We start from the raw sequence: 228,193 nt of genomic DNA, 5'->3' as shown, positions 1-228,193 counted from the left end.
CACGGGTGTTGCCTGAGCCGTATCGGCTGCATCATCGTGCCGATTTCTCCCGGACGGTGCGGCGTGGGCGGCGAATCGGGAGGCGTGATCTGGTCGTGCACGCGTTACTGCTCGAACCCGAGGTTCGTATCGGCGGTCCGCGTTTCGGATTGATCGTCAGCAAGGCGGTGGGCAATGCGGTGGTTCGTCATCGCGTCGCCCGCCGCCTGCGTCATATCTGTGCCGGGCTGGCGGACGAGATTCCGGCCGAGGCGGACATCGTGATCCGCGCGCTACCCGGCGCGGCCGAGTTGTCCTCGGCCGAATTGGACCGCCAGCTGCGCGCGGCACTGCGCAAATTTCTCCCGGACGGATCGCCATGACCCGTCTGCTCTCCGCTCTGACCCGGTTCCCGGCGTCCGCTCTGATATTTCTCATCGAGCTGTATCGAACCTACGTCTCGCCCACCCGCATGCCGGTGTGCCGGTTCACGCCTACCTGCAGCGAGTACGCGGTGACCGCGCTGCGGACCCGGGGCCTGTTCGTCGGCATCGGATTGACGGCCGTGCGACTGGCCAAATGCGCGCCCTGGCACCCTGGTGGGTGGGACCCCGTTCCGACGTCTCCCGGCGACACCGGTCACGAGACCCCGGAACCGGCCGCACACCAGACTTGTAAAGGGTCGCCGCGCGCGGTGACCGGCGACACGACCGACGGGAGTACATAGAGCCGTGCTCGATTTCATTTATTATCCGGTGTCCTGGATCTTGTGGTTCTGGCACCGGGTCTTCGGGTTCGCCCTGGGGAAGGACAACGGCATCGCCTGGGCGCTGGCCGTGGTGTTCCTGGTCTTCACCCTCAGGCTCGTGCTGTACAAGCCGTTCGTCAAGCAGGTCCGGACGACCCGGCAGATGCAGGAACTGCAGCCGCAGATCAAGGAGCTGCAGAAGAAGTACAAGAACGATCGTCAGAAGATGGCGGTCGAGATGCAGAAGCTCCAGAAGGACCACGGCTTCAATCCGCTCATGGGCTGTCTGCCCGTGCTGGCGCAGGTGCCGGTCTTCCTCGGTCTGTATCACGTGTTGCGATCGTTCAACCGGACCGGCACCGGATTCGGCCAGCTGGGGATGTCGGCCTACGACAACGCGCACACCCCGAACTACGTCTTCAACGCCGACGATGTGCAGTCGTTCCTGAGTGCCCGGCTCTTCGGCGCCCCCATCTCGGTGGCCATCACGACGCCCAAGGCGCAGCTGGACGCCTTCGCCGATTACGGCGGGATCCCGCACGTGTGGAATATGGCCGTGGTCGCCGTGCCGCTGATGATCATCGCGGGCCTGGCGACGCACTTCAACGCCCGCGCGTCGGTGGCCCGCCAGAGCCCGGAGGCGGCGGCCAACCCGCAGGCCGCGCTCATGAACAAGATGGCGCTGTGGGTGTTCCCGCTCGGTGTGATCGTCGGTGGCCCGTTCCTGCCGATCGCCATCCTGATGTACTGGGTCTCCAACAACATCTGGACCTACGGGCAGCAGCATCTGGTCTTCGGCCGTATCGAGAAGGAAGAAGAGCAGAAGAAGCAGCAGGCCGTCGAGCGCCGCGCGGCGAACGCCCCCAAGCCGGGCGCGAAGCCGGCCGCGAAGAAGAAGGCGGCCGACGAGCCGGCCGCCGAACCCGCGGCCGACGGCGAGACCCCGGCCGCGGCGACCAACGGCTCCGCTCCCGCCAAGGCGAACAAGGCGACGGCGTCGTCGAACAAAGGCGGACAAGGCAATCGCAAGCGATCCGGTAACCGCGGCCGCCCGAATCAGAAGAAACGCCGCTAGTCCTGCATAGAGCTTCCCGGTGTGGTGAACGCCGGATACGACGGATGATGCAGATTGAAGGAAACGACACACATGACTGTTGAGACCGACGGAGGGGACGCCACTGTGGCCCTCAGCGCGAACGGCACGACGATTGCGGAGACGGCGGAGAGTCAGGACACGGACGCCGCGGCGGACCGGGATGCGGACGCCGAGAAGGGCGCGGTGACCGAGGACGCCAACGACGCCGAGGAAGCGCTCATCGAAGAGGGCGAGATCGCCGGCGACTATCTCGAACAGCTGCTGGACGTTCTCGACTTCGACGGCGATATCGACCTGGATGTCGAGGGCGACCGGGCCGTGGTGAGCATCGACGGCGGACGGGATCTGTCCAAGCTCGTCGGCCGGCGCGGTGAGGTTCTGGACGCACTGCAGGAGCTGACGCGACTGGCCGTGCAGCAGGCGACCGGCGTGCGGAGCCGGCTGATGCTGGACGTGGCGGGCTGGCGGGCGAAGCGCCGCGAGGAGTTGAGCTCGCTGGGCGAGGCCGCGGCGCGGCGGGTGCTGGAGTCGGGCGAGCCGGAATCGCTGGCCGCGATGACGCCGTTCGAGCGCAAGATCGTGCACGACGCCGTGGCGGAGATCGACGGTGTCGCCAGCGAGAGCGAGGGCGTGGAGCCCAACCGGCACGTGGTCGTGCTGCCGTCCTGAGTGACAAGTAATGCGTAGGGCCCCCGGTTCGCGGAACCGGGGGCCCTACCCTTGTGCGGGGGTCGATATGTCCCGCCGCCGCCCGATCCGGAAGGATGTTTCACGTGGAACGAGGAACCGGTGTGACCGAATCGGGGGACTCCCCTGCCCCGGGCACGGCGGCCGTCCCGGAGCCGCCCGCGACGGCGGAGCGGGTGTTCGGTGACCGCCTCCCGCTCGCCCGGCAATACTGCGCGGCGCTGGCGACCGCCGGTGTGGAGCGCGGCCTGATCGGCCCGCGCGAGGTACCCCGGCTGTGGGATCGGCACATCCTCAACTGCGCAGTACTCGGCGAGCTGATCCCGTCGGGGGCGGCGGTCGTGGATATCGGCAGCGGCGCCGGACTGCCCGGAATCCCGCTCGCCATCGCGCGTCCCGATCTCCGGGTGACATTGGTCGAGCCGCTGCTGCGCCGGACGATCTTTCTCGCCGAATTCATCGAGGAAGCCGGACTGGAGGTGACGGTGGTGCGCGGCCGGGCGGAGCAGCCGGACGTCCGCAAGGTCGCCGGCGGCGCCGATATCGTCACCTCCCGCGCGGTCGCCCCGCTGGCCAAACTCGCGAAGTGGTCGCTGCCGCTGGTGCGAGACCACGGCCGGATGCTGGCGCTCAAGGGATCCAGTGCCGCCGAGGAATTGGAGCGGGACCGTGAGGATCTCGCCCGGGTCGGCGGCGGCAATGCCGAGGTGCTCGAGTGCGGCGCCGGCATCGTCTCCCCGCCGACGGTCGTCCTGAGCGTCGAGCGCCTCCCCCGCGCCGAGCGTCGCGGCGAGCGCGGTAAGTCCAAGCGTCGTCGTTAGTCGAGTCTTCCCTGAGCCGCCGTCGCCTTCGGTTCTGAACCGGGCGAGGGCGGCTCGCTTGTTTCACATGAAACATGGCCGACTGAGTGAGCGTTGGGTGCTGGGGCTCTCGTAGGTGTGAGTCGTAGACGGTGATTGGGATGTCCGCCGTTCGCGGTCGATGTTTCATGTGAAACACGGCGGGGTCCGCCTCCCGCCCTCCCATCCGCCCCCTTCTGCTCTCCCCTCTCCCTCTCATCCCGTCCCCCTTTTGCCCTCTCCCCTTGTCCGTCCCGTCTCGTCGCCCCTTTGTCCCGTCCGTCTGCCCTCACTTCGTCTCACTCCTTCTGTCTCCGCACCCCTCGTTGTCCGCTCTCCGTCCGCCCGGCTCTCCGTCCGCCCGGCTCTCCGTCCGCCCGGCTCTCCGTCCGCTCCGCTCCTCTTCGCTCTCTTCCCTTCTCCTCCTTCCTTCTCGTCTCTCGCCTTTTGTCCATGCGTTGTCCCTCGGGACGGATCCTTCGGACGCTCACTCCTGCGGGACGGTGTCGCATCGGGCACGTGGTTTCACATGAAACATGGCGGCCGATCGTCGTGCGCTACTGAGGAAGTCGATGCGGCGCGCGCGGTCCCGTGTGTAGGCCCGAGTCTCTGTCGCATCGACTTCCTCACGGTCCGGGTGGGCGTCGTTTCATGTGAAACATGAAGAGTCGGTGGGGGTGCCGCGGCTCAGCTGTTTCACATGAAACATGGATGCCGCTGCCCCGCTCCCCTTCGAACAGACGGCGCGGAGGCGTCCGGAGGTCGCCGAAAGGGCTTCCGGACAAGAAACTTTGCGTGTTGGGGTGTGATCGCAGCGGTTCAACTTCCGTAATGCGTTCGGGGCTGGCAAGCTAGGTGTCATCGAGCGTGAGCGCAGATTCGCGGTGCCTACAGGCCGCCAGGATGGGCATCGGACTCGATTTCCGTCGCGCGGCGCTTCGTTTGCTCGAGCCGATGCGGCGCTGACGCTGCTTGGCACGTGTCTGAAGTTCTCGGGGTTAGGAGCCTGTATGTCGAACGGTCCGGCGAATGTTTCACGGGAAACAACGTCGCGCGTGCCCGGAATGCTGGACGGAAGCGGCTTCGATCTGGATGAGCTCGGTCGTCCGTACGGGAGCATCACCGCCGACACGCCCATAGCGGCGGAGGCGCAGCGTGCGAGTCAGGTACTGCATCCTGGTTCGATGACCATCCCCAAGCCGCGTGAGCAACGCATCATCACCATCGCGAATCAGAAGGGTGGTGTCGGCAAGACCACGACCGCCGTGAATCTTGCTGCCGCGCTGGCGCTACAGGGGATGACCGTGCTGGTCATCGATCTCGATCCGCAGGGCAACGCCAGTACGGCGATGGGCGTCGAACATCATTCCGGCGTCCCCTCCAGCTACGAACTTCTCATCGGCGAGGTCTCCGTCCAGGAGGCGATCCAGCGCAGCCCCCACAACGAGCGGCTGCTGTGCATCCCGGCCACTATCGACCTGGCCGGCGCCGAGATCGAACTCGTCTCCATGGTGGCTCGCGAGGGTCGCCTCAAGGCGGCGATCCAGGACGCGAATCTGGCCGGCTACGACATCGACTACGTGATGATCGACTGCCCGCCCTCACTCGGCCTGCTCACCGTGAACGCGATGGTGGCCGCCAAGGAGGTGCTGATCCCGATCCAGTGCGAGTACTACGCGCTGGAGGGTGTGGGGCAGCTGATCCGGAATATCGGTCTGGTGCAGGCGCATCTGAATCCGGAGCTGCACGTGTCGACCGTCGTCCTCACGATGTACGACGGGCGCACCAAGCTCGCGGATCAGGTCGCCGAGGAGGTGCGCGGGCACTTCGGGGATGTGGTGCTGCGCTCGGTGATCCCCCGGAGCGTCAAGGTTTCGGAGGCGCCGGGGTACGGCATGACGGTCCTGGATTACGATCCGGGTTCCCGTGGTGCGATGAGTTATCTGGATGCGGGCCGCGAGATGGCCGCCCGGAGTGCTGTGGTGGGCACAGCTGGTGGAGTGAACGAGGAAAGGGGCCGGTGAGCCGATGAGTCAGGCGAAGAAGGGCGGATTGGGGCGCGGTCTCGCCGCGTTGATCCCGACCGGGCCGACCGATGTGCAGGGGCTCGGAAGCGCCGCCGCGAATGCCGTCATCGGCCTGGATCCGATCGGCCCGCATCCGGCGTCGGCGTATCTGCATCGGGTCCCCGATCCCGCCGACGGGCCCGATGCCGGCGCCGTCTACCGCGAGATCCCGCCGGACCAGATCGAGCCGAATCCCAAGCAGCCGCGCCAGGTCTTCGAGGAGGACGCCCTCGACGAACTGATCCATTCCGTCCGCGAATTCGGCCTCATGCAGCCGATCGTGGTGCGGCTGCTGGAGTCCTCCCCTACCCCGCGGTATCAGCTCGTCATGGGCGAGCGTCGCTGGCGTGCATGCCAGCAGGCGGAGCTGGAGACCATCCCGGCCATCGTCCGGGAGACCACCGACGACGCGATGCTGCGCGACGCCCTGCTGGAGAACATCCACCGGGTGCAGCTCAACCCGCTCGAAGAGGCGGCGGCCTATCAGCAGCTGCTCGAGGAATTCGGCGTCACCCACGAGGAACTGGCGACCAAGATCGGCCGGTCCCGGCCGGTTGTCACGAATATGATCCGCCTGCTGAAGTTACCGATCCCGGTCCAGCGGCGAGTCGCGGCCGGCGTGCTCTCCGCCGGGCATGCCCGCGCACTGCTCGGCCTGGAGTCCGGCGCCGAGGCGCAGGAAAAGCTGGCGGAACGGATTGTCGCCGAAGGCCTCTCGGTCCGCGCCACCGAGGAGGCGGTCACCCTCGCCAACCGGTACCCGGATGAGGAGAAGGATCGCCGTCCCGCCGAGCGCAAGCCGGTCCAGATGCCCGGCCTGGATCGATTGGCCGAGCGGTTGGCCGATTCGTTCGACACTCGCGTCACGGTGAGTATGGGTAAGAAAAAAGGCAAGATCGTCGTCGAATTCGGCGATCTCGCCGATCTGGAACGCATCGTGAAGATGATGGAGCAGCAGGGCTAGAACGACGAGTGATCGCGGCCGAAAACCGCGTTATCACCGGAGATACCTAGGCCCGGCGGCGAAACGTCACTGTGACAGTGGCGTGGGTGCCGCGCTGCGATCCTGATGGACAGCACTGCTATCGGAAATGAGGCGGTTCGCTTGATCGCTTATTCTTGCTGGCGAGTAGATATTGATGCGGCGTGAGTGTGGATGAATCGGAAAGCTGGAGGCTGAGTAGAGCGGTGTCGACCAGCGTTACCGCACTGACCCTCGGCGGACTCGACAACCTGCCCGCACACGCCCGGCGGTGCGTGTTCTGGGAGATCGATCCGGCCGTGGCGGCGGACTCTCGCGAATTCAGCGACCCGGTCTTCGAGAAGGAGGCCTGGCTGTCCACCGTCATGCTCGAATGGGGGTCGTGCGGTCAGGTCGCTCTGATCGACGGGCAGGCGGCGGGCTGTGCCCTGTATTCGCCGCCGAGCGTGGTGCCGCGGGCGGCGTTGTTCCCGACGTCACCCGTGAGCCCGGACGCCGTCCTGCTGACCACGCTGCGGTCCGAATTCCCCTACCAGGACGGTGAGGTCGCCGCCCGGCTGATTCAGGCCGTGGTCAACGATCTGGTGCGGCGTGGCGTGCGCGCCATCGAGGCGTTCGGCATCCGCAAGGACCCGGCGGCGACCGCACTGTCCACGCGGTCGGTCCGGTCGATGTTCCTGCTGGAGCGAATCGACTCACCCGCGCAGGGGGCGCCGTCCGCGCCCCGGCATCGGGCCGATTCGGCGTGCTCCCCCGAGAGCTGCATGATCGATGCCGACTTCCTGGAGGACGTCGGGTTCACCGTCGTCGCGCCGCACCACCGCTTCCCGCGGCTGCGCCTGGAACTCGACAGCGATCACTTCTGGAAGGAAGACGTGGAGCACGCCCTGGATCAGCTGCTGGCGGCCGCGTCGATGGAGTCGAAGTCCCGGGTGGGCTGCCCCTGACGGTCCTTTGTTGTCCCGGCCAAAAGCGTGCCGGGACAACAAAGATGGCGTGCGGGCCAACAAGATGGCGTGCCGGGCCAACAAGAAGGCGTGCGGGCCGACAAGAAGGCGCGCGGGCCAACAAAGAGGGGTCCCGGCACGTTTTTGGCCGGGAACCCCACCGTACGAGTGGATCCCCGGCCAAAAGCATGCCGCGAAACGGGGAGGCGGGGGGTTGGGGTGAGCCGGGAACTACATCCGGTCGGCGGCGGCCAGTTCCTCGGCGAGCAACTCGGCGAAGGTGTAGGTGCCGGTGGGCTGGTCGTCCTGGCCGAGCAGGTACAGGCGCTTGACCGAGATGAGGATGGCCTCGGCGATGACGTCGCGCATGCGCGGGTTGGTGAGTACCGAGGCGTCGTATTCGTTTGTCAGGTAACCGATGTCGACCTGGACCGTCGGCATCTTGGTGAGGCGCAGCAGATCCCAGGTGCGCGAATGCGTGCGGCAGTCCTGCAGGGAGGTGCGGGCCACGATCTCGCGCTGGATGAAGCCGGCCAGCACCTGCCCGATCATCGACACCGAACCGTGTGAGTTGCCGAAGTGAAAGCTGGCGATGCCGTTGGCCAGATGGCTCGGATTCGCCGCGCAGCGCAGGGAGATCATGAGATCCGCGTCGAAAGTGTTGGAGGTCTCGGCGCGTTCGGCATCCGACGGATTGGCGCCCCAGGGCCGCGAGAGGAAGGTCTCCATGCCCGTGGCGGCCATGCGGCCCTCCAGCCGGCTGGCGAGATCCCAGAGGATCTCCGACTCGTAGACGTCGCCGAATTCGGTGGGAACGGCGAAACCCTTGTCGGGGCCGCCCATTCCGGGATCGATGACGATCCGCTTACCGGTCAGCTGCGGGCCGGCGCGGTGCACGACCTCCTCCTCGGCGATCCGGTGCGGATTGCCGCCGGTGACGCGGGCGCCGAGCAGATCCAGCGAGCGCAGCGTGTCGGGGCCGCAGATACCGTCGGACGACAGCCCGATCTCGCGCTGGAACGCGGTGAGCCCGTCGTGGGTGTGCGGGCCGAAATAGCCGTCCACGCGGTGCACGTAGAAACCGAGGTCCTGTAGGCGGCGCTGCAGCGTGGCCACGTCGTCGCCGTACAGCGGCGCGGACAGCTGATAGATCAGCGTGCGCGCGCCGAGCCGGTAGGACGCCTCCTTGAGTGCCCGATACGTGGCCGGGCCGACGACTCCGTCGACCAGCAGTCCGCGATGCTGCTGGAATGCGCGGACCGCCGAATCGAGGTCGTGATCGAAAACGGCGTCGGAATCCTTCCAGTACTCCCCGTTTACGTCCGACCGGTCGGTCCCGTTGGGGCGAAAATGGAAAAATCCGAGACTTGCCAGGGTGCTCCGAACCTCAGCGACGGCTGGTCCGCTGTCGCCATGACGAAGTCGGTGCATGCGTGAGAGCCCTTTCCTTCCGCCAACCCGGGGTACCCACTCATGCGACGGCTCACACCCTCGCACGACCGGAGCGTCGCTCGATTGTCTCAGACCCGGACCGATTTTCGGCAATCCGCCCGGGTGCAGAGATCCTAACCCCGGCGGGTCAGATAACACCCTCGAGTTCGCGCAGCAGGGCGGCTTTGCCCTTTGCGCCGACGATCCGCTTGGTCTCCTGGCCCCCGGAGAACAGGATCATCGTAGGCAACGACAGAATGCCGTAGTCCTTCGAGGTCTCCGGATTGGCGTCGGCGTCGACCTTCGCGATGGTCAGCTTGTCGCCGTGGGATGCGGCGATCTCCTCGAGCACAGGGGCGACCATCTTGCAGGGACCGCACCAGGACGCCCAGAAATCGACGAGCACCGGCTTGTCGCTGCCCAGGACGTCCTGGGCGAACGTGGCGTCGGTGACGGTCTTGGTGGCGGTATCGGACATGGTCGTACTCCTCGAACTCGAAACGAGAGGGATCAGTTGGCGGACACTTCGACCGGACGGTCGGCGTGGTCCAGGGTGTTCGACGTGATGTCGCCCTGCTCGGACAGCCACCGCTCGGCGTCGATGGCCGCGCGGCAACCGGTTCCGGCGGCGGTGATGGCCTGGCGGTAGATGTGGTCGACCAGGTCGCCGGCGGCGAAGACGCCCTCGGCCGAGGTGGCGGTCGTGGGCTGGGTGACCAGCACGTAGCCCTCGTCGTCCAGATCGACCTGACCACGCACGAGTTCGCTGCGCGGGTCGTGGCCGATGGCGACGAACAGGCCCGTGGCGGGGAGTTCGGAGGTCTCGCCGGTCTTGGTGTCGCGCAGGGTAAGTCCGGTCACGCTGTTCTCGCCGTGCACCTCGACGACCTCGGCGTTCAGGCGGAAGCGGATCTTCTCGTTGCTCTTGGCGCGCTCCAGCATGATGCGCGAGGCGCGGAACTCCTCGCGGCGGTGCACGATGGTGACGCTCGCGGCGAATTTGGTGAGGAAGGTCGCCTCCTCCATCGCCGAGTCGCCGCCGCCGACGACCACGATGTCCTGGCCCTTGAAGAAGAAGCCGTCGCAGGTGGCGCAGGCGCTGACGCCGCGGCCGAGCAGCCGCTGCTCGCCCGGGACGTCGAGGTAGCGGGCGGCCGAACCCATGGCGAGGACGATCGCGTACGCCTGGTACGTCTCGCCGCCGACCGTGACGGACTTGATCGGGCCGGAGAGGTCGATCGCCTCGACGTCCTCGGTGCGGATATCGGCGCCGAAACGCTTGGCCTGCTCGCGCATCTCCTCCATGAGGTCCGGGCCCATGATGCCCTCGCGGAAGCCGGGGAAGTTCTCCACCTCGGTGGTCGTCATCAGCGCGCCACCGAATTGGGTGCCTTCGAACAGCAGCGGCTCCAGTTCGGCCCGGGCCGCGTAGACGGCCGCCGTGTAGCCGGCGGGGCCGGAGCCGACGATGATCAGGTCGCGAACAGGGGTGTTCATGAGGCCCTTCCGAGGAGATGTGTCATCAGACGTGTCAATCAACAACAGGGTAAACGCTGTTGTTCCCCCGACCGGCAGCCGTCAGCCGATATCGCGCATCTCCAGCCGCTGGGCATCGCCGGGCCCGCACCCGGGACCGACGACCAGGGCGGTGATCTTCGGCGGGCGGAGGGCGGTGAGCAGTATCACCACCGCCGGACGGCCCTGATAGGTGAAGTCCATGGACCCCAGGACCGTGCGGTCGATACCCGCGGCGGCGGTGACGCAGCCGGCCAGCGCGCCCGGCGCGCCGAGCGGTCCGGAGACGTCGTTGCGGCCCAGCGCGCTCAGCAGGACCGCGTCGGTCGGGTCGCCGCCCGGATGGGGTGCGCCGGTCTGCTTGGTGGGGAACGCATTCGGGATGGTGTCGCGGCCGCGGACGGCATCCACGGCGACCACCGTGCCGGCGATGACGGCGACGGCCGCGGCCGCCAGGGTGAGCCAGCGCAGGGGACGCGAACGGCGGGCGGCGAGGCGGATCGGCTCGGCCGGGTCGGCGTTGTCCTCGTCCTCCTCGGGAACCGCTGCCATCGGGCGGGTGGACGGGGCCGAGTCGCCGGAGCCCTCCGGTGCGGGGCCGTACGGCAGGTGGTGCACGGTGGCCACCTGGTCGCCGGTCGGGAGGTCGGCGGGATGGTCGCCCTGGGCGAGATCGTCGAGTAAGCGGTCGAGGCGAGCACTCACATCCGGCGGAATCGGGTGCAGGACGTGCGAATCCCGGCCCAGGGCCTGCAGTTCGGCGGTGACGTCGTCGAGGGAACGCAGGAAACGCAGCGATTCCGGATCCTCACGGACCTGGGGCCAGAGTCGGCCGGACAGCTCCGGGGCCACGTTGTCGGCGTGGAGATCGGCCAGCAGGTCGGTCGAGAAGGGAGGTTGGGGCACCGAGCGGGATGCCATCGCGCCTCCTGTGTCGTCCTCGCTGTCCCACGCCCCGGGCCGGTGCCGCCGGGCGGCTTCGCCCTTGTCGTCCATCGCCTCTCCGGGTCGGGCCTGCTGTGGTGTGTACCCGCGGATGTTTTTGTTCGTCTCTAGTAATGACGCATCTCAACTACTTCCGGTTCCCCGGATCCTGCAGGAATTCCAATTCTTGCTGCAACCGTTTGCGTCCCCGGGAGCAGCGGCTCTTGATCGTCCCCTCGGCGACGCCCAGCAATCGCGCCGCCTCCGCAACGGTATACCCCTCCATGTCGATCGCGACCAGCGCGGCGCGCTGGTCGTCGGGCAATCCGAACAGCGCGGCGTCGACGACCATCGACATCTCCCGGTGCGCGATGTCGTCGCGCTCGTCGGCGGGTTCGGCGACGGTCTCGTCCGACAGCGAGATGCTGTAGCGAGACTTGTTGCGCCGCATGCGGTCCAGGCAGGCGTTGACGACGATGCGGTGCAGCCAGCTGCGGACCTCCGCGTCGCCGCGGAAGGCGGCGGCGTTGCGGTGCGCCGAGAGCAGCGCGTCCTGCAGGCAGTCCGCGGCGTCCTCCGACGTGCGGCAGGTACGCAGGGCCAACTGCCACAGATGGTTGTGGTGGCGGTGGAACAGCACCCGGAAGGCGTCGCGGTCGCCGGCTACGTGCGCCGCGAGCAACTGGCGGTCGGTGGCCTCGTCGAGCGGGAGCGATCGGGTCCGGGCAGCAGGTGGTTCGGACATCCCCCCGTTGGACCGCTCGACCGCATCAAACGACAACACATACCCCTAGGATTCAGCGCTCTCGAGCTCGCTCACAGCGGCGCTACGCCCCGATCGGAACGGCACCACACAATTCGCGTCATCCAGGACCGAAGTATCAGATCCCGGGAAGCTCCCCTGCTGAGAGCGCGCTGTGAATCATATCGGCTGCCTCGAACGAGCAGCAACCAGAGACGGAAATACGAGAATCGGCTTCGGGCGCGTCAGGGCGCGGCGTCGAAACGGATGTCGGCGATCGACGTCTGGAACTGGCCTCCGGAATTGGCCAGGGAGGTGATCCAGACCAGCACGTAACGGGCGGGCTGGTCGGCACGGAGCGGAATGTCGGTGGCGCCGTCGGCCAGGGTGGCCTGGCCGATCAGCTGCGTCTGGTCGAGCGTGGGCGTGGCGGTCGGCGAGGTGCGGACCTCGACGACCGTGCCCGGACTGGGTGACTCGATGGTCACCTTGTTCAGCTTGCTGGGACTGCCCAGCGTCGAGACGACCCCCACGCCCTTCTTGAGCGCGGGGAACTGCTGGAAGTACTGGTCGGTGTGCCACACCGTGGTGGGGTTGCCATCCAGCACCGCCGAGATCGTGCCGGGACTGTCCGGGGTGCCCTCCGGGGAGAACACCGTCGCACTGGTCGGGCGCACGGGGACCCCGCCGCCGGTCGCCGCGGGCGGCTCCGACGAACCCTGGGTCGGGTTCACCGGAGCGACGTTCGCGGTGGTGAGACCGAGCTTGCGCTGCTCGTTCAGGGGCGCGTCGGAGCTGCTCGGCGCGAAGATGCTCAGCAGCCACCAGATGATCACGCCGACGACCAGCGCCGCGAGGACGCCCAGGCCGACGAGGATCCACATCATCCGCTGCGACCGCTCCTTCTCCTGCGCGAGCAGTTCCGGATCGGCCAGCGACTCGTCCGGCGCGCTCGTCGCGCGCTGGCCCAGCCGCAGCACCGGGATGAAGTCGGTCTTCTGATCGACCACCGACGCCTGCTCCAGCACGTGCTGGACGGTCGCGGCCGTGCGCACGCCCTTGTTCGACTCCAGCGAGCGCACCGCGACCGCGGAGATCTCGAACGGCGTCTCGGGGCGAATCTGCCGCGGCTCCACCGGAGTTCCGTCGGAGCCGAAATCGGCCAGCCGCAGCCCGCCGACCGTCGCGGCCGCGCCGCTCACCCCGCCCGTGCGGATGGGCCAGCGGGCGGTGATCAGCGCGTACAGCATCGCGCCGAGGCCGCGTACGTCGGACTGGGCGTCCGAATCCGCCAGGGTGCCCGGGAAGGCGAGGACCGCGTCGCCCGAGGCGCTGATGCGCACCCGGTCCGGGTCGTCGATCGATAGCGAACCGCCGCCGCGATGGGCGAGTTCGGCCGCGGCCGCCAGCGCCCGGATCGAGCGCGCGGCGCCGATCGGCGACGGCCGCGTCTCGGCCATCTCGCGCAGCGATCTGCCCGGCGTCCACTCGGCCACCACGATGCCGCCCGAACTGCCGCGGACCACGTCGAGGACGCGGGCCAGGCCCGGCGAGTTGATCCGGCCCAGGCGCAGTGTGCGGGACAGGATCGCCTGCGGGCCGTCGTGGCCGGAGTTGTCGGCGGACTTCTGATCGGCGTCGACGAAGGTCAACGCGACCTCGCGGTCCAGCTTCACGTCCAGCGCCTGCCAGAATCGCAGGCCGCGGGCTCCGCCGTGGTCGGCCAGCAGGCGATAGCGCCCGCCCGCCACCGAGGCGCCCGGCATCAGCTTGGGGCCGCGCTGGGACCGCTTCGCCGGCGACTCGACTCGCATCGGCGGCATCTCCGGGGAACCGACCGGGGCCATCATGCCGGTGTCGTAGGCAGGGTCGCGGGGCGGCATCGACTGCTCGTCGCCGGCCGGTGGCTCCCCTTCGGCCGAATGCGCCGCGGTCAGCTCGTCGTTCGAGCCGGAGTCCGCGGTGCGATCGGCCGGGGGCTGCCCGGGCGGGACATCGTCGGTGCGCACTGCGCCTGCCGCATCGGCAGGGTCGGCGGCCGGGACGCCGCCCGCCGCGTCGTCGCTCACCCTCGTGCCTCCTTCGCCCTGGTGTGTCGAAGTTCGTTGGACCGGCGGCGCACCGGGGACGTCGCCGACTCGGCCGACCTCGGGCTCACGGGTACCGGCCCCGCGGGCGCCGGATCCGGCGTTTGCGTTTCTCTGCCGAACAGGGTACGGGAACTCGCCCGTACCGGTGCGGTCAACGGCACCGGGTCGGATAACAGGTAGGACCATGGTCTGCTGGCTGTCGAGATACGGGTCGTACTGGTAGTAGTACGGCGTCGCCGCCTCGACCCGCGGCAGCAGCATCGTGTCGCCGACGTCCACGTCCTCGTCGAGTCCGAGATCCGGCGCCGGCGGCGTGATGCCCAGGCGGCGCGAGATCGCCACGGTGATGGCCACGATCTCCGGAATGCCCGCCAGGCGCATCAGACCGAAGGCGATACCGAACATGACGATGGCGTCGACGCCGACCCGGAATATCGCGCCGAAACCGCTGTGCAGGTTCGACAGCCCGATGACCTGGTCGATGATCAGCGTGACCGCGGCGCCGGCCACCGATGCCAGCACCACCCGGGTCACCGTGCGCCCGACGTTGGCCATGCGCAGATCGCCGAGACTGCGATGCAGCAGGAAGCCGCCGATCACCGCGCCGACGGTGTACCCGAGCCCGTTCGCCACGCCGAGCACGATGACGACCTGGTCGGCCGAACTCGCGATGACCGGCGCCAGCCCGGAGAACAGGACCTTGACCGCCGTGATGCCGAGCACGATCCAGGTCGGTGTCCAGACCTGTTCGCGGGCGTAGAACACGCGCAGGTGGATCAGCACCAGGGAGTACGGGATGAGGGTGAACGCGGACCAGCTCACCGCCGTGCCGAGGCGTTCCGCGTCGCCGGCGAACCGGGCGTAGCCGAACAGCGCCTCGCCGACCTGCGGTCCCGCCATCGTCAGGAAGGTGACGACGGGGATCAACGCGATCATGGTCAGCCGGGTGGCGACGGACAGGTCGTCGACCACCGCGGGCGTGTCGTCGGCCGCCGCGTTGCGGCTCAGCCTCGGCATGATCGCGGTCAGCAGCGTGACGCCGAGGACGCCGTACGGCAGCTGCAGCAGCAGCCACGCGTTCTGGTAGATCGTCGGTCCGGCCGCGTCGGCGTGCGAGGAGATGTTGTTGGCGAAGATCAGGCCCATCTGGCTGATCAGCACGTACAGGATGATCGCGCCGCCCATGGTGCCGAACTGCTTCAGCCGTGCGTCGAGTCCCCACAGCGGCCGCAGATCGATGTTGTTGCGGCGGATGGCGGGCAGCAGGCTCACGACCTGGGTGATGACACCGGCGGTCACGCCGACGCCCAGCAGCAGCACCTTCGGATCGCTCATGCGCACCGGATCGAGGGTGATCTCGCCCGGTGTTATCGCGTAGAGGGTGAGGACGACCAGCACGATCACGTTGTTCATCACCGGCGCCCAGGCGCCCGGCTTGAACGCCTGCCGGGTGTTGAGCACGGCCGTGAGCAGCGCCGAGAGCCCGTAGAACAGGATCGACGGGAGCAGCAGATAGGTCAGTGCCGTCGTCAGCGCGGTGTTGACCTGGCCGTCGGAGGAGACGAAGACATGGGTGGCCAGCACGGGTGCGGCCGCGGTCGCCAGCACGGTGGCGACCATCAGCACCGTGAACGCCGCGGTGACCAGGCGGCGGACGAATTCCGCTCCGCCGTCCGCGTCCTCCTGTTCGGCGCGGACCAGGGTGGGTACCACGATCGCGGTGAGGACGGCGCCCAGCACCAGCTCGGCGATCATATTCGGCATCAGGCTGGCGGAGGCGAACGCACTGGCGATCGCGGGGCCGAGCACCGTCACGAGGAGTAGCTGCTTGCCGAAGCCGGTGATGCGGCTGATCAGCGTGGCGATCGCGATCGAGCCGGAGTCGCGGACGAGCCGCTGATTCGAATTCGGCGATTCGGCGACGGCGGTCTGCGCCGCGGTGCGCGGCGCCGTCCGGGTGGCGTGCGCCGGGCCGTCGGAACGGCCGGCCGCGCGCCGAGCCTCCGAACGCGATGTCCCCCCGGCGTTCTCGGGTCGCGGGATCCGCCGGGTGGGTCCGCTGGCCGGATCCGGCGGGTACGGCCGCCGTCCCGGCGGAACCGGTGTGCCCGCGGCGGGCGGCCGGCCGCGCGGCGGCGGAGCCTGCTGATCCGGATACGGCTGCGGGCCGCCGGGGCGTGCGCCGGGCGGCGGAACGGGCCCCGGCGCACCGGGGCGGCCATGGCGTGGCGGCGGCCCGCCCGGGCGAGCGCCCGGCGGAACCTGCCGCATCGGCTGACTCGGCGGCGGCATGCGCCCGTTCGGCGGCGCGGGCCGCCGGGACCCGCCCGGCGGCATCCGCCGCGGGTCGTTGGGCGGCACGCGGCGATCGAGATCCTCCGGCGGCACCCGGTAGCCGGGATCCTCGGGCGGCATGCGACGACCAGGGTCGTCGGCGGGCAAGCGATATCCCGGATCCTCCGGCGGCACCCGGCGGCCGTGGTCGTCTAGGGGCACACGGTAGCCCTGCCCCTCGGGCGGCATGTAGTCCTCGGGCACGCGATGTCCCGAGCCCTCTGGTGGCACGCGGCGGCCGAGGTCCTCGGGTGGCATCCGATAGCCCCGGCCCTCGGGCGGCATGCGGCGGCCAGGGTCCTCCGGCGGCATCCGATGTCCCAGGTCGTCGGGCGGCATGCGGCGGCCGGGATCGTCGGTGGGCATGCGATGTCCCGGGTCGTCGGGTGGCATGCGGCGGTCGAGATCCTCCGGCGGCATTCGGTAGCCGGGATCCTCGGGTGGCATGCGGCGACCGTGGTCCTCGGGTGAGGGGTAATAGCCCGGGTCGTCGGGCTGCATGCGGTAGCCGTGGTCTTCGGGTGGCATGCGGTGGCCCGGGGGGACGCGGCGCATGGCACCGCTGGGCGGGGCGTCCGGGCCGGGGGGGACCGGTGGGATCGGACCGCTCAGGGGGACGCGGCGGCGTGGGGGCGGGGATACGGGACGCATCTGCTGCGCCGGCGGGCCCTCGGGGCCGGGCGGCGGGTGCGGATTGCGTTCCCACGGGGCGGCGGGTGCGCGCCGGGGCGGCGGACCGTCGTCGGGATCGACGGGCCGAGGGCGGCTGTCGTACTCGCCGCGCTCGCTCACCATGCCCTCCGGGTCCGTAGGGCCGTGGCTAACGGAAGCGGCACATCCCCCGCGGCGATACCCGAACGGATCGCGCCGTCGCTCATGGTGCCTCCTGTTCCTGCAGCACCCGCTTCCGCGCGCGCAGGTATCGGTTCAGCCTGCGGCGCTTCCCCGGGTCCAACCCCTCGTCGGCCGGATCCGGCTGTCCCCGGAACCGGCGCCACAAACGACGACCGGCCAACAGGAACAGCAGTGCACCGGCGCATGCGGTAATTATCGCCAACGCTTGACCGTAAGCGTTGGACCGCACCGAAACCGACGTGGCGTTGCCGAGCGCGATTCCGTCGGGTGTGGTAATAGAGATCGGAATCACCAGATTGCGGGTGTCGCTGACCTGGGTGGGGATCTGGAACGACCGTGTCCCCTCCGCCGGCAGCTGCTGTTCGCCGATATCGGTGATGCTCGTCCCGCTCGGCGCGCCGATCCGGAACCGGATCCGGATGGCGACCGGCAGCTCGTTGCGCGCCACCAGCAACAGCGGACTCTGCTCCGAGGCCAGCGTGTACACCCCGCCCGGCGGCAGCACGGTGACCGAGCGATAGAGGTTGTCCATCGTCCGGGTGAGCTGGTCGATCCGGCGCTGGGCGGCGGTATCGGCCTGGAGCCCGGTGCTCGTGCGGTCCGACATGGTCAGCGTCCGGACCAGGTCGTCGCGCAGGGGTTGGACGAAGGCGCGCGGCGTCGGCTCCTGCTGCGGCACCTCGACCAGCGCGCCCAGCAGATCGGTGATGCGGCGCTGCTGCTCCTGGACGGGCGCGATGAACTGATCGGGCACTGCGGCATCGGCGGCCTCCGCGCGGTAGTCCACCTCGTACGGCTGCGGATCCGCGGGCTGCGCCATCAGATCGGTGAACGACCGGGGCGTGGCCAGCCCGTTGCGGAACAGCAGATCCAGCTGACTCAGCAGGGCGGTGGCCTCGTCGCGGCCGGCCCCCCACTGCTGCGGCGGCATCAGCAGCGCCGATCGCGGGCGGTCGGGCTGGGGATTCAGCGCCGACCACGAGACCGCGCCGAGCGCGTCCTGCATCCGGGCCGCGCGGGAATCGTTGGTGACCTCGTAACGCACCCGGTCGGGGGTGAACGGCGGCGTCGGCGGATTCGAGCCGACCGCGGCCAGCGCGGTGGCCGACCAGACGTCGAAGGTGGCCGCGTGCAGCGCGGCGTCCGGCTGCTGCGGCGCAGTGGCGGTCGGCGCCGGGGTGATACCGGGCAGGCGCACCATCTCGGGGCTCGACTCGTCGGCCGCGGCGGTGACGGCCGCGGTGCTGCGGACCGTCGCCCCCTCGGTGCGCGAGTTCGTGGAACCCGTTGCGGTACTGCGGGAATCGAGCGGCGCCACGGCATTGTCGGCGACCACGGCCGTGTGATAGCCGTGGCTCGCGAGCAGCGTGGCGCCCTCGGGATCGAGGCTTCCGGACGCGGGCAGGCCGACGCCGCGCACCGACTTGACCGACAGGATCGAGTCCACGATGTCGGCCGGCGCCTCCACCGCGCGGGCGGTCAGCACCGGATCCTGCACGGCGGCCAGCGCACCGATGTCGACCTGCGCGAACGGCAGCGCCACCGTGCACAGCGAGGGCGCCAGCGTGCGCAACCGCTCCAACCAGTTCTTGGCGGCGTCGGCGCCCGAGCCGTCGCGGGTGGTCCCGTCGGGATCCGACGGGCTCGCCAGCACCCGATAGCCCTGAGTCATATCCGAAACCGTCAGCAGCAGATCGGGATCGATGGCGAGACAGACGGATCCGGCCAGACCGGGGCCGCGGGTGGCGTCCCGTCCCGCCTCGGGCTGCACCGTGGATTCCAGCGCCGAGACCAGCTGGTCGAGGCGGCCGCCGGGGGCCAGCTCACCGGCCAGCTCGTCGTCGGTCAGCAACTCCTTGCCGTCGACCGAGCCGGGGATGCCGGCCATCCGCCGCGGCCGGTCGGCCAGCGGCCACATCAGCGTGGTCGCGACGGGAGAGTCGGTGGCGGCCGGAACCGCCGGGGCCCCAGGGGTCTTCGCGTCGGTGGACGTCGGCGGCAGCCCGAGCACGGGGAGCAGGAACCGGGCGTCGTCGAGGCGGGCCTGATTGCCGTACGCCGGTTGGCCGTTCACGTTCAGCAGCAGCGGATACACACCGGGATCGGTGATGTCGAGCGACGAGGTGATCGGGGTACTGCCGCTGCTGCCACGCGCTTCCTCGCGCACGGCGACGCGCAGCGTGAACTGCTTGCGCTGCCCGGGGGTCAGCCGCTCGGCGACGTCCTGGAACGGCCCGACCATGTCGTAGTTCACCTGGTCCATGTCCAGCATGGACCGCAGGCCGCTGGGATTGGTGATGGCGCTCGCCCGCTGGAGGCGCACGCTCACGTCGTCGACGACGCGATCGCCGATATTGGTCAGCGTGCCCGTCACCGTCAGGACCGAATCACTGCTGGTGGTCACGGTATTCGGTGTCACCGAATCCAGCGTCAGCTTGAGGAATTTCGGCGACGACGCCGTCGAACCGCCGCTACCCGACGGTTCCGCGGTGGCCGGTCCGGCGAGCGGTGCGGTGAGCACCGCCAGCGCCAGCGCGATGAGCATCGGCACCAGGCGGCGTCGATGGTGACCCTCACGCGTCATTGTCTGCCGTTCTCCATCCGGTCGATCAGGCGGTTCGCGACTTCCGCCAGCCGCCGTTCGTCGGCGTAGGCGAGCCGGGTGTCGAGTTCGCTCAAAGGCACCCAGGCCACCTTGGTGACCTCGACGTCGGCGTCGGACAGTTCACCGCCCACCGACCGCATCAGATAGTGATGCACAGTCTTGTGTACCCGGCGCCCGTCGGTGACGAACCAATAGTCGATACTGCCGAGCTCGGTGACGACGACCCCGTTGATACCCGTCTCCTCCGCCACCTCGCGGACGGCGGTCTGCTCGGCGGTCTCCCCCTCCTCGATATGTCCCTTGGGCAGCGACCACAGTAACCGACCCCGGCGGTCGGTGCGCCCGATCAGGGCGGCGCTGCGCCCCTCGCGCGGACCGTCCAGGCCGTCCACCACCAGGCCGCCCGCGGAGGTCTCGCGCACGGTGCGCATGCGCGGTTTGCCCCTGCGGTTGTCCGCCGTCGCATTACCGGACGAACCGCGGCGCCGGGGTTGGCGACGTCGACTGTTCGCGCGATCGGCCGGAGACACTGCGTCAGTCTAGCTGTGTCTAATGGCGCCGCCTTCGGCGTCGCGGGTTTGCGGCGCCCGTGTGGCTCGGTTTTCGGTGGCCTCTGCTTGCTCCTTCGTCGCTTGCGCAGAGGCCACCGAAAACCGAGCCGCGCCGCAAACCGTGAGGGTTGCGGTGGTGTTGATGTGACAACTGGGGGTGTGCGGCGATGTGAAGATCATCGGCGTGTCGGTGCGGGCGGGGGATTTGCCCGGCGCGGCGGCGGGGTGTGGTGGGGGACCAACTAAGCTGCGTTTCCGTGGTTTCGCCGAAGTCCGAGGATGCAACAGTGTCTGATCCGCACGAGGATCGTCGTACTCGTTTGCTCGCGGCGGCGGCCATAACGGTCGGGCAGCTGTCGGATGTGCTCACTCCGCTCGGCGAGATGTTCGCGGCGCACGGTCATCAGTTGTATCTGGTGGGCGGGAGTGTGCGCGACGCCGTCCTGGGGCGGCTCGGCACCGACCTCGACTTCACCACCGACGCGCGACCGGAAGCGGCGCAGCGGATCCTGCGCGGGTGGGCCGACAACCTCTGGGACACCGGCGGTTTGGCGTTCGGCACGGTGAGCGCGTCCAAGTCGGGGTGGCAGCTGGAGATCACGACGTTCCGCAGCGACAGCTACGACCGCGTCTCCCGCAATCCCGAGGTCACCTTCGGCGACACCCTCGAGGGCGATCTGATCCGCCGCGACTTCACCGTCAACGCCATGGCCGTGCGGATCGGCGCGGTCGGCGAACTGGAATTCGTCGACCCCCTGAACGGGATGGCGGCTCTGCTCGCCGGGGTGCTGGATACGCCCGCGGCGCCGGAGGATTCGTTCAACGACGATCCGCTGCGCATGCTGCGCGCCGCCCGGTTCGTCTCGCAGCTGGGCTTCGATCTCGCCCCGCGCGTGCGCGCCGCGATCGGCGTGATGGCCGACGAGATCGGCCGGATCACCCCCGAACGCGTCCGGACCGAACTGGACAAGCTCATCGGCGGCGACCATCCCCTCGACGGCATCGACATCATGTGCGAGACCGGCCTGGCCGAGCGGGTGCTGCCCGAGGTGCCGGCGATGCGGCTCGAGATCGACGAGCACCACCAGCACAAGGACGTCTACCAGCATTCGCTGACCGTCCTGCGCCAGGCCATCGACCAGGAGGACGGCGATCCGGACCTGGTGCTGCGCTGGGCGGCGCTGCTGCACGACGTCGGCAAGCCGCCGACCAAGCGCAACGAGCCCGGCGGCGGGGTGAGCTTCCACCACCACGAGGTGGTCGGCGCCAAGATGGTCCGCAAGCGCATGCGGGCGCTGCGCTATCCGAAACAGTTCACCGAGGATGTGGCCCGGCTCGTCTACCTGCATCTGCGTTTCCACGGCTACGGCAAGGGCCAGTGGACCGATTCGGCCGTGCGCCGCTACGTCACCGACGCCGGTGACCTGCTACCGCGCCTGCACAAACTGGTCCGCGCCGACTGCACCACCCGCAACAAACGCCGCGCCGCCCAGCTGCAGTCCACCTACGACGATCTGGAGACGCGCATCGAGCACCTGCGGGAGCAGGAGAACCTCGAGCGCGTCCGGCCCGACCTGGACGGCAACGCGATCATGGAACTGCTCGGCGTGCCGCCGGGCCCGCAGGTGGGCCGCGCGTGGCGGTACCTGAAGGAACTGCGTCTGGATCGCGGGCCGCTGTCGCGCGACGAGGCGGAGGCGGCGCTGCTCGAATGGTGGAACGCCGGGGCGCCCTAGAAGACGATCAGCGTCGTGCCGGTGACGATGGCCGAGCGGATCTGGGCGAGGTCGAACGATCCGGCGACCTCGGGGACGGCGATATGGAAGCGCACCCGGTCCCCGGTGCGGTCGGCGCGGACGATGGTGATGTGTTTCGGCAGGTCGGTGAGGGTCAGCGGGGCGACCCGGACCCAGCGGCGCGGGATCGGGACGCCGAACCAGTGCGCCCGGTGGACGGCGATGGTGAGCAGATTCTCCGTGACCGCCGCGTCCACCAGGGCGCGGATTCTTCGGCGCCGGTGCCGGGCGGTGATCAGCCCGGTGGTCTCGTCCACGCCCAGCCGCCAGTCCAGTCGGCCGTCGTTGAGCCAGTCGACCAGGGCCGCGGTGGTGACCGTGCCGGTGAGGTCCAGCGTGGACGTGCGCACCTTGGTCGGTACACCCGGGACCAAGCGCACGCCGTGCGCGATCACCGTCATCTCCTCGATCGGGTGACCATTCCATCGCAGGTCGGTCAGCACCGTCTTGGTCTGGAAGTGGGCGCCGCGACGGCGGGCCTTGAGCGTGCGCAGCGTGGCCGTCATCTCGTGGCCCAGCAGCGTGGCGCTGACCTCCTGGCCGCCGAACTGGCTCAGGATGCCCTCGCTGAGCAGCGTCATCAGCACATCGGGCAGCAGCGCCGTGACCGTGCCGGCGCTCAGGTCGGCGACCGGGTCCAGCAGGCGCCTGCCGATGTCCACGGCGCGCAGCGGCGACCAGGACTTGGGGTCGAAATAGGTGGCCATGATTGCTTCGAGAGTACTGGCCGGTGGTGACACCGCGCCCGTCGCGCGGGCGTGTAGACGTCGCTGACGTAGGTGTGCCAGCCCGCTAAGGGGCCGGCTCGGCGGGGTCGTCCTCCGTTTCGGGCTTCCGCGGCTGCGGTTCGTCCAGCTTCGCGTGCATCAGATACACGTTGTAGCTGTCCCAGGCCGACATGGTGAAGTACAGGTCACGCCCCGTCGACCAGGGATGGATGAAGCCGCCGTACGCCTTCGGGTAGTCGTTGGTGCTGGCCAGCTCCACGCCGTCGGTCCAGGCGCCCTGCGGTTCGGCCGCGGTCCGCAGCACGATGGCCGCCCGGGCCGGATCGAGGTAGACCAGCTGCCACTGCCCGCTCTCCTCGTCGAAGCGCACCGACAGCTCGCCCGCGATACCCGGCAGGATCGGGCTCGCCGAGTTGTCCTCCGCGGGCGCCCAGGTGCCGTTCACCCAGTACTGGTACGCCGACTTGTTGAGCACCTCGGCCCGCGGCACGCGCGCCAGGCCGATGAGGCCGATGCGGCCGTTCGGGGTGCCGAACATGTACACGTAGTCGCCGTGCGGGACCATCGTGGTGACCTGGAACTGCTTGAGGCCGAACATGTTGTCCCACACGGCGTACTGGTCCTTGACCCAGGTGCGGCCGTTGTCGTCGGAGTACGCCAGCCCGCCCTTGTTGGTCCACCACATGCCCGGGATCCGATCCCAGTGGTTGACCGACATGTAGCTCACGTACTGCCGGTTGCCCAGCGCGAATCCGGAGGTCGGGATGACCGTGGTCTCGTAGTTCTTGATCTTGCGGCTGTCCAGCAGTTCGGCGGCGTGGCAGCGGCTGTCCTGCACCATCTGGTCGATGATCAGGCCCTTGGACAGGTCGCGTTCGGTGCTGTAGCCGATCACGTTGCTGCGCCAGTCGGGCCCGCCGGCGCCGTTGCCCACCCAGCCCTTGCCGAAGGTGTCGCCGAACAGCACCGACACCTCGCCCGGGCGGTTCTCCCACATGATGCCCAGATCTGTTCCGTCGACACCCCAGCGCATATCGGTGCGGTTGGTCGAGCCGTGGCCGGTCACCTGATTCACCAGATCGACCGACTCCACCTGCCGCGGAGCCACGGGCGCCGCGACGGCTCCGGGTTCGGCCGGATGCACGACGGGCGGCGGCGGGGTCTGCGGCGCGGGCGGTTCACCGCCGGGCACCGGGATCGGAATCGGCTCGGGTTCCGGCCGGATGTGGATGCGCGGAATGTTGAATCGCGCGGAGCCCGAACTGGATCCCTGGCTCGACCCGGAGTCCGAGCCCGAGGAGGATCCGGACGACGCCGATCCCGACGAACCGAAATCGGCGGATCCCGAGCCGGATCCGGAATCGGCCGGCGGCGCGGGTTCTTCGGCCGGCGGCGCGGGCTTCGGGGTGTCGCGAACGTCCGGGCAGGGGTTCTGGCACGGGTCGACGGGCAGCGGACCGGGATCGATACGCGTGTTGTCGGGCTGCGGACCCGGCACCGGAACCGGCACGAATTCCGGATAGGGCACGGGGATATCGATATTCGGCGGCAGCGGTGGCAGCAGCGGCGGCGGGGGCGCCTTCGGATCGGGTTCGCGCGCCCGCGGGTCGAATCCCGTTTCCCCGCAGGAGTTCACCGGAGGCGGAGCCCACGGGGCCGGTGCCGCCGCAGCCGGCGCCGCCAGGCCGACAGCGGCCAGCAGGACACCGAAAAGTGCAGGCGCAGTGCCTTTTCCCATGCTCTCCCAGTTCTCCTAGATACCGGCCGCGCGGCGGTGAGGTCGCACAACTCGACCGCCATCGTGGCTGGGGTCGAGCACAGCCCGTCCAATTTAACCGACCCGTTTGCTCGTTCGCAGGACGGCGCGGCACCGCGTTATCTGGTGACCGTGTGTCGCCGCGTGTTGATCAGCACCGCGGCGATGCCCAGGGCGTAGATCACGGCGCCGGCCAGCACCACCCCGGGCGAGCGCCCGTCGTCCGGGATCACCAGCGCCGTGACCGCGACGGCCAGGACGAACGTGATGTTGAAAACCGTGTCCTGCAGGGCGAATACCTGGCCGCGCCGGGCATCGTCGATATCGATCTGCAGGGTCGCGTCGCCGGTCAGCTTGATGACCTGCCCCGCCAGCCCGAGCAGGAACGCCCCGGCCAGCAGTAGCTGATGGGCGCGGTGCTCCCCGCCGGCGCCCGCCACCGTGATGGGCGTGACCAGCACCAGCTGCACCAGCACGGCCGTGGTCAGGCCCGCCGCCACCGTGCGCGGACGGCCCAGCCGCGGGATCAGCAGCGGCGCGATCACCGCGGCGACCAGCATGCCCGAGGCCGCGGCCGCGATGGCCACCCCGAAACCGACCAGCCCGCTGCTCAGCGAAAGGCCCGCCGCGGACGAGCGGCGCAACACCAGCACCATCAGCAGCGTGTTGGCACCGAACACGATCCGGTGCGTGCCGATGCCGATCAGGGCGGTGGTGCATTCGCGGGACTCCCACACCGCCCGCGCGCCGGTGCGCAACCCGGTCGCGACCGCGCGGAGCGAACTGCGCGGGGTGGATCCCCCCTGATCCGGTCCGAGCTCCCGTCGCCGGAAACCCAGCGCGGCCACCGCGCCGACGATCGATCCCGACGCACTGGCCGCGACCGCCACCGCGGATCCGGCATCACCCGCCCCCACGGCGCCGATGATCGCGACGGAGACCGCGGCGCCCAGCCCGGCGCAGCCCGAGGCCGCCGTCGCCAGCACCGAATTCATCGGCACCAGCCACTGCTCGGCCAGCACCCGCGGCAGCGCCGCACCCGCCCCGGCCAGCACGAACCGGCTGATACCGATCACCGCCAGCGCCAGCAGCAGGAGCGGCGTCTCCGCGATGCCGCCCAGCAGCCCGGCCGCGGCCACCGCGATCAGCACGCCGCGCAGCAGGTTCGCCACCAGCAGCACCATCCGGCGGTCCCACCGATCCAGCAGCGCCCCGGCATAGGGCCCGATCACCGAATACGGCAGCAGCAGCACGGTGAATCCGCCGGCGATCGCCAGCGGATCGGTCGCGCGCTCGGGATTGAACAGGATCGCCCCCGACAGCGCCGCCTGGAACATCCCGTCGCCGAACTGCCCCGCGAATCGCACCGTCGCCAGCCGCAGCATGCCGGGGCTGTGGGCGATCGCGGCCAGTGCCGTGCGCACGATTCCGGCCGGGGAGGGACGATCGTCGGTTCTGGTCATCCCGGGCGTCCGCTGGTCGCGGTCACCAGGGCGCGCACCGCTTCCCGCATATCCGGGGCCATCGGCAGTCCGGCGAGCGACCGGGCATCGATCCAGCGGAACTCGTCGTGCTCGCCCGGCGCCAGCGCGACCTCGCCCGGTTCCGCCTCCACGACGAAGTTGTATTTACGCACCCGGGCCTTGGTCCGCGTGGCGTAGTCGAATTCGCCGGCTACCTCGACGATCCGGCGCATGCGCAATCCGGTCTCCTCGTACAACTCGCGCGCCACACAGTCGGCGAAGGATTCGCCGGATTCCACGCCACCGCCCGGCAGTTCGTACATACCGCCGTGCCAATCATCCGCGACACGCCGTACTACCAGCAATTTTCGGTCCCGGAACACCGCCACCCCCACGACGAAGTGATCGATGCCCGCCGCGTGTGCCTGCCGCCGGAGTTTGCGCTCGACGTCCGCGAACACCTCGGGTCGCATGCGCGATTCACCTCCGGTTCCGGTTGCGGCACACCATGATACGGGCGGGCGGCTGGTGCCGGACGGCCGGTGCGGCCGCAGCCGCGCCGGGTATTTGCCGAACGGCGCCCGACCGGTCGGGAGCTTACCGTGGGTACGGTGGCGGTCGCCGCGCCGGAGCCGATGAGGCCGCGCGCTAGAATTTACTGGGAATTCAGGGTCTGGTTCGTGATGTGCTCCTACCCTGAAAGGTGAACGGTGCTCGGCCGGAGAGGAGGACCACGGTGTCCACACTCACGACACCACACATCGACGTCCACCGCGGCGGCGACCGGATGAAAACCCGTGTGGCATGGCTGGATTCGAAGCATTCTTTCTCCTTCGGTGAACACTACGATCCGGAAAACACGCACCACGGACTTTTGCTGGTAAATAACGAGGACATTGTTTCCCCCGGGCAGGGATTCGATACCCACCCCCATCGGGATATGGAGATCGTGACCTGGGTGCTCAGTGGTTCCCTGGTCCATCAGGATTCCCTCGGGCACAGCGGCGTGATCTATCCGGGACTGGCCCAGCGCATGAGCGCGGGCACCGGAATTCTGCACTCGGAAAAGAACGATTCCTGGCGGCTGGCGCCGGAGCAGGGCGGCACCGGCGAACATGTCGATCCGGTCCATTTCGTGCAGATGTGGGTGGTCCCCGACGAATCCGGCCTGACCCCCGGTTACCAGCAGCTGGAGATCGACGACGAGCTGGCGGGCGGCGGTCTGGTGACGGTGGCCTCGGGCCTTCCGCAGTATCGCGACCGCACCGCGATCGCCATCAACAGCAGCCATTCCGCACTGCATGTCGCGCGCTTGGCGGGTGCCCCAGAAGAGGCGCGGGTGACTATTCCGGAAGCGCCGTATCTACATCTTTTCGTGGCGCACGGCGAGATCGAGATGGAGGGCGTCGGCACTCTCTACGAGGGCGACGCGGTACGGCTGGCCCGCAGCGGCGGGCAGCGCATCGTCGCGAATTCGCCGTCGGAAGTTCTGGTGTGGGAGATGCACGCCCGGCTCGGGGCGCAATAACATTTCACAGCGCCCGAATCCGGCTCCACGGCCGGGCGAACGAGAGGACAGCAATGCCGGAGTACCCGCCGCCCGGGCAGTATCCCCCGCCCGGTCAGTACCCGCCCCCGCCGGATCAGTATCCCCCGCCGCCGGGTAACTATCCCCCGCCTCCCGGTAATTCGCCGGGGCAGCAGTATTGGCAGGAATCACCGCAGCGCAAGGGCCTGGCGATCACCTCGCTGGTACTGGGCATTCTCGCGGTGCTGGGACTGCTGATCTTCTTCGGCGCGATCGTGCTCGGGCCGTTCGCGCTGCTGTTCGGAATCATCGCCGCGGTCAAGGCCCGTCGGGGCACTGCGGGCGGCTTCGGCATGGCGATCGCGGGCATCGTGCTGGGTGTGCTGGCCCTGGCCGGCGCGGCCGCCGAGGCGATCATCGGCTACAGCTTCTTCGTCAACAACGGTGGACGCGACTACGTGGACTGCGTCCGGGACGCCGGCAACGATCAGTCCAAGGTCCAGCAGTGCGAGCACGACTTCCGCGACACCCTGGAGAACAAGCTGAGCGTCACGCTCAGTCCGCAGCCGACCCGTTGATCCGGCACTCGCGGACGGCGGCGACGACCTCCGCGAGTCCCGGCCGGAAGTCCCCGTCCGGCGGGTCGATCCACACCCGGTACCCGGTGCGTTCGTCGGTCGGCGACGGCAGCACGATGTGGGTGCCGGGCAGCGGGAGCGAGGCGCCCAGCCGGAGCAGTTCCGCCGTCACCGCCTGGTCGCCCGGCCCGGCGGCCGGATCGGTGAGGAAGGTCCAGCGCGAGGAGCGCGGATGGCCGATGATCGGACCGCGCGGCGGACCCGCCGCCAGCCGGGCCCGCATCCGGCCGCCCAGCGCCGCGGGCACGGTGATCGCGCCGACCGCGCCCACCTCCAGCATGATTCGCCCGAGCGTCGGCTCCACCACGCCGTACAGCCCGTTCTCCATGCGGTATCGGCGGCAGCGGGCGAAGGACTCCTGGGTCGCGGTGTACGCCGCCGGGCCGCCGTGCCGCAGCTGGCCGCCCGGCGGTCCCGCGGGGGCCTCCGGGCTGATGCGCGCTGCCGACTCCGGCCCCGTCGCTCCGGTGGAACCTGGTCCGGAGGGGTCGAGCGTACTCATGGCGAACCTCGTCTCGTGTCGAGCGTCCGGGTCGAGTCCAGTCCAGCTATGCCTAGACCGTATAACTGAATAATTAAAATGACAATAGTCACACACCGGGGAATATCCGGGCGTACCATCACCTTCCATGGCTCCGCTGTCGCCTACGGTCGCCCGCTGGGAACTGGTGCTGCGCCTGCGTGAACTGCGCGAACAGCGTGGGTTCGATTCCGCCACCTTCGCCAAACGGGTCGGCTTCACCCCGGCCAACTGGTCCCACGTCGAGAAGGGCCGCCGGGTCCTGACGCTGAATACGATCGGCCCGGTGCTCGACCTGCTGGAGGTGGGCGAGGCGGAGCGCGGCGAACTTCTGGCATTGCTGTCGGCCAGTAAAGACCGCGGCTGGTGGGCCACCTCGTCGGCGCTGATCAATCCGGACCTGCAGCGCTACTACGGCATGGAGTACGGCGCGGATTACATCCGCAGCTACGACAGCCTGGTGGTGCCCGGCCTGCTCCAGACCGAGGCGTACGCCCGCGCGCTGATCAGCGCGGACGTCATGATCCGCCCGGTCCAGGTGGAACAGCTGGTGGCCGTGCGGATGCGCCGGCAGCGGCGGCTGCGGGGTCCGGAGCGGGCGGAACTCACCGCGGTGATGAGCGAGGCGACGCTGCTACAGCAGATCGGCGGGCCGAAGGTGCTGCGCGGGCAGCTGGAATACCTGGCCGGTCTGGTCGAGGATCTCGATACGGTAGACGTGCGGGTCATCCCGTTCAGTGCCCCGGCCGGCGCGATTCTCGGCGGGTCGAGCTTCCACCTGCTCGACTTCGCCGGCGATACCCTGCCGACGTTCGCGTGGGCCGAGAGCGCGGTATTCGGCGGGGTGGTCGACAATCCGGAACAGGTGCGTGATCTGGCGTTCGCCTATGTGCGCGCCCTCGACCAATCCCTCAGTCGCAGTGAATCATTGACGCTGATCAGAAAGCATGCGCGCGTGTAGAATCCTCCGCATGTCAACGACCGCCAGGTATCGGCCACAGGCCACCGGTTGGTTCACGTCGACCCGCACCAACAACGGCAACCAGTGTGTCGAGGTGCGATTCGACGGCGACGCGGTGCTCGTCCGCGACAGCAAATTCCGTCGCGATCCGGCGCACCGCCCCGAGGACGCGCCCGTCATCGTCCTCACCGCCGGGGAATGGATGCGTTTCCTCGGCGCTGTACTCGGATCCGGCCCGGCAGGCGCGGTATCCGCCGAGCCCACCCGCTCCGGCGGCGCCGTCGTCCGCCACGGCGACATCGCGCTCACCTTCACGACCGGCGAGTGGGACGCGTTCGTGGCGGGAGCGCGCGACGGCGAGTTCGACCGGGTGCTCGTGTAGGTCCCGGCGCGCTCCCGCCCCGCATCTGCATACTGGAGATCGTGACTGCCGACGTGACGACCCCCTCCGGTATCGATCTGACCTATCGCGACGACGCTGTGCGGGTGCAGGACGACCTGTTCGCGCACGTCAACGGCAAGTGGCTGGAGAGCTACGAGATTCCGGCCGATCGCGCGGTCGACGGCGCCTTCCGCACGCTGTACGACCAGGCGGAACTGGATGTCCAGACGATCATCCAGGACGCCGCCGCGTCGGACGCTGCCGCGGGCAGCGACGAGCGCAAGATCGGCGACCTCTACACCAGCTTCATGGACGAGGCGGCCGTGGAGGCCGCCGGGCTGACCCCGATCGCCGATGAACTGGCCGCGATCCGCGCCGTGACCGACCGCTCCGAATTCGCCGCCCTGCTGGGCCGGTTGCAGCGCGTCGGCGTCGGCGGGGCGCTGATGTTCTACGTCGACACCGACGACAAGAACTCCCAGCGCTATCTGGTGCACGCCACCCAGTCCGGTATCGGCCTGCCCGACGAGTCCTACTACCGCGGCGAGGAGTACGCCGAGATCCGCGGCAAGTACGTCGACCACATCGGCCGTATGTTCACCCTCGCCGGTATCGACGCCGACCCGCAGCGCGTCTTCGATCTCGAGCGCAAGCTTGCGGCCGGCCACTGGGACGTGGTGCGCCGCCGCGACGCCGAATTGAGTTACAACCTCACCACTTTCGACGCGCTCGCCGCCGAGAACCCGGAATTCGACTGGGCCGCATGGACGTCGGCGACCGCCGAGGGCGTCGACCGCTCCGGTCCGGAGCTGTTCGCCGAACTCGTGGTGCGCCAACCGGATTACGTGCGCACCTTCGCCGGGCTGTGGGCCTCGGAATCGCTCGAGGACTGGCGGGCGTGGGCCACCTGGCGGGTGCTGCGCGCGCGGGCGGCGTATCTGACCGGCGCGCTGGTCGAGGAGAACTTCGACTTCTACGGCCGCACCCTCACCGGCGCGCAGGAGAACCGGGAGCGCTGGAAGCGCGGCGTCTCGCTGGTGCAGGACCTGCTCGGCGAGGCGGTCGGAAAGCTGTACGTGGCGAAGCACTTTCCGCCCGAGGCCAAGCAGCGCATGCAGCAGCTGGTCGCCAACCTGACCGAGGCGTACCGCCGCAACATCACCGGGCTGGACTGGATGGGTCCTGAGACCCGGCAGGCCGCGCTCGCGAAACTGGAGAAGTTCACCCCGAAGATCGGCTACCCGGACCGCTGGCGCGACTACTCGGCCGTCACCATCGATCCGGCCGATCTGGTCGGCAACTACCGCCGCGGCTACGCCGCCGACCACGACCGCGACCTGAACAAGCTCGGCGGCCCCGTCGACCGCGACGAATGGTTCATGACGCCGCAGACGGTCAACGCCTATTACAACCCGGGCATGAACGAGATCGTCTTCCCCGCCGCGATCCTGCAACCCCCGTTCTTCGACATGAACGCCGACGACGCCGCCAACTACGGCGGTATCGGCGCGGTGATCGGCCACGAGATCGGGCACGGCTTCGACGATCAGGGCAGTAAGTACGACGGCGACGGCAATATGGTCGACTGGTGGACCGATGCCGACCGCGCAGAGTTCGGCAAGCGGACCAAGGCGCTGATCGAGCAGTACAACCTGTTCTCCCCCAGCGATCTGCCCGACAACCATACGGTGAACGGCGAATTCACCATCGGCGAGAATATCGGCGACCTCGGCGGCCTGTCGATCGCGTTGCAGGCCTACAAGATCGCCCTCGACGGCGCCGAACCGCCGGTCGTCGACGGCCTCACCGGCCTGCAGCGGGTCTTCTTCGGTTGGGCCCAGGTGTGGCGCACCAAGTCTCGCAAGGAGGAGGCGATCCGCCGCCTCGCCATCGACCCTCACTCCCCGCCGGAATTCCGCTGCAACGGCGTGGTCCGCAACCTCGACGGCTTCCACGAGGCCTTCGAGGTCACCGAGGGCGACGCCCTGTATTTGGATCCCGCTGAGCGCGTACGTATCTGGTAAGCGCTGGTGTTTCCGGCCAAAAGCGTGCCGGAAACATGGGTGAGGCGACGCACGACGAAGGGCCCCGGACAATCGTCCGAGGCCCTTCGTCGAATCTACGTTCCCGGCATGTCCACGCCTACGTTCCCGGCTTGCCGACTTCTACTTTCCCGGCATGCTTTTGGCCGGGATCAGTTCCAGTCGCCCATGCCGTCGCTGGTGCTGAAGGTGCCCTTGGAGTTCTGCACGATGACCGGGTCGCCCTTCTGCGCGTTCTCGAAGAACCACTGGGCGTCGGCGGGGCTGACGTTCAGGCAGCCGTGGCTGGTGTCCGAAACGCCCTGCTGCGCAACCGACCACGGGGCCGAGTGCACGAAGATGCCGCTGTTGGACAGGCGCGTGGCGTACTCGACCTCGAGCTTGTAGCCCTCCGGATCGGTGGTCGGGACCCCGTAGGTGGAGGAGTCCATGATCATCTTCCGGTTCTTCTCACCCACGTAGTAGGTGCCGTTGGGCGTCTCGTGCTTGGTCTTGCCCATCGAGGTCGGCATTTCCTTGATCACCTCGCCGTTGCGGGTGATCGTGACCGTGTGGGTCGCGTCGTCGGCCGTGCTGATGACCTCGTCGCCGACCTTGTACGCGACCTTGGTGCCGCCGGCCTCGACGGTGATGTCGGAGTTGGCGGTCCAGAAGTTCTCGGGCCGCCAGCGCACCTGCTTGTCGCCGAGCCAGTAGAAGTGGCCCTGCACCGGGTTGGACGAGGTGATGCGGATGGCCTTCTCGGCGGCCGCGTGGTCGCCCACCGGCTCCTTGAAGTTGATGACGACCGGCTGGGCCACGCCGACGACCTCGCCGTCGCCGGGGCCGATATTGGGGGCCGCGAAATTGGCCGCCGGCAGCGCCGGCGGGTTCTTCATCGGAGCGGCGCCCGGCTCGGGCTGCTGCTGCGGCACCGCGGCCGGGCCCCCGACGTCCGGGCCGCCCGGCCACAGCGGCGCGGCCGATGCGGGCGCGAAGGCGATCGCGCCGGCGGCGGCCGCCGCGAGCGTTAGAACGCCGATCCGCATGGTCCGGGTCGCCGCGTCCCGGCCGGGTCTCCGACAGATGGTGGTGCGCACAGCCGTTTCGTCCTCTCCATCCCAATTCGCACGCGGACACGCGGACACGCGCGCAGGAAGATCTGTGGTGCCAGGGCCCCGACCCCGGTCCATTACTACATCCCATGCCCGTGGGCGCCAATTGTCTTCCGGCGGTTATGAAGTTCGACCATTCGGTGTGCGACATGTCACCCTGTTCGACACGGCCGGTCGCCATGGCGTGTCTGCGCCGTTCGGCTCGGCGAGTCGGGGTAGCCGGGGCGGACCGGGCCGACAAACCGGACCGATGCGTTACAAAACCTGATTGTGATTTAAATCACAATCGACTGGCGGATCACGGCCATGTCGACACGATGTCGAAGGTGATTCCCGCATGGGGGCCGGTCGCGATGTTGTGCGGTACGGCCAGCGGAATTCGGCCGCGCGCGTACCGCGGGGACAGCGCCGGGACGACGCGGGCGAGCACGGTGGCCAGCACGATGCGCAACTCGTAGTCGGCCAGCGCGGCGCCCAGGCAACGCCGGTGCCCGCCGCCGTAGGGCGCGAATTCGAAGGGGCCGTGCCGGCGCTCCAGGAAGCGTTCCGGCCGGAACTCGTCCGGATCCGTCCAGATCTCCGGATCGGAGTGCAGCAGCGGGATCGCGATGCCCGCGGTATCCCCCGCGGACAGGTCCACCCCGCCCAGCGCGCCCGGTCCGGTCAGCCGCCGCAGCACGATCGGGACGGGCGGATGCAGCCGCAGCGTCTCCTGGCACACCGCGTCCAGGTACGGCAGCCGCGCGAGCTCCTCCGGCTCCACCTCGCCCGCCTCCGCCAGTTCCGCGCGCAGCCGCCGCAGCGTGTCCGGCTGCCGGTGCAGCCGGAACAGCGCCCACACCAGGCTGGTCGCGGTGGTCTCGTGCCCGGCGACCAGCATGGTGCGCAGATGGTCGCGCAGATCCTCGCCGCCGAGCGCCGCGCCGTCGTCGCATTCGGAGCGCAGCAGCAGGTCCAGGATGTCCGTTCCGGCCGCGCCGGTGCGCCGGCGGTCCGCGACGTCGGCGTCGATGAGGGCGTCGAGCCGGTCGCGCGTGACCCGGAACCGGTCCCAGGGCGCCCGGCCGAACGCGCCGTGCCGCAGGGCCGGAACCAGCATCAGCGGCCCGCTGAACGCCGTGAGGAACGCCCCGACGGTGGCGGTGTACTCGACGCGGCGCGCGGGATCCTCCACGCCGAGCACCGCCGTGAGGATGACCCGCAGCGTGATCGCCCGGGCGGCGGCGCGGGCGTCGATCCGGGTGCCGGGCCGCCAGGCGGGCGTGCTGCCCCGGCCGTCCAACTCGTCGATCGTCGCCTCGCGAATGGCGTTGCCGTACCGCCGAATTCGATCTCGATGAAATGCCGGCGCGAGAACGGCGCGTTCGCGGCGGTGCCGTTCGTCGCGGGCCAGAATCAAAGACGCCGAACCCACCAGCGGCTCGATGGGGTTGGGGCGCGGCGGTTCCAGAATATCGATCGGCATCCGGAACAATTCCCTTGCGCCCGAACTCGTTCCAGTGAACAGGACGGCGCCGAATCCGGGAAATCGAACGAAGAACGGATCGCCTTCCCGCGACCGCCGCCACCGGAAATATCGCTGAAAATCGACGCCCGCCCAGAGCGCGTGCACCACCGTCAGCCGCGGTACCCGCGGCCGGTCCCCTGAGGTCTGCGCACTCATGTGCACAAATACGAATGATAGGGCCGACCGGTTCGATCCCCTAGTGCGGTTCCCGCGTGCCCCTAGTCCGGTTCCCGCAGGACCGCGGCGCGCGCGAGCCCCGCCAGCCGGGCCAGCCGCCCGTCCCCGATCGTCGTCAGCGAATTGCCGAGCCGGTTGGTGACGAAGGCGACCGACATGCCGATTTCGGGGTCGGCGTAGGCGCCCGAACCGCCGACGCCGTAGTGGCCGAACGCCTTTCGGGGCGGACGCCGGGTCAGCATCGGCGGCCGGTGATAGCCCAGCGTGAAGGGGGTGGGCACGCCGAGCACGTAGTCGCGATGCCCGGTGCGCTGGACCTTGTTGATCGTCTCGATCGTCTCCGGCCGCAGCAGCGGCGTCTCGCCCGTCTCGTGCGCCGGCGCGTCGGGCGCGAGCCGGCCGTCGTTCGCCAGCGCGCCGTACATCCGCGCCAGGGCCCGCGCCGAGAACACGCCGTTGAATCCGGGCATGACGGCGTCGTGCACGCGCGGATCGGCGATCAGCTGGTCCAGGCCGGCGGGCATCCCGGCCTCCGCGACGCCGCTGAGCGCGCGGGATCGCGCGAGCACCGAGGACGCGGTATCCCACCGCAGTCCGGGCACCCGCAGCCGCGGGAACGTGCGGGCGATCCGGTGGCGCTCGGATTCCGGCACCCGGTACCAGAACTCCTCGGTGCGCAGCGGTTCGGCGATCTCCCGGCGCAGCACCTCGGTGAAGTCGTCGCCGGTCGCCCGCTGTACCAGCTCGGCGACCAGCCAGCCGAATGTCACCGCGTGATACCCCGAGGCCTGCAGCCGCCGCGGGTCGGGAACGGCGTCGGCCAGGGCCGCCACCATCGCGTCGTAGTCGAGCATCCCGTCGAAGGACTCCGCCAGCCCGCGCACCCGGTGCAGCCCGGCGCGATGGGCGAGCACGTCGCGGACGGTGATCTCCTCCTTGCCGTGCGCGGCGAATTCGGGCCAGTACTCGGCGACCGGGGTGTCGTAGTCGATCAGGCCGCGCTCGGCCACGCGATGCAGCACCGTCGCCGCGACGCCCTTACCGGTCGAGAAGCTCAGCGCCACGGTGTCGCGCTGCCAGCGCTCGTCCACCCCGGACCATCCGGCCCAGACGTCCACCACGGGTCGTCCGTGCAGGTAGATCGCGAAGGCGCCGCCGCCGCGCGGGGGCCGGGCGAACAGCCGGAAGAACCGGTGCACCACGGAGACGAAACGGGGATCGATGACCATCCGCTCCGGCGCCGCGACGGGCACGGTGTCCGGGGACAGCTCCTCGGGATCTCCCGCGACCATATGCCGCCCCTCCTGTCCGCCGCGTCGCGGCCGATAGCGTTCCGGCCCGCCATCGGGCACGGCGGGCCCGGGGTCAGGGTAACGCGGAGGACGCGGTGTGCCAGAGCCCCACCGGTGTCGCCGCGCAGCCGGTGCCGCTGAGCGAATCCCACGCGAAGGCAGCCGAGCCCAGGCAGGACGCCGAATGTTCGGCCGAGTCGATCTGGGCCCGGGAACCGTTCATCGCCACGGTGATTCCCAGGCGGTTGCCGCCGGGCGCCGCATCGATCGAGGTGTAGGCGTAGGCGTCCGGCCCGAGGCCGATGGCGACCGGAACGCCGGTCACACCCTGGCTTGCCCCGATGCCGCCGGCGGCGCCGATGCCCAGCGCGACCGCACCGGCCGTCGCCTTGGCGTAGCCGACCCCGTCGAAACCGGCGGCCCGCGCGTAGCCGGAGTCGGCGGCGGCCCGGCAGGCGGTGCGGCCGTCTACGACGGTGATGTCGCGACCCTCGCCGGAGTCGCAATGCACGTCGGTTGCCGAGGCGGTGCCGGTGACGGCCGACCAGGCCCCGACCGCTACCGCCGAGCACATGATTGCGCTGATCAGCTTCACGGTCCGCTCCCTTCGCCCCGACTCCCTCACCATACCCAGATCGTTTGCTGGAACGCCGAATCCGGGACGCCCGCGCGATTCTCGGTGACGGATCACACGCCGGGGCCCGGGGCGGGCACGCCGCCGTTAGTCTGACTCGGGTGCGAATTCTGTTGGCGGCATGGGCGGTTGCCTGCGTATTCGGCCTCGCGGCGTGCGGGTCGACCGTGAGTGGGCATCCCTCCGCGGCGAACAGCGTGGTCAAGGCGGGATCGACCACGCCGCACGCGCCGCCCACCGCGGGCGGTGACGTCGATATCCAGGTCGAGATCGGCCAGTGCGTCAAGCTGGGCGGCAGCACCTCGGCGGCCACCATCGACAAGGCCGCGTGCGGCAGCGCCGAATCCAATTTCAAGGTCGTCGGCAAGGCGCCGAACTCCGACGGGTGCCCCTCCGACGCCGACGAGATCTACTACGAGACCCTGCGCGGCCGCGAGACCGGCGCGCTGTGCCTGGACCGGGACTGGGTCGTCGGCGGCTGCATGGATCTCGGCGGTGAGGTCGTCAAACGCATCGACTGCGCTGCCAAGGCCACCGAGGGCGTGCGGGTGCTGAGCATCCTCCCGAATACCGACGCCGTCGACGCCTGCCCGGGATCGGACGGCGGATACGTCTACGACCAGCGCCGATTCGTCGTCTGCGTACAGGATCTCTGACGCCCCGAAATCCTGTCTCCACCCTGGGGAGCGCCGTAGCGTGGTCCGGGTGAATACCACGCAACTGCCGCGCCTCGGATCGGCGACCGGACGGTGGATCGTGCTGGCCACGGTGCTCGGATCGTCGGTGGCCGCGCTGGACGCGACGGTGGTCAATATCGCGCTGCCGCGGATCGGCGAATCGCTGCAGACCGGGGTGTCCGGATTGCAGTGGGTCCTGAGCGGTTACACGCTGACCCTGGCGTCGTTCATCCTGCTCGGCGGCTCGCTCGGCGACCGGCTGGGCCGACGGCGGGTATTCGTCTGGGGCACGATCGGATTCGCCGTCGCCTCGGTGCTGTGCGGGGCCGCGGTGAATATCGAGATGCTGGTGCTGGCCCGCGTCCTGCAAGGGGTGGCGGGCGCGCTGCTGACACCGGGCAGCCTGGCCCTGATCTCCTCGTCCATCGATGAACGCGATCAGGGTGCGGCGATCGGCCTGTGGTCCGGATTCGGCGGTATCGCCGGCGCGCTGGGCCCGTTCCTCGGCGGCTGGCTGATCGAGGTGGCCGGCTGGCGCTCGATATTCCTGATCAATCTGCCGCTGGCCGCGGTCGTGGTGGCGGTGTCGGTGCGGCACGTCCCGGAGAGCCGCGATCCCGGCGCGTCCGATCGGCTGGACGTGCCCGGCGCGGTGGTGGTCGCTCTCGGGTTGGGCGCCTTGACCTTCGGTCTCATCCAGGGGATGCCGCTGGTGAGCGTGGCCGGGCTGATCCTGCTCGGGGTGTTCGTGGTCGTCGAGATGCGCAGCGACCACCCGCTGGTCCCGCCGGCGCTGTTCACGGGGGCGCCGGTGGCGCGCGGCGATGCGGCGGAGGCACACCGCGATCCGCGCTCCGGCCGCGTGTTCACCGCGGCCAATCTGGTGACGCTGGCCGTTTATGCCGCGCTGGGCGGGGTGTTCTTCCTGCTGGTGCTGCAGTTGCAGCAGGTGGCCGGGTACTCCCCGCTCTTCTCGGGGATCGCGACCCTGCCGGTGACCGTGCTGATGCTGGCGCTGTCGGCGCCGGCCGGGCGGTGGGCGCAGCGGCACGGGCCGCGGCTGCCGATGACGGCCGGGCCGCTGCTGGCCGCGGCGGGTGTGCTGCTGCTGTTGCGGATCGGGCCCGACTCGGCCTCCGCGGCCGGATACGTGCGGGATGTGCTGCCCGGCGTCCTGGTGTTCGGCCTGGGGCTGTCGGCGCTGGTCGCGCCGCTGACCGGGGCGGTGCTGGGCGCGGTGCCCGCCAGTGAGGCCGGAATCGCCTCGGGGGTGAACAACGCGGTGGCCCGCACGGCGCAGCTGCTCGCGGTGGCGGCGCTGCCCGGACTGGCGGGTATCTCCGGATCCATCCAGGACGCGGCGGTCATCGATCAGGGCTTCACCATCGCCATGCGGATCTGCGTGGGCCTGCTGATCGCCGGTGCGCTCATAGCGGCCGCCCTGCTGGGCGCGCCGCGCCGCAAGCCGGCGGAACGCGCCACGGTCGACTGCCTCCCCAGCTGCGCCGCGGTGAGCGGCCCGGCCGTGCAGCCCACCATCGTCCGGGAGTAGTGGCGGTGAACAGGGCGCCGGGCAGTGAACAGGGACGGAGCCGGCAACCCTGGACACACCGCGGGGCGGTGAGGAAAATCCTCACCGCCCCGCGGTTTTCGCGACCAACCGTCAGATCGGGGTGTAGCCCGCTCCGGCTTGGCCGCGGCCGTTCAGATCGGCCAGGATCGCGTTCATATTCGTGCCGACCTCGGGTCCGAAGCAGGCGACGGCCAGATAGGCGTTGACCATGGCGACCAGGGTGTTGCCGACCACGACCGGTGCGCCCGAATCGCCCTCGACGACGCACATCTGGGTCCACGTCTCGTCGGTCTGGAAGATATCGCCCCAGGCGATGCCGCAGGTGTTGCCGGTGGTGCGGCCCTCCTTGCAGACGATCGAGGGGAACTGCGGCGGCGCGCCGACCGCGCCGATCGTGACATTGCCGATCCGGTTGACCGGGACGACCTTGTCGTTGAACTGGATGACCGCGTAGTCCAGATCGTGATTGGAGTAGGCGAACGTGCCGATCACGCCCGCGCCGCGGTCCTGCTCGGCCCACACCTGCGAGCCCGCCTCGCCACAGTGTCCGGCCGTGAGGCCGACCAGACGGCCGGCCGCGTCGTGGCCGATGGTGGTCACCGTGCACTCGAACTGGTTGTCGATGATGATTCCGGAGCCGCCTCCGATCACCGGCCCGGGATCCGCGTGCGCGACACCCGCACCCGTCCCGAGCAGCGCCGTGCCCAGGGCGACGGCGAAGGCGGCACGAGCCACCCTGGCGAGTTTGTTGAACATGTCCCTCCAGACGTCAGAAGCCCGCACGATATCAGCGATGTAGTACTACATCCTGTCAGTATTCGGGCCGGGGCGCGTCTCGTACTGCCGCCCTGTCCCCCGGATCGAGCGTCCGGTTCGCGCCGTTACGGCCGGACCGGGCGGATTCCCGTTTCCGCACGTGACCGGCGCGTCGCGGGCGGCCGACACCCCGAGCCGGTGACAGGCGATCACACGACGCCGTGGATAACCTTTGTGCACGGCTCGAGACCAAGCATTATTTACGACTAATTCAATCCGGGAAATTACGTGAAGGGAGAAGTTGGACACCGGTACAAGAAACTTGTAACTCGTTCCAGAAAGTAGCTGGAACCTTTGTGGTAAGCCCCAAGATCATGTCGTCCATCACAGTGGTTAGCGGAGCGTGATCTGCGTCTATGACGCCGGGCACACATTGTGGTGTGTTTTTTCTAACTCCGTAGTAAGGTGCGTCAAGCAAACAGTCGCCGGGGCTGGTTACCGGCGTCGAGAGGGGTTAGTCAGTGCAGTTCACGAACAGTCCACCGGCACCATCGAGGATGAGCGGGGCGGTCGACTGGACCAAGGCGTACTGGCAGGACCATCCCAAGCGTTCGCTGGAGACCTTCGGCCGTCAGATCCTCATGGGCATCGCGGCCGTTGCCGAGTTGTTCGTCAGTATCTTCCGGCGCCGCTTTCCCTTCGGGGAGTTCGTCCGGCAGTGCGCGTTCATGGCCAGTGTCGCCGCCGCGCCCACGCTGCTGGTCGCCATCCCGATCGGCGTCATCGTCTCCATCCAGGTGGGATCGGTCGCCGGTCAGGTCGGCGCGACGTCGTTCATCGGCGCGGCCAACGGCCTGGGCATCATCCAGCAGGGCGCGCCCCTGGTCACGTCGCTCATGATCGCCGGTGCGGTCGGTTCGGCCATCTGCGCCGATCTCGGCTCCCGCACGATCCGCGAGGAGATCGACGCCATGAAGGTGATGGGCGTCGACCCGATGCGCCGCCTGGTCGCGCCGCGACTGGGTGCGGCCATGCTGGTCTCGGTCCTGCTGTGCGGTTTCGTCGTCTTCGTCGGCTTCGTCACCGGTTACGTCTTCAACGTCTTCGCCCAGAACGGGACGCCGGGCTCCTATATCGGCACCTTCTCCTCGTTCGCGGTGGTCGCCGATCTGATTGCCGCACTGGCGAAATCACTGATCTTCGGCCTGCTCGCCGCGATCATCGCCTGCGATTCGGGTCTGAATACACGCGGTGGCCCCGGTGGTGTCGCCAATTCGGTGAACACGGCCGTGGTGCTGTCGGCGGTGATGTTGTTCGGGACGAACCTGATCATCACGCAGATCTACAACACCCTGTTCCCCTCACAGATGGTCTGAGCCGGTGTCGTCAACCTATGTACCGCCGCTACTGCGGCCCATCAAACGGATTCGTTCGTCCGCCGGCGCCCCGCGCGACTGGCTGGCCCGGATCGGCCATCAGGTCTTCTTCTTCCTGCGGTCGATCGGTTCGATGCCGCTGGCGTTCAAGCACTATCCCAAGGAAGTGTGGCGCCTGCTCTCGGATGTCACCTGGGGCAACGGCAACATCATCGTCGGTGGCGGAACCATCGGCGTGGTCCTCATCCTCAGCGCGTTCGGCGGCATCACCGTCGGGCTCCAGGGTTACAACTCGCTGAACCTGCTCGGACTGGGCCCGCTCACCGGTGCGGTCTCGGCCTTCGCGACCACCCGCGAACTCGGGCCGATGCTCGCCACCGTGGCATTCGCCTCCCAAGCGGGCTGCCGGTTCACCGCGCAGTTGGGCGCCATGCGCATCTCCGAGGAGATCGACGCGCTGGAATCGCAGGCGATCCGGCCGCTGCCGTACCTGGTCAGCACCCGCATGATCGCGGCGATGATCGCGATCGTCCCGCTGTACTGCCTGGCGCTGCCGTTCGCCTACATCTCCTGCTCGCTGACCGTGCAACTGGTCGGCGGCACCGCGTCCGGCACCTTCCAGCACTACTTCTTCCAGTTCCTCATCCCGCACGACGTGCTGTGGTCACTGCTGAAAGCGATTGTGTTCGTGGCGATCACGACATTCATCCAGTGTTATTACGGGTTCTTCGCCTCCGGCGGCCCCGAGGGCGTGGGTGTGGCGGCCGGCCGGGCGATCAAGCTCTGCATCATCGCCGTCGTCTTCGCCGATCTGTTCATCACCCTGGCGGTCTGGGGCATCAACCCCGGCATCAGGATCTCGGGGTAGGGGGAAACAGATGATCATCGATCCGAGTGGCCGCGGACCGACGATGCGGCAACTGCTCGTCGCCGGCGCGTGCGGGCTGGTCGTCTTCGCGCTGATCCTGGCCTTCCTCATGGCCCGGTACCAGGGCAAGATCCTGCATCCGAAGGTGGACGTCACCGCCGATATGACCACCACCGGCGACGGACTGCCGGAGAACGCCGACGTGAAGTTCCGCGGCGTGCTGGTCGGCGTCGTCAAGGACGTCTCGGTGGCGGCCAAGGGCGAGATCCAGCAGGTCAACATCGAGATGAAGCCCGACTTCATCAGCGATATCCCGGCCAATGTCACCGCGCGGGTGGTGCCGAGCAACCTGTTCGCGGTCACCTCCGTCGAACTGGTCTACAACGGCCCCGACACCGCGGTGCTGCACGCCGGATCGCGGATCCCGGAGGATCGCAGCCAGGGCACCATCGCGCTGCAGGACACCCTCACCACCGTCCGCACCATCCTCAACAAGATCGACCCGGTGCAGCTGGGCCGGGTGCTGAGCACCCTGTCCTACTCGCTCGAGGGCGGCGGCCGCATGCCCGGCTCGACCGTGGAGCGGCTGGACAACTGGCTGACCCAGGTGCGCGGCGCGGTGCCGAACGTGGACCAGACCCTCGACGACTTCTCCTCCTCGTTCCACGCGCTCAACCAGTCGGCCCCCGAGCTGATGGGCGTGCTGGCCGATTCGGTGAAGACGGCGCAGACCATCACCGACAAGCGTCAGCAGCTGGTCGACCTGCTCGCCGGCAGCTCCGGAACCGTGGACAAGGTGAACGCGCTGTTCGCGCGCAACCCCGATCTCGGCAAGTCGATCACCGCGGGCACCAGCGATATGTTCGGCGCCCTGACCGACAACCCGCAGTCGATCCCGCAGGCGATCGCCAGCCTCAACAATTCGGTGCGCGCCCTGGCCGGCACCTTCCACTGGGGCCCGCAGCGCCAGATGGTCTGGAACATGGGCATCACGCTGACCCCGTACAAGCCTTACGACCAGTCGGACTGCCCGCGCTACGGCACGATGGCCGGCCCCAGTTGCGCCACCGCGCCCGCGGTCGCCGAGCTTCCGCCGCTGCCGGAGTCGATGAAACCGCGCGCCCTGGACGCGGCCAAGGGACTGCCGCCGGTGGTTCCGATGCCGGGCCTGCCCGAGCTGCCGGGCGTGACCACGCCCGACGCCGCGGTCTCCGCACCGCAGCAGTCGGCCGTTCCCTTCGCGGGGACGCCGCTGGGCGGACTGTTCCAGCAGTTCCTGCCGGGTATGCCGGCCCCGGCCCCCGCGCCGGCGCAACCTCAGCCGGCTCCGGAGGCGCCGGGAGTCCATCCGGCCGCGGCCCCGATCGCCGGGTCCTACACCGGCGATGCCGCGGTCGAGGCGCTGCTGGGCCGTAAGCCCACCACCGCCGAGTACCTGCTGCTGAGCTCGATCCTGAGGGGTGGAACCTTGCAAGTGACCGAAAGCGGTGCCGCCCGATGAGCATTCGCAAGCCGCTGATCGGTTTCGGGATCTTCGCGATCGTCTCCGTCCTGGTGACGGTGGTCGTGTGGAATACGCTGGCGCGCAGCGTCAACGGCGAGACCAACACCTACACCGCGACCATCAGCGATGTGCTCGGACTGCGGGCCAACGACGATGTCCGGATGGCGGGCGTGCGGGTCGGCAAGATCTCGAAGATCGAGCTCGACAAGCAGCACAACGCCAAGGTCACCTTCGTGGTGCAGCGCGACCAGACGGTGTTCGGCAATACCAAGGCCTTGGTCCGCTACCAGAACCTGATCGGGCAGCGGTACCTGGCGCTCGCGCCGGGTACCAAGGGCGACGCGTCGCCGCTGAAGAACAACGGCTCCATCCCGCTCGACCAGACCGAGCCGTCGTTCGATATCTCCGGTCTGCTCAACGGTTTCCAGCCGCTGTTCGACGTGTTGCAGCCCGAGCAGGTCAACAACCTGTCCAACACCTTCATCATGGCGCTGCAGGGTGACGGCGTCTCGCTGAGCACCTTCCTCACCCAGGCCGCCGCGCTGGCCGGCGACTTCCAGCGTCGCGACGCCATCCTCTCCGACGTGATCACGAATCTGTCGGCGACGATGCAGGGCCTGGCCAAGCGCGGCGACGAACTGGAGACGCTGGTGACGCAGACCCGCTCGCTGATCGGCGGGCTGTACGAGCAGGGCCAGTCGCTGCAGCAGTCCACCGTCCAGATCGCCAACGCGACAACGGGACTGGTGAACATGGTCGGTGAGATCCAGCCGAAACTCGATACCGCGCAACGCTCCACGCGGGACGCGCTGACGCTGCTGCTCGCCAACGGCGCCAAGCTCGACCAGGCCGCCGTCGACTTCCCCAACATCCTGGCCGATCTCGGGAAGTTCACCCAGAACGGCGCGTACGCCAGCGCCTACGTGTGCAGCCTGGACGTCTCGCTGTACAACATCCTGCTCCCCCGCGGCCTGCTCACCCAGATCGGCGGCAACTCTCATTCGGCGGTGTGTCGGCCATGATGACGAAGCTCAAGAACCGTTTCAACGGCAACCGCCACTTCTGGCTGGGCATCCTCGGTGCTGTACTCATCGTGGTGGTGCTGATCGCCGCGACCGGCTACAAGAAGCTCGGTGTCGGAACCCACGACGTGAAGGCCGAATTCGCCCAGGCGGCCGGCCTCAAGGTCGGCGACAAGGTCAACGTCTCCGGCGTTCCGGTGGGTTCGGTGTCGGCCGCCAAGATCGAGGGTGACCACGTGCTGATCACCCTGCAGGTCGATTCCGATACCAAGGTGGGCCCCGACGCCAAGGCGGCCATCAAACTGTCGACGCTGCTCGGCAACCGCTACGTCGCCCTGGATCCGGGCGACTCCTCGAAGCCGGTCGACCGGATTCCCAAGAGCAACACGGCCGTTCCCTACGACGTGCTGGGCAACGGCACGCCGAAGCTCGAGGGTCTCGACACCCAGAAACTGGCCGAATCGTTCAAGGTGATCGGCGACCAGATCGACGGTTCGCCGCAGCTGACCGCCCAGGCGCTCGACAGCGTCGGCGCGCTGGCCGCGACCATCAACAACCGCCGCGACCAGGTCGACCAGCTGCTCAAGGATCTGGACCGGGTCACCACCATCCTCGGCGACAACCGCAACAGCGTGCTCCTGGTCATCACCCAGGGGCAGGCGATCGCGAGCCGGGTGATGGAGCGCCAGAACCTGCTGCGGCAGTTGCTCGACAACATCGCGGGCCTGACCAAGCAGCTGCAGGAGATCGGCGCGCAGAACGAGGGCCAGCTCGGCCCGACCATCGAGCAGCTCAACACCATGGCCGAGGGCCTGCAGAAGAACAAGGACAACCTGGACCGGATGCTGCAGATCATGCCGGTGGCGTTGCGGGGCTTCAACAATGCCCTGGGTGACGGACCCTACGGCGAGGTCGGTCTGCCGTGGCTGTTCCCCGACAACTGGTTGTGCTTCGCCCGAGTCGTCGAGGGGTGCCAGGGATGAAATTGACCAAGCCCCGGCCGCACCGCCCCGCGCGGGCGGCCAAGGCCGCCGTGATCGGAGCGCTCGCGCTCGCGGTCGGCAGCTGTTCGCTGGTCCCGGCCGGCGTCCAGGACGCGGTGGGCGCGACCCACCACGTCACCGCCGATTTCCGCAATATCGCCGGTATGTACGAAGGCAACCCGGTTACGGTGCTGGGCCTCGAGGTCGGCAAGGTCGACAAGATCGTGCCGAAGGGGATGTACGCCGAGGTCTTCATGACCATCGACGGCGATGTGAAGCTCCCGAAGAATCTGACCGCGTCGCTGATGACGAAATCGGTTGTGACGGACCGGCACATCGAGCTGGGCCCGCCCTACACCGGCGGGCCGGAGCTGCCGGACAACGCGCATCTGACCGTCGAGCAGACGCGCACCCCGGTCGAACTGGACACGGTCATCAAGACCATCGATCAGTTCGCCGACGCGCTCAAGCCGCCGCCGGGCCAGAAAGAGGGCCCGATGTCGGGCACTCTGCTGTACGACATGGTCAACGGCCAGGGCGAGAAGATCCGCGACACGCTGAACGCGCTGTCGGGTGCGCTGAAGGTCGGCGTCGACAACAAGGACGCGGTCTCCACCATCATCATCAAGCTGAACGAGCTGACGACGATGCTGGCCGAGAACGACCAGGCGGTGCGTGATTTCAGCAATCAGACCACCCAGATGACCTCGCTGCTGGCGGAGCAGGCGCCCGGCCTGCAGGCCACGCTGACCCAGATGAACGACTTCCTCAGCAATACCAGCGGTGTCTTCACGCAGTACCAGGATCAGCTGTCCTCCAGCCTCACCGGGCTCACGGCGGTCACCGATCAGCTGCGCGCCAACGCCGGCGGCGTGACCGAGGTCGTCGACGTCGCGCCGCTGCTCCTGCAGAACATCGACCGCGTGATGGACCGGGACCGGAAGTTCGTCCGGCTGCGCGCCGTCCTCGGCACCGCGTTGTCGGGCGAGATCATCAGCCTGTTCTGCGAGCGGATCCAGATGCGCTCGGACGGCTGCCGGACCGGGCGGGTCGAAGATCTCGGACCGGACCTCGGATTGACCGCGGCGTTGATGGGAATGACGAAATGATCGCGAAGCTTGTGCCGCACAGGCGGATCCGCCGCGCACGGCGCGTCACGGTGGCGTGTGCCGCCGCGGTCGCCGTGCTGGCGGTGCCGGGCTGCGGCCTCACCGTGGAGAAGGTGCCGCTGCCCAAGCCCGGGCCGCAGGGTGACACCTACACGGTGCACGCGGTCTTCACCAACGCGCTCAATCTGCCCGATCAGGCGAAGGTGAAGATCGGCGGTTCCGACGTCGGGGTGGTCACCCACATCGAGACGAAGAACTACCAGGCCGTCGTGGATATGAAGATCCGCAAGGATATTCAGCTCCCGAAGGACACCACCGCCGAACTGCGCCAGGCCACTCCGCTCGGCGACGTCTTCGTCGCGGTGGCCATGCCGAAGGCGCAGCCGGGCACCGATCTGCTGCGTAACGGCGACACCCTCCCCGTCGCCCAGACCTCCGCCGGCGCGACCGTCGAGGAACTGCTGCTGTCCGTCTCGACGCTGTTCAACGGCGGCGGCCTCTCGGCGCTGACCAAGGTGACCGCGGAACTCGACTCGATCGTCGGCGGGCGTCCGGACCAGCTGGCCAACCTGCTGCGCCAGATGACCAGCGTGACCACGACGCTGCACGCCAACAGCGACAAGATCGACAGCACGCTCAACGGTTTCGGCGCGCTGGCGAACACCATCGAGCAGCGCCACAACGAACTGGGTCAGGTCGCCGACACGCTGCCGGGGATGATCGGCACCATCGCCGAGAACAACAAGCAGATCGGCGATCTGCTGAGCAAGGTGTCCACCACCAGCGCGGCGCTCGGCGACTACGCCGATACCAGCACCACGCAGCTCTCCAGCCTGCTGGAGAACGTGCACAAGCTGATGGACGCCCTGGCGCAGACCCGCAACGACTTCGAGCCGCTGCTCGACGCCATGCACGACGTCCGGCCCGCCGTCGACGCCTCGTTCAAGGGCAATGTCCTCGCGGTCGCGGCGACGCTGACCCAGCTCGACATCGGCCTGATCACCGATCCGGCCCACAGCAAGTTCTACGATCTGCGCGACGCTCAGGACATGGTGGGCAGCCTGATCCAGGTGCTGCAGATCGTCCAAGGCCGAGTAGGGGGCCACCGGTGAGCTGGTTGAAGCGGCACAAGCTGCTGCTGTCGGGACTGGGACTGGTCGTCGTCTTCCTGGTGGGCGCGTCGTACCTGGCCGTGAGCGTGATGCGCGTGAACCCGCTGCAGTCGAACTACACGGTCACCGTGAGCCTGGACCGCTCCGGCGGTCTCCAGCCCGGTAACGACGTGACGCTGCGCGGGTACCGGATCGGCAAGGTGGATTCCATCAAGCTGACCGATCACGGCGCGTCGATCTCCGCGGCGGCGCGCATCGACAGCAAGTACCGCATCCCGGTCGACACCAAGGTCGCGGTGCAGGCGCTGTCCGGCGCCGGCGAGCAGTACATCGACTTCCGGCCGGAGACCGAGCAGGGGCCGTTCCTGGCCGACGGCGCGGTGGTCAAATTCGATCCGCAGCGCGTGTCGACCCCGACCCCGGTGTATTCCGTGCTCGACAACGCCAGCGCGTTCATCTCCCAGATCGACCCGGATCGCTTCACCACGATCCTGAGCAATCTGGATGTCGCGCTGTCCGGCGGGCCCGACCAGCTGCGCGGCATGATCGACGCGCTGAGCGTGGTCACCACCGGGCTCGACGGCCTGCTGCCGCAGACCACGAACCTGCTGGCCAACCTGCGCACGATCGCCTCCACCACCTCCAACGCGCAGCCGGACCTCAGCACCCTGACCCGGAACTCGCAGACGCTGTTCAACCAGTTCAACGGCGCCGACGACGAATTGCGCAAGGTGCTGGACTCCGCGCCCGGCCAGATGCAGGAGCTGGGCGCGGTGCTCGACAAGACCTCGGATCCGATCACCAGCCTGGCGGCCAACTTCTCGGCGATCACCAAGGCGGCGCAGCTGCGTCAACCGGCCCTGCGGTCGCTGTTCCCGTCGCTGGTCATCGGCAGTTCCGCGATGGGCGTCCCGGCGCACGACGGAGAGTTCTATACCATCGTGGACATCTGGCCGCGACCGTACTGCGATTACGCCACCAAGCCGACGGCGCCGCAGGTGGTCCAGGACGGCTCGTTGCCGAAGTGGAACTACTGCACCAATCCGCCCCCGGATCAGCAGATCCGTGGTTCGTCGAACGCGCCGCGGCCGGATGTGCCGAACAACGGTGCGCAGATGCCGGCGGGAGCCGATCCGAACGAGCGGACCCTGCCCCCGGTGCGGTGAGCGTGGCCCGTCCCGGCGGCAACACCGCCGGTGCGGGCATACTCGCTGACAGAATCCGTCCGGCCCGGACGCGTCCGGGCCGATCCGGCCATTCGGTGTGCCGAGCACGCCGGGAAAGTGAAGTATCAGCTGATGTCCGACGAAGACGCTGCCAAGGACGACAAGAAGCCGGACGACGCGGCGAAAGCCGAGGAACCGCAGACCAAGGACGAGGCCAGCACCGACGCGGACAAGACGGAGAAGCTCGAGTCGGCTGCCCCGGCGACGGCCAAGTTCGACTCCGAGCCCGCCGCCCCGAAGGCCGAGTCCACTCCGCCGAAGGCCGCCGACCCTGCGGATTCCTCGGCCGAGGAGACAGTGAAGCTCTCGACGCCGGCGGCCGCGGCCGCCACCCCGGCCCCCGCATCGCAGCCCGCGGCGGCGTCCGGGGGACGGTCGTCCCTGCTGCCCGTGGTGGCTGCCTTCGCCGCCGGTGTGCTGCTGGTCGCGGCGATCACCGCGGTGGTGGTGTTCTACCTGCAGGCCAGCGATCGCGGCGACAAGCTCGACGCCCGCGACGAGGCGACGTCGGCCGCGTGCGATTTCGGCCGGCAGGTCGGCACCTACGACGCGAAGAACTTCGACGACTACGTCAAGCGGGTGAAGGACCGGTCCACCGGTGACTGGGCCACCCAGTTCGAGGCCGCCTCGGGCGCGCTGAAGGACATCACCACCCAGGCTCAGGCCCGCTCCGGCATCGACGAGATCCACTGCGCGTGGGAGAACGGTGACGACAAGAAGGCCACCGTCATCATGCTGATCACGCAGAACCAGTCGAAGGCCGCGACCCCGCAGCCGCAGCACCTGACCATCGGCGTCGTGGCGACGATGGAGAAGAAGGACGGCAAGTGGCTGGCCTCGAGCTTCCAGTCGCCGATGATGAACGATATGGGCTCGATCCCCGCCCCCGGCCAGGGCGCTCCGGGCCAGGCGCCCGCGCCGCAGCCCGGCGGCTAGAACACCTCCCCTGCCTCCGGCGGTGGCCGATGCGCCACCGCCGGAGGTTTTCGGTGTCAGAACAGCGTCATGGCCTCGGCCGGGGCCGGTGCAGTGCGGACCTCTTCGACCGGGGCGGGTTCGACGACCTCCGGCTCGGGCGCCGCGGCCGCGACGGCCACGAGCGGAGGCAGGTCGGCGATGCCCGACGCGACGGCGTCCGGTGTGGCCGCGGCCGTGCGGGCTGCCTCCCCCGCGAGTTTGTCGGCCTGTTCGTTGAAGTAGTTGCCGACGTGGCCGCGGACCCAGCGGAACCGGACCGGCCCGGGCCGCGAGGCGATGTGGTGGTCGATGTGCTGGACGAGTTCGACATTCTTCACCGCGCCGCCGGTGGAGGTGCGCCAGCCGTTGAGCCGCCAGCCCGAGATCCACTCCGAGGAGCACTTGATCGCGTAGAGCGAATCGCTCTCGATGAGCAGCGGCTCGGGCCCGGGATGGGCGGTTATCGCCTCCAGCACCGCACGTAGCTCGGCTACCTGGTTGGTACCGCTGGCCGCCCCTCCGCTGGCCGCGGTGCCCTGATGATCGACCCAGGCCCAGCCGATGGCGCCGCCCGGGTTGCGCAGGCAGGATCCGTCCGTGCTCACGATGATCATGAGGGGTACCCTACGCAATCCGGCCGACAAGATCGGTGTCGTGGAATTGTTCTATCTCCCTGCGCAATTGCGATTCGCTGCGGCGGACCGCCGCGTGGACGGCCGCGTCGATCGCCCGGGACCCCAGCCGGCCCAGTACGCCGCGGGCCGGCCGGTAGTCGGCCTCCGAGGTCAGCACGGCGCGTCCGTAGCCGAGCGGATCGAAGCGCAGCGTCAGCGTCCCCAGCACGGGACCGGCGGGTTCGGCGGGATCGGGGTCGATGTGCGCAGGCGCCGCCTTCCCCGGCCGGCGCCTGCGCAGTGTGTATCCGATGACCGCGTTGTGGCGGTACTCGGTGATCACACACTCGACCGTGGAGCGCCACATTCCCAGGCGGACGGTGGCGGTGTACAGCGCTCCGGGCCCGTGGCCGGCCTCGCCGACCGGCTCGAAGGCCACGACACCGAACATCCAGTCCGGCACGAACACGTGGTTGTCCGTGTACGTGAACGCGACCTCCACCGGCGCACCGACATCGCTCGCGTACCTGATGTGGCCCATAGGCATACTCCCTGTTCCACGGCTGCCGATAAAAGTACTACAGATATCCTCTTTAATAAATGGTTCTGGGCAAACCGGCGGAAATCGGCATCGGCCGGGGAAACGGCTGCGCCGCAGGAAATTAGATCAATCGCCCAATTCGCCGACGATATGCTCGGCGATCGGCAGCGCCGACGTCGCCGCCGGAGAGGGCGCGTTGAGCACGTGCACCGAGCGCGGCGTGCGCTCGATCAGGAAGTCGTGTACCAGCGTGCCGTCGGGCCGGACCGCCTGGGCGCGGATGCCGGCGGTGCGCGGCAGCAGGTCGGCGACGGTCAGTTCGGGGCAGTACCGGCGGCATTGCGCCAGATAGCCGCGCCGGAAGAGGGAGTCGCGCAGCTCCCGCAGCCCGGTGCGCACATTGGCTGCGGCGACGCGATGAAAACCGCGGTAGCCCAGGACATCCCGCGCGTCCCGCAGATCGATGCTGCCCTTGCGGTACCCCTCGCGCGCCAGGCCGAGCACCGCATTCGGCCCGACGGTCAGGGTGCCGTCGATGGTCGGGCTCAGGTGCACGCCGAGGAATGGGAGATCCGGATCCGGAATCGGATAGATCAGCGTCCGTACCAGATCCGAGCGTTCGGGCGGCAATTGGTAGTACTCGCCGCGAAAAGGCACGATCCGCAGGGCGATTCGCACTCCGGCCAGCCGGGCCAGGCGGTCGGCCTGCAACCCTCCGCAGACCACCAGCCGCCGCGCCTGCCAGCTCCCGGCCGGCCCCGATACCGTGACGGCGTCGGAGGTTTCGTCGATCGCGGTGATCTCGGCGTCGAACAGGATCCGGCCGCCGGTGGCGCGGACCTGCTCGGCCAGCACCTCGGTGACGCGGGTGAAATCGACGATGCCGGTCTCGGGGACGAACAGCGCGCCCACCCCGGTGACGTGCGGTTCGCGGCGGGCCAGTTCGGCCGCGTCGATCCGCTCCACCGCGACCCCGTTGGTCACCGACCGCTCGTACAGCGCGAGCATGCGCTCGTACTCGGCGGAATCGGTGGCCACCAGCAGCTTTCCGCACACCCGGTACGGAATGTCGTGGGCCGCGGCGAATTCCTTGGTCCATTCCGCCCCGCGGCGGCAGTACCGCGCCTTGAGGCTGCCGGGCTCGTAGTAGATGCCCGAGTGAATGACCCCGCTGTTGTGCCCGGTCTGGTGCGCGGCCAGCGTCGCCGCCTTCTCCAGGAGCAGCAGCGTCGCCCCGGGGCGGCTCGCCAGGATCCGGTGCGCGGTCGCCACGCCGACGATGCCGCCCCCGATCACGCAGTAGTCGTACACGACAAGCAGTCTCACACAGTCGGCGCGAGTCGCCTGGCGAAAGTTGCTGCGCGGGTTACGCGGTGGTACCGGAATCCTGCGGTGCGACCGGTTCCGCCGGAGCCGGGCGGGAGTGGCGCTCCACTTGTATGTCGCGACGGCCCAGCCCGGGATCGGAGACCGCGACCGACACCTCGCCGCTGCGGGTGTCGACATCGGTGCGGAACCGGGTCACACCGGCCGGGGTGTCCTGCGCACGCCCCGACATCCGGTCGCCGAGCACCGTGAACACATTCGTATCCACCGTCATCGAGACCGAATTCGGCTGGGTGGTGGCGACATTCGCGCCGACGTAGGCGTCGCCCGGCAGCCGCAGCCGCGCGCCGACACCGTCCGGGTCGACGGTGGCCTGCGCGGGCGCGGTGGATACCGCGGCCCGGTCGAACAGGCGGGTCACCTCGGGGGCCGGCGGCGGGGCCGGGACCGGTGCGAGCGGCAGCGGGTGACTGACGACCATCAGTCCCACCAGTTCGGAAGTCTTTGTGCCACTCTGTGTCTCGCGAAGTTCGGGTGCGGCAGCCGGTGTCCCGGCAGGAGCCTCGGCATTCGGCGCGGCGGATTCGGCGCCCGGCCGGCCGATCGAATCGCCGAGATGATTCACGACGTAGGTGCCCGCGGCGACGGTCAGGCCGATGGAGGCCATACCGGCGAGCACGATGGCGGTGTGCTGGAGGATCTGGGTGCGACGATGCGTCGCCGGGTGTTGCGACATCTCGGTGCGGTCCTTCCCCTCGGTTCTCCCTGGAGTCGACGACCCGCACCGTTGAAAGTCGTACGCACGTCCAGGTTACTGTGCGCCCGCGCGCCCTACCGCCGGGGTGCGGTCAAGATCACAGTTTCGAAGCCCGCACATACCGTTTCCGCGGGGCAAACCCCGCCCCGCCTACCGGCAAAACCCGACATCGGAATGCAAATCACCGATGATCTGCCCAAAGCCGAATTCTTTGTACGACTGGTGTTTCCGGCCGAGAACGCCTGGGTAAACAGTCAATTAGCTGGCGGAGCGCCTGCTCCGACTGCCAACTCGATCTTCCGGCCAACGGCGTCCGGTCGGCACAGGCATGGCGCACCCAAGGTGGGCGCCCGCCAGCTCCCCATTCTCCCCGCCGGTCGCACCGCCCCCGTTAGGCGAATTGACCTGCGGCGCGGCCGGATCCGGCGGGCCCGGCGAAGGCCTGCGCGATGGTCAGCCAGTGCGCGGCGTCGTCTCCGGTCACCGTCAGATCCACATCGTCGCGGTGGCGGCGCTGCGTGACAAGCAGGCAGAAGTCGACGGCCGGTCCGGTCACGCGCTGCGCGGCATCCTCCGGTCCCCAGGTCCAGGTGCCGCCGTCCGGGGCCGTGAGGGCGACCCGGAACTCCTCCGCGGGCGCGGTCTGCCCGTGCACCAGATAGGCGTAGTTCCTGGTGCGCACGCCGATATGCGCGATGCTGCGGATCCGCGCGGTCGGCGACCGCCGCACGCCGAGGGCGTCGGCCACGTCCTGTCCGTGCGCCCAGGTCTCCATGAGCCGCGCGCTGATCATCGAGGCCGTGCTCATCGGCGGCCCGAACCAGGGCAGTTTCGTCCCGGCGGGCACGGCGCGCAGGGCGTCGGCGAGGGCGTTTCGCCCCCGCCGCCAGCGCTCGAGCAGTTCCGGCGCCGGCGTCGCCGCGGCCTCCTCGGCGGCCTCGTCGACGAAGGTGAACATCTTCGACTCCGCGGCCCGCAGCAGCTCCGCGAACCGCGCGGCATCGGTCGCCGACACCGTCGCGACCTCGTCGGTCCAGGTCAGATGGGCGATCTGGTGTGCGATGGTCCAGCCCGCCGCAGGGGTGGACCGCCCCCACTCCGCCGTCGGCAGCGGCGCCACCAGGCCGTCGAGGTCCGCGCACTCCGCCAGGAAGTCGGCGAGTAACGCCTCCAGATCCGCCATGCCGTTCAGCATCGCAACGAGCCCGGAAAAATGCAAGCATGCGTGCTTGTTATTGGCTCACCAGCCGAACAGCACCAGGTGCACGCCGCCGACCGCCAAGCCGAGCAGCGCACCGTGCAGGTACAGCAGCCAGGCGTCCTGTTCGACCGAGGCGTAGAACATCTCCATGAACTCGCCCGGGGTCAGCTGCTTGAGCTTGCGGGCGGCGAATTCATCGATCTTCTTGGCCTGTTCCAGGGCGAAGGCCTCGTCCTCGACCAGGCTGGGCGCCAGGCCGACGGCGGCCCCCGCCGCGCCCACCTTGAGATTGTCGAACTGGCGGCGGCCGAACGCGGCCCGCACCATCGAGGTGCTGCGGCCGAGCTGGCGGTGGATCTCGTCGGCGATCAGCTGCTCGATCAGCTGGCGGGTCTTGTCGCCGTTGGGACCGTCGAGCAGTTCGTTGGCCAGATTGGTCAGCGTCAGCACCTGATAGGCCAGGATGTGCGCGAGGTCGGACGCGGCCTGCGGCTGCCGCTTGGCCAGCAGCGCCTGTTTCCACAGATATTTGTAGCGGGGCTGGGGATCGCCGGGCGTGAACACCATCTTGATCGCGAAGACGTTCACGGTGACGCCGATGGCCGCGGCCGCCGTCAGGATGACCAGCCAGGCCGGGATCCAGCCGAGTACCGGAATGTCGTGGTGCACCTGGAGATACAGCGCCAGCAGCAGGCCGAACGGCGCGCCGAGCAGGCCGATGCGCACCATGAACCGCAGCTCGGGGGCGGCGATGGTGGTGGTCAGATCCTTGAGGATGTGCGGGTTGTCCTGCAGGTACCGGATGACGAAGCTCTTGATGTCGATGAGCTGGTCGACATTGTCGCCGAGCTGTTCGAAGCCGCGCCGGGTCAGTTCCGGCAGCTCCCGCTCCACCCGCTGGTAGAGCATCTGCCGGGCCGGGCGCGGCACCGCGCGCCACAGTTCGGGATTCTCGCGGTCCATCACCTCGTCGACGATCGGCCGCACCTGTGTGCGCGCGACCTCGGCGATGTAGTCGGCGATGCCCTCGAGATCGAGTTCGTGGATGAAATCCTTGGGGCTGCCGATCCGCATGATCGCCATATCGACGCAGATACTGGCCATCTTCTCCGCGCGCGCCGGGATGAAACCCTGGAAGCCCAGCCGCTTGCCGTCGCCGGAGAACGTCGGCAGCACCTGCACCCGGCGGGGGAAGTAGGGATACAGCAGCGGCAGCCCCGGAATCCGGATGCCGCGAAACAGCAGCGGCCAGAACAACATCAGCACGCCGGTCCAGTTGGTCAGCCAGCCGGCGATGGCGCTGAAGATCGGGAAGGTCACCAGATCGACGACGAACTTCGACTGACCGGTCAGCTGTTCCCAGTCGATGAACAGCCCTCCGGCGACTGTCGTCATCGTATGGGTCCCCCTAGCCGGAATGAGATGTCGGGTTTCACACATTCTCACCGGTTCGGATCGAGTGTCAACGCAGGGGGCCGCCGGTCGTGCCCTCGTTCCGGAGGCTACGGCTTCAGGACGATCCGGATCGGGTTGCCCTGCTTACCTTCCAGGGCCTGGACGGCCTTCTCCGCGTCGGCCAGCGGCACCACGGCGCTGACCGAGCGCGCGAAGTCGACGCGGTGCAGGCCCTGCAGCCGCACGAGCTGGGTGACGTGCTCGGGCGCGGAGCCGTAGTGCCCGCGCAACTGCTGCTGGAAGAAACTGAACGCGGTGCCGCCGGTGATCGTGATCGGCTTGTCGGTGAGCCCGACCAGTACCAGCCGCCCGCCCGGCCCGAGGCAGACCACGGCCTGCTCCCGCACCGCCGCGACACCGGCGAAGTCGAAGGCCGCGGCCAGGCCGGTGCCGCCGGTAGCGGCGTAGATCTTGGCGCGCAGATCCGGTTCGGCCGGATCGAAGGCCAGGTCGGCGCCGAATTCCAGCGCCCGCTCGCGGGCGGCGGGCAGCGGGTCGACCGCGATGATCGGCGCGGCGCCGACCAGTCGCAGCAACTGCACGCCGTGCGCGCCCAATCCGCCGACGCCCCAGACGCCGACGGGCTCGGCGGGCTGCACCTGGGCGGTCGCGGTGATCGCCGCCCAGGGGGTCGACACCGCGTCGGGGATGAAACAGGCCTGTTCGAAGGGCAGATCGTCCGGGATGGGCACCAGCGTGTCGACGCGCGCCAGCGCGTATTCGGCCCAGCCGCCGTCGTAGTCGACGCCGCGCGTGTAGACCGCGCCGTTGCGCTGCTCGCCGGCCTGCAGCAGCACCCGGTCGCCCGTCTTCACGGTGGCGACGCCCGGACCGAGGGTGTGCACGGTGCCCGCCACCTCGTGGCCCAGCGTGACCGTATCGCCGTTGAGGAACAGCGGCGTCAGCGTGCCGTCGATGAGGTGGACGTCGGACAGGCAGACGCCCGCCGCCTCGACCTTGATCAGCACGTGATCCGGGCCGGGTTCCGGCACCGGGACCTCGTCCAGTCGCAGTCGGCGTTCCGGTCCCAGGTGAAGGCGTCCTGCCAGCATCGTCTGCTCCTCGCGGGGTCGATCGTCGGTCGCCGTGGGCGGCGCGGGGTCCGTCCCCGATTCAACACCCTGGGTACCCGGACCGCATGCACGATCGGTGACATCCCCGCGACGGGCGGGAACCGCGCGGGGCTAGCCGATGTCGTGACCCGCGACCGCCGGGGAATCGTCCGTGGCCGGAGAGCCGGGATCGGAACCACTGCGGCCGAACGGGATTCGCATACCGAGGCCGGCCGCCTGCACCCAGTCCATGAGTTCCCGCTGCCGCCGCCGGGCCCGGCCGCGGGGCGATCCCCCCGCGCGGCGGGCCTGTCGGCGGTCCCGGCGCGTCAGCAGCGTATCGAGTTCGCCGCGCGGGGCGAGCCCCTCGGACTGCGTCGCCGCCACGGTTCGCCGGAACCAGCGCTTCTCGGTGCGCAGCACCCAGCCGTAGACCACGGCGAATATCGCGAGGTAGAGCACCGCGCGGCGCACCATATCGGCGAGACCGGCGTTCTCCGGTTGCGGTGCGTCCCAGCCGAAGTGCAGTGCGGCCCCGAGCAGATAGAAGCCCGCGAACACCGCGCAGCGGCGGGCCCGCGACCAGCCGGTGGCGCCGAGGGCGACCACGATGCCGATACCGGCCAGGCCGGTGAGCATCCAGTGCGAGGTGATCCCGGTCGCCAGTCGCAGCACGCCCACCAGCATCGCCGTGCCGAGATCGCCCTGCGCCGTATTCACGCCGCCGTTGGCCTCGTAGGTGACGTCCTCGATGATCTGGAAGCCGAGCCCGGTGCACCCGCCGAGCAGCAGGCCGTGCATCGGGCGGGTCAGCAGCGGCCGGGCGAGCCAGGCGACGGCGAACACCCCGGCGCCCTTCACGGCCTCCTCGACGATGGCGGCCGAGATCGGGGCCTGCCAGTCGAGGGCGAACGCGTCGCCCGCCAGATTCTGGATGACCCGCATGTTGTGATCGTTGGCGTACATGGCGATCGCCGGTCCGGCGGCCGCGCCCCAGACGAAACCCAGTGCCAGCCAGGACTTTATCGGCGTGTGCGCGCGAAACCTGTCGAGGCACAACAGAATCCACGCGACGAGGGCCAGGGTCAGCAGCGTGAACGGCAGGCCGGCCAGCATGCCCGGCCAGGTCAGCCGGACGAGCGGGAGTATCTGCGCGATCAGTCCGAGCACACCGCCCACGACCACCAGCCAGTAGACCCAGAACAGCGCCGAGTCCGGTTGCCGCGTGCTCACGGCAGCACCCGGAGCGAGTGCACGATCGGGGACAGGTCGGCCGCCGCGGCGTCGCCGCTGAGCATCAGGCTGACCACGAGATTGCGGTCGACCACGATCGCGCACACGCCCGCCCGGTCCTGTCCGCGGCAGGTGGCTCCGGTGAAACCGTGCGCGGTGCTTATCGTTCCGCCGTCGAAGACGACCGGAAAGGTCTGCAATTCCAAGACTTTTCGCCGCCACGACAGCGCCGCGTCCGGATCGGTGACGCCGTTGACGACGGTCACCAGCAGCACCCGATCGCCCGGCGCGTCGAGGACGGCGGTCGTCCGGTCGCCGGTGGGCCTGCGCGACCACCCGGCAACCCCGGCGAAACCGATGGTGTCCGGCGCTTCCCCGGCCGCCGTGAGGGTGATCTCGGTATCCGCCGGCACGGTCGTCTCCCGCGTCGGGACGGCCGCGGCGAGCAGCGCCGGCACGGCGATCAACGCGGCCACGACGACGAGCACGGCCGCAGCCGGTTTCCAGTCACGACCTGGACGATTACCCATGCAGGACCATCGCCTCCGGCCCTACCTGGCGGAGTGTCGTTCGGTAGCTCATCCGGTGTGCTCCCTCCCGGCTCGTCACCGCGCGGTCGTGGACGGCGGTACGTCGCCGTCAACGATAGATCCCCGCCCGTCCCACTGGAGTGGCAACACGAGAGCTACCAGCGGTTATCCCGCCACGAAATCGAGTTCCATTCGGACACTCCGTCAGTTCGTCAGGAAGTGCACTACTTCCCACAGGTGCTCGTCGGGATCGGCGAAGTATCCGGCGTAGATCCCCCACGGCCGTTCCGTCGCGGCGCGGACCAGCGTCCCGCCCGCCCGCACGGCCTGCTCCAGTACCGCGTCCACATCCTCCCCGCGGTCGACGAACCAGCCGAGGCTCATCGGCGATCCGGCGATCCGCTCGGTGGCCACCCCGGCGTCCAGCCCGAGATCGATCCGCGAGTACAGCGACAGCATGAGCCCCGAGTCGAGGGTGAACATGGCGACCGCCCCGCCCGGCTCCCCGTCCCCCCGCGCGAATTCGGTCCCGATGATGCCGGGCGTCGCCAGCCCCATCCCGTCCCGATAGAACCCGAGCGCCCGCTCCAGATCACTCACACCCAGGGTGATGGCATTGATGCGCGGTGTCATGGCATCAGTCGACCAGACCCGCCCCGGCGAGGTCTTGAACGAAACGGACAGTCTCTCCGGGCATGGATCGGGGCCCGCCGCTGTTGCCTGGTGATACAGGTTCATCTGTGGCCTGTCGACCAGGGGATTTCTTTCCGGTCGCGGGCGTTCGCCGGGGGCGAACGGGCGGACGGAACAAGAGCGGGATGGCCGGGGTTGAGTAGGTGACGCTCAACCTTGGATGAGAATTTCCAGGGCATGCTTTGGAAGGGGCTGAACCCTGTGAGTACCCCACAACGCCTACCGGTGCTGTTCCTGACCGACCCGGTCGTGCTGCCGGGCATGGTCGTCCCGATCGAACTCGACGAGTCGGCGCAGGCCGCCATCGACGCCGCGCGGGCCGCGAGCCTGGACGCCGTGCTGCTCGCGCCGCGGCTGGCCGAGGGCTACGCCGCCTACGGCGTCGTCGCCACCATCGAGCAGGTGGGCCGCATGCGCGGCGGCGCCGGGGCGGGATTGAGGGACGTGAAAGCAGCTGTGCTGAAGGCCGAGCGCCGCGTCAAGATCGGGCACGGTGTGACCGGTCCGGGCGCCGCGCTGTGGGTCGAGGCCGAAGAGGTCGAGACCACCGCGCCGGACGGCCGCACCAAGGAACTCGCCGCCGAATACAAGAAGCTGGTCGTGTCGGTCCTCCAGCGCCGCGAGGCGTGGCAGGTCATCGACGCGGTGAACCGGCTGACCGATCCGTCCGCGCTGGCCGATACCGCGGGCTACGCGCCCTACCTGTCCGATGAGCAGAAGCGCGAACTGCTCGACACCCCGGACGTCACGACCCGGCTGACCCGGTTGATCGACTGGACCAAGGACCACATCGCCGAGGCCGAGGTCACCGAGAAGATCAGCGAGGACGTGCGCGAGGGGATGGAGAAGTCCCAGCGCGAATTCCTGCTGCGCCAGCAGCTCAACGCGATTCGCAAGGAACTGGGCGAGAACGAGCCCGACGGCGCGGAGGACTACCGCACCCGCGTCGAGAACGCCGATCTGCCGCAGACCGTCCGCGAGGCCGCGCTGCGCGAGGTCGACCGGCTCGAGCGCGGCTCGGATCAGAGCCCGGAGTCGGGCTGGATCCGCACCTGGCTGGACACCGTCCTGGAACTGCCCTGGACCGTGAAGACCGAGGATTCGACCGACATCCCGGCCGCCCGCGCCCAGCTCGACGCCGACCACCACGGCCTGGACGAGGTCAAGGACCGCATGGTCGAGTACCTGGCGGTGCGGGCCCGCCGTGCCGCGCGCGGCCTGGAGGTCGTCGGCGGCCGCGGCTCCGGCGCGGTGCTGGTGCTGGCCGGCCCTCCCGGCGTCGGCAAGACCTCGCTCGGCGAGAGCGTGGCCCGGGCGCTGGGCCGCAAGTTCGTGCGCGTCGCCCTGGGCGGCGTGCGGGACGAGGCGGAGATCCGCGGGCACCGGCGCACCTACGTCGGCGCGCTGCCCGGCCGCATCGTGCGGGCGATCAAGGAGGCGGGTTCGATGAATCCCGTCGTCCTGCTGGACGAGATCGACAAGGTCGGCTCGGACTTCCGGGGCGATCCGGCGGCCGCGCTGCTGGAGGTGCTGGATCCGGCGCAGAACCACACCTTCCGCGACCACTACCTGGATCTGGATCTGGACCTGTCCGACGTGCTGTTCATCGCGACCGCGAACGTCATGGAGACGATCCCCGGCCCGCTGCTGGACCGCATGGAGCTGATCACCGTCGACGGCTACACCGAGGACGACAAGGTGGCCATCGCCCGCGACTTCCTGGTGCCCCGGCAGCTGGAACGCAACGCGCTGGACGCCAGCGAGGTGACGATCACCGACGAGGCCCTGCGCGAGATCGCCGCGAACTACACCCGGGAGGCCGGGGTGCGGCAGATGGAGCGTTTGATCGCGAAGGGCTTGCGTAAAGCGGCAACTCGGCTCTCCGAAGGCGAAACCTCCGCTGCCCCTTCACCGTCCGCACCGATCACCATCGGTCTTGGCGACCTGAAGGACTACCTGGGCCGGCCGCGGTTCACCCCCGATTCGGTGGAGCGCACCTCGGTCCCGGGCGTGGCGACGGGGCTGGCGGTGACCGGCGCCGGCGGCGACGTCCTCTACATCGAGGCCAATGCCGCCGAGGGCGAGCGCTCGCTCACCCTGACCGGCCAGCTGGGCGACGTCATGAAGGAGTCCGCGCAGATCGCGCTGACCTACGTGCGCTCGCACCTGGAGGAGATCGGTATCGAGCCGAAGATGCTGGACCGCAATATCCACATCCACTTCCCCGCGGGCGCGGTGCCCAAGGACGGTCCGTCGGCGGGCGTCACCATGGTCACGGCTCTGGTGTCGCTGGCGCTGGGGCGGCAGGTGCGCGGCGATGTCGGCATGACCGGTGAGGTCACGCTGAACGGCCGGGTGCTGCCGATCGGCGGCGTGAAGCAGAAGCTGCTCGCCGCGCAGCGGGCCGGCCTGAAGACCGTGTTCATCCCGGCGCGCAACGAGCCGGATCTGGACGAGGTCCCGGCGGAAGTGCTGGCGGCCCTGGACGTCCGGCCCGTCGCCGACGTGGCGGACATCCTGGCCTACGCCATCGAGCCGGTCGCCGAACCGGCCTACGAGCGGCCGCTGGCGGCCTCCGCCTGAGCCACGGAAACACCGGGGCCGTGCACCGAAAGGTGCACGGCCCCGGTTCGTTTCGACGAGTGTCACTGCGGCGCGGTGGTCTCCCGCGAGGCCGCGGTTCCCTGCGGCACACTCAGCGCTTCCGGAGCCGTGACCGCGGCGTCGGCCGGAAGCTCGGCGCCGCGGGAATCGCCGGCCCGTCGATGCAGCCGCCACAGCAAGATCGACGACCCGGTCAGGGCGAGGAGGTAGACCAGGACGTAGGCGTTCATCATCAGCTGCGCGCCCGGCCAATAGGGCGGCAGCAGGAAGATTCCGACGCTCACCCAGCTGGCGTTGTACTGATACGTCCACGCGCCGATCGTGAGCGTCACCGCCACCGCGGGAATCCACCACAGCGCCCGCGACTGCGCCCGATGCGCCATGTACACCAGCAGCGGGACGAACCACACCCAGTGGTGCCCCCACGCGAACGGCGAGATCGCGCACGCGGTCATCCCGGCCAGCGTCACCGTCAGCAGCTTCTCGCCGTGCCGGTACAGCCCGGCCGTCACGAACAGGCTCAGCAGCGCGACCCCGCCCGCGACCAGCACCCACAGCCACATCGGCGCCGAATGCTGGCCCATCAGGTGCGCGATGGCGCCGCGGATGGACTGGTTGGCCGGATGAGCGTCCTCACCGATCCGGTTGGACTGGAAGAACGTCGACGTCCAGTACTGCTTCGAATCGCCCGGCAGCACCAGCCCCGACAGCACGATCGTGCCCAGGAACACCCCGGCCGCCGTGAGCGCCGAGCGCCACTGCCGCATGGCCGCGAACTGGACCACGAAATACAGCGGGACGAGTTTGATCCCGGCCGCCACGCCCGCGCCCAGCCCGCGCAGCTTGCTCCGGTCGCCCCGGGAGAAGTCCCACAGCACCAGCGCCATCAGCATGAGATTGATCTGCCCGTAGTACAGCGTGGTGCGCACGGGCTCGATGAACACGAGGGTGAACGACATCAGCGCGCTGACCGCAGCCAGCCGCTTATCGATCCGGTACCCCAGCAGCCGCCAGCTCAGCAGCACGCACACGAACAGCACCGCGAGATTCAGCACCATCCAGGTGTTGGTCACCCATCCCCAGGGAAACAGCGCGATGGGGATGAACGCGAGCGTCGAGAACGGCGTGTAGGTGTACAGCAGGCCGAAATACGTCTCCTCGGAGTAGAGGGCGTGACCGTGCAGGATCTTCCACGCGCCGTCGCGATAGATGTGGGCGTCGAGCCCGCCGTCGAGGATTCCGGCCTTGTCCAGCCACGGATCTACCGACGTGAAGAGAAAGACCACCGCCGCCACCGCGGTGACGGCCAGCACGAATAAGGTCGGCCGTAGATGCGACAGTCCGGGGGGACGCGAGCTGTTTTCGAGATGTCCGTCACTCACCTGCTACCACTTCGTTCCCCGACCTGTTGCACGTCTGTTGCCGAGTTCCCAACCTAACGACTCGGACGCATGTCTACATGCCCCGGTTCTCACGGGCCGAATCGTGGCGTCCGCCACCGGCGCGTTCGGGCAGGTCGGGACGACACCGTCACGCAAGGCCGGCGCAAGTATCCGCTCGCAGCATCGAATCATGACTTCCGTACAGCAGATACCGGTGCTGGTCGTCGGTGGCGGCCTGGTCGGGCTCTCGGCGGCCCTGTTCCTCGAATATCACGATATTCCCTACGTTCTGGTCGAGCGGCGTGCCGGCGCCTCGGTGTTGCCGCGGTCGCGCGGCATGCATGTGCGCACCGCCGAGCTGTACCGGCAGATCGGGATCGAGGAACCCGTCCAGCGGGCCGCGTCGACCGCCTTGCGCGCGGGCGGTTTCGGCGGTGCGTGGGAAGGCGATTCGCTGCGCACGGCCACCGCGCTGGAACTCCCGCCCAGCATGCTCGCGATGATGAAGGGCGATCCGAGCCCCGCCCGCTTCCTCTTCCTGCCCCAGGTGCTGCTCGAGCCGGTGCTCGCCGATCTGGCCCGCGAGCGCGGCGGCGATCTGCGGTTCGGCGTCGAACTCGTCGACTTCGACGGTGACGCGGCGGGCGTCACGGCGACCCTGCGCGACGAGAGCGGCTCGGTGACGCGGGTGCGGGCCGACTACCTGATCGCCGCCGACGGCGCGGGCAGCCCGATCCGCCGCGCGCTCGGCATCCCCGGCGCGGAGCTGCCGCCGACCCACCACTACCTCAACGCCTTCTGCCGCGTGGACCTGACCGGTGTGCTCGGCGGGCGGTCCTTCAGCCAGTGCGAGATCGTGAACGACCGGGTGCGCGGGCTCGTCCTGACCAAGAACAACACCGACGAGTGGTCCTTCCACATCGAATACGACCCGGCCGCCGAATCGCCGCGCGACTATCCGGACGAGCGCTGCGTGGACCTGATCCGGGCCATGATCGGCGAGCACGATATCCCGGTCGAGGTTCTGGCCCGCAGTGCCTGGGACACCGGGACTTTCGTGGCCGACGAGTATCGCCGCGACCGGATCTTCCTCGCCGGCGACGCGGCGCACCGGCACGCGCCCTGGGGCGGCTTCGGCGGGAACACCGGTATCGCGGATGTCCACAACCTGGCGTGGAAACTCGCCGCGGTACTGGCGGGCACGGCCGGACCGGCGCTGCTGGACACCTATGCGGCGGAGCGGCGGGCGCGCGCGACGGTCGCCGTCGAACAGTCGCGGCTGGGCGCCGACTTCCGCACCCGCTACCGCATCGCGACCGGTGACAATGCGGACGACCTGGCCCGGCAGCTGGACCCCGGCGCGGTGATGACCCGCTTCCGCTACGCGTCGAACGCGGTGTGCGGCACCGCCACCGGCCGCCCGCACGTGGACCGGCTCGCCGGTCAGCCCGGAACGCGCCTGCCGCACCTGTGGATCGATGCCGCCGAATCCGTCTCGACGCTGGATCTGTGCGGGCCGGGGTTCGCCCTGCTGGTCGTCGGCACCTCGGCCGCGTGGCGCGATGCGGCCGCACGGGCCCTGCGCGACACCGGCATCGAGATCGCGGTCCACGCCCTGCCCGCCGAACCCTGGGGCATCGCCACCTGGCTGCCCGAGGGCGGGGCGCTGCTGGTGCGCCCGGATATGCACGTCGCCGCCCGCTCCGACACCGGCCTGACCCCCGCGACCCTGACCGCCACGCTGCGGTCGATCACCGGCCGCGAGGCGCGGTCGTCGCGGCACGCGTCCTAGTCAGCCGCCGTTGCTCAGGTCGCGCTCGACCGCGCGGGTGGTGCCCTGGGCGACGGCGACGAGAACCGACCCGCCGTGCTCGTCCTCGGCGTGGATCTCGCACCGGCACACCGCCTGTCGCCGGGTGGCCCCGGTGACCTGTGCCTCGGCGCGCAGCCGGACACCGGCGGCCGGTCGCAGATAGGTGATGGTGAAGCCGCCGGTGAGCACGTTGGGCCCGAGCGCGAGCGCCGCGGCGTAGGTCAGCGCGTTGTCGGCGGCGTAGGCGAGGACGCCGCCGTGCACATAGCCGAACTGCTGTCCCAGCTCCGGGCGGACGGGGATCACCAGTGTGACCCCGTCCTCGCCGTAGGCGGCGAGTTCGGCGCCGATCAGCTCGCTGAACGGCTGCGCGGCAAGGACTTCGCGGGCGGTGTCGAGATCGAGGACGGTGGTCATCGGGCGGCTCCGGGATCGTCGGACGGGGGCGTGCGCAGCGATCGCCAGGCCGCGTCGGCCAGCTCCTGCGCCACCTCGGTGGGTGCGGTGCGGATCTCGCCGACGAGCCAGTGCCGCGCGTATTCCTGCGCGGGCCCCAGCCAGAGGGCGTAGACCAGATCGAATTCGAGGTCGCGGACGACGCCGTACCCCGCGTGGGTGCGCCACCAGCGGGCCACGTCGCGGAGGAATGCTCGGTTGTCGTCGCTGTCGCGCACCCCCGGCGGCCGGGCGGAGGTGAGAACCTTTGCGCGGTCCCGGTTCTCGGTCACCCAGCGCAGGTGCGCGACCACGCCGCCGGTGATTCCGGCGCGGGCGTCGGCGCTGTCGCCGACCACCTCCCAGAAGTGGCGCTGATAGTCGGCCAGCGCCAGGGCCCACACCTGGCGATACAGCTCGGCCTTGTCGGGGAAGTGGTGATACAGCGCGCCCACGCTCGCCCCGGCGGCATCGCGGATCTGGGTCAGGGTCGTGTCGAGCGCGCCGTGCTCGGCGAACTGCCGTTCGGCCGCCAGCAGCAACCGATCCCTGATCTTCATAGACAGAATAATATTCTGTTCCGGCGGACATGCAAGAGCCACCGCCGCGCACCGGGCGGTGAACTCCCTATCCGACCGGGCGGGGCCGGCGCAGCAGCCAGGCCCAGAACGACCGTCGTGGCGGACGCGGAGGCTGGGGATACATCGCCCGCACCGACCCCGCACCGATCTGCCCGTCGATCTTTATCCGGGGATATCCGGGCAGGGGCGGCTCGGTGACCGCGTTCTTCACGCTGCCGCTGCCGATCCGCACCCGATCCAGGTCCACCTGCCAGCCGCGCGGCACGATCAGCCGGACGCTGCCCGCGCGGACGGACACATGCACCGTCACCTCGGCGTGGGGGCACATCGCCTCGGTGAAATCGAGGCGGATACTGCCCGAACCCGTCTCGGCGGTGATCTCGGCCGGGACCATCCAGGACCCGTTCTTACTCAGTGACCCGCTGCCGGTCCGCAGTTCGAGCGGTTCGCGCGCGGCCGCGGCGACGGGCAGATCGGCCGTGAGCGCGGTCAGCTCGCCGGGCGTGCCCACCGAGTAGACCGCGGCCAACCGCCGGTCCACCTCGGCCAGATCCAGCTGTCCCTGCTGCACCGCGAGCTGTAACTGCCGCGCCACGGTCTCGCGTTCGGCGTCGGCGATGCGGACCGCGGGCGGCGCGGCCCGCTGGTCCTCGGCGTCGGTCATGATCGTCCCCTCGGTCGTTTCGGGAAAATCCTACGACCGGGCGGGAGGCGTCGTCTCCGGTACGTTTTCCGACCGAGGGGGACAATCTCCGGTATGGACCCGACACGATCGCCGATCGCCTAGGCCCACGCGCATGGCCGACAGCGCCGCGCCGCGGACCAGCCTGCTGCACGTGGACCTCGACCAGTTCCAGGCCGCGGTGGAATTCCGCCGACACCCGGACCTGCGCGGGCGGCCGGTCATCGTCGGTGGCAACGGCGATCCGGCCGAACCCCGCAAGGTGGTGACCTGCGCCTCGTATCCGGCGCGGGCGTTCGGGGTGCGGGCCGGGATGCCGCTGCGCGCCGCGGCCCGCAAATGTCCGGAGGGGGTGTTCCTGCCGCTGGACATGACCACCTACGAGGAGGCGTCGGAGGAGGTCATGGACCTGTTGCGCACGTTCCCGGTGCGCGTGGAGGTGCTCGGCTGGGACGAGGCGTTCCTGGCCGCCGAGACCGACGATCCGTGGCGGCTGGCGCGCGAGATCCGCGGCGCCATCGCCGAACTGGACCTGACCTGCTCGATCGGGATCGGCGACAACAAGCTGCGGGCCAAACTCGCGACCGGATTCGCCAAGACGGTCGGCAAGGACGACGCCGAGGCGTCGGGCACCGGCCTGTTCGAACTCACCGCCGCGAACTGGACCGAGCTGATGGCGCACCGGCCGACCAGCGCGCTGTGGGGTATCGGCGCGCGGATCGCGAAACGGCTGGCGGATCTGGGCATCGAGACGGTCGCGCAGCTCGCCGCGGCCGATCGCGCCACGCTCGCCGCCGAATTCGGGCCGAGTACCGGGCCCTACCTGTGGCTCCTGGGCCACGGCCGCGGCGATACCGACGTGGTGACCGAGCCGCGGATTCCCGTGGGCCGCAGCAAGTCCGAGACCTTCCCGCACGATCTCACCGAGCGCGCCGAGATCGACGCCCAGGTCGCCCGGCTCGCCGCCGAGGTCGCCGAGGAGATGGCCGCCGCCGGTCGCGTCACCCACCGCGTCGGGGTCACCGTGCGCAGCAACACCTTCTACACCCGTACCAAGCAGCGCAAGCTGCCCGCACCCACGACCGATGTCGACGAGATCGTGCAGGCCGCCCTGCAGGTGCTCGACCGCTTCGACCTCGACCGCCCGATCCGGTTGCTGGGCGTCCGCCTCGAGCTGGTGCCGCAGTGAGCCCGGTTGACCTGGCATCCGTTTCGATCCAGTCCGTGCGGCAAGATCAGAGAATAGAACTCTCCACGGAAGGCAACGCATGACCGAGTACGAGACGCTGCAGTTCGAACAGAGCGGCAGCATCGCCCGCATCACCCTGAACCGGCCGACCGCCGCCAACGGCATCGATCATGTGCTCGGCCGCGAACTCGCGCAGCTGGCGAGCCGGTGCGCCGACGATCCCGCACTCAAGGTGGTCACGCTGACGGGTGCGGGAAAGTTCTTCTCCGCCGGTGGCGATCTGAAGGCGATGGCGGCACAGGACGGCAGTGCCGGAACGTACGTCAAGAACCTCGCCGACAGTCTGCACGAGGCGATCTCGTCGTTCGCCCGGATGGACGCGCTGCTGATCATCGCCGTGAACGGCATCGCCGCCGGCGCGGGCTTCAGCCTCGCGGTCGTGGGTGATCTGGTGATCGCCGGCGAATCGGCCTCGTTCACCATGGCCTACACCCGCGCCGGGCTCAGCCCCGACGGCGGCGCCTCCTACTACCTGCCCCGCCTGATCGGCCTGCGCCGCACCCAGGACCTCATGCTGAACAACCGCGCGCTCTCGGCCGGCGAGGCCCTCGACTGGGGCCTGGTCCACCGCGTGGTCCCCGACGCCGAACTCGGCAGCACGGTCGACGAACTGGCCGAGCGCTTCGCCGCCGGTCCCAAACTCTCCAACGCCAACGTGAAGAAACTCCTCCTCGTCAGCTCCAGCCACACCCTCGAGGAACAACTGGCCCGCGAATCCTCCTTCATCTCCCACTGCGCCGACTCCCCCGACGGCCAAGAGGGCATCACCGCCTTCCTCGGCAAACGCACCCCGAAATTCCACTGACCCCAGCGACCCCTCGAACCGCCCCCGAAACGGTCCCACGGCAACGCTCCACAAACCCGTTCCCCGGCAAGCGCCAGGAATTTCCTTCCCGGCGACGCTCTACGAACTGGTTCTGCGGGGACGCTCTGCGAACTGGTTCTGCGGGGACGCTCTGCGAACTGGTTCCGCGGCGACGCTCTGCGAACTGGTTCCGCGGGGACGCTCTACGAACTCGTTCCGCGGCAAAGTTCCCCGAACTGTTCCCCGGCAACGCTCCGCGAACACTTCCCCGGCAACGCTTTTTCAGTTGCCGGGGACTTCCTCGGCGTTGGCGAGGGCGAGGAGGACGTCGCCGTGGCAGGGGTCGCCCGGGACGCACCAGCAGGCGAGATCCTTGCCCCGGAGTTCGGGGAGGGCCGTGCGCATGGCGGCGGCGTCGTGGTCGTCGCTGTGCAGCAGCCATTCCCGGAACTGCCGGGTGACCGTCTCCCGCGTGGCGCCGGGGTGGGCGCCCGCGCGAAACGGATTGGCCCACCGGCCGGGAGCGGCGACGACCACCGTCCGCTCGTCATGGTTCCAGTTCTGATCGTGTGTCAACTGCACCCGGTTCGGCATCGCTCACCCTGTCCCGCGATCGGAGGCACCCGTCCCCTGTCTCCGCGCGCCGCGGATCTGCGTACGCGCGGCAGCGGCTGCCACTCTCTGTCCCCGACCTAGGTCGCTCACGATAACTGTGACAATGTGACACAGGCAAGAGTGCCTCGCCGTGATCGCCGCCTCTTCGGCGGCGGCACTACGGTGGGGGCTCATGGACGTCGTCCCGGTCGCCGCGCCGGTGCCGGAGTCTGTCCCGCGACGGGCGCGCGGCGGGTCCGCGATCCGGCGGGTGACGCCGATCGCCGTCGCGGCCGTCCTGATCCTGATTCAACTCGCGGTGCGCGGCTGGGTGGCTGGGCGCGGATTCTTCTACTGGGACGACCTGATCCTGGCCGGACGGTCGGGCACGTATTCGCTGCTGTCGCCGGATCTGTTGCTGCACAGCCACGACGGGCATTTCATGCCGCTGGCCTTCGCCGTGGCGTGGATCGTCACGCGGATCGCGCCGCTGGTGTGGACCGGGCCGGTGGTCTCGCTGCTGGTATTGCAACTCGCGGCGTCGGTGGCGGTGCTGCGCATGCTCGTCGTCCTGGATTCCGCCGGCCGCGACCCGGCCGGACGGCTGCGGCGGGTCGGCTGGGTGGTGCTGCTGCCGCTGGTCTTCTACCTGTTCTGCCCGCTGTCCCTGCCGTCCTTCGCCTGGTGGGCGGCGGCGCTCAACGCGTTGCCGCTGCAGGCCGCGATGGCCTGGGTGATCGGGGACGCGGTGTTGCTGGTCCGCACCGGCGCCCGGCGGTACGCGCTGTCGGGCACCGTCGTCCTCGCCGTCGGGCTGGGGTTCTTCGAGAAGAGCGTGGTGATCCCGTTCGTCGCGTTCGCCGTGGCGGCGGTCGCGCACCATGTCGCCGGGGACCCCGGCGCGCTGCGGACCGTGGCCCGGCACGCGGCGCCGCTGTGGGCGGGATCGGCCGCGGTGCTGGCCTGCTGGGCCGCCGTCTTCTTCACGGTGCTCGACACCTCCGCCGCCCGCGCCGACCCGGGCAACCTGTGGAATCTGCTGCACAGCGCCACCTCCCTCGGCATCGTGCCGACCCTGCTGGGCGGCCCGTGGGCCTGGGCGCGCTGGCTGCCGTCCACGCCTTGGGCGGTGCCCCCGGACTGGGCCGTCGTCGCGTCGTGGATCGCCCTGGGCCTCGCGGTGGCACTGTCGATCCGCTCCCGCCTGCGAGTCGTCCCCGTGTGGATTCTGGTGGTGGCCTACGTGATCGCCGCCGAACTCCCGGTGGTCCTGATCCGCGGCGGCCCCGACACCGCCGCCGAACTGATGCAGTCCCTCCGCTACCTGGCCGACGTCACCGTGGTCCTGGCCGCCGCGGGAGCCTTGCTGCTGCGGGCCCCGCGGAGGGCCGAACGCAACGGCTCCAAAGCATCCTTCCTCGATAATCCGGGGCTGGGGTCTCGGGGTCGCGGTTTCGCGGTGGTGGGGCTGGCCGTGGCGTTCGTGGTGAGCAGTTTGTGGTCCACCGGCGGTTTCACGCGGTTGTGGGCGCTGAGCCCGACTCGGACGTACCTCACGAACGTGCGAGAGGGGCTGGATGCGGGCGGGCCGCCGCTGCTGGACCAGGAGGTGCCCTGGGAGGTGCTGACGCCGCTGGCGTATCCGCGGAATATGAGCAGCGCGGTGCTGGCCCCGATCGCGCCGCACGCGTTCGCGGATTCGACGCCGGAGCTGCGCATGATCACCGACACCGGCGTGATCGTCCCGGCTCAGGTCTGGTGGAACCGTGGCATCCCCCCGGGCCCGGAACCCGGATGCGGCTATCGCATCGGCGAGTCGCTGGCCGAAATTTCCCTCGACGGCCCGATGCTCGACAACGGCTGGACCGCCCAGCTCAACTACTTCGCCGACCGCGACGGCCGCCTCGTCGTCGGGCTCGAACACGGCACGGCCGTCTCGGTCCCCGTCCGGGCCGGATTGCACACGGCGTTCGTCCGCCTGGTCGGCGGCGGCTCCACCGTGCGTATCGCCTCGCGCACACCGGGTCTCGAGCTGTGCCTCGGCGCGGGCCCGATCGGCGTCGCCTCCTACGATCGCTGAGCCACACCGCATCCGCCCCGCCGCGCACCTATGCTCGGACCCATGCAGTTCTGGGCGATGGTGGCACACGAGACCGACGACGGCGTGACACTGGCGCGTGAGGAGGTCGGCGACGACTTCCTCGGGCCGGGCACGGTGACGATCAAGGTGCACTTTTCCAGTGCGAACTTCAAGGACGGGCTGGCGATCACACCCCGCGGCGGGGTGGTGCGCGAGTATCCGATCATTCCCGGCATCGATCTGACCGGCGAGGTCGTCACCTCCGAGGACCCCGGCTTCGCGCCCGGTGACCTGGTGGTGGCGCACGGCTACGACATCGGCGTCGCGCACAACGGCGGATTCGCCGAGTACGCCCGGGTCCCGGCCGAGTGGGTGGTGAAGCTGGAGACCCTGACCCCGCGGGAGGCCGCCGCCGTGGGCACCGCCGGATTCACCGCGGCGATGAGCGTGCAGGCGCTGCTCGAGCGCGGCCTCACGCCGTCCGACGGCCCGGTACTGGTGACCGGCGCGACCGGCGGCGTCGGCACCGTCGCGGTGGACATCCTGGGCGGACTCGGATTCGAGGTGGTGGCCTCGACCGGTAAGACCGACGCGGGCGAGCGGCTGGCGGCCCTCGGCGCGACATCGGTCATCGGGCGGCTGCCGGAGGATCCCGAGGCGAAGCTCCGCCCGCTGTCCAAGGCGAACTGGGCGGGCGCGGTCGACAGCGTCGGCGGCAAATCCCTTGCCTACGTGCTGAGTACGATCCGCTACGGCGGGGCAGCGGCGGTCAGCGGCCTCACCGGAGGGGCCGATCTCCCCACCACCGTCATGCCGTTCATCCTGCGCGGCGTCTCGCTGCTGGGCATCGACTCGGCCCACTTCCCGATCGAGAAGCGCCGCGAACTGTGGACGCGGCTGGGCAAGGACCTGAAACCGCAACATCTTTCGGACTACGAGAACTACGCACCGATCACCCGCGTAGGAGAGGTTCTGGAATCCATCCGCTCGGGCGGGCACTCCGGCCGCACCGTACTCGGGGTCGCCGGGGAGTTCTGAGCCTGCGATCGACGCACGTCTCGCGCTCGATCGACTATTTTGGACCGATGTATCCAAAATGTGTTATGGTGAGCGCATGGCACGACCCAAGCAGTTCGACGAGGAGCATGCCCTGGACGCGGCCATGCGCGCGTTCTGGGACGCCGGATACGAGGGCACGTCGACGCAGGACCTCTGCGCCGCAACGGGTCTGGGCCGCAGCAGCATCTACAACACCTTCGCCAGCAAGCACGACCTGTACGAGCGGGCGCTGCGGCGGTACATGGCCGACAAGAACTCCGGCACGTTCGAGGTGCTCGACGGGGACGGCTCGGCGAAGGAGAAGATCCGGACGCTGCTGTGGCGGATCGTCGATGCGCCCGAGGACGATCCGCTGGGCTGCCTGGTCGTGAACGCGACGGTCGAACTGGGACAGCGTGATCCGGAGATCGATCGCATGCTGCGCGCCGACCTCGATGTACGTGCGGGCGCCCTGGCCGCGGTGATCGCGGCCGGCCAGCGCGCCGGTGAGATCCGCAAGGGCGCGGCCGCGCCCGATCTCGCGCAATTCGTCATCGCCACGATCGGTGGTATGCGGGTGGCGGCGCGCGGCGGTGCCGACCGGCAAACGCTGGAGGCCATCGCCACGGTTGCGCTGACCTGTCTGTGAATCATCTTGTCCGAGTGTTGTTTTCGCTTGCTCTGATTTTGTACTGATTGATCCAAAATAGGCAGTCAGATGCCTTGATTCTGGACTGAATGATCCAAAAGGAAGGAATGCGATGCCCGTCGCCGTGTACGTCCTGGGCCTGGCGATCTTCGCCCAGGGCACGTCCGAGCTGATGCTCTCCGGACTGCTCACCGAGATATCCGGCAGCCTGGGCGTTTCCGTGCCCCAGGCGGGGTGGCTCATCTCGGCGTTCGCGATCGGCATGCTGGTGGGCGCGCCGATTCTGGCGGTCGTGACCGCGCGATGGTCGAGGCGTACCGCGCTGCTCTCCTTCCTCGCGGTCTTCGTCGGTGCGCATATCGTCGGCGCGCTGACCTCCGACTACTGGGTGCTGCTCGCGACCCGGGTGCTGGCCGCCTTCGTCTACGCCGGATTCTGGGCGGTGGCGTCGCTGACGGCCGTCGGGCTGGTGCGCGACACCGCGCGCGGTAAGGCGATGAGCGTCGTCGCCGGTGGATTCGCGGTCGCCAATATCGCCGGCCTCCCCGGCGGTACCTTCATCGGCCAGCATCTGGGTTGGCGGGCCGCCTTCTGGGCGGTCGCGCTGCTGGCGGCGCTGACCATGATCTGCGTACTGGCGATGATCCCGAATACGCGGCCCGTCGAGGTCCCGCGGGTGCGAAACGAGCTGCGCGCCTTGGCGACCAGGCCGGTATTCCTCCTCTACGGCACCACGATCCTGACGACCTCCGCGCAGATGGCGGTGTTCGCCTATCTCGGCGTCCTGGTCACCGAGGCCACCGGGATGGCGGACGGCTGGGTCCCGATCGTGCTACTGATCTACGGTCTGGGCGCGGTCGTGGGCATCGCCGTGGGCGGCAGGACCGCCGACGCGTACCCGATGCGGACGCTGGGCGTGGGCGTCTCCGCGCTCGTCCTCACCCTGACCCTGCTGGCCCTCACTCTCTCCCACCCCGTCCCGACCGTGGTGCTGGCCTTCCTGCTGGGCGGCTTCGCGCTCGGTATCAACCCGCTGCTCAACAGCCGGGTCTTCGCCCTCGCACCGGCCGCGCCCACCCTCGGCGCCGCCGCCAACACCTGCGCGTTCAACGTCGGCATCACCGTCGGCCCGTGGGTCGGCGGGCTCGCGATCGGCGCGGGCCTGGACTACCCGGCGGTGGCCTGGATCGGCGTGGGGCTGGCCGTGACGGCCCTGGGCGTCGTCGCCTGGTGGAACGCGCTGTCCCGCAGCCGATCCCGGAACACCATCGACCGCGTCGATCGCGAACCGGTGTCGGCCCGGGTCTGACACCGCACCGAAATATCTTTTCCGCCAGCAGAATACGAGGAGTAATCAACCATGGACGATACGAGGACAGTCGTGGAGGAGTTCTTCCGGCGCGCCCGCTCGGGCGACTTCGACCGCCTCGGCGAGCTGTTCGCCGAACACGTCGACTGGAATGTCTATGGCGCGCAGGAGGTTCCGTGGACCGGCCGCCGCACCACCCGCGCCGAGGCCGCCGCCTTCTTCCGTGACCTCCCCACCCACCTCCACGCCGAGGACCTGACGGTGGATCGCATCGTCGTAGACGGCGAACACGCAGTCGCCCTGGGAAATATGCGACAACGCGTCCTCGTGACCGGCAACCTGTTCGTCTCCCCCTTCGCCTTCCACTTCACCGTCGAGCACGGCCACATCACCCGCTACAACCCCCACGAAGACAGCCTCGCCCTGGCCCGCACCTACGGCGCAGTCCCCTGATCCGCAACCCACCCGAATCGCGCCGCGCCGACACGGCAACAACACGCGAGCCTCGTGCTTCCGAACAACACCGCAAAGCCCCGTGCTTCCCAACAAGACGCAAGCCCAGTTTTGCCAAAGACACGTAAGCCCAGCGTTTCCCAACGACACGTAAGCCGTGTTCCGACACCAACACGCACAGCCCCGTGTTTCCGGCATGCTCTCGGCCGGAAACACGGGGCTGTGCACCCCTCGGCTACGCCGCCACCGGCTCCGAATCATCGGCGAACTGGGTGCGGTACAGCTCCGCGTACCTGCCTTCCGCCGCAAGGAGGTTCGCGTGCGTACCCCGCTCGATGATGCGGCCCTCCTCCAGGACCAGGATCTGGTCGGCATTGCGGATGGTGGACAGGCGGTGGGCGATCACCAGGGCCGTCCTGCCCTCCAGGGCCTCGGCCAGCGCCTCCTGCACGGCCGCCTCCGAGGTGGAATCCAGTGCGGCGGTGGCCTCGTCCAGGATCACCACGCGCGGCTGCTTGAGCAGCAGGCGGGCGATGGTCAGGCGCTGGCGCTCGCCGCCCGAGAGCCGGTAGCCGCGCTCGCCGACCACGGTGTCCAGGCCGTCGGGCAGCGAGGCCACCAGATCGTGCAATCGGGCGCGGCGCAACGCATCCCACAGATCCGCCTCGGCGGCCTCCGGACGCGCCAGCAGCAGGTTGGCGCGGATGCTGTCGTGGAACAGGTGCCCGTCCTGCGTGACCAGCCCGACCGTGTCGTGGATCGAGCGGGCCGTCAGCCCCCGCACGTCGACGCCGTTGAGGCGGACCGCCCCCGAGTCCACGTCGTACAACCGCGAGACCAGCTGGGCGATGGTCGATTTCCCGGCGCCCGACGACCCGACCAGCGCCACCATCTCCCCGGGCTCGGCCCGCAGCGACACCTCGTGCAGCACCTCGATGCCGCCGCGGGTGTCGAGGGTCGCGACATCCTCCAGCGAGGCCAGCGACACCTTGTCGGCCGACGGGTAGCCGAAGTGGACCGCGTCGAACTCCACCGCCACCGGACCCTCCGGCACGGCGACGGCATCGGGCGCGTCCTCGATCAGCGGCTTCAGGTCCAGCACCTCGAAGACCCGCTCGAAGCTCACCAGCGCCGACATGATGTCGACCCGGGCGCTGGCCAGTGCGGTGAGCGGCGTGTACAGGCGCGTCAGCAGCAGCGACAGCGCGACGACCGACCCGGCGTCGAGCTGCCCGCGCAGCGCATACCAGCCGCCGAGCCCGTACACCAGCGCTACCGCCAGCGCCGACACCAGCGTCAGGGCGGTCACGAAGACGGTCTGCAGCATGGCGGTCCGCACCCCGATATCGCGCACCCGCTCGGCGCGCAGCGAAAACTCGGACGACTCCTGCCGCAGCCGGCCGAACAGCTTGACCAGGGTGGCGCCGGGCGCGGAGAAGCGCTCGGTCATCTGGGTGCTCATCGCGGCGTTGAGCTGCGCGGCCTCGCGCTGGATCCCGGCGACCCGCACCCCCATGCGCCGCGCGGGAATCATGAACAGCGGCAACAGGACCAGCGCCAGCAGGGTGATCTGCCAGGACAGCCGCACCATCACCGCCAGGGTGAGCACGAGCGTCACGATATTGGTGACCACCCCCGACAGCGTGGTGCTGAACGCCCGCTGCGCGCCGATCACGTCGTTGTTCAAACGGCTGACCAGCGCGCCGGTGCGCGTGCGGGTGAAGAAGGCGATCGGCAGCCGCTGCACGTGATCGAAGACCGCCGTGCGCAGGTCGAGGATCAGGCCCTCGCCGATGCGCGAGGACAGCCAACGGATCACGATCCCCAGCGCGGCATCCAGCACCGCCACCACGCCGATGATCGCCGCGAGCCCCACCACCGACCCCGGCGCGGCCTGCCCGACGATATTGTCGACGACCCGCCCGGCCAGGACCGGGTTGGCCACCGCGAGCACCGCCGACACCACGCTGAACACGAGGAACCCGATCAGCTTCGCCCGATGTGGCTGGGCGAAGCGCAGGATCCGCCGAGCCGTGGCGCGGCTGAGCGCGCGCCGTTCCTGCGGCGCGTGCGCCTGCCGGTAGAGCTGACCCCACGCCTCCGACTCGATACTCATTCGCCTACTCCTTCCGCACGGGTATTCAACCCGAGGGCACCGACACTAAGACCTCAACAAAGGTTGAGAGCAAGCCATGCCGCCGCCCCGCCGGCTTCGCCTACGGCGAAATCCGGGCCGAGCGGCTCGGCGGCCCACGGTGTCGGAGCTGGTGAAGGCGTTGTCCGGAGGTCTCCTATTCCTCCGGGGCGATGACGCGCCCGTCGTCGGCCCGGACGAGGATCGCCTCGATCGGGCAGGACTCGGCCGCGTCGACGACGGCTTCGGCCGGTTCGGCGCGTTCGGCGACGGGCCTGGAGCGGCCGTCGACGATCACGAAGTGTTCCGGTGCGGTGGCCGCGCACAGGCCCGAACCGAGGCAGGCCTCGCGGTCCACTTCGATCCGCCAGATCTCAGCCATGCGCGCCCCTACCAGCTCACCGGCAGGGATTTCGGCCCGCGCACGAGCAGCCCGGTCTTCCACGGCACGTCCTCGGCCGGCACCGCCAGGCGCAGCGACGGGAACCGTTGCAGCAGAGCGTCGATGGCGATCTGCAACTCGAGGCGGGCCAGTTGCGCACCGAGGCAGTGGTGCGCGCCGTGCCCGAAGGCCACGTGCGGATTCTGCGCGCGGGTGAGGTTCAGCCGCTCCGGATCCTCGAAGACGGCGGCGTCGCGATTGGCGGACTGGGTGTTGACGAACACCGCCTCGCCCGCCCGCACGGTGACGCCGCTCAGCTCGACATCCTCGGTCGCGATCCGCGGCTGCCCGCCGCCGGACCCCAGCTGCACGTAGCGCAGCAGCTCCTCGATCGCGCCGGGCAGCAGTTCCGGCCGCTCCCGCAGCAACTCCCAGTACTCGCGCTCGGTGAGCAGCAGGTAGGTGAAGTTGGTGATCTGGTTGGCGGTCGTCTCGTGTCCCGCGATCAGCAGCGTGATACCGAGATTGACCAGTTCGGATTCGGTGAGCCGGTCGTCCTCGTCGCGCGCGGCCACCAGCGCGCCGAGCAGATCGTCGGACGGTTCGGCCCGGCGTTCGGCGACCAGCTCCGCGAGGTAACCCTCCAGCGCCGCGCGCCCGGCATCGGTCTGCTCGCGGGTGTAGGCGGTGGTGGAGAGCATCATGTCGGAGAAATCCCGGAACCGGTGCTGGTCCCGCGGTGGCACGCCGAGCATTTCGCAGATCACGGTGACCGGCAGCGGAAGGGCGAAGTGCTGCACCAGATCCGCGGGCGAGCCGGACCGCTCGAGCGCGGCGAGGCGCTCGTCCACGATCTCGCGCGTGCGCGGGCGCAACTGTTCGACGCGGCGGCCGGTGAACGCCTTGGCGACCAGTTTGCGTAGCCGGCTGTGTTCCGGCGGGTCCATGCTCAGCAGCGAATCGGGCCGCGACGGCGCCGGCGTCGCGCGCGGGATGTCCTCGCGATCGACGGTGACGGCGCGGCTGAACCGCCGGTCGGCGAGCACCAGTTTGGCGTCGTCGTAGCGGGTGACCAGCCAGCCCTCGCCGCCGAAGGGCAGCTCGACGCGGGACACCGGTTCCTCCCGGCGGAGTTTCTCGAACAGTGGATGGATATCGAGGCGGACGGGCTCGCCGAAGGGGTATCGGCGCACCTCGGTGTCGACGGTCATGCGGTCTCCCTCTCCCGGGCGGGTACTGGGCGCTCTACCGATGTAAGCAAACGCTTACTTACCCAAGGTAAGGGACGCCGCGAGGCCGCGTCAATGCTCGAATTCCGTTATCGCGGTGGAAAACTCGTGTCCACTCCGGACAGCAGCGCTCGAGCGGCGTGCAGCACATGGCGGGCAACGTCGGCCGGATCGGCGCTGGCCAGCGGCTCCCGGTGGTGCACCGAGCGGACCAGCCCGATGCCCAGCAACCAGGCCAGCAGCAGATCGGCGCGCAGATCGCCGTCGGGGTCGTCGGTGAGCGTGGCCAGCGCGCGCACGTATTCGTCACCCAGCTGCTGCCGGATCGCCGACGTGCCCTCGTCGTGCCCGCTGGACCGCAGCGCGGCCTGCAACCAGTACGCCTGCGGCGGCGTATCCACCGGAGCGAGCGTCCGCGACAGCAGCCGGGCCAGCAGCTCCGCGATGGGCCCGTCCTCGAGCAGATGCCGGCCCCGATCCGCGATGGCCGCCCGGAACAATTCGTCCTTGTTCCCGAAATACCGGAACAGCAGCGCCTGATTCACCCCCGCCCGCCCCGCGATATCCCGCACCGTCGCCCGGTCGTACCCCCGCTCCGCGAACAACTCCTGCGCCGCAACCAGTATCGCGCGCCTGGTGGCGACCGCATCCCGCTTCCGCCCACCCGACTCGTTCCCGCTCACCGTCATCCCTCCACTCACCAACACCCCGGACCAGCAGCGTAGGACACAAGGAAAAGGGATAAAACGGACATGCGACGGAATTCGCATCACGCGGCACCGTCGCGACGACAACGGCTTTCGTCGGAGCGTGAACGGGTGAGACCCGGCGGGAGATCGGTGCCGACATCGCTGTTCTGTCGACTCATAGTTGACGGAATGGTGTCGACCGTGACCTGAACCACTAATTGCTAGTGAGTTGCCGAAACTCTCGATGCGATTGGTTCATTGGGACGAGCCGATCTTATCGGTGAGAATTTACTCCCCAACTCGATGCCGCTGGGTCGATGAGGTTCCAACCACGAACACCCGCCGCGGGTTGTGCGGCGGGTGCTGCGGTGGTGGCGCTCAGCTGCCGAAGGGCAGGGTGCCGGGCGGGATCTGGTAGCCCGAGCTGCCGGCGGATACGCCGCCCCAGGCGGCGAGCAGCCAATTCAGGATATTGGTAATCATTGGATCCTCCGTAGCGGCATATGCCGACCGATTGCCGATGTGATCAATCGGTATCGGGATCGCGGGACGTGATTGTCTCGTTACAAGGTGCTGGTCATCGGGCCCGGGCGGGTCGGTGGGTGGCCGGGTCGGCCCCGGGTAGCACAATGTCCCGGTGGCAACGGAGATCGACGGCGCGGCGCGCACGGTGACCGCCGCGGGGCCGATCGATCTCGCGCACACGGTGGCGCCCCTGAGCAGAGGCACGGGGGATCCCTGCCATCGGGTGACCGCCGATGGGGCGCACTGGCACGCGTCGCGAATGCCGACCGGCGTGGTCACGTATCGGCTGGTCCAGGACGGCCCGTGCGCCGTGTCGGCGCGGGCGTGGGGACCGGGCGCCGCGGAATTCCTCGACGGCCTGCCGCACATGCTGTGCCTGGACGAGGACCTCACCGGCTTCGCCCCCGAGCATCCGAAGATCGCCGAGGCGCACCGTCGCTTCCCGGGCCTGCGGATGCTGCGCACGGGCCTGGTATTCGAGGCGCTGGCGCCCGCCGTGCTGGAGCAGCGCGTCCACACGATCTCCGCCCGCGCCTCGTGGCGAAAGCTGGTGTGGCGCTTCGGCGAACCCGCGCCCGGCCCCACCCCCGCGCCGATGCGCGTCCCACCCTCCGCCGAGACCTGGCGATACGTCCCGTCGTGGACCTTCCACCGCGCCAACGTCGATCCCCAGCGCGCCAAGACGATCGTGCTGGCCGCGCGAATGGCCGACAAACTCGAACAAGCAGCCGCCATGGACCACGCCGCCGCCACCCAGCGCCTGTGCACCGTCCCCGGCATCGGCGTGTGGACCGCCGCGGAAATCGCCCAGCGCGCCTTCGGCGACCCGGACGCCCTGTCGGTAGGCGACTACCACCTCTCCTCGATAGTCGGCTGGACCCTCCTCGGCCACCCGATGGACGACGACGCCATGATCGACTACCTCGAACCCCTACGCCCCCACCGCTACCGAGCCGTCCGCCTCCTCGAAATCTCCGGCCAGGCGAGCAAACCCAAGTTCGCCCCCCGAACTCCCCTGGTGGACATCAGCGGCATCTGATCCACGACGACCCGGTCCGACCTCCCTATTTCTGGGCAGCCGTTCCGGCCGCAACGGCGCGAGAGAGGGCCTCGGGGACGGGGATTCGGCCGAGGAACATTTCGCCGAGGACGGGTTTGATGGCTTCCAGGGCGGCGGTGAAGCCGGTGCCGCCGCCGGAGGAGATGCGGGGGCCGTCGAGGACGTCGAAGAACGGGGAGACGTCGATTCCCTTGGCGGACCAGTAATCCCGATAGAAACGCTGGTCCGCGACCACCGCGGGGATGGTGGCCCCGTCCTGGACCAGGTACCGATTGCCCTCGGCGCTGCCGAGCCAGGCCAGCAGGCGGCGCACGGCCTCGGGGTGCTTACTACCGGCATTTCCCGCGACGCCGATCGCGTTGTTGGTGCTCACCCGCCCCGCGGGCCCGCTGGGGATCATCGCGATGCCCCACCCGAAGCGTGCCTGCTGTGCGATCTCCGCGAGGTTGTAGGTGCCCGATTGGAACAGCGCCAGCTTCCCTTGCAGGAAGGCGTTTTTCGCGAAGTCGTCGTCGGTGTTGGTATCCGCGGCCGACGGTGCGAGCCGATCGGCGATCAGCCCCGTCAGGTACGTGAACGCCTCGACGCCTTGGGGACTGTCGAAGACGAACCGGTCGTCGCGCTGGAACTGCCCGCCCGCCGACCCGAGATACGGCAGCTCGATCGACTGAAAATCGTTGGCCGCGTTGTACGCCCACGGCGCGACGGACGCGAGCCGCGTCAACAACGGCCGGAACGAATCGCCCGAACCCCAACGCGCGGAGCCCAACTCGGCCGGATCGACCCCCGCCGCAGCGAGCAGATCGCGGTTGTAGAACACCGCGGTCCCACCGTCCACGAATTGCGGTACCGCCCAGAGCTTCCCGTTCCTGGTGTACTGCGACACCGCCGACGGATCCCACGCCCGCGCGGCCTCCGACCCCAGCGCCGCACCGATATCCGTCAACCGCCCGGCGTCGGCGTAGTCCTCGTACAGATTGGTCCAGAACAGATCGTCGGCGGTCCCACCGGCCACATCCAGCCGCAGCTTCTGTTGATAGGAAGCCCACGGCACCACCGTGATCCGGACCTCGAGATCCGGATTCGCCCGCTCGAACGCGTTCAGTGCGGCCCGGTACGCCGGAACGAACTGCTGCTCCCAGATGCGCAGCCGCAGCACCGTCCGCCCGGAGCCGTCGTCGGCGCGGCCCAGCCACAGCGCCGCCGCGATCAGCAGCGCCACGCTGAGCCCGATGCCGAGGATCGTCCGGGTCGAGGTCTTCACTTCAGCCCCGTCCACCCGATCGACCGCAGCACCTGCCGCTGAAACACCAGGAACAGCACCACGAGTGGCACGATGGCCAGCGTCGTCGCGGCCGTCACCAGCGTCCACTGCGCGTTGTACCGCGTCTGCAGATCGGCCGTCGCCACGGTCAGCACCCGCCAGGTGTCACCGCTCGCGGCGACCAGCGGCCACATGAAGTTGTTCCACTGCGTGACGATCGTGATCAGCGCCAGCGTGCCGAGCACCGGCCGGCTCATCGGCACCACCACATGCACCAGGATGTCGGCCGTATTCGCGCCGTCGAGCCGCGCGGCGCCCAGCAACTCCTCCGGAATGGCCCGGAAGTACTGCCGCAGCAGGAAGATCGCGTAGGGCGAACCGAAGACGAACGGCAACACCAACGCCCAGAACGTATTCAGCCACCCGAACTTCGCGAACATCAGATACAGCGGGATCAACGTGACCATGGGCGGCACCATCATCGTGCCGAGATACACCCAGAACAGCGCCTCGCGCCCCGGAAATTCGGTGCGCGCGAACGCGTATGCCGCGAGCGTCGAGGTGATCAGCTGCCCGCCGGTGATGAAGACGGTCATCAGCGCCGTCACCGCCAGCGCCCGCCCCAGCCCGCCCTGATCGAGCACGGTGCGGAAGTTCTCCCCCGTCGCCGGATGCGGCAGCGCCAGCGGCGATTCCGCGGCGAACTGTCCCGGTGTCTTCACCGCGGTGAGCGCGCTGAGCACCAGCGGGGCGACGGTCAGCACCGCGCCCGCGAGCATCACCAGATAGACGCCGCCGGCGCGAATCCGGCTGGCGGCGTTCTTCTCAGTACTCATAGGTGGTCCGGTTCCTGAAATACCGGTACTGCACGACCGTGATGGCGAACATCACCGCGAACACCACCAGCGCCATCACGGCCGCCCGCCCCGGCCGCGCCGCGTCGAACGCCTCCGAGAACATCCGCATGGCAACGACATCCGTGCGCCCGCCCGGCCCGCCCTTGGTGAGCGCGTACACGGTGTCGAAGGTTTGGAACGCGGTGAGCACACCGGTCACCAGGACGAAGAACATGGTGGGCCGCAGCAGCGGCAGGATCAGCCACCGGACCCGCCGCCAGCCCGTCGCCCCGTCGAGCGCCCCGGCATCGAGGAGTTCGCCCGGTATCGCCCGGATCCCGGCGACGAAGAACAGCGCGACGTACCCGAAATTCATCCAGATACTCACTGCCGCGACCGACGGCAAGGCCAGGGCCGGATCGGACAGCCACTCGACCCGCCGCCCGAGCACCGCGTTCAGCGCGCCCCCGGTCGACGCGAAGATCCACTGCCACACGATGCCCACCGCCACCGGCGCGCACATCCACGGCAGCGCGTACACCACCCGCAGCGCCGACCCGCCGCGCCGCCGGGCCAGCGCGGCCGCCACGACGAAGCCGAGCACGGTCTGCGACGGCACCACGATCGCCGTCAGCGCCAGCGTCACCAGCAGCGCGTGGCCGAACTCCCCGTCCGACAGCACCGACCGCCAGTTCCGCAGGCCCGTGAATTCCATGGGGCCCAGCAGATTCCAGCTGTGCAGGCTCAGCCAGGCCACCACCGCGATGGGCAGCAGCAGGAAACATCCCACGCCCACCAGGCTCGGTAGCAGCAGTACATAACTCGTCACGGCACGACGAACCGCCCGTCGGTTCATGGGACGCGACGCTACCCGGTCAGTCCTTCGGACCGCCCGCGACGTAGATCACCTGGCCGGACACGAAGCCCGCGCCCTCGCTGACCAGGAAGGACGCGGTGTGCGCGATATCCTCCGGCCGCCCCACCCGCTGCACCGGAATCTGTGCGGCATTGGCCTTCTGGAATTCGTCGAACGGCATACCCACGCGCTCCGCGGTGGCCGCGGTCATATCGGTGACGATGAATCCGGGCGCGATGGCATTGGCGGTCACACCGAACTTGCCCAGTTCGAAGGCCAGCGTCTTGGTGAACCCCTGCATGCCCGCCTTGGCCGCGGAGTAGTTGACCTGCCCCCGGTTACCCAGCGCCGAGGTGCTCGACATGTTCACGATGCGACCCCACTTGGCGTCGACCATGTACTTCTGGACCGCCCGGGTCAGCAGGAACGCGCCGCGCAGGTGCACGCCCAGCACCGCGTCCCAGTCGTCGACGCTCATCTTGAACAGCAGGTTGTCGCGCAGGATCCCGGCGTTGTTGACCACCACGGTCGGGGCGCCCAGCTCGGACTCCAGCCGCTCGACTGCCGCCGCCACCGAGGCCTCGTCGGAGACGTCCGCGCCGAGCGCCACCGCCTGCCCGCCGGCGTCGTTGATCGCCTGTACCGTCTCGGCGCAGTTCGCGGCGTCCAGATCCAGCACGCCGACCCGCAGGCCGTCGGCCGCCAGTCGTTTGGCGACGGCCGCGCCGATTCCGCGCGCGGCCCCGGAAACTACGGCAACTCGTTCGGCCATGGACATCCTCCGTCGTCTCGGTTTCCTCGTGGCTATCGGATATCAGTGTGCGCGGGGCTCACTCCACCCACAGCGACCAGGTCCCCGAGCCGCTGCCCTCGCACACCAGCGCGCGACCGTCGGTGGTGCGGGCGGTGGTGTCGGTGCCCGGGATGCATTTCGTCCCGCTCTCGTGGACGGCCGTCGTGACCGTGTGCGGGCCCACCCATTTGTATCCGCCGGATTGGCGCAGGCACAGCAGGGTGCCGCCGTCGGAACCGGCGCCGATGAGCGCCGCCTGCGCCTGGGTGCACGCCTCGCCCTTCGCGGCGCTGGGCGGTGTGGCCGCGGTGGAGGTGGGGGCCGCGGTGGTGGTCGGCACGGCGGGCGCCGCGGGAGCGGTGACGGTGACGACCGTGGTGGCGGCCGTCGGCGTCGGTTCGGCGCCGAATGTGGTGCGCGGGAGGGTGACTCCCGACAGGACGATCACCCCGGCCAGCACCACCACCTCGAGAATGCCGATGAGCAGTGCGAACATGGCCATCGCCCGGCCGCGCGGATGGCCGAACGAGATGAGGCCGAAGACCAGCGCCACGGGGAACAGGCCGATCAGGGCCGCGATCAGCGCGATGATCGCGTACGGGTTGACGATCGGCGGCACCTCGACCCGTAATCGCCCGGCCCGCCGTCTGTTCTGGGTGGCGTCCCAGCGCTCCTCGTCGGCCTCGGGCTCCGGGCGTCGTCGCGACGGCGGGCCCTCCCAGTACTCGTCGTCGGGGTCGGCCTGCTGGGTGCGGCGCCGGTTGCGGGCGGCCTCCCAGCGGTCCTGGCTCGGCTCGGGCGCGTAGTGGTCCTCGGGCGCGCCCTGCCAGCGGTCGTCCTCCGGAGGCGGCGGCAGCACCCGCCGCGGATTCGGTTCCCAGTGGTCGTCGTCGGCCACGGGAGCGCGCCGCGCGGCCGGCGCCGGGGCCCAGCCCTCGTCCGGTTCGGCCACGGGCCAGCGCTCGTCGTCCGGCGGTTGCGGCCGGGGCTCGGGCTCGGCGGGTAGCCTGCGGACCATAGAAGTTCCTCTCGCCTCACTCGTGCAGGAACCTCGGACTACGGACCCGCCCCGATACCGAGAAGGATAGGGAACCGCACAGCGCCCGCAACCGCTGCAGCTCAGCGAGCTGAACTCTGATCTTGGTCGGGCCCGCTACAGGCTGGCGACACACACCACGAAACGCCGCTGGTTGTAGACGAACCCGCGATCGCCGGACGCGCAGTCGTTGACGTTGGAGGTGCCCTGCTTGATCTCGACCACCCGCACCCCCTTCGGGACCCGCGACCCGCATTCCATCGGCTTCGGGGCGTCGGTTGTCATATCCATGCAGCCGCCGACCACCCAGTTCACATCGAGGCAGAGCGAACTCGGATGCCCCTCGGGCGGCGCGGGCTGGTTGTAGGACTTGTCGACGTCGGCCGGGCAGCGCCTGGCCGGATCCGCCTTGTCGACGACCTTGTACCCGGAGCTGCCGCAGGCGGACTTGCTGACCGCCGGCTCGCCGCCGCCGAAGGTGACGCAGTCGCCGACGTTCAGATCGATCGCGGCGGGATCCTTGCGCTCCGAGGCGTCCTTGTTGACGACCTGCGCCGGAGCGGGATCCGGCGCCGAACCGGTCTCCGGGACATTGGTGGAGACGCCCGGCTGTGGCGCCGGCGCCGCGGCGGACGAGGTCGGGACCCCGGTCTGGGCAGCCTTCGTCTGCGCGGGCGTGGAATCGTCCCCCATCAGCGAAAATATGGCTGCGGCAAGACATGCCGCCGAGAGCGCGGCCGCGATGACGAAGCCCGCCAAGGTGAATCCGGCATGGATGCGTCGGCGCGACACCTACGTTCCTCCAGGTAGTCGGCTCCGAACCGTCGAGCGAGATCCGAAGTGTGAGAGTGCAAGTCGAAGACACGTAGTGCATACACCATGCGAGGCCCCGCGTCGACTCGAGCGCAGCAAAGGTCACAATACGACAACGAAGCGTCCGTGCACCTCGCCAATAACACCGTCTGCCAACGACAGTCGGACGCTGTATGTCTCCGACCGGGCGCTCCAGATGCCCGGATGAATTTAGAGTATAAAAAGGATATCAGAGGATGAAGTTCGGCAGGCTCGCCGCCACCACCCTCATGGCTGTCGCCGCGGTGGGCATCGCCGCGGGAACCGTGAATGCCACCCCGACCGCGACTCCCGCGCCGTCGACGTCCGCGTCGTCGGCACCGGCCCGAGAACTCACATCGTCCGGAGTCGATCAGGGAGTCGCCTACCGCGCGGCCCTGTCCGACGACGAACGGGTACTGACCACCACCGTCGAGAACGGCCGATTCGAGGCCGTCGACGACGGCAAACGCGTCACGCTGCGGTCCGACTCCGGCGCGGTGGTCGCCGAGGTGCCCCTGTCGTTCCGGGTCCGCGACCGGCTGCTGCCGGTGGCCCAGCACATCAGCCCGGACGGCCGGACGCTCTCGCTCACACCGGATTCCGCCGCCGCCCAGATCGGGGAGCTGCAGCCCGTCGATCCGATGAGCCGCCTCATCACCGAGCTCAACAACAACGTCGTGGGCATGGTCATCGGTGGCGTGCTGGGCGGGCTCATCGGCGCGGTACTCGGGTTCTTCTTCCTGAGCTGGCTCACCGGGCCGATCGGCCTGCTGGTCGGCGCGCTGGCCGGCGGCGCCATCATGGGCGGTCAGCCGTTCGTCGACGCCCTCATGGGTGTGGTCCGGTAGGCATCTCGTCGATCGGGTTCTCCCCGACCAGCGCGATCCGGATGCTCAGCAGCCATCCGGCAAACCACAGCAGGAGCCGGTCGTAGGCATCGAGTCCGGCGTGCGCCGGGCGGTGCCGAATCCCCTTGCGCCGCACGGGCGCGGCGTGTCGCCCGGGCCCGGTCGCCATCGCGACCGGGCGCGGGACGTGCCGTCCGGGCGCCACGGTGTGCCGCGCGGGTCCCGCGGACCGGCGCGCGGCGTGCCTCGGGGTGGTGCGGCCGCGAGGAGGGAGCGGCCGCACCACCGCCCGCCCGCTCTCCGGGGCGGTCACGGGAGGGCCCGCTCGTCGAGGACGCAGCGGCCCTCCTCGACCAGAACGGTGCGCGCGCGGCGGCGCACCTTGCACGTGTCGACGGTGCAGTCGAGGTGGAGTTGCATTGCGGCGTGGGCCTGTTCGGTGGTCAGAATGCCCGGATCGGCGCCGCAGCGCAGCAGTCCGGCAACCGGCAGGTGCAGGCTGGTCAGTTGCATGCCGGCACCTCCGCCACGAGTCGCCGGTATCGGCGTCGCGGCGGGGGCGCGTCCTCCCAGGGTCGCTGGTGAATTGCCATACCCACGGCCTCGAGGGGTGTCAGGCCGACCTCGTCGGCCAGCCCGCCGACCGCGTTCAGCAGTGGTGGCACCACTTCGGCAACCTGCAGGGCGGCAACCGCTTGCGCGCAGGTCAGGGTGCGGCCGGGCAGGAAGGACACCACCCAGCCCTCGTGTCCGACGCTGCGCGCGCGGTGCGGGGTTAGATCGCTGGTCATCAACGACGACCCGATGACATGTACAGCCATGACTCCTCGTTCCTACGTGCGACTTCGGAATGAGTGCCCCCATGCTCTGGCACACTTCCAGCATCCCGCAACTGGACGTTCGCCAAGCCCGATTTGGATATCCACAGAGAATTCGCGCGAATCTCCAGCAGCGAATCCACCTGGGGGAGCAAGATTCTCCATAGTGGACGAAAGGCTCCCTGCCGAGGCGATGGGCGGGTCGGGGTGGGGGCTCGCGCGGCCGACGGATCCGACCCGTCGCGATCGAACCGACAGGCTTCCGAGAGAACGGAGTGCGCTGTGTCTGAGAGCTCTACGAACGCGTCGTCGACCCTGCCCCGCCGCCAGCTCGGAAGGTATCTGCGGGACTGGCGAACTCAGGCGGGACTGACCATCGCCGAGGCCGCCCGGCTGATGGAGTGGGGCGCGAGCACCCTGCAACGCCTGGAGAAAGGCCAGGCGGATCGCATCCGCACCATAGACATTCAGGAACTCTGCCGCATCTACGGCATACCCGACGATATCGGCGAGGGCCTCAAGGGCCTGGCCCAGCAGGCGGCCGTCAAGAGCTGGTGGCACGCCTACGGCGACCTCATCCCCGAAAACTTCGACGTCTACGTGGGTTTGGAGGCGTCCGCCCAGCGCCTGACCTCCTACCAGTCCGAACTGGTGCCGGGCCTACTACAGACCGCCGAGTACGCACGGGCCCTCAACGGGCTGGGGTATCCGGACGATACCGACGCCGAGTTGGACCGCCGCGTCCAGCTGCGACTTCAGCGCCAGGCCTTGATAACTCGCAAGACGCACCCCGCGACCGTGGATGTCGTACTCGGCGAATCGGTCTTGCGCCGCGTCGTGGGAAGTGCAAGGGTGATGGCGGCACAGCTGCGGCACTTGGCCGACCTGAGTACTCGGGACAATGTCGGGCTGCGCGTTCTGCCCTTCGCAGCCGGTGTCCCCCTGGGGCTTTCGACCGGCCCCTTCGTGATCCTCGAGTTCGGAACCGACGGTAAAGGGCAGCCGGTGGAACCGCCGGTGGTCTACGTGGAGGGCTTCACCGGGGATCTGTATCTCGAAAGACAGGGTGACGTCCGGCGGTATCGGCGGGCGCACGAGGGCCTGTTGCATTGTGCGCTGGATGTTTCCGCGAGTAGGCACCTGTTACGTCAGGTTGCGAAGGAGTACACGGCCTGACAGAGCCGGTGCTCCTCCCCGATTCGGAAAGGACGCAGGATGAGCAGTGAGCTGGTCGATGCCCGGTGGTTCAAGAGCAGCCGTAGCGGCGCCGGCAAGGAGTGTGTCGAGGTCGCCTTCCTGGCGAGCGGTCGCATCGGCGTCCGCGACAGCAAGAACCCCGACGGCCCCGCGCTGATCTTCGGTTCGGACGAGTGGACCGGCTTCATCGACGGTGTGCGCGCCGGCGGTATCGGCCGCGGCTGACCATCTCCCCCCGGGCGGGCCGCCACGGTAGGACACCGGGCGGCCCGCCCGCATCGTGCCGTGACATCTTTTGTTGCCGGGCACGATCTCGAGATCACGAATCGGTGGCCGTTAGGCAACGAATGAATGTTTGCCCGTGCAAAGAATGGGTACCCGATATTTTGTGGACCGTGGGCTCAGGAACACCTCTCCCCGGTATCGCAAGTTGCTTCCCGACGATTGGGTGGAACGCCTGATCGTGGGGATGCTCTTCACGGTATCGGCGGTCGGTGTCTACATGTTGACCGGGGCCATGCTGTCGGCATTACTTGTCGGTTTGCTGGTCGCGGTGGTCGCCATCGGCGTGGTGACCCAGCTCTGACATCTTGTTGTCGTGGCGTGTGCTCGCGGCCGTTCTTCCGTTCGTGCTCTCCGGTGCAAGGACATTTGTGCGAACACCGGATGCATCGCCGACTATACCGCTTCGATCTTCATGTTGCAGAACATCATCGGCGTGTCTCGAACCCAGCCTCGCTCCGCACCTATGATCCCGGCGTAAGCCGGGACCACGGCACGGAACCTGGCGGGAGATCAGCCCTGACGACGGAAGAGTTTGTTGCCCAGCCACACGATCGGATCGTATTTCCGGTCCACCACGCGTTCCTTCATCGGGATGAGCGCGTTATCGGTGATCTTGATGTGCTCGGGGCACACCTCGGTGCAGCACTTGGTGATATTGCAGTAGCCGAGGCCGAATTCCTCCTGGGCCATTTCCCGGCGGTCGGCCACGTCCAGCGGATGCATTTCCAGTTCCGCGATCCGCATGAGGTACCGGGGGCCGGCGAACGACTCCTTGTTGTCTTCGTGATCACGCACCACGTGGCAGGTGTTCTGGCACAGGAAGCACTCGATGCACTTGCGGAACTCCTGCGAGCGCTCCACATCGACCTGCTGCATCCGGTAGTCGCCGGGCTTGAGGTCGGCCGGCGGCGTGAAGGACGGGATCTCGCGCGCCTTCTTGTAGTTGAGCGAGACATCCGTGACGAGGTCGCGGATCACCGGGAACGTCCGCATCGGGGTCACGGTGATCACCTCCTCCGGCGTGAACGTCGACATCCGCGTCATGCACAGCAGCCGCGGGCGGCCGTTGACCTCCGCCGAACACGATCCGCACTTACCGGCCTTGCAGTTCCAGCGCACCGCCAGATCGGGGGCCTGGGTGGCCTGCAGCCGGTGGATGATGTCGAGTACGACCTCGCCCTCGTTCACCTCGACGGTGAAGTCCTCCAGGGCGCCACCCTCGGTGTCGCCGCGCCACACTCGGAACCGGGCGTCGTAACCCATTGCTACTCATCCCCTTTCGCGGAGGAATCCGCCGCCGCGGGATGGGCCGCGAGTTCCTCGGAGGTGTAATACTTTTCGAGCTCACCCAGGTCGAACAGGGAGAGTAGATCGCTGCGCATCGGCGTCTGATCGGCCTGGGTCACGAGGACCGGCGGGACCGTCTGGCCGTCCTCGTCCGGGTCGATCCGGCACACCAGCAGCCGGTGCCGCCAGGTCGGATCCATCTGAGGGTGGTCGTCGCGGGTGTGCCCGCCACGGCTTTCCGTACGCAGCAGCGCCGCCTGGGCCACGCACTCGCTGACCAGCAGCATATTGCGCAGATCCAGGGCGAGGTGCCAGCCCGGGTTGAACTGCCGGTGGCCCTCCACGGTGACGTTGTCGAAGCGCTCGCGCAGCTCGCCGAGCTTCTCGATCGCCTCCCGCAGTTCGTGCTCCTTGCGGATGATGCCGACCAGGTCGTTCATCACCTGCTGCATATCGGTGTGCAGGGTGTAGGGATTCTCGCCCGGCCCGGTGCTCGGCGGATCGAACGGCGCCAGCGCGGTTTTCGCGGCCTCGGCGAGGTCGGAGTCGGCGATCGCCGGGCGGTTCCCGCCGAGACCCTCGACGTAGGTCGCGGCGCCCAGCCCGGCCCGGCGCCCGAAGACCAGCAGGTCCGACAGCGAATTACCGCCGAGCCGGTTGGATCCGTGCATACCGCCGGAACATTCACCGGCCGCGAACAGGCCCGGGACGGTCGCGGCGCCGGTGTCCGGGTCGACCTCGATCCCGCCCATCACGTAGTGGCAGGTGGGCCCGACCTCCATCGGCTCCTTCGTGATGTCCACGTCGGCAAGCTCTTTGAACTGGTGGTGCATGGAGGGCAGCCGCCGCAGGATCTCCGCGGCGGGCAGGCGCGAGGCGATATCGAGGTAGACGCCGCCGTGCGGGGTGCCCCGCCCGGCCTTGACCTCCTCGTTGATCGCGCGGGCCACCTCGTCGCGGGGCAGCAGGTCGGGGGTGCGGCGCGCGGAGTCGTTGTCGCGCAACCACTGATCGGCCTCTTCCTCGGTTTCGGCGTACTGCCCCTTGAACACCGCGGGGATGTAGTCGAACATGAAGCGCTTGCCCTCGGTGTTCTTCAGCACCCCGCCGTCGCCGCGCACGCCCTCGGTGACGAGGATGCCCTTGACGCTCGGCGGCCAGACCATGCCGGTCGGGTGGAACTGCAGGAACTCCATATTGATCAGCGTCGCGCCGGCGCGCATGGCGAGCGCGTGCCCGTCGCCGGTGTACTCCCAGGAGTTCGAGGTCACCTTGTAGGACTTGCCGACGCCGCCGGTGGCCAGCACCACCGCGGGCGTCTCGAAGAGCACGAAACGGCCCGACTCGCGCCAGTATCCGAACGCCCCGGAGATGCGGTCGCCGTCCTTGATCAGGTCGGTGATGGTGCATTCGGCGAACACCTTGATGCGCGCCTCGTAGTCGCCGGTCTCCTGGAAGTCCTCCTGCTGCAGCGACACGATCTTCTGCTGCATGGTCCGGATGATCTCCAGGCCGGTGCGGTCGCCGACGTGCGCCAGCCGCGGGTAGGTGTGGCCGCCGAAGTTGCGCTGGCTGATCCGGCCGTCGGCGGTCCGATCGAACAGCGCGCCATAGGTTTCCAGCTCCCAGACTCGGTCCGGGGCCTCCTGGGCATGCAGTTCGGCCATGCGCCAGTTGTTGAGGAATTTGCCGCCGCGCATGGTGTCCCGGAAATGGGTCTGCCAGCTGTCCTTCTCGTTGGCATTGCCCATGGACGCCGCGCAGCCGCCCTCGGCCATCACGGTGTGCGCCTTGCCGAACAGCGACTTGCACACCACCGCCACCGACAACCCGTGCTCGCGCGCCTCGATGACCGCACGCAACCCGGCGCCACCGGCACCGATCACGACGACGTCGTACTTGTGCCGTTCGACTTCAGGCATGGAACCGAATACTCCTGGGAGACTGAGTGATTGGGCCGATCAGTTGACGAAGCGAAGATCGGAGATGGTGTCGCTGGCGACGAGCATGACGTAGAAATCGGTGAGCACCAGGGTGCCCAGCGTCGTCCAGGCAAGCGTCATGTGACGGGTGTTGAGCTTGGAGATCTGAGTCCAGAACCAGTACCGGACCGGATGCGCCGAGAAGTGCTTGAGCCGTCCGCCCGCGATGTGGCGGCAGGAGTGGCACGACAGCGTGTACGCCCACAGCAGCACCACGTTCAGCAGCAGGACCAGATTGCCCAGGCCGAATCCGAAACCGCCGGACTTGCCGTGGAAGGCGGCGATCGCGTCGTAGGTGTTGACCACCGAGACGATGCACGCGACATAGAAGAAGTAGCGGTGCACGTTCTGGATGATCAGCGGAAGCTTGGTCTCCCCGGTGTATTTCGCGTGCGGCTCGGCCACCGCGCAGGCGGGCGGCGAGAACCACACGGCCCGGTAGTAGGCCTTGCGGTAGTAGTAGCAGGTCAGCCGGAACAGCAGGAGGAACGGCAGCACCAGGAACCCGAGCGGGATCCAGATCGGCAGCTCGCCCACCCAGTGTCCGAAGTGGGCGGAGCCCTCGACGCACGAGGTGCTCACGCAGGGTGAATAGAACGGTGTCAGGTAGTGGTAGTCGGCCACCCAATACGCCGACCGCACAAAAGCTCTCACGGTCGCGTAGATGATGAAGGCGCCCAACCCCAGGACTGTGACCAGTGGTGGGACCCACCATCGGTCGTTGCGCAGCGTTCGTGCCGCGATCGCCGCGCGGCTGCTGCTGAAGACTCCCGTGCCCGATTCGGGTGCGCGTGTCGGTGCTGCGTTCACTGCAGGATGCCTCGCTGATCTACCCCGTGGAACGTCATCGTTACCTCCGGCATCGAATGTGATGGTGAGCACCATACGGCACCCCTGCTATGACACGCGCCGGGTCCCGGCAATATCGACCCGCCTGGACGGCTATGATTTGCGCCACATTTTCTGATCATGAGGCGTGGCGGTCTCGACAGTGAACCGTAAGCAAACCTCACGAACTGCGCTGGACCGCAGGGCCTTTCGGCGGCTATGCGGAATCCGCCTGTTTCACACTGGATCGGGCCCGGTCGCGACGTCACACACCAGCAACAACGCTGTGGTGGGCTGCTCCCCCGGTGCTCGCTACGGGGTGCCGGGCGGCCGGTATGCCGAGGCCGGTCACCGGGATGCGATCACCGCCGCGGGGCAGTTGGCTGGTGTTCGCCGGCGCGGTGGAGGAGGAGTCCATGAGGAGAGCGGCGATCGTGTCGCCGGTGCGTACGCCGGGCGGCGTCGCGGGCGGCGTGTTGTCGGCGCTGCCGCCACGACGGCTGGCCGCGGCCGCGATCGCCGGCGCCGTCGGCCGCGCGGGACTCGACGGCGCGCGCGTCGACGAGGTGGTGTTCGCGGGCCCGCCCGGGACGGCCCGGCTCGCCGCGCTGGACGCCGGTCTGCCTGCCGCCGTGGCCGGCCTCGATGTCGAATCCGGTTCCGGGACCGGACTGTCGGCGTTGATCGTCGCCGCCATGCTGGTGCGCACCGAGGCCGCGACCGTGGTCGTCGCGGGTGGGGTCGGCGAGGCCGTGCCCGAAACCGTCCCCGCGCCCGCGGATCTGGCGCACGCCGAGAGATTGGCGCACCGGTATCGCGTCACGCGTGCGGAATCCGACGAATTCGCCCTGAACAGCCGCCGTCGCGCGGCCCGCGCCTGGCGGCAGGGGCTGTTCGACGGGGAGATCGTTCCCGTGGTGGCGGCGGCGCCGGACGAATTGCGGCACCGGTCGGAGGGCTCGGTCCCGTATCTGGTGGACCGGGACGAGCAGCAGATGCACGCGGAGACGTCCACCCGTGCGTTGATCAGCCTGGCGCCGCTGCTGCCCGGCGGCGTACTCACCGCCGCCGCCGTGCGCACGCCCGGTATCGGCGCCGCGGCCTGCCTGGTGGTGGCCGAGGACCGGCTGGTCGATCTCGGTCTGGACCCGATCGCCCATATGACCGATTGGTTCGCCGCCGGGACCGACGGCACCGTGCCCGCTGCCGCACCCTCGATCGGAAAGGTGTTGTCGCACAATGCCTTGTCGCTCGACGACGTGGACCTGGTGGAGGTGGCGGAGCGCTCGGCGGTCGAGGTGCTGGCGCTCGCCCGGCAATTCGGCCGACACGACCTGGACTCGGTGAACGTCAACGGCGGCGCGATGGCCCTGGGCGATACGGGCGCGGCGTCCGGCCCGCGCATGGTGACCACGATGCTCCACGAACTGGCCCGCCGAAACGGCGCCTTCGGCGTGGTAGCCGCGGACGCGGGCCCCGACCGCGCCACGGCAATCCTCTTCGAGTCCGCCGCGACCACCCCTACCCCCACCGCCCCCAAGGGCGCCCGCTTCCACGGCCTCCGCACCCGCCGCTCGGGCCGACACCGCGCATAAGCACCCGCGAGCCACACACCGCTGCCCCGTGCGATCATCCCGAGCCGGTGTGGGCGTATCCGCCGCGAACGCTGCGAGCAACACCCGCCGTCTCGCGCGGCATCGTTCATGCCTGGTGTGAGCTAGTCCATCGTCACGTCAGGCGACATCGCGCGTGATGTCAGACGACTGCCGCTGTGCCATGCCGGGCGACTTCGCGCGGGAATACCGCGAGCTACCCTCCGCCATGCCGGGGGTTCGGCGCGTGAATACCGCGAGCAACCTTCTGCCATGCCGGGGGTTCGGCGCGTGAAGACCGCGAGCTGGGGGACCCGGCTCGCGGCGAATGGCTCGTTATCTACTTGGTGCGCGGGCGGGAGTGGAAGCCCAAGCCTTCGTCCTGGGCGCCCATCCAGGCGGCCTCGTCGGACTTGCTGTCCGGGACGTAGATGACCTCCTGCGCGCGGCGGTCGGACACCTCGGGCGGGGGCGACTTCTCGAACTCCTCGGCATCGATGCCGAGCCGCTCGAGATCGTTCTCCAGGCGCTTCACGGAGTTGGCGTCTCCGTAGTGCGACCGCAGTGCACCGATGCACTGCCGGAGTTGACCGACCGCGAAGTGCAGCTCAGCAATCTCGCTGCGTGTCATCGAAACCTCCTCGAGCCTGTGACAGACCACACATCGTGATCTACAACACATTACGTGATCTTCGTCGGGATAGCTCGTCAAGATCCGAAAAACGTCCGTTTACCTCATGGAGGGGCCTCAGCCGGCCACCGCGAACTCCGTCCCGGACGTGGCGCCGAGCGCCCGCTCCACCAGCGCCGCGACGGCGGCCGCCACCTCGTCCGCGCGCTCGAGGATCACGCTGTGGCCCGCCCCGTCGAGCCGGACCAGTTCGGCGCCGCCGAGCTGGGAGGCCAGCACCACCGAGTGGGCGAACGGGATCATGATGTCGGCGGAACCGGCCAGCACCAGCGTCGGCAGGTCGGCCAGCAGGCGCAGCGTCGCGGTCTCGTCGAAGCGGATCAGCGAGTCCAGGAAGCAGGCCATGGTCAGCAGCGGCGTGTCGTTGAGCATGGCGGTCGCGACCGCGACCATGCGCGGGCTCACCCGCAGGGTGCCGAAGCTCGCGTCGCGGACCATCGGTTCGAAGATCCGGCGGCTCAACCGTTTCGACGCCTGCATCGCCCGCGGCGCACGGCGCACCGCGGCCTGCAGCGAGCTCACCGCGCGCCGGTGCAGGAAGCGGGCCAGGCCGACGGAATTGAGGCTGCCCGCCGCCCCGGCGAGCAGGCCGATGCCGATGACGCGCGTCCCGATCGCCGCCGGGAACAGCCGCGCGTAGGCGAGGACCACCATCGCGCCCATCGAATGACCGATCAGCACAACGGGTCCCGCGGGCGCGGCCGTGCGCAGGACCGCGTCGAGATCGTGGCCGAGCTGATCGATGGTGTAGGTGGACGGGTCGGCCGCACCCGATTCGCCGTGGCCGCGGTGGTCGTAGAACACCATGCGGGTGCCCTCGCCCCACTGCCGGCGCAGTTGCTCCCGCAGGAACGCCCACGATTCGGTGCGCAGGCAGTGGCCGTGGACGAACACCACGGTCAGGGGCGCCGACGGAGATCCGAAGACGCGCGCGGCGAGCGGCGTGCCGTCGTCGGCGCAGACGGTGACTCGATGGCCGTCGTGGTCGGCGGCGCGGCATGCGATCGTGGACATGTCGTCTCCCGGGAGTCCGTTCTTGCCCGGTTGTCGGGAGAGATTCCCGGACCGTTAACCGCCCGAACCTCGCGTTACCCAGGTGTGGCCGAACTGCGGCTGGCGGTAAACAACCGTCCGGTTCGGCGCGCGTCGACAGAAGAATCTTCGGTTATCTAGTCTCATGGCTAGATAACCGAAGAATTGGGTGACATCCCGAGTTCTAGGTGGCCGCCTCCGTCCGCGTGGACGGCAGGAACGGCGCCAGCAGGTTCTCCTCGGTGGACGGGCCGAGCTGCCACTCGGCGATCCACGGGCCGGTCCCCTCGCTCGGATCCAGGACGCCGGTCTCGAGCCACTGGTAGCGGCCGTCGAGCACGCCCTTGGCGACGGCGGTGTCGGCGTCGTCGGTGTTGTCCCACAGGGCCTCGAACAGCCGCCGCACCCGCAGCCGGGACTGCGCGCAGAAGGCATCGGCCAGCTGTTCGGCCGCCTCCGCCTCCGGACCGCCCTCGACGCGCAGCGCCTGCGCCCGGACGCACGCCGCGGACATCGCGAACAGCTCCGCGCCGATATCCACGATGCGGCCCAGGAAGCCCTGCCGGTACTCGAGTTTCGCCTGCCAGCGGCCCATCGCGTACATCAGCGCCCGCGCCTGCTTGCGCGACATCCGCTCGACGAACCGCACATGCTTCGCGAGCGGCCCGAATTCCGCGTAGGTCGCCGGCACCGTGCCCGCGCCCACCGCCAGCTGCGGGAACCACTTGGCGTAGAAGCCGCTCGCGCCGACCGCCGCCTTGGCCTTGTCCTTGAATTCGGCGTTGCGGTCGACCAGCGCACCGGCGGCGGACATGTGGGCGTCGGCCATCTCGCGAGCGACCAGCAGGCGCATGATCTCGCTGGATCCCTCGAAGATTCGGTTGATGCGCAGGTCGCGCACCAGTTGTTCGGCGCCGACGGCGCGCTCGCCGCGGGCGGCCAGCGAGGCCGCGGTCTCGTAGCCGCGCCCGCCGCGGATCTGCAGCAGTTCGTCGGCGATCTCGCAGCTCATCTCCGAGGCCCACAGCTTGGCCAGCGCGGCCTCGATGCGGATATCGTTGCGCGCCTCGTCGCACATGGTGCCCGAGAGGTCCAGCGCGGCCTCCAGCGCGAAAGTCGTTGCGGCGATGAAGGACAGCTTCGATCCGACGGCGGCGTGCTCGCCGACCGGACGGCCCCACTGCACGCGGGCCCCGCTCCACTCCCGGCCGATCTTCAGACACCATTTGGCCGCGGCCGTGCAGAGTGCGGGGATCGCCAGCCGCCCGGCGTTGAGGGTGGTGAGCGCGATCTTCAGGCCGTCGCCCTCGCGGCCGACCAGGCTGCTCTTGGGCACCCGCACGTTGTGCATGCGGGTGACGCCGTTCTCGATGCCGCGCAGACCCATGAACGCGTTGCGCCGCTCCACGGTGATCCCCGGGGAGTCGGCCTCGACCACGAACGCCGAGATGCCGCCGCGATGCCCTTCACTGCGCGGCACCCGCGCCATCACGACCAGCAGTTCGGCCACCACGCCGTTGGTGGTCCAGAGCTTCACGCCGTTGAGTTCGTACGCCTCGCCGTCGGCGGTCGGCGTCGCGGTGGAGGCCATCCGGGCCGGGTCCGAGCCGACATCGGGCTCGGTGAGCAGGAAGGCGCTGACGGCGCCCTTCGCGCAGCGCGGCAGGAATTCTCGCTTCTGCTCGGGAGTGCCGGCCAGCTTGAGCGGTTCGGGCACGCCGATCGACTGGTGGGCCGAGAGCAGGACACCCAGGCTGGGGTGGGCGGAGCCGACCACCATCAGCGCCTTGTTGTAGCCGACCTGCGAAAGTCCCTGTCCGCCGTACTCTTCGGGAATCTTCAGCCCGAAGCAGCCGAGTTCGGCCAGGCCCTGGACGTACTCGGCCGGAATCTTCGACGTCGCCTCGATCACGCTGCCGTCGATGGTCTCCACGTAGGCGCGCAGGCGCTTCAGGTACGCCTCGGTCTTCGCGGTGTCCTCGGCGGACGGCCGGGGACAGGGATGGATCAGATCGAGCCGGAATCGGCCGAGGAACATCTCCTTCGCGAACGACGGCTTGGCCCAGGTGGTTTCGCGGGATTCCTCGACGAGTGCCCGTGCTTGTTCCTCGGTGGCGTCGACTTTCGTAGTACTCGCCATGATGTCCTCCATCGGACGTGATCAGAATCACATCTGAGTGTAGGAGTGTTTGTTACTCACCGGTAGTGGCGTATCGCGGCGGAAACCTAACGATCTCGAATGATCTCGGTCGGCCCGGGCGGTGGTCCGCCGATTCTTCGACTATCTAGATGAATGTCTAGATAGTCGAAGAATGGTGTGTGCGAAGGGTTCTCACTCCACCGCGGCGAAGAATGCGCGCAGGTCGGCGGCATAGGCGTCGGGCTGGTCCATGGCGATGAAGTGGTGTCCCGCCGGATTTCCCGTCGGCCAGTGCACGATCTTCGCGGTCCGCTCGGCCAGTCGGCGGATGCTCGGAGCGTCGCCGCTGTACACACCGGTCGGGACGGTCGGTGACCCGGTCGGCCAGCCGAATCCGGTGCTGTCGTAGTACGACCAGGCCGATGTCGCGAACGTCTCGGTGAACCAGTAGAGGCTGATATTCGTCAGCAGCGCGTCGCGATCGATCGCCTCGGCGAGCGCACCGGCCGCGCTGAAATCGTGGAACTTCTGCAGCATCCAGCTCAGCGCCGCGACCGGCGAATCGGTCCAGCCGTAGGCGAAAGTCTGTGGCGCCGAGCGCAACAGGGCGTGGTGGTCGACGCCGTTCGCCCAGTCCGCCGACATCAGCGCCGTGAAGTTCGCGCGCTCCTCCTCGGTCAGCTCCGGCAGGTCGTCCTGCGTCGGGAACCCGAGCCCGCCGGTGATGTACAGGCCCGTCACCCGGTCGGGCGCCGCCTCGGCCATCGCGGTCGCCACGTAGCTGCCGAGGTCGCCGCCCTGGACGCCGAAGCGCTCGTACCCGAGACGCGTCATCAGCTCGACCCACATCCGCGCGACGCGCTCGACGCTCCAGCCGGTCTCCCGCGGCGGCGCGGAGAACGCGTAGCCGGGCACCGACGGCACCACGACGTGGAAGGCCCGGGCCGGATCGCCGCCGTACGCGCGCGGATCGGTCAGCCGGCCGATCAGCTCCGTGAACTCGACGAACGAATTGGGCCAGCCGTGGTTGAGCACCAGCGGCGCCGCCCCGGGCTCGGCGGACCGGACGTGCACGAAATGCACGTCCAGTCCGTCGATTTCGGTGAGGTACTGCGGAAACTCGTTGAGCCGGGCCTCCCGCGCCCGCCAGTCGAACGCGGTGCGCCAGTACTCGGCCAGCTCCCGCACCTCGGCGACCGGAACGCCGCGGCTGCGTCCGTCTCCGGGAAGCTGTGACGCCCAGCGGGTCTCGGCTAGGCGCCGGTGCAGGTCGTCGATCTCGGCCTGCGGGATGTCGATGTGGAAGGGGCGAATCTCCGTGGTGGTCATGGTGAGAACGGTAGGAGTCATCTAGGACTGTTCCGGTCCTAGATTGTTCCGGGTGTGAAATCGGATCAATCTACATATATCTAGAACTTTCCTTAGATAGATGTAGATCTACATGGCAAGTCCTCCGCGGGCGCGCACGGTGGCCAGGCGACATCTCCGCAACCTTCGACCGCCACGACGTGGCTTGACAGCGACGGTGCCGGTGTGGAGTGCTGGGCTGTGGGGCTCGGCTCGGAGGAGGCTCGATTTCCCGCGGAGGGATGGGATGTTGTTGCGGCCAGGGCAGGTGTTCGCGGGATACACGATCGTGCGTGTACTCGGTGCGGGCGGTATGGGCGCGGTGTATCTGGCCCAGGATCCCGAGCTGCCGCGGCAGGTGGCGCTCAAGGTGCTCGACGAACGCCTGGGCGCGAATCCCCGGTATCGCAGCCTGTTTCGGCGGGAGGCCGACATGGTCTGCCGGCTCGACCATCCCAATGTGGTGTCGGTCCACACCCGCGGCGTCGAGGGGGACGCGCTGTGGATCGCGATGCAATTCGTCTCCGGTACGGACGCCGGTGAGCTGATCCGCCGCGAACACGGCGGGCTCGCGCCGGAGCGCGCCGCCCACATCGTCCGCGAGGCCGCCCGCGGCCTACAGCACGCGCACGACCAGAACATGCTGCACCGCGACGTGAAGCCGTCGAATCTGCTGGTCGCCACCGGGGACGACGGCACCGATCGAATCATGGTGGTGGACTTCGGACTTGCCCGCACGGCCGACGAGGACGCGACCGTCACCGAAACCGGCTGGCTGGACTGCACCCCGGCCTACGCGGCGCCCGAGGTGCTCGCCGGACGCTCCGCGGATCGGCGGGCCGATATCTACTCGCTGGGCGCGACCCTGCTGGCCCTGCTCACCGGATCCAATCCGAGCGGCCGGTCGCCGGTGCCGCAGGCGGCCGCCACCGAGCCCGGCGACGGCACGCCCGCCCCGACGCGGACCCAGTCCGAACTCCCGCCCGCCCTGGACGCCGTGATCGCGCGGGCCATGGCCGACGAACCCGAGGCGCGTTTCCAGAGTTGCACGGAATTCGCCCGTGCCATAGCCGCGGCTGTCGACGGCGACGAATCCCCGGTGCGTCCGGCGGATCAACGGCGGCGGTACCGGTGGCTCGCGATCGCGGGCGGCATCACCGTCGCGGCCGTGGTGGCCGCCGTGATCGCGGTCGCCGTGCTGCCGGGGGAATCCGCGGGTCCCGGCGGGCCGGCCCCGTCGCATGCCACCGCACCGAAGACGACCAAACACTGCTATTGGCGCGTCAGGGTTCCGGTGGATCCCGGCGGTCACGTCGAACTGCCCAGCGCCGCGGCCGATCACGACCAGAGCGACTGCGTGCTCATGAACGGCGACCACGGCGATTCGGTGGCCGCGCTGCAACAGGCGCTCGCACTTTGCCACCAGATTCCGCTGGCCACGAACCGCACCTACGACGCCGCGACCAAGAACGCCGTCATGCACGAGCAGACCGAATCCGGTGCGGACAAGGACGGGATCTACGGACCGCAAACCCGCGCGAAAGCCATGCGGTGGCCGGTGTTCCGGGACTCCGACGACCAATTCGACGGCCACTGCGTGCCGAAGCCGTGAGCCGTGGGCGGCGCTAGTCGTTTACGCTGCGCAGGTACCGGCCGAAGTGCGGCACGGTGAAGCCGATCGTGCCGCGCTCGGCCGAGTAGATCAGCCCCTTCTTGATCAGGCCGTCGCGCGCCGGCGACAGCGAGGCGGGCTTGCGCCCCAGCTCCTTGGCGACGAGCGCCGTCGCCACCGGGCCGTCGTCGCCGGACAGATCGGCCATGGCGCGCATGTATTCCCGCTCGGCGGGCGTGGCGCGCTCGTAGCGGGAGCCGAAGAAGCCGACCGCCAGCTCCTCCTCGGCGGCGGGCGCGGCCAATTCGACGTCCTCGGCGCCGATCGGGCTCTGCGCGGCCACATCCCAGGTGGCCTTGCCGTACGCCTGCACGAAGTACGGATAGCCGTCGGCCTTGCGGTAGAGCGTGTCCAGTGCGGCCTCGGTGAATTTCACCTGCTCGCGCTCCGCGGGCGCGATGAGCGCCAGATCGGCGGCCTCGCGGTCCAGCCGATCGATGCGGTGATAGCTGAACAGTCGCTCGGAGTAGCTCTTGGATGCCGACAGCACCGCGGGCAGATGCGGCAGACCGGCGCCGACCACGATCAGAGGCGCTGCCTCCTGGCTCAATTCGTGACAGGCGCCGCAGATCGCGGAGATGTCGGCGGCGCCCAGGTCCTGCATCTCGTCGATGAAGATCGCGATGCCGACGCCGCTCTCCTGGGCCAGCTGACCGGCCTCCATCAGCAGCTCGACGAGGTCGATCTCGATATCGCCGGAATCCGCGCGGCCGGTGACCGCCGGGACGTCGATACCCGGCTGCCAGCGTTCGCGCATACCCTTCTCCGCGGTGGCGCGCAGTGCGAAAGCCTTGAGTATGCCGAGGAAGTCGTCCACCATCTCCGGATTGCGGTGTGCCACCGCGACCTGCCGCACCGCCATGTGCAGCGCCGAGGCCAGCGGTCGGCGCAGTTCCTGATCCGGGCGGGCCTCCAACTTGCCGGTGCCCCAGTCCCGGGACCGCGCGGCGGAGCGAAGCTGATTGAGCAGCACCGTCTTCCCCACGCCGCGCAGGCCGGTGAGCATCACGCTGCGTTCCGGTCGCGCGCGCGACACGCGCTCCAGCACGACGTCGAAGGCGTCGAGTTGCCTGGCGCGCCCGGCGAGTTCGGGCGGGCGCTGTCCGGCGCCGGGGGCATACGGATTCCGCACGGGGTCCATGCCCATACACCGTAGCCCCTCGCGATCGAACTCTCGGGATATCTACGGATTGCCCTAGATTGAGCTATCGTTCGGCACACGGGACACTTCGGACCTTTCGACTCCTTACCCTTGTCAGTGTCACGAACTGGGTCACAGCGCAGGGAGGGTCATGTCGGAGGAGTCCATTCCCACCGTCGCCGAGGTGGTCGAATCGTGGGATGTGCCGGACGGCGCTCCGGTGGCGGCGAAGATCCGCGACAACATCCTGGTGGCCATCGAGCGCGGGTACGACGATCCGCAACTGGTCGCCGATCTCGCGGTGGGCCCGCTGGTGATGGCGCTGGGGCGGCTGGAGATCGACCTGGCCGACGCCCAGCGGCGGATCGCGGAACTCGAACGCGCGCTGGACGGTCATGACGGTGACGGCCATGACAATTCGGACAACCGTTGATGTCGAGACGGGTAACGCCGAGGGCTCTCGGTTCGATAACACGGGTGTCCGGGTCGATCTCGAATCGTTATCTCCGGACGTCCAGCGTGTGATTTCACGAACCGTCCTGGGGTTTCGCGGGCGGCTCGCGAACACACGATCCTGTGGGGTGGACAACAGGTCTCGCTCGTCGTAATCTCTTCGTGACCCGATGGAGTCAGTCGCTTCGCAGGCGAGGCGGCCCATCGAGTTACCGCCTAATCGGTGGTCGGGTGGGCAGCCCGATCCCCGTGCCGGGGACCCAGGTGTGTGGGGTGAATCCCTTTCGGTCACAATGGCCGGCGGGGTAGGGCCGATCTTCCCGGCCCGAACCCGTCAGCTAACCCGGTCGGCGGTCGGCAGGAAGAAACAGGAGACTCAGCTCGGTGGGTAAACACAGTTTGCAACGGGATTCTCGACTCCCGAATTCCGTGAAGGGTGCGCTGGTTTTCGGCGCCGTCGCCGCTTCCACTGGCGCCATGCCGGCCATCTCGGCACAGGCCGCCACCATCAACGTTCCCGGCTTCGGCAACTTCGATGTGCCGTTGGCCCCGGAGTACGACCAGCAGGTCGCCCAGGCCAACCAGGCGCTCGCCGACCACGCCGACGAGATCAAGGGCTTCCAGCAGTCGCTGGCCGCTCCGCAGGCCATCGCTCCGCAGGCCCCGAACGCGGCCCCGGCCCCCAACCTGTTCGACCAGACGCAGCACACCACGGGTATCGCCGCGCTCGACGCCGCGCGCTCGAAGGTCGGCGCTCAGTACGTCTGGGGCGGCAACGGCCCGAACGGTTTCGACTGCTCCGGCCTGGTCAAGTGGGCCTACAAGCAGGCCGGTATCGACCTGCCGCGCACCAGCTTCGAGCAGTCGCACGTCGGCAAGCCGGTCGCCTTCCAGGAACTGCAGCCCGGCGACCTGATCATCCAGAACGGCGGCGGCCACGTGGCCATGTACGCCGGGGACGGTCGCATCCTGCACGCGTCGCAGTCCGGCGAGCCGGTCGAGTACGCGCACCTGGATCCCGACTCGATCGTCACCGCTCGCCGCGTCGCCTGATCCTCCGCTCCGCGTAGTCTGGCTTCGGTCAGGTACGCGGAGACCGCGCGCGAGATCGGTCGCCGCACGGAGACGTTCGATCAGGGACGAGTGAGTTCATCTGGTAGAGCCGCAACTCGGTACAGCACGGGTCGACTCCTGGATCTGGGCTGTCCGCTTGTTCAAGACGCGTTCGGCGGCGGCCACCGCCTGCCGAGGCGGGCACGTCCGTGTCAACGGTGTGGCGGTCAAACCCGCGCACCAGATCAAACCCGGCGACGAGATTCGCGTCCGAGTCCACGGAGTCGAGCGCATCGTCGTCGTGGAGCGTGTCATCGCCAAACGGGTCGGTGCCGCTGTCGCGGCCGAATGCCTGATCGACAAGTCACCACCCCCGCCTGCTCCGGAGATCGTCGCGGCACTGCCCCGCCGCGACCGAGGCTCCGGTCGCCCCACCAAACGCGAACGGCGCGAGACCGATCGGCTACAGGGTCGTACTCCGAGCTGAGTCGTCCCGGCCTTTCCCGCGTGCCGCGAGCGCGACGCTCGCCGCCGACGCCGCGATGGTCACCAGGGCACCGAGCATCAGCGCCGCACCCTCCCCGGGTTCGAGGACCCGCAGTTGCGCACCGACCGTCACCGCCGCCACCGGTACGCCGATCTGCGCGGCGGCGAGCGTCGCGAGCGTGATCGGCTGACCCAGGATCCGCATCAGCGCGTGGGCCAGCACCGCGGCGATGCCCAGCGCGAGACCCAGCAGAATCAGCCGCGGCTGCTGCTCGAATTCCCGCAGGTTCAGCCGCGCGCCCAGCCAGACGAAGAACAGCGGCGCGAGAAAGCCGTCGGTGATCGCGAACAGCTGCCGCGCCACCCGCCGCGGTTCGCCCACCCCGGCCACCGCGAGCCCGGCGGCGAAGCCCGCCAACATGATCGAGACATGGGTGCGGGTGGCCAGTGCGGCCAGGCCGAACAGCACCGCGAGGCTGACCCGGAGTTCGAGGGCGAACCTGCGATCCTCGGAGATCTTGTGCACGCGCCTGCGCACGCCGGACCGCTCCAGCGCGCGCAGCAGATACCAGAGCACGGCCGCGGCGCCGGCGACCGCCGCCGCGCCCAGCGCCGCTCGTCCCGCCGCACCGGTATCGATGACCAGCGGCAACGCGACGACACAGGCGGTATCGGCGATCGCCACCTGTGCGGTGAGTTCCAGCACCGGCCTCCCCCGGAGCCCTTGCGCATCGATGATCGGCAGCACCAGCGCCGCCGACGACGAGGCGATCAGCACCGAGTACAGCGCACCGTGGCCGGTCCCGAACCACGCGGCGAGCCCGAATCCCGCACCCGTCGCCGCCACCCCCACCAGCACGGCCCGCAGTGCCCCCACCCCGAGCGCCCCGCGGACCGCCGGCTGCCCCACCGGCACATGGGTCCCCGCCACGAACATGACCAGCGCGAATCCCATATCGGCCAGAAAGGTGAACGTCGGATCCGACGGATGCAGCACCCCGAACCCGGTCGCCCCGAACACGATCCCCGCAACCAACTCACCCAGAACCACCGGAATATGCCAGGCCGTCCGCCACGACAACAGCGGCCCGGCCAAGCCGAGCACCAACACCAGCGCAAGCGTCGAGAACGACATCTCCCCTACCCGCCGCCCACCGACACACCCCCCGAGCACCGCCGATCACAACACAACGGGAAGCCGGACACCATCCAGCCATCATGCGCCCGGCCGACGTATCGAACGCACCGACACGCACAACTCCCGCCCACGCCGCTCCGAGGCGAGCGCAGGCACGGCGACCCAAATGATCGCGGGCACAGTGACCCCGATGCTCGTGGGTGTGGTGGCTGCCGATGCTCGTGGGTGTGGTGGTCGCTGATGCTCGTGGGTGTGGTGGCCGCCGTTGCTTGTGGGTGTGGTGGCCGCCGATGCTCGCGGTGTGTGGCCCCCGATGCTCGCGGGCGCGGTGGCCGTCGACGCTCGCGGGCACAGTGACCCCCAGATGCTCGCGGGCACAGTGACCCCCAGATGCTCGTGGGCGCGGTGACCCCCAGATGCTTTTACTGGGGGTCGCGCTGGCGGGTGGGGCGGATGCCGTCGGAGAGGGCTACGGTGAGGGCTGCGGCCGTGGGGTAGGTGGGTGGTTCGGGGAGGGGTGAGCCGGTGCTCGGGTCGTCGCGGCTTCGGATTGGGGGTTCCGGCAGCAGATTTCGCAGGCGGGCGGCCATGGGTGAGGTGTCGGCGGTGGGGGTGTAGTCGACGGCCAGTGCGCACGGTGCGGGGTGGCCCAGGATCACGGACAGGACGGCGGTCCCGCGGGCCACGTCGAACGGGGTGATGCCGGCGCGGCGCAGGGGCGTGTCGTCGACGGTCGCGCCGGACAGCCAGCTGCCCCAGCCGATACTGCGGACGCGGTCGTCGATCCGCTTGCGCGCCATGGCATCCAGTGCGGCGTGTGCGGCGGCGTCGGCCGCCTGACCGGGCCCGCCGAGCGCACCGGTGGCCGAGGACGACAGCAGGACGAAGTCGAGCGGGTCCGGTGCGGTCAGGTCGATCAGGTGTGCCGCGGCGCCGGCCCGCGGCTCGAACAGCTCGCCGAGCAAACCCGGTGTCACGGAGCCGAATTCGGCGGCGCGCCGGACGCCCGCCGCGTGCACCACGCCGCGGATGGTCGATCCGCAGGCCCGGATGTCGAACAGCGCGTTGGCCAGATCGGCGCGATCGGTGACATCGCAGCGGACCACGACTATCCGATCGTCCAGGCCGTCGAGGAGTCCGGGCAGCGGACGCGGGGCGCGGGTGAGCACCACCAGGTCCCGGGCGCCGGCGTCGAGCAGCCACCGGACCGCGACCGAGCCCAGCGTGCCGAGGCCGCCGGTCACGACGTAGGTGCCGTCGGGCCGGATGCGGGCCGGTGCTGACGCGGCGGGCGCGAGCCGGAACCGGCGCTCGTCCACGACGTCCTTGGTGGTCCGGATCTCTTGGGGGCCCGCGGGATTCAGCACCAGATCGGCGACCGGCGCCGGATCGTCGTCGGCCGTCCAGATCAGCCGGATCGGAATCCCCGACTCCAGCTGCATCGACCGGACCAGGCCCGCTATCGCGTTCTGGGTGAGGGAGGCGCTGTCGCTCAGGACCACGGTCAGCGTGGCCACGGCGGCGCTGTGGTGGATGCGCTGCAACAGATCCAGCGCGCCCGCCAGCCCCGTGGTCACCGGGCCCGGGAGGTCGGGGGTGGGCCACACCAGCGTCACCGCGGTCGGCGCGGCCCGGTCGGTCGTCATCGAGGAGACGATCGGCCCGGCATCCGCCGGATCCCGCACGATGCGCAGCGTTGGCATCCGCAACCCCAGCCGTCGCTCGAGCGCCGCGGCCGCCGCCGACTCCCCCACCACGAGAATCTGCCGGAACGGCGGCCGCCCCGGCACGCCCCGCCGACCCGCCACCGGAACCCAGCACTCCTCGGTCACTATCGAATCCGCCCACTCGGTGGCGGTGGCAACGGTCGGGTCGTACACCGCGGCATCGCGCAGGTTCTCCGCGACGAGAGGCCGCGAAGCAGGACGAGGCCCACCCATCTGCACCACATCCGCGCGACCAGAGGCCGAATCTCCGGTGCCTGCATCCGCCACCAGCCACTCGTAACCCGTTGCAGTCCTGAGGGTCTCGCCGCGCCCTGCCTTCTCCCCGTCGGCAGTCGGTGCGCCACTGTCGACCACCGATCCGGCACCTGGCGCGCCGCCGTCGAACACTGCCTCGGTGGTGTGCGCGCCGCCGAAGGGCACCGACTCGGCAGGTGGCGCGGTGGCGTGGGGCACCGATTCCGTGGTGGATGTGCCGTCGTTGCGGGCGGATTCGGTGGTTGGTGCGTAGCCGGAGGGCACCGATTCGGTAGGTGGTGCGGTGCGTTTGGGGCCCAAGTGTGCTGGTGCCGGGATGCTTTCGAGGGGGAGGCCGCTCTCGCCCGGGGCCAGGCGGCCGTCGGCGTACAGGCGGGCTACCGCGTCGAGAAAGATCTCGGCCTCGTTGTCCTGGCCTGCCAGGGCGTATGTGGACTCACGGAATGCGGGGTTGTCGCGGACGGCGGGTGTCAGGGTGGGGGCGGGCGCCAGTTCCACTACCGTCGAGATGCCGGAAGCCGCGGCGGAATCCAGGGCGGCGGCCAATTCCACCGGGCCCCGGGCGTTTTCGGCCCAGTAGTCGGGGGTGAGGGCGGCGGTCGTGATCACCTCGGCGTGCCGGACGGTGGAGTGGAACGGTACGGCCGGGGCCGCGGGTGTGAGGTGGCCGAGCCGGGTGGCGAATCCGGCGACGGTGTCGTGTGCTGATCGGCGGTGTACGTCCTCGTCGACCTCGACGACGTCGGCGCGCAGCCCGCGGCGGCGGGCGCGCCGCACCAGGGTCTCGATATAGCGTGGCACGCCCGTCACCAGGACCGACCGGTGCCCGTCCACCGTCGCGATCGAAAGGGCGGAGCGCATCGGCTCGACCAGCCGGTGCACCTCCTCGCGGGACGCCGCGACCACCGCCGCCGCGCCCGGACGGTCCAGCTGTGCCAGCGCGCGTCCGCGCACCACCGCCACGCGGGCGCCGTCCGGCAGCGACAGGGCACCGCTCAGCACCGCGCCCGCGGCCTCGCCCACGCCGTAACCGGCCACCGCGTCGGCGCGAATCCCCCACGCCTGCGCCAACTCCGCGAGGGCCACCTGATAGACGAACAGCGCGGGCGGCACCGTATCCGTGGTCTCGAGGCCCTTGGCGAATCCGTGCCGGGGCGTCCACACCCGCCTGCCGCCGGCCCGCACCACGGCCTCGGTCGCCGCCTCGACGGCCCTCGCGAACACCGGATATCGCGCCGCGAGCGCTCGCCCCATGCGGGAGTTCTCCCCGCCCGGCCCGGAGAACAGGAACAACACACCGCCCGGCCGACTTCGTGCCGCACCGATCATCGGCGCGCCCGGAACATGCGAATCGTCTTCGCGCCGAGGATATTCGGTACCGCCGCGCCCCGGCCCGCAGCTGCGGGGCCGGTGCCGGGGTGTGGCGGCGGTTCGGTCATGGCGCCGCGTCGTGCTCGATCGTCGTGTTCTGACCCACGTGGGCGCTCCCTCCCGGATTCGGTGAGATCACCGGCCGTCAGGTGTCCCCCGGCGATTATGCCGAGAACTCGCCCTGCGGAGAAGAGGCTTCCGGGGTGCCGACGCGATCGCATACCGTGTCGCTGTGACCGATCCGACCACCGAGCCCGACCTGGGCGCCGGCCGACCCGGCGTCCTGACCGCATTGGGAGACTGCTGTTCCGCACTGCTGGCGACGCCGCGCCGGCTATTGCGCCCGCGCCGGCCCGACGCCGGATTCCTCGCGAGCCTGGAACCGGTCCCGGCGCCCCCCGCCCGCGCCACCGTCACGCTGACCTCGCTGGTTCAGGCGCGCACCTCGGCCCCGGCCACCGTCGTCGCCGAGGGGATGCGGAGCCTGCGGACGCTGCCCATGGCGATGGGCGCCTTCCTGGTCGTCCATCCCCAGGCCCGGTTCCTGGTGGACCCGGCGATCTGCGCCGCCGTGCACAAACGCGTCCTGCCCGGATTGCCGTTCCCGGTCGGCATGCTGGTCTCGCCCGAGAAGCCGGTGCTCGGCCTCGCCGACGCGCTGGCGGCCCGTGATCTGTCGGGCGAGGACATCGACTTCACGCTGGCCACCCACCTGCATTGGGACCACATCTCGGGCCTGCTCGATATGCCCGGGTCCGTCGAACTGCGGGTCCCCGCCGCCGAATACGAGTGGGCGACCTCCGGCGACCGCGCGCCCTACGGCGTCGTTCGCGCCCCTCTGGTCGACCGCGCGCACAGCGATCTCGATCTCGACGGCCCGCCCGTGCTCACCTTCACCCGCAGCCGCGACCTGTTCGGCGACGGCGCGGTGATCCTGGTCGATCTCCCCGGCCACACCCCCGGCAGCATCGGCGTCCTGCTCGCCGTCGACGACGGCACCCGCGTCCTGCTGGTCGGCGACGCGATCTGGAACACCGTGCAGCTGAAACTCCTGCGCGAGAAGGCCCCCATGCCCGGGCGCCTCTTCGACGCCGACCCCGGCGAAACCTTCCGCACCATCCAGCGCCTCCACGCCCTACCCGTCGGCATCGAGGTCATCGCCAGCCACGACTACGACGCCGTCCTCAGCCGCGCCTGATTACGCGACCCCGGCCGCCTGTGGACGAGTGGGTGGCGGGGTGCATGGTCGTCGCCTAAGGTCGTGGTCAGCCCGGGGCTCCTATCAGCCTGTCCCCCAACGGGGCCGATGACAGAGAGCCTGGTGTCCGATCATGGGTGTCCTCGCCGCGTCCGTAACTACGCAATCTCCCTCCACCGCAGTGCTTTTCGCGACCCTGGTCGCGGCCGTGCTGCACGCGAGCTGGAATGCCGTCGCGCACTGGATACCCGACAAGACCGCATCGCTCACGATCGTGAATCTGGGCGGGCTGCTGTGCGCCGTTCCGCTCGTCTCGGTGGCGGCCGCGCCCGATGCCGCGTCCTGGCCGTATCTGGCCGCCTCGACCGTCCTGCACGTCGCCTACAACTGCCTGCTGATGACGTCCTACCGGCTCGGCGACCTGAGCCAGACCTACCCGCTGGCTCGCGGCACCTCACCGCTGGTGGTGACGCTGCTCGCGGCGGCGCTGCTGGGCGAGACGCCGCGCCACGGGCAGATCGCCGGGGTGCTGCTGATCTCGGCCGGCCTGGCGTGCCTGGTGTTCTGGGGTCACCGCACCCACCCGAGCCGCCCGGCCGCCGTCGGCGCGGCGGTGGCGACCGGACTCATGATCGCCGCGTACACCACCGTCGACGGCGCCGGTGTCCGCCTGGCCGGCAGCACCCTCGGCTACATCGCCTGGCTGATGATGCTGGAGCAGACGGCCATTCCCGCCGCCGCCTTCGCCTGGCGCGGCCGCAAACTCTGGTACGAGATCCGCCCGGTGTGGCATATCGGCATCGCCGGCGGCGCGATGAGCGTAGCGGCCTACGGCCTCGTGCTCTGGGCCCAAACCCGCAGCGCCCTGGCCGATGTCGCGGCCCTCCGGGAATCGAGCATCATCGTCGGCGCCCTGCTCGGCACCTTCCTGTTCAAGGAACGCTTCGGCGCCGCAAGGGTATTGGCCACCTGCGCCGTCGCCGTCGGCATCGCGGTGATGTACCTGGTGTGAAAGGGTTGCATCCCAGCGATACTCGGCGCGTATCGCTCGATGGCGTTGGTGCTAAACGCCTTCGATGTCTCGATGCACGTCGCGGATGTTGTGCTCGCGAAGATCGGCAGTGTGTCGCGCCAGCGTTCGGTAGTCGTAACTGTCGTGCAGCACAGTCAATCCGTGGTGAGCGGCGGTTGCGGCGATGAGCAGATCCACTGCCGAGGCACACCGATGTTCGCCTGCTCGCGACATACGATACTGTGCCACGCCGATCCAGCGGTCTGCGTGTTTGGGCACGGCCACGTCCGGATAGAGATCGCCGTACATCTCGGAGATCTCGTCGAACTCACGAGCGTCCGGGGCGCTGTAGAGGAACTCGGCGCGCTGTGGATCGCAGGACGCGACGGCATGCGCACCGACCGCCTCGCCCCATGCGTCCTGCAACTTCTGATCGCTCAGCAGGCGTACCAAACCCGAGGTGTCGATCAGATAGATCACTGGTCGCGCGCCGTCTTCTCGGCCTGGTGCAGTCGGTCGGCGTCCTCGACCGCCCCCCAGCCACGGGCTCGGTCGAAGTGGCGAGTGACGAGTTCCGCCCGTTCGTGCTGTTCGGCGTAGTACCGAAGGGCGAGGTTGACGGCTTCCTTCTTGGTGCGGACGCCGGAGATCGCCATGGCCTTGTCCAGAGCGTCGTCGTCCAGGTCGATCTGTGTGACTGTCATCGCGCGCCCCTACCGTGATGGTGGCCATGTACATAAAGGAATACATGACCAACATCGCCTAGCGCCGTGCGAGCTGTAGGAATCGAACGACCCGGAACGAAACGGATCAGGCGACGAATGCGGCGAGGCGGGCGTTGATGAGGGATTCCGCTTCGGTGACCATGCGGGAGATGAGTTCCTCGCAGGTGGGGATGTCGTCGATGAGGCCCTGGACCTGGCCTGCGGACCAGATGCCGGCGTCGAGGTCGCCCTCCTCGAAGACGCGGCGGCCGCGGGCCCCGGCGACCAGGTCACGGACGTCGTCGAAGGTGCCGCCGGCCGCCTCGATCTCGACGACCTTGCGGCTGATCTCGTTGTCGGCCACGCGGGCGGTGTTACGCATGGTGCGGAAGATGAGCTGGGTGTCGCGCTCGGTGTGGGCGACGATGCGCTCCTTGACCTTCTCGTGCACCGCCGACTCCCGCGTGCAGAGGAACCGGGTGCCCATATTGACGCCGTCGGCGCCCAGTGCCAGCGCCGCGACCAAGCCGCGCGCGTCGGCGATGCCACCCGAGGCGACGATCGGGATCTCCAGGGCCTTGGCCGCGGCGGGGATCAGGATGAGCCCGGGCACGTCGTCCTCACCCGGATGCCCGGCGCATTCGAAGCCGTCGATGGAGACGCCGTCGACGCCGATCTTCTGCGCCTTGAGCGCGTGCCGGACGCTGGTGCACTTGTGCAGCACCTTGACCCCGGCCTCCTTGTAGTACGGGAGGAACGGCTCCGGATTGCTGCCCGCGGTCTCGACGATCTTCACGCCGGATTCGATGATGGCCCGCACGTACTCCTCGTACGGCGGCGGGTTGATGGACGGCAGGATCGTCACGTTCACGCCGAACGGCTTGTCGGTCAGCTCCCGCGCGCGGGCGATCTCCTTGCGCAGATCGTCGGGGGTGGGCTGGGTGAGGGCGGTGATGAAGCCGAGCCCACCGGCGTTCGCGACGGCCGCGACGAGTTCGGCGCGGCCGACCCACATCATGCCGCCCTGCACGATCGGATGTTCGACGCCGAATTCCTCGGTGAACCTGGTGCGCAACATCGGGTGTGTCCTCCTGCTGTATCGGACGGCGGTGCCGCGTGCACGCGCGCCGCGTTGCGGTCGATAGTGGCACGGGCTCGACGCCGACGACAACCTTGATGTAAGTCGCAGTTTGCTATCTGATCCGAGTTCGGCGGTCGTGGGCAACTCCTGGAGTTAGTCCAGCATGGCAGATTGTGCGGCTATGAGCTGGGAAAAGATCAGATGAGAAGCATCCTGACGATTCCTCTCTGTAACCCTTGTCACGGTTAAAAGTTAGCTGGTATTCTCGCGCTTGTTCAGCCGCCGGCCCTGAGAGGACTACACAGCATGACCACGGGTGCCCACTCCCTCGACGAGCCGATCAGGTCGCGGCGCAACCACTGGAACAACCAGATCGCGGCGCACGCGCTGATGCGCCCGGAGGCCGTGGCGCTCCGGTTCCGCGGGCAGGACACCACCTGGAAGCAGTTGCACGAGCGTTCGCTGGCCTTCGCCGACGCGCTCGCCCGTCGCGGGGTCGGGTTCGGCGACCGGGTGCTGATTCTCGCGCTGAACTATCCCGAATATCTGGAGGCCGTCTTCGGCATCAACGCGCTGGGCGCGATCGCGGTGCCGGTCAACTTCCGGCTGACCCCGCCGGAGGTGGCCTATATCGTGGCCGACTCCGGCGCCAAGGTTGTCGTCACGGACTCGCTGTTGCAGCCGCTCGCCACCGGCGTCATGGCGCAGTCGCCGGGCCTGGAGACCTGCGTCGTGATCAACGGGCAGACCGGCGACGGCGTGCTCGGCTACGACGAGTTGCTCGCCGAGACGGGGGATAGGCATGTGCCACTGGATATTCCGGAGGACACCCCCTGCCTGATCATGTACACCTCGGGCACCACCGGCAGCCCCAAGGGCGCGATCCTGTCGCACACCAATATGACCGCTCAGGCGCTCACCTGCATCCGCGCCATGGATCTGACGCCGGAGTCGGTCGGTTTCTGTACCTCGCCGCTGTTCCATATCGCCGGATTGGGCAGTCTCGCACCGGCTTTCCAGCTCGGCAGCAAGACCGTGCTGCATCCCCTCGGCGCGTTCGACGCCACTCAATTCCTCGACGCGGTCGAGGCCGAGCAGGCCACCACCGCGTTCTGCGTCCCCGCGCAGTGGCAGCTGATCTGCGAGGAGCCGACGGTCACACAGCGCAAGACGGCGCTGACGATGCTCAGCTGGGGCGCGGCCCCGGCCTCCGATACGGTCCTGAAGGCGATGGCCGAGTGCTTCCCCGACGCGCAGAACGTCGCGGTGTTCGGCCAGACCGAGATGTCGCCCATCACGTGCGTGCTCGAGGGCGGCGACGCGCTGCGCAAGCTGGGTTCGGTCGGCAAGCCCATCCCGACCATCCAGACCCGCATCGTCGACGACGAGATGAACGACGTCGCGCCCGGCGAGATCGGCGAGATCGTCTATCGGGGGCCGACTCTCATGCAGGGCTACTGGAACAAGCCCGAGGCGACGGCCGAGGCGTTCGCCGGCGGCTGGTTCCACTCCGGCGACCTGGTTCGCACCGACGAGGAGGGCTTCGTCTACGTCGTGGACCGCAAGAAGGACATGATCATCTCCGGCGGTGAGAACATCTACTGCGCCGAGGTGGAGAACGTCCTGTTCGCCCACCCGAAGATCCACGAGGCGGCCGTCGTCGGCCGGGCCCACGAGAAGTGGGGCGAGGTTCCCGTCGCCGTCGTCGCTCTGACCAGCCCGGACGACACCCTCACGCTGGAGGAACTGACGGCGTTCCTCAACGAGAACCTGGCCCGCTACAAGCATCCCAAGGACCTGGTGATCGTCCCCGAGCTGCCGCGCAATGCCGGCGGCAAGGTCGTCAAAGTCCAACTGCGCAAGGACTATTCGGCCTGAGGCGCACCGATCGAGTTATGACGCCGCGAGGATCTGCTCGCGGAGGATGTCGCCGTGACCGGCGTGCCTGGCGAACTCCTCGATCATCGCGAGCAGGGTCCAGCGCATGCTGACCCTGCCCTCGCGCGGGATGTCCAGGGTGTCGTCGAGTGCGAAGCGGGACGCGATCTCCCGCGATCGCGCGCTGGCACGCTCGAACTCGGCGATGACGTCGGCCAGCGACTCGTCGTCGGCAACCGCGAACGTCCCCTCGTCCCGGCGTGAGTACCCATCGCACTCGTCTTCACCGAGCCCCGCCCAAAACCGCTGAAACCAAATCCTTTCCGCCCCGGCGGCATGTTTTAGCAATGCGACCGGCGTAGTCAACGACGGAACGAGCCGCCGCCGCGCATCCGCCTCGGACAGCCCGCGCGCGGTCTCGATGAGCGCTTCGCGATTCCGGTCGAGCATATTCTCGAGCAGCACCCGCTCGGCACCGTCGGTAATTCTGTTGGTAGTCATAGGATTTCACTCCATTCTGGTGCGGTGAGGTCTCTACCGGCCAGGTCGAAAGCCCCAGACGTCAGCGCGGCAACCGATCTCGGGAGAGACGAAACGTCCGGCGTCAGGTAACGACCGGGAAAAGAGATACGCTCGCCGCGGATTGCGGACCGAGCGCGAGCGATGAGTTATCGACACCGCTGCTCAGGACTGCCAGAAGGTCTGTCCAGGGTCAGTATGTCGTAGATTTCGATTCGAGGCCACCGCGTGTAGCCCGGTGCGTTGGTGGGCCGCGATGTCGTACTGACCGCCGCGCGGGAAGAACGGCACGATGTGCGGGTTCAGGCCGGCCGGGATGGTGTCTCGGGTCTGTTCGGCGTCGTAGCGGGTGTAGGGGCCCCAGACGGCGACCGGGCACGCGCCCGGTGGGTGGTCGCCGCGGTTGCAGGATGGTCCAGTGGTGACGATCGCCCAGTTCGTATACAGGTCGGTGATGTCTCGGTGGCTCATTGTCGCCTCGTCACGTATCCGGCTGGGTCGCGACGTCCCGTGAGGGAGTGTTCATCCCAGAACTCATAGCGTATGCGGTCCCACAGTCTTGCCCAGCCCGGGTGTCCTTCTCGTGCCTCGGCGAGGTCGGTGCCTGGCGCGAACGTGATGTCGACCGTGCGAGATGCGTTGTGCACGTTCAGGATTTCGATTCCCCGCCTGTCGAATGCCCATGCTGCGCGAAGTCCGTCGGATTCGGTGATGTGCTCACGTCTCATGTAGCCGCCGCACCCCCACCCCGTGAGGCTTCCATTCTCCTGGGTCATGGGGCTATGTTGCGGCCCGAGGTTTCGATGGGAAACCCAAAATGGGTTGCGTGAAATAATCTGCGCAAACTCCGTGCGTACTTCCTGGGATGGGAATACTCTTCTGCTCGAGATGGGAAATTGCAGGTAGGAGCATCGGGATGCGGGGGAGGGTGTTGATCAATGCCGAGCAGATCAGATGTCAGCCGTACGACGCTACCGCGCCGCCAGTTGGGCCGTGCGCTGCGCGATGCTCGCCAGGCGCTGGGCCAGACCCTGGAACAGGCCGCGGAGGGTATGGAGATCAGCCGCTCGACCCTCGGGCGGCTCGAACTCGGTCAGAACGAGAAGGTCAAAGTTCACGAGGTCGACTACATCTGCCGGTACTACGGGCTCTCGGATGAGCGCATAGAGTTTCTGAAATCCCTGGCACGCGAGGCTAATACGAAGTCCTGGTTCCACGCGGATCGGAACCTCATGCGGGCAGGCTTCGACACCTACGTCGGGCTCGAGGCGTCCGCGGGCAAGCTTCACTTGTTCCAGCCGCTCATCGTGCCCGGCTTGCTTCAGACCGCCGATTACGCGAAAGCCCTGGCGGTCACGGAACTTCCGCCTGAGCCCGCTGATGCGATCGAACGGCGCATCGGGCTGCGAATGCAGCGGTCGGCGATCCTCACGCGCCGTCATAAGCCGGTGCACGCCGAGTTTCTGATTCACGAAGCCGTGCTGCGCATAGCCGTCGGGCCGGAGAGAACGATGTCGGCGCAACTTCGGCACATTGCCGACATGGGCACTCGAGACAACGTGACAGTGCGGATCGTCCCCAACAGCGCGGGATACCCGATAGGTGAACCGGTTGCGCCGTACATCCTCATCGACTTCCCGCCTGACGCTCGTGCAGGTGCGGAGCCTTCGGTCGTGTACACCGAGACAACGGTTGGGACAATGTTCTTCGAGGAAAGCGAGGATGTCCGTAGGTATCGTGAGGTTCACGAAGCCTACCGAGACGCCTCGCTGGAGGAACGGCAGTCGAGAGATCTGCTGAGGCAGGTAGCAGCAAGGAGATAAGAACAGTGATCTTCGACCTATCCGGCGCGCAGTGGTTCAAATCGTCGCGAAGCGGTGGGAACGCGGAGTGCGTCGAAGTTGCCTGGCTTGCGGCCGGACATGTCGGTATCCGTGACTCGAAGAACCCGACCGGCCAGGCGCTGGTCTTCGCCCCGGGCGAGTGGGACGCCTTCAGCGCCCGTGTACGTGGCGGGGAGTTCGGCGACCCGACCTAGGGTCCGGGCTCGACTCGTCACCCACCTACCGGTCGTCAGACAACTCGTTCCCGCACTCTTTCCACGCTCTCGCACCCTTTGCATGCTGCTGGAAGGGGTGCGGGAAGCGGAAAGGGGTGCGGGAAGTGAGGGTCTGCCGACCGGTAGGTGCGTGTCGCCTGCCGGCCATGATTCCGGCGGGCTTTTGGCCGGAATCTAGTGCGGGAGAGGTCGGGTCGAGGCATTGTCCGGCACACTGGAGTTCATGCCTCTCGATCGGAACCATGCTGCTGTTCTTGCGCTGCACTGGCAGGTGAATGTCATAGAGCCCGAAGGGTTCTTCGGGCCGATGCTGGCGGAGCCGGTGAAGGCGAGTGGGGTGGTCGGGCGGGCCGTGGAGTTCCACTCGAAGGTTCAGAAGGCTGGGCTGCCAGTGGTTTTCACCCGGTTCACGATTCCGGTGGGTGAGGGCGGGCTGGTGCGGAATACGGGGTTCATGCGGTCGGTGGCGGCGGCGCAGACCGCGTTTCGGCCGGATGCGCCGGGGTCGCAGATCATTTCGGCGATGGCGGAGCAGGCGGCGGGGGCGACGGTTTTCGACAATCAGCGGCTGTCGGGGCTGGCGGGGAATGCGTTGCCGGAGTGGCTTGCCGCTCGTGGGGTGGATACCCTGCTGATCACCGGTGTCGCGACGAATCTCACCGTCGAGCAGACCGGCCGCTACGGCACCGATCTCGGCCTCACCGTGCATCCGATCGCCGACTGCACCGCCGCCGCGTCACCCGAGGTACACGAGGTGTCCTTGGCCAACCTCGACCTCACGACAGCCGGATGCCTCTCCGCCACAGAAGCATTGGCGGAATTGGGGATCACGTCGTAGTTGGCGGGACTGGGAGCGGTCGGCCGATTCAGATCATGTCGTTCGAGGTGAGCCAGCGCATGATGGGCCAGCCGCAGAGGACGGGGAGCCAGCAGGTGAGCACCCGGTAGAGCAGGACGGCGGGGACGGCGACGGGCGGGAGGACGCCCAGCGCGCCCAGTCCACCGATGAGGGCCGCCTCGACCGCGCCTACGCCGCCGGGGGTCGGCGCCGCCGATGCCAGCGTGCCGCCGATCGTGGTGACCAGCGTGACCGTGATGAATGTGGTGCTGCCGCCGAAGGCCTCGATAGCCGCCCACAGCGTGCCCGCGGCGCCGAGCGTGATCGCCGCGCACCCGCCGACGATCATGGCCAGCCGGGTCGGGCTGCGGGAGAGCAGGCGCAGTTCGCGCGTCACCTCGGTCAGCTGCGGCCGCACCTCGGTCCGCAGCCAGCGCCGCACCGTCGGCACGAACGTCGCCACGCCGAGCAGCCCGAGCAGTGCGCCCGCGACCAGATAGAGCACGGTGGCGCTCGGCACGAAATGTGCCAGGTTCGTCGAGACCCCGGCTGCCACGCTGAAACTGATCAGCAGCGCGACGTGGGTGATCACCTGGACCGACTGCTGCAATGCCACGGCCGCCGTGGCCTTCACCGCGCCCAGGCCGTTCTTCTGCAGGAATCGCACGTTGAGCGCGAGCCCGCCGACGCCCGCCGGCGTGGTGGTCGCCGCGAAGGTGTTGGCCACCTGGGCCAGCAGCAGTTTGGGGAAGTTCACCGACTCGGAGGTGCAGCCCCACAGCGCCATGGCCGCGCCGAGATAGGTCGCCGCCGAGATCACCAGGCCGAGCAGCGCCCACCACCAGTTGGCCGTGCGCAGTTCGGTGACGAACGTCGGTACCTGGCTGATGTAGGGATAGGCCACGTAGACCAGGCCGATCAGCAGCACCAGCTGGATGATCTGGCTGCGCGAGAACCGGGTGATGCGAGCGGCCTCGATGCGATCCTCGCCCGTCTGCTGCTGCACCTCCGCTCGCACCTCCTTCATGAGGTCGCCGGCATCGCGCACCGAGTTGCGGACGTGCGCGGGCAGGGCCGATTTCGTCAGCCGCCGTGACGCGTCGAGCACATCCTGCTCGCCGAACACCTGGATCGCGGTGCGCACGGCCGCGTCCGCCCCGAACAGCGCGCCCGTCGACAGCAGCAGCTGCGCCACATCGGAGGAGAACCGCGGCCCGTACGCGCCGAATTCGGCGGCCATGAACCCGCCGAACAGCACCCGGCCCTCGACCACCCGGATCTCCTCGGCGCGCAGATCGCCGTGCGTGATCTGGGCGCGGTGCATGTTCTGCAGCGCGTGCCAGACAGTGGCGAGAACGACCTCGCTGTCCGACGATGCCAGCGCCCGCCCGCGCGGGGCCGTATGCGCGTACAGCGTCCAGCCGCGCTCGAGTGCGGCGACGGTGAGCGGCTTGTTGCTGGCCAGGCCCAGATCGCCGAGGGCGATACCCATCAGCGCGCGATGTTCGACCGCGCGCCGCAGCGACGCGAAGGCCGGCGTCCGCTCGCTGGGCCGGAAGGTCAGCCAGCGGCGCAACTGCCGCAGCATGCCCCAGCTGCGCTGATTCTGGCCGTACAACTCCACCAGCAGCCGGTGCTGCGGCCCGGTCTCGGCCGACAGTTGCAGCGGGCCCGGCCCGGCGGGTTTGAGCACCGTGAATCCGGTGACGGTATATCCGCGCCTGGCCAGCACCCGCACCGCGGCATCCAGCGGAACCTCCAGCGCGGGCGTGCCGACGAGCAGCACGATCACCGCGCCCACGCACCAGCCGAGCGCGAGCCCGAACATCGCCCGCGACGGCACCACGAGGCTGACGAACAGGTGCAGCGGCACGAAGCCCAGCAGCAGCGCCCACCACCAGCGCCGCCACGACGGCGGCAGCCACGGGCTGGCCACCGTCAGCATGGCGGTGAGCATCGCGATCCAGCGCGGGTCGTCGAGGAACTGCGACAGGAACGTGTCGAGCTGCTTGGGCTCGGCCAGATGCCACTGCGGCGCCGAGAGCCCCGTGCCGGTGATCGACAGCAACACCACCGCGATCAGGCCGGCCGCCAGATAGCCGAACAGCAGCGTCCACTGCCAGCGGAAGATCAGCCGCACCAGGATCGCGAACGGCAGCGCGACGATCGCGATGCTGTAGAGCAGGTAGACGATATTGGACTGCTCGGGCGTCAGGATGCCGACGATGTCGGAGACCGACCGCTCCAGCGCCTCCCAGCGCGGCCGGGTGATCAGCGAGCCGGCGACGACGAGCGCGACCAGCAGAACCGACAGCACCGCGCGAATGATGTCGCTGGTGCGCCGGATCCGCGGTTGCAGCAGGCTGCCGGAGACGGGGATCTCCCGTCCGTCGACTCGCATGTCGTATCGGATCTTTCGGATCGAGGGAACGGCATCGGTCCCGGGGTCGGCTCGGGTGTGAGTATGCAGGAGCGCCGCGAGACGCCCGGCGGCAACACGCCGTCGGGGGCGCGCCCGGGAGGCCGGGGGCCGGGTGGGCCCGGCGCGGTGCTCCGTGGTGCGTGCCTGGTCGCGGCGCATCCGATCGCGGGAGCGCCGAGGGCCGATGCCGCCCGGCCTCACCCGGGACGCTCGGCGACGGGCCGGGCGTGCCGCCCGCCGGACTCGGCCGGCGCGGTGGTCGCGGCGGGGGCGTCCACGCCGTACACGCCGCCGGTCATCGTCCCCGCGTCGAGTTCGGCGACGGCCGACACCACCTGCTCGGTCGGCACCAGCGCGGGGAAGGAGTTCGGGGCGATGGCGTTCGCCCGCACCCCGAATTCCGCGAATTCGACGGCGAGATGCCGGGTCAGCTGGTTCAGGGCCGCCTTCGACGCGGAATACACGGCCTGCCCGCCCGGATACACCTCGGATCCCGAGATGCTCGACACATTCACGATATTGCGGTTGCGCGCGCGATTGCCCGCATCGTCGTGCAGCCAGCAGCGCTGCGCCAGCCGGGTCGAGAGCCGCAGCGGCACACCGACATTCAGTGTGAAGTGCGGATCGAAGGCGTTCAGCGCGGTATCGCCGTCGACGATTCCGCGCGGCTGCATCGCGGTGTGCGCGGCATTGTTGACCAGCAGATCCACCGCGCCGAACCGGGCCAGCGCCAGATCCACCACGCGCTCCGCCTCACCCTCGCGGGTCAGGTCGGCGCGCACCACGAAGACGCGGGAGTCGTTCTCCGGCAACGGTTCCGACGGATTCAGCGGATCGATGAACCACTCGTCCTGCGAGGGCGCGGCCGGCGTGCGGGTGCGGCACACCGCGACGATGTCGTAGTGCTGATAGAACGCGCGGCAGAAAGCGTCCCCCAGCACCCCGCCCGCCCCGGTCAGCAGGCACACGCGACGGCCGGTGTCAGCGCGGGGCACGGTGGTCTCCTTCCCGGCGGCCGTTGTCAGCGCGGGACACGGTCCCGTTGTCACCAGACGGCAATGTGATCTCCTCCCCAGCGGCGGACCGCCTCCTCCTCGGGCCGGTGCAGCCACATCACCACGCTGTTGCGGGCGGCGGAGTTGGCGCCCAGGAAGGTGTGCCAGGACCGCGGCGTGCACTCGAACACGACCATCGAATTGTTCAGCGGCGGAACGGAGAGCGCCGGCGCCGGTGCCCCGTCGCCGAGATCGGAGAACAGCCCGGTCTCCCCGCCGTCGCCCGGCCGCCACTCCGGATTGTTCAGATAGAACAGCACCGCGACCGCCCGCACCATCGGGCGCGCCGCCGTCCCCGCGGGCCGCGCGCCGGTCCGCAGATCGATCGCGCTGTCGGGCAACCCGATCGCGCCCGGTTCCGGCGGGCTACCCGGGAACCACGCGGGCGCGAGATCGTGGTGCGGCCGGCCGCGCGGGCTGCCGGCCTCGTGATGATGCAGCGATCCCTCCACGTCGCCGCTCGCCCGCACCCCCGCGACCCGCTCGATCAGGTCGTGCCAGGCGCGCGACAGGAAGACCTCCAGCGGCCCGTCGCGCACCTCGGTCAGCCGCACCCCCGTCGCGCTGTACCCGTCGGCGACCGGCGCGAACAGGTTCTGCCCCCGGTGAACCCGCTCGAATTCCTCCGCCAGCCGCCGGTAGAACCCGTCCACGAACACGTCCCGCACGTACACGTGCGGAAACGGCCGGGCCCTCCTGATCCAGCGCCGATGTGCCAGCAGATCGATGAACCACCGCGGCAGCGGCGCCTCCGTAGCCATGCGTACTCCCTCCCGGACAAACCACCGCGATCTTATTGGGTGCGCCGTGTGCGTGGATTCCGGCCTTTGTCCCGACAACGAGCGTTGAGCGTGCAACGATCACACGGTGGTTCGTGACGTCCGTATCTGCTTCGTGGGGGACTCACTGGTGGCTGGGCTGGGGGATCGCCAGTGCCTGGGCTGGGCCGGGCGTCTCGCGGCGCGGGCCGTCGGGGCCGGTCAGCCGCTCACCTACTACAACCTAGGCGTGCGGCGGCAGGACTCGACGGAGATCGCCGGCCGCTGGGAAGAGGAGTGCGCGCGAAGACTGCCGCCGGAGGTCGACGGGCGCGTCGTCTTCTCCTTCGGCGTCAACGACACCCTGCTGGAGGACGGCCGCACGCGGGTCGCCCCGGAGCAGTCGGTCGCGAACCTGACCGCCGTGCTGCGCCGCGCGCGCGAACTGGGCTGGGCCACACTGATGGTCGCCCCGCCGCCGGTCGAGGACGACGAACACAACAGCCGCACCGAGAAATTGGACGCCGAGTTCGCGGAAGTCTGCGAGGCCGAAGACGTTTCGTACGTGCGCGTGCATCAGACGCTGCGGCACAGCGGAACCTGGATGCGCGAGGTCACCGCCGGTGACGGCTACCATCCCAGCGCGGTCGGATACGACGAGTTCGCCGCGCTGATCGTGCCGCACTGGCTGCTGTGGCTGTCCGATCCCGGATCAGGTCTGCCCGTCGTCCGGTGACGCCCCGCCGCGGGGCAACGGTTTCGGGATCAGTTTCACCCCGGCCTCCTCGGCGCGCTAGTACCCGCGGCCGGGCGTGGAGTACCGGCCGGTGACGGGTATCGGGCCCGTGGTCGTCGGCGTGGCGTGGTCTGCGGCCGCGGAGTCGGGCCCGCGGGTGCGCGGTTTCGTCGAATGCTGTGTCGCGGTCACCGGCGCGGAGTGAGATCGCCGGCCGGCGCGGCCGTTACCATGACCGCGTGGGCGGGACAAGCGAGCTACCTGGGGACGAGGCCGCGTCGAGGCTGCGGCGGGCGAATTCGTTCGGATCCGAGGCCGCCGCCTACGCCGAACATCGGCCCGACTACGCGCGGGACGCCATCCTCTGGGCCCTGGAACCACTCGCCGGCGTCGAGGGGCTCGAGGTTGTGGATCTGGGCGCGGGCACCGGAAAACTCACCGACGGCGTGGCGGCGACCGGCGCGCGAGTGACCGCCGTGGAGCCCGACGCCGGGATGCGGGCCGAATTCGAGCGCCGCCACCCGGAACTCCCCATCCTGGCGGGGAGCGCGGAACATATTCCGCTGCCCAATGATTCGGTGCACGCGGTGGTGGTGGGCCAGGCGTTCCACTGGTTCGATCAGGCGGCGGCGCTGCCGGAGATCGCGCGGGTGCTGCGGCCGGGCGGTGTCCTGGCGGCGTTCTGGAACGTGCAGGACACCACGGTCGAATGGGTCGCCGAACTGCACCGGCTGTCGCGCTCCACGATGCTGGTCGCGCAGTCCACGGGCGAATTCGACTCGGTGCATCCGCTGTTCGAGCCGTTCCTGCGCCGCGACTTCCCGCACGTGCAGCGCCGCACCGCCGACAGTCTCGCCGCCACCATCGGCACGCATTCGCACACCCTGGTCGCCCCGCCGGAGGAGCGCGCCGAAATCCTCGAGCGCATCACGGCCTATCTGCGCCGGCGACCGGAGACCTGCCTCGGCGAGTTCGACCTTCCGTTGCGCACCATGGTGATTCGCTCACTCGTGCGCTGAGGTCGTCTCCAGCACCGCCCGCGCGGCATTGTGGCCGCCGATCCCGCTGACGCCGCCGCCGCGGACCGCGCCCGCGCCGCACAGGAGGACGTTGGCGTGGTCGGTGCGCACGCCCCAGCGCGACGCCGGATCCGCCGCGTCGTCCGCGCGGAAGGGAAACTCCAGGTCGCCGTGGAAGATATGGCCGCCCGGCAGTCCGAGTTCGGCCTCGAGGTCGAGCGGGCTCTTGGCCTCGAGGCACGGGCGGCCGTCCCCGTCGACGGCGAGGCAGTCCCGGATCGGCTCGGCGAGTACCGAATCCAGCTGGGACAGTGTGGCATCCACCAGCCGTTGCTTGGTCGCGACGGGGTCGTCGTCGAAAAGACTTGCGGGGGTGTGCAATCCGAACAGGGTCAGGGTGTGTGCGCCCTGGGCCGCCAGCTCGGGGGCGAGGATCGAGGGATCGGTCAGTGTGTGGCAGTAGATCTCGGCCGGTGGCGCGCTCGGCAGCCGCCCGGCGTCGGCCTCGAGATAGGCCCGGTCCAGCTGCGCGTATCCCTCGGCGATGTGGAAGGTTCCGGCGAACGCCTCGGCCGGGTCGACGGTATCGCGCAACCGGGGCAGGCGGCGCAGCAGCATATTCATCTTGAGCTGGGAGCCCTCGGGCCGCGGCGGCGCGGATTCGCCCAGCAGGCGCGACAATTCGTGCGGCGAGGCGTTCACCAGCACATGTCGGGCGCCCGCCGTCCCGCCGTCGAAACGGACCTCCGCGGTGCGGCCGTCGGTGTCGATCCCGGTCACGGCGTGGCCGATCGCCAGTTCCGCTCCGGCGGACCGCGCGGCGGCGGCGAGCGCGTCGGTCAGCGCGCCCATGCCGCCGATCGGCACATCCCAGTCGCCGGTCCCGCCGCCGATCACGTGGTAGAGGAAACACCGGTTCTGGCGCAGCGTGGGATCGTGTGCGTGGGTGAACGTGCCGATCAGCGCGTCGGTGAGCACGACGCCGCGCACCGTGTCGTCGGCGAACCGGGATTCGATCGTCTCGCCGAGGGGACGTTCGAACAGCGCCTCCCAGGCGGCGGAATCGTCGACCAGGCGGCGCATTTCGTCCCGGGTCGGCAGCGGCTCGGTGAGGGTGGGGAACACGCGTTGCGCGACGCGCCCCAACGTGCCGTAGAACTCCTGCCAGGCCAGGTAGTCGGACTCGGAGCCGGTGAGCCGGAGAAAGCTTGCGCGCGTGCGGTATTCGTCCGCGGAGTCGATCAGCAGCCCGGCGTTGCCGAGTGGCGTGTAGGACGAGATCCGCCGCCGCCGCGTCGCGAACCGCAGTCCCAGATCACGGACGATCTGCCGCGGCAGCAGGCTCACCAGATACGAGTACCGCGACAGCCGCGCGTCGACGCCGGGAAAGACGCGTTCGGAGACCGCGGCCCCGCCGGTGTGGTCCTGTCGCTCCAGGACCAGCACCGAGCGCCCGGCCCGTGCCAGATAGGCGGCCGCCACCAGCCCGTTGTGGCCGCCGCCGACGATGACGACGTCGTAGGAGGCGCGTGTCGGCTGCATCTGCCCTGGATACCACGGTGGCCGCCGGCGGCGCCGGTCAACTCGCCGGTGACTTGGCGGCCAGGACGCAGGCCTGCTGATGCTTCTCCGCGGGCTGCCCCGGATCCGGCTCCCGTACCAGCCGCGCCACGGTCCGGAACCCGCCGTGCCGCAGCAGCTCCTCGATCCGCTCGGGTGACCACACGAAACTCTGCGCCACCTTGTGGTCGTGCGGATGGACGGCCTGTGGATCGGCGGTGGACTGGAACGCCAGCAGCAGGTGGCCGTCCTCGGTCAGGACCCGGCGGAATTCGGCGAGGATGCCCGGCATGCGCTCCGGCGGCGTGTGAATGATGCTGTACCAGGACACGATTCCGGCCAGTGAGCGGTCCTCCAGCGCCAGATTCTCCATCGACCCCACCTCGAATCGCAGGTCCGGATACGCCGCGCGCGCCAGCCGGATCATCTCGGGGGAGAGGTCGATACCGAAGACGTCGAGCCCCAGGGTGGCCAGGTACGTGGTGATCCGTCCCGGGCCGCAGCCGAGATCGGCCACCGGTCCCGCGGGCGCCAGCTCGGCGAACGCGCTCAGCATCGCCCGGTCGAAGGGCATGGCGTCCAGGGCGTGCTCGAACATCGTGGCGTAGAGTTCCGCGACCTCGTCGTAGGAGTTCCTGGTGTGCTGCACGTCCTCGAGTTCCGTCACCGCCGAGAGTGTAGATTACGGTGTTATTCCCGCCGGTCACGGCGCCTTCGAAACACCCTCTGCCGGAATGCGGTTCGTCATGGTGTCCGATATTGCATCATGGGCGGATGGTTACACGATCAGAGCGCTGGGACAGCTTCGTCGAGCATGTGCAATCGGCTCCGGGCGCGCTGACGGCCGAGCTGCGCCGGGCGATCTTCAAGGCCGGCGCGAGCGACGATACCTCCGCACTGCCCGAGGATCTCGCCCCGTTCGCCGGCACCGTGGCCCGGCATGCCTACCGCGTCACCGACGAGCAGGTCGCCGCGCTCGCCGAGACTCGGTCCCAGGACGAGGTGTTCGAGGCCACGGTCGTCGCCGCCACCGGCGCCGCCGACCGCCGCCTGCGGGCCGCCCTGCGCGCGATGGGAGAGCGGGCATGAGGCTGGATATCGTCGACCACGGCCACGACCTCCCGGGTCGTTGGACGCTGCGGGCCATGCGCCTGCTCGGCCGCACCGAGGTGCCCGACGTGATCAAGGTGCTGTTCTACCGCCATCGCTACTTCAGCACGCCCTACAGCGACCTGCTCCAGGACCTGATGCGCGGCCCGTCGGCCTGGAGCGTCGGCGAGCGGGAGCTGTTCGCGACCTTCACCTCCGCCCGCAACCAGTGCGATTTCTGCCGGACCTGCCATCAGGTCGTCGCCGAGAGCTATCAGGAACCGGAGCTGGTGATCCGCGCGTTGCAGCGGCCCGCCGAATCGGGGCAGCGCCTCGAGGTCATCGTCGTCCTGGACTTCCTGGCGAAGCTGGCCGAGACCCCGGACGAGGTGACTCGCGCGGATGTCGAGCGGGTCCGCACCGCGGGCGTGACCGATACGGCGCTCGAGGAGGCCGTGCGCATCAGCGTGGCGTTCCACGCGATCAACCGCATCATGGACACCATGGGCGGCGTTCCGCCGGAGGGGCGCGGGCTGACGCTCACCCGCTGGTTCCTGCGCCGGATGGGCTATGCCACCCCGCCGACGGTGAAGTACCTGTCCAGCGCGGGATGATCGCGGCGTGCGGCACAATCCGGGTATGGAGACGCTCGGATCGCAGACGGTCTACAGCAATCGCTGGATGGAGGTGCGCGAGGACACCATCCGTCGTTCCGACGGCTCCACCGGCATCTACGGATTCGTCGACCGGCCGGATTTCGTCATGGTCGTCCCGCGGGACGGCGACCGCTTCCATCTGGTGGAGCAGTTCAGATATCCGATGGGACAGCGGTGCTGGGAGTTCCCCGCCGGCACGCTGCCCGATCGCGCGGTCGGCGATCCGGTCGATCTGGCCCATCGCGAACTGCGCGAGGAGACCGGCCTGCGGGCGGGCCTGATGACCTACCTCGGACCGCTGAACGCCGCACCCGCCACCCTCCGCCAGCGCGGCCGCATCTACCTCGCCACCGACCTCACCCCCGGCGAACCCGAGCGCGAACCGGAGGAGCAGGACATGCGCTCGGCCTGGTTCGACCGCGACACCCTGGAGGGCATGATCCGCACGGGCGAGATCACCGACTCCGGGACCTTGGCGGCCTACTCGCTACTCATGCTGCACGAGCGCGGCTGAATCTACTCCGCCGGGCCGAAAGTCGGAATGCCGTGGGGTTTCGCCCGGGCGAGTTCGAGTGCCGGGCCGTTCCCTATGCGCACGATGAGCGGGAAACCGCTGCCGCTGCGGGCCACCGGCTCGAAGGCGAGATGGGCGAAGCCGGCATCTGGGCCGCTCGCGGCGGCCAAACGGTCCAGTTCCGCTGTGGCGCGGGCCCATTCGTCGTCCGGGACGTACTGCCGCATCACCGAATGCCACACGACGGTGAGTGTGCCCGGCACGGGTTCGACCTCCGCCAGGAACTCGGCCGCGCCGGTGGCGGTGACCGTGGCCGGGACTCGCGTGGCCAGCCGCAGGGCGCCGTCCAGGCGCGCCGCCCGATCGGGCTGGTCCGGCCATACATAGGACCGCAGCGACAGCGCGTCGCGGGGCGAGAGCGGATCCAGCGGGGCGGGATCGCAGCCGCGCCGCTCCACGATGTCGAGGCGCGGGTGGTGGCGCGCGGCATCGGCCAGCCAGGCAGGCACGGGGCCGTCCCACGCGCCGCCCAGCGAGACCGGCGAATCCTTCGGTCCCCATTCGAAACCGTCTGTGTGCCAATGGAAATGATCGGCGCGCAAGTTGAGGCCCGCACTGCTGCCCAGCTCCAGCAGCCGCACCGGCAGCGGTATCGCGTCGACGGCGGCCAGCAGCCCGGTGAGCATCGGGACGGCGCGGCCCACCTCGTTGGTCTGCGGCGGCCGCGTCAGCCAGTCCCGGATCCAGTCCGGGTGCGCGTCGACCGCGTCCCGGAAGGCTTGCCACACACCGTCGTTCGCGGGCCGGAGGTCCGCCGCCGGCGTGGCGCTCGGGTAGTAGGCCGCCAGCTCGGGAGCGGCTCCGGTCAGCACCAGCGCGTGCACGGCGCCGAGGAAACGCAACGGCACCGCGGCCGCCATCGGCGCGTCCTCGTACCCGGCCAGCGCGCGGGCACAGGGCCCGCCCGCCTCGATATCGCGAGCGATCTCGGCCAGCAGCCCGGCATACAGCGGCGAACCGAGCTTGTCGCAGGCCCGGGCCTGGAGTTCGAACTGCGGCGCAACAGACATGTCAGCACTGTGCCAGCCGCACCGAGTACCCGCACCCCGGCCTCCCGCCGCAGCCGCGCGTACCGCCGCGCCAGCGTCTGATCCGACACTCCGAGCATCGCGCCCACCACCGAGAAGGCGAGCCGCCCGTCCAGTTGCAGGGCCTGGAGCAGCCCGCGGTCGATGACATCGAGCACCCGCGACCTCCTCATCCCGTCGTGCCGATTATTCGTGCCGGGTTCCGGCGTCTCGACTGTGGATGGGTCGTCCGGCCCGTCCGCGCCGGCAGTTCAGGAGGGCAACGATGAAGTACGTGATCATGATTCACTCCCACCCGCGGCCGTGGGGTCACCCGACCAGCGACTACCTGTCCGAATATCAGAGCCTGACGCGGGCGGAGCGGGATCGGCTGAACGCCGACTTCGAGAAGTTTCTCGGCGAGTTGCACGAGAAGGGCGAGCTGATCTCGGGCGAGGCCCTGGGCGCGCCCGAATCGTCGCGGCTGTACCGGTGGAGCGACGGGAAACCGCTGGCCACCGACGGCCCGTACGCGGATTCAGGGGAGCATCTGGCCGGGTTCTTCCTGATCGAGGTGGACGGCCGGGCTCGGGCGGAGGAGATCGCCGCGCGGTTCGCGGGTCCGGGGGAGACCGTCGAGCTGCGATCCGTCATGTGACCTACCGTGCGAGGGCTGATCAGCTCTCGTGCGGTAGTGCGTCGATCTCGAGGTCGGGGACGATGGGGTCGGGGAAGACGAACCGCCGCATCGCCCACCATCGGAAGGCCGTGGCCAGCAGGGTGCCGATGATGGTGGCGCTGATGAAGTCGGCGATGTTCTCGGCGAGCGGCGACACGTGCGGCGTCCGCAGCAGCAGGAGGTAGCGAGAGGCCGCCAGCGGCAACTGGTTGATCACCAGCCCGATCCCGGCGACCAGGAAGAACAGCGTCGCCTCGTGCCGGCGCTCGCGCCCGCCGCGGGCCGTGAACGCCCACTCCCGATTGAGCACATACGACAGCACGGTCGCCAGCAGCACCGCGAGCATATTGGCCGTCAACGGCTTCCCGTGCAGCACAGTCCACTTCAACCCGAAGAAGAGCACCGACGTCGTGACGAAGGCGATCCCGCCCACGGTCAGAAACTTCAGCAGCTCCGCGTGACGCACGAACACCGACAGCAGTCGCCGCGGAATCCGCGAAGCGGCCATCTGGGTAGGTAGCACCGGGCCATGCTATTCACCGGACCGTCCGGTCCGGCGCCGGTACCCTCGCATGCGCCGTCATGGGTTGAATGTCGGTATGGATCTTCCCGAACCGCTTGTGTCCGAACGTCGTGCTCCCGAGGGCGGTTCCGCGCGGAACGAGGACTTCCATTGGGGATGGGTGTGGATGGCCCTGGGCAGCGGGCTGGCAGTCGGGGCGGTGGTGTTGTGGCTGCTGTGGGGTGGTGACCTCTCCTCGCATCGTGGCGCATTCGACATGGCGTGGAAGAGCGCCGCCTCGGTCCTGGCCATCCTCGCGACATTCATCACCGTCCACCGTTTCCGGCTCAATCAGGCCGAGCACCGGGCGAAGCTGCGCGCCGACGAGTTCGCGCGGGCCGACGCGGTCGAGCGGCGCGTCACCGAGCTCTACACCAAGGCGGCCGATCAGCTAGGCAGCGATAAGGCGCCGGTACGCATGGCCGGCCTCTATGCCCTCGAACGTCTCGCGCACGGCAATCCCGATCACCGGCAGACCATCGTCAGCGTGGTCGGCGCGTATCTGCGGATGCCGTTCGACCTGCCGGAGTCTCTCGATGACGAGCAGAAGGAGCAGATGCGCTCGGCGACAGAGGAACTCGAGGTGCGCAAGACCGCGCAGCGCATCCTCTCGACCCACCTGCGGATCCGGAACAGCCGGGATGCGGGGGAGTCGGCGGTCCATTGGCCGGGGTTGAGTATCGACCTGTCCGGTGCGCGGCTCGTGGACTTCTCGCTCAGCTGGTGCCGCCTCGTCCACGCGCGGTTCGACCGCGCTGTGTTCCACGGCCAGACCCATTTTCACCAGACCGAGTTCCTCGGCGACGCGCGTTTTCCCGGGGCGACGTTCCACGGCGATGCCGACTTCACGGAGGCGATCTTCCACGCCCGCGCCCAGTTCTTCACCACCTCGTTCCGGAGCGTCCGGTTCTCGCAGTCGATCCTGCACGGCGGGGTCACCGCGCCCGCCGGCTGGCGCGCCGAACCCCATCCCCGCCAATCTGATTCGCGGATTCTGGTCAAAGACCCTGCGCAGCAAGGCGGATGAACACCGCCGTTGTCTCCACAGCTGGGGTTTCGAGTGTCTCGTTGTACCGTGCTGCGGTCTATGGACAGGGGGACTTGTGAGGGAATCGGGTGTGTCGGTGACCTTGGAGGAGTGCTTCGCTGAGGTGGATCGTGCGGCCGGAGCGGTCGGCCGGGTGGGGTCGGCCGGCCTGGTGCCGCTGGCCGGAGCGCTGTCGGGGTATCTCGACGCCATGGCTGTCGGGGATCCGGCGCTCTCGCACCCGCATGCCCGGCCGGCGGCGTCCAGCCTCGCGCAGGCCCTGTGGGCCTCGTATGTCGGGCGGCTGCCGGGCACCACGCCGAATCTGCGGTGCAGGTTGCCGTTGTTGCGCATCGAGGTGGGCACTCCGCCGGACCTCCCTGCGGACACACCATTTCATTCGGTACCACCGCGGCTGTGGACCTCCGACACCCTGGAACTCGACCGAACGCCGATGGCATACGCCACCGCTCTGGCGGCTCTCGCCGCGACCCCCGACGACTCCCCCTGGGCTCCCCGCATTCGCATAGTCCAGAAACTGGCCGCAAAACGTTCCGCCACCGAAGAACTCGCCACCGCGTTGTCCCAGCCGACAGGCTCGATCAGCCGATCGGTGGTGCGAGGTATTCCAGCGCATAGCCATCGCCGGAGGGGGTTACGCGGGCGATGCCGGGGGAGTCGAGGTGGGCGCCGGCCACGAAGTGGTGTGGTTGGGTCAGTTGGTCGAGGAGGGCTGCTCGCGCGGTACGGGCCTGGGGCTGATTGCCGTCGAGTTCCCAGGACACGTTCGGCCGGTCGAATTGGAGCGTGGGAACGTGCACGGTGTCGCCCCAGACGAGCAGGTGGCCGGTGCCGCTTCTGATGTCGTAGACGGTGTGACCGGGTGTGTGGCCCGGTGTCGGGATCGCGGTGGTCCAGTCGTTGATCGCGAACTCTTCCGACACGGGTACGACCCGGTCGCGGATCGGCGCGAGCCGCCCGGTGAACACCGAGGCGTCGCCCGCGCCGATCCACACGCGCTCGAGTTCGGTGAACGCCTCCGCACCGTCCGGCGCGATCAGGCCGCTCACGTGGTCTTCGTGCCTGTGGGTGATGGCCACATCGGTGATCTGCGCGCGGTCGATTTTCGCTTCGTCGAGCGCGTCGTAGATCAATCCCATGGTGGGGTCGTGCCAGACATTCGACGCGCCGGTATCGATGAGAATCGACCGTGTGCCGTCGGTGACGAAGAAGGCGTTGACCGACAGCCGCAAGTTGTCGCCGGCCAGCGGTACGGCGGGAGGCAACTCGTCGAGCGTGTGCCCGTCCTCGTCGCGGAGCCGGGTCGGCGGCATGTCGATGTACCCGTCTCGCAACGAGGTCACCTGTAGATCGCCGAATTCGAACGTGGCATGGTGCCGGCCACTCGAGATCAAACGCATGGAACCCTCCGTCGTGTTCGGCACGTATCAAATGTCTTCGATGGAAGACTATATCTTCTTTAGAAGAAGCATACGCTGTGAGCCGGCGAGATACCCATCGATCGAGGAGCATGGTGGTCGAGCAAGACGGAAACGCGGCTGCACCACGCCACGGTGACGACCTGGCCGGCGCGTTCGGCGCCAACGTGCGGCGACGCCGCGAGGAGGCCGGCCTGACGCTGGAGCAACTGTCCACACAGTCGTCGGTCAGCCGGGCGATGCTGTCCAAGGTCGAACGCGGTGAGAAGAGCCCGACGATCGGCGTCGCGTCCAGGATCGCCCACGCGCTCGGCGCGTCGCTCTCGGATCTGATCGGCGGGGCAACCGCTGCCGCGTCCGGCGTGGCCGTTGTCCTGCGCAAGAACGAACGCCCCGTTTTCCGTGACCCGGAAACCGGCTTCGAACGGCACATGGTGTCAGCGGCGCCGGGCGCGGGCGGCGGCGAGATGATCGTCCACTACCTGCCCGCCCGGGTCTCCACCGGTCTGCTGCCCGCGTATCCGCCGGGTACCGAGAAACAGCTCCTGGTGCTCGAAGGCACGCTGACCGTCGCCGTCGGCGGGATCAGCGAGACCCTGAACGCAGGCGACTCCGTGTTCTTCCAGGCCGACGCGGACCACGGCTTCGCCAACCCGACGAACGCTCCCTGCGAATACATCATGGTCATCTCGCGGAGAACCTGACCGGCTGCGGCAGATGGGCGCTCAGGCCATCGCGAGCACGTCGTGGACCAGTCGGTCCGCGAAGTCCCGGTCGGCGGACAGGCCGAAGACCACGTGGTGATACATCGGTGCGATCACGTGATCGAGGACCTGCTGCTCGGTCGGCGCCCGTTCCCCGCGCGCCCTTGCCCGGTCCAGCATCACCGTGGCCTGCGCGCGGCGCTGCTCCCAGCACGGGCAGGTGATCACCTCGTCCCGGGCGGCCACCATGGCGCGCAGGTAACGGGTCCGGCGTGGCTGGGTGATGTCGTCGACCACGATCCGAGCCCACGCCGAAAGGTCACCGTGCAGTGATCCGGTGTCCGGCGGTTCGTCGCCGTCCTTGGTGAGCGCGGCGACAGCGACCTCTTCGAGCAGCGTGTCCACGTCGCCCCAGCGGCGATAGATGCTGGTCGGGTTGACCCCTGCCCGGTTGGCCAGCACCGGAATGGTGATGCGGTCCGCCTTGCCCTCGCCCATGAGCTGGCCGACGGCGGTGTAGACGGCGTCTCGGACCTTCGCGCTGCGCCCGCCCGGCCGCCGGGCTGGTGTAGTGGCCGACATTCGACCATTATTGCAGACGTCTTGGCTTTAAGATGCGCCCCGTGTACCGTCAGCTAAAGCAATAGTCTTAGCTTTAAACGATGTAGGGGTTCTCCATGCTGATCGCTCCGGACACCCGGCGCATATCGTCCGGGCCGGCCACCGTCTTGCTGGCGGCGACCATGCTGACGTTCCTCGCCGCATCCAGTGCGCCGACCCCGCTCTACCGCGTCTACCAGGCGCGCTGGGAGTTCTCCCCGGGCATGCTGACGGTGATCTTCGGCGTCTACGCGGTGTGCCTGCTCCTGGCGCTGCTGACCGTCGGGTCGCTGTCGGACCACGTGGGACGCCGCCCGGTGATCCTCGGCGCCATCGTGTTGGACGTGGTGGCCATGGTGGTGTTCAGCACCGCGGACGGCGTTCCGTTGCTGATCGCGGCCCGCATGGTGCAGGGCATCGCGACCGGTGCGGCGACCGGTGCGCTGGCCGCGGCGATCTTGGACGCGGAGCGACCACACGGGCCGATCGTGAACAGCGTTGCGCCGGTGGCGGGTCTGGCTGTCGGCGGGCTCGGTTCCGCGGCGCTCGTCCAGTTCCTGCCGTGGCCCCGCCAGACCGTGTACCTGGTGCTGATCGTGGTGTTCGCGGTTGAGGCGATCGGCACGATCCTGGTGACCGAGACTTCGCCGATGATGCCCGGTACGCGGCAGGCGATCCGGCCGAAGATCGGCGTCCCGGCTGCGGCGCGGTCCGCGTTCGCCGCCATCGCGCTGCTGGATATCGCGGCGTGGGCGCTGGGCGGCTTCTACCTCTCGCTCGGTCCGAACCTGGTCCGTGTGGTCACCGGCTCGAGCTCGATCCTGCTCGGCGGGTTGCTGGTGTTCGCGCTGGCCGGGGCGGGTGCGGCGGCGATCTGGCTGCTGCGCAAGGTCGCGGCCGCCCGCGTGATGCGCTCGGGCGCCGCCGCGCTGGCGATCGGGATCGCGGTGACCATCGCAGCCATCCAGACCGGATCGCAGCCGTTGCTGTTCGTGGGCACGCTGATCGCCGGAATCGGCTTCGGCGCAAGCTTTCAGGGCGTTACCCGTACCGTGTTCCCGCTCGCGCCGGCCACCGAACGCGGCAAGCTCGTCGCCGCGTTCTACGTGCTCAGCTACCTCGCGTTCTGCATCCCGGCCGTCGCGGCGGGGGTCATCGCGACCAGTGTCAGCCTGCTGACCACCGCGACCGGCTACGGCGTCGTGCTGATCGTGCTCGCGGTCACGGCGCTCCTACCCCGGCGATCGCGGTGATGAAGGACCTACGCCGCCTTGTAGGGTCTCAAAATTTGTGGCATCTGCTGGCTGGCTGACCGGGTTGTTTCGGTTGTCTCACGCGGTGGCCAGCGGTGTCTGTCTCAGTTCGATGGCATTTCTTCACTCCCTGTCCAGCACCACATTGTGGTGGTGCGGCGAGACAACACTGTGTCGGATGGGCTGCCGGAAACACCTATCGCCTCGGGCTCTACTCAGCCGTGGAATGTGGTGGTTGTTTCGAGGGCGGCGCGCTTGGTTGTGACTCGGTTCACCGGTGCGCTGTTGTCGGCGTAGCCGAAGGAAATCCCCGCGAGTAGTTTGCCTTCGGTGACGCCGAGTTCGGCGCGGGCGATGTCGGCGTAGAAGCTGAGCAGGCCCTGCGGGCAACTGGCCACGCCGTATGCGGCCATGGCCAGTAGCAGCGTCTGCATGTAGGCGCCGACGTCGGCGGCCAGTCGCGGCCCGCCGTCGCCGGTGACGAACAAGAACGCGACGTGGGGTGCACCGTAGAAGCGCAGGCTCTCTGCGTCGTAGGCGGCGCGTGCCTCGTGGTCGCCGGGGCCGATGCCCAGTGCCCCGTACAGGTCGGCGCCGAACGCGGCGCGCCGCTCGTGCTGGACGGGGGTGTACATATCCTCGGAGTACGGGAAGTCAACCGAGGTGTGCTGTTCGGCGTGAGCGGCTTCCAGGACGTCCGCCAGATGGTCCCGCCGCCGGCCGCTGGCGACCTCGACCCGCCACGGTTGCGCGTTCGAGTTGGACGGTGCCGCTCCGGCCAGGGCGAATACCGCCCGAATCGTGTTCATGGGCACGGGCTCCGGGCGGAACGCGCGTGTAGCGCGGCGTCCGCGGATCAGCTTCTCCGCGTATGCGCTCAGGTCGGTGGGGATCAGTCCGTTCATGCAGCAGCACTCCTCGAAGCCCTATAAGTAAACGATCCGTTTACTTGAGTGGAGCGTAGCAACCACTCCTCGCTATGTAAACGCATGCGTATACTTCGCCTATGAGTACCGAGAGGGCGGTCCGGCGGCAGGGGCGCGGCGGGCGCGAGCGCATCCTGGCCGCCGCCGCCCAGCTGTTCGCCACGCAGGGAATCAATGCGACCGGCATGGAACACATCGCCGAATGCGCACCGGTGTCCAAACGCACTCTCTACGTGCACTTTCCGACCAAGAGCGACCTGGTCATCGCCCATCTGCAAGACCTCGCCTCGTCGGGACACACCCTCGAGAGTGTGCTGACTCGCAAGGACATCCCGGCGCGGGAACGAATCCTCGGACTGTTCGTCCAACCCGCCGCGGATGCCGTGCCAGTACGCGGCTGCCCATTCATCGACGCCGCCGCCGAATTCCCGGACCCGCACAGCATCGTCCACGCCTATGCACGCGAGCAGAAATTGCTGATGGTGCGGCTGGTTACCGCACTGGTGACGGAACTGGGCTGCCGCGAGCCCGCCGCGCTCGCCGAGCAATTGGTGACCCTGGCGGACGGGGCCGCCAGCCGCGCCATGGTCCTGGGTGAACCGGATTACGGCCAGCACGCGCGAGCAGCCGCGGAGATCCTGCTGGAAAATGCGCTGCCCGACAACAAACGCAGCAGGCTCGGCTCCAGCGCCTAGCGGGTTGTCGATGCGACGCCACCCGTTCAGGATCGTCCTGCGGAGTTCGCGAAGGTTGCCGATCGCCTCTTTTGTAGGTTCTCAAATCCAGCTTCATATGCCAGCTCTGTGAACTGCGCATTCTCTTCTTGTGTCACTGTGTCGCTACATAGCTTTCTCTCAGAGTAGACTGCATTTCCTAGCTGCTCCGGGTACACAGTCGAGTGCCGGGCGTGTCCTCGCCGCGGCGATGATCGACCGCCTGGTCCGCCATGCAGAGGTGATCTCGCTCAAGGCGACAGCTACCGGCGCGAGGACCGGCAACCTCGGCCGCGTTCCCGCAGTTGGAGCCAACGACTGAACACGCGTTTCCACCGTGAGTGTGATTCCCGATCGCCACGTGCCGGGCTGTCGGGATCTCATCCGGGATGGGCGATGTGCGTGCCGGTGGTTGTTGTCATTGTCTGCTGGGAGGTGACTCCGGCTGGGGCTGGGCGGTTGTGTGGATGGTCCGGTGTGGCCGTGTAGGTGTTTGCAGGTGTACCCGAGTCCGCCGACAGACAGGGAGTTCCCGCGATGACCTCGGCGGGTCGCGGGTTCGAATCCCGTCCAGTCCAACATGTGGTTCTTACTAGAACCCCTGACGAGCAGGGGCGCGGGTGGTGAGGCCACTTGGTCTTCTGCGGCGCCCAACCGGCCGGAAGTATCCAGGGTAGGAAGGTCGGTGGTCGACGCCGTTAGTTGCCAGTGCACAATCGTCGAGACGTTCCATGGCGCGTGCGGCCAGTGAGTCCGCGCATCTTTCGAGGTCGGCACGACAGCCCCCTTTAGCGTGCGGGAAACTGGCCGCCGAAGAGGAGGTCGAGGTAGTGGAACGCGTCGTCGAACTTATCGTTTTGGTAGGCGTCAAGGGCTTTACGCGCCCGGGAGGCGGCAGTAGACAGTTTCGACAGCGCATCGGTTTTGCGGTAGTCCGAGGAGCAGGGATGGAAACGACCGGTGCGGCCCTTGGGGTCATTCATCGCCGCCAGGCCGTTGTCCCGGAGATCTTCCAGCAGCAGGCACACGTCCCACACAGCGATAAACCCCGATTGGGTCGCCATGTGCTGCGCGGCTCGCATTTCCAGATAGAACGATGAGACGGGCACGTTGCAGTAGTACTTCCACGCTTTGACAAGCCTGGCTAACTTTTTGGCCGCGCCTTGGACGCCGTTCTTTTGGTTGCACTCGTTGACATAGTCCAGGTGCACGGTCGGCGCCGATTCGAGCCAGCCGCTTGCCGCACCGGGAATGTCATACAGCGGCGACGGATCAGACGACTTGAGGAATCCTGGGATGACTTCCCACGTCTCCGCGCCCCCAGCAAATTCCACAACGACTGCGGGACGGCTGATCCGCACGGTGGTTGTGGGGAACGAGGCCGACAGTGCGCTCTTCACCCAATTCAGGGCAGTGTCGGAACTGCCCGGCTTGGTGTTGCCGATGCTGACCAGAACATCCACATCGCTGTAGTGCCGGACGCCGGTGCCGTGGTGAAACGAACCGGTTTCACGCATCACCAGCACCGACAAGGACTTCTTCAACGAGGTTTCCACACGGGAACGGTGCGCGGCCGCCGCGGTCCGCTGTGACGGCAGCGGCGTGAGCCGTTCAAGAAACACATCGAATCCCTCAGCAACGGTTCTTGCCACGTCACGCGCCCTTCCCGGTCGAGTCCACCTCGTACGTTTGGCCCCCGGTCGTGATGTTCTTCTGCGCCCGACGCCGCGCCCACCGGTTCGGGGGCTCGGCTGTCTTGTTCTGCTCGTCCCGCCGCGCCGTGATCTCCGCGAGAGCCGCGCGCATCTCATCAAGGTCAGTGACAGGCAGGTCGAGCAGTCGGGCCTGACGGGCGGCGGTCTGTATCTCCAAGTAAGCATTCGCTCCCGACGATGCCTGATTCGTGCGATGGCTCGCGTTGACCGTCGTTAACACCGCGCCGAACGCCGCAGCGCCCAGCGCGAGCAGACCCGCCCAGAAACGACCCGCTGTCGACGCCAACGCCGTCGCGCCCGACACCGCCGCCAGCACACTCGCCGGCAACCCGAGCATCAGATTGATTCCGCGCCACTGTTTCGCCTGTTCAAACTGGTTCTGAGCGCTATACATGGCGGACTCTTCCAGCCGGCTGAACTCCTCCGCCAGCGCCTGACGCCGCTCAGACTCCGAGACTTCTACCACCCGACGCTACCCCCAGCAGATCTGTGTCCCGGGGGTTACGTGCCGCCCCAAATGGGTGACACACCTGCCGGGACGCGCCCATGAACTATCAGCCATTGTGGATCGCCAATCAGCACCCGCCTGTTACGCCAGATGTGCACAGCAGCCGCTGCAGCATTGTCGTGCGCCGGGCATGCCGGCCCGCCACACCTGACACCTGCTGTACGAAAGTTCTTCGCGCGCAATTACTGTTGTCGCAGAACAATCGGCGTACTCGCAACTGGATCAGTGCTTCGCGGCCTGCCACGGCGGCATCGGAAAGCGTCCGTTCATACCGACTGTGCGCCCGCTGCGGCATCACCGCGCATCCGGGACAGGTAACCGGCTCGCCGTGAGTGCTGGCCTGGATGGATAACACCCGGTCGGATGCATAAACGCGCTCGATCGACAGCTCGGCAAGATGCGGGAACAGGACCGCTACCGGTCCAAGATCAGAGCACTCGCGACATCCTCAACTATCAAGCGGCCATTAGCAATTCATGATGGGTCAATCACGCAAACCGTGCCAGATCCAACATCTGACCGGACTTGACACGCCGATAGAGATGCTCGGCGGCGGGGTCTGCACGCTGTGGTGATCGGCCTGCCAGATCTGCCCTGGCCGATTGGCCGGAGGGAACGTGGTGTTTGATCACAGCTTGCCGTCGCTGGTTTTTGAGGGTGCCCCGCGGTTGTTCGACCGGGTCGTGGGTTACTGATCGGCGATGCGCTCAGCGATCCAGATCGACACCATCTCGCTGGGTGTGCAATCGTGGCGTTTGCCTAGTTGCTTGAACTTCTCGTCAGCCCACAGCGGCAGGCGGAGGAAGACCTTTCTGACGACGATGAGATCCTCGTCGACCGGTGGCGCCAGTTCGATGCGCGGGCAGTCAGGGTCGAATCGGAGGTTCAGCAGGAATCGGTCCGGCCAGTCTGGACCGTATGCGGCCACCAATTCGGCGAGCATCTGCTCCCCAGGATCGGTTTCTCCATCGATCCATGGATCCATGTGCGCTTGCGTCCTTTGCCTCATGTGCTGTGTGGGTCTGTTAGGGAGTTGCATGCGGTCGCCCGGCCCACCGCGAGGTGGGCCGGGCAGTCAGCAGTCGGGCGGCTGGAGCGTTGAAGAAGGTAAACCGTCACCTATGGGGGATGGATGCTCATTTCGGTTGGCGGCTGTGGACAGTGGAGACGTGGACACCGTCCTCGTCCGTCTCGTCCCAGCAGAGTTCACCGTTGCGGTGCTCGTCCTCGAAATCTCTCATGACCTCGATGAGGGTCTGCCCGGTGTCGGTCGCCCATTGCGCTACACAGGTTGTGACCTCGACTCCATCGCGGCTGCGTAGTCGAAAGGGGTGTACGACAGCAACTCCAGGCACAGCTCTGCAGGCATGGGGGTGAGGTCCGAGTGGAACTCGGAGTCGGCCAATCCGGCGGCGATTTCGAAGGCTCGCAGAGGAAATTGCCATACGGGAACTCCCGCCGGCTGCTCGCCCAGGGCCGCTGTCCACTCTTTGGCGCTACGGACGACCAGCCGCTGCAGGTCAGCGTAACCGGGATCCGTCCATAGCCGATGGTAGGCCTCCTCCAACTTGCGACCCTGTGATCGCCACTGCTGCAGGAACTCACCGACCTGATTGCCGAGCGTCGTTCGTTCAGTTTCGCTCATCGGGCCTCCGTGGCCACTGCGCGAGCGCCGCACCGTTTCACCTTCAGGCCACAGGGGCGGCGCGCTTCAGCCTTGGCACGGTCGCCGTGGCGCAGGGAGCCGTCGTCCTCGAGACGTACCCACCCTTGGGTCACCAACCAAAGCTGTTGCGCCCGAGCGTCAGCAGTGTTGAAAAACAGTGGAACACCTTTCAGGTCGACTGCCGACGCAGCGATGTCGGCCCACGTCGGGTTGCGGCGGTCGCTACTCCGCAGGTAGTCCGATATGAACTGTGCGACACCGAGGCCGACGACGTCCGGCGCCATGCGGGAGACGTGGTCTCCGAAGAAGCGAACGTAGAAGCGGCGACCTGGACACAGCGAACGTACGGTCTGGTTCGATGCCAGCCATCCCTTCTGGTGCAGAGTTGCAAATGCCGTCCGACCGATCGGCTTAAATGGCGGTGTGTTTGCCAGGTGGGCGGACCACCAGTCGCGGACAGCATCGAATGCCCAGGCCTGCTGCCACGTTGGCCCGCGGTGATGGTCGATCCGGTACAGCGCGACAGCCGAGGAGAGCGCTAGCCCCAGGGAGTCGGCTTCGGCCTGCGTGATCAGCTTCGCGTGCGCGATCTCGTCGTCGGAGACTCTCTGCGTCGTTGGGTTCCGATCGCCGTAAGAGCCGAGCGCCAGTGCATCGACTGCGTCCGCGGTAGGAACCTGTTTGGCGCGAAGCAGCTCGAGGACAATATGTGCCTGGTCGTCCGACGAGCCGAGGTCGAGCGGCCGCCGAGTCCCGAAACCGTATCGGGCCGGCGCCACCGCTCGTGACAACTGCATGGCGGCCGTTCGGTCACCTGCCAAATCCGTTGTCGCTAGCCATGTTTCGGCCTCGGCATCGATACCTTGGGTGGCACCCCTCACGATAGATGTCGACAACTGTGTTCCTTCCGGTCATTCGAACACCTGATGACGGTGATGGATGAGCCCCCCTCGCCCCCGGAATCGATGTGTCACAGCGTGGCATCTCCTACTTCCTGAGCCCTGCATTTCGCGTCGCGTGTCATGGTGTTCTACATGCAGTTTTTATCGCGTGCGATAAGCTCGATCCGGATGCACGACCCGGTCCGCAGGGCCGATGCGGGGTCGGGGCGGGTGCGGCGTGCGATGATGCGGCCATGCCCGTACCGGAAGCCTCGCTGTCCCCGCAGCAAAGGACGGTGCGCAAGATGAGGCGAGACGCGGCCGGCGCAGCGATTCGTCGAGCCCGCGAGGCGGCGAGTATGAGCCGGGACGAACTGGCGGCAGCTTCCGGTGTATCGGTGCCGGTGATCGTCCGCATCGAGCTGGGTACCAGCGGCATACAGCTCGATCGACTTTGGGACCTGGCAGAAGCGTTGGGAACGACGCCTTCGGCGCTGCTTGCCGACGCCGAGAGGCACATGTCAACGGGTGACACAGGCGCCGCAAGGTCGACCAGCAGCGCGAGACCAGAGAACCGCGAGACGAGCAGACCAGACACTTCGCCGCGATAGCGGTCCGGACGGGAGACCTGTTAACCCGAGTCGCTTAGAGCCTGGTGATCAGTGCGCGTGTGCGGCGTCGTCGGGTGCGCCGCACCCGGCTACGAGGACCACTCATGACCCACGAACCCCACCAGCCCACCCCCGACGAACTGCGCCGGTTCGACGAACTGCTCGCCCAATCCGGCCTCCCCACCGAACCCGGCACCGACGAGGACGAGGCCGAGATCGCCGCGCTCCTCGCTGCCGTCGACCTCCGGATCGCCGACGGAGAAACCACCGACGAGCACGACCTGCAGCCCACCGACCCGGACGACGAGGACGGCCACCACCACCGCGCGATGCCGACGGCCGACCGCACCAGCACACCCTGCCTGCCGCTGCGCGAGGTCACACAAGCACCCACACCGTCGGCATGCACGCCTTCACCCGGGCTCCGGTCGCGCTCGCGCAGGACCTCCAAGCCCGTCGATTTCCCACCAGCACAGCGAAACACCCCTCGAATGCCCGCATCGAATTGGACGTGGGGAAGGTGGCGGGCCTGACCGCGCTCAATTTCATCTTCGCGACGTCGCGCCACCGGCCGGTTCCCGCCCGGGCGCCCACCGGTCGGGATCGAACCGCTCCGGATCAGGGAACGTGTCGGGCTGTGTTGCAGAAGGTACGGGCTGATCGCGACCACTGTGCCCGCAGGCAGCACGTAGCCGCCGAGGGAGACCGACTCGGTGGCCAGCTGATACAACGCCCACGCGAGCGTGTCGGCGCCGCCGGAAACGTGATGGGCCTCTCCCCCGCGCACCGGAATACCGTGCCGCCGTTGCGGACTAGGCTTCACGGCCCGGCCCGGCGTATGTAACACCCGGACGAAATGCCGCGACGCCTGCGATCCGCCCGGGCCGACCGCCACCCGATGTCCGGCTGCGGTTACGTAGCCGGGAACCGGTTTTCCGGGGTCGAGCCGTTGGTCCACCTGCCGGTCCGCCGGTCGAACCGCAGCCACAACGACCCGATCAGGACCCATAGGACGTCGAGCTCCTCGGGCAGCTGCAGCGGCACCTCCGGCAGGAACTCAAGTCCCATCTCAGTGGCTGACTGGGCTTCTCCGACCATCGACTCGTCGACCACCACGACCCCGTGATGTGCGCCGGGTTCACGGACGAGCGAGGCACGCAGGTTGGCGCTGCGGCGATCCAGCCACAGCTGAACCAGATTCGCGAACACATCCGGATCGCCACTGCGCGAATGACCCCACTCCAAGCCCAGCACGATCACACCCGGCGCGAAGGGCGGCTCACCCTCGAAGTCCATACACGAACATTCCCCACCGCGCAGCAGCCAGCCGACTCGGTTGCAGGCCGCCCGAAGCTCAACGTCGACCGCACCGACGCCGACCCGATAATCGGTGACCTTGTACCGCTCCAACACCTCCAGCGAACCGACCAGATCCTTGGCCAGTCGCTTGACCCTCGGCTGCCGCGATCGGCCCTCCCGATCCAATTCCTCCACCGCGTTGAACGCCGGCACAAGACACGCCCACACCCTGCGCAACCGCGGCGACGGCTTGTGCAGCGGCGCCTTCCTCACCGCCCGATCCAACTCCACCCAATCCTGACTGGTGAACTCCTTGACCTCGAACGCTGCCTCCGGCGTGCCCAGCCGATAGTCCGGGCCCGGCAGCCCCAACGGATCCGCCGTCACCCGCTCAAGCCGCCTCCCCAGCACATGCTCAAGCGCCGCCCGAGCATGTAGCTCACTCGCCTTCTCAATGTCGGCCGTCACCAACACAACGCTAGCGAGCCACGACCACAACCACACCCGAATAACCGATGATCGAGGACTCCGTGATCACGGGTTTGCTTGGTAATTACCGGCACACTCCCGGGCGCTGTCTACCATCGTGGATATGAGGCACAAGGACACGCTGAACGGGAGCCACGAGGCGACCCGTGATGACGATGCCCAGAGTGCCTGGGATGACCTTGTCGAGAGCTACGTCGAGTCGATGTCGTGGCAGCCGCTGGTGCCGGACATCCCCATCGCTGACCTGCTCGGACTGCAGCTCCCCACCAACATCTTCGCTGTGGATGCCGCCATGAGTGCGAGCGTATTCGAGCAGGTGGCTCCGCACTTGGAGCCATTGATCGACACCGTATGGCTTCAACGTCTGTTCGCCAGCATCATTAACCATCGACAGACAGCGGTCGAGTGGCTGAAACAGCCCTTCGCCCTCTACGGCACCGACGAGGCACTGTCGACCTACCCGCGTCGCCTAGCGATCGACGCCGCGGTCATAACCGCCGCGCTGTTACGCGCCCTCCTCCTCATGCGATGGCGCGCAGCATTGCCCGAGCCGGGAAGGCTCGTCGCCGCGAACCCTCATCTCACACGCGGTCCCAACACCCGCAGGTCGATCTGCATCAATCGATCACCTGCGGGATCCGTGCACGCCTAGATAAGGCCTAACGCACGCGGTCCTGCCTCACACGTGGAGGACCCTACGTGCAATCCATCGTTGCCCGAATGCTGGAAGCCGGGCATGAACTCAATGCGCTCGCGCTCTGGGTGCTGCTGCCCATCAGCACCTTGACTCTGCTGATCGTGCTAGCCACCTTGATCGCGCTTATGGCAGGTCGCGAACGCAGTCGCCGCGCGCAGCAAATTCTAGAGACACTGCTCGATGCGCTGCTCGCGCTGCTGCGCGCCAGCCGCCGGTGAGCGCCACGCGCCGCGGGCGCCCTATGCTTTGCCGCAACGATGTCTTGCGCCGCGCTGTCGCGCTACGAGCCCGCAAGCTGTCATACCGAGCGATCGCAGACCGTCTCAACGCAGAGGGACTGCCAACCCCCGCGGGGACTTCGCCGTGGCGGCACTCCCACGTCTACCGTCTCCTCGGCACTCGTGGAGCGCGAGAGCTCGAACATCAGGTCGCCAGCCCTCTGCACCAGTCAGTCCACGACATGCCGGTCGAACAAGGCGGTGAAGAACTCAGTCAGCATCGCCTTCGCCGCCTCCGGATGGTCAGGGTCGAGTTCCGCAGCACCGAACCGGAACACCTCGTAGCCGCGCATCCGAAGCTGACGGTCCAAGCGGGTATTACGGGCATACACCTGAGGCGACGGGCGGCCGTGGTCGTCGGTGTAGTGGGTGCGCCCGTCCACCTCCAACACGACCCGGTGCGGACCGGGCAGCAACAGCAGAAAATCCATCCGCTGCCCCAGCAAGGCCGCCGCACCGCGCTCACGCACGGTCTTCGGATCCCAGTGCAGCCACACCTCCGGCAACAGCGCCGGCAGCTCCGGAACCCGCGGGCCGTGTATCTCGTGGTAGAGCCCGAACAGCAGCTGCTGTGGCGGCGAGGACTGCGGCAGATACCGCTTCAGACGGGCATAGAGCTGTTGCTTCGCGGTGTCGTCGTCCAGGCCGTGATGCCGATCGCGCCACCACTGCTGCAGCGCCCGCCAGCTCAACCCGGAAGCGTCGATCGGGCGATCGAACACCAAGGCGTCGGCACCGTTGTCGAGAATCTCGATATCGTTGTCGATCACGCTGCTGACCCTCATGTCCGGCTTGCGCCTGCTGGCGAACACCAGCGTCTTCGGTGCCGCGACCGGAGTACCCGCTGGCATCAGCCGGAACACCGGATAGCCGCCCTCGCTGCCGCTCTCACGCAGTTCGAGCCGATCGCCCTGCAGCTGCTCGTTGATCGCCGCGACCAGGCGTCGCTGCTTGGGCTCGTCGAGCACTACCCGCGGCGCTACCAGATTCTCGAGGAATCCCGCGAACCGGCGGTCCACCGCGTCGAACGCACCGACCACTGAGAACAGATCCACCACCGACCAATCGCCCGGATTCCGGATTACGTGCCGAATCACCCTGGTGCGCACTGTGTCCCCGAAGATCTCTCGTTTCACGTACGGCCGGTCGAGATCCCACCAACGCTCAAGCATGCCTACGAACCTGTCCGCGTCGGTACCGACCACATCCTCGATGTCCAGCACCGCCGCCAGCTCGCGGCGGCTACGCTCCACGATGCGCGGACCTGCACCGAACCACAACAGATTCTGAATCCGTATCCGGTCCGCAGGCGGCACCATCTCGCTGTCCACCACCAGCTGGGCCACACGCACCAGTTCGCCTTCGGGGATGGCCGCCACCACCGACGCGACTCGCTCCCGCTTGGTCCCTTCGATGTCACCGTCCGCCACACCCAATACCGCGAACCGCTCATCCAGCTCACGATGGGAGCCCAGCGCGAACGGCAAATACAGCAGCTCCCGCACAGCAGCGAGATCACGATCGTCCATCAAACCGACATTGTCCCCGCCACCACCGACAGGTCCGCCTGGTGATCAGGAGTCAGAGCCGAACCTCGCCAGCAAGGCCCTACGTTGGCGGTCGCTCAGGTCCCGCACGCGGCGGGTCGGCGCGATCTCCAACTCGCTCATGATGGCTACGTTGGTGAATCCCGACGGCGGATATCGGCGAACTCTGGCGGCGGACGGCGGGCCGAGATCTGCTGGCATCGGCGAAAGCTGACGTCATTGGCGAGCGTGTCCGGTGACTTGGGCGCGTCCGGCGCACACACCCTCATGCCGATGAGCGTGCCCGCAGCGGTGCGGACCGGGGTTCCCGGCCCGGCGCAGCGAGCTGCTCGTGGCAATCAGCTGCGCTCCTCTTTCGGGGCTAAGACCGCCGAAGTCCCGTCACTGATGCTGCTGGCGTTCGCCGATTGCGCACCGAGGGCCTCCCGCTCGCCCGGGATCACACGCGAGCTCCCCGGCTCTCTTTGAAACAGCGGGTCATAGCCGTCTACCTCTACGAACAGACAATCCAGAATTGGTAGTCTGCTACCGCGACCGAGAGGTTCACCGAACTCGCCCGGGAGCGCGGTTCGGTACTCGCCGCAGCGATGGCCTGCCGGTTCGGTGACTGCGCTGAATGCAAAATGCTTGTATATGGAGGGAATGGTGTGCTCACCCGATTGCGGCTGAAGAACTTCAAGGCATGGGAAGACACAGGCGACCTCCAACTGGCTCCGCTGACCATCCTGTTCGGCGGCAACTCGTCGGGAAAGTCGAGCCTGCATCAATTTCTGCTCATGCTCCGGCAGACCATCGAGTCGCCGGATCGTCGACGGGTTCTCCACACCGGAGGCGACCGGACACCCGTCGACCTCGGCGGGTACGCGAGCTTACTGCGCAACGGGAACATCGATGAACCACTGGCCTTTGAGCTCGGATGGAACCGCGACCGGCCGCTGAATGTCAGCTATGAGCGGGACGGCACCAGCTTCCGTGGCACCGACATGGGATTCCGCGCGGCGGTCAGCGCGACTGCCGAATCACCGCCACGCCTGCGCGTCGATAACTACGAGTACAGCCTCACCTCCAGCGACTCCGGCGACACATTGCGGTTGGGAAGTGAGGTTGCGGGCAGGGGAGGCTACGATGTCCGGGCCGAAGGCATCGAACTCATCAGGACTATGGGGCGAAAGTGGCCGGTGTCAGCTCCATCACAGTTCCACGCGTTTCCGGACGATCTGCCGACCCGCTATCAGTTCCTCGACTTTGCCGCCGATCTCACCCTGGCCCTCGAAGAGCAACTGTTGGCGGTCAACTACCTTGGGCCGCTTCGGACGCAACCCAGCCGGACGTATCGGTGGTCCGGCGAAGAAGTCAGCCATGTCGGTTGGAACGGCGAACAGACCATCGACGCTCTTCTGGCCGGCCAAGCACGGAAATTTAATTTCGCCCCTAAGCAGAGGACGAAGCCGCTGCAAGTGCTGGTCGCCGAATGGCTGAGAACGCTCGGTGTCATCGAGAGGTTCATGGTGACTCCGATCGGGGAGGGCCGCGACGAGTACGAGGTCCGAGTGATCACACCGGGTGGCAGCAGGGAGGTCCTGCTCACCGATGTCGGATTCGGTGTCTCGCAGGTACTCCCGGTGATCGTGGAGGCTTTCTACTCCGCCCCGGGATCGACGGTGGTCGTCGAACAACCAGAGATTCACCTGCACCCGTCGGTGCAGGCCGGGCTCGCAGACCTGTTCCTCGCCGCCATATCGGCGCGAGAAGACAGCAAGCTACGCCACACGCAGTTCATTATTGAGTCCCATTCCGAACACTTGCTGCGGCGTCTCCTGCGTCGGATCGCCGAGGAAGAAGTAGATCCCGCTAATGTGCGGTGCTACACCGTGAATCCCGGCAAGCAGGGGTCGACCATCGATGCGCTCGACGTCGACGGGTATGGGAATGTGAAGAACTGGCCGAAGGACTTCTTCGGAGACCCAGCAGAAGATCTGATCGCCCAGTCGCGCAGCGCTCGACTTCGACGTCAAAAAGGGCAAGCATGACGAAAGTAGTCGACACCAACGTACCTCTCGTTACCAAGTGTCGTGATGGCCATCCCACCGAACTCGTTGATGAGTGCGAGAAGATATTGGAACGAATTATCGAGAATGGGATTCCCGTCGTCACCGATGATGCAGGTGAGATGGTCGAGGAGTATTTTCACAAGCTCAACCGGAGTGGACAGCCCACCCTAGGCGATGCTTTCGCAAAGTATGTCTTCGACAATCGGTACCGGTGGGATGAAGCAATGCGTCCCGACATCGAACCCGACACGTCGACGGAGAACAGCTATGCAGTTCTGGGTGGTGACGACGCTGAAATCGACCCATCGGACCGTAAGTTCGTCGCCACAGCAAAGGTCGCCCTCGCTCCAGTAGTTCAGGCAAGTGACACCAAATGGCTCAATTGGGGTGAGGTGCTGGGCCGTCACGGTGTGACCGTCGAGTACGCCCACGAGCCATCGATCCGGGCCGCCTATCGTGCGAAATTCGGTTATGAAGCGCCATGACTGAGTTTGTCAAATTTCCGTCGATCCCGTATCTTGCCGCTCCACGGGGCGTCGATGTACGCGATGACAAGGTGCTGGAAGAAGCCGAACGAACTGAGTTCTTGGCCGGACCGCTGCACATCGAAGAGAAGGTCGATGGGCAGAACCTCGGTATCTCGGCCAGCGTGGACGGGTTGCGATTTCAGACACGCGGCAGCTACGTCCAACTCGGCGGCCGCCACTTCCGTGGACTGTCCACTTGGATCGAGCCTCGTCAGCGGCGACTCGCCAGTGCGCTCGGTGACGAACTCATCCTCTTCGGAGAGTGGTGCGCGGTCACGCACAGCGTCAGCTACGACCTACTTCCCGACTGGTTTCTGGTGTTCGACGTCTACGAGAAGACGGCCGCACGATTCTGGGACCCGGACATGCGCAACGCTCTCGCCGACGACATTGGCCTGTACACCGTTCCTTTTCTCGGTACCGGAAATTTCAACTTGGACGAGTTGACGGGGCTGATGCGGCAGAGCCGCGTGGGGCACGAGCAAATGGAAGGTGTTGTGGCTCGAACGGAGACCTCCGACGAGCGGCAGCGGCGTGCCAAGCTAGTCCGCCCGGATTTTGTCCAACACATCGATCGGCACTGGATGACGGAGCAGCACACGATGAACCGCCTACGAGTCTCAGCATGAATTTAGCAATTGACGTTCGCCTCTGGCAATAGTCGGGCCAAGTTAGCTGTAATGCCGCATATCGCGCGTTCGAGGTCAGTTGTTGGTCTTGGCCGCGGGTCGCAGTCGCGGTCCTTGAGTTGATAGCTATAGCCTTGAGGGAGATGACCTCGGCATGGTGGACCAGCGGGCGATCAGTGGCCGCGGCGACGACAACATCGCCGAACACCTCTCCCCAGCGGCCGAACGGCTTGTTGCTCGTCACGATCAAACCTGCCCGTTCATACCGGGGCGAGACCAGCTGAAAGAACAGGTTCGCGGCCTCGGATTCGAACGGGATACCCGACCTCATCGATCACGAGCAGTGAGATCCGGCCCAGCTTAATCGGCTCTTCCTGCAGGTTCGGTCGAGTGAGCCTCGGCCAGCCGCGCGATCCATTCCGCTGCGGTCGTGAACGCGACCCGATGTCCGGTCTGGCAGGCGCGGATGGACAACCTGATCGACAGGTGCGTCTTGCCGGTTCCGGACGGGCCCCAGAAACACGACATTCTCGCGGGCGGTGACGAAGTCCAAGGTTCCCAGATGCGTATTGGCGTCACGTCTCAACGAGCGCTGGTGGTCGAAGTCGAACTCCTCCAAAGACTTTCGGGATGGGAAGCGGGCGGCGCGAATGCGTCCCTCGCCGCCGCGGGCTTCTCGGGCAGGGACTTCACGTTGCAGGCAGGCGGCGAGAAACTCCTCGTGGCAACAGTTCTCGTTGCGGGAGCGTTCGACGAGTCGGTCGACGGCGCAGGTGAGAGTGGGCGCATTGAGCGTCCGTGCCAGATAGGCGATTTCGGGGCCGGCGTTGCGGGCATCGTTGGTAGAGGTCTTGGTGGCCATCAGACGATTCCTTCACTGTCGAGGTTGAGCAACCGGTCATAGGTGGACAGATCGCGCTGCTCGACACCAGTGTCGAGCACGGGAACCGCGGCCAGAAGCCTGGAACGCCGCAGGTCTTTCGCCGCGGCCACGTGGCCGGGCCCGCTGGGGGTCTGGTGCGCCGCCCAGCAACGGCGGTAGCGCCCGACTTCAGCGCCGCCGCACGTGATCGCAACCTCATTCAGGTCGGTACCGACGTCCATGTTTCGACCGATCACCGAGGGATGCACCGAGTAGTCGTTGGAGTCCAGGCGCACATAGTGATCGCGGCAGCCGGATCGAGGTCCGCCAGCCGACCACCGGCGCCACCGGCGGCAGTTCGAGCATTGCCGCCCAATTTGCGTTCATCGGTCGACCGGTCGGCAACCGAGGCGCCGATGCTGTCGTTGGTGGGCCTTGCCGAGCCCGCGAGTGCTGCGGTATGGGGCAACTACAGCCTTGATTCGCGATTCGTTAATCACTAATCTGGTTCCGTGGTTATGGCCGGTTGCCCGCCGGGTCGGCTGATGTCGGCGGCTGTGTTTGGTAACCGATATCGGCTTGAGCTGATGGTGGCACTCGCCGAGGGCGGTGAGGAGGGAGTGAATCTGTCCCAGCTTGCCGAAGCCTGCACCGTAGCCCCGAGTGTGTACTACGGTCCGATCCGTGATCTGCTGGACGCCGGGTTGGTTGAGCGTCTGGGTCGGATCGCGGGTGATCGTCGGTGTTGGTACCGACGTCGCGAGCATGGATTCTGGGACGTTGTGCCATCCCTTGCACAACAGTTGGCGGAAGTTGAGGTGGAGGCGTCGTGAGTCATGGTGGTGTGGCCGAGGCAGCCCGCGCGGTTGTCACGACACAGCGGCCACCTGACTCACTGGAACGGTGCTCTACCGCGGTGGTCCGCATGCTCAAGACCACCGTGGGAGTCGCCTACCAGCCGAACTTGATGGAGGTGGCACGGCGCCGAGCGGTCGGCTTGGAAGCGATCACACAGATGGATTTGCTGGATGCGTTGATGGGCTTGCCGGCGGGGCTACCAGTTTCAGTCGGTGATCTCACCGATCGCGAACGCCGCTTGCTTAGACGGGCTCCGGTCGGCGCCGTTGACATAGCTAACGGACGTTGTACCCGCCGGGCGGTAGCTCCGGTGTCAGCACAATTCGTAGTGGTGGCCAGCCGGACCTGGAAAGAAGGCTTACGCTCGGCCGGCCAGTTCGCGCCGTTCTGCAGTCGTGCGATGTTGCTGCGGTCGATTCCAGACGATCTCGATGATGCGCGCGTGCAGGCGTCGTTCTTCGGGATCGGAGTTTGTGTGTTTACCGGTAGGGGGTTGCGGATGCTGGTCGATCCGCAACCGTATGTGCGCCAGCGGCACTCGTGCGGTCAGTGGTGGTTCTCCGAGGAAATATACGAGAAAGTCAACGAGTCCGGGCTCCTCGGGTAGATCCGGATGCCGACGACCACAGTGGCAATTCCGCCCATGCCTGCAGAGTCTTCGGTGCCTGGAATGCTTCGGGCTGGTTGATCTGGGCGTTGACGGCTTCGGTGTAGGTGACTGCGGTGTGGCACCGGTTTCTCCACCAGGTGGCTCTATCGGCCAGGGTGGACTGCCCGTGCATGTCCTTCGCCCACGATGCCCAGGTGTGCACGGTGTGGCGGTGTGCATCGAACCTGTCGTCCCTGCTGAGAAATCTGTCCAGGGCCTGTCCGTGGCAGGTCTCGCAGTCACATACCGGAGGCCGCGTATTGGCGAACCTCTGAGCAAGTGTTGATCCCTTATGAAACGACATCAACTCTTCGAACAACACACTCGGCGAGGGGTCTTTCTGCTGCGCGAACGGTGTCTCTCCGAATGGGATCATGTGGCGCAGGCTCCCTCCGGTTCCGATCGACGCCGCGTACGCGCCATGACTCATAACGTCGAACCCGGTGAGATCGGTCCGTAACACGGCAACATTGCCCGCTTCAGCCACCAACCGGCGCAGGTTCTCCACCGCCGCTTTGTACCGCTCCATCGGATCGAACTGCCCACCCAGGAAAACCGCCTTAGGTCGGTCGAGCCTGGCCAGGACGGCGATGAGGTGGGTGATGTGGTCGTTCTTCAGCCAGGCGATGTCCAAGGGCACACTGACCACAACATCGTCACGCTCGATCCGCGCCGCGTCTCGCACCAGAGCCCTAAGCGCATCGCTGTCGCCAACATTCAGGTATCCGGTGGGTGTCAACACGACGTCCGCCCCGCAGTCCCGCTGCGCTTGCAGATACTCTTCGAGCGTCAGTGGGAACAGGTGCTCTTGCTCTTCGTCATCCTCGAGCACGAATGGGTCGTCTTCGGTTGCCAGAGCCCGGCGATAGCCCTCCGGGTCCCGCAGCAACAACAGGTCGGGATGGTTGCGTCGAAGATCCTTGATCCCCGCGGCGGCTGTTTTCCCGGCCAACACCAAACCCGCGATGCTCGACGGCAGCGGAGTGATCTCGCGGGCGGTAAGGGCGCTGGTGTGCAGCAGGATGCGATCCTGAAGTGCCGCAACGGCATCCGGCAGCGGCTTCGGCCCATTTCGGTATGCGATTTCCGGCAGCATCGCAACGCGCTCATCCGGGCGACTACTGGATTCATCCGGCCAGGTCATCGAACAACCTCCCTCACCTGCGTGGCTGTCAGCGCGGAACAACGATCATTCGAACCTGCCGCAACGCCACCCGGCCTACTCGCGTAAAGGTTCACGAACTCATCCGGGGTCAGGAAGGTGGTACGCGCCAGCTCTGTGATCTCATCCCCTCTGCTCATGCGCCACGCGACCATCGAATCGACCGCAGTTGGCAGTTCAGGCTCTAGTGGACCCGGCTCGCTCGTGCGATATCCGAGACTGGACATCTCCACCGCCAGGGTCCGGTACTGCCAATCACTGAGAACGCCGAGCGTGTGCGCACGGCGCAACAACGCCCACATCGATACGTTCCAGTCCTGCTTCAGCTCCAGCAACCGCGGTACCGACACCGGCTGAGACCGAAGTGCTTCCCGGGCGGCCCGTGCCGGCATCAACAGTTCAGCAGCGAAGCTGTTCGCTTGCTTCTCTTGATCAGGGTGTGGGATCGCATGCATCACCATGTGACCCAACTCGTGCGCGAGGGTGAACCTCTGCCGCTCTGCAGGCGTACCCGAGTTCAGCACTACCAGTGGATCTTCGTCGCCAGGGGCACAGCTCACCGCATCGACTGGCACAGTTTCGGTACCCGAATCTAACGGGACAGGCGCGACGAGCTCGCGGCAGACCACCAAGGCACCCGCACTCTCGAGTAGCTGCACGACCGACTCCACTGGACCCGGTGGCACTCTCAGCGCTCTTCGTACAGCGCGCGCTGCGTCGGACGGAGTAGTCAGGTCATCGACCTCGATGCGAGGAATTCCGAGTCCCGTACGGCGAGGCGTGCCAGCTGAGAGTCTCCTCAATTGAATCCGGGTGAGGTTCATCATCGCGTGAATTCGCTTCAGATCCCCGGCGGCGGCAGCTTGCTTCTTGCGATGATGCACTAAACCAACGCCCGCCCCGACCTCCTGCTCAGTCAGGCAAAGCAGTGACACCGGGTATCCCACTGCCTGTGCGTATAACTCAAGCCGGTCACCGGCCACGGGCAACCGCCCGGCTTCGGCGCGGCTCACGTAGCCCTGGCTGACCCGACTGTCCGAGCCCTCGAGCTTCTGCATCACCTCAGCCAGCTGCCCTTGCGTCAACGACCGCGACTCGCGCGCAAGCACCAGCATTCGAGGCTGCGCGACCTCAGCCGAACAGGCACCCATGCAGCCTCCATCCATTCCTCAAAATGTACCACAAAATATTCCCATAGAATTCGACCTGCGATGCGAAGCTGCTACGGCGGGCGTGCATTCAAGCGGTACTCGATCCAACAACCACGCTGCCGGCGTGAGGACCGGTGCTGCGGCTCTGGCGTCTATGCGCGTTCACCGCAGTGGGTCGTTGTCGTATAGGTCAAGCGCGGCGAGGATTTCGTCTCCGAGCGGCGTCACGGTCATTGCACGGCCTCGTTCGGCGCGCCGAAACAGTGGACCATCGAGCTCTCGTTCCAGGCGACTGATCTGGATGACTAGTGCACTCTGTGAGAATCCGAGGTCGCGGGCTGCGGCCGTGAGGGTGGGATAGGCTGCGGCAGCAGCGAATCGGCGTAGCCGTTCCAGGCCGCCGGGGCTTTGCAGTGCGGGCCGCAGATTGATGGGAGCTGTGCGTGCGTCGGTGGGGGCGCTGAGTGCGGCGGTGTGGCTGGTGCCACCGCGAGGGCGTAGCGGTACGGCATAACGCTTGGCCCACCGTGCCATGTTGGCGGTGCTCATTCCGGCTTCCTCGGCGAGTTCGGGCAGTGTTCGCTGGTGGGTGACGTATTGGTCGTACAACCATGTCTCGTCCACTGTCTGCCGCGCCCGACGGCCAGGGGCCCGCACCGTGATCCCATAACTCCTCGCGATTCGAGCCACAACTTGACGGCTGAACCCGGTCCGGGTGCTGATCTCTGCCAGGCTGGCTCCTTGCCTTTCATACATGTCGATGAGCAACTCATGCGGTAGCGCGGCTTTGGCGGCGTGCATCGAGTACGCCATCTTGCCGGCTCGCACATAGCCGTCCCGGGGCGCTGGGTGCACGGCTAGGAGGTAACGGACCACGTCGAGCTTCACTCCCAGAGACGCCGCTGTAGCCCCGAGGAGATGGCCATGCTGGTGAAACTCGTGGTGTAGGTAATCGAGATCGATGGAGTCCGCATCGACCCCGGGTAGGGGCAAGCGTTGCAGCACTGTGGCAGGCGGTTCCCATCGGACTGGCTCATCGGTAACCCGCTGCTTGGCAAGAAATTCCGCGGCGCACGCTTCCAAGACGGCGAGCAGCTCGGGAGTGAGATATCCGCCGAAGTCGGCGACCTGTGTGCGGAACGCGGCCTCGTCGAGATAGCTCGGGCCGGCGCTTGCCGGCAGGCCGCTGACCTGTTCGAACAGGAAGCATCGTGCTATGCGTGCTCTGCTTGCCGACGATCCGCGAGTGCCCGTCTCAGAACAGATCTCACGCCATTGCGCATCAGAGAGCAGCCGCCTGTAGTCCAGCCGTCGGCGGCGAGCATAATCGATGGGAATGTCATTCTCGATGAGGTAGTCGGCCATGCCTATCAATGCAGAATATGTTGCTGGCCAGTCGCTTTGACTAGATAACATCTGCAAAAACCGGGTAATCGAGCGGGCCGAGAGTGTGCTGCCGACGCTGGCGATTCCTTCGGTGAGCCGCACACGGGTACCCACGAGGAACAACGCTACCGATGCGGCGCCACGAATCTGGCGTTGAGCACTGCCAGGCACTACGAGCCGTAGCGACCATTTCGGCCATAGCAGGGTAGGCACCCGCTTCGTCAGCCGCTGGGCCCGATCCGCTTTCGAATGGGGCCGAGCAGGCAGTGTTGTTCCGCTGCGATAGCGGAGCTGGTCGCTGGCTGGCAGCAGCGGATGCAATGCGGCAAGTTGTACCCCGGTCAGCACCGGCGTGATCCCTTGCCCCCAACCGACATTCGTGGCGCTGACTGCCAAACCCTTTGTGCGGGTGGCAGTGACAAGCCATCGCAACCGGTCACCTGCTTGGGCAACGTTCGGGGCACCGAGGACGCTCATTGCTGCCGTTACTCCGACCGCGGCGGCGATCGGCGGTATCGAGCGGCCTGCTCGCACTGCATGCGAATGGCCCGTGAGGTTGTCGGTGACTCTGCTGTCGCCGATGAGTCCCAGTAGGTCATCGGGGACGACTCGGGTCAGATCGCTACGCGACGCATAGGCCAGAATGCGCCCGGTGACAGCTCGAATATCGGCTAGGACACGAGTCGACGGCTGTAGCTCCGCTACATATACCCCCGTATCTATGGTCGCGCTGGAAGCAATGTCGTTGACCTGAACTTGAGCAGCAAGCGCAGGATGGTCCTCATCGAGTACGGCGACGACAGTCGTATCCAACCGATGTGTGCACAGCCGTGGGAAGCGACCAGTCGTCTCAGCCACAGGATTGGCGCAGACACCTGGCTGCGGGACCATCTCGCCGGGGTAGGTGCGGAGACGCTGTTGCATGCCACAGCCAGGGCATGATTCGGCAAGTAGGCAGTGGTGACGCACACATGCGAATGACCAGCCCAGCCGCCAACGCAGTTGCCACCGCCCGAGGGACTCGGCCAAACAGTAAGGGCAGAAACGTGATCCGCGACCTGGACGCCATGGGGTGGCGCGTGTGGCCGGCCTTCGTTGTGCTGCCGTCGAGAGCTGCGCGGTGTCGCTGAACGGCGCGAGTGTCATGGATTCGACAGCTGCGTCGGTGAGGCCGGTTGCGATGGCAATGTTGTGTATCTGATTCGGGAGCAACCGTAGCAACCAGCTGCTGCTGTGCGTACCCGTGGGCGCAGGCACACCCATGGCGTCCACGGTGTCCGCCCATGCTGTCTGAGTACGCGATGCTATCGCTTCCAGCCACGAATCCAGCGCTTCCCCCGGCTGCGGGGGGACTCGAATCGGTAGCGTCCGCACCGGTGACAAGGTTCAGGTTGGCCGTAAACCGGCCGACGCGCCCTGCGTCCCCGCATTGAATGAAACCGACGGCCGCGATGCAGTTTTGGATTTGGCCTTGCGTTTGGGCGTGGTGGTCAGGTGGCCACTTTCGAGGGCCAGTTCGAGCTCCCGGCGCGCTTGATCAGCGGCCGCGTCATTGCGAACCCGGTTGAGCAGCTCCACATCTAAGCGTTCGGCACCTGTGCGTATGGCTCGCCAGCAGCCTTTGCGGATCAGCCGCATCAGTGAGCCGATATGACCCGTGCTGCGGGCGAACAGATACCCCGACAGATCATCGGCGAGCATGCCTGGGTAGAGATCGGCGAGGACCAGTTGCTTCTCGATCGCCAGCAGCAGCTGGCGCCACTGGCGACGCTGGACGTCGTTATTCAGCGTGAACGGGTCTAGTCCGACAACCGTGGTCCGCCGCCCGAGCTGTGCGGCCCACGCATCCTCGTAGTCGGCGCCTTCGGAGAACAAGCCACGTCTGACCAACCCGACACCGACGAAGACCAATGTGATCGGGAATTCGTTGGCCAGGTACTTGAAGTGATTGCTGATCTCAGCGCCGCTCTTTTCGCGGAAACGCAGGAAATGCATGTCATCGATGACCAGCAGGCGGGTGTGGCACGACAGGACACAGTCCAATGCTCGACGACCGAAGTCGGCGACCGTGCCACTGCGACGTCCGGGATGGCCATAGAAGTCGACCATTGCCTTGTTGAAGTCCAGCATGCCTGTGTTTCCCGACAACCCGACCCGGCAGACCGGCCACCGCTCGTGTCCTTCAAGAGTGATGGGGCCGAACTGCGCGATTTGCTGCTGATGCAGCTTCTTCGCAAACGCCAGAACTGTCGTCGTCTTGCCCAGGCCCGGGAACGCGTCTACGGCAACACAGTCCTTGACCTTGTCGCCGTCCTGGGCGTTGCTGGCGAAGGTCTGCTCCAGCTCTTCGTGGACCGCATCAAGCTGCGGTGTCCGAATGGGACCGAGGTTCGCGTGCCAGTGGTTGCGCATGCTGTTGTAACCACTGTTTTCGCTGGCGCTCATTGCGGACATCTGCCGACGGGTGTATCGCGGCGGCTGGACGGGATCCGATGCTTCGGCGAAGGTTCCCCAACCCTCCTTCCTCGCCAGCGTTAGATTGTCCAGTAAGGCAGACGGGGATTGCCTGGTCCCGCGGCGCGCGTTCATAGGTTCTCCAATGCATCAGCGTAGAAGTCGTCGCCCCCGTCGCCCCCGAGCATCGGGTCGAGCTCTTCGTCGCTATCGTCGTCGCCGGAATCGTTGTCCCACTGGACCGTTGACTGCTCGCTTGATGTCGCCAGCACACGGGCCACCGAGGGCAACTGCTCGAGTTGGTCCTCGGCTTTGTGCGCGGGCTGCTCATCGAGCAGCCACTGCTGACTGCGAGCCTGTCGCAGGGCCATGCGCCGTTCGGCAAGAGTCCGCCCCAGGCCTAGATTCCATCGTTCCAGGAGTTTGGTAACAGCCAGTTTGTCACTGGGGAAGGCATACTCGGTTTCTGCGAGCTTACGTGCAAACCGCAACGCATCCTCACTGAGTGGCATATCTAGCGAGGACGCGTGCTCCCACGTTAGGGTGCGCCAGTCACCCGAGTCGCTGCGCACGTAGATATGCGTAATATCATCCGGGTTGTGACGAATAATGATGCGCCGCTTCATTTTTCCCCGCACGAGCACCAAACGTTCGCTGCATCCGCCGAGAACGCCCTTGTACACCCGCCCGCCGAAGTCAATACCATAGTGCTGCACCGTTCGATGGGCGACAGGTAGGAATTCGTAGGCAAGATGCGGATCGCTGGGGACCTCGACGTAGCCGGCACGAGCGACACCGTGCTGGAACATCAGTGCCGGCGAAAGCTGCTGGCCTGGTTGATGAGGATCTACAAGGCCAGCATGGGGCCGAAGGTGATAGACCTGCCCGACCCATTCGCGCACGATCGTGTCGAGCTCATCGAGATAGAAGATCGCCTCGTCCTCGGGGCGCTCGCCGCGCGAATGGAGATCTGGTCCCTTATATCCGGGCAGTGCCTGCAATAAGTCTTCGCGCAGGGTTCGAAAGAACCGTTCCACGGGCCCTTTGTCTCGCCCGGTGCGCAAGCGGGCTGGCTGTATAGATATGCCCATCCGCGCGCATACACTCGTCATATGCTCTGAGACATAGATCTTGCCGTGATCTATGACCAGAGTCTCCGGCACAAGTGGAGGGTGAGTGACTCCGTCTGTAATGGGGCCCTTGATTGCCTCAGAGTCGATCAAGATGGTGCGAGGGACTCCGTGTCCGGGCCAGATAGCCTGTGCCGGCCACTCATTTCCGGCTGCGGGAGGTCGAAAGACTTGATACATCGTCGCCGCAGCGTCGATGGATTTCGGTGACACGGGCGTGAGCCTGATACCTACGATGCACCGCGAGTACCAGTCCATCGCAACTGTTAGATCGAGTTGTACCCATTTCACCGTCACGGGGTCGAGCGCGAACACGTCGAGACGGGTCGTATCCATCAGCAGGTACTCGCCAGGTCGTGTAGGGCGAAGCGACCCATAGACCGATTTCGGCCGCTCGCTGATATCGCGATTTCGTTTGGTACTTAACCGAAACAACGGATGTTGGCGCTCCAGAGCGGCGAGGACGCGGTAGGCCGACGGTTGTGATGGCAGCGGAACAGCCCCGGCACCGAACCGCAGTTCCACTCTCGCGTTGGTTCGTCTGATCACCATCAGCTGTGATGGGCGCGACGCGGTCGTGTGCTCGACCATCACTTCCAACGCCGCCTCGACCCAACGTGCGTCGACCCGACCGTAGGGATTGCTCGACCAAGACTTCGGCTTCTGCGCCAGCCCCGCTTCACCCTGCGCCTTGTAGGCAGCGACCCACCCCTGCAGGGTCCGTAGACCAACCGAAAGCTCTTTGGCTTTCGCCGCATACCGCCGCGTCAAAGGGACATGCGGATCGTAGTCTGCGCGAGGCTCACCTGCCTGCGCCAAATCGGGGTTGCCGGAGCGATAGCCAGTTAATACCTCTCGCACGTGGGCTGCTCGCTCGCGCACCGACTCGCGTTGTGCCTTGTCGAGCATCGACAGTATCGCTGCCGCATCGTCGTCCGAATCATTTGTCGCTGAGCCAGCTACCTCAGCGACAACTCGTGCACGACCCCCCTCCTTCATGAGTTCACTCAGCGCTATCAGCACGACGGCGCCCGTACGGAGGACATGCAGTGTGACCGCGATTCCCCACTGCCCAACGGTCAGATCCATGACTTCCGCAAGGTCGCCGTCGACGAGAACTCTCGTGCCGATCCCCACACGAACGCCCACCTCGGTCATCGCAAATTCCTTGTCAGGACAGGTTTTCTTCTCAGAACAAGGGAAGAACGAAGCGGTGCACCGACATCGACCAAGTAAACCCGCTCCCACATCAGATGCAGCAACGTCGCACGAACGATCGGTTCTTCACAGCCCGGTACAGCGCGGCACGCATCGCTGAACCGCAACCCGTCCACTGCGCCGGATCGAAGTTGCTCGACAAGCGAAGGACGGAACAGCCATTGCCGCCGAAACCCTGCAAGAAACCGAACATTCCGCACTGTCTGCGCATCCGGCTCGCTGGCTACCTCATAGCGCCAGCCGAGGTCTTCGACCAACTTCCGCACCCATCCAAGGGTGAATGCAACCTTGGGCTGTGCCAGCTGACTGCGAGGCTTCACATCCATCACGATCGGACCGGTATCGGACCACAGTAGATAGTCGGGCACGTGCGTCCTCGGTTTGCCTTCAGCGAAGGTTCGTACGAAGAACGGTTGCGCCGCAATGCTTTTTACAGAGCGGTCGAAGTCACACAGCAGAAGATTGGCCAGCTCGAGCCTGGACTCATAGAGGACAAGATCAGCTTCCGTCGCTGACCAGTACCAGCCAGGGTAGTGCTGCTGCCCCTTGTACCAACGAATCGTCCGCCATGGTCCGATGTCTGAAAATCGTTCGAACTGCATTTCGTCCCAAGGGAACCTGGCGATCTCACCCGTAGGCGACCGCCGGGTTGACACAAATGTTGAAGTCAACTCCGCCATCGGTGCTGCCTCTCAGAGCGCTGAACCTCAAGGCAACAACCATTATCCCCGCAGAAGCCGAGCGGCGCAGCCTCTTCGAGCGTCAATACTCAGTTCGTCTGCATAAATGCAGTACAAATGCAACGAGCATTGAGAAAATGCAGCCCAAACTGAGAAACCTACATCTTTATCCCCGAGCCATATCGACGAAACGGCTGAGGTGGAGCTGGTGGGCGACGGTGATGGTGGCGGTGGGGCCGTTTCGGTGTTTGCCGAGGATCAGGTCGGCCTCGCCGCCGCGGGGGTCGTCGCGTTCGAAGGCGTCGGGGCGGTGGAGGAGGATGACCATATCCGCATCCTGTTCCAGCGAGTTGTGCGCTGAGATGCCCTGTGCGACGAAGTTGTGGGTTCCTGGCACGGTGCCGTCGTAGACATCTTGTTCGCCGAGGCTGGTGATTTCGACGATTCGGTCCCAGAAGACATCGTTGGTCGCGAACATCTCGATGTCGGCGTCTTGCAGAACATCGGCGACACGGGCCAAGCGAGCCCGGCTGGGCGAGTGCTTCCACATGGTGGATCCGCAGAAGCGGGAGCCCATGGCCGCCGAAAACTCTCGGTGTGTGATGTGTTTGTCGGCCAGGAGTTCTCGGACCTTGGTCCAGATCTCCTTGGGGACGGTGTCGACGTTCGTATTGCGCGCCATGGTCTCCAATTCGAGGAGAGTCGCCTCGGCCGCCGTGCCGCGGTTGCCGTGGACACCGATGTCATGCAGAAAGATCGTCTGGTTGTCGGCGCCGTCGATGGTCAGGTGCCAGCAGTCGCGATAACCGGACTTCGTGAACTTCTTGATCCGGCCGTGGACTCCGAGGCGCAGGAGCAGCTGCGCGATGTCGTCGACGAGGCGTCGGCTGGTCGACGCGTAGTAGACGCGGGCCTGCCGTCCTGTTTCGTCCCAGCGAACCGAACCATCGGTTGCCCACAGATGCCGGAGGAACAACGCGACTTGGTCGTTCGGCAGGGCGAAGATACGTTCTGGCACGAACTTCTCGTAACTGCGAAGGCCGAAGATCCCAAGTTCGTCGAGCCAGGCGGCGATCGGATTGCGTTTTCCGTGGGTGAGCCGGTACGGCGCCCGAAGGCGCAAGGTGGTCACTCGTGCAGCCGCATAGTCGTCGCGGACCGTGGTGACCCCGAAATGCGTCGCGGCGGTGGAGACGGCGGCGAGGTTCGCCTCATCGATGCTGGCGTAGCGGATCGGTTGCCTCTTGACACACGAACCGTCGCCGATCATGTGGGCCAGCAGAACGACCTCGGCCTCGGGCATCCGCTCGGTGTGCGCGGGTTCGGGGACTCGGCGGGGAGTGGCCAGCCGGTCGTCGATCTTCAGCTTCTCCAGCGGAATCCATCCGTCGACTGTCATGAACGGGTGTTTGCCTGTCGCCTCGACCTCACGGCCCGAGGCTAGCCGAAGCCGGAACACTTCTTTACGTCCGCTCGGGAAGACCTTCACCATCGGACGCGCGACCATCCGCATGCGTTCGTCCAGGGACCAGACGAGCGGCTGCTCACCGCTCGCGAGCAGTTCGCCGAGCGTGGTCTCGCTTCCTGTGTCCGCGCGCAGAATTCGCGTCGATGCGGGCATGCAGCCGGACTCACGAAGGTCGGAGACCATGGGGCGCTTGTCTGTTCGTTGTTCGGGGCCGCGGTTCAGCTGGGAGATCGCGACGACCGGGACCTCTAGTTCCTTCGCCAACAGCTTGAGGCTTCGGGAGAATTCCGAGACTTCCTGCTGGCGGGATTCGACCTTTTTGCCGGAGGTCATCAGCTGGAGGTAGTCCACGATCACAAGCCTGAGATCGTGCCGTTGCTTCAGGCGGCGGGCCTTGGCGCGGATTTCCATCATCGTCATATTCGGCGAATCATCCACGAACAGCGGCGCTTCGCTGATCTCGCTCATCCTGCGCGCCAACCGAGTCCAGTCGTCGTCACTCATCCGCCCGGACCGCATATCCCCGAGCTTGATCTTCGCCTCCGCCGACAGCAGACGCATGACAATCTCGGTGCGGCTCATTTCCAGCGAGAAGATCACGCTCGCCAAGCCGTGCTTCACCGAAGCGCTGCGCATGAAGTCCATGCCGAGGGTGGAATTGTGTGTCGGGACCATCGAGTGCCCGGCAAGGTACAGGTGCTCCGCATTGTCGACCTCGACGCAACGCACCGGAACGCTCTCGATCTTGCGGACGTCGACGATGTGGCGTTGTTCTCCGCGTGCCGTGTCGGGCACGACGTGGTTGAGACGATCGTCGGCGTCGCGGAGACTGTGCACGATCTCGCCGGTGGTGCGGACGGCCGCCCGAGGGCCGTGCGTACGCGCGACCGTCAGCCACTGGTGCTGCTCGTCGGCGACGACGACCGCGCCGTCGGAGAACTCGACCTCGTAGCACGGTCGGTCGGTCATGACCTCGGTGACGGCTACCACGCGGGTGGGGCGGCCCCGTGCGTCCAGCAGTTCTTTACCAACGGCGATGTCGCCCATGGTGGTCCAGCCGGACGGGGTGGGTAACGGGGTGTCGAGGGCGAGGGCCTTACCGACACCCGGGCGGGCGGCGACGATGATCATCTGGCCGGGGTGGAGGCCGTTGGTTACCTCGTCGAGTTCGGTGAAACCGGTGGGGACGCCGAGGGACATGCCGCCTCGGCTGGCGATGGAGTCGATCTCGTCCATCGTGGGTTGCAGGAGCTCCTCGAGGGGCATGTAGTCCTCGCTGGAGCGGCGTTCGGTGACCTCGTAGATCTCCGCCTGGGCGCGGTCGACCACCTCGGCGACGTCCTGGCCGTCGGAGCCGGCGTAGCCGTACTGGACGATGCGGGTGCCGGCCTCGACCAGGCGGCGCAGGACCGACTTCTCCGCGACGATCTCGGCGTAGTAGGAGGCGTTGGCGGCGGTGGGGACGGTCTGGGTCAGGGTGACCAGGTAGGGGGCGCCGCCGATGCGCTTCAGCTCGCCGCGGCGGTCCAGGGAGGCGGCGACGGTGACCGGGTCGGCGGGCTCGCCGCGGCCGTAGAGGTCGAGGATGGCGTCGTAGACCGCCTGGTGGGCCGGACGGTAGAAATCGCCGGGACGCACCACCTCGACGACGTCGGCGATGGCGTCCTTACTGAGCAGCATGCCGCCGAGGACCGACTGCTCGGCGGCCATATCGTGCGGCGGCTGACGGCCGAAATCCTCCCCCGGCGAGTCGTTGTACTCCGAATGCCCGCGATCATCGACGACTGCCACCCGACTCGACCGTCCTCTCTCATCACGCTCGCGGCTCCGAGAGTATCGAGACCTTTTCTACTCCCCGGTACCGACACGTTCGGTCTGCGTCACAGCCGCTCCGGCGGAGTTGCCGCAGCTCGGAGACGGCGATCCAGCAAACCGATGGAGCGTTCTGCAAGACTCGCGAAATCGCGGATCCGGGGGCGTGGGTTCACGACACCGGGAAGAACCTAAGCGACCGAACTGTGGACTACCAAACCGAGGTGTGTACCCGCCTGTGGATAAACTGGGGACTGTTCACCCGCCGTTGTGCAGCCCATGTGTATTACCTGGGGAAAAGGCATATAGCTAACCGACATTTCCCAGCTAGGTAGCGTTTTCATCGCCTGTGCACTTGTGGATTAGCGGTGCATCGGCGTGTCGGCCAAGATGAACGGCCGGGCGTGTTGGGTTAACAACGCACTGCCGGTTTATGGCGTGGATCACATTGCGAATGGTCGGTTTGCTGAGTTCTCCCCAAACCATCCCGAACTGGGGTTAAAGCGAGAGGGAATAGGTGCCGACGATATCGGGCACCGCGGTCTTCAACAATAGCTAACCATTGGCAACAAAAAGAGTGATCACGACGCGCAGCCGAAGACCACCTCCGGTCCGGTAGGTACGGAGGTGGTCTTCGGTGAATTTCTTACGCTGCCGCCCGGGGCGACCCGGGCGCCGGTGTCACTCGGCGGCGACGACCTGCAGGTCCAGCTTGGCGGCGACATCCGGGTGCAGATGCACCACGACGCCGTGCTTGCCGGTGCTCTTGATGTGCGCCTTCGGCAGCTCGATGCTGCGCTTGTCGACGACCGGGCCGCCGGCGGCCTTGATGGCCCCCGCGACGTCGGTCGGGGTGACCGAGCCGAAGAGCTTGCCGGTGCCCGCGGTCTTGACCGACAGCGAGACGCCCTCCAGGCCCTCGAGGGCCTGCTTCAGCTCGTTGGCGTGGTCGAGGTCGCGCACGCGGCGGGCGTCCTGCGCCCGGCGGATGCCCTCGACCTGCTTCTGCGCGCCCCGGGTGGCCTGGATGGCCAGGCCGCGCGGCAGCAGGAAGTTGCGGCCGTAGCCGTCCTTGACCTCCACGGTGTCGCCGGGCGCACCGAGGTTGTCGACATCAGCAGTCAGAATCAGCTTCATCGTCGTGTGCCTCCTTCTCAGCGAGCCATGGACACGTACGGCAGCAGCGCGACCTCGCGGCTGTTCTTGACCGCGATGGCGACATCGCGCTGATGCTGCACGCAGTTGCCGGTGACGCGGCGGGCACGGATCTTGCCGCGATCGCTGACGAACTTCCGCAGCAGCGTCGTGTCCTTGTAGTCGATAGCGGCTGCCTTCTTGCCGTCCTTGGCGGCAGCCTTGCTCTCCTTGCAGAAGGCACACGCCTTCTTCTTCAGCACCTTTTCGCGCGCCGGTGCTTTGGCCATGGTCTTGTACTCCGTAATTCCTGGGAGCCGTCGGGCTCCGATATGAAAGCCGTTCTCAGAACGGCGGTTCGTCGTCCATTGCGCCGCCCCCGAAGGAGCCGGCTGCGGGAGCGCTGCCCCACGGGTCGTCGCCGCCGCCGGAATTCTGCTGTCCGCCGCGGTTGCCGCCACCGGAGCCGCCGAAGCCCCCGCCACCACCACCGGAGTTGGAACCGCCACCGAAGCCGCCGCCCCCGCCGCCGCGCGAGGTCTTGTTGACCTTGGCGGTGGCGTAGCGCAGGGAGGGACCGATCTCGTCGACCTCGAGCTCGACGACCGTGCGCTTCTCGCCCTCGCGGGTTTCGAAGGAGCGCTGCTTCAGTCGTCCGCTCACGATCACGCGAGCGCCTCGGGTCAGGCTCTCGGCGACATTCTCCGCGGCCTCACGCCAAATGTTGCAGCGCAGGAACAGCGCCTCGCCGTCTTTCCATTCGTTGGTATTACGGTCGAACGTGCGGGGGGTCGATGCCACGGTGAAATTGGCCACCGCCGCGCCCGCGGGCGTGAATCGAAGTTCCGGGTCGGCCGTCAAGTTTCCGATGACGGTGATGACCGTGTCGCCTGCCATGATTCCTCCTGCTCCTCGGTGCAGTCCGCGGTGCACTCGTCCGTTGCGCTAGAGCCTAGAGACAGGCACCGACTAGTACGAGTGCAGTTCGCTCTCCGAGCGGGGATCTACTTCTTGTCGTTGCGCAGCACCTTGGTGCGCAGCACCGACTCGTTCAGACCCAGCTGGCGGTCGAGTTCGCTCACCGTGTCGGGCTCGGCGGTCAGATCGACGACCGCGTAGATGCCTTCGGCGCGCTTGGAGATCTCGTAGGCGAGACGACGGCGGCCCCAGATGTCGACCTTGTCGACCTTGCCACCTTGCTGCGAGACCACGCTCAGCATCTTGTCCAGGTTCGGACCGACGGTGCGCTCGTCCAGGTTCGGATCGAGAATGACCATCACTTCGTATTGACGCACGGGAACCCATCACCTCCTGTGGACTGGAAACGGCCCACGGACGGTCCGTGGGCAGGAGGGTCGTTGCGTCAGCAACCCGCCAAGGCTACATGAGCTGGTGTTCCGCGACGAAATCGATCTCCGTCCGGAACGGAATGTGGGCGGGCACGGAGCGCGACACATATCGTGGTCCCCATGTCGAACCGTGCGGACGTCCTGCGCCCGGTGGGCCGGGCCGCCGCCGTCGCCGCGACGCTGATGTGCGGCCTGATGCTGGTGTTCGCCTATCTGAACAAGGCGCGCTGCGCCGGCGGGCCGTTCGACGCCGACGGTCGCAGCGAGCTGTTCGACCGCATCAAGGATTCCGATGTCTGCTATTCGGATATCCAATTCCTGTGGCTCGGCCGCGGTATCAACGAGCACATCTTCCCGTATATCAGCGGTGGCATCACGCCGGACGGCACCCTGACCGGCGGTGCTGTGGAATACCCGGTACTCAGTGGATTGCTGATGTGGCTCGGCGCGGCGGGCGCCGACGACGACGCGGCGTTCCTGTTGCACTCGGCGCTGTTGCTCGCGCCGTTCGCGCTGCTGACGGCGTGGTTGCTGGGCCGGATGTCGGGCGCCGCCGCGCTGCTGTGGGCCGCGGGGCCGCCGCTGCTGCTCTACGCCTTCCACAACTGGGAGCTGCCGGTCGTGTGCACATCGGTGGCCGCGGTGTATGTGGTTACCGCGCTGACCCGATATTCGTTGCGGGCCAGGGGAATCGCCGCCGCCGTACTGCTGGGGATCGGCTTCTGCCTGAAGTTGTATCCGGGCATCTTCGTGCTGCCACTGCTGATGTACGTCCTGACCCGCGGGGACGAACCGCGCGACGGTATCCGGGTGGGGCCGGTCCGCGGCTACGACGTGCGCGGGGCGCTCGCGGTGCTGGGCGCCGCGGTGGCGACGGTGGTGGCGGTCAACCTGCCGTTCGCTCTCGCGGGCTACGAGGGGTGGCGCGCCTCGATCACCTTCCAGCAGTTGCGTCAGGCCGACATCACCACGAATTCCATCTGGTACTGGGGATTGCGGCCGATGTTCGGCGACGCGCCGGGCGCCGAGGAGTCCTTCCAGGATGTGGTGTCGGCTGCCTCGCCGCTGCTCGTGCTGGTGGCGTTCGTGGTCGCGGTGGGTGTGGGCTGGTGGCGGTACGGCTCGGGGTCGCCCTATCCGTGGGTCGGTGTGAGTGGGGCGATGCTGTGTGGATTCCTGTTGTTCCACAAGGTGCATTCGCCGCAGTACACGCTGTGGCTGATCCCGTTCCTGGTGCTGCTGCGGGTGCCGTGGTCGGCGGTCGCCGCGTATCTGGTGGCCGATGCGGCCATCGGGGTCGGCGTCTTCCGCTATTTCTATGCCCTGGGGCAGGGGGAGTCGGCGGAGTTGCAGGAGCACATCGTGCAGTTCGGGGTGTGGGGGAGGGCGCTGCTGCTGGTGTTCTTCTTCTTCGCCTTCCTGCGTGCGAGTCCGCGGGGGAGTCGTCCCGTTCCCGCGCCGTTGCCCAGTTATCCACGGGGAGAGCTGGTTTCGGTTTATCGCTGATCATGTGGTTGGCGGGCGCGGAAGGCGGCGCTCTTGGCGCGGTTGCCGCAGCGGGCCATTTCGCACCAGCGGCGGGTGCCCGCGCGGGAGGTGTCGATGTACAGGCGGGTGCAGGCGGGGCGGCCACACTCCTTGACCCGGGCGTGGTCGGGGCTGCCGAGTAGTTCGATGGCCGCGCGGGCGACAGCGGTGAGGGCCGTGTCGACGGTTCCGGTGCGGGCGACGCTGCCGTCCGAGCGGAGGGTGAGGCGGGGGAGTTCGCCCCGGGCCGTCTCGTTGATCAGCGTGCGGTCGGCCTCGGCGAGCGGGACGTCGCGCAGGGCGGCCGAGGCCAGGCGGTAGGCGGCCTCGCGCACCTCGATCGCGCGGCGCAGGGCGGCGTCGTCGCAGTCCGGGGCGCTGTCGGCCAGGTTCGCCTCGACCAGCCAGCGCCCGAGGTCGGCGGGGGTGAGCAGTCGTTCGCGGGGGTCCTCGCGCCGGGAATGGACCGTGCCGGCGAAGTCCAGCGCGAGATTGCCGCTGACGAAGGTGAACATATCTCCCATGGTAACCACCTTGACAGGTTACGTACACGGCTGTCACGGTAGTAACCGTTCTAGATGGTTATTCTTGGGAGGCGTTGTGCAGAATCGCCTGATGGATACGGTCGCGCCGACGGCCTTCGTACTCATGTGGAGCAGTGCGTTCATCGTCGGAATCGTCGGGGTGGGGGCCGCGCCGCCGTTCCTGGTCCTGTTCGCCCGGTTCGGGCTGGCCGGTGTGGCGCTCACGCTGTACGCGCTGGCGGTGGGCGCCCGGTGGCCGCGCGGGGCGCAGCTGGGACATGCGATCGTCGCCGGGCTGCTGATGCAACTGGTGCAGTTCAGCGCGTTCTATACCGCGATGGCCGATCACGTGTCGGCGGCGGTGATTTCGCTTGTGCAGGGCCTGAATCCGGTGGTGATCGCCTTGTTCGCGGGCCGCGTACTCGGCGAGAAGGTCTCGGTCCGGCAGTGGCTGGGCTTCGGAATCGGCGGTGTCGGAGTCGGTTTGGCCGTCGCCGACCAGTCGGCCTTCTCGCTGGCGGGGGTATTGCTGTGTGTCGTCGGGCTTTTGGGATTGAGCCTGGGGACGGTGTATCAGAAGCGCTTCACGCCGGCCATCGACTCCCGCAGTTCCACGGCCGTCCACGTGCTGGCCAGTGCGCCCATCGTGGGACTACTCGCGGTGGTGCACAAGGATTTTCATGTCAGCGATCCGGCTTCGCTGGCCATCGTGCTGGTGTGGATGGTTCTGATCAACTCGATGGGTGCGTTCCTGTTGCTCAACGCCATGCTGCGGCGCTGGGACACGACCCGGGTGGGCAAGCTGTTCTTCGCGACCCCGGCCGTCACCGCGCTCATGGCGTGGCTGATCATCGGACAATCGTTGCGCCCGTTGACAATCGCCGGGCTGGCGGTGGGTGTGCTCGGCATGATCCTGGCCTCCCGTCGCACCCGGGGTGACCACCGTGACGACGATCGGGCACTGGAACTCGCCGCGAGTTCCGGGGAAACCGAGCGTCCCGTGGTGGCTGTCGGTAACCGCTGAGCTGTCTCAGGTCCCCGGGTCGCCCTCGGCGGCGTGGATGACGCCGTCCAGGACCTCGCGGGCTCGGTGCAGGTCCTTGATGGCGGTGTCGATGCGGGCGCGTTCGGCGGTCAGCGTTTCGGTCAGCCACGGGGTGGCCGCGGCGCTGGGCGTGCCGTCGGTGTCGTGGATGCAGGGGAGCAGTTCGGATATGGTGCGGCTGTGCAGTCCGGCGGCGAACAGCTCCTGGATGCGGACCACGCGGTCCACCGCCGACTCCGGGTACTCGCGCTGGCCTCCGCCGGTCCGGGTGGCGGCCAGCAGGTTCTGGCTCTCGTAGTAGCGCAGCGACCGGACGCTCACCCCGGTCCGTCGCGCCAGGTCACCGATGCGCACGGTCTCGCTCCTTGCACCTCACATTGATGTCAGGTTTTACGGTACGCGCATGACGCTGCTGACCGAATACCGCACCGACCGCCTCGCCCTCCCGAACCGGGTCGTGATGTCGCCGATGACCCGCCTGCGCTCGCACGCCGACGGATCGCCCACCGCCGATGTCGCCGACTACTACGCGCAGCGCGCGGCGGCGGGGCTGATCGTCACCGAGGGGATCTGGCCGCATTCCAGCGGTCAGAGCGAGGCATGGGTGCCGGGCCTGCAGACCGCCGAGCACGTGGCGGCCTGGCGGCGGGTGACCGAGGCCGTGCACGCCGCGGGCGGGCGGATCTTCGCCCAGTTGATGCACGGCGGGCGCAAGGGACATCCGCTGGCCCGGATCGACGGGTCGCTGCCGGCCGGGCCCTCCGCGGTGTCCGACGGCGATGTGCTGCACCTCATCGACGGCGGGAAGGCGGAGTCGCTCGTCCCGCGCGCGATGACCCGCGCCGAGATCGCCACAGCGGTCGAGCATTTCGCGGCGGCCGCGGGCAATGCGCTCGCGGCGGGCTTCGACGGTGTCGAGATCCACGCCGCCAACAGCTATCTGGTGCATCAGTTCCTCGCCGACAACACCAATCTGCGCACCGACGAGTACGGCGGGTCGCTCGCGAATCGGATGCGATTCGCGCTCGAGGTCACCGATGCCGTTGCGGCGCAGGTCGGTTCGCATCGCACGGCCATCCGGCTGTCGCCCGGCAACCCGCAGTTCGGGATGCGGGAGGACGATCCCGCGCCGCTGTACCGCGCGCTGGTCACCGAGCTGGACGGCCGCGACCTGGCCTACCTGCACCTCACCGATAACGACGACTATCCGGCCCTCGCCGATCTGCGCCCGCGGTGGCGGGGCGCCCTGATCGCCAACGTCGGCGAGAACCGCGAGCCGACCACCGCCGCCGACGCGGACCGCGTCCTGCGCGCGGGCCACGCCGACCTGGTGTCCTTCGGCCGTGCCTTCATCTCGAATCCCGACCTGGTGCACCGAATCACCCATGCCCTGCCCCTGGCCCCGATCCGCGAGCACGTGCTCTACGGGCGCACCGCCGAGGGGTACACGGACTACCCGGCTTACGCGAGCGCGCCCGCAGCGTGATCACCCGCGGCCATACCTTTCCCCGGCACGCTACGGATGCTTTCCCCGGCACGCGCCGGATGCTTTCCCCGGCACGCTACGGATTGCTTTCCCCGGCACGCTTTTGGCCGGGGCCCGCCGCGGCGGCTGTCGTTTCCGGCCAAAAGCGTGCCGGAAACAGGAGAAGCGATGGGCCGAGCCGAAGAGGGGCGAGCGGTTGGCCGTGCCGAAGGGGGGCGAGCGGTTGGCCGTGCCGAAGAAGGGCGAGCGGTTGGCCGTGCCGAAGAAGGGCGAGCGGTTGGCAGGGCCGAAGAGGGGCGAGCGGTTGGCAGGGCCGAGGGTGGAAGGGGCGGGGCCAAGGGGGCGGGAGTGTGGTCAGCGCCAGCGGGTGAGGAGGCGCTCGACCTCCGTGCTGAGGGTGCGCTGGAGGAAGGGGCCGAAACTTACTCGGGCGACGCCTAGTTCGGCGAGGGTGGCGCGGTCGTCGTCGGCGGGGAGGCCGATCGCGTTGACGGGGAGGGGGAGTTCGGTGCAGAGGCGGCGCTGGGTGTCGGCGTCGTGGCGGCCGACCGGATAGAGCACGTCCGCACCGGCCGCGGCGGCCAGCCGCAGGCGGTCGATGGCGCGGTCGACGCGGCCCTCCTCCTCGCCGATGGCGCGCAGCAGCAGGTCCGTGCGGGCGTTGATGACCACGTGGACCTCGGTGGCGTCGGCGGCCTGGCGCAGGGCGGCGACCAGGTCGGCGTGTTCCTGGGGCTCGCGCAGGCGGCCGCCCTCGGCGTGCACGGTGTCCTCGAGGTTGAAGCCGACCGCGCCGGCCTCCAGCAGTCCCTCGATGAGCTGGGCCGGCGGCTGCTGGTAACCGGATTCCAGATCGACCGAGACGGGGATGTCCACGGCCGCCGTGATCTCAGCGACGCGGCCGAGGACGTCGGCGAAGGCCATGCCCTCCCCGTCGGGCTTGCCCATCGAATCCGCCAGCGGGTGGCTGCCGATCGTCAGGCCCGCGAAACCGGCCTCCTGCACCAGCTTCGCCGACCACGCGTCCCACACGGTCGGCAGGATCGCCGGATCGCCGGGGCGGTGTAGTGCGAGGAACGCAGTGGCCTTGTCACTGAAAGTCGTCATGCCAGCGATCTTTCCAGCCCGCCGCGGTAATGACAGGTCCACCCGGCCGTCCGAAAAGTGGACCACCGTCCCCGCACAACTGACGAGGGGAAGACACGTGGCTGCGACTGCGGGACGAACGCCTGGCAGCTGCTGCGGGACGAACGAGTGACAGCCGCTGCGGGAAAGGCACGCGGCTGCGATTGCGGGGCTGACATGTGACAGCCACTGCCGGAAATGAATGCGGCTGCCGCTGTCCAGCACCCGGCGACCCCGCCGCGCTAGTGCCGCAGGGTCAGGGCGGCGGCGGGTGCGGCACCCGAGGTGGGCGCGGGACGCAACCACGACGGCAGCCATGGCAGCAGCGGGTCGGCGGCGCGGTCCAGGATGCCGCCCACCGGATCGTCGACGCCGCCACCGCGCACCAGATCCTCGGCGGGCCGGTAGATCTGCCGGATGATCAACGCGCACAGCCCGATCACCACCAGATCGCGCACCACCACCGTGCCGGTGAACCACTGCTCGGGCACGCCCTTCTTGTCGGTGCCCAGGTAGTAGTACATGCGCGGGAACCACACCAGCGCGTCGATCGTCATCCACGCCAGCAGGATTCGCCGATGCGGCAGCGCCAGCACCGCCAGCGGCACCAGCCACAGCGAGTACTGCGGGCTCCACACCTTGTTGGTCAGCAGGAACGCCGCCACGACGAGGAACATCAGCTGCGCCACCCGCGGCCGCCGCGCGGCGGTCAGGCCGATGTAGGCGATGGCCGCGCAGGCGCATCCGAACAGCGCCAGCGAGACCGCGTTCAGCACGCTGGGGCTCTCGGTCGCCGCCAGTTGCCCGTCGAGCCCCGGCCAGCCGGTGAACGAGGTGATGACGTTGTACACCGAATCCGGGTCGGCGTGGCGTTCGGTGTTGAGGCGGAAGAACTCTCGCCAGCCCGCCGGGAACGGCAGCATGATCGGCAGATTCACCACCAGCCAGGAGGCGGCGGCCCCGCCGATCGCCAGCCCGGCGGATCGCAGCGGGCTCAGCTGCGCATCGGCCAGATACTCGCGCACCCCGTGCCGGATTCCGCCGCGGTCTCGCAACCGCTCGCGCAGGCTCAGCAGCCGGTGCCTGCCGTCGGCGCGCAGGCACAGCACGAGGATCGGGCCCAGCAGCAGGAGCGGATACAGCTTCGCCGCGCCGCCGAGACCGAGCAGCACACCCGCCAGCACCGGCCGCCGCCGCGCCCAGGCCAGCATGCCGGTCGCCGCGAAAGCCGTTGCCAGCGCGTCGAAATTGGTGAACGCGTGCACCAGCACCAGCGGCGACAGGGCGACCAGGGCGGCGTCCCACACCCGCCGCGCGGACAGCCGGGCCGAGGCCCACACCGTCACCAGCCAGGCCATCGCCAGCCCGACGACGGCGACGTTGAAATACACCACCACCGACAGCGCCCCGGGCAGCCGCAACGCCTGCCAGGCGTTGCCGACCTCCATCGCCGCGTACTGGTAGAGGCCAGACAGCACCGGATACTCCATGTACCGGGTGTGCGGCTTGCCGTCGGAACCGAAATCGGTCCACTTCTTCTTGTACGGGAACGCGCCCTCGTCGAGATGTTCGGCGCCGTAGAGCGGCACGGTGTCCGAGTAGCACATGGCGACGTACTGCCGCCCGTTGTTCCAGTCCAGCGTCAGGCCGCCGGCGCCGTCGGAGGTCTGCTGGATGCAACCGGCCTTACCCGCCCAGCCCAGGGCCAGGAAGATCACCGCGAACGCGAGCAGCACCCGCAGCGGCGTCCAGAAGCGGGTGCGGCCGATCAGGGCGTGGTCGCCGACCGGGCCGCCGATCACCGTGGACGCCTGCGCGGTCAGCGAATCCGTGCGACTCGGCTTGTCACGCCGGTCGGCCGACCGCAGGTCCGGCGCCGCGGGCCCCGGAGACGTGTAGCCGCGGGTCTCGTCGGCGTGCACATCCCCGGCGCTCGGCGGGGCCACCACTTGCTGCTCGGTCACGGCGTCCGAGGCTACCGTTGCCGCGGCGACGTACCGTTTCCTGTCCCCGGCGAATTACCTTCGGGGGCACCGGGTTCACCGGACGGGGCGACCGGCTGGCCGGGCAGCGGGCCCTGACCAGGCTCCTGACCCTCGCCCGTGCCCTGTTGCTGCTGCTGTTGCTGTCGTGGTTGTTGCTGCTGCTGTTGCCTCGGCGCGAGGCCGGGCAGCGGGATGGTGATGCCCGGCAGGATCTCCACCGGCGTCGGCGTCGTGAGCACCGGCGGGGCGTATTCCTGCGTGGTGGACGGCGGGGTGTAGGCCGCGGTCCACGACGGCACGCCCGCCTGCCCGGCGATGGGGGCCGGCTTCGGGAAGTTGTCGTTGGGGGTGCCCTTGAGGGCGCCGTCCATCGTGTCCTTCCAGATGTCCGACGGCAGGCCCGAACCGTAGACCATGGCGCCGCTGGAATTGCGGAGCTTCTCGCCCTGTTCGGTGCCGACCCAGACCGCGGTCGCCAGCGTCGGGGTGTAGCCGACCATCCAGGCGTCGCGGTTCTCACCGGTCTCGCCGAGCTGGGCGGTACCCGTCTTGGCCGCGGACGCGCGGCCGCCGGCCAGATCGTGATGCCGCGACCAGCCCGCGATGGGCTGCATGGCCGAGGTCACGTTGTCGGCGATCGCCGCGGGGACCCGCTGTTCGCCCGCGACGTCGCCGCGGTCGAGCAGGACCTGACCGTCGGCGGTCACGACCTTCGAGATGAAGTGCGGCTTGTGGTAGACGCCGGAGGCGGCCAGCGTCGCGTACGCCGAGGCCATATCCAGCGGCCGGGCCTGGTACTGGCCGAGCACGATGCCGTTGTTCGGCCCGCCGCCGTCCGCGTCGACCAGCGACTTGCCGACGCCCGGGATGGTGTCCGGGATGCCGAGCTTGTGGGCCATATCGGCGATCTTCTGCGGGCCGGAGTGGTTGGGCATGTCCAGCTCCATGCGGTAGAAGCTGGTGTTCAGCGACCGCTTCAGCGCCTCGGCGATGGTGCAGGTGCCGCACTGCTCGCCCTCGACGTTGGTGATCTTGATGCCGTTCACCTCGACGGGCGAGCTGTCGTACATCGTCGACAGCGGCTTGCCCAGTTCGAGATTCGCCGCCAGGCCGAACACCTTGAACGACGAGCCGGGCATCAGACCGGCATTGGCGAAGTCGTAGCCCTGGCCGTTCTCGCCGCCGTAATAGGCCCGCACCGCGCCCGTCTTCGGATCCACGGACACCGCCGCGGTACGCAGATTGTCCGGCTCGCCCTTCATGTTCTTCTGGACGGCGTCGACGGCGGCCTTCTGCGCCTTCGCGTCGATGGTGGTGGTGATCTGGAGGCCCTCGGTGTTGAGCTGGGTATCGCTGATCCCGGCCTCCGACAGCTCGCGCATCACCTGCCGCTTGATCAGACCCTCGGGGCCGGAACCGGCCGGGTCCTCGCCGGCCTTGCTCGACGGCTGCACCGCCGGGTACTTCATCCCCTGGCGCTGAGCCGCCGGCAGGCTGCCCGCGCCGACCATGCCGTCGAGGACGTAGTTCCAGCGCGCCTCGGCGCCCTTCGGGTTGTTCTCCGGGTCCAGGCCGTAGGGCTGCTGGATGGTCGCGGCCAGCATCGCGCCCTCTTCGACCGTGAGGTCCTGCACCTTCTTGTCGAAGTAGGCGTGCGCCGCCGCGTCGATGCCGAAGGTGCCGCGGCCGAACGGGATGGTGTTCAGGTAGGCGGCCAGGATGTCGTCCTTGCCCCACTGCCGCGCCATCTTGGCGGAGATCACCAGCTCGCGCATCTTACGAGTCAGCGAGCGCTGGTTACCGACCATCGAGTTCTTGACGTACTGCTGGGTGATCGTCGAGCCACCACCGGCGCTGTCCTTGCCGAGCACGTTGTCGCGCGCGGCGCGGGCGAAGCCGGAGATGGAGAAGCCGGGGTTGGTGTAGAAGTCCCGGTCCTCGGCCGCGATCACCGCGTTGCGCACGGCCGGCGGGATCTGGTCGATGGTCACGTCGGAGCGGTTTCCGTTGTCCGGCACGATCTTGCTGATCTCGGACGTGCCGTCGGAAGCCATGATCGTGGCCACCTGATTGGTTTTGAGATCACCCGGCTTGGGTACCGACACCGTGGTGTACGCGATCAGGAAGACCGCGCTCGGGACCACGATCGCCAGCGCCACCAGGACGTAGAGCACCCGGCGCACGATGCGCCACGGCGACTTCTTCTTCGCCTGCGGTCGCCGCCCACCCGGGCCGGAGCCACCGCCGCCCTTGCGTGGTGGTGGTCCGGACGGCGGGCCGCCGCCGGCGGCGCGGTGACCGCCGGTGATGGGGCCGGAGGCGGGCCGGCTGCCGTCGCGGGCCGACCGCGGCCGGGTGGCCGTGCCGCCGCGCTGACCGCGCTGGGCCACCGCCTCGCTGAGCGTGCCCGCCGAACCCTTCTTGGCGCCCGGATCGGGCCTGCCGAGCTTCTGCGTGCCCTGCGATCCCTCGGGCGGACCGGGACGCTGTGGCGGCGGAGGTCCGGGGCGGCGTGGCGGCTGCCCGCCGGGGCCGCGCGGCGGCTGCGGGCCGCGCGTATTGCCCTGGGGAGGCGGCGGCGCACCACGACGCGGCGGCTGCCCGCCACCTCGGGGTCCGGGACCCTGCCCGGGACGAACCGGGGGCAGGGGGCGGCCGGGCGGCGGGCCCGACGGCCGGGGCGGCGGATACCCGCCCGGCCCCGGTTGTGTGCCGCGCGGGGGGCGCCCGCCCTGGGGTCCATCGTCGTTGGGCGAAGTCACAGCCTGGATCTCCATAACTCGAAACGGTCCGGGTAGCTCGTTGCGATCGTCGCGCTTGTCGGTTGGGGATCGGAGCGGGAGCCTACGCGGTTACGTACGCACGCGCGCTCCGCGCCTCCCGGCGCGCGATCGCTGGCGGGCACACCTGTGCTCCGCATATCAGTCGGCGGTGCCCATCACTCGGCGGCGGACCGACGGGTACCGGTACGGCGGCGAGGCGTCGGCGCATGCCCGAGCACATAGGACTGCACCAGATGGTTCCAGCTGCAGGTACGGCACACCTCGACGACGTGCACCGTGAACTCCTCGCGGGACTCGGCCAGCCGGACCAGTTCCTCGGGCGTGCGAGCCGAGCCCGCGACCGAGCCCAGCCCCTCGCCGTAGACCCACGATACGAGAGTCAACTGCTCTTTCCTGCAGATGGGGCATGTGACCTCGCTCCCCCGCCCATGGAACTTCGCCGCCCGCAACAGATACGGGTTCGCATCGCACACCTCGGCGACGTTCACCCGGCCCGCATAGACGTCGGCCAGCAGCGACCTGCGCCGGAGCGCATAGTCGACCACCTGCCGCTGAATTCGCACGCCACCCAGAGTAGCGGGGAGGACCGACGCCGCGCCTCCCGCAAAGTACAAGGGATCCGGAGGGTGTTGTCAGATGTATCGGTCCGATATAGTTGGCAATCGCATCCAGCAGTTAGGTCAGGAAAGAACAGTCAGGAGGTGGGGCCCGTGCTCGAACTGGCGATTCTCGGGCTGCTCCTGGAGTCGTCCATGCACGGCTACGAGTTGCGCAAGCGGCTGACCGGGCTGTTGGGGCCGTTCCGGGCCTTCTCCTACGGATCGCTCTACCCGACGCTGCGCCGCATGCAGGCCGACGGGCTGATCGCGGAGGAGAGCCCCGCCGGAGCGGTCACGCGCCGGGCGCGCCGGGTGTATCAGCTGACCGAGGTCGGCAGGGAGCGGTTCAGCGAACTGCTCGCCGACACCGGCCCGCAGAACTACACCGACGACGGCTTCGGCGTCCACCTCGCCTTCTTCAGCCGCACCCCCGCCGAGGCGCGGATGCGAATTCTCGAGGGCAGGCGGCGGCAGGTCGAAGAGCGCCGAGAAGGTTTGCGGGAGGCGATCAAACGGGCCAGCGGCACCCTGGATCGCTACACCCGCCAGCTCCACCAGCTCGGTCTGGAATCGAGCGAGCGCGAAGTGCGCTGGCTCAACGAGTTGATTGCAGCGGAGCAGTCAATGAAGTCGGCACCACAGAAAGAGGGAAATATCGGCCATGAGTGATGTCAACACGGCTGAGAGCGCCAGCGAGATTCGCGTGGCCATCGTGGGTGTGGGCAACTGCGCCTCTTCGCTGGTCCAGGGCGTGCAGTACTACGCGGACGCGGACGAGAACGCGACCGTCCCCGGGCTCATGCACGTCAAGTTCGGCCCCTACCACGTCCGCGATGTGACGTTCGTCGCCGCGTTCGACGTCGACGCCAAGAAGGTCGGATTCGACCTGTCGGACGCGATCTTCGCCAGCGAGAACAACACCATCAAGATCTCGGATGTGCCGCCCAGCGGTGTCACCGTGCAGCGCGGCCCGACGCTGGACGGCATCGGCAAGTACTACGCGGAGACCATCGAGCTGTCCGACAGCGAAGCGGTCGACGTGGTGCAGGCCCTGAAGGATGCCGAGGTCGACGTGCTGGTGTCCTACCTGCCGGTGGGTTCGGAGGATGCCGACAAGTTCTACGCGCAGTGTGCCATCGACGCCGGTGTCGCATTTGTGAACGCGCTGCCGGTATTCATCGCCTCGGATCCGGCGTGGGCGAAGAAGTTCGCCGATGCCGGCGTCCCGATCGTCGGCGACGACATCAAGAGCCAGGTCGGCGCGACCATCACCCACCGCGTGATGGCCAAGCTGTTCGAGGACCGCGGCGTGCAGCTCGACCGCACCATGCAGCTGAACGTCGGCGGCAACATGGACTTCAAGAACATGCTCGAGCGCGAGCGTCTGGAGTCCAAGAAGATCTCGAAGACCCAGGCCGTCACCAGCAACCTGAAGAAGGAACTGGGCGCGGGCGACGTGCACATCGGCCCGTCCGACCACGTCGGCTGGCTCGACGACCGCAAGTGGGCCTACGTGCGGCTCGAGGGCCGCGCCTTCGGTGACGTGCCGCTGAACCTGGAGTACAAGCTCGAGGTATGGGATTCGCCGAACTCGGCGGGCATCATCATCGATGCCATCCGCGCGGCCAAGATCGCCAAGGACCGCGGCCTCGGCGGCCCGATCCTCCCGGCCTCGGCCTACCTGATGAAGTCCCCGCCCAAGCAGCTCGCGGACGACGTCGCCCGGACGCAGCTGGAGGAGTTCATCATCGGCGCTTGAGTGTCTGCCGCGCCTCCGGCACGGCGGGTTCATGGCCCTCGAAGGCTCGGTTTTCAGCGACCTCCGCTTGCTCCTTCGTCGCTTGCGCGGAGGCCACTGAAAACCGAGCCGGGCCATGAACGTCCTGGTCCCGGCATGCTCAACGCCCTGGCCCCGGCACGCTCAACGTCCTGGTCCCGGCACGCTTTTGGCCGGGATCAATCCAGCGAGACGTACACCTCTACCGACGTCGGCCCGACGTACCGCTCCACCTCCGCGCGATGGGAGCGCGTGATGGTTCCCGCGCCCTCGGCCTTCGCCACCTTCGCCCAGGCCGTGCGTAGCAGGTCGTAGGGCTTGTCGGAGACGACGAACTTGGCGTAGCGGCCGGACGGGATCCGGGTGATCACATCGCCGACATCCAACTGCCCCAACGATTCCAGCGCGTAGCCGAGGACGGCGACGGCATGGTCGTGCTGGCCGATATAGGCCGCCACCCGGGACACGTTCTTCTCCCGGGAGAGGTACCGGTCCCAGGTGAAGTTCACCAGATCCAGATCCCGCGCGGTCACCTCACGCCCGGCCAGCGGCACCGTCAGGCCGCCGACCAGACTCTCCTCCAGTGTGACAATTTCGAAGTCCACGGTTGTGCCCCCTAACTGTCGTCATCGCCGGTGGTGCCGTCTTCCAGCGCGACGAACACCTCGACCGTCTTCGAATCCGGATAGTGCTCGAAATCTCCGGTATAGGCGCGGACCAGCGCCCCGGCGGCCTCGAGATCCCACACCGCGCGCCAGATCGAGACGATGGTGTCGCCGAGATCGTCGCCGGTACGGATGAACCGGGCGAACCGGCCGCCCGGCACCCGGGCCAGCACGTCGCCGGGCAGCAGATCGTCCAGGCTCTCGCAGCGATAGCCGACGATATGGGTCAGATACGAGCCGATCTCCGGTGCGTGGTCCACGTACGCCGTCGCGGGCGGACCGGGCAGTTCGCGCGCGAGATTGCGCTTCCATGCCTCCTCCACCTTCAACCGGCGCGGTCCCTCGACCGCGAGCGCCGGGCTCCGAAGCACCGTCCCCGCCACCAGCGTCTCGTGGCGGTCAACGACATTGAAATCCACCGGTGTCGCCCCTATGTCTCGTGCTGTGTGCAGACCCGCGCGGCACGGGCCTGCGCCGGACTCCACATTGCTGCCAGCGGGGTCCGATCCCGCCCGGGACCACTCGCGGCGCGGTCCTCGGTGCCGGGTACGTCCCGTTGGTTACTCACTGTGCGCACATCCTCCCGCATCCTGCCACCGTCGTCGGACATCGGCCCATTCGGAATCTTTCCGGCGCAGGTGCGCCGCGTGCGCACCGGGTTCTCACCCGGCTCCACCCTATCGGCGGCGATCGAGTGATGGCTCCACTCCGAGGATTCGTTTTGTCACAACTCGGTCGGCCCACCGTTGTCGTTCAGCCCGGGACCGGAATGCTCAGGCCGGGGAATATCTCGACCTGTTTGGGTTCGGCGGGCGGCGGCTGCGGCGCGGGTTCGGCCGGTGCGGGCGGGAAGACGATCACCGGGTCCGGCGAATCCGACGGCGGGGCAAGCACATCGAACGGCCCCTGCCCCTGGGCCGGCGGCGTGGACGGCCCGCCGAACAGCGGCGCCTGCCCCGCCGCCGGGTCGGGCGCCGCCAACTGCTCGACCGGGCTCCCGGCCAGCGCGCCGTCCATCGTCTGCTTCCAGATGTCGGCGGGCAGTCCGGAGCCGTAGATGGGGCCGCCCCGCGAGGTGACGATCGGCTGCGACTGCTCGGTGCCGATCCAGACCGCGGTGGACAGCGACGGCGTGAAGCCGATCATCCAGGCGTCCTTGTTGGCGCCGGTATCGCCCAGCTGGGTCGTGCCCGTCTTGGCCGCCGACGGGCGGCCCGCCAGGTCGTGCCCGTTGGAATAGGCGGCGATGGGCCGCATCGCCTGGGCGGCGGCGTCGGCGACGTGCCGCGGCAGCCGCTGCTGGCCCGGCGGCATCTGGCCCTTGCCGCCCTGGGCGCCGCGGTCCAGCAGCACCCGCCCGTCGCCGGTGACGACGCGCTGCACGAAGTACGGCTGGTGGTAGATCCCGGAGGCGGCCACCGTCGCGTAGGCCGAGGCCATATCGATGGGCCGCACCGAGTAGACGCCGAGCACGATCGACGGCGACGGCGGTCCGCCGTCCTCGGTGAGCGTCCGGCCGGGCACCCCCGGAATCTGGTCCGGAATGCCGGCCATATGCGCGGCGTCGGCGATGGCCTGCGGGCCCACCACATTGGCGAGCCGGTAGAAACTGGTGTTCAGCGAGCGTTTGAAGGCCTCGGCCATCGAACAGGTGCCGCACGACTCGCCCTCGACATTGGTGACCTTGACCCCGTTCACCGTCACCGGGCTGCTGTCGAGCTGATATGTCATCGGCATACCCTGCTGCAGGGCCGCCAGCACCGCGAACGTCTTGAACGACGATCCGGTCTGCAGGGGGGCCTGCGCGAAATCGAAGCCGGCCCCGTCCTCGCCGCCGTAGTAGGCGCGCACCGCCCCCGAGCGCGGATCGATCGACACCACCGCGCCGCGTAGCTCCGGCGGCTGCGGCCCCAGCCGGTTGTGCACCGCGTCGGCCGCGGACTGCTGGGCGCGCGCGTCGAGCGTGGTGACCACCTGTAGCGCGCCCGTGTTGATGTCCTGCTCGCTGACCCCGGCCGCGCGTAGTTCGCGCAGCACCTGGGTGCGGATCAGACCGGACGGGCCGCGCGCGGAATCGTCGGCCGCGACCGTGATCGGCGCGATGTCCGGGAACTCGATGCCGGTGCGCTGCGCGGCCGGCAGCGTGCCCATCTCGACCATCCCGTCGAGCACGTAGTTCCAGCGCGCTTTCAGTTGCGGCAGATGGGTTTCCGGATCGAGGATCGACGGCGTGCGCACCACGGAGGCGAGCACCGCGCCCTCGGCCATGGTCAGCTGCGGGACCGGCTTGTCGAAATACGCCTTGGCCGCCGCCGCGATGCCGTAGGCGCCGCGGCCGTAGTAGATCGTGTTGAAGTAGGCCGCGAGGATGTCGTCCTTGCTCCACTGGCGGGCCATCTTCGCCGAGATGATCAGCTCGCGCATCTTGCGCGACATGGTCCGCTCGGAGCTGAGGAAGGCGTTCTTGACGTACTGCTGGGTGATGGTGGATCCGCCGCCGGCGTCGTCGCGGCCGAGCAGGTTGTCGCGGGCCGCGCGCAGGAAGGCCGACGTCGAGTAGCCGGGGTTGGTGTAGAAGTTGCGGTCCTCGGCCGAGAGCATCGCGTCGCGCACCGGCTGCGGCACGTCCGACAGCGGCACCGGCGTGCGGTTACCTTCCGGCGGAACCACTTTCGCCAGCACCGTGTTGCCGTCGGAGGCGGTGATGGTGGCGATCTGATTGGTCTGCACCGCCGCCGGATCCGGGATCTCGGCACTCCAGTAGGCGAGGGTCATCAGCAGCGCCGGCAGGACCAGGAAGATCAGGAACAGCGCCAGCAGCAGCCGCCGCACCCGCTGTGCCCGGGTGCGCGGGCGGTGTTCCGGATCGTCGCGATTCGGCGGCTTCACGCGGCGGCGCGGGCGGCCGGATTGGATCTGCTGGCGACGGGCTCTGACACTGGTGGGCTCGTTCCATCCGGCGACCGAGGAATACGGTGCCGAATCCCGGCCGCCGCGGTTCTCTCTACGGATCGAGCCCACCATCATCTCCTGAGATGTCGGACGAACCTGCGTGAACACCTACCTGAACAACGATCCAAACCCAGACTACTGGGTTTAATGGCGCCGCCTTCGGCGTCGCGGGTTTGCGGCGCCCGTATGGCAGGACGGTGCGACGGCTCGGAGGATACCGCGCGGTGGGGTATTTGCGCAGATGTATAGATGCCGACCGGAACGTCTGTCGCCCCGGTCAGCTCTTCACGCCGCCTGCCGTCAGGCCCGAGATGATCCGCCGCTGGAAGATCAGCACCATGATGACCAGCGGTACCGTGACGATGGTGCCCGCCGCCATGATCGCCGCGTACGGCTGTACCAGCGGGTCGTTACCCGAGAAGCGCGCGATGGCGACGGTGACCGGTTCGGTGGTGTCCGAGGACAGCAGCCGCGCCAGCAGGTACTCGTTCACCGCCGCGATGAAGGCCAGGATCGCCGTCGTGAAAACGGCCGGTGCGGCCAGCGGCAGCATGATCAGCCGGAACGCCTGGAAGCGCGAGGCGCCGTCGATGCGCGCGGCCTCCTCGAGCTCCCACGGCAGCTCGACGAAGAACGAGGCCAGGATGTACACGGTCAGCGGCAGCACGAACGAGATGTTCGGCACGATCATCGCCTGGTAGTGGCCGATCCAGCCGATATCGGTGAACAGCTGGAACAGCGGCGTCACCAGCACGACCACCGGGAACATCGACGCGCTCAGCACCAGCCCGGCCACCAGGGTCTTGCCGCGGAAGGTAAGTCGGGCCAGGGCGTAGGCGGCCAGCATGCCGATCAGCAGCGCGACGACCGCGGTGGCGAGGCCGATGACGATGCTGTTGGTCACCGCCCGCCCGAAGTCGTTACCGCGCGTGGTGTCGAAGGCGTTGCGGAAGTTCTCCAGCGTGATGTGGGTCGGCCAGGGCGTGTTCTCGAACGTGTAGTCCGGGTCGCGGAAGGCGGTGACCACCATCCAGTAGAACGGGCCCAGCCCCCACACCAGCACGATCAGCGCGCCGACGTAGACCCGCGCCGAACGCAGCCGTTTCGACCACGGCACGGTGGCCGGCGTGGCCCGGTTCGCCGCGGGGGTCGCCTCGGTGCGGGTGCTCATCAGTGCGCCTTCCGTATCGCGCGGTCCGGGTGGCTCATCGGGCTCTCCGCTGTTCTTCCTGGGTGGCCACGGCATTGGCGCCCAGCACCTTCACCAGGACGAACGCGATCGCGAATATCAGCAGGAAGGTGATGATCGAGAGCGCCGCGGCGCTGTTCTGTCCGGAGCGGACCTGATCGACCACCAGGATCGAGATGGTCCGCGTCGCCGGGTTGCCCTGCGTCATGATCGCCGGCAGGTCGTACAGGCGCAGCGCGTCCATGGTGCGGAACAGGACCGCGACCAGCAGCGCCGGCTTGAGCAGCGGCAGCGTGATGTGGGTGAAGCGCTGCCAGGCCGACGCGCCGTCGACCTTGGCCGCCTCGTACACGTCACCCGGAATGACCTGCAGCCCGGCCAGGATCAGCAGCGCCATGAACGGCGTGGTCTTCCAGACGTCGGCGATGATCACCGCGAACCGCGACCACCACGGGTCGATCTGCCACAGGATGTGGGTGCCCAGCACCCGGTTCACCACCCCGTCGTACTGGAACATGAACTCCCACAGCCGGGCGGTGACCGCGGTCGGGATGGCCCACGGGATGAGCACCGCCGCGCGCAGCAGCGCCCGGCCCTTGAACGTCTTGCCCATCACCACGGCCATCCCCAGCCCGATGGTGGCCTCCAGCGTCACGGTCACGACCGTGAACAGCAGCGTGATGCCGATGGCCGCCCAGAACTGCGAGCCGAGATTGCCGGTGGGACAGGGCTCGTAGCCCCCGCCGGGCAGCGTGCACTGCTGCAGCAGCCAGTGCGTGTAGTTGGCGAACCCGGCGAAGCCGCCCTCCTCGAACATGCCGGTGGCCTCGTTCAGCCCGGCATCCTTCTGGAAGGACATCCACACCGCCCGCACCACCGGATAGCCGATGACGACGGCCAGCGACAGCAGGACGGGCGTGACGAACAACCACGGCCGGGCCGGACCCTGCAGGAGGCCGGCCCGCCGACTCGGGGTCGGATCCGCCGGTTCGGCGGGCGGCGCGAGGTCGGTCACTCCCGAAGGATCTGACACGTTCTTCTCTCCTACGGGGCGACTCGGTGACTACTTCTCCGACGCCTACGACCCGGCCGCCTGGATGCCCTTCTGCATGCCGGTGATCGCGTCGTCGACGGACTTGGCTTCGGTCAACGCAGCATAAGCGTTGTCCTGGATGGCTTTCGACACCGCAGGGTAGTAGGGAGTGACCGGGCGCGGAACCGCGCTGGCGATCGAATCCTTCAGCGCGGGCAGGTACGGGAACTTCGCGATCAGGGCCGGATCGTCGTACATCGACTGGCGGACGGGCGGGAACGCGCCCTCGGCGACGATGCGCTGGGCGTCCTCGCCGATCATGAAGCGCAGGAAGTCCAGCGAGGTGGCCTTGTGCTTGGAGTAGGCGCTGATGGCGGCGTTGTACCCACCCAGCGTGGACGCGCCGATGCCGTCCTTACCGGGCAGCGGGGCGACGCCCACATTGCCCTTCACGGCCGAGGAGTCGGCGTTGGCCACGCCGTAGAAGTTCGGCCAGGTGCGCAGGAACAGCAGTTTGCCCTGGGCGAAGGCGTTCTGGCTCTCGGGCTCCTTGAAGGAGATGGCCTCCTTGGGGATGTCGCCGTTCTTGTAGGCGTCGACCAGGACCTGCAGGCCGGCGCGCGCCTGGGGGCTGTTGACCGTCGGGGTCTTGCCGTCCGGGCCGACGAAGGTGCCGCCGTAGGCGTTGATGACCTCGGCCGAGTTCACGGTCAGGCCCTCGTAGGGCGCGAATTGCCCCGCGTAGCAGCCGATCTGATGGTCGCGCGCGGCGCCGCAGTCCGACAGCAGCTCCGGCCAGGTCTTCGGCGGGTTCGGCACCAGGTCCTTGCGGTAGTACAGCAGGCCGCCGTTGGTGTTGCGGGGCGCCGCGTAGAGGGTGCCCTTGTAGGTGGCGCTGGCGACCGTCGGCGACAGCAGCGTGGCGGTGTCGATGGCGAAGGAGTCCTTCAACGGCTGGATCCAGCCCTTGGCGGCGAACTCGGCGGTCCACGGCACGTCCAGCGCCATCACGTCGTAGTCGGACTGCTTGGCCCGCATGTGCTGGGCCAGGTCGTCGTACTGCTGGGAGGCGTCGTTGGACTGTTCCTTGAAGGTCACCTTCTCGTCCGGGTGGGCCGCGTTCCAGCGCTCGATGAGCTGCTTGACCGCACCGGATTCGGTGGTGTCCTTACCTTCCACATAGGTGATGGGGCCACGGCCGCTCAGGTTCTGGTTGGTGGCGTCGTTGCCACCGCCGCTCGAACAGCCGCTGGCGAACGTCGCCGTCAGCAGGGCGGCCGAGACGGCGGCCAGCGCGGCGCGAGACACGAGGGACGAGCGTCGTGACGACACCTTGTTCAAAGCCATCGATACTCCAGGGTCGAGACGTGAGCGAGCTTGCGAGCGAACCTACTTTCACAGCGCGCTCCGGCGTCCGAGAACACCGAGCGCCAGCGAGGCGTGCCCGTGAGCGCCAGCACACTCAGCCGGTTGCACAAGGCAAGATACATTGTCCCGCGCGGAATGTGTCGGTCGGTTCTCGTATCCTGGGCCGCGATGTCGACCCAGCTGACCCAGGACAAACTTCTCACCCGCATCGGCGGGCTGTTACGGCAGGCCGAGTCGACCGACAACGAGCACGAGGCCGAGGCGTTTCTCGCCGCCGCGCAGCGCCTGGCGACCCGTTCGTCGATCGACCTCACGGTGGCCAGGGCGCACGTGGTCGGTCGCGAGCATCGGAAGACGCCGACCCAGAAGGTGGTTCCGATCGGCGAGGCCGGCAAGCGCGGACTGCGCACCTACGTGCAGCTGTTCGTGGCCATCGCGGCCGCCAACGACGTGCGGTGCGATGTGGCGCGCTCGTCCACCCAGGTCTACGCCTACGGATTCGACACCGACATCGCCACCTGCGAGGCGCTGTACGCGAGTCTGCTGGTCCAGATGGTGCGGGCCTCCGACCAGTACATCAAGTCGGGGCGCTACAAGGCGGCGACGGTGGAGAAGGTCGTTGTCGAGAACCGTTGGGGCCGCAAGGTGCAACGACGTGTTCAGGCCCCTGTCGCGGCGGTGACGGCCCGGCTGAATTTTCAGATGGCCTTCGCCGCGCGGGTCGGCAAACGCCTGGCGGGGGTGCGGGCGGATGTAGAGGCCGAGGCCCAGGCGGGCCCGTCGGCCGTGCCCGGTACCGCCGTCGCCCTGCGCGACAAGGAACTGGAACTCCACGACTTCTACACCCGCACCTCCGAGGCCCGCGGCACCTGGCGGGGCCCGCAGGAGTCGGCGGGGTACTCGGCCGCCGCCCGGCGCGCGGGCGACAAGGCGGGCCGGGCCGCACGCCTGGGCTCCAGCCCCGAATTGGGCGCTGCCCGGGGACAACTCGGCACGGCCGGCACGTGATGTCGCGCCCGCCGCGCGTCGCGGCCGGGAGGTGCGCGGGCGAATGTCCGGTGCGGGCACGGGGTGCGCGATGAGCGCGCGGGATTCGCAGCGGGCCAAGGTGTACGACGCCGAGGGGCTGGTGCGGCGGATGTTCGAGCGGGCCGACGAGCACGGGGTGCGGACGGTCCAGCTGCACGGGTCGCAGATCACCCTGCCGATCGAGCGGCGGTTCGCGTCGGTGGCATCGGTGCAGAGCTACGCCGATCGCGTGCTGGCGTTGAATTGGGTTCGCGCACAATGGGACCGAGCCGCGACGCCGCTCACCGTGCGGGCCCGGACCGGGACCACGGCCGCGCACTACGAATCCGAGCGGGCCGTCCTCGCCGTTCCGCTGCACACTCGCGGAACCGCCTGGGCCCTCAGGGAATTGGTGATCCTGCACGAACTCGCCCACCACCTCGAACCCGCGGGCACGGATCCGGCGCCGCACGGGCCCGAATTCTGCTCCCGATATGTGGAGCTGGTCGACGGCGTGATCGGGCCGGAGGCCGCCCTGCTGCTGCGCACCACCATGCTGGGCTGCGGCGTCCGTCTCGGCTGAACCCCTCCCCACCTCCTCTTATGTCCTAGCCCACACCTTCGTCAATCTACGGCCTGGATACGTACTATTTATTTACGTACTATTTAACTACGTAGATGGGCTCTGACCGAACGGTGAACCAGGGCGCACGACAGCAGAGGCAAAGGGGCCGATATGCGACGTGTACAGGCAACGCGAAAGATCATGGCGGGCAAGAGAACCGGCCGGACGGAAGTGGTGCGACGGGCATCCGGGGCCGCCCTGGTGGCGATGATCCTCGGGGCGACGGCCGCCGGAACGGTGCTCACCGCAGGCGCCGCCGCCGCGGACCCGGGTGCCAGGTCGAGCCACTCCAACGGCCGGGGCCCCGCCGACCCCCGCGACACCACCGGCTGGCGCCACATCGACCCCCGCGGCTACCACCACCTGGAAACGAACCAGCTCCGCCAGAACGAGATCCGAGACAACAGGCGCGAATACCGCCAGCGCCACAACGCCCCCCAGGAACCGCAACGCGCCCTCGGCACCGACCCCGGCGCCACCACCTGGACCAAGGTCCCCAACGCCGACGGCACCGGCTGGGCAGTCTGCCGCCCCCAAGCCTCCTACTGCTGATCCGGCCGTCCCACCTTGTCATTCCATCACGCTGCCGCACGTTGTTCCGGCACGCTTTTGGCCGGAATCCACGCGATGGGGCTGATTCGCTAGAGGTTGTCGAGTAGGTGGCGGACTCGGTCGAGGCGGGCTCGCCACCAGTGGGTGCGGGCGGGGTCGGGGTGGCGGAAGTGTTGTAGGAGTTCGGGGTTCGGGGTTGGTGGGGTTCGGGGGATGGGGAGGTAGCCGTCTACCGGGAGTAGGGGGTGGTCGATCACGTCGCCCTCGAACAGGCGCACTGTGCCCAGGCCGCAGGCGAAGTCGAGGTCGGGGAGGGCGCCGGCGAGGGCCAGCTGGGCGGACAGGCCGATGCTGGTTTCGAGGGCGGAGGAGACCACGCAGGGCAGGCCCGCGGCCTCGGCGACCCGCAGGGCCCGGCGGACGCCGCCCAGGGGGGTGCATTTGAGGACCGCCACGTCGGCCGCGCCGGCCACCGCGACCCGCAGCGGATCCTCGGCGCGGCGGATGGATTCGTCGGCGGCGATGGGCACCTCGACGCGGCGCCGGACCTCCGCCAGCTCCTCGATCGTGCGGCAGGGTTGCTCCACGTACTCCAGACCGCCTGCGGCACGGTCGATCAGCGCGATCCGCTCGACCGCGGTCTCGACGTCCCACACCGCATTGGCGTCCACCCGGACCGCGCCGCCGGGACCCAGGGCATCGCGGACCGCCGCCACCCGCTCGAGATCCTCGCCGAGCGCGTCCGGATGGTCGGCGATCTTGACCTTCGCCGTGCGGCACCCCGATCCCGCGACGATCGCGTGCGCGCGCTCGGCGTCCACAGCGGGAACGGTGCAGTTGACCGGGATGCGGTCGCGCACCGGCTCCGGCCACCCCTCGGTGATCTGCTCGACCGTCGTGGCCAGCCAGTTCGCCGCCTCCCGGTCGTCGTACTCGGGGAACGGGCAGAACTCCCCCCACCCCATCGGCCCCTCGATCAGCATGCCCTCCCGCACCGTGATGCCACGAAAGCGCGTGCGCAGAGGAATCGCGTACACGAAGGCCGATTCCGGATCCAGCAGATCGCTCACCCCGCCACCCTAACGAGCACGCGTGTCGCCCGTGGCCATCGAGCAGGGCCAGGGCATTGAGCAGTCGCCCGAGGGCACTGAGTAGTTTTGCGGATCCGGGGCGGGACCGGGTCGGTCACGCTGAGGTTATGACCTACTACTACCCGGCCCCCTACTCGGCGGCGCCGCACCCCGCGCACCGGACGGTCCGGACGTGGGATCTGGTGCTGGCCATCGTGCTGTACGCGCTGGCGTCCGGGGTGGGCCTGTGCACCGCGGCCTTCACGCCGTTCTTCGCCATGGCCACCGATCCTTGCGGCGCCGGCAGCGGCTGCCGCGAGGAATTCGCGACCTGGGGGATCCTGGTGTCGTGGGGCGGGACGGCCGCGGCCCTCGGCGGCGGCCTGATCATGCTGATCCTGGCCGCCGTCAAAGGATGGACGGTCTGGGTCTGGGGTGCGCTCGCCCTGCTCCTGGTCCCGCTGTCGTTCGGCGTGGGCCTGTGGCTGGCGGGACAGGTGACGGGCTGACCCGTTACAGCCGCTCGAATATGGTGGCGTTGGCCAAACCGCCTGCCTCGCACATGGTTTGCAGGCCGTAGCGTGCGCCCCGCTCCCGCATGGCATGGACGAGAGTGGTGGCCAGCCGGGCGCCGGACGCACCGAGCGGATGCCCCAGCGCGATGGCCCCGCCGTTGACATTGACCCGCGACAGGTCGGCGCCGGTATCGTGCTGCCACGCCAGCACCACGGACGCGAACGCCTCGTTGATCTCGATCAGATCGATATCCGACAGCTGGAGTCCGGACCGCTGCAACACCTTTCGCGTCGCCGGGATCACGGCCGTCAGCATCAGCAGCGGATCGTCGCCCGCGACGGCGAAACTGTGTACCCGAGCCAGCGGCGTGAGGCCCAGTTGCTTGGCCTTCTCACTGGTCATGATCAGTACCGCCGCGCTGCCGTCGTTGATCTGGCTCGCATTGGCGGCGGTCACGTTCCACCCGATCTCGGGGAACCGGGCGGCGTACGCGTCGCTGTAATACGCAGGTCGAAGGGCCGAGAGGGTGTCGAGCGTGCTGCCGACCCGGATGCCCTCATCGGCGCTGAGCCCCGCGATCGGCGCCAGCTGCGATTCGAACGACCCGTTCTTGGTCGCGGTATTCGCCTTCTCGTGGCTGGCGAGCGAGAACTCGTCCATGGCGGTGCGGCTCAGACCCCACCGCGCGGCGATCAGCTCGGCGCTGATGCCCTGCGGGACAAGGTCTTCCGGATACCGCTCACGGAAGGCGACACCGTCCAGATCGGTCGCGCCGGCCACGCTCGAGCCCATGGGAATCCGGCTCATCGATTCCAGCCCGGCGGCCACGACCACGTCGTAGGCGCCCGCGATCACGCCCTGCGCCGCGAAGTGAATGGCCTGCTGGCTGCTGCCGCACTGCCGGTCCACCGTGGTCGCGGGCACCGATTCGGGATAGCCGGCGGCCAGCGCGGCGCGGCGGGAGATGTTGACGGCCTGCTCGCCGACCTGGCTGACGACGCCGCCGATCACATCGTCGATCAGGGCCGGATCGATGCCGCTGCGCCGCACCACCTCGCGCAGGCTGTGCGCGAGCAGGTCCACGGGATGCACCCCGTGCAGGGCGCCGTTCGGCTTGCCCTTGCCGATGGGGGTGCGGACGGCCTCGACGATGACTGCGTCTCTCATGACGGTTCCTTCCGGGCGCCGCGACGTCGCGGCCCTTCTAACTAAACCAATCTATAGCCAGATTATGCCCTGGCAATAGTTGTCACAAGTCAGAATTGCTATGATCGTCGTCATGTCGGCTGTGCTGGAAGGACCGCTGGGTGACCTGAGTTCGTGGAAGCCCGACCACTGCTCGATCGTCAAGGCGCTCGACATCGTCGGCACCCGCTCCGCACTGCTGATCCTGCGCGAAACCATCTACGGCACCACGCGTTTCGACGGATTCGCCGATCGGGTGGGCATCACCGACGCCGCCGCCTCCGCGGCGCTGCGCAAGCTCACCGAGGCGGGCCTGCTCCGCAAGCAGCCGTATCAGGAGGAGGGCAAGCGCACCCGCCACGAGTACGTCCTCACCGACAAGGGCCGCGACCTGCTCCCCGTCGTCTTCGCCCTGTGGCAGTGGGGCGACAAGTACCTCCAGGACGGCACGCCCCCCTTGGAACGGCTCGAGGACTCCACGGGCGCCCCCGTCCGCGTCGAGATCCGCAGCGCCGCCGGCAACGAGGTCCCCCTCGAGAACCTCCGCATCCGCATCAACGAGAAGTGGCGCGGCAAGATGCGCGCCCGCAAGCGCACCTGACCCACCTCCACGCCGCCCCCTCGTTTCCCGGCACGCTTTTGGCCGGGATCTCACCTGAGGATTCCGGCCAAAAGCATGCCGGAAACGAGGGAGTGCGTGTGACGAGGCCGGTGATCAGTTCAGGCGGGCGCCGTCGGACGGGTTGAAGAAGTAGATGTGTTCCGACGTGGCGGCGAGGGAGAGTTTTTCGCCCTTGGCCGGGGGGTTGCGCCAGTCGGCGCGGGCGACGATGGTCTCGCCGGTGCCGGAGGCGCCCTCCTCGCCGACGGTGCGGCCGTAGATGTAGGCGTCGGAGCCGAGTTCCTCGACCACGTCGACCTCCATCGCGATGCCGTCACCGCTGCCCGCGATATCGAAGTGCTCCGGGCGGATGCCCAGCACCACGGTCCCCTCGACGGCATCGGTGACCGTGCGCGGCACCGCGAAGGTGTGGCCGCCCAGCGTCACGCCGTCCGTGCGCACCGGCAGCGTGAACAGGTTCATCGCCGGCGAACCCATGAATCCGGCGACGAACAGGTTCGCGGGATCCCGGTACAGGTCGCGCGGGGTCGCGCACTGTTGCAGCAGGCCGTCTTTCAGCACCGCGACCCGGTCGCCCATGGTCATCGCCTCGACCTGGTCGTGGGTGACGTAGACGGTGGTGGTGCCGAGCCGCCGCTGCAACTGCGCGATCTGGGTGCGGGTCTGCACGCGCAGCTTGGCGTCGAGGTTCGACAGCGGCTCGTCCATCAGGAAGACCTGCGGCTGCCGCACGATCGCCCGGCCCATCGCGACGCGCTGGCGCTGGCCGCCGGACAGCTGCTTGGGTTTGCGGTCGAGGAACTGCTCGAGGTCCAGCAGCTTGGCGGCCTCCCGCACACGCTGGTCCTTGTCGGCCTTCGGCACCTTCGCCATCTTCAGCGCGAAACCCATGTTCTCCGCGACGGTCATATGCGGGTAGAGCGCGTAGTTCTGGAACACCATCGCGATATCGCGTTCCTTGGGCTCCGCGGCGGTGACGTCCTTCTCGCCGATGAGGATGCGCCCGCCGTCGACGTCCTCGAGACCCGCGAGCATGCGCAGGGACGTGGACTTGCCGCAACCGGACGGGCCGACGAGGACCAGGAACTCACCGTCGGCGATCTCCAGGTTCAGCTGGTCGACGGCGGGTTTGGTGGCGCCCGGGTAGAGCCGGGTCGCGCGGTCGAAGGTGACCGTGGCCATGATGAATCAATCCCTTCACCGGCAGGAACGTGCCGGACGATCCGAGTAGAGGGGTGGCGCGCCCCGTCACTTCTGCCCGGGGCGCGAGCAGAATCGTACCGGTCGGATGCGGGTAGCCTCGAGAAAAACGTCATTCCGAGGAGGACCCATGACCCGTCCCGTTCGTATCGGAGTCCAGCTACAGCCGCAGCACGCTCCGGACTACGGACTGATCCGCGACGCCGTGCTCCGCGCCGAGGACGCGGGCGTGGACATCGTGTTCAACTGGGACCACTTCTACCCCCTGTACGGCGATCCCGAGGGCGAGCACTTCGAATGCTGGACCATGCTCGGCGCGATCGCCGAGCAGACCGAGCGGGTGGAGCTGGGCGCGCTGGTCACCGGCGGCGGCTACCGCAACCCGGACCTGCTCGCCGATATGGCCCGCACCGTCGACCACATCTCCGGCGGCCGCCTGATTCTCGGCATCGGCGCCGGCTGGTTCCAGCGTGACTACGACGAGTACGGCTACGAATTCGGCACGGCGGGAACGCGTCTGGACCTGCTGAAGGACTACCTGGCCCGCATCGACGCCCGGCTGAAGAAGCTGAATCCGCAACCGGTGCGCAAGATCCCGATCCTCATCGGCGGCGGCGGGGAGAAGAAGACGCTGCGGCTGGTGGCCGAGTACGGCGACATCTGGCACACGTTCGCGAAACTGGACGAGCTGGAACGCAAGTCGAAGATCCTCGCCGACCACTGCGCGGCCGTGGGCACCGATCCCGCGACCATCGAGCGCTCGGTGGACTGGCCGGGCGCCGACAAGGCCCCCGCTCTGGTCGCGGCCGGAGCCACCACCTTCACCGTCGGCACCGGCGGCCCGAAGTACGACCTGGCCGAGCTGGTGGAGGCGATCCGCTGGCGCGACGAGTTCAACCCGGAGTCGGTCACCGGCATCGCCTGAGAGGCTCGACCGGCCGCGCCCTTCGAATCCCGCTGATTCGATCACTTCCGCCGGGGCGCGGCCGCCCGCACCATGGCTGCTGGTCGCGTTGCGATCGTGGTGATGAGGGAGTCGGCCATGAGTGAACCGGACGCTGTGCCCAGCGCATTCCAGCGCATAGGCGTGGACTGGTGGGCGGTGATCGTCGCGGGGATCTTCGTACTCCTGGCCGTCGCCGGAATCCTGCCGAAGATTCCGTGGTGATCCGATGACCACCGAAACCACCACTCCGGCAACAGCATCCGGAACGCTCCGAGGCCCGCTCGCCTACCTGCCCGGCATCGTCCTGCTGATCGCGGTCGGCCTGCTCGGCAAGTACACCCAGATCTGGGTGAACGACGTGGTCAAGGATCACCACTGGCGCTTCCCCGATATCGAATACGTGCTGTGGGCCATCATATTCGGCCTGATCATCGCCAATACCGTTGGCGTGCACCGGATCTTCAAGCCCGGCATCGGCACCTACGAATTCTGGCTGAAGGTCGGGATCGTCGCGCTGGGCTCGCGATTCGTACTCGGTGATGTCGCCGAGCTGGGCGGCACCAGCTTCGTGCTGATCCTCATCGATATGACGGTGGCGGGCGCGATCATCCTCACCGTCGCCCGGTTGCTGAACCTCTCCGGCAAACTCGGCTCGCTGCTGGCCGTGGGCACCTCGATCTGCGGGGTGTCGGCCATCGTCGCCTCGCGCGGCGCCATCCGCGCCCGCAACGCCGATGTCGGGTACGCGATCGCCGCCATTCTCACCCTGGGCGCGGTCGCGCTGTTCACCCTGCCCGCGATCGGTCACGGCCTGGGCCTGACCGATCACGAATTCGGGCTGTGGGCGGGTCTGGCCGTGGACAACACCGCCGAGACCACCGCCACCGGCTACGCCTACTCCGACGCCGCGGGCAAGCTGGCGGTCCTGGTGAAGTCGACGCGCAACGCGCTGATCGGATTCGTGGTGCTGGGCTTCGCGCTGTACTGGGCTTCCCGCGGCGAGGCCGACGCCGTGGCCCCCGGGCTGCGTGCCAAGGCGGCGTTCGTGTGGGCGAAATTCCCCAAGTTCGTCCTCGGCTTCCTGGCGGTGTCGGCCCTGGCGACGGCGCACTGGATCGACAAGCCGCAGCTGACCAGCCTCGGTAACGTGTCGAAGTGGGCGTTCCTGCTCACCTTCGCCGGCGTCGGGCTGAATACCGATTTCCGGGAACTCGGCCGCTCGGGCTGGCGGCCGCTGGCCGTCGCGGTGGTCGGACTCGTCGTGGTGGCGACCGTCTCGCTGGGATTGGTCCTGTTCACCTCCCGGGTGTTGCACTGGGGCGTGGTCGACTGATCGGTAGGATTTCCGGCTAATGTTCTCGCCTATGGTCCGTTTGCCCACTTCACGACCCCGTGCGCTGATAGCGGTGGTGTCGGCCCTGAGCGTGCTGTTCCTCGCCGCCTGCGGTTCGGACAGCAGCAATTCGTCGGCCGGCAGCGGGTTGTGCGCGCCGCCGGGCGTCGAATCGGCGTCGGCCGCACCGACCAACCTGGCGACGGGCGCCGAGGCGGGCGCGGACCGATTCACCACACCGAACACGGTCCCGCTCGACACGATCGACACCGGCAAACTCGGACTGCTCACCCCGGGCAAGCTGAGCGTCGGCACGCTGTCGGACGCGCCGCCGAGCATCTGCGTGAACTCCCAGGGCGTCTTCACCGGCTTCGACAACGAGCTGCTGAAGGCCGTCGGCGCGAAACTCGGCCTGCAGGTGGAGTTCTCCGGCACGGAGTTCGCGGGCCTGCTGGCGCAGGTGTCCAACGGCAGGTTCGACGCCGGGTCCTCCAGCATCACCACCACCGACGCGCGGCGGCAGCAGGTCGGCTTCACCAACGGGTACGACTTCGGCTACTTCTCGCTCGTGGTGCCGAACGGCAGTGCGCTCACAGGGTTCTCGGATCTGAAGCAGGGCGTGCGGATCGGCGTCGTCCAGGGCACGGTGCAGGACGAGTACGTCGTCAACACCCTGAAGCTGGATCCGGTGAAGTTCCCGGACTACAACACCGCGTACGCGAATCTGAAGACCGGCCAGATCGACGCCTGGGTCGCGCCGTCGGCGCAGGCTACCGGAGCCGTGCAGCCCGGCGATTCGACCTCGATCGTGCAGAACACCTTCAGCCTGGACAACTTCACCGCGTGGGCGGTCCGCAAGGGCAATCAGCCGCTGACCGACGCGCTGAACGCGGGCCTCGACGCGGTCATCGCCGACGGCACCTACGCCAAGCTCTACCAGGACTGGGCGCCGCGGCCGTTCCCGCCGGGATGGAAGCCCGGCTCCAAGGCCGCGCCGATGCCGCAGCTGCCGGACTTCGACAAGATCGCCGCGGAGCATCAGAACACCGACAGTCAGCAGTCGGCTCCCAAATCGACACTGGAGCAATTGCGCGACACGTTCTTCGATTGGTCGCTGTACCGCAAGGCATTTCCCGATCTGTTCAAGACCGGCCTGCCGAATACTTTGATCCTGGCGCTGGTTTCGGGGGTGATCGGCACCGCGATCGGCATGCTGCTGGCGGTCGCGGGCATCTCGCGGACGCGCTGGTTGCGCTGGCCCGCAAGGATTTACACCGATATCTTCCGCGGCCTGCCCGCCGTGGTGATCATCCTGCTGATCGGACTCGGGATCGGCCCGGTGGTCAAGAACCTCACCGGCAACAATCCCTACTGGCTGGGCGCGGTGGCGCTGGCGCTGCTGGCATCCGCCTATATCGGCGAGATCTTCCGCTCCGGCATCCAATCCGTGGAGGCCGGGCAGCTGGAGGCCGCGCGCGCCATCGGGTTCGGCTATCGGCAGTCGATGACGCTGGTGGTGATCCCGCAGGGCGTGCGCCGGGTGCTGCCCGCGCTGATGAACCAGTTCATCGCGCTGATCAAGGATTCCTCGCTGATCTACTTCCTGGGCCTGCTGGCCTCGCAGCGGGAGCTGTTCGCCGTCGGGCGCGACCTCAACGCGCAGACCGGTAACCTGTCGCCGCTGGTCGCGGCCGGCCTGGTCTACCTCCTGCTGACCATTCCGCTCACGCACCTGGTGAACTACATCGACCGCAGGCTGCGCACCGGGCGTCGGGAGGATCCGGTCGAGCCGGTGGAACAGGCCGTCATCACGGAAGGACGCGGAGCATGAGTTCCTCCCTGACGGGTACCGATCTGCATCTCACCCTGGGCCGCAACCAGATCCTGCGCGGTGTCGACATCCACGTCGACGCGGGGAAGACGACGACCGTCGTCGGCCCGTCGGGGTCGGGTAAATCCACGCTGCTGCGGGTGCTGAACCGGCTCCACGAGCCGGACTCCGGTGATGTGCTCATCGACGACGTCTCGGTGCTCACCGAGGATCCGGACAAGCTGCGGCAGCGCATCGGCATGGTGTTCCAGCATTTCAACCTGTTCCCGCATCGCACGGTCGCCGACAACGTGGCGCTGGGACCGCGCAAGCTGCGCGGGCTGTCCAAGGACGAGGCCCGGGCCGTGGCCCTGGAACAGCTGGAGACGGTGGGCCTCGCGAACCGCGCCGACGCGCGCCCCGGCAACCTGTCCGGCGGCCAGCAGCAGCGCGTCGCGATCGCGCGGGCGCTGGCGATGAAACCGGAGCTGATGCTGTTCGACGAGGCCACCTCCGCGCTGGACCCGGAACTGGTCAAGGGAGTGCTGGCGCTGATGGCGGAGCTGGCGTCGGGCGGGATGACCATGATCGTGGTGACGCACGAGATGGGCTTCGCCCGTTCGGTCTCCGACAGCGTGGTGTTCATGGATCAGGGCAAGGTCGTGGAGTCCGGGACGCCGGACCGGATCTTCGACAATGCCGAGACCCCGCGACTGAGGCAGTTCCTCTCCCAGATCCTGTAAGCCTCACCTAATTGGTCGGATGTTCACGTTTACGTCTCCTGGACCTCGCACGACCCGTTTAGCGTGCGCATCGCCAGCCCATGCGAGGAGCGATCGTGAATCTCAAGCCCCTGTCTCTGTTCGTGACGCACGACGGCCGGTCGTCGCGCTCCTCGACAACCTGCGCCTACAAATGTGGAAACGCGTGTTTCCACGAGGTGCCCAACACCTCGGCCGGTGAGTACTTCGGCGATATCGTCGCGTCGATCTCCCGGCGCGGGCTGCTGAAGGGCGGCGCGGCCGTCGTGCTCGCGACCGGCGCGGGCTCGGTCCTCGCGGCCTGCGGGGACGACGCGCCGAAGAACACCGCCGAGAGCAGGCCCGGCACCGGCACCGACTTCACCGCGGTGGCGCCCAACACCCAGGACGCGCTGGTCGTCCCCGACGGCTATCAGCAGTCGGTGGTCATCCGCTGGGGCGACCCGGTGCTGCCGGACGCCCCGGCCTTCGATTTCGCGAAGCAGTCCGCCGCCGCGCAGGCCAAGCAGTTCGGCTACAACAACGACTTCCAGGGCCTGCTGCCGATCGAGGGCCAGGCAGATTCCTACCTGCTGGTGGTCAATCACGAGTACACCACCGAACCGCACATGTTCACCGGCTACAACCCGGACGCGCCGACGGCGGAACAGTTCGCGATCTGCCTTGCCGCGCACGGACTCTCGGTCGTGGAGGTGAAGGGCGAATCCGCCACGGGCAAGCTGACGCCGGTCATGGGCCGGTACAACCGCCGCATCACGGGCACCTCCGAATTCACCCTCACCGGACCGGCCGCGGGCAGCGCGTTCCTGAAGACCTCCGCCGATCCGACCGGCGCGAAAGTGCTGGGGACACTGAACAATTGCTCCGGCGGGCTCACCCCGTGGGGCACCGTGCTGTCCGGCGAGGAGAACTTCAACCAGTACTTCTCCGGCGTGCTGGCCGATCCGATCGCGCAGGAGCGAGGCAAGCGCTACGGCCTGGGCCATCCGGGCGCGGGCCAGGGCGAGATGCCAAGGCACTGGGAGCGTTTCGACAAGCGGTTCGATGTGGCGCAGGAGCCCAACGAGTCCAACCGCTTCGGCTACATCGTCGAACTCGATCCGTGGGATCCGGCCTCGACGCCGATCAAGCACACCGCGCTGGGCCGGTTCAAGCACGAGTCGGCGAATATCTACGTCACCCCGGACGGGACGGTGGTCGCGTACTCCGGCGACGACGAGCGCTTCGAGTACATGTACAAGTTCGTCTCCGCCAAGAAGATCGAGCAGGGCGATACGGCGGCCAGCCGCAAGCACAACATGACCATCCTCGACGAGGGCACCCTCTACGTCGCGAAGCTGACCGGCGATCACGCCGAGCAGATCGACGGCACCGGAAAGGTGCCCTCGGACAAGGGATTCACGGGTAAGGGCCAGTGGATCCCGATCCTCCAGACCGGCGCCGACGGCAAGGGCGCGTCGCTGGTGCAGGGCATGTCCGCCGAGGAGGTCGCGGTCTTCACCCGCGTGGCCGGGGACAAGGTGGGCGCCACCAAGATGGACCGCCCCGAGGACTTCGAGCCGAACCCGAAGACCGGCAAGGTGTACGTGGCGCTGACCAACAACTCCAACCGCGGCACCGAGGGCAAGGCCGCCGCGGACGAGGCGAATCCGCGCAACCAGAACAAGAACGGCCAGATCCTGGAGATCACCGACGATCACAAGGGCACCGCGTTCACCTGGTCGCTGCTGCTGGTCTGCGGCGATCCGGCGGCCGCCGACACCTACTTCGGCGGATTCGACAAGACGAAGGTCAGCCCGATCTCGTGTCCCGACAACGTGGCCTTCGACCCCTACGGCAACCTGTGGATAGCCACCGACGGCAATGCGCTGAAGTCGAACGACGGCCTGTTCTCGGTGATCCTCGAGGGCGAGCGCCGCGGCGAGACCAAGCAGTTCCTGACGGTGCCGAAGGGCGCGGAGACCTGCGGCCCGGTGGTGAGCGAGAAGCGCGTCATGGTGTGCGTGCAGCATCCGGGCGAGGTCGACGGCGCGTCCGCCGACAAGCCCGCCTCCCACTGGCCCGACGGCGGCGCCTCCCAGCCCCGTCCCGCCGTGGTCGCGGTGTGGAAGGACAAGGGCGGCAGCATCGGCGTGTAGGTGCGGTGCCCTGGGTGTGCACAGGCGTGCACACCCAGGGAAACCTGTGGATAAATGCGCACCTGTTAATGTGTGGTTATCGCCACTTTGTTCTTTCGACATGGAAATTCCGCACGAAAGAGGGCAGTTCGATGACCACAGCGCATCTTCCGCACACCGACCACGGCCACACGCACGGCACGGGGTGTGGACACGTCTCCATCCCGCACGGCGACCACGTCGACTACGTCCACGACGGCCACCTGCACCGCGAACACGACGGCCACTTCGACGAATGCGAGCCGTCCGGCCACACCGAGCACCCGTCCCACGCCCACGTCCACGGCGAGGGCTGCGGCCACGTCGCCGTCCCCCACGGCGACCATGTCGACTACATCCACGACGGCTGCCGCCACGCCGCCCACGACGGGCACTACGACGAACACTGACCCCGGCTTACGCCGGGGAAAGTGACCGGCCCTGCCGACTACATATTGGCGAAGCGGGCGAAATCTCCCTGGGCACCGCTGTAGATGTTGATGTCCGCTCGCCCCGCGATCCCCGGGATCTGCCCGGAGTCGGTGGTCTGCCAGAAGGTCCAGGCGGGCCAGCCGCCGGGGACCTCGGGCTGATCATTGCCGCGGTAGTCGGCGATCCACAGGGGGTAGCGGGTGAACTCGTTGGTGTCGGCCATCGCCGTGCGCCAGAACGTGGGATAGGTGTAGATGATCGGGACCCGGCCGGTGAGCGCCTGCACCGTGTTCAGGTAGCGGTGGGTCCAATCGATGAGGGCGGCCGGCGGCAGCCCGCCGGAGTTCTCCAGATCGAGCACCGGGGGCAGATCCAGCGGGCCGTTCTGGCCCAGGACCGTCGTCGCGTACAGCGCGGCCTGCGGTTCCGGCGGCAGGTCGGGATGCGCGTAATGATAGGTGCCGCGGGCGACCCCCGCCGCGCGCATCAGCACGCTGTCGGGGACGAAATAGGGATTGATGTAGTTGAGTCCCTCGGTGGCCTTCACCATCGCGAAATGGTTGCCCGAGGCCTTCACCTCGAACCAGTTGATCATCCGGCCGTCGACATGTTGCCAGGACGAGACGTCGGGTCCCGTCGGCTCGGCGGTGGCGACGGTCGTTGCTGAAAGGATGCCGACTGCCGCTAGCGCGGGCAGGGCCAGGAGAGCGCGACGAACTTTCGGACGAGCCACGGTGCGTCGATACATGGGTACGAGCGTAAGCACCCGAGCCGGATGTGACCACACTCATCGCCGCGAATCGCTCAGCCCAGCCAGTCCAGGACCGAGGCCGCCGTCCACGACTGCTGCATACTCCCCAGCGGCTGGCCGGTGAACGGGTCGTAGTACTCGGCGAAGCTGCCGTCGCTGGCCTGCCGCAGACCCTCGGCGCGCAGCATGAACGAGCGCTCGGCCCAGCCGCGGCGGGCGAAGACCCAGGAGAACAGCCAGCTCATCACCGGCCACACCGGGCCCCGCCAGTATTCGCTGCGGCGGAAGTCCTTCGCGACCGGCGAGGTCGACGGCGGCAGCGCGTAGCGCAGATCCGGATGGCCGCAGAAGCGCGGGCCCTCGAACGTCCGCAGCAGGCTGCGTTCGGCGTCGCGGGGCAGGCCGCCGCACAGCAGCGGCGCGAACATGGCCAGGGTCTCGGTCGTGATCCACTTCCCCAGGCGGATGTCGTAGTCGCGCGCCGCGCCGGAACGCGGATCGGTGGTGGCGATGACACCGGCGCGGAAGTAGTCCGCCCACTCGTACAGTTCGCGCACATCGGCGTTCGGGAGCCGGTAGTCCTCGCCGATATTCGCCAGCACCTCGCACGCCAGGGCGAAGATCGCGGTGACGAATACGTCCTCCACAGCGAAACTCATCGTCGAAGCGAGTTGGAAATCGTCGTATCCACATCGCCGCATCTGCTCGACGAGCCACAGGTACCGGTCGTACTCGCGGTCGCTGGGCCGCTGGCTGGCATCGACCAGGGTGATGTCGGCGCGTTCGTAGGGAGTGAGGTCGCCGGGAACGACGTTGTCGTAGGCGCGGTCCCAGCGCGGCGAGTTGTCCATCCCCGATTCCCAGCCGTGGTACAGCGTGATCCGGCCGTTCTTCTTCGGGTCGCGGGCGTGGGCGAGCCAGCGATGCCAGCGCATCAGGTCCGCCCACCGGCGATCGAGGAATTCCTCGGCGACCGCGCGCGTGCTGCGGCCGTGGCGGCGGGAGTGATCGAGGATCCGCTGTACGGCGATCGCGTGCACGGGCGGCTGGGTGATGCCGGAGGTGTCGGGCCCGTCCGGGGCGTTGGCGGCAAGCCGCCGGCACTCCCAGCGGGCGGGGCCGGGGAAATAGCCGTCCACACCGTTGGCGAACACGATGTGCGGGATCATCCCGTTCTTCCACTGCGCCGACAGCAGCGTGTCGAGTTCGACCACCGCGCGCTCCACGCTCAGGGGAGCCAGGCCGACCGCGACGAATGCCGCGTCCCAGCTCCACATGTGCGGGTAGAGCTTGGGTGCGGCGCTGGTCATGGTGCCCAGATCGTTGCCGCGGAGGAGGTACGCGGCCCGGGCCGCGAGTTGTGTCGGGGTGAAACCGGGCCCGTTCATACCCCTATTCTGCGACGTAACCCGCAGGTATGCGCGTTGCGACGATTCCCCACCCTCCGGTCGACGGTGTGCGGGCTGTTGTTGGGCAGTTGTCACACTGTTCGCCTCGGTTCGTGATTCCGGTTGCCGAGATAGATACACCCGGTCGCCGGGTGCTCGCCACCCGAAGGGTGACTGATTGCTCACAGCGACCAAGCAGTGCATCGTCGGTGTGCGACGGGGGGTTACGGCGGTGCCCGGTTACCGTGGTGCCCATGTCCGTATCCAGCTCCGAAACCCCCAGGCCGACGGCCCTCGTCACCGGTGCGAGCCGCGGGCTCGGCGCCGCGATCGCCCGGGAACTCGCGCCCACGCACGACCTGCTGCTCGGCGCGCGCTCGGTGGATGCGCTGAGCGGCATCCTGGGCGAACTGCCCGGCGCCACCGCCTGGCCGGTGGACCTGACCGACTACGAGGCCGTGGCGCGCGCGGCCGCGCCGATCGAGCGCCTCGACGTGCTGGTCCACAACGCCGGTGTCGCCGAATTGGGCACCGTCGCAGAGTCTTCGGTTTCGGTGTGGCGAGAAACACTGGAGGCCAACGTGATCGCGGTCTCCGAACTGACCCGCCTGCTCCTTCCCGCGCTGCGCTCCGCCAACGGCCATGTGGTGCTGATCAATTCGGGTGCGGGCCTGCGCGCGAACGCCGGCTGGGGCGTCTACGCGGCGAGTAAGTTCGCCCTCCGCGCCTTCGGTGACGCCCTGCGCCTCGAGGAGCCTCGATTGCGGGTGACCTCGATCCATCCGGGCCGCATCGCCACGGATATGCAACGCGCCATCGTCGCCACCGAGGGCCGCGAATTCGACGCGAACGAATTCCTCACGGCCGAAACCGTCGCGCTAACCGTAGGCAACGCGGTCCTTACCCCGCGCGACGCCCACCCGACCGAAATCGTGCTGCGGCCGATCGCCCGCTGACCACCGGGAAGGCCGGCGACCGAGTGCGCGACGGGAGCCGACAGCCCCGGACACTCCGGCATGGAGTGCGGAACTCTGTCAGTCTGTTCGCAGGCCACGTATGTGGTCTCGAAAGATGAGGGAGTTCCACCATGATTCGTAAAATCACCATGACCGTCACCGTCACCGCCGCCATGATCGGCGCGGGCGCCGGCATGTCCCAGGCCGCGTCCCCCGCCCCCGCCCCCGTCCAGCCGGTCGCCGCCGGCCAGACCCAGGCAATTCCCGGCGAGGCCGTCGGTGGCGTCGTCGGCGGCGCGGTCGGCACGGTCGCCGGCGCGGGCCTCGGCGCGGTAGCGGGCGGCGTCACCGGCTGCGTGGCAACCACAGTCGCCTGCCCCGTCGGCACGGTCGCCGGCATCGCGGTCGGCGTCGGCCTCGGCGCGGCAACGGGCGCGGTCGTAGGCGCAACCGCAGGCGCAGCCCTGGGCGGCGCCATCGGCGGCCAAATCCCCGCCTGACACACGCGACGGCGCCCGGGTCCCGCCGGGGGACCTGGGCGCCGCCGCCTAGCCGCGCTACAGGTCGATTCGGCGGCGCTCCGCTGTCTCGGGGTCGATATCCCACGCGGCCATCGTCATGCCCCGGCTCGTGCGGTCGATCGGTCGTTCGACAGGACTGTCACCCGTCGGCCAGACCCGCAGCGCTCGGAAGTCGAACCCGTCCTGCTCCGCCGACTCCCACTCGAATTCCACATCCTGGCCGACGACCAGATCCCTGCGCTCGGACTTCACCGCCGCAAACGACACCCAGCATCCACCGGGAACCGACCGGGACTCGATTACGCCCCAGCCCTCTTCGACGTGCCATTCCCGCACGATGCCTGTCTCGCCCACCGATTCTTCTCCTGGTTCGACAACCCCTCGTGCGGCAGCACGCTACTCCGACTGTGAACAATCCCGCCTGGGATGAATCTTCCAAGGGGTCAGAACATTCCGCCGCCTGCGTGTAGGGTCTGGCCGGTGATCCAGCGGGCGGCGTCGGAGGCCAGGAAGGTGACGATGTCGGCGATGTCGGTGGGGTCGGCGAGTCTGCCGAGGGGGATCTCGGCGGCGATCGCGGAGATCTGGTCGGGTGGGACTGTGGCCGCTACTTTTTCGGTGCGCGTCGGGCCGGGGAGGACGCTGTTCACGGTGATACGGCGTGCGGCGAGTTCGGTGGCCAGTACCCGGACGAGTTGATCGCCCGCGGCCTTGCTTGCGGCGTACAGGCCGGCGTTCGCGCGTGGGACCACTGCGGCGCCACTGGAAATGACGATGATTCGGCCGTTGTCGACCACATGTCCGGCGGCCGCGCGCAGGGTGGCGAACGTGGCTCTGGTGTTGGCGTCGAAGACCCGGTCGTAATCGGCATCGGTGGACTGGGCCAGCGGAGCGAAATGGGTGACGGCCGCGCTGTGCACGACGACGTCCGGGTCGCCGTACTGCTGTCGCGCGACGTCGAACAGCCGGTCGACTTGCTCGGGCACGGAGACATCGGCGTGTACCGCCGTCGCCTCGCCGCCCGCCGCGCGGATGGTGGACACCACGGATTCGGCCGCCGCGGCATCCGAACGGTAGTTGACGACGACTGCGGTTCCGGCCGAGCCGAGTCGTTCGGCGATGGCGCGGCCGATGCCCTGCGCGGCACCGGTGACGATGGCGGTCGATGTGTGCGACATGGTGGTCTCCCTTTGACGATTCTGCTGTGCCACACCGACGTTATGGGCCGACAATGATCCGAACCATGGTGGAATGTGCCCGAAACATATCCGATCGGATCACTCTGGAGGTTCGGTGGCGATCGATGTCCTGAGCGATGCGGTGGCCGCGCTGACCACCGCCCCGGCCTTGTCCGTACTCACCCGGGCTCGCGCGCCTTGGGGATTGCGGTTCGGCGGACGGCAGGGATTCGGCTTTCACGTGATCGTGCACGGCGAGTGCCGGCTGCTCCGCGACGGCGCCGACCCGCTCCCGCTGCGAGCCGGGGACGTCGTACTGATGCCCGGCAGCGCGGCGCACACCCTCGCGGATGCCCTCGAGACGGAACCCCTCGATCTTGTCGTGGACGGCCGCATCGACGGGGTTACGGTCGGCGGCGACGGCGCGGAGACCGTCGTGCTGTCCGGGGCCTATCAGATCGAGCAAGGAATCCGGCACCCGCTGCTCGCCGGCCTTCCCGACGTGGTCCATCTGTCCGGCCCGCCGCGGCAACGGTTGCAGACCGTCGTCGAACTCCTGAGCGCCGAGATCGAGACACGAGACCCCGGCGGCGACGCGATCGTGGGCTCTCTGGTGGATGCGCTGCTGCTCTACATCCTGCGTGCCTGGTACGACGGAAAGACCACCGGATGGACCGCGGCGATGACCGACAAGGCGATCGGCCACAGCTTGCACAAGATGCACTCCCACCCCGCCGAACCGTGGACCGTCGACCGCTTGGCGAGCGAGATCTGTTTGGCGCGAGCCACTTTCACCCGCCGTTTCACCAAACTGGTAGGCGAACCACCACTGACGTACCTCACTCGCTGGCGGATGATCATCGCGGCCCGCCTGCTACGGCGCGACCGCGCCCCGATCGCGACCATCGCCCGGCAGGTGGGTTACACGTCGGAATTCGCTTTCGCCAAGGCATTCAAACGGGAGTACCGGATCGCACCCGGCGCCTATCGACGCGAGCGCCTCGAATCGGCCCGAGCGCATTAGGCTTAGGGTGTGGTCGGCGTCGCGACGCTCACTGCCCGGGGGCGAGCAGAGTACGAACGATGCTGTGCCTGTGTGCTTTTGCCGGTGACATCGCTCTCCGGCTTTCCTCGCTCCCGATCCGCGAATCGCTGGCGGCACATACGGTATGCACCCTGGGGGTCGCCGTCCTGTCGATCGCGGTGGCAGCGATATCGGTGGTCCTCGCACTGCGGTCGCGCACCATGCGAGTGGTCTCATGGACCATAGCTCTGCTCGCCGGACTCTCCTTTTCCGCGCAAACCGCGAAGCTGTATTTCGCCTACGACGGCCACCACGAGCTGACGTTCGTCGACCATGTCCTGACGACACCCCACCAAGCCCTCGTCTACTTCAACGTCCCGTTGATCCTGACCTACACCGCCGACATCCTGATATGGCTTGCCGCACTGGCCTTGTCGATGCTCAGCACCCGCGGCCACACGAATCGCATACGCAGCCCACATCGCCGGTTCACTGACTATTCGTCTAGGTAGCCCGTGCCTCGACGGCCTTGCGAATAAGATCTCGTGCCGCATCGCCTGTGACGGAATGACCTGCGAGGATGTCGAACGTTTGGTGATATGCCCTGATCTCTCGTGGTTGAGTTACAGCCAATTCTGCGGTGACCGTCTCGACGGTTACCCGGCGTTCATCGAACATAACGAAATTTGTCAGTTGCATCGGTAGTTCTGTGCCCGTCGGGATAATTCCGAAACTAACGCGAGGTAAACCCATTATCGCCATCAACCTGTCCAATTGCCCTGTCATCACCGAGTTTCCGCCGACGTTGTTGTACAGGGCGGACTCGCCCATCAATATATGGAAGAGTCGATCACCCTGATATAGAACCTGCTGGCGTTCCATCCTCTTGGCGACACCTTCATCGAGGTCGTCCGGAATCTTGTGAAATTTGATGGACCTGCGCAGGATTTCGTATGCATATTCAGCGGTTTGGAGCAGCCCGGGAATCAATGTCGGCTGATACATTCGCATGACTCTGGATTGGCGGGTCATGCGTAGGATTTCTTGCTGTTTCTGTTTTGTGCCGCCGCTGAGCGTGCGTCGCCATTCACGATAAGCGGCATCGATGTTGCGGAGCGTGGCGACAAGTTCGGGTATCTCGCCGTTCGATCCTGTGAGAGTGCACCAGGTCTTGATATCAGCTTCCGATGGCTTGGTTTTTCCGTACTCGATCTTCGGCACTCTCGTCTGATGCCACCCAGCCCGGCGGGCGAGTTCACTGCCACTCAGCCCAGCCGATAGGCGAAGCCCCCGGAGACGTTCGCCGAGGGCTTCGCGTGCTTGTTGAACCGAGTCTGTCACGAGGCGGGATTTACCGGCGCATCGGCGATGTACTCATCAAATGGGACGGCAGACTGCCAGAGAGTTTCCTTCACACGGCGACAATACGCCACAATTCCTTTGTCTGTGGTTATCGCCGCACCGGCGGGCTGCCCATCATCGTCTACCAGATTGAACCCGATCTTCGTATCATCGAACAACCACCAGTCGTCCGACGGGACGTCTGGGGCGAGATGGCGAGGTAGATATCGAATATCTTCGCCGGCTTCGATATTCCCGGCAGTAATAGACAGTAGCCAGCGCTGGTAATCACTGTGCGGCACGGTGACTACACGAACCCGACTTACTGTCACGCCCCGGCCGACGGTTTCCCGAACCAATGCAGTCCAGGGGCGCTTGCTGTAATCCGGCAGGGGCGGCTCTCCGGCAAGGAATCGGTGCAGTGCCTCGAGTTCGCCGGGAACCGCGTACGTGTCCCGCACCTCCATATGAAATGCTTCCTGCTGGGCTTCACGAAAAAGCTCAGGCCACGGGCTGGGCTGCCTCAATTGCACCGTAGTAAGTCCTCTCGGATTTCGGCACCTCGATGGCAGTCTCGTGGGCCTCCATGTTCATCTGGTCTACCGTCTCACGATCGGTGATCGGTCGACCGGATACCAGGAAAGTGCCTCTGCCCGTGTCGCTCATGGCCGCCCCGATGAACGTGTCCGGCTGGGCGAACCCGAGCAGCAGGTGAGGTATCTCCACCGTCGATGCTGGCTCGGTCCTCCAGCCGACAACAAGGTAGGTGCCCGCATCGGTCGCGTACAGCGCTGGGCACTCGCCGTCGCCGGAACCACCCTTGCCGAGGAATGTCAACCACATGGTGAGGCTCCTGTCTCAGTTAGGCGAATCTATGCTCAATCATCTCCATATTGCCTCGAGTGAGCGATGATGACCTGGTTTTAGTCTATTTGAGCATAGTTCGGCATAGATGTAGGCGAAAGGCCCGCGCCCTTCCTAGCGTCGTAATCGGCACCCGGGACCGGCGGAGCTATCCCGGCTCCGGGTCGCCTACCAACGGCTATGAGAGGTCGATATGGATTGGCGCACAAGGCTGTTCGAGTTCCCGAGCGGCGTACTCGAAGTACGTGCGTACGGCGGTGAGACTGCTGAGGATGGCCCGGGGGTCTACATGGAGTTCTATGGGCCAGACAGCGACGTCGACTCACTCCAGGGGGACGAACGACGCCGGAGGCCTCATGAGCTGGCAGGTTGGCTTGTTCGTCGTAGTCGCCCTGCCGGCTGCCGTATTCGTGGTCGCCGTGTTCTGGCCCGAGCCCAGGCCGAAGGACGAATCGTCAGTTGGCCGGGTCACTCGGCGACGGCCGCGACTCCGTCGATAACAGCGGTCGGGGAGTACGCACTTTCAGTGAGGCCCAAGGGGCGGCAGTCCCAGGTTCACCCTGTGGGCGGGGTGATTCCGTCGATCAGGGCGTTCAGGGACTTCGTGATCGCGGAGAGGCCCGAGTGGGGGGAGCCGCCGGGTTCGGTCATGTAGCGATCGCGGCGGATCTCGATCATGAGGGAGAGGACCTCGGGGGCGAAGCGGTAGTAGCGGAGGGGGACGTAGGCGCCGGTGAAGGGGGTGTTCAGGTCGACCTCGAAAGGGGAGAAGGCCTTTCGGGCGGCGGCTATGAGCCAGGGCGGGGTGTGGCGGTCGGCGGTGCCGAGGCAGATCTCGGGGCGGGGGCCGGAGTGGAGTTCGTAGGGGAGGCGCTCGGTGGGGTAGGAGTGGATGTCGAGCACGATGGCGCGGCCCGTGGCGGTGAGGCGCTCCTCGACCGCTCGGGTCATCGCCGCCGTGTACGGGTTGAAATACGTTGTCAGTAGCGACTTTTCGTGGTCGGCGTCGTATTCGCGTAATCGGTCGCCCAGGGACGTCCGGGTGTAGACCGCGCCCATGCCGACCGCGCGCATCTCCTCGCGCTGGTCCGCGAAGCGTTCGGGGTCGACCACCAGTCGCGACAGGTGGTTGGTGAAGACCCACGGCCGGACGGCGGCCGGTGTGGCCGCCTGTTCGGCGATCGATCCGGTGTGCGCGTCGGTCATCCGGTCGAGTTCGGCGGAAAGCTCCGTGTCGGACAACAGGATTCGGTCGCGCACCCCGGCGGGGACGATTCGCGAACCGTGGGGGACGTGCAGCAGCACGGGCGATTTCGGGGCGCCCGGCGACAGCGTGTAGTGCGCTCCCGGCGCGGACCGGGAGTGTTCCGCGGAAGTCACAGGCGCTCTATGCCACCACGTTGACCAGGCGGCCCGGGACGACGATGACCTTGCGGGGCTCCTTGCCGTTCAGGAACTCCAGCAGTTTCTCGTCGGTCAGGGCGGCGGATTCGATGGCCTTCGCGTCGGCGTCGGCGGGGACGCTGATGCGGCTGCGGACCTTGCCGTTGACCTGGATCGGGTACTCGACCGAATCCTCCACCAGCAGTGCGGGATCCGCGACCGGGAACGGGCCGTGCGCCAGGGCGGTGGTGTGGCCCAGGCGTTCCCACAGTTCCTCGGCGATGTGCGGGGACATCGGGGCCAGCATCAGGACCAGCGGCTCGACCACCGCGCGCGGTGCGCCCTGCGGGTACTCCTTGGTCAGGTGGTTGGTCAGCTCGATCAGCTTGGCGCCGGCGGTGTTGTCGCGCAGCGCCGCGTAGTCGCCGTCCACACCGTCGATCGTCTTGTGCAGCAGGCGCAGCGTGGCATCGGACGGGTCGGCGTCGGTGACGCGCACGCCGCCGGACTCCTCGTCGACGACCAGGCGCCACACCCGCTGCAGGAACCGGTGCGCGCCGACGACATCCTTGGTCGCCCACGGCCGCGAGGTGTCCAGCGGGCCCATCGACATCTCGTAGAAGCGGAAGGTGTCCGCGCCGTACAGGTCGTACATCTCGTCGGGGGAGACGGCGTTCTTCAGCGACTTGCCGATCTTGCCGTACTCCTGGAAGACCTCGATCTCGCCCTCGGGCGCACCCGGCCAGAAGAACTTCCCGTCGCGCTCGACCACCTCGGCGGCGGGCACGTAGGCGCCGCGCGCGTCGGTGTAGGCGTAGGCCTGGATGTAGCCCTGGTTGAACAGGCGGCGGTACGGCTCCGGGCTGGACACGTCGCCCAGATCGAACATGACCTTCTGCCAGAACCGCGCGTACAGCAGGTGCAGCACGGCGTGCTCGACGCCGCCGACGTACAGGTCGACGCCGCCGGGATCGTTCGCGCCGTGCTCGGCGGGGCGGGGGCCCAGCCAGTACCGCTCGTTCTCCGGCGCGGCCAGCGCCTCGGTGTTGGTCGGGTCGGTGTAGCGCAGCTGGTACCAGGAGCTGCCCGCCCACTGCGGCATCACGTTGGTGTCGCGGCGGTAGGTCTTGGGGCCGTCGCCCAGATCCAGTTCGACGTTCACCCAGTCGGTGGCCTTGGCCAGCGGGGGCGACGGCTCGGAGTCGGCGTCGTCGGGATCGAAGGTGACCGGCGCGAAGTCCTTGACCTCCGGAAGCTGCACGGGCAGCAGCGATTCCGGCAGGGCGTGCGCCTGCCCGTCCTCGTCGTAGACGATCGGGAACGGCTCGCCCCAGTACCGCTGCCGGGCGAACAGCCAGTCGCGCAGCTTGTATTGGACGGTGCCCTTCCCGCGGCCGTCGGCCTCCAGATGCTCGATGACCTTCGCCTTGGCGGCGTCGATCTCCAAGCCGTCCAGATAATCGGAGTTCACCAGCGTTCCTTCGCCGACGTAAGCGCCGGAGGAGACTCCGCTGGTAATCTCGGAATCGCTTGCCCCGGCACGTTTTTGGCCGGGGCCTCCCGCAACCACTTCCACGATGGGCAGGCCGAAGGCGGTGGCGAATTCCCAGTCGCGCTGGTCGTGGCCGGGGACCGCCATGATGGCGCCGGTGCCGTAGCCGCTCAGCACGTAGTCGGCGATGAAGACCGGGACCTGCTTGCCGTTGACCGGGTTGGTCGCGTAGCTGCCCAGGAAGACGCCGGTCTTCTCCTTGTTCTCCTGGCGCTCCAGATCCGATTTCGCCGCGATCGACTCGCGATAGGCCGCAACGGCTTTCGCGGGAGTGTCGGCGCCGAAGGTCCAGCGCTGATCGACGTCCGCCGGGTACCGCGCGGCCACCAGCCGGTCCACCAGCTCGTGCTCCGGGGCCAGCACCACGTACGTCGCGCCGAACAGGGTGTCGGGACGAGTGGTGAAAACCTCGATGGTCTCCCCCTCGGCGGCGAAGGTGACCTGTGCGCCCCGCGACCGGCCGATCCAGTTGCGCTGCATGGTCTTGACGTTGTCCGGCCAGTCCAGCAGGTCGAGATCATCGACCAGGCGGTCGGAGTAGGCGGTGATGCGCATCATCCACTGCCGCAGGCGCTTGCGGAACACGGGGAAGTTGCCGCGCTCGGAGCGTCCCTCGGCGGTGACCTCCTCGTTGGCCAGTACCGTGCCCAGGCCGGGGCACCAGTTGACCACCGAATCCGACTGGTACACCAGGCGATAGGAGTCCAGCACCGCGTCGCGCTCGGCCCGCGACAGCTCCGACCACACCCGGCCGTCGCCGGTTTCCCTTGTGCCCGCGTCGAATTCGGCCGCCAGCTCGGCGATCGGGCGAGCCTTGTTCGCGGCGGTGTCGTACCAGGAGTTGTAGATGCGCAGGAAGATCCACTGCGTCCACTTGTAGAACTCGGGGTCGGTGGTGGCGAACGACCGGCGGCGGTCGTGGCCCAGGCCCAGCCGGTCCAGCTGGCGACGCATGTTGTTGATATTGGATTCGGTGGTCACCCGGGGGTGCGCGCCGGTCTGCACCGCGTACTGCTCGGCGGGCAGGCCGAAGGCGTCGTAACCCAGGGCGTGCAGCACGTTGCGGCCGCGCATGCGGTGGTAGCGGGCGAAGACGTCGGTGGCGATGTAGCCCAGGGGATGGCCGACGTGCAGGCCCGCGCCGGACGGGTAGGGGAACATGTCCTGGATGAACAGCTTGTCCACCGGGGTCTCGCCACGCAGCGGGCCGACCGGGTTGGGCGCGAAGAAGGTGCCGCGGTCGTCCCACGCCCGCTGCCACTTGCTCTCGATACGTCCGGCGAGGTCGGCGTTGTAGCGGTGTGCGGGTACGTCGCTGTCGCCGGACGCTGTCGCGCCAGCGGTGTCGTTTGCACGGGTGTCCTGCACGGGCCTGCCTTCTCGTCGCCGATGTCCCCGGATAAGAGTTGGTCACCAGGGTAGAGCGTGCGCACGTCAGGCCCCAAAAAGGGTATACGGGCGGGCCCGCGGTTCCCGGCGTTTCACACCGGGTACCGTGGTCGGAGTGTTCGTGGTGGCGCTGATCCTGTTCGTGCTGGCGGCGGTGGCCGTCGTCACCGGGGTACTCGGGCTGACGGGCTCCCTGCCCCCCAATCGTTTTTTCGGTGTGCACACCGAGGACGCGCTGAGCACGGAAGAGACCTTCCGTATCGCCAATCGCGTCGCGGCGCCCACCTCCTTCGGCGCGGGCGTGCTGCTCGCCGTCGGTGGCGTGATCGCGCTGCTCGCGAGCCCCGTCGTGGGGATCGTCGGCGCCGTGCTGGCCGCCGTGATCGCCCTGTTCATTCTCGGCGCGGGCGCGAATGCCGCGGCGGGCGCGATCGCGGGGCTCGTCCCGCAGACCGGCGCCTGCGGTGGCGCGTGCGGGGCCTGCTCACTGCGCGACGCCTGCGAGCCCGCCACCTGATGGGTCCGCTCACGGTCGGCTTCGACCTGGATATGACCCTCATCGATTCCCGCCCCGGCATCCGGGCCTGTTATCAGGCGCTCTCGGAACGCACCGGCACCTTTATCGACAGCGATCTCACCATCACGCGATTGGGCCCGCCGCTCGAAGAGGAAATGGTGAACTGGTTCCCCGCCGCGGAGGTCGCGGCGATGGCCGACCTGTACCGGGAGATGTATCCCACCCACGCCGTCACCGGCACGCTCGCGATGCCCGGCGCGCGCGAGGCGATCGCGGCCGTCCAGGCGGCAGGGGGCCGCGCGATCGTGGTCAGCGCCAAATACGAACCCAATGCCAAGCTGCACCTGAAGCACCTCGACATCCCGGCCGACGCCGTCATCGGCGACCTGTGGGCGGAGAAGAAGGCCCTGGCCCTGCGCGAACACGGCGCGAGCATCTATGTCGGCGACCACCTGGGCGACGTCCGCGGCGCCCGGGTGGCCGGCGCCTACTCGGTCGCGGTGGCCACGGGCCCGTACTCCGCCGACGAACTGCGCGCCGCCGGTGCGGACACCGTCCTACCCGATCTGACGGCCTTCCCCGACTGGTTCGCCGACCCGCCCGTTCCCGGCATCCGGCGCTAGGCCCGTGTCCTGACCGGACACCGGCGGCGGCCGATCCTGGAGATCGACATTGGCCGGTTTCGTGCGGGGATCGGCATCCCAGTCGAATCTGGGCGCGATCGCACCCCATCGGCCCGGACCGTCGAACGAGATGCGCTGCGAGCCGAAATCCGTGCCGAGGAACGAGGCGGCGGAGCCGAATCGCGTCCCGGCGAAGTAGGCGGTGGCGGTGAAGGCGGCACTCGTGAAGTGGGCGTCGCCGGTGAACTCCGCGTCCTCGAAATAGGCCGTGCCCGAGAACGCCGTGAGCCCGAAGTACGCGGTGGCGGAGAACGCCGTGCCGGTGAAGTCGGCCGTACCGCCGAACGCCGTGCTGGTGAAGTCGGCCGTACCGCCGAATACGCCGTTCCGGAAATAGGTGGTGTCCGCGAAGGTCGCGCTGCGGAAGTCAGTGTCGGCGGAGAACGTCGCGTTGCGGAAGTAGGAGATGGCGGCGAACGCCGAACGCCGGAAGTGGGCCGGGCCGGTGAAGGTCGCGTTCTTGAAATAGGCGGTGTCGGCGAAGGTCGCATCGCGGAAGTCGGTCGTGCCCGCGAAGGTCGCATTCTTGAAATAGGCGGTGTCCGTGAACGTCGCATTGCGGAAGTCGGCGGCGCCCGTGAACGTCGCGCCGCGGAAGTCGGCGGTGGCGGCGAAGGTAGCGCGCGCGAAGCGGGCGGACCCGCCGAAGGTCGTCGAGCCGAACCCCGACTCCTCCAGATGCGCGTCGCGGAAGTCGAAATCGCTTGCCGACCAGTCGTATTCGCTGTCGGATCGGAGGCGGTCGATGATGACGCGCACGATCGTCCGGCGGACCTCCCGGTCGTTCTGCCGGTATTCGACGTGCTCCTCCACCGTTCCGCGGTCCCGGCCGCGCTCGACGCGGGGCGTCGTGGTGACGAGTTTGGTGCGGCCGGTGCTGCCGTGGTCGACGTCGTAGGGCAGCCGGAGGTAGCCGCAGAGGACGTCGACGCACTGCTGTCGGCGCGGGCCGTCGGATTCGTCGGCGGCGCCGGCCATCGCGTACACGCCGGCGAGGCGCACCGCGACATCGCCCGAGCCCAATTGCGCTGCCGCCGCGCCGAACCGCTCGACGAACCGCCCCTGCTCGATATCGCGCTGACGCCGGTAGGCGATCACCAGGGCGACCACGCCGCCGATCCCGCCGACCACGGTGAACGCGAGTTTGGTGAGGTCGATCGGCGCCGCCGGCGCGCTGCTGGTGTGGATGACCACTCGCAGGATCCAATATGCCGCGAGCGCGATCGCGGCCCCGGCGGAGACCGCCAGCAGCACCGCAGGAAGCAGGCCGAGGCGTCGCGTGATCCGGCCGAACCTGGTGGCGGCCTTGGTTACTCGCGCGCCCGTGCGCGGCCTTCGGGACATTGCTCGATTGTGGCCCACGCGGTCGATCGGCGACATGCGAACGCTCCCGGGGTGAGTGGCCCCGGGAGCGTCGGATCAGCGGGTCTTGCGGCGGAACTGGGTCTTCGACCAGAGGTAGCCGAGGGCCGCGATGGCGGCGCACCAGGCGAGGGCGATGATGCCGTTGTTGCCGATCTCCGTGCCCATCAGCAGGCCGCGCAGGGTTTCGGTGAAGGGGGTGAACGGCTGGTACTCGGCGAACTGGCGGACCCCGGCCGGCATGGTGTCGGTCGGCACCAGGCCGCTGCCGAGCATCGGCAGGTACACCACCGGCATGGGCGTGTTGCTGGCGTTCTCGGGTGTGGACGCGGACATTCCGAAACCGGCGCCGAGCCAGTTCAGGGCGAAGATCACGAGCGTGAGCAGGCCGAAGGCGGCGACCCACTCCAGCGGTTCGGCATTGGGCCGGAAGCCAAGCAGCAGCGATATGCCGACCATGAGGACGACTCCCAGCAGGCCCTGGATCAGGGTGCCGAGCACCTCGCCGGTGAGGATCGACGAATGCGACATCGACATGGTGCGAAAGCGATTGACGATGCCCTTGGTCATATCCGTCGCCACGGCGACCGAGATAGCGGTGACCAGCAGGGCCGGGACCATCAGCATCATGCCCGGCGCGATGTAGTCGATGTACTTGTCGCCGTTGTCGATCGCCTGGCCGAGCGCCCCGCCGAAGATGTAGTTGAACATCAGCAGCAGGGTGACCGGCATGGCGATCAACATGATCGTCATGCCGGGATAACGCTTGGCGTGCACGATATTCCGGCGCAGCATCGTCGCCGTATCGGCGAATGCGTAAGTGGCGGTGGTCATTACACGGTTTCCTTTTCGGCAACGGGCTGTCCGGTGAGGGTCAGGAAGACATCGTCGAGGTCGGGGGTGTGCACCGACAGACCCTCTGGTTCGACGCCGGCGGTGTCGAGCCGGTCGAGGACGGAGCGCAGCGAGCGCACCCCGCCGTCGCTGGGTACGGCCAGCGTCAGCTCGTCGTCGGCGTCGGGGACGCCGCCGAGCACCGCCGCGGCGGTGTCCAGGGCCGTCCGGTCGGCGAACGTCAGGCGGATGTGGCCGCCGGGTACCAGGCGTTTCAGCTGGTCGGGGGTGCCTTCGGCGACGATCCGGCCGTGGTCGAGGACGGCGATGTGGTCGGCGAGTTCGTCCGCCTCCTCCAGGTACTGGGTGGTGAGGAAGACGGTGACGCCGTCGGCGACCAGGTCGCGGATGATGCCCCACATGGCGCGGCGGCTGCGGGGATCGAGTCCGGTGGTCGGCTCGTCGAGGAAGATCACCTGCGGGTCGCCGACCAGCGTCATGGCCAGGTCCAGCCGGCGGGTCATGCCGCCGGAGTAGCTGCCCGCCGGCTTGCCGGCGGCCTCGACCAGGTCGAACTGGGCGAGCAGGCGCTCGGCCCGCTCCCGGCTCTCGCCGCGCGGCAGGTGGTGCAGATCGCCCATCAGCAGCAGGTTCTCGCGTCCGGTGAGCAGTTCGTCGACCGCGGAGAACTGGCCGGTGACGCCGATGATCGCGCGCACCGCGTCCGGGTCGGCGGCCACGTCGTAGCCGCCCACGCGGGTCTCGCCGCCCTCGCCGCGCAGCAGGGTGGACAGGATCTGCACGGTGGTGGTCTTGCCCGCGCCGTTGGGTCCGAGCAGCGAGAAGATCGTGCCCTCGGCGACCGTGAAGTCGATGCCGTCGAGCACGACCTGGTCGCCGAAGGATTTCCGCAGGCCGGTGACCGAGATGGCCGGCCGTGGATATCCGGTGGTCATGGGGTTCCCCTCAGGAAAGGTTGTGATTGACATGAATAGGTAGTAATGAATGCATGATTGAGCCGAGTCGTGACCGCTGGGTTGCGCGGTCAAGACGGGTGGCTGGTATTCGGTTGTGCGGGAACGCCGTCCGGCGTTCCCGGCGGATGTCAGATGTCGAGGTCCTCGATCTGCGGATGCTCGACGATGTCGTTCACGCGGCGATAGAGCTTGTCCGGAATCCTCCCCTTCAGGTCGGTCACCGAGTCGTAGATGTCCATGGTGAAATCGCCCCACTCCGGATCGCCGACGCCGAGCATCTTGCGCCAGTTGGTCAGGTCCTTGATCCAGTTGGCGCCGCCGCCGTCGACCGGGTACTCCGCCCATTTGGACGTCTGCATGTGGAGGACGAATTTGCCCTTGCGGCTGCGATAGACGCGCACGTGCTGCTGGTGGGTGTCGTTGATCTCGCGCATCTCGCCGAGCAGCGCCCCGGAGAAGCGGACCTGCCGCCCGCCGTTGTGGCCTATTCGCAGCAGGACCTCGTCGAAGCCCTCCTGGCGGCCCTCCTCCAGTTCGATGAACCGGCGCAGCGCCGTCACGATGGCCCCCGACAGATTGCCGCCGACGAGTTCCTGCGCGCGCTGGAACAGGGGCAGGTCATCGTCGGACACGTAGACGGTCTTGTTGGGCATGAGTCCATTATACGTAGACGTATACATACACACAAGGGGCCCGGCCAAAAGACCGCCGGGCCATGGGGTGAGCGAGCTCGCCGGGCGGTGTGGTGGCGGACCGCCCGGCGGTGGTGGGTAGGCCCGCCGGGCGGTGGTGGGTAGGCCCACCGGGCGGTGGTGGGTAGGCCCACCGGGCCGTGCGGTGGGCGGGCCGTGAGGCTCTGGGGTGGAGGTGCCAGTAGGGGTGGCGCGGAATTTGGTGAACCAGAGTGGTCGGTGGTTCGTATCCCGGTCGAGAGCGGCTCGAAGTGTGTGCGCTCGAGGTTCGGCAGGGAAGGAGCGCCGATGCCGTCACGGGCGGTCGATTATCTGGTGCAAGCGGTGGCGACTCTGGGTGTCCGGCAGATCTTCGGGGTCGATGGGGCCAATATCGAGGACCTCTACGACGCCGTATTCGATTCCCCGCACGAGGTGACCGGGGTGGTGGCCAAGCACGAGTTCTCCGCCGCCACGATGGCCGACGGGTACGCGCGGTCCAGCGGCGGGCTGGGGGTGGTGTGCGCCACCTCGGGCGGCGGCGCGATGAATCTGGTTGCGGGACTGGCGGAGTCGTTCGCGTCCCGGGTTCCGGTGCTGGCGCTGGTCGGGCAGCCGCCCACGGCCCTGGAGGGTCGCGGGGCCTTCCAGGACACCAGCGGCCTGGCCGGGACATTCGACGCCGAACGGCTTTTCGAGCAGATCACGCGGTATTGCGCCCGGGTCGACGCGGTCGAGGCCCTGCCCTGGCATCTGGCGCGGGCGGTGACCGCCGCACGGCGCGGCGGGCCCGCGGTGTTGTTGCTGCCCAAGGATGTTCAGCAGGCGGATGCGAGCGCGCTGCCGCCGTTCCGGCCGCCGCGCCGGACGGCGACCCGTGACGACGCGGGCCTGAATCGGGTGCGTGCGGTGCTGAGCGCGGCGCGGGCCACCGGCAAGATCACGATCATCGCCGGAGACCAGGTCGCCCGTGACGACGCCCGCGGCGAATTGCGGAGGCTCGCACAGGTACTCGACGCCGCGGTGGGTGTCGCGCCGGATGCCGAGGACGTCTACGACCGGGACGAATCCGGATTCTGCGGCGTCGCGGGCAGTATGGGCCATCCCGAGCTCATCGATGCCGTGCGGGGCTCGGCCCTGTGCCTGCTGGTCGGGACGCGGATGCCGGTCACCGCACGGGCGGGACTGGACGATGTGCTGGCCGGGACGGCCCTCGCCAGCGTGGCCGCCGAACCGCCCTACCTCGACTCGATCCACGCCGCCGCCGACCTGAAGACGGCCCTCGCCGAACTCGCGGCGGGCCTGGTGACCGACGAGGTCGCCGCGGTCTCGGCGCGCGGGGGACACTCCGCCGCGCACGATCGTCCGGCTCCGGCGGCGGCCAGCTCCCACCACAATGCCTCTCCCGGGGACACCGCGCCGGGACACGGCGGGCATCGGGAGCGCGCGGGCCGGGGCGTATCCGTGCCCTCGGGCGAACCGCCCACGCTCACCCCGTTGCAGGTGCCCGATGCCACCGGCCCCGGCCTGCGCTACCGCGAGATCGTCGAAACCCTCAATGCCGCACTGGAACCGGGCACCGACGTGTTCGCCGACGCCGGGAACACCGGTGCGGCGGTGGTGCACCACCTGCGCCTGCCGCGCGGCGGGCGATTCGTCGTGGCGCTGGGCATGGGCGGTATGGGGTACGCGTTCGGCGCGGGCATCGGCTCGGCCTTCGCGCGGCACCGGCGGCCCGGCGGCGGCGAGCGCCGGACCGTGGTGGTGGCCGGGGACGGCGCTTTCTTCATGCACGGCATGGAGATTCACACCGCGATCGAGCACCGGCTACCGGTGACCTTCGTGGTGTGCAACAACAACGGTCACGCCATGTGCATCACCCGCGAACAGCTCTATTACGGAGATCGCTACAGCTTCAACAGGTTCCGGCCCGCGCATCTCGGCGCCGGGATGGCCGCGATGTTCCCGGACCTGCCGTCCTACTCGCCCGCCGACGCGGGCGAACTCGCCGCGGTGCTGCGGTGCTGCTTCGACACCCCCGGTCCGTCGTTCGTCTCGATCGACTGCGACCCCGACGAGATCCCGCCGTTCACCCCGTTTCTGTCGATACCGAGGAGGAACCCGTGACCACCAGTTCCCTGCCCGCGCTCAGCGATATCCCGCAGGACGGAATACCCGGCGTCCTGCGCATCGAGAATTCCGATCGCGAGGCCACCACGCCGATCATCATGGACATGCTGCGGTCGGTGTATCCGCACGACCAGGTCTACGGCGACTACTGCCCGGTGCAGGCGTATATCGACGCGCCGCCGCGCGCGGTGTACGAGTACCTGTCCGATACCCGATGCCTGGAGGAATGGACCTACAGCCTGCGCGGATTCGTCGAGACCGACGAGCCGGGGCTGTGGCTGGCCTACGACCGGCTGGGCTCGGAGACCAAGATCTTCACCCGCACCGTGGCGAATCCGGACGCCATGACCGTGGACTACCACTGCGCCTGGGATCAGGGACAGCACCTGTGGATGATCTACCTGATGCGGGTCGTGGACGCGCAGGCCGTATTCAACAAGCCGGGTTCCGTTGTGCTGTGGGTGAATTGCCACCACCCGTTCTACGACGAGAACCCGTATCCGGAGACGGCGCCGCCGAAGCGCCCGGTCTGGGTCGGTGACTTCTGGGAGATGTTCTCGGCCGGCCATCAGCTCGAGATGGACAACCTCAAGGCGATCTGCGAGTACCGGGCCGCGCACGGCCTGCCGCTCACCCCCGACTGGATGAAGTGAGGTACGCCCCGATGGATCCCGCACAGTCGCTGCCTCCGGTCAGCCTGGTCGACGTCGCCGGCTATCTGCCCGGTGAACCGGTCGGCACCGAATACTTCACGCAGTTCTCGCGGTCCGAGCGCATGGCGAAGAACGTCATGTTCCGGGCGCCCAAGGCGCGTCATCACATCGACCGCGATACGACCGCAGTGGACATGGTCGAGCGGGCCACCGCCACGCTGGCGGAACGGCATGGGGCGGATACGATCTCGAATGTCGACGTGCTGCTCACCCACACCCAGCTGCCGACCAATCCGGTGCTGGGCGCCGGTCCGGAGGTGGCGCGGCGGCTCGGTATGCGGCCCGGCTGGGTGTTCGACGTCCACAACGGGGGCTGCGCGGCCTTCGTGCACATGATGTATCTGGCCCGGATGATCCTGCAGACCACGGATGCCCGCAGCGCGCTCATCGCGGTGGTGCAGAACACCGCGGGCCCGGTGTTCACCCAGACCGAGATCCGCGGGCTCGCGCAGGCACCGGTGCCCGGCGACGGCTGCGGCGTGGGGTTGCTGATGAAGAACGATCAGGCGCCCATCCTGGACATCGAGTGCCGCACCTACCCGGAGTTCGCGGGCGATATGGACTTCAGCACCGGCTCCGAGCGCAAGTACTGGGAGCCGGGGGAGGGGCAGGGCTGCGTCAGCTTCAGCGAATCCAAGGTCACCAAGGTCTTCGCGCGCGGCAACCGGCTGGTGCCGGAGGTGGCGCTGGCGGTGTGCGAGCGCATCGGGGTCAAGGGAAGCGATATCGACACCTTCGTGACCAACCAGCCCAACCGGCTGTTCCTGCGCAACTGGCACGATGCTCTGGAGCTGCCCGCGGAGCGGCATCCGGACACCTTCGATCGGTGCGGAAACCTGTTCGCCGCGGGCATTCCCGTCACGCTGGACGCCGAGAACCAGGCCGGGCGGCTGCGCAACGGGTCGGTCGTGCTCTTGTCGGCGTTCGCGCACGCCGGGGATTACGCCGCGGCGGCCGCGGTGCGCTGGGGGGCCGCGCGGTGAGCGGCAGTCGATCGATATCGCTGCGACGAGGGAGCCGGTCCACGCTCCCCGTGTCGCGGGCCGCGCAGTGGCGCGCACCGGATTCCGTCCGCTTCGATCTGAGCCTCAGCGAGAATCCCTTCCCGCCACTGCCTTCGGTGGTCGAGGCGGTGCAGCACGCGCTGGAGCGGGGCAACCGGTATCCGGAGTTCCTGCCGCACCGGTTGCCGCTGTTGATCGGCGAGCATCTGGGCGTGCCCGCGGATCGGATCGTGGTCGGCTCCGGGGCCACGGGGGTGGCGTTGCAGATCATGCAGGCGCTGACCGCGCCGGGCGACGAGATGGTGTTCGCGACACCGACATTCGACGGCTATCCGATTCTCGCGGAGATGGCGGGATTGAAAAGCGTTGCCGTACCGCTGGATTCGGGTGGGCGGCAGGATCTGTGCGCGCTGTCGCGGGCGGTGAGCGAGCGCACGCGGCTGATCGCGGTGTGCCGCCCGCACAATCCGACCGGGACCGTGATCCCGGCCAGCGAGCTGAAGGCCTTCCTGTTCGGTATTCCGCGCGACGTGCCGGTGATCCTGGACGAGGCGTACGTCGAATTCCTCGGCGCCACGGACCGTCTCGATGTCGTCGAGCTGATCGCGCGCTATCCGAATCTGCTGGTGCTGCGCACCTTCTCCAAGGCGTACGGGCTGGCCGGGCTGCGCATCGGCTACGCGTTCGGCCACGAGGATCTGATCCGCCGGGTGTGCCGGTTGCAGCTGCCGTTCGGGGTCACCGAATCGTCGGTGGCCGCGGTGGCGGCCTCGTACGCCGCCGGGATGGAGCTGGGCGAGCGGGTCCTGCGCATCACCACCGAGCGGGAGCTGTTGCGAACATCGTTGCGGCGCAGCGGGATCCGGGTGCCACGCAGTCGTGCGAACTTCCTCTACCTGCCTGGGGACGATGTCGCCGCCCGGCTGGCTGGCGCGGGTATCGCCGCCAAGACCTATCCGGACGGCAGTGCCCGGATCGCCGTCGGGGATCGTGCGGCGGATGCGGCGGTCCGGCGGGCGCTCGGCGAGATCGGGCCGCATCGGGCCCGTCGCGCCGCGCTGGGCCAGGACAGCGGGCTGTACTCGATCACCCTGCCGTCCGAGCGGACCTCGGAGAACTAGCAGCGCTAGACAATCTAGTTATGCATTGCTACTCTCGCTCCATCACCTAGCGTTGCTAGATATTGGAGTAGGAGAAGCAGATGCTCATCACGACCGCGCAGGTTCTGGCCGTACTCGCCGTTCTCGCCAACGGCATCGTCTACGGCACGGACGCGTGCGCCGCCATCATCATGCGGTCGGCCTACCGGAAGGTCGACGACGAGGCCATGACGAAGCTGGCCGGCTGGGGCCACTACTACGGCGATCGCCGGATGCCGTTCGCCGGCGCGGGCGGGATGATCGCCACGGTGCTGACCCTCGTGGTGGCCGCGCTCGCGGGCGTCACCGCCGCGGCGGTCGCGGCCGGGGTCGCGCTGGTGGCCCTGCTGGCCTGGATGGGCTTCTACCTCCGGGTCGCCAAGCCGGTCAACGAGGCTCAGAAGGCCGCCGCGCGGTCCGGCGTGATCCCCGCCGATGCCCGTGCGCTGCAAGACAAGTGGGACAGCATCCTGGGCTTCCGGGTGGGATTGCAGGGCCTCGCCGTCGCCGCCCTCTGCACGGCCCTCGCCCTGCTCTGAGATCCCGCGAGAGGCCATCGCCCGCCAGGCGCCACCTGCCCGGCGGGCGCTCGCCGTCGGCCCACCTGCTCGCCGCCACGCCGCGCCGCTGAGCATCGTGGACCCGGCCGCCGGCGCGTGCCGAAGGGCTTCGGATGCCCGCCGCTACAGCGTCCCGTTCAACATCACTTGGTTCGTGGTGGTGGCCCGGATCTCCACGGCGCGCACCTGGTCCGGCGGTACGGCGGTGGTGCCGTCCGGCGTGACGGTCTCGCCCGGCCGGACCGTCCACTGCGCGACCATCGACTGGGTGCCGTCGGAGTGCACCACCCACATCGAGCCCTGCCAGGTGTACTGCGTGCTCGACGGGGCGTAGCTGCACGACATCTCGACCCGGGTGCCGTCGGGCACCGCGACCAGCCGGAAACTCGCGGTGATCGGCGAGGGCACCACCGGATCCATGCTGCGCTCGGCCACCACCTCGGCGGTGGCCGGGGTCGCCTCCGGTGCGCTCATCGAGGCCGTCACCGGGACCGCGATCGCGACCGCCGCGGCGGCGGTCGCCACCGCTCCGGCCACCGCGAGCAGCCGGCCGCGGCGGCGGTGGGCCCGCGCTCGATCTGCCAGCCGCTCCAGCGGTACCGGTTCGGGGGTCTCGGTGCGCGGGGGCACGAACCCGTCGGACGACACGGTGCAGGGTTCCGGATCGATCAGCGACAGCGCCACCTCGTCGTCGACCTGCCCGAGCAGTCCGGGCAGGACGGCCAGATCCCCGACGGCGGTCCGGCACTCGGCGCACACCGCCAGATGATCCTCGTACTCCGCCCGCTCGGCACGGCTGAGGGCGCCGAGCACGTACGGGGCGTCCCACGTCGCGTAGTCGTCGCCACTGCCGGGCGCGGCCGCGTGCGCGGTCTCCGTCACTTCGTCACCCCCATCTCTCTCAGTGCCGAGCGCAGGGCCCGCATGCCGTAGTGCATCCGGGACTTCACGGTGCCCTCGGGAATATCCAGTTCGGTCGCTATCTGATGTGTCGACAGGCCACGGTAATAGGCGCGCACGATCACCTCGCGGTGGTCGATGCTCAGCCGGGCCAGCGCGTCCGCGATCAACCAGCTGTCCAGCGCCCGGTCCGCCTGATCGGGACTGGGCTGTTCGGGCGGCTTGTCGGTGCGGTATTCGCGGCGGTGCCGGGCGCTGCGGTACTCGTCCACCGCCATGTTGCGGGCCACGGTGAACAGCCAGGCCCGCGCCGACGCCGTCGACTGATCGAGCACGTTCGGGCGCTGCCACGCCCGTAACAGCGTCTCCTGCACGATGTCCTCGGCCCGCCCCGAATCCCCGACGAGGCTGTAGGTGTAGCGCCACAGCGCGGCGGAGTGTTCGTCGTAGAGGGCCCGCAGCAGGTCCGCGTCACCGTTCCCCGGAAGGTCGGGGACGCCACTGCGCGACGGCTGGGTGTCGGCCCCATCACTGGGGTAACGCGGTGAGCGAGCCATCGGCTCACCCGGTCGATCGGCGGATCAGAGACCCGGTTGTAGTAGCCACACAGGACAGATACGTAATCAATTGCGTTCTAGTTCGATGGGGTGCGTGGCCAGCAGCGACAGCGGCAGCGGCTGACGGCGCAGCACCTCCGCCCACAGGTCCGTGCGGCGGGCGATCGGATCGGACGGCAGCGCCGACAGCACGATCCAGTCGCCGCGCTCCAGCTCGCCCTCCAGTTGCCCGAAGGTCCAGCCGGCGTATCCGGCGAAGACGCGGATGCCCTCGACCATGGGCGCGATGACGTCCGGATCGGAATCCAGATCCAGCAGCGCCACCCGGCCGTCGACGCGGCGCAGGCCCGCCGACCGGTCGATGGCCGTGCCCACCTTGACCGTGGCCAGGCACAGGGCGGCATCGCGCTTCACCGGGCCGCCCATGTACAGCGCGCCGGGGGAGGCCGCCAGATCGGACCAGCGCGGCAGGACGTCGCGCACCGGGGTCTCGCTCGGGCGATTGATGATGACGCCCAGGCTGCCGGCGTCGTTGTGCTCGACGATGTACACCACGGTGCGGCGGAACGACTGCTCGGTCAGATCTGTTGCCGAGACCAGCAGCGTGCCAGGCCGCACCACCTGTTCCTCGTGCCGGGATTCGCGTCGGGAGCGGTCGCCATGTTCCTCTGCGCGTGCCACCCCGTCATCATCGCACCGTACTGTTGGATTTGCGCTGCCTTCGGCGGCGTGGGTTTGCGGCGACCGGACAGCGGGGCGGCTCCGTGTAAGGCAGATCACAGATTCGTTGGGGCGGGCGGGGCGGGGTCGTTACTGTTTCGGCATGCAGCGTCCCGACGTGGTCCTCGACAACTCCGATGCCGTCTACGACTTCTACGGGGAGCATCGGCAGAACCGCGTGCAGGCCTGCGCCGCATACGCATTGCTGGCGCGGCGTTACCGGCCGCGGATCGGCTACGCGGCGGGCGTGCGGGAGGAGCTGCGGGCGTTGCTCGCGGGGCGGCGGCCGCTGCTGATCGCCATCAACCACCTGTCCCAGCAGGACCCCTATACCGTGGCGGCCGCGGCGTGGCGCAGCGGATTGCGGCCGGTGATCGGGCGTGCCCGGGTGCTGGCC

Annotated in this window: 218 protein-coding genes, 7 pseudogenes and 1 riboswitch; of the genes and pseudogenes, 99 read left to right on the top strand and 126 right to left on the bottom strand. The window is 68.1% G+C overall.

Annotated features, from left to right (window positions below; translation table 11 throughout):
* Positions 1-5: 5 nt before the first annotated feature.
* The 8 genes from rnpA to ON41_RS01230 all read left to right on the top strand — a co-directional run bounded on the left by rnpA (position 6) and on the right by ON41_RS01230 (position 7,344).
* Complete coding sequence (gene rnpA / locus ON41_RS01265; protein WP_083905047.1) at positions 6-362, top strand: ribonuclease P protein component; 357 nt, start codon at positions 6-8, stop codon at positions 360-362.
* Positions 359-706, top strand: coding sequence for a membrane protein insertion efficiency factor YidD (gene yidD, locus ON41_RS01260; protein WP_085995582.1), 348 nt, complete (start codon positions 359-361; stop codon positions 704-706). Before rnpA ends, yidD begins: the two co-directional genes overlap by 4 nt.
* Before the next feature lie 4 nt (positions 707-710).
* On the top strand, positions 711-1,802 hold the full coding sequence (gene yidC / locus ON41_RS01255; RefSeq protein WP_040744246.1) for a membrane protein insertase YidC: 1,092 nt from the start codon (positions 711-713) through the stop codon (positions 1,800-1,802).
* A gap of 72 nt (positions 1,803-1,874) precedes the next feature.
* Entirely contained in the window at positions 1,875-2,492 is a 618-nt protein-coding gene (locus ON41_RS01250) for a Jag family protein (RefSeq protein WP_221332855.1), read from the top strand.
* Between the two features lie 95 nt (positions 2,493-2,587).
* Positions 2,588-3,331, top strand: a complete 744-nt coding sequence (gene rsmG / locus ON41_RS01245; protein ID WP_083905046.1) for a 16S rRNA (guanine(527)-N(7))-methyltransferase RsmG — start codon at positions 2,588-2,590, stop codon at positions 3,329-3,331.
* Positions 3,332-4,413: 1,082 nt separating this feature from the next.
* The gene (locus ON41_RS01240; protein WP_373281308.1) at positions 4,414-5,373 is read left to right on the top strand and encodes a ParA family protein; all 960 of its coding nucleotides are present in this window, start codon (positions 4,414-4,416) and stop codon (positions 5,371-5,373) included.
* Positions 5,374-5,377: 4 nt separating this feature from the next.
* A complete protein-coding gene (locus ON41_RS01235) occupies positions 5,378-6,379 on the top strand; it encodes a ParB/RepB/Spo0J family partition protein (protein WP_040744245.1) in 1,002 nt (333 codons plus the stop codon).
* Positions 6,380-6,603: 224 nt separating this feature from the next.
* A complete protein-coding gene (locus tag ON41_RS01230; protein WP_040744242.1) occupies positions 6,604-7,344 on the top strand; it encodes a hypothetical protein in 741 nt (246 codons plus the stop codon).
* A gap of 231 nt (positions 7,345-7,575) precedes the next feature.
* Here the strand turns inward: ON41_RS01230 and ON41_RS01225 are convergent, their stop codons facing one another.
* The 8 genes from ON41_RS01225 to ON41_RS01180 all read right to left on the bottom strand — a co-directional run bounded on the left by ON41_RS01225 (position 7,576) and on the right by ON41_RS01180 (position 20,370).
* Positions 7,576-8,775, bottom strand: coding sequence for an N-acetylmuramoyl-L-alanine amidase (locus ON41_RS01225; protein WP_040744240.1), 1,200 nt, complete (start codon positions 8,773-8,775; stop codon positions 7,576-7,578).
* Positions 8,776-8,923: 148 nt separating this feature from the next.
* Positions 8,924-9,253: a thioredoxin gene (trxA, locus tag ON41_RS01220; protein WP_040744239.1), complete on the bottom strand. Its 330-nt coding sequence runs from the start codon at positions 9,251-9,253 to the stop codon at positions 8,924-8,926.
* A gap of 32 nt (positions 9,254-9,285) precedes the next feature.
* Positions 9,286-10,272 (bottom strand): thioredoxin-disulfide reductase, encoded by a 987-nt coding sequence (gene trxB, locus ON41_RS01215; RefSeq protein WP_040744237.1) that lies wholly within the window; start codon positions 10,270-10,272, stop codon positions 9,286-9,288.
* Between the two features lie 81 nt (positions 10,273-10,353).
* Positions 10,354-11,286: an RsmA family anti-sigma factor gene (locus ON41_RS38725; protein ID WP_051160840.1), complete on the bottom strand. Its 933-nt coding sequence runs from the start codon at positions 11,284-11,286 to the stop codon at positions 10,354-10,356.
* Positions 11,287-11,362: 76 nt separating this feature from the next.
* Positions 11,363-11,959: an RNA polymerase sigma factor SigM gene (gene sigM, locus ON41_RS01200; protein WP_051160839.1), complete on the bottom strand. Its 597-nt coding sequence runs from the start codon at positions 11,957-11,959 to the stop codon at positions 11,363-11,365.
* 242 nt (positions 11,960-12,201) lie between these two features.
* Positions 12,202-16,317 carry a murein biosynthesis integral membrane protein MurJ gene (locus tag ON41_RS01195; RefSeq protein ID WP_373281307.1) on the bottom strand — a complete coding sequence of 1,372 codons (4,116 nt, stop codon included), beginning with the start codon at positions 16,315-16,317 and terminating at the stop codon, positions 12,202-12,204.
* Between the two features lie 937 nt (positions 16,318-17,254).
* The gene (locus ON41_RS01185; protein ID WP_040744233.1) at positions 17,255-19,819 is read right to left on the bottom strand and encodes a DUF6049 family protein; all 2,565 of its coding nucleotides are present in this window, start codon (positions 19,817-19,819) and stop codon (positions 17,255-17,257) included.
* The gene (locus ON41_RS01180) at positions 19,816-20,370 is read right to left on the bottom strand and encodes an NUDIX hydrolase (protein ID WP_063709812.1); all 555 of its coding nucleotides are present in this window, start codon (positions 20,368-20,370) and stop codon (positions 19,816-19,818) included. Before ON41_RS01180 ends, ON41_RS01185 begins: the two co-directional genes overlap by 4 nt.
* A 308-nt stretch (positions 20,371-20,678) precedes the next feature.
* Between ON41_RS01180 and ON41_RS01175 the strand changes: the two genes are divergently transcribed.
* Complete coding sequence (locus ON41_RS01175; RefSeq protein WP_040744229.1) at positions 20,679-22,127, top strand: CCA tRNA nucleotidyltransferase; 1,449 nt, start codon at positions 20,679-20,681, stop codon at positions 22,125-22,127.
* Here the strand turns inward: ON41_RS01175 and ON41_RS01170 are convergent.
* The 4 genes from ON41_RS01170 to ON41_RS01155 all read right to left on the bottom strand — a co-directional run bounded on the left by ON41_RS01170 (position 22,124) and on the right by ON41_RS01155 (position 26,607).
* Positions 22,124-22,894 carry a hypothetical protein gene (locus tag ON41_RS01170; protein WP_040744228.1) on the bottom strand — a complete coding sequence of 257 codons (771 nt, stop codon included), beginning with the start codon at positions 22,892-22,894 and terminating at the stop codon, positions 22,124-22,126. The genes ON41_RS01175 and ON41_RS01170 overlap by 4 nt on opposite strands.
* 85 nt (positions 22,895-22,979) lie before the next feature.
* Complete coding sequence (locus tag ON41_RS01165) at positions 22,980-24,653, bottom strand: glycoside hydrolase family 183 protein (protein ID WP_051160837.1); 1,674 nt, start codon at positions 24,651-24,653, stop codon at positions 22,980-22,982.
* Positions 24,654-24,790: 137 nt separating this feature from the next.
* Entirely contained in the window at positions 24,791-26,134 is a 1,344-nt protein-coding gene (locus ON41_RS01160; RefSeq protein ID WP_051160836.1) for an MFS transporter, read from the bottom strand.
* Entirely contained in the window at positions 26,131-26,607 is a 477-nt protein-coding gene (locus ON41_RS01155; protein ID WP_040744226.1) for an NUDIX hydrolase, read from the bottom strand. The genes ON41_RS01160 and ON41_RS01155 overlap by 4 nt, the downstream gene beginning before the upstream one ends.
* 263 nt (positions 26,608-26,870) lie before the next feature.
* On the opposite strand from ON41_RS01155, the gene ON41_RS01150 reads away from it, so the two are divergent.
* Positions 26,871-27,662 carry a pirin family protein gene (locus ON41_RS01150; RefSeq protein WP_040744224.1) on the top strand — a complete coding sequence of 264 codons (792 nt, stop codon included), beginning with the start codon at positions 26,871-26,873 and terminating at the stop codon, positions 27,660-27,662.
* A gap of 53 nt (positions 27,663-27,715) precedes the next feature.
* Positions 27,716-28,240, top strand: coding sequence for a DUF4190 domain-containing protein (locus ON41_RS01145; protein WP_040744220.1), 525 nt, complete (start codon positions 27,716-27,718; stop codon positions 28,238-28,240).
* Here ON41_RS01145 and ON41_RS01140 read toward each other — a convergent pair.
* The gene (locus tag ON41_RS01140; protein WP_246460946.1) at positions 28,218-28,802 is read right to left on the bottom strand and encodes a hypothetical protein; all 585 of its coding nucleotides are present in this window, start codon (positions 28,800-28,802) and stop codon (positions 28,218-28,220) included. The two genes, ON41_RS01145 and ON41_RS01140, sit on opposite strands and share 23 nt — an antisense overlap.
* A 127-nt stretch (positions 28,803-28,929) precedes the next feature.
* Between ON41_RS01140 and ON41_RS01135 the strand changes: the two genes are divergently transcribed.
* From ON41_RS01135 to ON41_RS01125, 3 genes are read left to right on the top strand one after another with little or no spacing between them, the layout of a single operon-like run.
* On the top strand, positions 28,930-29,781 hold the full coding sequence (locus tag ON41_RS01135; RefSeq protein WP_040744218.1) for a helix-turn-helix domain-containing protein: 852 nt from the start codon (positions 28,930-28,932) through the stop codon (positions 29,779-29,781).
* Between the two features lie 10 nt (positions 29,782-29,791).
* On the top strand, positions 29,792-30,163 hold the full coding sequence (locus tag ON41_RS01130) for a DUF397 domain-containing protein (protein WP_040744216.1): 372 nt from the start codon (positions 29,792-29,794) through the stop codon (positions 30,161-30,163).
* A 53-nt stretch (positions 30,164-30,216) separates the two neighbouring features.
* The gene (locus ON41_RS01125; protein ID WP_040744214.1) at positions 30,217-32,187 is read left to right on the top strand and encodes a M13 family metallopeptidase; all 1,971 of its coding nucleotides are present in this window, start codon (positions 30,217-30,219) and stop codon (positions 32,185-32,187) included.
* A 170-nt stretch (positions 32,188-32,357) separates the two neighbouring features.
* Here the strand turns inward: ON41_RS01125 and ON41_RS01120 are convergent, their stop codons facing one another.
* The 4 genes from ON41_RS01120 to ON41_RS38720 all read right to left on the bottom strand — a co-directional run bounded on the left by ON41_RS01120 (position 32,358) and on the right by ON41_RS38720 (position 36,870).
* The gene (locus ON41_RS01120; RefSeq protein WP_051160835.1) at positions 32,358-33,233 is read right to left on the bottom strand and encodes a L,D-transpeptidase; all 876 of its coding nucleotides are present in this window, start codon (positions 33,231-33,233) and stop codon (positions 32,358-32,360) included.
* A 364-nt stretch (positions 33,234-33,597) separates the two neighbouring features.
* Entirely contained in the window at positions 33,598-34,962 is a 1,365-nt protein-coding gene (locus ON41_RS01115) for a cytochrome P450 (RefSeq protein ID WP_051160834.1), read from the bottom strand.
* Between the two features lie 62 nt (positions 34,963-35,024).
* Positions 35,025-36,275 carry a serine hydrolase domain-containing protein gene (locus ON41_RS01110; RefSeq protein WP_246460948.1) on the bottom strand — a complete coding sequence of 417 codons (1,251 nt, stop codon included), beginning with the start codon at positions 36,273-36,275 and terminating at the stop codon, positions 35,025-35,027.
* A 73-nt stretch (positions 36,276-36,348) separates the two neighbouring features.
* Complete coding sequence (locus tag ON41_RS38720; RefSeq protein WP_051160833.1) at positions 36,349-36,870, bottom strand: DUF6764 family protein; 522 nt, start codon at positions 36,868-36,870, stop codon at positions 36,349-36,351.
* A 140-nt stretch (positions 36,871-37,010) separates the two neighbouring features.
* Here ON41_RS38720 and lppU (ON41_RS01100) point away from each other — a divergent pair, with 140 nt between their 5' ends.
* Both lppU (ON41_RS01100) and ON41_RS01095 read left to right on the top strand, forming a co-directional pair.
* Positions 37,011-37,565, top strand: a complete 555-nt coding sequence (gene lppU / locus ON41_RS01100; RefSeq protein ID WP_040744212.1) for an LppU family putative lipoprotein — start codon at positions 37,011-37,013, stop codon at positions 37,563-37,565.
* A 49-nt stretch (positions 37,566-37,614) separates the two neighbouring features.
* Entirely contained in the window at positions 37,615-39,138 is a 1,524-nt protein-coding gene (locus ON41_RS01095) for an MFS transporter (RefSeq protein ID WP_040744522.1), read from the top strand.
* 111 nt (positions 39,139-39,249) lie between these two features.
* Here ON41_RS01095 and ON41_RS01090 read toward each other — a convergent pair whose 3' ends face one another.
* Positions 39,250-39,915 (bottom strand): chymotrypsin family serine protease, encoded by a 666-nt coding sequence (locus tag ON41_RS01090; protein ID WP_040744210.1) that lies wholly within the window; start codon positions 39,913-39,915, stop codon positions 39,250-39,252.
* 557 nt (positions 39,916-40,472) lie between these two features.
* Here ON41_RS01090 and ON41_RS01085 point away from each other — a divergent pair.
* From ON41_RS01085 to ON41_RS01045, 9 genes are all read left to right on the top strand, one after another.
* The gene (locus tag ON41_RS01085; RefSeq protein WP_051160832.1) at positions 40,473-41,291 is read left to right on the top strand and encodes an MlaE family ABC transporter permease; all 819 of its coding nucleotides are present in this window, start codon (positions 40,473-40,475) and stop codon (positions 41,289-41,291) included.
* Between the two features lie 4 nt (positions 41,292-41,295).
* Complete coding sequence (locus ON41_RS01080) at positions 41,296-42,159, top strand: MlaE family ABC transporter permease (protein WP_040744206.1); 864 nt, start codon at positions 41,296-41,298, stop codon at positions 42,157-42,159.
* A 10-nt stretch (positions 42,160-42,169) separates the two neighbouring features.
* The gene (locus ON41_RS01075) at positions 42,170-43,660 is read left to right on the top strand and encodes an MlaD family protein (RefSeq protein ID WP_040744204.1); all 1,491 of its coding nucleotides are present in this window, start codon (positions 42,170-42,172) and stop codon (positions 43,658-43,660) included.
* A complete protein-coding gene (locus tag ON41_RS01070; protein ID WP_040744203.1) occupies positions 43,657-44,685 on the top strand; it encodes an MCE family protein in 1,029 nt (342 codons plus the stop codon). The genes ON41_RS01075 and ON41_RS01070 overlap by 4 nt, the downstream gene beginning before the upstream one ends.
* A complete protein-coding gene (locus tag ON41_RS01065; protein ID WP_306307767.1) occupies positions 44,682-45,668 on the top strand; it encodes an MCE family protein in 987 nt (328 codons plus the stop codon). The genes ON41_RS01070 and ON41_RS01065 overlap by 4 nt, the downstream gene beginning before the upstream one ends.
* Positions 45,665-46,777, top strand: coding sequence for an MCE family protein (locus ON41_RS01060; RefSeq protein WP_040744200.1), 1,113 nt, complete (start codon positions 45,665-45,667; stop codon positions 46,775-46,777). Before ON41_RS01065 ends, ON41_RS01060 begins: the two co-directional genes overlap by 4 nt.
* On the top strand, positions 46,774-47,889 hold the full coding sequence (locus ON41_RS01055; protein WP_051160831.1) for an MCE family protein: 1,116 nt from the start codon (positions 46,774-46,776) through the stop codon (positions 47,887-47,889). The genes ON41_RS01060 and ON41_RS01055 overlap by 4 nt, the downstream gene beginning before the upstream one ends.
* A complete protein-coding gene (locus tag ON41_RS01050; protein WP_040744199.1) occupies positions 47,886-49,055 on the top strand; it encodes an MlaD family protein in 1,170 nt (389 codons plus the stop codon). Before ON41_RS01055 ends, ON41_RS01050 begins: the two co-directional genes overlap by 4 nt.
* A gap of 132 nt (positions 49,056-49,187) precedes the next feature.
* Positions 49,188-50,051, top strand: a complete 864-nt coding sequence (locus ON41_RS01045) for a hypothetical protein (RefSeq protein ID WP_157185325.1) — start codon at positions 49,188-49,190, stop codon at positions 50,049-50,051.
* Positions 50,052-50,107: 56 nt separating this feature from the next.
* Here the strand turns inward: ON41_RS01045 and ON41_RS01040 are convergent, their stop codons facing one another.
* The 10 genes from ON41_RS01040 to ON41_RS00995 all read right to left on the bottom strand — a co-directional run bounded on the left by ON41_RS01040 (position 50,108) and on the right by ON41_RS00995 (position 59,414).
* Positions 50,108-50,686, bottom strand: a complete 579-nt coding sequence (locus tag ON41_RS01040; protein WP_040744194.1) for a ribonuclease H family protein — start codon at positions 50,684-50,686, stop codon at positions 50,108-50,110.
* A 10-nt stretch (positions 50,687-50,696) separates the two neighbouring features.
* On the bottom strand, positions 50,697-51,227 hold the full coding sequence (locus ON41_RS01035) for an SRPBCC family protein (RefSeq protein WP_040744192.1): 531 nt from the start codon (positions 51,225-51,227) through the stop codon (positions 50,697-50,699).
* A gap of 126 nt (positions 51,228-51,353) precedes the next feature.
* Complete coding sequence (lhgD, locus tag ON41_RS01030; protein ID WP_246461398.1) at positions 51,354-52,547, bottom strand: L-2-hydroxyglutarate dehydrogenase; 1,194 nt, start codon at positions 52,545-52,547, stop codon at positions 51,354-51,356.
* Between the two features lie 46 nt (positions 52,548-52,593).
* Positions 52,594-53,289: a hypothetical protein gene (locus ON41_RS42855; protein WP_040744189.1), complete on the bottom strand. Its 696-nt coding sequence runs from the start codon at positions 53,287-53,289 to the stop codon at positions 52,594-52,596.
* A 412-nt stretch (positions 53,290-53,701) separates the two neighbouring features.
* Positions 53,702-54,493, bottom strand: coding sequence for a TIGR03084 family metal-binding protein (locus ON41_RS01020; protein WP_040744516.1), 792 nt, complete (start codon positions 54,491-54,493; stop codon positions 53,702-53,704).
* A 57-nt stretch (positions 54,494-54,550) separates the two neighbouring features.
* Positions 54,551-55,906, bottom strand: a complete 1,356-nt coding sequence (locus ON41_RS01015) for a DUF445 domain-containing protein (protein ID WP_040744187.1) — start codon at positions 55,904-55,906, stop codon at positions 54,551-54,553.
* A 107-nt stretch (positions 55,907-56,013) separates the two neighbouring features.
* Positions 56,014-57,018, bottom strand: a complete 1,005-nt coding sequence (locus ON41_RS01010; RefSeq protein WP_040744185.1) for a zinc-binding dehydrogenase — start codon at positions 57,016-57,018, stop codon at positions 56,014-56,016.
* Positions 57,019-57,150: 132 nt separating this feature from the next.
* Complete coding sequence (locus tag ON41_RS01005) at positions 57,151-58,251, bottom strand: PrsW family intramembrane metalloprotease (protein WP_040744182.1); 1,101 nt, start codon at positions 58,249-58,251, stop codon at positions 57,151-57,153.
* Positions 58,248-58,781 carry a hypothetical protein gene (locus ON41_RS01000; protein WP_157185324.1) on the bottom strand — a complete coding sequence of 178 codons (534 nt, stop codon included), beginning with the start codon at positions 58,779-58,781 and terminating at the stop codon, positions 58,248-58,250. The genes ON41_RS01005 and ON41_RS01000 overlap by 4 nt, the downstream gene beginning before the upstream one ends.
* A gap of 204 nt (positions 58,782-58,985) precedes the next feature.
* The gene (locus ON41_RS00995) at positions 58,986-59,414 is read right to left on the bottom strand and encodes a VOC family protein (RefSeq protein WP_040744178.1); all 429 of its coding nucleotides are present in this window, start codon (positions 59,412-59,414) and stop codon (positions 58,986-58,988) included.
* Positions 59,415-59,735: 321 nt separating this feature from the next.
* On the opposite strand from ON41_RS00995, the gene lon reads away from it, so the two are divergent.
* On the top strand, positions 59,736-62,057 hold the full coding sequence (gene lon / locus ON41_RS00990) for an endopeptidase La (protein WP_246829431.1): 2,322 nt from the start codon (positions 59,736-59,738) through the stop codon (positions 62,055-62,057).
* A gap of 62 nt (positions 62,058-62,119) precedes the next feature.
* On the opposite strand, the gene ON41_RS00985 is transcribed toward lon, so the two are convergent.
* Complete coding sequence (locus ON41_RS00985; protein ID WP_246829426.1) at positions 62,120-63,460, bottom strand: glycosyltransferase 87 family protein; 1,341 nt, start codon at positions 63,458-63,460, stop codon at positions 62,120-62,122.
* A 190-nt stretch (positions 63,461-63,650) separates the two neighbouring features.
* Between ON41_RS00985 and ON41_RS00980 the strand changes: the two genes are divergently transcribed.
* Positions 63,651-65,252, top strand: coding sequence for an FAD-dependent monooxygenase (locus ON41_RS00980; RefSeq protein ID WP_040744174.1), 1,602 nt, complete (start codon positions 63,651-63,653; stop codon positions 65,250-65,252).
* On the opposite strand, the gene ON41_RS00975 is transcribed toward ON41_RS00980, so the two are convergent.
* The 3 genes from ON41_RS00975 to ON41_RS00965 all read right to left on the bottom strand — a co-directional run bounded on the left by ON41_RS00975 (position 65,253) and on the right by ON41_RS00965 (position 66,953).
* Positions 65,253-65,690, bottom strand: coding sequence for a PaaI family thioesterase (locus tag ON41_RS00975; RefSeq protein ID WP_040744172.1), 438 nt, complete (start codon positions 65,688-65,690; stop codon positions 65,253-65,255). It lies immediately after the preceding gene.
* Entirely contained in the window at positions 65,687-66,268 is a 582-nt protein-coding gene (locus ON41_RS00970; protein WP_040744170.1) for a TetR/AcrR family transcriptional regulator, read from the bottom strand. The genes ON41_RS00975 and ON41_RS00970 overlap by 4 nt, the downstream gene beginning before the upstream one ends.
* A 67-nt stretch (positions 66,269-66,335) precedes the next feature.
* Positions 66,336-66,953, bottom strand: coding sequence for a DUF1707 SHOCT-like domain-containing protein (locus ON41_RS00965; protein WP_051160829.1), 618 nt, complete (start codon positions 66,951-66,953; stop codon positions 66,336-66,338).
* 133 nt (positions 66,954-67,086) lie between these two features.
* On the opposite strand from ON41_RS00965, the gene ON41_RS00960 reads away from it, so the two are divergent.
* On the top strand, positions 67,087-68,160 hold the full coding sequence (locus ON41_RS00960) for a DNA polymerase IV (RefSeq protein WP_040744168.1): 1,074 nt from the start codon (positions 67,087-67,089) through the stop codon (positions 68,158-68,160).
* Between the two features lie 79 nt (positions 68,161-68,239).
* Positions 68,240-69,025 (top strand): enoyl-CoA hydratase/isomerase family protein, encoded by a 786-nt coding sequence (locus ON41_RS00955; RefSeq protein ID WP_040744167.1) that lies wholly within the window; start codon positions 68,240-68,242, stop codon positions 69,023-69,025.
* 282 nt (positions 69,026-69,307) lie between these two features.
* On the opposite strand, the gene ON41_RS00950 is transcribed toward ON41_RS00955, so the two are convergent.
* Positions 69,308-69,619: a DUF4326 domain-containing protein gene (locus ON41_RS00950; RefSeq protein ID WP_040744165.1), complete on the bottom strand. Its 312-nt coding sequence runs from the start codon at positions 69,617-69,619 to the stop codon at positions 69,308-69,310.
* A gap of 193 nt (positions 69,620-69,812) precedes the next feature.
* Here ON41_RS00950 and ON41_RS00945 point away from each other — a divergent pair, with 193 nt between their 5' ends.
* From ON41_RS00945 to ON41_RS00925, 5 genes are all read left to right on the top strand, one after another.
* On the top strand, positions 69,813-71,699 hold the full coding sequence (locus tag ON41_RS00945; protein ID WP_051160828.1) for a hypothetical protein: 1,887 nt from the start codon (positions 69,813-69,815) through the stop codon (positions 71,697-71,699).
* Between the two features lie 42 nt (positions 71,700-71,741).
* Positions 71,742-72,737 carry an oxidoreductase gene (locus ON41_RS00940; protein ID WP_040744510.1) on the top strand — a complete coding sequence of 332 codons (996 nt, stop codon included), beginning with the start codon at positions 71,742-71,744 and terminating at the stop codon, positions 72,735-72,737.
* A 76-nt stretch (positions 72,738-72,813) separates the two neighbouring features.
* Positions 72,814-73,386: a TetR/AcrR family transcriptional regulator gene (locus tag ON41_RS00935; RefSeq protein WP_040744163.1), complete on the top strand. Its 573-nt coding sequence runs from the start codon at positions 72,814-72,816 to the stop codon at positions 73,384-73,386.
* 112 nt (positions 73,387-73,498) lie between these two features.
* Positions 73,499-74,695: a Cmx/CmrA family chloramphenicol efflux MFS transporter gene (locus ON41_RS00930; protein ID WP_040744161.1), complete on the top strand. Its 1,197-nt coding sequence runs from the start codon at positions 73,499-73,501 to the stop codon at positions 74,693-74,695.
* Between the two features lie 51 nt (positions 74,696-74,746).
* Complete coding sequence (locus ON41_RS00925; RefSeq protein WP_040744159.1) at positions 74,747-75,148, top strand: nuclear transport factor 2 family protein; 402 nt, start codon at positions 74,747-74,749, stop codon at positions 75,146-75,148.
* A gap of 235 nt (positions 75,149-75,383) precedes the next feature.
* Here the strand turns inward: ON41_RS00925 and ON41_RS00920 are convergent, their stop codons facing one another.
* From ON41_RS00920 to ON41_RS00905, 4 genes are all read right to left on the bottom strand, one after another.
* Positions 75,384-77,264, bottom strand: coding sequence for an ABC transporter ATP-binding protein (locus tag ON41_RS00920; RefSeq protein ID WP_040744157.1), 1,881 nt, complete (start codon positions 77,262-77,264; stop codon positions 75,384-75,386).
* 175 nt (positions 77,265-77,439) lie between these two features.
* Positions 77,440-77,664, bottom strand: a complete 225-nt coding sequence (locus ON41_RS00915; protein WP_040744156.1) for a ferredoxin — start codon at positions 77,662-77,664, stop codon at positions 77,440-77,442.
* Between the two features lie 8 nt (positions 77,665-77,672).
* Positions 77,673-78,875, bottom strand: a complete 1,203-nt coding sequence (locus tag ON41_RS00910) for a cytochrome P450 (protein WP_040744155.1) — start codon at positions 78,873-78,875, stop codon at positions 77,673-77,675.
* Positions 78,876-78,982: 107 nt separating this feature from the next.
* Positions 78,983-79,576: a TetR/AcrR family transcriptional regulator gene (locus ON41_RS00905; protein ID WP_246829425.1), complete on the bottom strand. Its 594-nt coding sequence runs from the start codon at positions 79,574-79,576 to the stop codon at positions 78,983-78,985.
* Positions 79,577-80,219: 643 nt separating this feature from the next.
* Between ON41_RS00905 and ON41_RS00900 the strand changes: the two genes are divergently transcribed.
* A complete protein-coding gene (locus ON41_RS00900; RefSeq protein WP_040744152.1) occupies positions 80,220-81,146 on the top strand; it encodes a DNA-3-methyladenine glycosylase family protein in 927 nt (308 codons plus the stop codon).
* Between the two features lie 25 nt (positions 81,147-81,171).
* Here the strand turns inward: ON41_RS00900 and ON41_RS00895 are convergent, their stop codons facing one another.
* The 6 genes from ON41_RS00895 to lppU (ON41_RS00870) form a co-directional block, all read right to left on the bottom strand.
* Positions 81,172-82,431: an ABC transporter substrate-binding protein gene (locus ON41_RS00895; protein WP_040744150.1), complete on the bottom strand. Its 1,260-nt coding sequence runs from the start codon at positions 82,429-82,431 to the stop codon at positions 81,172-81,174.
* Positions 82,428-83,267, bottom strand: coding sequence for a carbohydrate ABC transporter permease (locus tag ON41_RS00890; protein ID WP_040744149.1), 840 nt, complete (start codon positions 83,265-83,267; stop codon positions 82,428-82,430). The genes ON41_RS00895 and ON41_RS00890 overlap by 4 nt, the downstream gene beginning before the upstream one ends.
* A complete protein-coding gene (locus tag ON41_RS00885) occupies positions 83,257-84,123 on the bottom strand; it encodes a carbohydrate ABC transporter permease (RefSeq protein ID WP_040744147.1) in 867 nt (288 codons plus the stop codon). Before ON41_RS00885 ends, ON41_RS00890 begins: the two co-directional genes overlap by 11 nt.
* Positions 84,124-84,142: 19 nt before the next feature.
* Entirely contained in the window at positions 84,143-84,901 is a 759-nt protein-coding gene (gene fabG / locus ON41_RS00880; protein ID WP_040744146.1) for a 3-oxoacyl-ACP reductase FabG, read from the bottom strand.
* A 52-nt stretch (positions 84,902-84,953) separates the two neighbouring features.
* The gene (locus ON41_RS42455; RefSeq protein ID WP_040744145.1) at positions 84,954-85,934 is read right to left on the bottom strand and encodes a hypothetical protein; all 981 of its coding nucleotides are present in this window, start codon (positions 85,932-85,934) and stop codon (positions 84,954-84,956) included.
* Between the two features lie 135 nt (positions 85,935-86,069).
* A complete protein-coding gene (gene lppU, locus ON41_RS00870; RefSeq protein WP_157185323.1) occupies positions 86,070-86,744 on the bottom strand; it encodes an LppU family putative lipoprotein in 675 nt (224 codons plus the stop codon).
* Between the two features lie 257 nt (positions 86,745-87,001).
* Here lppU (ON41_RS00870) and ON41_RS00865 point away from each other — a divergent pair, with 257 nt between their 5' ends.
* Positions 87,002-87,634, top strand: coding sequence for a DUF8020 domain-containing protein (locus ON41_RS00865; RefSeq protein WP_040744144.1), 633 nt, complete (start codon positions 87,002-87,004; stop codon positions 87,632-87,634).
* Here the strand turns inward: ON41_RS00865 and ON41_RS00860 are convergent.
* From ON41_RS00860 to ON41_RS00850, 3 genes are read right to left on the bottom strand one after another with little or no spacing between them, the layout of a single operon-like run.
* Positions 87,615-87,947, bottom strand: a complete 333-nt coding sequence (locus ON41_RS00860; RefSeq protein WP_040744143.1) for a hypothetical protein — start codon at positions 87,945-87,947, stop codon at positions 87,615-87,617. The genes ON41_RS00865 and ON41_RS00860 overlap by 20 nt on opposite strands.
* Positions 87,944-88,147 carry a hypothetical protein gene (locus ON41_RS00855; RefSeq protein ID WP_040744142.1) on the bottom strand — a complete coding sequence of 68 codons (204 nt, stop codon included), beginning with the start codon at positions 88,145-88,147 and terminating at the stop codon, positions 87,944-87,946. Before ON41_RS00855 ends, ON41_RS00860 begins: the two co-directional genes overlap by 4 nt.
* Positions 88,138-88,455, bottom strand: a complete 318-nt coding sequence (locus ON41_RS00850; RefSeq protein WP_040744141.1) for a hypothetical protein — start codon at positions 88,453-88,455, stop codon at positions 88,138-88,140. The genes ON41_RS00855 and ON41_RS00850 overlap by 10 nt, the downstream gene beginning before the upstream one ends.
* A 279-nt stretch (positions 88,456-88,734) precedes the next feature.
* Here ON41_RS00850 and ON41_RS00845 point away from each other — a divergent pair, with 279 nt between their 5' ends.
* From ON41_RS00845 to ON41_RS00835, 3 genes are all read left to right on the top strand, one after another.
* The gene (locus tag ON41_RS00845) at positions 88,735-89,628 is read left to right on the top strand and encodes a helix-turn-helix domain-containing protein (protein ID WP_040744140.1); all 894 of its coding nucleotides are present in this window, start codon (positions 88,735-88,737) and stop codon (positions 89,626-89,628) included.
* A gap of 39 nt (positions 89,629-89,667) precedes the next feature.
* Complete coding sequence (locus ON41_RS00840; RefSeq protein WP_040744139.1) at positions 89,668-89,874, top strand: DUF397 domain-containing protein; 207 nt, start codon at positions 89,668-89,670, stop codon at positions 89,872-89,874.
* Between the two features lie 205 nt (positions 89,875-90,079).
* Positions 90,080-90,235, top strand: coding sequence for a hypothetical protein (locus ON41_RS00835; protein ID WP_246460951.1), 156 nt, complete (start codon positions 90,080-90,082; stop codon positions 90,233-90,235).
* Between the two features lie 209 nt (positions 90,236-90,444).
* Here the strand turns inward: ON41_RS00835 and ON41_RS00830 are convergent, their stop codons facing one another.
* From ON41_RS00830 to sdhC, 3 genes are read right to left on the bottom strand one after another with little or no spacing between them, the layout of a single operon-like run.
* Entirely contained in the window at positions 90,445-91,197 is a 753-nt protein-coding gene (locus ON41_RS00830; RefSeq protein ID WP_040744137.1) for a succinate dehydrogenase/fumarate reductase iron-sulfur subunit, read from the bottom strand.
* Between the two features lie 2 nt (positions 91,198-91,199).
* Positions 91,200-93,143 carry a fumarate reductase/succinate dehydrogenase flavoprotein subunit gene (locus ON41_RS00825; protein WP_040744135.1) on the bottom strand — a complete coding sequence of 648 codons (1,944 nt, stop codon included), beginning with the start codon at positions 93,141-93,143 and terminating at the stop codon, positions 91,200-91,202.
* Between the two features lie 39 nt (positions 93,144-93,182).
* Positions 93,183-94,013, bottom strand: a complete 831-nt coding sequence (gene sdhC / locus ON41_RS00820; RefSeq protein ID WP_040744134.1) for a succinate dehydrogenase subunit SdhC — start codon at positions 94,011-94,013, stop codon at positions 93,183-93,185.
* Positions 94,014-94,447: 434 nt separating this feature from the next.
* Here sdhC and ON41_RS00815 point away from each other — a divergent pair, with 434 nt between their 5' ends.
* Entirely contained in the window at positions 94,448-95,626 is a 1,179-nt protein-coding gene (locus tag ON41_RS00815; RefSeq protein ID WP_246460953.1) for a thiolase family protein, read from the top strand.
* A 337-nt stretch (positions 95,627-95,963) separates the two neighbouring features.
* Here the strand turns inward: ON41_RS00815 and ON41_RS00810 are convergent, their stop codons facing one another.
* From ON41_RS00810 to ON41_RS00795, 4 genes are all read right to left on the bottom strand, one after another.
* Positions 95,964-96,254, bottom strand: a complete 291-nt coding sequence (locus ON41_RS00810; RefSeq protein WP_040744132.1) for an Rv0250c family protein — start codon at positions 96,252-96,254, stop codon at positions 95,964-95,966.
* 117 nt (positions 96,255-96,371) lie between these two features.
* Positions 96,372-97,328: an alpha/beta fold hydrolase gene (locus ON41_RS00805; protein WP_040744131.1), complete on the bottom strand. Its 957-nt coding sequence runs from the start codon at positions 97,326-97,328 to the stop codon at positions 96,372-96,374.
* Positions 97,329-97,530: 202 nt separating this feature from the next.
* The gene (locus tag ON41_RS00800) at positions 97,531-99,486 is read right to left on the bottom strand and encodes an acyl-CoA dehydrogenase family protein (RefSeq protein WP_040744501.1); all 1,956 of its coding nucleotides are present in this window, start codon (positions 99,484-99,486) and stop codon (positions 97,531-97,533) included.
* A 192-nt stretch (positions 99,487-99,678) separates the two neighbouring features.
* Positions 99,679-100,815 carry an epoxide hydrolase family protein gene (locus ON41_RS00795; RefSeq protein WP_040744129.1) on the bottom strand — a complete coding sequence of 379 codons (1,137 nt, stop codon included), beginning with the start codon at positions 100,813-100,815 and terminating at the stop codon, positions 99,679-99,681.
* 265 nt (positions 100,816-101,080) lie between these two features.
* On the opposite strand from ON41_RS00795, the gene ON41_RS00790 reads away from it, so the two are divergent.
* Entirely contained in the window at positions 101,081-102,445 is a 1,365-nt protein-coding gene (locus tag ON41_RS00790) for a serine/threonine-protein kinase (protein WP_051160825.1), read from the top strand.
* Positions 102,446-102,458: 13 nt separating this feature from the next.
* Here ON41_RS00790 and ON41_RS00785 read toward each other — a convergent pair whose 3' ends face one another.
* A complete protein-coding gene (locus ON41_RS00785) occupies positions 102,459-103,646 on the bottom strand; it encodes a DUF8462 domain-containing protein (RefSeq protein ID WP_040744127.1) in 1,188 nt (395 codons plus the stop codon).
* Between the two features lie 151 nt (positions 103,647-103,797).
* On the opposite strand from ON41_RS00785, the gene ON41_RS00780 reads away from it, so the two are divergent.
* The 3 genes from ON41_RS00780 (at position 103,798) to ON41_RS00770 (ending at position 105,639) form a co-directional block, all read left to right on the top strand.
* Positions 103,798-104,079, top strand: coding sequence for a hypothetical protein (locus ON41_RS00780; protein WP_040744126.1), 282 nt, complete (start codon positions 103,798-103,800; stop codon positions 104,077-104,079).
* Positions 104,080-104,302: 223 nt separating this feature from the next.
* A riboswitch (cyclic di-AMP (ydaO/yuaA leader) is annotated at positions 104,303-104,467 on the top strand.
* Positions 104,468-104,576: 109 nt separating this feature from the next.
* Positions 104,577-105,152, top strand: a complete 576-nt coding sequence (locus ON41_RS00775) for a C40 family peptidase (RefSeq protein WP_051160865.1) — start codon at positions 104,577-104,579, stop codon at positions 105,150-105,152.
* Positions 105,153-105,252: 100 nt separating this feature from the next.
* The gene (locus tag ON41_RS00770) at positions 105,253-105,639 is read left to right on the top strand and encodes an RNA-binding S4 domain-containing protein (protein WP_040744123.1); all 387 of its coding nucleotides are present in this window, start codon (positions 105,253-105,255) and stop codon (positions 105,637-105,639) included.
* Here ON41_RS00770 and ON41_RS00765 read toward each other — a convergent pair.
* Positions 105,616-106,773: a cation:proton antiporter gene (locus ON41_RS00765; RefSeq protein WP_040744122.1), complete on the bottom strand. Its 1,158-nt coding sequence runs from the start codon at positions 106,771-106,773 to the stop codon at positions 105,616-105,618. The two genes, ON41_RS00770 and ON41_RS00765, sit on opposite strands and share 24 nt — an antisense overlap.
* 425 nt (positions 106,774-107,198) lie before the next feature.
* Entirely contained in the window at positions 107,199-110,087 is a 2,889-nt protein-coding gene (locus ON41_RS00760; RefSeq protein WP_083905041.1) for an SDR family NAD(P)-dependent oxidoreductase, read from the bottom strand.
* A 274-nt stretch (positions 110,088-110,361) separates the two neighbouring features.
* On the opposite strand from ON41_RS00760, the gene ON41_RS00755 reads away from it, so the two are divergent.
* Complete coding sequence (locus ON41_RS00755; RefSeq protein ID WP_174411273.1) at positions 110,362-111,327, top strand: MBL fold metallo-hydrolase; 966 nt, start codon at positions 110,362-110,364, stop codon at positions 111,325-111,327.
* 181 nt (positions 111,328-111,508) lie between these two features.
* Positions 111,509-112,339 (top strand): EamA family transporter, encoded by an 831-nt coding sequence (locus ON41_RS00750; protein WP_040744120.1) that lies wholly within the window; start codon positions 111,509-111,511, stop codon positions 112,337-112,339.
* Between the two features lie 51 nt (positions 112,340-112,390).
* Here ON41_RS00750 and ON41_RS00745 read toward each other — a convergent pair whose 3' ends face one another.
* The 3 genes from ON41_RS00745 to ON41_RS00735 all read right to left on the bottom strand — a co-directional run bounded on the left by ON41_RS00745 (position 112,391) and on the right by ON41_RS00735 (position 114,121).
* Positions 112,391-112,819 (bottom strand): PIN domain-containing protein, encoded by a 429-nt coding sequence (locus ON41_RS00745; RefSeq protein WP_040744119.1) that lies wholly within the window; start codon positions 112,817-112,819, stop codon positions 112,391-112,393.
* On the bottom strand, positions 112,816-113,043 hold the full coding sequence (locus tag ON41_RS00740; RefSeq protein WP_040744118.1) for a type II toxin-antitoxin system VapB family antitoxin: 228 nt from the start codon (positions 113,041-113,043) through the stop codon (positions 112,816-112,818). Before ON41_RS00740 ends, ON41_RS00745 begins: the two co-directional genes overlap by 4 nt.
* A gap of 106 nt (positions 113,044-113,149) precedes the next feature.
* Positions 113,150-114,121 (bottom strand): NAD(P)H-dependent flavin oxidoreductase, encoded by a 972-nt coding sequence (locus tag ON41_RS00735; protein WP_174411272.1) that lies wholly within the window; start codon positions 114,119-114,121, stop codon positions 113,150-113,152.
* Between the two features lie 309 nt (positions 114,122-114,430).
* On the opposite strand from ON41_RS00735, the gene fadD5 reads away from it, so the two are divergent.
* Positions 114,431-116,002 carry a fatty-acid--CoA ligase FadD5 gene (fadD5, locus tag ON41_RS00730; RefSeq protein WP_040744117.1) on the top strand — a complete coding sequence of 524 codons (1,572 nt, stop codon included), beginning with the start codon at positions 114,431-114,433 and terminating at the stop codon, positions 116,000-116,002.
* 15 nt (positions 116,003-116,017) lie between these two features.
* On the opposite strand, the gene ON41_RS00725 is transcribed toward fadD5, so the two are convergent.
* Both ON41_RS00725 and ON41_RS00720 read right to left on the bottom strand, forming a co-directional pair.
* On the bottom strand, positions 116,018-116,503 hold the full coding sequence (locus tag ON41_RS00725; RefSeq protein ID WP_040744116.1) for a DinB family protein: 486 nt from the start codon (positions 116,501-116,503) through the stop codon (positions 116,018-116,020).
* Positions 116,504-116,686: 183 nt separating this feature from the next.
* On the bottom strand, positions 116,687-116,992 hold the full coding sequence (locus tag ON41_RS00720; protein WP_040744115.1) for a hypothetical protein: 306 nt from the start codon (positions 116,990-116,992) through the stop codon (positions 116,687-116,689).
* A 467-nt stretch (positions 116,993-117,459) separates the two neighbouring features.
* Between ON41_RS00720 and ON41_RS00715 the strand changes: the two genes are divergently transcribed.
* The 3 genes from ON41_RS00715 to ON41_RS00710 all read left to right on the top strand — a co-directional run bounded on the left by ON41_RS00715 (position 117,460) and on the right by ON41_RS00710 (position 119,418).
* On the top strand, positions 117,460-118,344 hold the full coding sequence (locus ON41_RS00715) for a helix-turn-helix domain-containing protein (RefSeq protein WP_040744114.1): 885 nt from the start codon (positions 117,460-117,462) through the stop codon (positions 118,342-118,344).
* A gap of 5 nt (positions 118,345-118,349) precedes the next feature.
* On the top strand, positions 118,350-118,559 hold the full coding sequence (locus ON41_RS39920; protein ID WP_085995581.1) for a DUF397 domain-containing protein: 210 nt from the start codon (positions 118,350-118,352) through the stop codon (positions 118,557-118,559).
* A gap of 244 nt (positions 118,560-118,803) precedes the next feature.
* Entirely contained in the window at positions 118,804-119,418 is a 615-nt protein-coding gene (locus tag ON41_RS00710; protein ID WP_040744488.1) for a cysteine hydrolase family protein, read from the top strand.
* 28 nt (positions 119,419-119,446) lie between these two features.
* On the opposite strand, the gene ON41_RS00705 is transcribed toward ON41_RS00710, so the two are convergent.
* From ON41_RS00705 to ON41_RS00695, 3 genes are all read right to left on the bottom strand, one after another.
* Positions 119,447-121,819, bottom strand: a complete 2,373-nt coding sequence (locus ON41_RS00705) for a lysylphosphatidylglycerol synthase transmembrane domain-containing protein (protein WP_040744113.1) — start codon at positions 121,817-121,819, stop codon at positions 119,447-119,449.
* Between the two features lie 218 nt (positions 121,820-122,037).
* Positions 122,038-122,835: an SDR family NAD(P)-dependent oxidoreductase gene (locus ON41_RS00700; RefSeq protein WP_246829424.1), complete on the bottom strand. Its 798-nt coding sequence runs from the start codon at positions 122,833-122,835 to the stop codon at positions 122,038-122,040.
* A 50-nt stretch (positions 122,836-122,885) separates the two neighbouring features.
* The gene (locus tag ON41_RS00695; RefSeq protein WP_051160822.1) at positions 122,886-123,656 is read right to left on the bottom strand and encodes a 2OG-Fe(II) oxygenase; all 771 of its coding nucleotides are present in this window, start codon (positions 123,654-123,656) and stop codon (positions 122,886-122,888) included.
* 106 nt (positions 123,657-123,762) lie between these two features.
* Between ON41_RS00695 and ON41_RS00690 the strand changes: the two genes are divergently transcribed.
* On the top strand, positions 123,763-124,389 hold the full coding sequence (locus ON41_RS00690; RefSeq protein WP_040744112.1) for a GDSL-type esterase/lipase family protein: 627 nt from the start codon (positions 123,763-123,765) through the stop codon (positions 124,387-124,389).
* A 239-nt stretch (positions 124,390-124,628) separates the two neighbouring features.
* On the top strand, positions 124,629-125,408 hold the full coding sequence (locus ON41_RS00685; protein WP_051160864.1) for a class I SAM-dependent methyltransferase: 780 nt from the start codon (positions 124,629-124,631) through the stop codon (positions 125,406-125,408).
* Here ON41_RS00685 and ON41_RS00680 read toward each other — a convergent pair.
* Together ON41_RS00680 and ON41_RS00675 are read right to left on the bottom strand one after the other, a co-directional pair.
* The gene (locus tag ON41_RS00680; RefSeq protein WP_040744111.1) at positions 125,394-126,950 is read right to left on the bottom strand and encodes a phytoene desaturase family protein; all 1,557 of its coding nucleotides are present in this window, start codon (positions 126,948-126,950) and stop codon (positions 125,394-125,396) included. The two genes, ON41_RS00685 and ON41_RS00680, sit on opposite strands and share 15 nt — an antisense overlap.
* Positions 126,951-126,987: 37 nt before the next feature.
* Positions 126,988-127,635, bottom strand: a complete 648-nt coding sequence (locus tag ON41_RS00675; RefSeq protein WP_040744110.1) for a class I SAM-dependent methyltransferase — start codon at positions 127,633-127,635, stop codon at positions 126,988-126,990.
* A 107-nt stretch (positions 127,636-127,742) separates the two neighbouring features.
* Here ON41_RS00675 and ON41_RS00670 point away from each other — a divergent pair, with 107 nt between their 5' ends.
* The 3 genes from ON41_RS00670 to ON41_RS00660 are packed head-to-tail and all read left to right on the top strand — an operon-like array spanning position 127,743 to position 129,227.
* Positions 127,743-128,057: a hypothetical protein gene (locus ON41_RS00670; RefSeq protein ID WP_157185322.1), complete on the top strand. Its 315-nt coding sequence runs from the start codon at positions 127,743-127,745 to the stop codon at positions 128,055-128,057.
* Positions 128,054-128,671, top strand: coding sequence for a carboxymuconolactone decarboxylase family protein (locus tag ON41_RS00665; RefSeq protein WP_051160821.1), 618 nt, complete (start codon positions 128,054-128,056; stop codon positions 128,669-128,671). Before ON41_RS00670 ends, ON41_RS00665 begins: the two co-directional genes overlap by 4 nt.
* Positions 128,672-128,696: 25 nt before the next feature.
* Entirely contained in the window at positions 128,697-129,227 is a 531-nt protein-coding gene (locus tag ON41_RS00660; protein ID WP_040744477.1) for an NUDIX domain-containing protein, read from the top strand.
* A 2-nt stretch (positions 129,228-129,229) separates the two neighbouring features.
* Here the strand turns inward: ON41_RS00660 and ON41_RS00655 are convergent, their stop codons facing one another.
* Positions 129,230-130,297, bottom strand: coding sequence for a DUF2332 domain-containing protein (locus tag ON41_RS00655; protein WP_040744108.1), 1,068 nt, complete (start codon positions 130,295-130,297; stop codon positions 129,230-129,232).
* 53 nt (positions 130,298-130,350) lie between these two features.
* A pseudogene (locus tag ON41_RS42850) lies at positions 130,351-130,488 on the bottom strand (Lrp/AsnC family transcriptional regulator); the annotation flags it as partial.
* A gap of 92 nt (positions 130,489-130,580) precedes the next feature.
* Here ON41_RS42850 and ON41_RS00650 point away from each other — a divergent pair.
* The gene (locus ON41_RS00650; protein ID WP_040744107.1) at positions 130,581-130,952 is read left to right on the top strand and encodes a YciI family protein; all 372 of its coding nucleotides are present in this window, start codon (positions 130,581-130,583) and stop codon (positions 130,950-130,952) included.
* A gap of 19 nt (positions 130,953-130,971) precedes the next feature.
* Here ON41_RS00650 and ON41_RS00645 read toward each other — a convergent pair whose 3' ends face one another.
* A complete protein-coding gene (locus ON41_RS00645; protein ID WP_246829422.1) occupies positions 130,972-131,496 on the bottom strand; it encodes a GtrA family protein in 525 nt (174 codons plus the stop codon).
* 76 nt (positions 131,497-131,572) lie between these two features.
* On the opposite strand from ON41_RS00645, the gene ON41_RS38715 reads away from it, so the two are divergent.
* Entirely contained in the window at positions 131,573-132,562 is a 990-nt protein-coding gene (locus tag ON41_RS38715) for a pentapeptide repeat-containing protein (protein ID WP_051160820.1), read from the top strand.
* Positions 132,563-133,164: 602 nt separating this feature from the next.
* On the opposite strand, the gene ON41_RS00635 is transcribed toward ON41_RS38715, so the two are convergent.
* Positions 133,165-133,983, bottom strand: coding sequence for an MBL fold metallo-hydrolase (locus ON41_RS00635; RefSeq protein ID WP_040744466.1), 819 nt, complete (start codon positions 133,981-133,983; stop codon positions 133,165-133,167).
* A gap of 110 nt (positions 133,984-134,093) precedes the next feature.
* On the opposite strand from ON41_RS00635, the gene ON41_RS00630 reads away from it, so the two are divergent.
* Positions 134,094-134,705 carry a helix-turn-helix domain-containing protein gene (locus tag ON41_RS00630; protein WP_051160819.1) on the top strand — a complete coding sequence of 204 codons (612 nt, stop codon included), beginning with the start codon at positions 134,094-134,096 and terminating at the stop codon, positions 134,703-134,705.
* A gap of 21 nt (positions 134,706-134,726) precedes the next feature.
* Here ON41_RS00630 and ON41_RS00625 read toward each other — a convergent pair whose 3' ends face one another.
* Entirely contained in the window at positions 134,727-135,287 is a 561-nt protein-coding gene (locus ON41_RS00625) for a TetR/AcrR family transcriptional regulator (RefSeq protein ID WP_040744103.1), read from the bottom strand.
* Between the two features lie 95 nt (positions 135,288-135,382).
* On the opposite strand from ON41_RS00625, the gene ON41_RS00620 reads away from it, so the two are divergent.
* Entirely contained in the window at positions 135,383-136,558 is a 1,176-nt protein-coding gene (locus tag ON41_RS00620) for an MFS transporter (protein WP_040744101.1), read from the top strand.
* Between the two features lie 215 nt (positions 136,559-136,773).
* On the opposite strand, the gene ON41_RS00615 is transcribed toward ON41_RS00620, so the two are convergent.
* Positions 136,774-137,463, bottom strand: a complete 690-nt coding sequence (locus ON41_RS00615; protein WP_040744099.1) for a nitroreductase — start codon at positions 137,461-137,463, stop codon at positions 136,774-136,776.
* A gap of 101 nt (positions 137,464-137,564) precedes the next feature.
* Between ON41_RS00615 and ON41_RS00610 the strand changes: the two genes are divergently transcribed.
* Both ON41_RS00610 and ON41_RS42845 read left to right on the top strand, forming a co-directional pair.
* Entirely contained in the window at positions 137,565-138,179 is a 615-nt protein-coding gene (locus ON41_RS00610) for a TetR/AcrR family transcriptional regulator (RefSeq protein WP_040744096.1), read from the top strand.
* Between the two features lie 214 nt (positions 138,180-138,393).
* Positions 138,394-138,519: pseudogene (locus ON41_RS42845) on the top strand (IS21-like element ISAau2 family helper ATPase IstB); the annotation flags it as partial.
* A 466-nt stretch (positions 138,520-138,985) separates the two neighbouring features.
* Here the strand turns inward: ON41_RS42845 and ON41_RS00605 are convergent.
* From ON41_RS00605 to ON41_RS00585, 6 genes are all read right to left on the bottom strand, one after another.
* Positions 138,986-139,849 carry a nucleotidyltransferase domain-containing protein gene (locus ON41_RS00605; RefSeq protein ID WP_169336456.1) on the bottom strand — a complete coding sequence of 288 codons (864 nt, stop codon included), beginning with the start codon at positions 139,847-139,849 and terminating at the stop codon, positions 138,986-138,988.
* Between the two features lies 1 nt (position 139,850).
* Positions 139,851-140,378, bottom strand: coding sequence for an SLATT domain-containing protein (locus ON41_RS00600; RefSeq protein WP_040744095.1), 528 nt, complete (start codon positions 140,376-140,378; stop codon positions 139,851-139,853).
* Positions 140,379-140,487: 109 nt separating this feature from the next.
* Positions 140,488-140,775, bottom strand: coding sequence for a transposase family protein (locus tag ON41_RS43705; RefSeq protein WP_083905038.1), 288 nt, complete (start codon positions 140,773-140,775; stop codon positions 140,488-140,490).
* 333 nt (positions 140,776-141,108) lie between these two features.
* Positions 141,109-141,405, bottom strand: coding sequence for a hypothetical protein (locus ON41_RS00595; RefSeq protein ID WP_157185320.1), 297 nt, complete (start codon positions 141,403-141,405; stop codon positions 141,109-141,111).
* A 297-nt stretch (positions 141,406-141,702) separates the two neighbouring features.
* Positions 141,703-142,065 carry a hypothetical protein gene (locus tag ON41_RS00590; protein ID WP_040744091.1) on the bottom strand — a complete coding sequence of 121 codons (363 nt, stop codon included), beginning with the start codon at positions 142,063-142,065 and terminating at the stop codon, positions 141,703-141,705.
* Complete coding sequence (locus ON41_RS00585; RefSeq protein WP_157185319.1) at positions 142,062-142,982, bottom strand: hypothetical protein; 921 nt, start codon at positions 142,980-142,982, stop codon at positions 142,062-142,064. Before ON41_RS00585 ends, ON41_RS00590 begins: the two co-directional genes overlap by 4 nt.
* Positions 142,983-143,221: 239 nt before the next feature.
* Between ON41_RS00585 and ON41_RS39905 the strand changes: the two genes are divergently transcribed.
* Positions 143,222-143,578 (top strand): helix-turn-helix domain-containing protein, encoded by a 357-nt coding sequence (locus tag ON41_RS39905; protein ID WP_083905037.1) that lies wholly within the window; start codon positions 143,222-143,224, stop codon positions 143,576-143,578.
* 104 nt (positions 143,579-143,682) lie between these two features.
* Positions 143,683-144,111 (top strand): hypothetical protein, encoded by a 429-nt coding sequence (locus ON41_RS41280; RefSeq protein ID WP_157185318.1) that lies wholly within the window; start codon positions 143,683-143,685, stop codon positions 144,109-144,111.
* Between the two features lie 379 nt (positions 144,112-144,490).
* Here the strand turns inward: ON41_RS41280 and ON41_RS38710 are convergent, their stop codons facing one another.
* On the bottom strand, positions 144,491-145,345 hold the full coding sequence (locus tag ON41_RS38710) for a hypothetical protein (RefSeq protein WP_157185317.1): 855 nt from the start codon (positions 145,343-145,345) through the stop codon (positions 144,491-144,493).
* 124 nt (positions 145,346-145,469) lie between these two features.
* On the opposite strand from ON41_RS38710, the gene ON41_RS00570 reads away from it, so the two are divergent.
* The 3 genes and pseudogenes from ON41_RS00570 to ON41_RS43700 form a co-directional block, all read left to right on the top strand.
* Positions 145,470-146,018 carry a hypothetical protein gene (locus ON41_RS00570; RefSeq protein ID WP_157185316.1) on the top strand — a complete coding sequence of 183 codons (549 nt, stop codon included), beginning with the start codon at positions 145,470-145,472 and terminating at the stop codon, positions 146,016-146,018.
* Positions 146,019-146,065: 47 nt separating this feature from the next.
* On the top strand, positions 146,066-146,281 hold the full coding sequence (locus tag ON41_RS00565; RefSeq protein ID WP_157185315.1) for a hypothetical protein: 216 nt from the start codon (positions 146,066-146,068) through the stop codon (positions 146,279-146,281).
* 23 nt (positions 146,282-146,304) lie between these two features.
* Positions 146,305-146,445: pseudogene (locus ON41_RS43700) on the top strand (recombinase family protein); the annotation flags it as partial.
* A gap of 66 nt (positions 146,446-146,511) precedes the next feature.
* Here the strand turns inward: ON41_RS43700 and ON41_RS42200 are convergent.
* Positions 146,512-147,870 (bottom strand): AbiJ-related protein, encoded by a 1,359-nt coding sequence (locus ON41_RS42200; protein WP_040744078.1) that lies wholly within the window; start codon positions 147,868-147,870, stop codon positions 146,512-146,514.
* A 45-nt stretch (positions 147,871-147,915) separates the two neighbouring features.
* Positions 147,916-148,014 (bottom strand): annotated as a pseudogene (locus ON41_RS39895) (integration host factor, actinobacterial type); the annotation flags it as partial.
* Between the two features lie 521 nt (positions 148,015-148,535).
* Between ON41_RS39895 and ON41_RS00555 the strand changes: the two are divergent.
* The 3 genes from ON41_RS00555 to ON41_RS00550 are packed head-to-tail and all read left to right on the top strand — an operon-like array spanning position 148,536 to position 151,095.
* Complete coding sequence (locus ON41_RS00555; RefSeq protein WP_040744460.1) at positions 148,536-149,918, top strand: AAA family ATPase; 1,383 nt, start codon at positions 148,536-148,538, stop codon at positions 149,916-149,918.
* On the top strand, positions 149,915-150,424 hold the full coding sequence (locus ON41_RS41265) for a hypothetical protein (RefSeq protein WP_157185312.1): 510 nt from the start codon (positions 149,915-149,917) through the stop codon (positions 150,422-150,424). Before ON41_RS00555 ends, ON41_RS41265 begins: the two co-directional genes overlap by 4 nt.
* Positions 150,421-151,095 (top strand): RNA ligase family protein, encoded by a 675-nt coding sequence (locus ON41_RS00550; RefSeq protein WP_040744076.1) that lies wholly within the window; start codon positions 150,421-150,423, stop codon positions 151,093-151,095. The genes ON41_RS41265 and ON41_RS00550 overlap by 4 nt, the downstream gene beginning before the upstream one ends.
* A gap of 74 nt (positions 151,096-151,169) precedes the next feature.
* On the opposite strand, the pseudogene istB reads toward ON41_RS00550, so the two are convergent.
* A pseudogene (gene istB, locus ON41_RS39890) lies at positions 151,170-151,957 on the bottom strand (IS21-like element helper ATPase IstB); the annotation flags it as partial.
* The gene (locus tag ON41_RS39885; protein ID WP_083905035.1) at positions 151,957-152,253 is read right to left on the bottom strand and encodes a Mu transposase domain-containing protein; all 297 of its coding nucleotides are present in this window, start codon (positions 152,251-152,253) and stop codon (positions 151,957-151,959) included. The gene ON41_RS39885 and the pseudogene istB, both read right to left, overlap by 1 nt.
* A 629-nt stretch (positions 152,254-152,882) precedes the next feature.
* Between ON41_RS39885 and ON41_RS41260 the strand changes: the two genes are divergently transcribed.
* Positions 152,883-153,422 (top strand): hypothetical protein, encoded by a 540-nt coding sequence (locus ON41_RS41260; protein ID WP_040744459.1) that lies wholly within the window; start codon positions 152,883-152,885, stop codon positions 153,420-153,422.
* Here the strand turns inward: ON41_RS41260 and ON41_RS00535 are convergent.
* The 12 genes and pseudogenes from ON41_RS00535 to rpsF all read right to left on the bottom strand — a co-directional run bounded on the left by ON41_RS00535 (position 153,397) and on the right by rpsF (position 168,354).
* Positions 153,397-154,608: a hypothetical protein gene (locus ON41_RS00535; protein WP_157185311.1), complete on the bottom strand. Its 1,212-nt coding sequence runs from the start codon at positions 154,606-154,608 to the stop codon at positions 153,397-153,399. The genes ON41_RS41260 and ON41_RS00535 overlap by 26 nt on opposite strands.
* Entirely contained in the window at positions 154,605-155,741 is a 1,137-nt protein-coding gene (locus ON41_RS00530; protein ID WP_051160814.1) for an ImmA/IrrE family metallo-endopeptidase, read from the bottom strand. The genes ON41_RS00535 and ON41_RS00530 overlap by 4 nt, the downstream gene beginning before the upstream one ends.
* A gap of 198 nt (positions 155,742-155,939) precedes the next feature.
* A complete protein-coding gene (locus ON41_RS39595) occupies positions 155,940-157,976 on the bottom strand; it encodes a helix-turn-helix domain-containing protein (protein ID WP_246460957.1) in 2,037 nt (678 codons plus the stop codon).
* A gap of 147 nt (positions 157,977-158,123) precedes the next feature.
* Positions 158,124-158,537 (bottom strand): annotated as a pseudogene (locus ON41_RS43695) (TniQ family protein); the annotation flags it as partial.
* Positions 158,538-158,549: 12 nt separating this feature from the next.
* On the bottom strand, positions 158,550-159,752 hold the full coding sequence (locus tag ON41_RS00520; protein WP_083905034.1) for an AAA family ATPase: 1,203 nt from the start codon (positions 159,750-159,752) through the stop codon (positions 158,550-158,552).
* Positions 159,749-161,905 carry a TnsB C-terminal domain-containing protein gene (locus tag ON41_RS00515; RefSeq protein ID WP_040744072.1) on the bottom strand — a complete coding sequence of 719 codons (2,157 nt, stop codon included), beginning with the start codon at positions 161,903-161,905 and terminating at the stop codon, positions 159,749-159,751. The genes ON41_RS00520 and ON41_RS00515 overlap by 4 nt, the downstream gene beginning before the upstream one ends.
* Complete coding sequence (locus ON41_RS39875) at positions 161,902-162,645, bottom strand: TnsA-like heteromeric transposase endonuclease subunit (RefSeq protein WP_246460958.1); 744 nt, start codon at positions 162,643-162,645, stop codon at positions 161,902-161,904. The genes ON41_RS00515 and ON41_RS39875 overlap by 4 nt, the downstream gene beginning before the upstream one ends.
* A gap of 166 nt (positions 162,646-162,811) precedes the next feature.
* Positions 162,812-165,904 carry a replicative DNA helicase gene (locus tag ON41_RS00510; RefSeq protein WP_040744070.1) on the bottom strand — a complete coding sequence of 1,031 codons (3,093 nt, stop codon included), beginning with the start codon at positions 165,902-165,904 and terminating at the stop codon, positions 162,812-162,814.
* Between the two features lie 702 nt (positions 165,905-166,606).
* On the bottom strand, positions 166,607-167,062 hold the full coding sequence (gene rplI, locus ON41_RS00505; protein WP_040744068.1) for a 50S ribosomal protein L9: 456 nt from the start codon (positions 167,060-167,062) through the stop codon (positions 166,607-166,609).
* Between the two features lie 17 nt (positions 167,063-167,079).
* Positions 167,080-167,349, bottom strand: coding sequence for a 30S ribosomal protein S18 (rpsR, locus tag ON41_RS00500; protein ID WP_040744066.1), 270 nt, complete (start codon positions 167,347-167,349; stop codon positions 167,080-167,082).
* 55 nt (positions 167,350-167,404) lie between these two features.
* Positions 167,405-167,956 (bottom strand): single-stranded DNA-binding protein, encoded by a 552-nt coding sequence (locus tag ON41_RS00495; RefSeq protein WP_040744063.1) that lies wholly within the window; start codon positions 167,954-167,956, stop codon positions 167,405-167,407.
* A 107-nt stretch (positions 167,957-168,063) separates the two neighbouring features.
* Entirely contained in the window at positions 168,064-168,354 is a 291-nt protein-coding gene (rpsF, locus tag ON41_RS00490; RefSeq protein WP_040744062.1) for a 30S ribosomal protein S6, read from the bottom strand.
* Between the two features lie 237 nt (positions 168,355-168,591).
* Between rpsF and ON41_RS00485 the strand changes: the two genes are divergently transcribed.
* Positions 168,592-169,914 (top strand): glycosyltransferase family protein, encoded by a 1,323-nt coding sequence (locus ON41_RS00485; protein ID WP_373281306.1) that lies wholly within the window; start codon positions 168,592-168,594, stop codon positions 169,912-169,914.
* On the opposite strand, the gene ON41_RS00480 is transcribed toward ON41_RS00485, so the two are convergent.
* Positions 169,905-170,459 carry a CGNR zinc finger domain-containing protein gene (locus tag ON41_RS00480; protein WP_246460960.1) on the bottom strand — a complete coding sequence of 185 codons (555 nt, stop codon included), beginning with the start codon at positions 170,457-170,459 and terminating at the stop codon, positions 169,905-169,907. The genes ON41_RS00485 and ON41_RS00480 overlap by 10 nt on opposite strands.
* Positions 170,460-170,550: 91 nt before the next feature.
* Here ON41_RS00480 and ON41_RS00475 point away from each other — a divergent pair, with 91 nt between their 5' ends.
* Positions 170,551-171,483 carry a DMT family transporter gene (locus ON41_RS00475; protein ID WP_083905064.1) on the top strand — a complete coding sequence of 311 codons (933 nt, stop codon included), beginning with the start codon at positions 170,551-170,553 and terminating at the stop codon, positions 171,481-171,483.
* A gap of 6 nt (positions 171,484-171,489) precedes the next feature.
* On the opposite strand, the gene ON41_RS00470 is transcribed toward ON41_RS00475, so the two are convergent.
* A complete protein-coding gene (locus tag ON41_RS00470; protein ID WP_040744057.1) occupies positions 171,490-171,858 on the bottom strand; it encodes a MerR family transcriptional regulator in 369 nt (122 codons plus the stop codon).
* 49 nt (positions 171,859-171,907) lie between these two features.
* On the opposite strand from ON41_RS00470, the gene ON41_RS00465 reads away from it, so the two are divergent.
* Positions 171,908-172,990, top strand: coding sequence for an alkene reductase (locus ON41_RS00465; RefSeq protein ID WP_040744055.1), 1,083 nt, complete (start codon positions 171,908-171,910; stop codon positions 172,988-172,990).
* 354 nt (positions 172,991-173,344) lie between these two features.
* Here the strand turns inward: ON41_RS00465 and ON41_RS00460 are convergent, their stop codons facing one another.
* From ON41_RS00460 to ON41_RS00445, 4 genes are all read right to left on the bottom strand, one after another.
* Positions 173,345-174,097: an isocitrate lyase/PEP mutase family protein gene (locus ON41_RS00460; protein ID WP_040744054.1), complete on the bottom strand. Its 753-nt coding sequence runs from the start codon at positions 174,095-174,097 to the stop codon at positions 173,345-173,347.
* A 260-nt stretch (positions 174,098-174,357) separates the two neighbouring features.
* Entirely contained in the window at positions 174,358-176,079 is a 1,722-nt protein-coding gene (locus tag ON41_RS00455; RefSeq protein ID WP_083905032.1) for a glycosyltransferase family 87 protein, read from the bottom strand.
* An 11-nt stretch (positions 176,080-176,090) separates the two neighbouring features.
* Positions 176,091-178,409 carry a transglycosylase domain-containing protein gene (locus ON41_RS00450; protein ID WP_276325715.1) on the bottom strand — a complete coding sequence of 773 codons (2,319 nt, stop codon included), beginning with the start codon at positions 178,407-178,409 and terminating at the stop codon, positions 176,091-176,093.
* Between the two features lie 629 nt (positions 178,410-179,038).
* Entirely contained in the window at positions 179,039-179,446 is a 408-nt protein-coding gene (locus ON41_RS00445; protein WP_169336454.1) for a DUF5318 domain-containing protein, read from the bottom strand.
* A gap of 147 nt (positions 179,447-179,593) precedes the next feature.
* Between ON41_RS00445 and ON41_RS00440 the strand changes: the two genes are divergently transcribed.
* The gene (locus ON41_RS00440) at positions 179,594-180,151 is read left to right on the top strand and encodes a PadR family transcriptional regulator (RefSeq protein WP_040744445.1); all 558 of its coding nucleotides are present in this window, start codon (positions 179,594-179,596) and stop codon (positions 180,149-180,151) included.
* Positions 180,144-181,241, top strand: a complete 1,098-nt coding sequence (locus tag ON41_RS00435; protein ID WP_040744051.1) for an inositol-3-phosphate synthase — start codon at positions 180,144-180,146, stop codon at positions 181,239-181,241. The genes ON41_RS00440 and ON41_RS00435 overlap by 8 nt, the downstream gene beginning before the upstream one ends.
* A 197-nt stretch (positions 181,242-181,438) precedes the next feature.
* Here ON41_RS00435 and ON41_RS00430 read toward each other — a convergent pair whose 3' ends face one another.
* The 6 genes from ON41_RS00430 to ON41_RS00405 all read right to left on the bottom strand — a co-directional run bounded on the left by ON41_RS00430 (position 181,439) and on the right by ON41_RS00405 (position 188,445).
* The gene (locus ON41_RS00430) at positions 181,439-181,864 is read right to left on the bottom strand and encodes a GyrI-like domain-containing protein (RefSeq protein WP_040744049.1); all 426 of its coding nucleotides are present in this window, start codon (positions 181,862-181,864) and stop codon (positions 181,439-181,441) included.
* Positions 181,865-181,875: 11 nt separating this feature from the next.
* Positions 181,876-182,343, bottom strand: coding sequence for a GyrI-like domain-containing protein (locus tag ON41_RS00425; RefSeq protein WP_040744047.1), 468 nt, complete (start codon positions 182,341-182,343; stop codon positions 181,876-181,878).
* 334 nt (positions 182,344-182,677) lie between these two features.
* Positions 182,678-184,951: a transglycosylase domain-containing protein gene (locus tag ON41_RS00420; RefSeq protein WP_040744046.1), complete on the bottom strand. Its 2,274-nt coding sequence runs from the start codon at positions 184,949-184,951 to the stop codon at positions 182,678-182,680.
* A 202-nt stretch (positions 184,952-185,153) separates the two neighbouring features.
* The gene (locus tag ON41_RS00415) at positions 185,154-186,047 is read right to left on the bottom strand and encodes a carbohydrate ABC transporter permease (protein WP_083905030.1); all 894 of its coding nucleotides are present in this window, start codon (positions 186,045-186,047) and stop codon (positions 185,154-185,156) included.
* Between the two features lie 34 nt (positions 186,048-186,081).
* A complete protein-coding gene (locus ON41_RS00410; protein WP_083905029.1) occupies positions 186,082-187,098 on the bottom strand; it encodes a carbohydrate ABC transporter permease in 1,017 nt (338 codons plus the stop codon).
* A 45-nt stretch (positions 187,099-187,143) separates the two neighbouring features.
* Positions 187,144-188,445, bottom strand: coding sequence for an ABC transporter substrate-binding protein (locus tag ON41_RS00405; protein ID WP_040744044.1), 1,302 nt, complete (start codon positions 188,443-188,445; stop codon positions 187,144-187,146).
* Positions 188,446-188,646: 201 nt separating this feature from the next.
* On the opposite strand from ON41_RS00405, the gene ON41_RS00400 reads away from it, so the two are divergent.
* The 3 genes from ON41_RS00400 to ON41_RS00390 all read left to right on the top strand — a co-directional run bounded on the left by ON41_RS00400 (position 188,647) and on the right by ON41_RS00390 (position 190,651).
* Positions 188,647-189,474 carry a DUF2786 domain-containing protein gene (locus tag ON41_RS00400; RefSeq protein WP_040744441.1) on the top strand — a complete coding sequence of 276 codons (828 nt, stop codon included), beginning with the start codon at positions 188,647-188,649 and terminating at the stop codon, positions 189,472-189,474.
* A gap of 70 nt (positions 189,475-189,544) precedes the next feature.
* Positions 189,545-190,057 carry a TIGR04338 family metallohydrolase gene (locus tag ON41_RS00395; protein WP_040744041.1) on the top strand — a complete coding sequence of 171 codons (513 nt, stop codon included), beginning with the start codon at positions 189,545-189,547 and terminating at the stop codon, positions 190,055-190,057.
* Between the two features lie 153 nt (positions 190,058-190,210).
* Positions 190,211-190,651, top strand: a complete 441-nt coding sequence (locus ON41_RS00390; protein ID WP_157185310.1) for a hypothetical protein — start codon at positions 190,211-190,213, stop codon at positions 190,649-190,651.
* An 89-nt stretch (positions 190,652-190,740) separates the two neighbouring features.
* Here ON41_RS00390 and ON41_RS00385 read toward each other — a convergent pair whose 3' ends face one another.
* Entirely contained in the window at positions 190,741-191,721 is a 981-nt protein-coding gene (locus ON41_RS00385; RefSeq protein ID WP_040744037.1) for an o-succinylbenzoate synthase, read from the bottom strand.
* A 128-nt stretch (positions 191,722-191,849) separates the two neighbouring features.
* On the opposite strand from ON41_RS00385, the gene ON41_RS00380 reads away from it, so the two are divergent.
* Complete coding sequence (locus tag ON41_RS00380; RefSeq protein WP_040744035.1) at positions 191,850-192,230, top strand: hypothetical protein; 381 nt, start codon at positions 191,850-191,852, stop codon at positions 192,228-192,230.
* 4 nt (positions 192,231-192,234) lie between these two features.
* Here ON41_RS00380 and ON41_RS00375 read toward each other — a convergent pair whose 3' ends face one another.
* The gene (locus ON41_RS00375; RefSeq protein ID WP_040744032.1) at positions 192,235-193,404 is read right to left on the bottom strand and encodes a thiolase family protein; all 1,170 of its coding nucleotides are present in this window, start codon (positions 193,402-193,404) and stop codon (positions 192,235-192,237) included.
* Positions 193,405-193,516: 112 nt separating this feature from the next.
* On the opposite strand from ON41_RS00375, the gene ON41_RS00370 reads away from it, so the two are divergent.
* Entirely contained in the window at positions 193,517-194,023 is a 507-nt protein-coding gene (locus ON41_RS00370) for a winged helix-turn-helix transcriptional regulator (protein ID WP_040744439.1), read from the top strand.
* 114 nt (positions 194,024-194,137) lie between these two features.
* Here ON41_RS00370 and ON41_RS00365 read toward each other — a convergent pair whose 3' ends face one another.
* On the bottom strand, positions 194,138-195,226 hold the full coding sequence (locus tag ON41_RS00365) for an ABC transporter ATP-binding protein (protein WP_040744030.1): 1,089 nt from the start codon (positions 195,224-195,226) through the stop codon (positions 194,138-194,140).
* A gap of 148 nt (positions 195,227-195,374) precedes the next feature.
* Here ON41_RS00365 and ON41_RS00360 point away from each other — a divergent pair, with 148 nt between their 5' ends.
* The 7 genes from ON41_RS00360 to ON41_RS00335 all read left to right on the top strand — a co-directional run bounded on the left by ON41_RS00360 (position 195,375) and on the right by ON41_RS00335 (position 202,660).
* Positions 195,375-196,169: an LLM class F420-dependent oxidoreductase gene (locus ON41_RS00360; protein ID WP_040744028.1), complete on the top strand. Its 795-nt coding sequence runs from the start codon at positions 195,375-195,377 to the stop codon at positions 196,167-196,169.
* A gap of 117 nt (positions 196,170-196,286) precedes the next feature.
* On the top strand, positions 196,287-196,412 hold the full coding sequence (locus ON41_RS43355; protein ID WP_276325717.1) for a hypothetical protein: 126 nt from the start codon (positions 196,287-196,289) through the stop codon (positions 196,410-196,412).
* A gap of 4 nt (positions 196,413-196,416) precedes the next feature.
* Positions 196,417-197,523 (top strand): YeiH family protein, encoded by a 1,107-nt coding sequence (locus tag ON41_RS00355; RefSeq protein ID WP_040744026.1) that lies wholly within the window; start codon positions 196,417-196,419, stop codon positions 197,521-197,523.
* A 31-nt stretch (positions 197,524-197,554) separates the two neighbouring features.
* Complete coding sequence (locus ON41_RS00350; RefSeq protein ID WP_040744024.1) at positions 197,555-199,354, top strand: ABC transporter substrate-binding protein/permease; 1,800 nt, start codon at positions 197,555-197,557, stop codon at positions 199,352-199,354.
* Positions 199,351-200,076, top strand: coding sequence for an amino acid ABC transporter ATP-binding protein (locus tag ON41_RS00345; RefSeq protein ID WP_040744022.1), 726 nt, complete (start codon positions 199,351-199,353; stop codon positions 200,074-200,076). Before ON41_RS00350 ends, ON41_RS00345 begins: the two co-directional genes overlap by 4 nt.
* A 95-nt stretch (positions 200,077-200,171) precedes the next feature.
* Entirely contained in the window at positions 200,172-202,232 is a 2,061-nt protein-coding gene (locus ON41_RS00340; RefSeq protein ID WP_040744020.1) for a PhoX family protein, read from the top strand.
* Positions 202,233-202,363: 131 nt separating this feature from the next.
* A complete protein-coding gene (locus ON41_RS00335) occupies positions 202,364-202,660 on the top strand; it encodes a hypothetical protein (RefSeq protein ID WP_040744018.1) in 297 nt (98 codons plus the stop codon).
* A 38-nt stretch (positions 202,661-202,698) separates the two neighbouring features.
* Here the strand turns inward: ON41_RS00335 and ON41_RS00330 are convergent, their stop codons facing one another.
* Positions 202,699-203,430, bottom strand: coding sequence for a glycoside hydrolase family 25 protein (locus ON41_RS00330; RefSeq protein ID WP_040744017.1), 732 nt, complete (start codon positions 203,428-203,430; stop codon positions 202,699-202,701).
* A 56-nt stretch (positions 203,431-203,486) separates the two neighbouring features.
* Positions 203,487-204,821, bottom strand: a complete 1,335-nt coding sequence (gene ggh / locus ON41_RS00325; protein ID WP_040744015.1) for a glucosylglycerate hydrolase — start codon at positions 204,819-204,821, stop codon at positions 203,487-203,489.
* Positions 204,822-205,075: 254 nt separating this feature from the next.
* Here ggh and ON41_RS00320 point away from each other — a divergent pair, with 254 nt between their 5' ends.
* Together ON41_RS00320 and ON41_RS00315 are read left to right on the top strand one after the other, a co-directional pair.
* Positions 205,076-205,777 (top strand): SDR family oxidoreductase, encoded by a 702-nt coding sequence (locus tag ON41_RS00320; RefSeq protein WP_040744438.1) that lies wholly within the window; start codon positions 205,076-205,078, stop codon positions 205,775-205,777.
* A gap of 131 nt (positions 205,778-205,908) precedes the next feature.
* On the top strand, positions 205,909-206,277 hold the full coding sequence (locus ON41_RS00315; protein ID WP_157185309.1) for a hypothetical protein: 369 nt from the start codon (positions 205,909-205,911) through the stop codon (positions 206,275-206,277).
* A 57-nt stretch (positions 206,278-206,334) separates the two neighbouring features.
* Here ON41_RS00315 and ON41_RS00310 read toward each other — a convergent pair whose 3' ends face one another.
* Both ON41_RS00310 and ON41_RS00305 read right to left on the bottom strand, forming a co-directional pair.
* Entirely contained in the window at positions 206,335-206,652 is a 318-nt protein-coding gene (locus ON41_RS00310) for a hypothetical protein (protein ID WP_063709809.1), read from the bottom strand.
* An 89-nt stretch (positions 206,653-206,741) separates the two neighbouring features.
* Entirely contained in the window at positions 206,742-207,476 is a 735-nt protein-coding gene (locus ON41_RS00305) for an SDR family oxidoreductase (protein ID WP_040744013.1), read from the bottom strand.
* A gap of 115 nt (positions 207,477-207,591) precedes the next feature.
* Here ON41_RS00305 and ON41_RS00300 point away from each other — a divergent pair, with 115 nt between their 5' ends.
* Complete coding sequence (locus tag ON41_RS00300; RefSeq protein WP_051160808.1) at positions 207,592-208,500, top strand: AraC family transcriptional regulator; 909 nt, start codon at positions 207,592-207,594, stop codon at positions 208,498-208,500.
* A 59-nt stretch (positions 208,501-208,559) separates the two neighbouring features.
* Complete coding sequence (locus ON41_RS00295) at positions 208,560-209,012, top strand: hypothetical protein (RefSeq protein ID WP_040744011.1); 453 nt, start codon at positions 208,560-208,562, stop codon at positions 209,010-209,012.
* Here ON41_RS00295 and ON41_RS39870 read toward each other — a convergent pair.
* The 5 genes from ON41_RS39870 to leuS all read right to left on the bottom strand — a co-directional run bounded on the left by ON41_RS39870 (position 209,005) and on the right by leuS (position 215,008).
* Positions 209,005-209,841 carry a helix-turn-helix domain-containing protein gene (locus ON41_RS39870; RefSeq protein ID WP_040744009.1) on the bottom strand — a complete coding sequence of 279 codons (837 nt, stop codon included), beginning with the start codon at positions 209,839-209,841 and terminating at the stop codon, positions 209,005-209,007. The two genes, ON41_RS00295 and ON41_RS39870, sit on opposite strands and share 8 nt — an antisense overlap.
* Positions 209,838-210,308, bottom strand: coding sequence for a DUF6879 family protein (locus ON41_RS39865; protein WP_246829421.1), 471 nt, complete (start codon positions 210,306-210,308; stop codon positions 209,838-209,840). Before ON41_RS39865 ends, ON41_RS39870 begins: the two co-directional genes overlap by 4 nt.
* 34 nt (positions 210,309-210,342) lie before the next feature.
* Positions 210,343-210,684 (bottom strand): hypothetical protein, encoded by a 342-nt coding sequence (locus ON41_RS00285; protein ID WP_040744007.1) that lies wholly within the window; start codon positions 210,682-210,684, stop codon positions 210,343-210,345.
* 576 nt (positions 210,685-211,260) lie between these two features.
* Positions 211,261-212,085 (bottom strand): N-formylglutamate amidohydrolase, encoded by an 825-nt coding sequence (locus ON41_RS00280; RefSeq protein WP_051160807.1) that lies wholly within the window; start codon positions 212,083-212,085, stop codon positions 211,261-211,263.
* A 7-nt stretch (positions 212,086-212,092) separates the two neighbouring features.
* The gene (gene leuS, locus ON41_RS00275; RefSeq protein WP_040744006.1) at positions 212,093-215,008 is read right to left on the bottom strand and encodes a leucine--tRNA ligase; all 2,916 of its coding nucleotides are present in this window, start codon (positions 215,006-215,008) and stop codon (positions 212,093-212,095) included.
* Between the two features lie 127 nt (positions 215,009-215,135).
* On the opposite strand from leuS, the gene ON41_RS00270 reads away from it, so the two are divergent.
* Positions 215,136-215,546: an SdpI family protein gene (locus ON41_RS00270; protein ID WP_306307766.1), complete on the top strand. Its 411-nt coding sequence runs from the start codon at positions 215,136-215,138 to the stop codon at positions 215,544-215,546.
* Positions 215,546-216,169 carry an HAD family hydrolase gene (locus ON41_RS00265; protein WP_040744002.1) on the top strand — a complete coding sequence of 208 codons (624 nt, stop codon included), beginning with the start codon at positions 215,546-215,548 and terminating at the stop codon, positions 216,167-216,169. The genes ON41_RS00270 and ON41_RS00265 overlap by 1 nt, the downstream gene beginning before the upstream one ends.
* On the opposite strand, the gene ON41_RS38695 is transcribed toward ON41_RS00265, so the two are convergent.
* The 4 genes from ON41_RS38695 to ON41_RS00245 form a co-directional block, all read right to left on the bottom strand.
* Positions 216,104-217,573, bottom strand: a complete 1,470-nt coding sequence (locus ON41_RS38695; protein WP_157185308.1) for a pentapeptide repeat-containing protein — start codon at positions 217,571-217,573, stop codon at positions 216,104-216,106. The two genes, ON41_RS00265 and ON41_RS38695, sit on opposite strands and share 66 nt — an antisense overlap.
* Before the next feature lie 75 nt (positions 217,574-217,648).
* The gene (locus ON41_RS00255; RefSeq protein ID WP_040744000.1) at positions 217,649-218,425 is read right to left on the bottom strand and encodes an ABC transporter permease; all 777 of its coding nucleotides are present in this window, start codon (positions 218,423-218,425) and stop codon (positions 217,649-217,651) included.
* Positions 218,425-219,381: a daunorubicin resistance protein DrrA family ABC transporter ATP-binding protein gene (locus ON41_RS00250; protein WP_040743999.1), complete on the bottom strand. Its 957-nt coding sequence runs from the start codon at positions 219,379-219,381 to the stop codon at positions 218,425-218,427. Before ON41_RS00250 ends, ON41_RS00255 begins: the two co-directional genes overlap by 1 nt.
* A gap of 149 nt (positions 219,382-219,530) precedes the next feature.
* A complete protein-coding gene (locus tag ON41_RS00245; protein ID WP_040743998.1) occupies positions 219,531-220,055 on the bottom strand; it encodes an EXLDI protein in 525 nt (174 codons plus the stop codon).
* Between the two features lie 327 nt (positions 220,056-220,382).
* Here ON41_RS00245 and ON41_RS00240 point away from each other — a divergent pair, with 327 nt between their 5' ends.
* The 5 genes from ON41_RS00240 (at position 220,383) to ON41_RS00220 (ending at position 225,598) form a co-directional block, all read left to right on the top strand.
* Positions 220,383-222,200 (top strand): thiamine pyrophosphate-binding protein, encoded by a 1,818-nt coding sequence (locus ON41_RS00240; protein ID WP_040743996.1) that lies wholly within the window; start codon positions 220,383-220,385, stop codon positions 222,198-222,200.
* Positions 222,197-222,856, top strand: coding sequence for an SRPBCC family protein (locus ON41_RS00235; RefSeq protein WP_040743995.1), 660 nt, complete (start codon positions 222,197-222,199; stop codon positions 222,854-222,856). Before ON41_RS00240 ends, ON41_RS00235 begins: the two co-directional genes overlap by 4 nt.
* An 11-nt stretch (positions 222,857-222,867) precedes the next feature.
* Complete coding sequence (locus ON41_RS00230; protein ID WP_040743993.1) at positions 222,868-223,899, top strand: 3-oxoacyl-ACP synthase III family protein; 1,032 nt, start codon at positions 222,868-222,870, stop codon at positions 223,897-223,899.
* A gap of 50 nt (positions 223,900-223,949) precedes the next feature.
* Complete coding sequence (locus ON41_RS00225; protein ID WP_083905026.1) at positions 223,950-225,041, top strand: aminotransferase class I/II-fold pyridoxal phosphate-dependent enzyme; 1,092 nt, start codon at positions 223,950-223,952, stop codon at positions 225,039-225,041.
* An 80-nt stretch (positions 225,042-225,121) separates the two neighbouring features.
* On the top strand, positions 225,122-225,598 hold the full coding sequence (locus tag ON41_RS00220) for a DUF1772 domain-containing protein (RefSeq protein ID WP_040743992.1): 477 nt from the start codon (positions 225,122-225,124) through the stop codon (positions 225,596-225,598).
* A gap of 144 nt (positions 225,599-225,742) precedes the next feature.
* On the opposite strand, the gene ON41_RS00215 is transcribed toward ON41_RS00220, so the two are convergent.
* From ON41_RS00215 to ON41_RS00205, 3 genes are all read right to left on the bottom strand, one after another.
* Positions 225,743-226,501: a zf-HC2 domain-containing protein gene (locus ON41_RS00215; protein WP_051160805.1), complete on the bottom strand. Its 759-nt coding sequence runs from the start codon at positions 226,499-226,501 to the stop codon at positions 225,743-225,745.
* Positions 226,498-227,076: a sigma-70 family RNA polymerase sigma factor gene (locus ON41_RS00210; protein ID WP_083905025.1), complete on the bottom strand. Its 579-nt coding sequence runs from the start codon at positions 227,074-227,076 to the stop codon at positions 226,498-226,500. Before ON41_RS00210 ends, ON41_RS00215 begins: the two co-directional genes overlap by 4 nt.
* 66 nt (positions 227,077-227,142) lie before the next feature.
* Positions 227,143-227,757 (bottom strand): YqgE/AlgH family protein, encoded by a 615-nt coding sequence (locus ON41_RS00205; protein WP_040743990.1) that lies wholly within the window; start codon positions 227,755-227,757, stop codon positions 227,143-227,145.
* A gap of 142 nt (positions 227,758-227,899) precedes the next feature.
* On the opposite strand from ON41_RS00205, the pseudogene ON41_RS00200 reads away from it, so the two are divergent.
* Positions 227,900-228,193: pseudogene (locus tag ON41_RS00200) on the top strand (1-acyl-sn-glycerol-3-phosphate acyltransferase); the annotation flags it as partial.

The sequence above is a fragment of the Nocardia transvalensis NBRC 15921 genome (genome assembly GCF_000308875.1).
In the GTDB taxonomy this organism is placed as follows: Bacteria; Actinomycetota; Actinomycetes; order Mycobacteriales; family Mycobacteriaceae; genus Nocardia; species Nocardia transvalensis.
This window is presented reverse-complemented; position numbering and strand designations above follow the sequence as displayed.

Coding starts and splice junctions, on each gene's coding strand:
- yidD (WP_085995582.1), top strand. CDS start 359: ATGACCCGTCTGCTCTCCGCTCTGACCCGGTTCCCGGCGTCCGCTCTG.
- ON41_RS01250 (WP_221332855.1), top strand. CDS start 1,875: ATGACTGTTGAGACCGACGGAGGGGACGCCACTGTGGCCCTCAGCGCG.
- rsmG (WP_083905046.1), top strand. CDS start 2,588: ATGTTTCACGTGGAACGAGGAACCGGTGTGACCGAATCGGGGGACTCC.
- ON41_RS01240 (WP_373281308.1), top strand. CDS start 4,414: ATGCTGGACGGAAGCGGCTTCGATCTGGATGAGCTCGGTCGTCCGTAC.
- ON41_RS01235 (WP_040744245.1), top strand. CDS start 5,378: ATGAGTCAGGCGAAGAAGGGCGGATTGGGGCGCGGTCTCGCCGCGTTG.
- ON41_RS01225 (WP_040744240.1), bottom strand. CDS start 8,775: ATGCACCGACTTCGTCATGGCGACAGCGGACCAGCCGTCGCTGAGGTT.
- trxA (WP_040744239.1), bottom strand. CDS start 9,253: ATGTCCGATACCGCCACCAAGACCGTCACCGACGCCACGTTCGCCCAG.
- trxB (WP_040744237.1), bottom strand. CDS start 10,272: ATGAACACCCCTGTTCGCGACCTGATCATCGTCGGCTCCGGCCCCGCC.
- ON41_RS38725 (WP_051160840.1), bottom strand. CDS start 11,286: ATGGACGACAAGGGCGAAGCCGCCCGGCGGCACCGGCCCGGGGCGTGG.
- sigM (WP_051160839.1), bottom strand. CDS start 11,959: ATGTCCGAACCACCTGCTGCCCGGACCCGATCGCTCCCGCTCGACGAG.
- ON41_RS01195 (WP_373281307.1), bottom strand. CDS start 16,317: ATGCGGCAGGTTCCGCCGGGCGCTCGCCCGGGCGGGCCGCCGCCACGC.
- ON41_RS01185 (WP_040744233.1), bottom strand. CDS start 19,819: ATGACGCGTGAGGGTCACCATCGACGCCGCCTGGTGCCGATGCTCATC.
- ON41_RS01170 (WP_040744228.1), bottom strand. CDS start 22,894: ATGGCCACCTATTTCGACCCCAAGTCCTGGTCGCCGCTGCGCGCCGTG.
- ON41_RS01165 (WP_051160837.1), bottom strand. CDS start 24,653: ATGGGAAAAGGCACTGCGCCTGCACTTTTCGGTGTCCTGCTGGCCGCT.
- ON41_RS01160 (WP_051160836.1), bottom strand. CDS start 26,134: ATGACCAGAACCGACGATCGTCCCTCCCCGGCCGGAATCGTGCGCACG.
- ON41_RS01155 (WP_040744226.1), bottom strand. CDS start 26,607: ATGCGACCCGAGGTGTTCGCGGACGTCGAGCGCAAACTCCGGCGGCAG.
- ON41_RS01145 (WP_040744220.1), top strand. CDS start 27,716: ATGCCGGAGTACCCGCCGCCCGGGCAGTATCCCCCGCCCGGTCAGTAC.
- ON41_RS01140 (WP_246460946.1), bottom strand. CDS start 28,802: ATGAGTACGCTCGACCCCTCCGGACCAGGTTCCACCGGAGCGACGGGG.
- ON41_RS01135 (WP_040744218.1), top strand. CDS start 28,930: ATGGCTCCGCTGTCGCCTACGGTCGCCCGCTGGGAACTGGTGCTGCGC.
- ON41_RS01130 (WP_040744216.1), top strand. CDS start 29,792: ATGTCAACGACCGCCAGGTATCGGCCACAGGCCACCGGTTGGTTCACG.
- ON41_RS01120 (WP_051160835.1), bottom strand. CDS start 33,233: ATGCGGATCGGCGTTCTAACGCTCGCGGCGGCCGCCGCCGGCGCGATC.
- ON41_RS01115 (WP_051160834.1), bottom strand. CDS start 34,962: ATGAGTGCGCAGACCTCAGGGGACCGGCCGCGGGTACCGCGGCTGACG.
- ON41_RS01110 (WP_246460948.1), bottom strand. CDS start 36,275: ATGGTCGCGGGAGATCCCGAGGAGCTGTCCCCGGACACCGTGCCCGTC.
- ON41_RS01090 (WP_040744210.1), bottom strand. CDS start 39,915: ATGTTCAACAAACTCGCCAGGGTGGCTCGTGCCGCCTTCGCCGTCGCC.
- ON41_RS01085 (WP_051160832.1), top strand. CDS start 40,473: ATGAGCGGGGCGGTCGACTGGACCAAGGCGTACTGGCAGGACCATCCC.
- ON41_RS01075 (WP_040744204.1), top strand. CDS start 42,170: ATGATCATCGATCCGAGTGGCCGCGGACCGACGATGCGGCAACTGCTC.
- ON41_RS01070 (WP_040744203.1), top strand. CDS start 43,657: ATGAGCATTCGCAAGCCGCTGATCGGTTTCGGGATCTTCGCGATCGTC.
- ON41_RS01065 (WP_306307767.1), top strand. CDS start 44,682: ATGATGACGAAGCTCAAGAACCGTTTCAACGGCAACCGCCACTTCTGG.
- ON41_RS01060 (WP_040744200.1), top strand. CDS start 45,665: ATGAAATTGACCAAGCCCCGGCCGCACCGCCCCGCGCGGGCGGCCAAG.
- ON41_RS01055 (WP_051160831.1), top strand. CDS start 46,774: ATGATCGCGAAGCTTGTGCCGCACAGGCGGATCCGCCGCGCACGGCGC.
- ON41_RS01045 (WP_157185325.1), top strand. CDS start 49,188: ATGTCCGACGAAGACGCTGCCAAGGACGACAAGAAGCCGGACGACGCG.
- ON41_RS01040 (WP_040744194.1), bottom strand. CDS start 50,686: ATGATCATCGTGAGCACGGACGGATCCTGCCTGCGCAACCCGGGCGGC.
- ON41_RS01035 (WP_040744192.1), bottom strand. CDS start 51,227: ATGGGCCACATCAGGTACGCGAGCGATGTCGGTGCGCCGGTGGAGGTC.
- ON41_RS42855 (WP_040744189.1), bottom strand. CDS start 53,289: ATGTCGCAACACCCGGCGACGCATCGTCGCACCCAGATCCTCCAGCAC.
- ON41_RS01020 (WP_040744516.1), bottom strand. CDS start 54,493: ATGGCGGATCTGGAGGCGTTACTCGCCGACTTCCTGGCGGAGTGCGCG.
- ON41_RS01015 (WP_040744187.1), bottom strand. CDS start 55,906: ATGACGACAGTCGCCGGAGGGCTGTTCATCGACTGGGAACAGCTGACC.
- ON41_RS01010 (WP_040744185.1), bottom strand. CDS start 57,018: ATGCTGGCAGGACGCCTTCACCTGGGACCGGAACGCCGACTGCGACTG.
- ON41_RS01000 (WP_157185324.1), bottom strand. CDS start 58,781: ATGGGTAATCGTCCAGGTCGTGACTGGAAACCGGCTGCGGCCGTGCTC.
- ON41_RS00995 (WP_040744178.1), bottom strand. CDS start 59,414: ATGACACCGCGCATCAATGCCATCACCCTGGGTGTGAGTGATCTGGAG.
- lon (WP_246829431.1), top strand. CDS start 59,736: ATGGTCGTCCCGATCGAACTCGACGAGTCGGCGCAGGCCGCCATCGAC.
- ON41_RS00980 (WP_040744174.1), top strand. CDS start 63,651: ATGACTTCCGTACAGCAGATACCGGTGCTGGTCGTCGGTGGCGGCCTG.
- ON41_RS00975 (WP_040744172.1), bottom strand. CDS start 65,690: ATGACCACCGTCCTCGATCTCGACACCGCCCGCGAAGTCCTTGCCGCG.
- ON41_RS00970 (WP_040744170.1), bottom strand. CDS start 66,268: ATGAAGATCAGGGATCGGTTGCTGCTGGCGGCCGAACGGCAGTTCGCC.
- ON41_RS00965 (WP_051160829.1), bottom strand. CDS start 66,953: ATGACCGACGCCGAGGACCAGCGGGCCGCGCCGCCCGCGGTCCGCATC.
- ON41_RS00960 (WP_040744168.1), top strand. CDS start 67,087: ATGGCCGACAGCGCCGCGCCGCGGACCAGCCTGCTGCACGTGGACCTC.
- ON41_RS00955 (WP_040744167.1), top strand. CDS start 68,240: ATGACCGAGTACGAGACGCTGCAGTTCGAACAGAGCGGCAGCATCGCC.
- ON41_RS00950 (WP_040744165.1), bottom strand. CDS start 69,619: ATGCCGAACCGGGTGCAGTTGACACACGATCAGAACTGGAACCATGAC.
- ON41_RS00945 (WP_051160828.1), top strand. CDS start 69,813: ATGGACGTCGTCCCGGTCGCCGCGCCGGTGCCGGAGTCTGTCCCGCGA.
- ON41_RS00940 (WP_040744510.1), top strand. CDS start 71,742: ATGCAGTTCTGGGCGATGGTGGCACACGAGACCGACGACGGCGTGACA.
- ON41_RS00935 (WP_040744163.1), top strand. CDS start 72,814: ATGGCACGACCCAAGCAGTTCGACGAGGAGCATGCCCTGGACGCGGCC.
- ON41_RS00930 (WP_040744161.1), top strand. CDS start 73,499: ATGCCCGTCGCCGTGTACGTCCTGGGCCTGGCGATCTTCGCCCAGGGC.
- ON41_RS00925 (WP_040744159.1), top strand. CDS start 74,747: ATGGACGATACGAGGACAGTCGTGGAGGAGTTCTTCCGGCGCGCCCGC.
- ON41_RS00920 (WP_040744157.1), bottom strand. CDS start 77,264: ATGAGTATCGAGTCGGAGGCGTGGGGTCAGCTCTACCGGCAGGCGCAC.
- ON41_RS00915 (WP_040744156.1), bottom strand. CDS start 77,664: ATGGCTGAGATCTGGCGGATCGAAGTGGACCGCGAGGCCTGCCTCGGT.
- ON41_RS00910 (WP_040744155.1), bottom strand. CDS start 78,875: ATGACCGTCGACACCGAGGTGCGCCGATACCCCTTCGGCGAGCCCGTC.
- ON41_RS00890 (WP_040744149.1), bottom strand. CDS start 83,267: ATGAGTACTGAGAAGAACGCCGCCAGCCGGATTCGCGCCGGCGGCGTC.
- ON41_RS00885 (WP_040744147.1), bottom strand. CDS start 84,123: ATGAACCGACGGGCGGTTCGTCGTGCCGTGACGAGTTATGTACTGCTG.
- fabG (WP_040744146.1), bottom strand. CDS start 84,901: ATGTCCATGGCCGAACGAGTTGCCGTAGTTTCCGGGGCCGCGCGCGGA.
- ON41_RS42455 (WP_040744145.1), bottom strand. CDS start 85,934: ATGGTCCGCAGGCTACCCGCCGAGCCCGAGCCCCGGCCGCAACCGCCG.
- ON41_RS00865 (WP_040744144.1), top strand. CDS start 87,002: ATGAAGTTCGGCAGGCTCGCCGCCACCACCCTCATGGCTGTCGCCGCG.
- ON41_RS00855 (WP_040744142.1), bottom strand. CDS start 88,147: ATGCAACTGACCAGCCTGCACCTGCCGGTTGCCGGACTGCTGCGCTGC.
- ON41_RS00850 (WP_040744141.1), bottom strand. CDS start 88,455: ATGGCTGTACATGTCATCGGGTCGTCGTTGATGACCAGCGATCTAACC.
- ON41_RS00840 (WP_040744139.1), top strand. CDS start 89,668: ATGAGCAGTGAGCTGGTCGATGCCCGGTGGTTCAAGAGCAGCCGTAGC.
- ON41_RS00830 (WP_040744137.1), bottom strand. CDS start 91,197: ATGGGTTACGACGCCCGGTTCCGAGTGTGGCGCGGCGACACCGAGGGT.
- ON41_RS00825 (WP_040744135.1), bottom strand. CDS start 93,143: ATGCCTGAAGTCGAACGGCACAAGTACGACGTCGTCGTGATCGGTGCC.
- ON41_RS00815 (WP_246460953.1), top strand. CDS start 94,448: ATGAGGAGAGCGGCGATCGTGTCGCCGGTGCGTACGCCGGGCGGCGTC.
- ON41_RS00810 (WP_040744132.1), bottom strand. CDS start 96,254: ATGACACGCAGCGAGATTGCTGAGCTGCACTTCGCGGTCGGTCAACTC.
- ON41_RS00805 (WP_040744131.1), bottom strand. CDS start 97,328: ATGTCCACGATCGCATGCCGCGCCGCCGACCACGACGGCCATCGAGTC.
- ON41_RS00800 (WP_040744501.1), bottom strand. CDS start 99,486: ATGGCGAGTACTACGAAAGTCGACGCCACCGAGGAACAAGCACGGGCA.
- ON41_RS00795 (WP_040744129.1), bottom strand. CDS start 100,815: ATGACCACCACGGAGATTCGCCCCTTCCACATCGACATCCCGCAGGCC.
- ON41_RS00790 (WP_051160825.1), top strand. CDS start 101,081: ATGTTGTTGCGGCCAGGGCAGGTGTTCGCGGGATACACGATCGTGCGT.
- ON41_RS00785 (WP_040744127.1), bottom strand. CDS start 103,646: ATGGACCCCGTGCGGAATCCGTATGCCCCCGGCGCCGGACAGCGCCCG.
- ON41_RS00780 (WP_040744126.1), top strand. CDS start 103,798: ATGTCGGAGGAGTCCATTCCCACCGTCGCCGAGGTGGTCGAATCGTGG.
- ON41_RS00775 (WP_051160865.1), top strand. CDS start 104,577: ATGCCGGCCATCTCGGCACAGGCCGCCACCATCAACGTTCCCGGCTTC.
- ON41_RS00765 (WP_040744122.1), bottom strand. CDS start 106,773: ATGTCGTTCTCGACGCTTGCGCTGGTGTTGGTGCTCGGCTTGGCCGGG.
- ON41_RS00760 (WP_083905041.1), bottom strand. CDS start 110,087: ATGATCGGTGCGGCACGAAGTCGGCCGGGCGGTGTGTTGTTCCTGTTC.
- ON41_RS00740 (WP_040744118.1), bottom strand. CDS start 113,043: ATGACAGTCACACAGATCGACCTGGACGACGACGCTCTGGACAAGGCC.
- ON41_RS00735 (WP_174411272.1), bottom strand. CDS start 114,121: ATGTTGCGCACCAGGTTCACCGAGGAATTCGGCGTCGAACATCCGATC.
- fadD5 (WP_040744117.1), top strand. CDS start 114,431: ATGACCACGGGTGCCCACTCCCTCGACGAGCCGATCAGGTCGCGGCGC.
- ON41_RS00725 (WP_040744116.1), bottom strand. CDS start 116,503: ATGACTACCAACAGAATTACCGACGGTGCCGAGCGGGTGCTGCTCGAG.
- ON41_RS00720 (WP_040744115.1), bottom strand. CDS start 116,992: ATGAGCCACCGAGACATCACCGACCTGTATACGAACTGGGCGATCGTC.
- ON41_RS00715 (WP_040744114.1), top strand. CDS start 117,460: ATGCCGAGCAGATCAGATGTCAGCCGTACGACGCTACCGCGCCGCCAG.
- ON41_RS00710 (WP_040744488.1), top strand. CDS start 118,804: ATGCCTCTCGATCGGAACCATGCTGCTGTTCTTGCGCTGCACTGGCAG.
- ON41_RS00705 (WP_040744113.1), bottom strand. CDS start 121,819: ATGCGAGTCGACGGACGGGAGATCCCCGTCTCCGGCAGCCTGCTGCAA.
- ON41_RS00695 (WP_051160822.1), bottom strand. CDS start 123,656: ATGGCTACGGAGGCGCCGCTGCCGCGGTGGTTCATCGATCTGCTGGCA.
- ON41_RS00680 (WP_040744111.1), bottom strand. CDS start 126,950: ATGCAGCCGACACGCGCCTCCTACGACGTCGTCATCGTCGGCGGCGGC.
- ON41_RS00670 (WP_157185322.1), top strand. CDS start 127,743: ATGGTTACACGATCAGAGCGCTGGGACAGCTTCGTCGAGCATGTGCAA.
- ON41_RS00665 (WP_051160821.1), top strand. CDS start 128,054: ATGAGGCTGGATATCGTCGACCACGGCCACGACCTCCCGGGTCGTTGG.
- ON41_RS00660 (WP_040744477.1), top strand. CDS start 128,697: ATGGAGACGCTCGGATCGCAGACGGTCTACAGCAATCGCTGGATGGAG.
- ON41_RS00655 (WP_040744108.1), bottom strand. CDS start 130,297: ATGTCTGTTGCGCCGCAGTTCGAACTCCAGGCCCGGGCCTGCGACAAG.
- ON41_RS00650 (WP_040744107.1), top strand. CDS start 130,581: ATGAAGTACGTGATCATGATTCACTCCCACCCGCGGCCGTGGGGTCAC.
- ON41_RS38715 (WP_051160820.1), top strand. CDS start 131,573: ATGGATCTTCCCGAACCGCTTGTGTCCGAACGTCGTGCTCCCGAGGGC.
- ON41_RS00635 (WP_040744466.1), bottom strand. CDS start 133,983: ATGCGTTTGATCTCGAGTGGCCGGCACCATGCCACGTTCGAATTCGGC.
- ON41_RS00630 (WP_051160819.1), top strand. CDS start 134,094: ATGGTGGTCGAGCAAGACGGAAACGCGGCTGCACCACGCCACGGTGAC.
- ON41_RS00625 (WP_040744103.1), bottom strand. CDS start 135,287: ATGTCGGCCACTACACCAGCCCGGCGGCCGGGCGGGCGCAGCGCGAAG.
- ON41_RS00620 (WP_040744101.1), top strand. CDS start 135,383: ATGCTGATCGCTCCGGACACCCGGCGCATATCGTCCGGGCCGGCCACC.
- ON41_RS00615 (WP_040744099.1), bottom strand. CDS start 137,463: ATGAACGGACTGATCCCCACCGACCTGAGCGCATACGCGGAGAAGCTG.
- ON41_RS00610 (WP_040744096.1), top strand. CDS start 137,565: ATGAGTACCGAGAGGGCGGTCCGGCGGCAGGGGCGCGGCGGGCGCGAG.
- ON41_RS00595 (WP_157185320.1), bottom strand. CDS start 141,405: ATGGATCCATGGATCGATGGAGAAACCGATCCTGGGGAGCAGATGCTC.
- ON41_RS00590 (WP_040744091.1), bottom strand. CDS start 142,065: ATGAGCGAAACTGAACGAACGACGCTCGGCAATCAGGTCGGTGAGTTC.
- ON41_RS39905 (WP_083905037.1), top strand. CDS start 143,222: ATGCCCGTACCGGAAGCCTCGCTGTCCCCGCAGCAAAGGACGGTGCGC.
- ON41_RS41280 (WP_157185318.1), top strand. CDS start 143,683: ATGACCCACGAACCCCACCAGCCCACCCCCGACGAACTGCGCCGGTTC.
- ON41_RS00570 (WP_157185316.1), top strand. CDS start 145,470: ATGAGGCACAAGGACACGCTGAACGGGAGCCACGAGGCGACCCGTGAT.
- ON41_RS42200 (WP_040744078.1), bottom strand. CDS start 147,870: ATGGACGATCGTGATCTCGCTGCTGTGCGGGAGCTGCTGTATTTGCCG.
- ON41_RS41265 (WP_157185312.1), top strand. CDS start 149,915: ATGACGAAAGTAGTCGACACCAACGTACCTCTCGTTACCAAGTGTCGT.
- ON41_RS00550 (WP_040744076.1), top strand. CDS start 150,421: ATGACTGAGTTTGTCAAATTTCCGTCGATCCCGTATCTTGCCGCTCCA.
- ON41_RS41260 (WP_040744459.1), top strand. CDS start 152,883: ATGCTCAAGACCACCGTGGGAGTCGCCTACCAGCCGAACTTGATGGAG.
- ON41_RS00535 (WP_157185311.1), bottom strand. CDS start 154,608: ATGACCTGGCCGGATGAATCCAGTAGTCGCCCGGATGAGCGCGTTGCG.
- ON41_RS00530 (WP_051160814.1), bottom strand. CDS start 155,741: ATGCTGGTGCTTGCGCGCGAGTCGCGGTCGTTGACGCAAGGGCAGCTG.
- ON41_RS00520 (WP_083905034.1), bottom strand. CDS start 159,752: ATGAACGCGCGCCGCGGGACCAGGCAATCCCCGTCTGCCTTACTGGAC.
- ON41_RS00515 (WP_040744072.1), bottom strand. CDS start 161,905: ATGACCGAGGTGGGCGTTCGTGTGGGGATCGGCACGAGAGTTCTCGTC.
- ON41_RS39875 (WP_246460958.1), bottom strand. CDS start 162,645: ATGGCGGAGTTGACTTCAACATTTGTGTCAACCCGGCGGTCGCCTACG.
- rplI (WP_040744068.1), bottom strand. CDS start 167,062: ATGAAGCTGATTCTGACTGCTGATGTCGACAACCTCGGTGCGCCCGGC.
- rpsR (WP_040744066.1), bottom strand. CDS start 167,349: ATGGCCAAAGCACCGGCGCGCGAAAAGGTGCTGAAGAAGAAGGCGTGT.
- ON41_RS00495 (WP_040744063.1), bottom strand. CDS start 167,956: ATGGCAGGCGACACGGTCATCACCGTCATCGGAAACTTGACGGCCGAC.
- ON41_RS00485 (WP_373281306.1), top strand. CDS start 168,592: ATGTGCGGCCTGATGCTGGTGTTCGCCTATCTGAACAAGGCGCGCTGC.
- ON41_RS00480 (WP_246460960.1), bottom strand. CDS start 170,459: ATGGGAGATATGTTCACCTTCGTCAGCGGCAATCTCGCGCTGGACTTC.
- ON41_RS00475 (WP_083905064.1), top strand. CDS start 170,551: ATGGATACGGTCGCGCCGACGGCCTTCGTACTCATGTGGAGCAGTGCG.
- ON41_RS00465 (WP_040744055.1), top strand. CDS start 171,908: ATGACGCTGCTGACCGAATACCGCACCGACCGCCTCGCCCTCCCGAAC.
- ON41_RS00460 (WP_040744054.1), bottom strand. CDS start 174,097: ATGACGACTTTCAGTGACAAGGCCACTGCGTTCCTCGCACTACACCGC.
- ON41_RS00435 (WP_040744051.1), top strand. CDS start 180,144: ATGAGTGATGTCAACACGGCTGAGAGCGCCAGCGAGATTCGCGTGGCC.
- ON41_RS00420 (WP_040744046.1), bottom strand. CDS start 184,951: ATGATGGTGGGCTCGATCCGTAGAGAGAACCGCGGCGGCCGGGATTCG.
- ON41_RS00415 (WP_083905030.1), bottom strand. CDS start 186,047: ATGAGCACCCGCACCGAGGCGACCCCCGCGGCGAACCGGGCCACGCCG.
- ON41_RS00405 (WP_040744044.1), bottom strand. CDS start 188,445: ATGGCTTTGAACAAGGTGTCGTCACGACGCTCGTCCCTCGTGTCTCGC.
- ON41_RS00395 (WP_040744041.1), top strand. CDS start 189,545: ATGAGCGCGCGGGATTCGCAGCGGGCCAAGGTGTACGACGCCGAGGGG.
- ON41_RS00390 (WP_157185310.1), top strand. CDS start 190,211: ATGCGACGTGTACAGGCAACGCGAAAGATCATGGCGGGCAAGAGAACC.
- ON41_RS00380 (WP_040744035.1), top strand. CDS start 191,850: ATGACCTACTACTACCCGGCCCCCTACTCGGCGGCGCCGCACCCCGCG.
- ON41_RS00375 (WP_040744032.1), bottom strand. CDS start 193,404: ATGAGAGACGCAGTCATCGTCGAGGCCGTCCGCACCCCCATCGGCAAG.
- ON41_RS00370 (WP_040744439.1), top strand. CDS start 193,517: ATGTCGGCTGTGCTGGAAGGACCGCTGGGTGACCTGAGTTCGTGGAAG.
- ON41_RS00365 (WP_040744030.1), bottom strand. CDS start 195,226: ATGGCCACGGTCACCTTCGACCGCGCGACCCGGCTCTACCCGGGCGCC.
- ON41_RS00360 (WP_040744028.1), top strand. CDS start 195,375: ATGACCCGTCCCGTTCGTATCGGAGTCCAGCTACAGCCGCAGCACGCT.
- ON41_RS43355 (WP_276325717.1), top strand. CDS start 196,287: ATGAGTGAACCGGACGCTGTGCCCAGCGCATTCCAGCGCATAGGCGTG.
- ON41_RS00355 (WP_040744026.1), top strand. CDS start 196,417: ATGACCACCGAAACCACCACTCCGGCAACAGCATCCGGAACGCTCCGA.
- ON41_RS00350 (WP_040744024.1), top strand. CDS start 197,555: ATGGTCCGTTTGCCCACTTCACGACCCCGTGCGCTGATAGCGGTGGTG.
- ON41_RS00345 (WP_040744022.1), top strand. CDS start 199,351: ATGAGTTCCTCCCTGACGGGTACCGATCTGCATCTCACCCTGGGCCGC.
- ON41_RS00335 (WP_040744018.1), top strand. CDS start 202,364: ATGACCACAGCGCATCTTCCGCACACCGACCACGGCCACACGCACGGC.
- ON41_RS00330 (WP_040744017.1), bottom strand. CDS start 203,430: ATGTATCGACGCACCGTGGCTCGTCCGAAAGTTCGTCGCGCTCTCCTG.
- ggh (WP_040744015.1), bottom strand. CDS start 204,821: ATGAACGGGCCCGGTTTCACCCCGACACAACTCGCGGCCCGGGCCGCG.
- ON41_RS00320 (WP_040744438.1), top strand. CDS start 205,076: ATGTCCGTATCCAGCTCCGAAACCCCCAGGCCGACGGCCCTCGTCACC.
- ON41_RS00315 (WP_157185309.1), top strand. CDS start 205,909: ATGATTCGTAAAATCACCATGACCGTCACCGTCACCGCCGCCATGATC.
- ON41_RS00305 (WP_040744013.1), bottom strand. CDS start 207,476: ATGTCGCACACATCGACCGCCATCGTCACCGGTGCCGCGCAGGGCATC.
- ON41_RS00295 (WP_040744011.1), top strand. CDS start 208,560: ATGCTGTGCCTGTGTGCTTTTGCCGGTGACATCGCTCTCCGGCTTTCC.
- ON41_RS39865 (WP_246829421.1), bottom strand. CDS start 210,308: ATGGAGGTGCGGGACACGTACGCGGTTCCCGGCGAACTCGAGGCACTG.
- ON41_RS00285 (WP_040744007.1), bottom strand. CDS start 210,684: ATGTGGTTGACATTCCTCGGCAAGGGTGGTTCCGGCGACGGCGAGTGC.
- ON41_RS00265 (WP_040744002.1), top strand. CDS start 215,546: ATGGGTCCGCTCACGGTCGGCTTCGACCTGGATATGACCCTCATCGAT.
- ON41_RS38695 (WP_157185308.1), bottom strand. CDS start 217,573: ATGTCCCGAAGGCCGCGCACGGGCGCGCGAGTAACCAAGGCCGCCACC.
- ON41_RS00255 (WP_040744000.1), bottom strand. CDS start 218,425: ATGACCACCGCCACTTACGCATTCGCCGATACGGCGACGATGCTGCGC.
- ON41_RS00250 (WP_040743999.1), bottom strand. CDS start 219,381: ATGACCACCGGATATCCACGGCCGGCCATCTCGGTCACCGGCCTGCGG.
- ON41_RS00245 (WP_040743998.1), bottom strand. CDS start 220,055: ATGCCCAACAAGACCGTCTACGTGTCCGACGATGACCTGCCCCTGTTC.
- ON41_RS00240 (WP_040743996.1), top strand. CDS start 220,383: ATGCCGTCACGGGCGGTCGATTATCTGGTGCAAGCGGTGGCGACTCTG.
- ON41_RS00230 (WP_040743993.1), top strand. CDS start 222,868: ATGGATCCCGCACAGTCGCTGCCTCCGGTCAGCCTGGTCGACGTCGCC.
- ON41_RS00220 (WP_040743992.1), top strand. CDS start 225,122: ATGCTCATCACGACCGCGCAGGTTCTGGCCGTACTCGCCGTTCTCGCC.
- ON41_RS00210 (WP_083905025.1), bottom strand. CDS start 227,076: ATGGCTCGCTCACCGCGTTACCCCAGTGATGGGGCCGACACCCAGCCG.